Source organism: Hominibacterium faecale, assembly GCF_020734085.1.
Classification (GTDB): Bacteria; Bacillota; Clostridia; order Peptostreptococcales; family Anaerovoracaceae; genus Hominibacterium; species Hominibacterium faecale.
Genome location: NZ_JAJAGH010000007.1, coordinates 1 through 230,686, shown reverse-complemented (window position 1 = coordinate 230,686; position 230,686 = coordinate 1). Strand labels below are relative to the sequence as shown.

The window sequence follows — 230,686 nt, the reverse complement described above, 5'->3', positions numbered from 1 at the left end:
AAGGCAGGTGGCTATGTCTGTAAGATTGTCGGAATTGTAGACTAAATAAGTACCAGATTGGAATATAAATGTGTAGGGCAACCGGTTTCAGCTGTAACAAGCTGTTACTAAATACAAGCTCCTGCTCAGCCATGCCGTCCAGTTCATCCGGTTTCAGCTGTAACAAGCTGTTACTAAATAAGTACCAGATTGGAATATAAATTAATAATTCCTTTCTCCCTTTCGGGTATAAAAATAGAACTAAATAAGTACCAGATTGGAATATAAATGCGTCAGTTTAACGAGATAAACGGTTCCATCGGTCAGACTAAATCAGTACCAGATTGGAATATAAATATTTCAAGATATTTCGGAACGTGAGACTCTCAAAAGAACTAAATAAGTACCAAATTGGAATATAGAGCTTCTTTTTTCGACAATCAGCAGGGTTTCTTGATGCATTGAATAAGTGCTATATTGGAAAGTAAGGATAGAAATCTAAAATAGTATTATATAGCATGCGAAGCGTTGGACAAAAATATCCTGTAAGTTTAACAAATAAATACAATTTTTCAATATAATAAATTATCTATATAATATTTTGCTTTTACCTTTATGAAAAGAGTCTCATAAAAGGATAAATAGAATAAAAATCATGGTATCTGATTGGAAAGGCAACTTTATATACTAGACAAAAAACAAAGAGCAGAGAACAATAAACTCTGCTCGACCCAATATGGTGAGATTCATAAATACATAATCTGAAATTCATTTAGATTCCAATGTTGGCGCAATCTTGATTCTTGTTTATTATATATAAAATATATATAAAAAGTCAATTGGATTTTACATTATAGGTACTTTATCTGTAATTCTGGTTTATGTATTGACACATTGGAAAAAATGTATTATATTACTAATTGAAAAGAGAATGAAGAGTTCTTGGTTCGCTGCTCGAAAGGAGTGAACGCTTATAGCAGCCATTTTATTAAAGAAAGGTAAACAAACGTCGTTATTGGCCTAATTGGATTAATAATTGAAAGCATTACATGTGCTTTTACGATAGCTATGTTTAGACACATGTCTAAGTAATACATAGTTAAAAAGGAAAGAACACCACTCTGTTTTGGTAGACTAGTGGTGTTCACACTTCAGTTAATTCTTTTGGATGAACCAAGATAACTCTTAGTTCTCTTACTATACTTATTATACATCACAAATGCAGAAAAACAACTGCAATTTCCTTTATTTTTAGCCATAATAAAAATATTTGATCTAATATTTACGCAGCAAAGATGAAATCATTACCAAGGAGGTGAACTATTTGAAATTATCCATTGAATTTGTACTGGAGAAAAAGGAATTTGCCTTAGACTTCCGCCGCACGTTCCTGGCGCTCTTAAAGAAATGCCTGACCGAAGCGGATGATGGAAAGCATATGAAAGAATACTACGAGCCAGGGCAGGAAAAAGACTTTACCTTTGCCGTCTTTTTTTCAGAGCCGACCTTTCATAAGACCCATATCGAGCTGAAAGCGGCGCGCGGCAAACTACTTTTTTCCTGTGCGGAAAAATTCACAGGCTACCTATTTTTCTCCGCGTTTCTGGAGCAGATGAAAAAGCCGTTTCCTTTAGAAAATGGAAACAAGCTGACGATTACATCTGTGAGGAAAGTTCCCGAACCGGAGACTAAAGAAAAACAGGCTATGGTAAAAATGCTCAGCCCCCTTTGCGTACGGGAGCACACAAGAGAAGAAAACCGGGATCAGTATTATACCTATGAAGAAGAAACCTTCCTGGAAAAGGCAACCTATGTAATAAAAAACAAATTGATCCGTGCAGGTTTTTCCGACGAACTGAGCAGCACGTTTCAAATTACGCCGGTGAACTGCAAAAAGACGCTTGTGGAATTTTATAAGCGAAAGGTTCCATGCAGCCTGGGATACTTTCTTTTGGAAGGGGACAGGGCCATCTTGAACCATCTTTTAAGAGCCGGTATTGGGAGCAGATGCAGCGCCGGTTTCGGAATGCCGGAATTGAAGTAGAGGAGGAGAACAGTGAAAATCAAGCTGGAAAATCAGAAATATGATACGGCGCTTTTCCCTACAGAATGGCGGTATTCAGCAGCGATCGTAGGGCTGGTGCGGTACTTCAAGCAGCAGGGGATTGACTTTGAAATGGACTATACATATGATGGCTGGAAAGGAATTGCGTACAAGCAAGAGGATTTAACAGAAGAAAGGCTCATTGATTTTGCGGAAGCCTATTATGGACAAGCTTTTCCCCATCGAAAAGCAGAGAGTCTTTTAAACATGGAAGAATGGACGGAAGAACAGATCAAGCTCGTTAACGAGAATCTAAAGGGAAATACCATCTTGAAAAAGACAGTCAAAACCAAATTTGACAGTACAAACCAAGAGGAACTTCTCGATATCCTGCAAAAAAACAGGGCAGTAATTATTAGAGATTCCTTTAAGAACAAGAAAAATATGTATGCTAAATTTGCCAATACAAACTTGTTTCTTACAGAAGGAAACCCACATTGCAGATTGCAGGGGTACACCATAGACGAAGGAAGGAAAACCAAAAGCCTTTCTTTTAACTTTGAGGAAAATGCTTTTCAGGGCACAGACATGCAGGAATTTGACTGGATCCCATTTGCCTTTACCGATACTTACGAAAGTTTCTTTATTAACAACAACGGTTCGGTCAAAAGCTTGTGCCACACTGCGAACCAGTTGCAGGAGATTATGGAAAAATCCAAAGAAGAGAAAGAGGGAGCTCGTACCATACTCTTGAAATCGATGGCCAAAGCCCAAGACTTTATCGACTTTGACGTGGAAGTGATCAGTAAGAGCCAGGATCATGAATATTTTGAGTCGCTGTTCATCCGCAAGCAAGCGCTGGATGCGCTCAGGAAAATTTCGGATCTATCATTATTGCGCTTTAGAACAGATTTGGCGCCGGATTATTGGCTGGATGTGCAGAAAGAGGTGGTGGATTGCTGTATAAACCAAGTGTCACTGGACAGCCTGATTGAAATCTTGCTCAAAGTAAAGGAGAAGAAGGGAATCGGGTATCTGAATGTTGTGATCAGTCTATTGATCGAACTGAATTTAGAGTGGGGTGAAGAAATGGAAAAGGAAAACAAAAGAAAGAATATCTACATAGCTAAGGGTTGCGCTGAAAAAACAGTGAAAAAACTTCGCAGCGAAAAAAAAGAAAACAAACTGGATTCCTACAGAAAAAAACTGATTAGTGCCATTGTTTTCCATGATTACGACCGGGTCAATGAAATTATTCTGCAGCTGTCCGCATATGCGGAAATTTCATATCCGTTTGCCTATTCTCTGTTTGAAGACGGAGAGGGAAACAAGGAAGTGGCCTTTGCATTTGCCAATGGGCTTGATTCAAACAGCGAAGAGAAGAAACAGGAGGGAAAATAAGATGAAAAAAGCATTAACCATGACTGTCGTTGCCAATATGACCAGCAATTATTCCGAAGGACTGGGAAACATATCTTCCGTGCAGAAAGTTTTCAAAGAACAGCATGTTTTTGCCATGCGAAGCCGCGAAAGCCTGAAAAATGCAATTTGTGTGCAGGCAGGCTTGTACGATGACCTTGAAACATCTGTAGATGGAGCTGCGCAAAAGCTGGTTTCCGAAAAAGTCAACGCCGCTACTTGCAGGGCGTTAGAAGGCGGGTACATGTCAACAAAAGACCTTACCTATATAAGAAACAGTTCCTTCTATTTGACCGACGCCGTAGCTTGCGATTCCTTTATCAATGAGACCCGTTTCCACAACAACTTGTATCTGGCCTCCAACAATGCGAAAGCCAATGGCGTAAACCTGCAGGATAAAGATGGCGCGGGTAAAGCCGGTTTGATGCCGTACCAGTATGAGTACGACAAATCCATGAAACTATACAGCCTGACCGTTGATTTGGAAATGGTGGGAAAAGACGAAAATTTCAACGCTGAAGCCGATGCTTCGGAAAAGGCGGATCGCGTACTGGCCTTACTGGAAGCGGTTAGAAATTTGTCATTGGTGGTCAAAGGAAACCTGGACAATGCGGAACCCCTCTTTATCGTCGGTGGAATGTCCAATCGGAAAACCCATTATTTTGAAAATGTTGTGCGAGTAAAAAATGGCGCCCTTTCCATCACAGAAGATTTAAAAGATAAACTGTCAGAAGATTTTCAGTGTGCGCTCCTCAGAGGGGACAATTTTGTCAACGAAGATCAGATCGTAAAAGAGCTCAACCCTGTTTCCATGAAACAATTCTTTGACACGTTGTCAGGCCAAGTCAAATCCTACTATGGGATATAAGGAGAGCGCTTATGGAAGCAGTAAGATTAAAGCTGAGACAAGCTACCGCCAATTACAGGCGTGAGGAAACGGTGGACAACAAGATGACTTACCCGCTCCCTCCCTTCTCCACGGTTATTGGCGCTCTCCATAAAGCCTGCGGATACAGGGAATATCACCCTATGGACCTCAGCATTCAGGGCAATTACGGTGCGCTGAAAAAGAAAGTTTATACAGATCATTGTTTCTTAAACAGAACGGAAAATGATCGCGGTATTTTAGTGAAGATGATAAATCCGGATCTGCTTTCAACGGCTTATGTGGAAGTCGCCAAGGCTAAAAAGTCACAAGGAAATGATTTTTACCAAGGGGTTACGATTGAAGTAAAAAATGAGGCATATTTGCAGGAATATCGTAACTTGAAGGATTTGAAAAAGCAGATTTCGGATTTTCGGAAAGAACGCATTGCCGAAAGTTTTCAGCCCAAATTGAAAAAGCTGAAAGCTGCTTTGAAGGAACGCAAGAAAACCTACAAAGATGATGCGTTACGACTAGCTCAAATAAAAAATAGGGAGAAAGAACTTACAGCACTGGACAAACGAGTGAAACATAGGCTGCAAGAATATGAGGAGCAGAACTATACAATCCCCTACTCTCATTTTCGTACCCTGACGAAGGGCCCCAAATATTATGAGATTTTGACTGAAGTGGAGCTGGTAATCCATGTGCGAGCGGAGAGCCAGGTTTTGCAGGATATCCTGGAGCATATCTATGACTTAAAAGCCATTGGGCGAAGTGAAGATGTGGTGGAAGTCCTGGAGGCGGAGTTGGTGGAATTGAAAGAAGTGAAACGTGCTGCTAAGAGCTTATACCATGGATACATATCAACAAAAGCAGTAGATGAACGTTTGATCTGGGAACAGAAACGGGATGTTGGAGGAGTAGCTCAAGGGACGAGGTACTTTCTAAACAAGGATTATAAAATTGTGGATGGAAAAAGGATTTTTAACAAGAAAGCGGTTGTCTACACCTCTAATTACTATGTAAAAGCGGGAACTTCACACAGTGATATTTTTCTGGATTGTTTCGGAAGTGAGCAAAAAGATGCCTATATTGTCAATTTTATTTAAAGGAAGGAAATAAAATGCTGCCAGACCACTTATTGGAAGATTCCTTAGCTAAATCGAAACCTGCGCAATCAATTCGAGAACACACAGATCTAGTAAAACATGCAGCCCAAAATCTAATTGATTTGGGCTGTATTCGCAGTGACCACGTTGCGGAACTTTTGCTGATTGCATGTGAGCACCATGATTATGGAAAAATTATTGGAGAGTTTCAAAGAAGAATAAAAAAGGGATACCCTTTCAATGAGGCGAGAGAAGTAGCGCACAATATTCTGTCCTATTTTTTTCTTGGAGAAGATGAATTCAACAATATGGAAGATTATTATATCGTGGCCGCAGCGGTTTTATATCATCATTGCCGTGATAGTATCTCACATAACATGAGCGAAAAGAGTGATTTAATCGATGCGCTCCTGGAGCCATATCAGGAATATATAAAAAAAGATTTATTTATTAAGGATGCAGAATGTTATGAAGTGCTGCGAGAGCGCCACCCTGACGCCATTTTAGTCAAAGGCCTTTTGCACAGATGCGACTACAGCGCCAGCGCGGGAATCGCCTGCGAATATCCCCATGATTTTCTCGAACAGGACATGGATGCCTTGCTGAAAAGATGGCAAAGTAACGACACAAAGGCAGACTGGAAGGATCTTCAAATATTTTGCCTGGAGCATAAAGATGAGAATTTGCTCATAACAGCGCCCACCGGAATGGGCAAAACAGAGGCCGCGCTTCTGTGGATCGGCAACAACAAAGGTTTCTTTGTGCTGCCGCTGCGCACAGCCATAAACGCCATGTATGACAGGATTCAAGAGGAGATCATACGAGGGAAAAAGGACGAATGTCTGGCTTTGCTGCACGCAGACACGATCAGTTATTACCTGAATCAGAAGGAAAGAATCGATGGTTCAGAGGACCCTTTGGAATATTATACCCGCAGCCGCCAGATGGCGCTGCCGCTTACCATATGCACGTTGGACCAGCTCTTTAATTTCGTGTATAAGTATCCCGGCTATGAGTACAAGCTGGCCACCTTGTCATACTCGAAAATCGTGATCGATGAAATCCAGGTATACAATCCAGAGCTGTTGGCTTACCTGGTTTTTGGTGTACGATGGATCAAACAGATGGGCGGAAAAGTAGCGGTGCTCACTGCAACCATGCCGCCCTTTGCCAAACAGAAGCTTGCGGAGGCATTAGAGGGCGACTTTGTGGAAGCCGATTTTTCCCATCAAGGGAAAGACCGCCATAATATAAAGGTGCTCGATAAGGCTTTGAATACAGAAGATATAACGGATTTGTTTGAGAAGATGAAAGCTGGCCATTGCCGGGGAAACAGTATTTTAGTGGTATGCAATTCCATAGAAATCGCGCAGCAGATGTATGAGCAATTGTCCAAGAAACTTGATGAACAGGATGCGGAGGTCAATCTCCTACATAGTAATTTTACGCTCGCAGATAGAAAGCAAAAAGAAAGCAATATTTTACAAGACGGTAAAACTGGAGAAGGTGGGGATAAAATAAAGGTTTGGGTAGCCACGTCCATTGTCGAGGCCAGCCTGGATATTGATTTTGATTATCTTTTTACAGAGTTAATGGATCTGTTTTCTCTTTTCCAGAGATTGGGGCGCTGTAACCGCAAAGCAGAAAAGCCGATAGACCAATATAATTGTTACGTTTATCTGGAAAAGCAGGGAGCTGTGATGAAGTACGTGGACGAAACCATTTTTCAGTGTTCCAGAGACGCGCTTTTAGCAGTAGATGGCATTCTCACAGAACAGGAAAAGACTGCCATGATTGAGCAGGCTCTTTCCGTAAAAAAGCTGGAGAACAGCGACTATAAGAAAGAATATGAGCGAATTTATGACTACATCGAGGACTTGTATGTTGGAGAAAAGGATGAAAGAGAGGCAAGGCTGCGGAATATTCAGTCTGTGACCGTCATTCCCGGCCCAGTGTATAAAGCAAACGAACCCTTCTTTACGGAAAAACAAAAAACATTGAAAGAGGGGCGTTTGTCGATTGAAGAGAGAGCTCACATTCGCGATGCCATTTATCAGCATACCGTTTCCATACAGCGGTATCGTTATGAACAATCGGAAACGTTCGGTGAAATCGCGCTCAGCAGAAAAGAAAAGTTGCCGATTCTCGATTGTGAATATACAAAGGAGCAGGGCTTGGGCATAAAAAAGCGTGAAAAAAAGGCAGCTCCAGACCCATTTATATAAGGAGATCTAAAAATGGATGATGATAGCAGAATTACTGGCGTCATGGTTTATTACTATTTCGTCTGTAAACGAAAACTGTGGTATTTCAAGAATGAGATTCAAATGGAGCAGGGCAATGAAGCGGTCAAAATTGGAAAGATCCTGGACGAATCTTCTTATGGCAGAGAGAACAAACACATGAATATCGACCAGACGATCAACATTGATTTTATCCGGGAAAGCAATATTTTACATGAAGTTAAGAAGAGTAAGAAGATAGAAGAAGCTTCTGTCTGGCAAGTAAAATACTATTTGTATTATTTGAGGATGAAGGGCCTGGAAGGTGTGACTGGAAAGATTGATTACCCTCTTTTGAAAAAATCCGTTGCCGTTGAGCTTGAGGATGAGGATATCCGGGAGATGGAAGAAGTCCTTGCAGATATAAGGAACGTTATTGGGCAGCCCTTGCCGGATGAGGCGAAGAGAAAAAACATTTGCAAATCGTGCGCATATTTTGATTTGTGTTTTATTTAAAAGCAGGTGTGATATGAACAGAAGCTATTATATTTATTCAAATGGCAAGCTCTCGAGGAAGGACAATACCTTACAGTTTGTCAACAGCGAAGGCGAGAAACGGGATCTACCGGTTGAGCAGATCGAGGACATCTATATTATGTCTGAAATGACCATCAACACGAAACTTTTAAACTTTGCCGCGCAAAATGGGATTGTTTTACACTTTTTTAACTACTATCAGTTTTATACAGGAAGCTTTTATCCAAGGGAACAGCTTTTGGCCGGACGGCTTTTGGTGAAGCAGGTGGAAGCTTATTCGGATTTTGAAATACGGCTTGATTTAGCAAAAAGGTTCATTCAGGCAGCCTCCGCGAATATCTATCGGAACCTGCGCTATTATAATGGGAGAGGAAAGGATCTGGAGCTCCCAATGAAACAGATCGACCATCTTCGCGGCCAAATTGATAGGCAGTTGGGGATAAAAGATTTGATGGGGATCGAAGGGAATATTCGCAAGATTTACTATAGCACTTGGGAAACGATCATTGATCCGGATATTGATTTTGAAAAGCGTGTCATGCATCCGCCTGATAATCGCATCAACAGTCTGATTTCATTTGTAAACTCTTTGATTTATACAAAGGTATTGACAGAAGTTTATCATACCCAACTAAATCCAACGATCAGTTATTTGCATGAACCAGGGACAAGGCGCTTTTCTCTCTGTTTGGATTTGGCGGAAATTTTCAAACCGCTGATTGGCGACCGATTGATTTTTTCTTTGCTCAATCGAAAACAGATCACGGACAATAGCTTTATGGCTGATTTGGACGGGCTCAAATTAAAGAAAGAGGCTTCTCAGTTGATTTTGTCGGAATTGGACGAGCGCATGAAGAAAACGATTAAGCACAAGGAGCTGGGAAGGTCGGTATCCTATCAATATTTGATCCGCCTGGAAGCCTACAAATTGATCAAGCATTTGCTGGGAGAAAAAGAGTATGTTGGATTTGAGATTTGGTGGTAATTCGGCAGGTTGTAAAGGGGGAATGATGAATGTACATTATCTTGGTATACGATATTGTTGTTGACGATGAAGGAAAGAAAATCCTACCCAAAGTGTTTAAATGCTGTAAGAAGTATTTATCCCACATTCAAAATTCCGTATTTGAAGGGGACATGACGAAATCGCAAATCATGGCTTTAAAATTGGAACTGCAAAAGCTACTGCGAAAAGAGAAAGATTCCCTGATCGTGTTCTCCAGCAGGGATCAAAAGTGGCTGAGTAAGGAATTTTGGGGAAAAGAGGATGATAAAACCTCTAAATTCTTATGAGGGATGATTCAACAGGGACAAAATCATCGAAATCTAAGAATGGTGAAAGTTTGTCGACCTGTGATCGTGTAAAAAAGCCCGGGGGTCGACAATGCTTCGATTATTCAAATCCAGACGCATAATGACTAGTTTATATGCAGCTAATCTTGAAACATTGAAAGTGAAAAGTTATGGGTCGACAAAAAGAGTAGGGAAAAGCATTGATATTAGCCGGTTTTAGAGCTATGGAATTAATAAGTACCAGATTGGAATATAAAGCCACCGGAGTGGCTGCTGCTGATCGGCTGCTCTCCAATTAATAAGTACCAGATTGGAATATAAAGATTGCTATTGACATTACAAAGCCTCATAGTGTCTACGAATTAATAAGTACCAGATTGGAATATAAAGAAAGAAGAAAAAGAGTTGTTTGCGCCATTCGGATATTAATTAATAAGTACCAGATTGGAATATAAAGAGATTGTACTTTTGCCAGTAAGGGATTAGAGCTTCAAATTAATAAGTACCAGATTGGAATATAAAGGCATCAGGAACATGCCTTCTTCCGTTTCCTCCCCGAAATTAATAAGTACCAGATTGGAATATAAAGGACCTTCGCTTGTAGGATACCGCAAAACTAAAAACCAATTAATAAGTACCAGATTGGAATATAAAGATGGACTAAGAAACCAATTTTTCAAGCCAAACTTGAATTAATAAGTACCAGATTGGAATATAAAGTGATAATTCCTTTCTCCGCCGTCCTGGCGGTATAAAAAATTAATAAGTACCAGATTGGAATATAAAGTGAAGAGAATCAGAACAATCGACCAGGCCTATGACGAATTAATAAGTACCAGATTGGAATATAAAGTTGAGCTGATGATTAGCACCAACATGACGCAACTTCAAATTAATAAGTACCAGATTGGAATATAAAGGATACAAAACCTGCTGAAAAACATCAACGATACCAAATTAATAAGTACCAGATTGGAATATAAAGCATGACCAGGATTCAGCGCCGGCGGGCGAGGCAGAAATTAATAAGTACCAGATTGGAATATAAAGTATGGACAGCTCCAGCGTGCGTCAGACGGTGCTTAAAATTAATAAGTACCAGATTGGAATATAAAGGATTGGGAGAACGCTGAGGGCTTTCAATGGTCCATGAATTAATAAGTACCAGATTGGAATATAAAGTAACCAGATACACAGCAAACTCAGCTGGGATATCAACAATTAATAAGTACCAGATTGGAATATAAAGAATTACGGAACTGACATCATCGACAACACCGACAAAATTAATAAGTACCAGATTGGAATATAAAGTTGAAATTCCAACGATAAATTTGCACGACAGTGCAAAATTAATAAGTACCAGATTGGAATATAAAGGATCGTCTATCACGCCAACCGGCATGGTGATGATTCAAATTAATAAGTACCAGATTGGAATATAAAGGATCGTCTATCACGCCAACCGGCATGGTGATGATTCAAATTAATAAGTACCAGATTGGAATATAAAGTTGAAATTCCAACGATAAATTTGCACGACAGTGCAAAATTAATAAGTACCAGATTGGAATATAAAGCTCACAAGATGCACCGGAGCCACGCCGACATAGACCGAATTAATAAGTACCAGATTGGAATATAAAGAATATGACCGCTGCAATTATAACAATTAGTGCAATAAATTAATAAGTACCAGATTGGAATATAAAGACTTGAAGAAGAAATGCAGCTTTCTGAGATTGAAAAAATTAATAAGTACCAGATTGGAATATAAAGACCGTTGCCACCCTGGGTCGTTGCGTCTTGTCTCAAATTAATAAGTACCAGATTGGAATTTAAACTTCAGATAGTTCATTCCCTCCAGATCACTAATATAATATAAAGTTTGGTCATTTTTGTGTACAAGCTAAGATGTTCCCTATTAATATATATCATATTGGAATGTAAATCAGATTATAATCTTCCTATTTTTGCAATTTTAACATGAAATAAATTCCAGCTTAGAATATAATTCGCACGATTAAAGGATGAGATCGTAGCCAGGCAATTTTGGCATAATTGAGATGCGTCCAAAGGAAACTCAGTATGGTCATTAATAACAGCGTGCGCATAAATGCGTAAAAGACGGCTAATATTATATTTTAAGCAGTTCTAATACCAATGACATGGGGAGATAAACAGCAGCGTCCACACGTAGGGCGGCTCGTTAGCCTGAGCCTACAACCTGATGCAGCTTGGCTAAAAGGTCAGCTTGGTCAATAATTTTCATTTTTATTGATACTACTTTAAACTAACGAGGGGGAATTTACTTAAAAACTGTCAATTGTTAATGATTTGCTGGTGAATTTTGATAGTTTCATGGATGGCACGATCCCGTTAGGCTGATAGCTCGAGATAAAATATAAAAAAACGACCTTTTCTCAAAAGATATTGATCGTGGATGTTCATTAAGAGGTTACTTGCTGTCGCCGTTTGTCGCCCGTTGCTTTCCGTCGCCGCACGCACCCACTGCCGATTGTTTTGCTGAGTTCGAATGCTTGGACTTAGCTCTCGGATGACAGAAATTTGTATCTTACCCCCTACAAACCCATCCCTATCGCTTAGTCCCAATCCTTAATGACATCCACAGGTGTCAGTTTTTTCAGCTGAGACATGAAGGATATGCAATCATCAGGCAGTACGCCAGAAGCCATCAACAAAAAATTCCCGTCGAGGTATAGTTTTCGGTTCTCTTTGTTGTGAAAACCCAGATTTTAAATAAAGGATATATTAAACGATGCCCGTTCTGCCATCGTCCACACCATTTGGTACAAAATAATAAAGAAGATGAGGTCGGAAGCGCTGGAAAGCACGGCGATTATGGAAATCATAATTTACATAAAATATCAGCAATGCTTTCTGCATCAGCCGTTTTGATTGCTGCGTTAAGCCTGCCAGCATCAACATCTTCCAATAACTGTGCTCCTTCCCGTTCACCTAATCTCTAAGCATTAATCTCTCTCTTTTGAACACCTCATATTTTCAAGGGGATGCTCTTTGCAGCTTGACCGCTTCTTCCCATTCCTGCTCTGTCAAGGAACGAATTACCATCTTGAACCCAACTTGAATGTACATCATTTTTCGCTCTAATTTCATAGAAAATTATTATTAAACTCTATATTCTACCTCCAAAAACAGCAAATTGATAACGATAAAAAGCAATTTAATTTTAAAAATACTGCTTTACATTACAACTGGTTGATAGATTTTAATAAGGTTAGATGGCTGCAAGGCATTGCAGGATAAGCTATTGTCTATTTTTTATTACGTAGGAAATATCGTTAGCGATTTTTCCGGAGTATCAACAAAGTCTACTTCTTTTAAGAATCGACGAAGCTGACTTTGTTCTTACAAAAAGAAACAGGAGGCGAAGAATGAAAGGATATGACGATGTGTACGCTGAATTAAAAGGGCGTACCGGTACGGCGCCTGAAATTGAACAGGAATTATGCAGGCGGATTGCTGAAATTGAGACCACCGGGTCGGTCGTTCCGGAACTGACCAAAATGGATTGGGTTATTACTTGGATCCTGATCGCAGTAGGAACCGTATTGCCCATTGCGTATTACGCCATCAAATTAGGAGTTTACATGTAGGAGGAAGGAAAATGGCAAATTTTAATGCAAATCAAGAATCCCAGTTTGGATTGCTGCCGATTTTAAAAGGGGAACGACAATATAATATTTTTGACAATTCCTGTGTAAATGTAGGATTGGCCATTGCGTCCTGGTGCTTCATGATCGGTGCATCGATGGCAACCTTTGCAGGATTCTGGACCTGTCTTTGGGGAACCCTGGCAGGAAACATGATTTCCGTGCTGGTAATGACCTGGATGCCATGTCTGTCAAGCTCAAAATACGGCATCGATGGATATTCAGGCTGTATCAGTTTCATGGGAGTCAAGGGGAAGAACTTTATTTTGGGGTGTGTTGCAATCTTCATCGTAGGATGGGTTATTGTATTGTCCACCATGTTCGGAAGATCCATCTCCAATATTACGGCTGCATTTGTTCACGCAGACAGCATGAGCTACACCTTTACCACGATTATGTCCATCATCTGCGTGTTCATTATGTTTCTCGTAGTTTGGAAAGGGCCGGTCGTTATTAAGAAGTTCAACAACATTGTGGCGCCGATGATGATCGTAGTAATTATCATGCTCTCTATCGTTTTGACGGTGAATATCGGATGGGAAAATATCGTAGCGGCAGAACCGACAGCCCCGTATCCGAGCAAATGGGTGAATTTTTTGGTAATCGTAGAGTTAAATTTCGGCGCAGGCTTGTCCTGGTGGCCTGAGATGGGCGGACTTTCCAGATTATGCAAAACTTCAAGAGCCGCATATTGGGCCAACCTGGTCGGTCTGGTACTGGCGGCGACCATCGCAACAGCAGTGGGAACAGCGGCATGTCTGACCCTTGGTACCGATGATCCGACAACCTGGATGCTCAAACTGTCAGGCGTTACACTGGGCGTTCTTGCACTGCTTTTTATCGCCATCGCAAACATTACCTCGGCTGCAACAGATACGTATGCCCTTTGCCTGGGACTGAAAGGAACGAAGCTGCTGCAGAAAGTATCCTGGGGAAAATTGTCGGCGTATTCAGTTTGATCGTGGCCATATGTCTGGCCTTGGGCGCTGATTGGATCTACGACCACTTCTATATCATGCTGGGCGTAACATGCGTTTTCTACGTGCCAATGACAGCCATCGCAGTGGTGGACTATTTCCTCTTGAGAAAACAAAAATTGGAAATGCGTTCGTTGTTCAATATGACGGAGACCTCCAAATATTACTTCTGGGGCGGAATCAATTGGGTAGCGCTGATTATCTTCATCGCAGCGGCACTATTCTATCTGGTATTCTTTAACCCGGCAACACTTGTCGTACATAAGCCATTTGTTTATTTCACCGCATCCGTCGGTACTTTTGTACCGACGGCAGTAATTTACTGGTTCTGCGCTAAGTCGTTCCTGGTGAAAAAAGGAGTCGGCGGATACCCAAGCCTATAGACATCACAATTAAAATAAGCGCCCTGAGACTTGAAGTCGTTTCAGGACGCTTGTTTTTTCGAAAAGCTTTAAAGGGGCAGAATCTCTACCCAGGCATCCAGATAATCATGTGGACGCTGATCAGAAGGCGAGATATCCGATGTGAGAAATTTGCTTAAAACCATGCCCGTTTTATAGCCGCGCCCGTGAAGCTCATCCAGATGTTCTTTCAGATTATTGGAAGCAGGCGCGCCGTAATCGGTTTCCAACAGAAATTCGATCCACGGTGTTGTGCTGTCGGTATTTCTCCATAAATACTCGTGATTTGGATTATGATTGTCATCGATAAAGATTCCATCAGCAAAATGCATATCCTTATCTGGAAAGAAAACGATCCCCATATAAGAATTCATTAGATAATCGTGGAGATTTTTCCCATTATCGTTCCATTGCCATTTGATGATGGCAGTGATATCCGGTATACTGAACTTGTATTTTTGAGATTGTTTCAGTTGAAAATATTTTTCCAACTGTTTATCTCGGTGCTGGATAAAATGAATATTTTTGTGGATCTCTTCCAATTGTTTCAAAAGAGCTTCTTTCGCCTGCTGGTAACAGCTCTTTTCCCTCAGCGCTCCGGCTTTTTTGATCGATTGCATATCGAGGATGGACAGCCCCATGGTTTTATAGGTCAGGAGATCTTCAATCTCAGTGATTGCATAGCGGGAATACTCCCGGTATCCATTCTCTTTATTGCGTATGGGGTGGAGCAGGCCTTTATCCTCCCAATACCGCAGTGTGGATTTTGGAATGTTAAAGATCCGGGATACCTGTTCAATGCTCAAATTTTCGGGAAATGTTTCGTTGAATTGATACATAAGGCAGCCTCCTTTATAATTTTAAGGTGTCCCTCTTATTATATATCTTAAACCCGACTTGAAGGCTAGTTAATTTCTTCCTGTTTTGCCCGTTTGTTTGTGGAAAATCGGTAGAAAAGGCATCTTTTCATTAAAAAAATTAATATGAAATAGCAAAGAAATTACAAAATTAAGGATTGACCTTGCAGCTGCTTGATGGTTTTTAATAGGATTATAGCAATCATTAACCAGGAAGGAGACGCGCGATGGCATTTACTTTAAAGAGCACTGCAGTGATCGACGGCAAAATTGCAGATCAATATGGCAGCTGCGGCGGCGATAACATTGATGGGATTCCCCAGCTATCCTTTCCTCTTGAGTGGAAAGGAGCACCCAAAGAAACGAAATCTTTCGTTCTCTTATTTCAGGATTTTGACAATTTTGCAGAGGACGGATTTTCTTTTCTCCACTGGGCTGCAGCCGATATACCGGCAAGTACGGTGTCTCTGCCGGAGGACGCAGGCCGTACGGAAGAATGGCTGGTCCAGGGAAAAAACGGATGGATTTTGGAACAGCCGCATGACAAACCCATTTGTAACCGATACGGAGGTCCGGCGCCTTTGGCCGGATGTCACGAGTATGAGATTAAGCTATATGCGCTAAGCGAAAGTTTGGGCATGAAACCAGGCTTTTATTATGGAGAGCTTCGGAAAAAGATGAGAGGCAAGGTTCTTGATACAGCAATTTTGTGCGGAACCTATGAGAAATAGCAAGGAGAAAAAGCAAGATGAAGACCACATTACGAAAACAAGTGCTGGAGAAAAGACCAGTCAATCAGGACCTTATATCCGAAGAAATGCCGGAGATCGGTCTGATAGCAGTGGATAGCCCCAACGACCCCAAACCGGATATTAAGGTAGAGCAGGGGATAATCACCCAGATCGACGGTACAAAAGCGGAAGATTTTGATTTTATTGATTTATATATTGCCAAATACGGTATCAACGCGGCCGTGGCAGAAGAAGCCATGGCAATCGATTCCCTCCAGTTTGCCAAGATGCTGGTGGACGTCAATGTACCGCGGGAGGAGATTCTGCGACTGGCAAACGGCATGACTCCGGCCAAACTGGTGGACGTACTGAAACGGCTCAATATCGTGGAGATTATGATGGCACAGATGAAAATGCGGGCCAGGAAGTCTCCTGCCAATCAAGCCCACGTGAACAATGTGCAGGACAATCCGGTTCTGATGGCCGCCGATGCAGCGGAAGCAGCACTAAGGGGATTTGCAGAAGAAGAAACCACTTGCCTGGTTGCAAGGCTGGCACCCTTTAATGCTATGGCGCTGCTGGTGGGAAGCCAGATCGGAAGACCGGGCGTCATTACTCAGTGTGCGCTGGAAGAAGCGACAGAATTAAAAATTGGCATGAAAGGCCTGACTTCTTATGCGGAGACTTTATCGGTTTATGGAACGGAAGCTGTTATGTGCGACGGGGACGATACCCCCTGGTCGAAGGCTTTCCTTTCGGCCGTTTATGCCTCCAGAGGAATGAAGATGCGTTTTTCCTCAGGAACTGGTTCGGAAGTTATGATGGGCGGAGCAGAGGGTAAGTCCATGCTCTATTTGGAAGCCCGCTGCGTATGGCTCACCAAAGCCTGCGGCTCTCAAGGGGTACAAAACGGTTCTATCGACGGGACTCCATTGTCCAGCGCCATGCCTGCCGGCATCCGGGCCATTGCCTGCGAATGTCTGATGGCGTCCATTTTAGGGCTGGAATGTGCCTCCGGAAACGATACCTATTTTTCCAATTCGGAGATGCGCAGCCTTTCCAAGATGATGATCCAGCTTTTGCCGGGAACTGACTTTATCAATTCCGGCTACAGTGCCGTTCCCAACGTGGATAACAGCTTTACCGGATCCATCTTGGATTGTGACAATTATTCCGATGTCTATATGGCCCAGCGGGATTTCATGGTGGACGGCGGCATTCATCCGGCGGCGGACCAGCAAGTCATTAACGTACGAAGGAAGGCGGCCAGCGCCATGCAGGCGCTTTTTGCGGCCTTTCATTTTCCGGAGATTACCGACGAGGAGGTGGAGGCTGCCGTCTACGCTTATACCTCTGCGGATATGCCGAAACGTAATATAGGGGCGGATATTCAAGCGGCCAATCGAATTATGGAAACGGACTTTAATGGGTTTGACATTGTGCGGGCTTTGTATCACAATGGTTTTCAAGATACGGCAGAGAGCATTTTATCTCTGCTGAAACAGCGGATTGCAGGAGACTATCTGCAGACATCGGCTATTTTCGATGAAACGTTCCACGTTATCAGCGCCATTAACAATGGCAATGATTATGCAGGGCCGGGCAGCGGCTATCAGATCAGTGAAGCGCGCTGGGCGAAAATGCAGGAACATATGGAAAAACTCCGGCCGGATACTTATTTGGAAAAGAACCCTCAGGCAGAAGGCCTTACGATCACCGAAAAGGGGACTGCCGCCCATGGAGCAGATGCTGATGAAGTGGTAATCGCCTTATCCCCATCCTTTGCAGAATCCCAGACCAAAACTATGACGGGAATCCCCCATCATGATATTCTAAAGGAAATGACAGCCGGTATCGAAGAAGAAGGTATGAAGTGGCGTTTTATCAAGGTACATGATTCTCCGGATCTGGCCAAGATCGCCAGCCAGGGTTCCCGCCTGTCCGGGAGCGGTATTGCCATAGGAATTCAGTCCAAGGGTACGACCGTGATTCATCAAAAGGATCTGGTGCCTTTGGATAACCTGGAACTGTTTTCACTGTCTCCGCTTTATACGAGGGAAACCTACCGCAGCATCGGCAAGAATGCGGCAAAATATGCAAAAGGAGAAAATCCAACGCCCCTTCCAGCCATGTGCGACATGAGCGCAAGACCATATATGATCAAAACCACCATTTTGCAGAATGCGGAGGCTGGCGTCGTTAAAAAGGATAAAGCGCCGACAGAGCTGGAAATCCGTATCGATTGAGGAGGAAAGACAGATGGAAAGTAGAAAAAAGAATCCCGCCTATCCACTGATGGAGCAATGCCCGGAATTGGTCAGGCCCATGAGCGGCAAGGCTATCCATGAAATTAATATGGAAAACGTGCTCAATGGGGAGCTGACGATGGAGGATGGCAGGATCAGCAAGGAGACGCTGCTGATGCAGGCGAAAATCGCAGAGGATGCCGGGTACCGGCAAGTAGGAAGAAATCTGACTAGAGCAGCTGAGCTGGTGGCCATTCCCGATACTCTGGTGCTGGAAGCTTACAATGCGCTTCGCCCTTATCGCGCGGAAAAACAGGAAATCCTGCAGTTTGCAAAGGAATTCGAAGAAGAATACGGTGCCGCCGATACTGCTGACTTTTTGCGGGAGGCGGCGCAGATCTTGGAGCAGAAGCACATGCTGAAAGGCAACCGGGACGAATAAACAAGGAGAGGGAACCTTATGAAACGATATGCTGCTGGAATTGATGTGGGCAATGCGACGACAGAGGCGGCGCTGGGCTGTGTGGATGAGAACGGATTACTACAGGCAGTGGTCAGCGGCATCTCGGGAACCACAGGCCTGAAAGGAACAAAAGAAAACAAAAGAGGCATCCTCCATGCGCTCAGCGATGCCTGCAGTAAACTGGGGATTTGTTTAAAAGACATTAACGCGTTATATCTAAATGAAGCAACTCCGGTCATCGGTGATTTTGCCATGGAAACCATCACCGAAACCATCATCACCGAATCGACCATGATCGGACACAACCCGGATACGCCGGGCGGATTAGGTCTGGGAGTGGGAATTTCCATTAGACTGGAGGAACTTCCGGGAGCTGACAGAACTAAGAATTATATCGTTCTTGTGGATGATGGCTTTTCCTTTGATGAGGCTGCGCTGCAGATGAATCAGGCGCTGGAGCAAGGCTGCAAAATCGTCGGTGCCATCGTACAAAAAGACGACGGCGTACTCATCGCAAACCGTGTGAAGAACATGATCCCGGTCATTGATGAAGTAAGGTTGATTGAAAACATACCGCTGGGCGCGCTATGCGCTGTAGAGGTGGCAGCAAAGGGTGCTTCTGTGGAGCGGCTTTCCAACCCTTACGGCATTGCCGGTATCTTTTCCTTGTCGCCGGAGGAAACGGAGCATGTCATCTTTGTGGCAAAGGCTCTCATCGGCAGCCGTTCCGCTGTGGTTTTGAAAACTCCCAAAGGCCAGGTCGAGGAACGGATCATTCCTGCAGGAGAAATTATCTTTTGCGGAGAACATTATGAAAAATCCGTGGCAGTGGATGCCGGTGCTGAGGCAGTCATGGAAGCACAGGAAAAGGTCGGTGTTCTTTTGGATGTGAAGGGAAGCGCCGGAACCAATGTGGGCGGAATGCTTTCATCCATTAAGGCCACCATGGCGCAGATTACAGGCCAGCAGCAGGACACCATCCGGATCCAGGACATTCTGGCGGTGGACACGATGGCCTCTCAAAGCGTTGCCGGTGCTATGGCCGGAGAATACACGATGGAACATTCGGTTGCCATCGCAGCAATGGTGAAGACGCACAAGCTGAACATGGAGCAGCTGGCCTCGGAGGTGACTGAAGCAGCAGGCATCCCCGCATCCATCGGCGGCGTGGAAGGGGATATGGCGGCCAGGGGGGCCCTGACTACCCCCGGCACAGATACGCCGATCTGCATTGTGGACATAGGAGCCGGCTCTACTGACGCCTGCTATTTTGATAAAGATGGCTATAAACGGACCGTTCATCTGGCAGGTGCCGGGGATATGGTTTCAGCCATGATCTGCTCCGAGCTGGGACTGGATTCCATAGAAGAGGCGGAAAACATCAAAAAATACAGATTGGCCAAGGCAGAAAGCCTTTTTTATATCCGATATGAAGACGGCAGCGTGGAATTTTTCCAAAAGCCCCTGGAAAGCCGCCTCTTTGCCAGGGTAGCAATTGTTCGGGATGGGGAGCTGATTCCGCTGGAAACAAGACATTCCATGGAACGGATCCGCCAGGTCCGCAGAGAGGTGAAGCAAAAAGTGTTAGTGGAAAACGCTTTGCGAGCTTTGAAAAAAGTGTCCCCTACAGGCAGGCTCTATGGTCTTTCCCATGTGGTGCTGCTGGGAGGATCTTCGCTGGACTTTGAATTGGCAAATATGCTGACGGAAGCCCTGTCCCATTATGGCATCACAGCGGGCAAAGGAGACGTCCGCGGCTGTGAGGGGCCGCGCAACGCCGTAGCCACAGGGCTGCTCCTTTCCGCATTGGAGGAAGAACATGGATAGAGATTACAGAATCGGCATTTTTTATACCGAAGAAACACTGCGATGGCTTTCAGAGGCAGTATCTGGTGGTATCGAAGAGGAAGGTTTGCTCTTTTCCCTGCAAGGCTTGTCCGATTGGGATGAAAATGCGGGTCCGGAGCAGTTTGTGAATCAGGTATACGAGGCATGTTGCCGCGCCCCGCTGGAGATTGCCATCGGCGTCTGCCGGGATGAAATTTTTCTGTGCCATAAAAAGCTGGAGAAGACGGAACGGCTGTTTTCCATAAAAACGGCGGACATGGACGCTGAAAAGGCAAAACGCTTTGGACAGAATGCGGCCAGACTGATCATTTGCAGGCCGCTTTTGGAGATAGGGATATAGAGGATATCGTTTACCCAACTTCGATTAGTGAAAGTAGTATAACACTGTGAGGGTTGAGCTTATAATTTAAGGTTACTGTAGTTTCCTGCGTATCAATGAGTTGAAAGTTGACAGTCGGCGCTGTGGCCTGATTAATACTGTCGAGAACTTCTTTAGGCTGATTTGCCGGAAATTTTAGAGCCGATCGGTGTTGAAACAGGCAATGTGCACTATCTAAGTAATGCTCGATCACAATGTACGACTTTTGTAGATCCGATAGCACCAGATGCATTGTCAGAATACCGAATGCTCACAGTCATTCCTTGCCTATTATTTTCAGATGATGTGAATGGTGCTTTGCAAAGCGCATATTAAGAAGAGGAAAATAATAATTATAATATTTCGCACTATGGAACTGGAAACCAGCATACCTGATATTTATATATGATGTTGGAATGTCCTACACAAATAATTACGGAAGCGGATGAAATCGAAAATGCTTATGATTGAAAATTTTTTTACATTGTGATAAAGGAAGAAACAAGAAAACAGGTTGCAAGAACAGAGAACTGTTAAAAGGCTGTTAAAGGGTACCTAGAAGAAATGGTTTATCAGAAACTGTCGACCTCTGATGGCGCAAAAAAATCAGGGACCGACAATGCTTGAATTATCCAAAAACAAGCTTGTAATCGGCGAAGGCATGCGGTAGAACTCGCCAAATCACAGCTTTGGGAGTTGTGGTGCAAGTGGCCTGCAATTTATGCGAAAAAGCGATAGCACCTATAAGATAAAAGAAAATCCCTGAAAAATCAATAAAACCATTGGTTTTTCAGGGGAGGTGGAATTCTTAAACATTAAACAGGAAATGCATCACATCCCCATCCTGCACAACATACTCTTTTCCTTCTGACCGGATCAACCCTTTTTCCTTGGCTGTCGCCAGATTGCCGCCGCACTCAATCAGCTTATCATAGGCAATGGTTTCTGCCCGGATAAAGCCCTTTTCAAAATCCGTATGGATCTTTCCGGCGGCGCCCGGCGCCTTTGTGCCGCGCTTGATGGTCCAGGCCCTTACCTCCGGCTCGCCGGCCGTGAGGAAAGAAATCAGATCCAGCAGGTGATAAGAGGATTTCACCAGCTTATCGAGGCCGGATTCGGCAATTCCCAGTTCTTCCAGGAACATGGTTTTTTCATCGTCATCCAGTTCGGAGATTTCAGCTTCAATCTTCGCACAGATCATGACCGTATCGGAGCCTTCTGTTTCCGCAAAACCGCGGACTGCTTTCACATATTCGTTTTCATCGCCTGAACCAGCTTCGTCCTCTGCGACATTGGCCGCATAGATGATCGGCTTGTAGGAGAGAAGATCGAGGCTTTTCACAAATTCAGCCTCATCCTCAGTCAACTCCATGGCACGAGCCGACTTGCCGCTGCTGAGAAACTCGTGGATTTTTTTCAGAAGATCCAGCTCTTTCTGCAGGGTTTTATCGCCCTTCAGGTTTTTGGTCGTTTTTTGGATCCGTCTTTCCAGAACCTCCATATCCGAAAGAATCAGCTCCAGATTTATGGTTTCAATATCAGAAAGGGGATCAATCTGCCCATCCACATGGACCACGTTAGGGTCCTCAAAGCAGCGGACTACATGGACGATGGCTTCCACTTCCCGAATGTGGCCCAGAAATTTGTTCCCCAGACCTTCCCCTTTGGAAGCGCCTTTTACCAGGCCCGCGATATCGTAAAATTCAATGGTGGTATAAACTGTTTTTTTAGAATGATACATTTCATGGAGCACCTTGAGCCGCTCGTCGGGAACAGTGACAACGCCAACGTTGGGCTCAATGGTACAAAAGGGATAATTGGCCGCTTCCGCACCGGCCTTGGTGATTGCGTTGAATAAGGTACTTTTGCCTACATTGGGAAGACCCACGATTCCTAGTTTCATTTATTTTTACATCTCCTTTATTTGTTTTCCAAATTGATCTGCGCCATGTTTACATCTTTTCGTATCTCAGAAATAGCTTGACGCAAGTGTAAATTATAGCACAAAGACCCCGTTTTTTCAATCTTATCCGGCAAATATCCTGCCTTCATGACACTGTGGTAATACTGCAATTGGCGGCAGACGTTCAGCAAATTCACCTTATAAAATACTGATTCGAATCATACCTAAAACCAATAGATGCAGAGGATAGAAGAGGTAGAAGAACCATTTTGAAAATTTCCGGCCTTTCTCCATTCGCTTGCCGTTGTAAAAATAGATAATCACAATTCCGGCAAGGGCTATTCCCACCATGCTGGTCAATGAATAAAAAATATTGATACGAATGGGAAACATGCCGATGCCATTTACAAATGTGAAAAGTCCAAATAAAAGTGTTGAAAGGATAAAAGCAGTCTTTGTTTTATCTTCTGAGCCATCGGCCCACAGGAACAACAGGGTAAATATGGGAGCCAGTAATAACCAATCGGAAATTAAGGAAAGCAGCATCAAACCGATAATAGCAAGAACTTTCAGCAATGTGTTCGATATTTTCTCGCAGCAAAGTAAAAGCACAAAACAGATCAGCAGCGTAAATATCATATTCAAACCGCAAAACTGCAAAAGCCCGTTTCCTGTAAAAGCCAGGCAATATGGGAATTCCGAAAATGCTGCAAATATTGCCAATCGTATTGCATATTTCTTTTTTGAGTGTGTGTAAGAAAAGCCTTCGACAAGAAAATAACACATGACAATGGCTGTGAAATATCCAATGTCGAGAAAAATTTCTGAGAGCACACTGCCAGGTTCCATAAAGATGTATGAGATATGGTTCAGGAGCATGGTAAACATGGCAATATACTTTATCACATCTCGATTTAATGGTTTCGTCTGCACGTTCAGTTCCTTTGTTTTTTCTTTTTCCAGTGATGATATAGAATGACGTAAATAGCTATAAATACGATAATAACAGACAGACTGAGAACCTGAGCCTGCTTGAAAGGCCCGATCATCAACGAGTCAGTACGCAGTGCTTCCACAAAAAAGCGCTCCGCCGAATAGAGGATTCCATAAAGCAGAAAAACCTGTCCTTCGAATTGCCGGCGGTTATCAATATAGATGAGGACAAAGAACAAAATCAAACACCAGATTGATTCATATAAAAAGGTAGGGTGATAGGTTTGCCCGTTTACCGTAACCGCCCAAGGAAGGTCGGTGGGGCCGCCGTGAGCTTCCGAGTTGGTATAATTCCCCCAGCGTCCAATGGCCTGTGCCAGAGCAACCGAAGGAATTGCCAGATCGAGAACGTTCAGCGGGCGGATTTTCCAAACAAAACATAGGATGGCCGCAGCGCCCAGCCCGAAAATCAAACCGCCGTGAATGGCCAACCCTCCCAGCCTAAAATTTATGATTTTCAAAAAATCTCCGCTATATTGTTCCCAATTGAAAAAAACGTAGTAAAGACGCGCGCCGATGACACCTGCCGGAACACAAATTAGAACAAAATCGAGAATTTTTTCGGATTCCAGACCGTGGCGCGGAGCACGCTTATAAGTGATGATGGTGGCGAGCACCATTCCTGCTGCGATTAGGATACCATACCACATGACGTCAATGCCAAAGAGGGTAAAGGCAACTGGATTGGGTACGGGCATATAAGTCACCTGAATTTAACCTTTCTTTTCATAAATTTTTAGCAGATTCAAAATAAATCTGCGGGAGATCGGCGGCTGGCGCCGCAAGCCGCATGGGGCTGCTGGAAATAAACAATGGACACAGTCTGTCTATGTGAAAGAAAAGATGCGAACCGAAGCACCACATCTTTTAATAATACGATACATTTAAGATGACTGCAAAGCATGCTTTATGCGTCAGGCATTTCTTTGGCCAGCAGCATCAACGCATTACCACCGATTATGTAAACGTCGTATAGCTTCTCCGTATCTGGATCGGAAAAGTCTTCCGATTTTGCATCCTTTTGGACCTTCTCGATAAAGGCGCCCAGCTCCATGACTTCCGGGCCTTTTTTCTTATCCTTAATATAAGTAACTCGCGCTTCAGAGTCAAGCGGCACAGTCGTTGACAGATTCTTGTCAGCAACATAGTAGCCGTCTTTATCATATGAACTTTCTACAATAACCATGCTTTCTACGGTTAATGCGTACTTACCGTCTTTTTCTTCCTTGATTCGGATCGCTCCCAGTTCTTTTTCGCCGCCGTCGCGCAGGATCTGATCGGCATATTCGCCGGATAAATATTCTACCGTAATCTCCGGCTCCTCTAATATATCACCATTCTTTTCCTGGCCGCACCCGGTCAGGAAAGCCAAAGCTACGACAGAAACCAGAAAAAGTATTCCTGCGAACTTCTTTCGTCTCATTTCTTCCTCCCAATATTAAATCCTGATAATCTAATCCGCAAGCTATGTCGCAGCGGATTTCAAAGAACGCTACCGTGCGGCAACGCCGTAAAAACCACTGCGTTCATTATAATCCGCAAGCTATGTCGCAGCGGATTTCAAAGAACGCTACCGTGCGGCAACGCCGTAAAAACTACTGCGTTCATTATACTATCTTGTCTACATTATAACAAGTAAATTCCAACGTGTTTGCGAGAAATTTGCTGTTAAAAGCAAAATAGTTCTGTTAAAATAGCCTTATGAAATATTTAAAGATATGTAATGGAACATTTATAGACCGTCCCAACCGCTTTATTGCCAGAGTGGAAATCCAAGGAAACGAGGAAAAAGCCCATGTGAAAAATACCGGCCGTTTGAAGGAGCTACTGGTTCCCGGTGCTTCTGTTATCCTGGAAGATTTTCAGGGCCGGATGGGGACGCGCAAAATGCGCTATTCTCTCATTGGCGTGGAAAAAAACGGAATACCTATCAATATAGACTCCCAGGCTCCAAACCTGGTGGTAAAGGAGGCCTTAACGGCGAGGACGCTAAAACTTCCTCAGATGGAAATGTTAACCTTGATCAAAGGGGAAAAAGTTTACGGCGATTCCAGGCTGGATTTTTATGTGGAGGATGAAAGCGGGAAGAAAGGCTTTCTTGAGGTCAAAGGAGTGACTTTGGAAGATGAGGGGATCGCCAGATTTCCAGATGCTCCGACTCTGCGTGGCATCAAGCATATGGAAGAGCTGATTCGAGCTAAAAGGGCGGGGTATGCTGCCTATATTCTGTTCGTCATTCAGATGAAGGGAATTACGTGCTTTATGCCTAATGTTCAGACGCATCCTCAATTCGGCGAAACTCTGAGAAAGGCAGAAAAAGAAGGCGTGCAGCTGATGGCACGTGACTGTATCGTATCTGGTGATGGGTTGCTGCTGGATGCTCCGGTGCCAATTCGATTGAAATAATTATTAACAGTCTGGCGGCGATGATCTCGAATGCCCGAACACATTCCACTGAGGGAATATCTGTATTGGCGTGGCCCCCGATTAACGGACGCGAACGTATGTAAATCTCACCAGATTTCCTTATGGACTGCTAACCATAGCAGCCATTATGCAGCAGGTGGCTCTTTCGCCGGCGATTCTTTGTATACTTCTGCTGGCGTCTTGTAGCCATTTGTTGTATGTGGCCTCCTTGTATTGTAGTATCCCCAGATGTACTCATATAAGTCCTGGGTGGCCTCCTGCCGCATTTTGTATAAGCCTTCGATCCATTCCACTTTCATTCTCCCCCAAAAGCTCTCAATCGGTGCATTGTCCCAACAATTCCCGGTCCGACTCATGCTTCCGACCAGCCCATATTCGTTCATTTTCTCGATATACTCGATGGATGCATAGGTGGAACCCCGGTCTGAATGAAGGATGCACCCCTCAGTTTCTCTTTCCCGGCCCGCAACTAAGCCGCCCACGCCCGCCGGCCCCCTGAATCTCCCTTCTCTCGACCCCTCCCGCCTGAAAGCCCGAAACTCCGGAATCCTGCAATTCCGCAGCCCGCCGCCCCTGCATATAACCCAACCGCACGCGCCGGAAACCCCAAATTTCACCGTTTACCGATCCTGCAGATACCCAAGAATCCCTGACAAAACTCCAACCCCTCCCAGACGCAAAACCCCTTGAGCGTCAACTCCGCGTGCCCCAAGAATCCCCGATTCTGGCCGGCATGCCTTTTATTTTTGTGCAAAAATCAAGGTGATTATTGAAATTTCAACGGAAATTCTAACAAGACCCCGGCGGTGCTCCCTAGGGGCATTCCCACATATGGCAAGTTTTAAAATTATCAAATACAAGATATTGTGGTTGACAGTAATTTGTCCATAAATTGAATATTAGCCGGGGCAAAAAGTGGGGCAAAAAAGATGCAAAATGGTGGAAAGTGGTTGCGAGGTGGTGGAATGTGGAGTAAAATGGTTTCATCCTAACATAGGAGGAGTATCCGATGCTGGTAGGCAAATATCAAAACTCCATAGACGCCAAAGGTAGAATGATTGTGCCTGCCAAGTTTCGTGACGAGTTGGGACAAAAGTGCATTGTCAGCAAGGCAATCGACAAATGTCTCGAAATCCATCCTATGAGTGAGTGGGAAAGGTTTATGGAAAAGCTAAGCAAGCTGCCTACTGCCGATCCAAAGGCCAGGCAGCTGGCTAGGCATTTCTATGCGAGTGCGGTTGAAGGTGAGATCGACAAACAGGGGAGGCTGACCCTTCCGCAGGAGCTGCGGGAATATGCCAATATCGGAAAAGATCTGGTCACAGTGGGATCTTACGAGAAAATAGAGGTATGGAGTAAAGAAGAATGGGACAGCAGCGAAAACACCAAGGAGATGGATCCAAGCCAGCTTGCGGAAAGTATGATGAATTATGATTTTTAAACATACTTCAGTTTTGTATGATGCGTGCATGGAACATTTGAATATTGACCCAAAGGGAATTTACGTGGACGGCACCTTAGGGGGAGGCGGACATGCCAGCGGTATATGCGGGGCACTTTCCGCTGAGGGGACCCTTATTGGAATCGACCGGGACAGCGACGCCCTGCGGGCAGCTGAGGAACGTCTGGCACCGTATAGCTGTAAAAAGCTTTTTGTACAAAGCAACTATGCGGACATCAAAGACGTGCTTGATCAATTGGGGATTAACGAAATAAATGGCGCACTCTTGGATTTGGGAGTATCTTCCTTCCAGCTGGATAACCAGGAACGGGGATTTTCCTATATGAAGGATGCGCCGCTGGACATGCGTATGAGCCAGGATGATTCCTTCAGCGCTTATCAAGTGATCAATACGTATAAAGAAAAAGAACTGACGGAAGTCATAAAGAAATATGGGGAAGAAAAATGGGCTTCCAGAATCAGCAGGTTCATAGCGGACAGCAGGCGGGAAAAGCCGATCGAAACAACAGGGGAGTTAGTGGAGATCATAAAGGCCGCGATTCCCGCTTCTGCAAGACGCAGCGGACCGCATCCCGCAAAACGAACGTTCCAGGCGATTCGCATTGAAGTCAATGACGAGCTGGGACAGCTTGCACGGGCTGTAAGCGAATTCTGCGATGTGCTGGCCGATCAGGGACGGCTGTGCATCATAACCTTCCATTCACTGGAGGATAGAATTGTAAAAGACATATTCAACAAGAGAGCGAATCCATGTACATGTCCTAAGGAATTCCCCGTATGCATATGCGGGAAAAAAGCAGACATCAAAAAGGTGACGGGAAAACCAATTGTTCCCACAGATGAGGAACTGGAAAAAAATCCAAGAGCGCGGAGCGCAAAATTACGGGTGATTGAAAAAAAGAGGTAAGAGATGATAGCAGCAGAAAAATGGTATGAATACCAGGAAAACTACCAAAAGTATGGTTTCGATATGAAACCCAAGCAGCCGAGAAAAAAGGTAAAAAAGAATAAGAACCGGGTTACCGCAAAGGATAAGGTACGTCTTATGGCTCTTACCGTTGTTGTCGGCGTTGTTTGCATTGGTCTGATTATTACCACAGCCTTTGCTGCCTCCATCAAATACAGTACCAACCGTATTATCGAAGAAAATAACGCTCTGGAAGCAGAAATTGAAAACCTGAACGTCAAAATTTACAGTTCCAACAACATTGAAGCGATCGAACAAAAAGCAATGAAAGAACTGGGTATGACTTATCCGTCATCCAACCAGATCGTATATCTGTCGAAAGGCGAAAAACCGGACAAGGGGTTCGCGGCGACCTTAAAGGAACAGGCATATAATTGATCCTTCAAAAATATACTATCATATCCGCCGATGGATGCAGCACAGTCTTTTATACTGAAAGCGTATAGTCCGGGGTGCAAAGTAAGCTGGGCGGCGGATATGCCGGAGCCGGGCCGATCATAGATCAGACAGCGGCATATGTTGGAAAATAATTGCATAAGAGAAAAGAATACCAGACAACTGAATCAAAGGCGTAAGGATGTCTGGCTTCTTTTATAGTATGAGGCATATTAATAGGGGAGGAATATGACAAAACCACTGAACAAGAGTAAAAAACGGATAATCATCGCATTTGCCATTATGTACGGGGTATGTATGCTCCTGTGTTTTCGGGTGGGATGGATCCAGGTGGTGAAGGGGGCCGAATATTCTAAAATGGCAATCGAGCAGCAGACCCGGGACGTACCCATCGCCGCCAAAAGAGGCGTCATTTACGATACAAACCGAAAAGAGCTGGCTGTCAGCGCCACTTGTTACTCTGTATGGGCAAGACCAGCCAATGTGAGAAGCGGTAAGACAAAAGCAGAAAAGGATTCCAACCAGCAAAAAACAGTAAGCACACTAAACCAGATTCTGGGAAAAGATGAGAAAGAAATCGAAAAACTGGTAACAAAGAAACAAGCGCTGGTAAAGGTCGATAAATATTTGGATAAAGAGACGGCAGACAAAATCAGAAAAGCGGAGCTGCCGGGCATTGAAATTGCAGAAGATGTCAAACGTTATTATCCGTTGGGAGCCTTTTTGTCCCACACCCTGGGCAGCGTTACCGATGACAATGCCGGATTGTCCGGCCTGGAGCTCCAGTATAATCAATACCTGTCGGGCATATCCGGAAGGTGGATCAAAAATACGGATATTACTGGAAACAGCCTTTCCTACGGGGAAGAAAAATACTATCAGGCTGAAGATGGGCTGGGCCTGGTGCTGACCATTGATGAGACGATCCAGCACTATGTGGAAAAATCGTTGAAGACCGTTCAAAAGAACACAAAAGCTGATCGAGTCATGTGTATCATGATGGCGCCCAAGACCGGCGATATTTTGGCTTTGGCCCAGGTGCCTGAGTTTGATCCCAACGATTCAAAAACACCGCTCGACAAGGAAGAAAAAGCAAAGCTGGACAAAATGCCGGACAGCAAAAAGATGGAGTACTGGAATTCTATGTGGAGAAATTCTTTGATCAGTGATGTTTATGAACCGGGCTCTACCTTTAAACTGCTGACCACATCGATGGCTTTGGAAGAAGGAAAAACGAAGATCAGTGAACATTTTACTTGTACCGGCTCCGTCAATGTAGCGGGGACAAAATTAAGCTGCTGGCGTTCTTATAATCCCCACGGTAATCAGACCTTGGAAGAGGCTGTCGGAAATTCCTGCAACCCGGTATTCGTAAAGCTGGCCCAGAGGATGGGTATCACAAAATTTTACAACTATTTGGAGACCTTTGGTATTTCCAATAAAACCGGAATCGACTTTCCGGGTGAAGGAAACTCCATTCTTCAAAATAAAGATACGGCCGGTCCTGTCGGCCTGGCTACAATGGGCTACGGACAGGGCGTGGCAGTTACACCGATTCAGCTGATCACGGCCATTTCCTCCATCGGAAATGAAGGGAAGCTGATGCAGCCAAGACTGGTAAAAGCGCTGGTTGACGAAGACGGAAATACCGTGAAGGAGTTTGACACCAAGGTGGTCAGGCAGACTGTTTCTCAAAAAACCGCTGAAGAAATGTGCGGGATCATGGAATATGTTGTTGCAAAAGGCGGAGCAGGTACAGCAAAAGTAGACGGCTATAAAGTAGGCGGCAAGACCGGTACTGCCAATAAGGCTAAAAACGGAGGATACAGCGAACAAACATTTTCTTCCTTTATCGGTATGGCGCCGATGAACGATCCTCAGGTTGCTGTTCTGGTAATCGTGGATAATCCGAAAGGCGTTAAATTTGGCAGCCAGACGGCAGCACCAGGAGCAAAGCTGATCCTGGAAGATACCCTTCGCTATCTGGACCTGCAGCCGAAACTAACAAAAGAAGAAAAGGAAGAGCTGAATAAGAGCCAGGTCACAGTTCCCGACCTGGTGGGCGAGGGCCTGGAAGAGGCCATCGGCATTCTCGGCGGGCTCTCTTTGAAATACGAAGCTTCCGGAGGAACCCAGGATGAAGATTTCATCATCAAGGACCAGTATCCGAAAGCAGGAGCAAAAATTGAGAAAGAGGGAACAGTATATTTATATAGGAAGTGATGAATAAAGTGATCGAGGTTTTCGGAATTACCGGAACCAATGGTAAAACTACTGCATCCTGCATGCTTAGGAAGATACTTGAAGAAGAAGGAAAAGTGTGTGCTCTCATCGGCACCATCGAACACCAGATTGGCAATAAACGCTATGTGCCGATCAATACGACACCGGGTAAGGAATTGCTGAAAGAATTATTCGGCGAGATATCCCGGCAGAAGATCAAAGACTGTGTGATGGAAGTTTCCTCCCATGGCATCGACCAGGGGCGGATCGCCGATATTCGCATTGCTTACGGCGGTTTTACCAACCTGAGTCAGGATCATTTGGACTATCATAAGACCATGGAGAACTACTATCAGGTAAAAAAACGCCTTTTTCTGCAATGTGAAAAGGGCGCCTGTATCAATCTGGATGACCGCTATGGCAAAAGACTTTTTAAAGAACTCCATGAGGAGGTTGACATCCCGGATATAAAGGGATATTCTCTTAAAGATGTAAATGCGGACTTTTACGGTCAGATTACAGAAGAAAAATTGACCGGCAGCATGTTTTCCTTTTACGAAAAGGGGCACTGCTTGGGGGACCTGAAGACCAAAGTGCCGGGAAGACATTTTGTTTATAACGCCATGCTGGCGGCGGCCATGGCTCGGCAAGCCGGGATTAGCTTTTCTGCCATCAAGCAGGGCCTTCGCCAACTGGAGAAAGTGCCGGGCAGAATGGAACTGATCGGCGATGAGGCTGATACCTTGGGTGTAGTCGATTATGCCCACACGCCTGATGGTTTGGAAAAATTGCTGTCCACCCTGGCCTTGTTCAAACGGGGCAGACTGATCTGCGTCTTTGGCTGCGGCGGCTTTCGAGACAAAGGAAAACGGCCGCTTATGGGCGAGATTGCCGGCAATTACAGCGACTATTGCGTCATAACCAACGATAATCCAAGAGGCGAGCCGCCGGAGAATATCTGTCAGTCCATTGAAGAAGGACTGTATCCGACAGGATGCGACTACTGCATTCTGCTGGATCGATATCAAGCGATAAAAAGGGCCGTTTCTCTTGCTACAAAATGGGATATAATAGTGGTAGCCGGAAAAGGCCATGAAACCTATCAACTCAGCGGCGACGAAAAACTGCCTTTTGACGACAGGAAAGTTTTAAAGGAACTTTTGGAGAATAAATATGAAAAAACTTACAATGAAACAGATTGAGGAAGGTACCGGCGGCAGACAAATACAGGGAACCAGCCAGGCTGTTGTAGGCGAAATCTGCACTGATTCAAGGAGGGCAAAAGCGGGTGACCTCTTTTTTGCCCTGATCGGGGATCGTCATGATGCCCACAAGTATCTTGGACAGGTGATCCAGGCAGGATGTACCGACCTATTGATCTGCGACCAAGCGGCTCTAGAAGAGACGGAAGGCGGCGATCAGGTCAATGCCATATTAGTGGAAGATACAACTAAAGCTCTGCAAAATTTAGCATCCTATTATTTGAACCTGTTAAATCTAAAAAAGATTGCTGTCACAGGGAGTACGGGCAAAACTTCCACCCGGGATATGATCTGGTATGTATGTCAAGAAAAGTACAAAGCTCAGAAAAATGTCGGCAATCTGAACAATCATTTGGGCGTGCCGCTGACCATTCTTTCCTTTGAAGAGGATACCCAGGTGGGGATTCTGGAAATGGGAATGGATAAACTGGGCGAAATCGACCTGCTGGCGCAGATCGCAAGGCCCGATATCGGAATCATTACTAATATCGGTTTGGCCCATATCGAAAATTTAGGCAGTCAGGAAGGGATCTTCCAGGCAAAAATGGAACTGACCAATTATTTTGGTGAAGAGAACACGCTCATTGTCCATCAGGACGATGAATTTCTTAACAAGGAGCGGATACAAGGATCTTACCGGCTGGTTACTACCGGATTTGACGGAAAAAGTGATTATATTATTTCACGTATTGACGATTTCGGTGCGGAAGGTATACAATTTACGCTGGAACATCAGGGCAGGACCCAGAGATTTTCTCTGCCCGTGCCTGGTCGGCACAATGCCTTTAACGGTGCGCTGGCTGTGGCGGCCGGAGCTGAGCTGGGGATCACCATGGAGGAAGCGGCCAGAGGCCTTGCCAAGGTGCAGCTGACGGATAAACGGCTGACGGTACGGGGAAAGAACGGCATCAAAGTTATCGATGATACCTACAACGCCAGCCCGGACTCCATGAAAGGCGCCGTCGATGTTCTAATGCATACGAGAGGACTGCGGAGTGTGGCAATTCTGGGCGACATGTACGAACTGGGTGAGACCAGCAGAGAGCAGCACAGCCTTGTGGGAAACTATGCGGCTGAAAAAGGCGTGCAGCTTTTGGTTACCGTGGGCAAGGACGCCCGCTATATTGCCGAGGGAGCGAAAAAAGCGGGGATGAAGCAAGTGCGCTATTTTCCGGATAAAAAAGCATTTCTGAAAGAGATTGATTCAATCGTTGATAAAGGCGATGTCATACTGGTAAAAGGTTCTCGGGGCATGGAAATGGAAGAAATCGTAAAAAATATTATGGAGTAGTAGGAGTAGTTATGAATTATGTTACCATTGGTATAATAGCAATCTTAGCATTTTTAGCATCGGTTATATTTACTTCCCTGGAAATTCCCATTCTGAGGCGAAAGCAGGCGGGTCAGAACATACGGGAAGAAGGACCCAAATCGCATTACGCGAAAGCGGGAACTCCAAGCATGGGCGGCATAGCCATGATTGGAGCAGCCATCATCGGCGCTGCGATCGGCCGTTATTATTCTCCGCAGATGGGAGCGGTAGTCATCGTTTTCGTGCTCTTCGGCGCGATCGGCTTTTTCGACGATTATCTGAAGGTGGTTAAAAAGAACAATCTGGGCCTTCGAGCATATCAGAAATTCGGCCTGCAAATTATTATTTCCGTGGCTTTTGCGGTCTATATGGCGATGTTTTCCGGAGACGGGACATCCGTATGGATTCCCTTTGTCAATATTAATGTGGATTTTGGAATCTGGTATATTCCGTTTATTGCTTTTGTGCTGCTGGCTATGACTAATGCGGTGAATCTGACCGACGGACTGGACGGGTTGGCTACGGGTGTAACGGCGCTGGTATCTCTTTTCTTCGCCATTGCGGCTGTGACATACGGAGCCAGTTCCGGCGCCGGCGTCTTCTGCTCCGCGCTGACAGGAGCTTGTTTGGGATTCCTTGTCTATAATAAGAATCCAGCGAAAGTGTTCATGGGGGATACTGGTTCTCTGGCTCTGGGCGGCGGACTGGCGGCAGCGGCCATTGTTATGCATTTTGAATTGCTGCTTCCCATCGCAGGATTCGTATATGTTATGGAAGCATTGTCAGTTATCATTCAGGTGGTCAGCTTCAAACTGACCGGCAAACGGGTATTCAAAATGGCCCCGCTTCATCATCACTTTGAGCTGAGCGGTCTGAAGGAAAAGCAGGTAGTCGGCATCTTTTGGGGAGCAGCGCTGATTTTCTGCATCATCGGACTGGGAATTTTATAGAGGTAGAGTTATGAGAACGAATTTAGATAATATCAGGAACAAAAACGTATTAGTAATCGGATTGGGAAGATCAGGAAAAGCAGCCGTACAGGCAGCGCTCAAGCTGGGGGCAAAGGTCTACGTACAAGATTCAAAGTGCGTGGAAGAGGTAGACCCTCAGCTTCTGGCTTTTCTGGAGGGAAGAGCTGTTACTTGCTGCTTTGGGCAGAATCCGGAAGATATGAGCATTTTTGATATGTTGATCCTAAGTCCGGGAGTTTCGCCTGAACTGGACTTTATCCGGGAAGCAAGGGACAAGGGCGCTGAAATTATCGGTGAACTGGAAATCGCCTATCGGATCGGTCACGGAAACTATATTGCCATCACCGGCACCAATGGAAAAACAACGACAACCACACTGGTGGGAGAAATCTTTGAAAAGGCTAAGAAAAAGACTTATGTGGTGGGAAATATCGGTGTCGCCGTTATTTCAAAGGCCTTAACCGCAGAAGAAAACTCCTGGTTAGTTACAGAAACCAGCAGCTTTCAGCTGGAAACAACCAGATATTTCAAACCGGTGGTTTCTGCGATCCTCAACCTGACGCCGGACCATATGGACCGCCATAAGACCATGGAGAATTACGGAAATGCAAAGGCGAAAATTTTCGAAAATCAGGATGAAAGTCAGCATTTGGTAATAAACTATGATGATAAAGCTTGTTTTGCGCTGGCAGAGCATTGCAAGGCCAAGGTGGTTCCTTTCAGCAGGATGGAGAAGTTGGATTTCGGCGCCTTTGTAGAGGATGGAAGAATTGTTATTCGGGATGAAGACGGCCAGGTTCATCCGTTTTGCAGAACAGATGAACTGATCATTCCAGGGAGTCATAATCTGGAAAATGCCCTTGCGGCGGCTGCCATCGCATATTTTGCAGGGATTGAACCGGATGTGATCACCCAGGGTTTAAAGGAATTCCAAGGTGTGGAGCATCGGATCGAATACTGCGGACAGGTTGACGGAGTGCGCTTTGTCAATGATTCCAAAGGAACCAATCCGGATGCTTCCATAAAAGCTGTAGAGGCCATAGACGGCGGAATTGTCCTTATTGCAGGCGGTTATGATAAAGGGTCGTCTTATGAGGAATTGATCAAGGCTTTCAACGGAAAGGTAAAACATATGGTCCTGCTGGGAAAGACAGCGGAAAAGATCAAAGAAACTGGAGAAAAACTCGGGTTCACAAGTTCGATCATTGTAAAGGACATGGAAGAGTGTGTGAAGGAAGGCTTCCGGCTGGCGGAGCCGGGCGATACGGTCCTTCTTTCTCCTGCGTGCGCCAGCTGGGATATGTACACCAGCTTTGAACAAAGGGGCGAACACTTTAAAAACTGTGTCGCAAGACTGGAAAAATAAAGGAGCCGGGTAGTTTGGAGAGGTCAATGAGTAGGAAAAGCAAAAATTTAAGATCAGGGGATTTTTTGTTGGTGATCCTGACGCTGGGACTGGTGGTCTTTGGGGTGATCATGGTTTTCAGCGCCAGCTATTATCAATCGATCAACGAGTCTAAGAACGGTACGCCCTATAACTATCTCATTAAAGATGTGATTTGGGCAGTGCTGGGATTCGGCCTGATGATTTTCACGGCTGTTTTTGATTATCGTCATTATAAAAAAATTGCGCTGCCGGCATTAGCGGTCAGTTTCATCCTTTTGGTACTGCTGCTGATTCCCGGAGTGGGACAGACGACCAATGGAGCAACCAGATGGCTGGGAGTAGGAAGCTTTACCATCATGCCCGGCGAGATTGCCAAGATTGCGCTGATCATCTTTGTGGCGTGGTTTCTCAGCGAAAAACCCCAGAGGATTAGGTCATTCACTAGGGGCATTCTGCCGTTGTTTCTTATCTGTGGTGTTTATGGAGGATTGATTTTAAAGCAGCCCAACATGTCCACAGCGATCACAGTGGTGGCGATTGTGGTCCTTATGATGTTTGTGGCTGGGTTGAGCTGGTTTTATTGTATTGGTCTGGTGGGAGCCGGTGCGCTGGGTGTTGCCGGAATCATCATCGCCAATCCCGACAGTCATTGGGCCCAGCGAATTACCAGTTTTATGGATCCCTTTGCCGACCCTCTGGGGGACGGCTTCCAGGTTGTTCAATCCCTGATGGCCTTGGGATCGGGCGGACTTTTCGGCGTCGGTCTGGGAAAAAGCATTCAAAAGAATCTCTACCTGCCGGAGCCGCAGAACGACTTTATCTTAGCCATTATCGGAGAAGAGCTGGGATTCATTGGAATTATTCTGCTGCTGATCGCTTATGCGGTGCTGATTTGGCGGGGAATCCATATCGCTGTCAATGCGCCCGATCAGTTTGCGACCCTGCTGGCAGCCGGCATTACCATCATGGTTGCCATTCAGGTAATTTTAAATATTGCAGTTGTTACTTCGTCCATGCCGCCTACCGGCATCACACTGCCTTTTGTCAGCTACGGAGGTAATGCGCTGATGCTGTTTATGGGAGCGATGGGAATTCTTTTAAATATTTCACGGCATACGGCAGAGGTAAAATAGGAGCAAAGATCAATGAAAGTAATTATGACAGGCGGCGGCACCGGCGGACATATTTATCCGGCCATCGCCATTGCAGACAAACTTAAAGAACGTTATCCGGGCAGCCAAATTCTCTTTGTCGGTACGGAGCACGGTTTGGAAAAGAAGATCGTACCGGAAAACGGTTATCCGATCGAATTCATTACCGTGGCGGGATTCAACCGGAAAAATCCGCTGAAAAACATCGAAGTTATGAAAAAGCTCAGCAAGGGCAGCAAGCAGGCCAAGCAGCTGATTAAAGCATTCGATCCGGATCTGGTCATTGGAACCGGCGGATATGTATGCGGACCTGTGGTGAGGGCAGCCCATAAAGCAGGGGTTAAAACCTATACCCACGAGCAGAATGCATTTCCGGGCGTAACCAATAAGCTTTTGGAAAAGTACGTTGAAAAAATGTTTTTGGGCTTTCCGGAAGCGCAGAAATATTTTAAACATAGGAAAAAGCATGTCATCTGCGGAAATCCGGTACGAAGCGTCTTCTTCAACGCTGATCGGCGCGCTTCCCGCAGAAAGCTGGGATTTTCTGAAGATGATTTCATTCTGCTGGTCTTCGGCGGCAGCCAGGGTGCAGGCAGAATCAATAAGGCCATGCTCAGTGTGATTGAAGTGCTCAATGGAATGGAGAACGTTCAGGTCTGCATGGCTACCGGGACCAGGTATTACGATGCCATCCTCAATGAATTGCGGGAGGAGCGGGGCGTTAAACTGGCGGATAACATTCATATTTTGGAATATATCAGCAATATGGACGAATATTTATCCGCATCCGATCTGGTGATCAGCAGGAGCGGAGCGTTGACCGTCGCGGAGGTGACGGTTTGCGGCAAAGCGGCGATCTTTATTCCGTCGCCCATCGTTACCGGCAACCACCAGTATTATAATGCCAAAGCGGTCGCTGACCACGGCGGAGCAGTCATTATCGAAGAAAAGGATATGGATAATGAAAAGCTGATCGCCCAGATTATGAAACTGAAAAACGATCCGCAGAAGATCGCGGAAATGTCCCGACGCAGCAAAGAGTGCGCGCCTATGGACGCGGTGGAGATTATTTGCAACAATCTGGATATCCAGTAACTTAAAAGATACCTCCAGCATACTATGAAGTATGTTTTGGAGGTGTTTTATAATTTGGAAAGCTATCATATACGGGGCGGGAATCCAATCAGCGGGGAATACAAGGTAAACGGAGCAAAAAATGCTGCTCTGCCGATCCTGGCCGCCTCCATTGTCACCAATGATGAAAATCTGTTTACCGGTTGTCCGCGCATCTCAGATGCGGCCATTATGGGAGAAATTCTTAGATCGCTGGGATGCAGGACTGAGGAGAACGGAGGCTGTGTTCTCGTTGATACGGCGGGGTTAATAGAATATGAAGTGCCTTCTGCCCTAATGGAAAAGATGCGGTCTTCCATCTTTTTAGTGGGGCCCCTTCTGACGCGCTGCGGCAAAGCGGTGATCAGCCAGCCGGGCGGATGCGCCATTGGAAAAAGGCCCATCGATATACATATTAAAGCCCTCTCCCAGCTGGGTGTATCCATGAAAGAGGATGGTCAGAAACTGGAGTTTACCGGCAATCAAATGACTGGAACCAATATTATACTGGACTTCCCTAGTGTGGGAGCAACGGAAAATGTTATTCTGGCCGCCTTAGGAGCAAAAGGGGAGACCGTGATCCACAACAGCGCCAGGGAACCGGAGATCATGGATTTACAGACGTATTTAAATGGCTGCGGCGCGCAGATTAAAGGCGCCGGTACATCCCAGATTACCATTAAGGGCGGTCTGCCTCTCCATGGTAGCCAGCATTCTATCATGGGCGACCGCATCGAAGCGGGAACCTTTCTCATGGCTGCCGCCGGAACCGGCGGAGAACTGCTGGTGAAAGGAATCGAAAGCGGAGCGTTAAGATCCCTTGTGAAGTATCTCAAACATGCCGGATGCAAGGTGAGGAGGGAGCCTCATGAAATTTGGCTCAAAGGGCCCGAGCGCCTTTGCGGCGTGGGAAAGGTGCAAACTGGCCCCTATCCCGACTTTGCCACCGATCTGCAGCCCCAATTCACGACAATCATGACTGCTGCCGAGGGGAAGAGCCGAATTATCGAAACTATTTTTGAAAATCGGTTTAAATATACGCAGCAATTGATAAAAATGGGCGCAGATATTGAAATTTTGCAGAGAGTCGCTATAATAGAGGGAGTAGAGTTCCTTGAAGGCTCGTGTGTGGCCGCAGAAGATCTTCGCGGCGGGGCGGCGCTGGTACTGGCCGGCCTGATGGCGCAGGGAGAGACCATCGTGCAGAATGTGCATTATATTGAGCGGGGCTACTGCGATCTTCATGGAGAACTGAAAAAACTAGGCGGGGATATCGGAAAGCATTATGAGAAAACATGAGACAAAACAATTCGACTGGGAGCAGGAATCAAGTAGCCCGGACGAAGAAAACAGGGAATACATAGAAGGGGCGCCGGAGCACGCCCCTTCTGAAGTATCAGCGAATAAAGTACCGAGAAAGAAACGGAAACGGAAAAAGAAGCGGTACGTGTTGAAGCTGCTGCTTTTGATTCTTATTTGTGTAGGCCTCTATTTTTTCCTGCGGTCAAGCATTTTTAATATCAAAACCATCAATGTGGCGGAAAGTACTCATTTTACTGCTGAACAGATACAGGAAATGGCCGGCCTTAAGACAGGAATGAACCTATTTTCCTTCAAGGGCGGAACATGCGCGGACAAGCTGGAAGAAAATCCGTTTATCCGAGAAGCGAAGATAAAGCGCAAGCTTCCGGACACAGTCACCATCGAGCTTGCTGAACGGCAGGAGCTTGCTATCCTGGCAAAAGATAAGGAGTATGTAGTGATCGACGGCGAGGGAGTTGTCTTGCAGATCGCAGAGCAGGCGCCCCAACTGACTCTTTTAAGCGGCATTACGATCGCAGATGCCGAGGAAAACAAGCCAGTGTCGGTTAAAGAGGAGACCAATTATCATAAAGCCATGCGCATTCTCAACGAAATGGTAAAAGCAGATTTGTATTTTAAACAGATTGACGTTTCTGAAGTGGTGGTTAAGGCTTATGTGACGGATCAGCTTTACTGTCTGGGAAAGACGAAAAACCTGCTGAAAAGCATGGAAGAAGGAAATCTTCAGGCCGTGATCTATGATCTGTATAAAAAAGGTGAGAAAAAAGCGGTTGTCAATGTTGGTGATGACGAGTATTTTTCCGTCGACATAAAGAGCAAATAGGAGACAATCATGGCAAAATATAAAGGGATTGCCGTTGCCGCGGTGCTGACATTTTTAATCGGATTCATTATTTCCATACAAATCAGCACTACAGAGGGAGATGATCAGGGAGCGCTGGTACCTCTGGCCAAGATTAAGGGATACGAGGCGCAGCTGAAAGAGGCTACGGAGGAAAAGGAAGCGGCGCTTTCCCGCCTTGGGGAGCTGGAAGATCGGATGGCAGAGATTGAGAAGAGCAAGGCCGGCGAGAACAGTTCGGTAAAATCCATGGTCGAAGAAAATGAAAAAAATAAAATGCTGGCGGGCTTGGTGGATGTTTACGGGCCCGGTCTTGTGGTGGAAATAAAAGATCCACCGGCAAAAGTAGAAGGGGCGGAGGATTTCAGTATCATCGCCTATAATTATGAGTATTTGCTCAATGTAGTCAACAAGTTAAAAGAGGCGGGAGCCGAGGCAATTTCCATCAATGGGGAACGTATTGTTCAGACTACGGAAATCAGTCTGGCGGGCGACAATATTAATATTAACGGCAAAGCAACGGCCCAGCCTTACACCATAAACGCCATCGGTCCGGGTGATACTATGGACGCAGCTATTACCATACGCGCCGGTGTGGTTGAAACCATGAAAAATCAAGGACTGATTGTTACCACCAAAAAGAAAGACCGTATTGAGATCCCCCGTTATACGGGTGTGATCAATTTCAAATACGCAAAGCCGGTTAAAGACGAATAAGGTGCGTGCAGATGAAGAAGATTTTAGGAGTGGCGGCGCTTTGCTTTTTGGTCGGAGCAGGCATTATGATTCAGGCAAAGATGACCGACGGCGAGCGGCTGTATGTTTCACAGAAAACAGTGGATGATTATAAAGCCCAGATCCAAGCTGAAAAAGAGGCGCTTTCCGAAGTGGAAGAATTGATATCCCAGGCCGAAAATAATCTGACCTTGTACAACAAAGAAGACGGAAAAAAGCTGCAAAAAGCGTTGAAAAGCGATTTGCTGAAGAATCGCATGTTTGCCGGTACAAAGACCGTTCACGGCGAGGGTGTTGTCATTACGGTGGACGACGGTACTGGTCCGGTAAAAAATGGAAGCGAAATTAACAGCCTCCTGGTGCACGATAATGATATCCTGCGGATTATTAATGAACTGAAAGCAGCGGGAGCAGAAGCCATATCCGTCAACGGACAGCGGATCATCGAAACCACTTCCGTGTCCTGTGCCGGATATACGGTTCGTATCAACGGCACCACTTATGCCAGGCCCTTTGTCATCTGTGCAATCGGAGACAGTACCAAATTGACAGATCGGCTTATCGGCGCTTACGGCTATGGAAAGGAACTCCAGGAATGGGGCGTTCAGTTCAAAATCCAATCCACTTCCGGCATTGAAATTGCTGGGTATGACAAAACTCCGTATTTTCTATATATGAAAGAACAGAAAGGGGACTGATGATTTGATTATCGCAATGACAATCGCGCTGATTCTGGGACTGATCTGCGGATTCGCGCTGAATATCACTTATCCCACAGAATATACATTTTACATTACGATGGCATTGCTGGCGGCGATGGACTCTTTAGTGGGAGCGATACGGGCCGATTTGGAGGAGAAGTACGATACCACCATCTTCGTTTCAGGGTTCATAACCAATGCGTTATTGGCAGGAGTACTGACTTTTGTAGGCGATAAACTGGGGATTCCCCTTTATTATGCGGCTATCTTTGTATTCGGCGGCAGGCTTTTTAACAATCTTGCTGCCATCCGAAGAATCATCATCCAGAGATATCGCGACAAAAAACAGCAGAAAATGTAGATTTTTTACGGTAAAAAAGTGGTATTTTAATTGGAAAAACAGGTGCATAGGCCGTTTCTTTATGCTATAATGTACGCAATGGCTTTTGCGGCAAGGCCGTAAAGAGGCGTACATGAAACCTGCTTTATTGCAGGTTGCGGGTTATAAATGACGGTAAGTTGTATAAAAAAGTATGGGAGGTAGTTTCTGATGTTACAATTTGAAATGAACGAGTCAACACCGGCAAAAATAAAAGTAGTTGGTGTGGGCGGCGGCGGATGTAACGCAGTGAATAGAATGATAGATGCAGGCATGCAGGGTGTGGCCTACATAGCGATAAATACGGACAAGCAGGCGCTTTCGCGCTGCAAAGCGGAAACCAAGCTGCAGATCGGCGAAAAATTAACAAAAGGATTGGGCGCGGGCGGCAACCCTGAGATCGGCCAGAAATCAGCGGAAGAAAACCTGGAAGACCTGTCCAAGTTCATAACCGGTGCGGATATGGTGTTCATCACAGCCGGTATGGGCGGCGGCACCGGAACCGGGGCGGCGCCCATCGTTGCCAAAGTTGCCAAGGATATGGGAATTCTCACCGTAGGCGTAGTGACTAAGCCCTTTACCTTTGAAGGAAAAAAACGCGGGGAGCATGCTGAGCTGGGAATCAAATTTTTGAAAAAATTTGTTGACTCTCTGGTGATCGTTCCCAATGACAAACTCCTGGAAACAGTGGAAGAAAATACTTCCCTTCTGGAAGCTTTTGATATGGCTGACGAAGTTCTCAAACAAGGCATACAGGGCATTTCCGAACTGATTATCGACGATGCGCTGATCAATTTGGACTTTGCAGATGTAACCACGGTTATGAAGGACAGAGGCATCGCACATATGGGCGTGGGAAAAGGATCCGGGGAAAACCGGGTTACCGACGCAGTCAAAGATGCTATTGAAAGTCCGCTGCTTGAAACCAGTATTGATGGAGCTAAAGCAGTGCTCATCAACGTTACCGGCGGATATGACCTGGGAATGCTGGAAGCCAACGAAGCGGCCAGCGAAATTGAAAAGGCGGCGGATGACAACGCCATCATCATATTCGGAGCGGCGATCAAAGAAGATATCAAAGACGAGATTTTTATCACGGTCATTGCCACTGGCTTTGAAAGCAGACCCAGCGCCGATCTTCTGGGAGGCGATCTGATGCCGGAGCATACCGGTGAAGAAAAGAAAGAGAGCGAGATCACAAGCTCAATTTTGGACGAAAAGAACGAAAAAGAAAGCGGCAGCCTAATCGATAACGACTTTAAAATCCCGCCCTTCTTATCATCCAAGTAGAACCAATTCTGTATAATAAGGAAGAGCCGGTGATGAACCGGCTTTTCTTCATAAAAAACGTGCGCATGACGAAATCAAAGATTCCTATGCACACATGTCGCTGACAAGCAGCGACGCTTCGCAAGGTACGTTCTTTGAAACTCCGTCAATATCGTCCAAGACGATATTTCCTACGTTATAAAAAATATATGAAGAAAATTACATCAAAGGAAAACCAAATATTCAAGCTGTGCAGCAAACTGACCATGCGGAAACACCGGGATCAGGAAGGGCTCTATCTGATCGAGGGAGAGAAGCTAGTCAGAGAAGCCATTGAAAGCGGACAACGGATAAAGGTGATCGCGGCAGCAGAAAGCAGCGGCCTGCGGCCTGACTTTTCCGAAGAAATCGTTTTTATGGAGGACAAGCTTTTTACAAAGCTGGCCCAGACGAAGACGACTCAGGGCATTCTGGCAGTTGTGGAAACGCGGGAACTGACGGAAGAAGAATTCCTGAAAAAGACAGCCCGCAAATCAGGCAATGTGGTTCTGCTGGACCGCCTGCAGGATCCGGGCAACATCGGTACCATCATCAGGACGGCGGACGCGGCCGGCTACAGCGGCGTTATGACCATCAAGGGAACGGCCGATCTTTATTCCTTAAAAATCGTTCGCGCAGCAGCAGGTTCCCTATTCCGCATGCCCGTGTTTTCCGCGGATTCGCCTTCGCAGGCCGTATCGGTTTTGGAGGCCGCGGGAAAAACCATATTTGCTACGGGATTTGATACGGATTTGTATTACTACGATGTGGATATGAAGCGGAACATCGGTTTGATCATCGGCAATGAGGGAAATGGCATTTCTCCGGAGCTGATGGCAATGGCCCACCGGATCATCAAGATACCAATGGACGGCGATATCGATTCCCTCAATGCTTCCGTGGCGGCGGGAATTCTGATGTATGAGTCCATGAGATAGATAAAAGACTAATTTTGGAGAGGTAAAAACATATGCAAACTCAATTAAACAAAATTTTGCAGGAGGCAAAAGAACAGTTAGAAAAGGCAAAGACATTGGCCGAAACGGACGAAGTCCGGGTTAAGGTACTGGGAAAAAAAGGCCAGCTGACTGAAATTCTAAAAGGCATGAAAAAGCTTTCGCCGGATGAGAAAAAAGAACTGGGGCAGGCCGCCAACAAAGTGAGAAACCAAGTAGAGACCCTGCTGGAAGAAAAGTTTGCGCAGGTAAAAGCCGCCGCAAAGGAAGCGCAGTTTAAACTGGAGAAAATCGACGTAACGGAGCCGGGCGAAGATATGAGCCTGGGCGTAAAACATCCGATCACCATTACCATCGAAGAAATTTCGGATATCTTTATGTCCATGGGTTACTCCATCGCAGAAGGCCCCCAGGTTGAGAGCGTGTTCAATGCCTTTGACGCCCTTAATTCTCCCAAGAACCATCCTTCAAGAGATGTAACGGACACTTTCTATATTGCAAAAGATACGGTCTTAAGGCCGCACACGTCTTCTGTACAGATTCGAACCCTTATGAGCCAGCAGCCGCCGATTAAAATCATCGCGCCGGGCAGATGCTTCCGCTGTGATACGCCGGATGCCACCCACTCGCCGATGTTTCATCAGGTAGAGGGGCTGATCGTGGACGAAGGAATCACCATGGCCGACTTAAAGGGTACCTTGGACAGCATGGCAAAGCAGCTCTTCGGATCTTCTACAAAGACCAAATTCAGACCGCATCACTTCCCCTTTACCGAACCGAGCGCGGAAATGGACGTTTCCTGTTTCAAATGCGGCGGCAAAGGCTGCCGAATCTGCAAAGGCAGCGGCTGGATTGAGATTCTCGGCTGTGGCATGGTACACCCTAACGTTCTGGCAGTAGGCGGAATCGATACGGAAAAATACACCGGATTCGCCTTTGGCATGGGTGTGGAAAGAATTGCAATGTTAAAGTATGGCGTTGATGATATCCGTCTTTTCTACGAAAACGATATGCGTTTCATCAACCAGTTCAAATAGGAGGTGCCGTAGATGTTAGTTCCAATCGAGTGGCTGAAAGATTATACTGATATTGATGTAGATACAAAGGAATTCTGCGACCGCATGATCATGTCGGGCTCCAATCTGGAGACCTGTGAATATTTCTGCGAAGAAATGGAAAATGTGGTGGTAGGCAGAATTGACAAAATAGAAAAACACCCGGATGCCGATAAGCTGGTGGTGTGCATGATTAACGTGGGTAAAGATGAACCAGTGCAGATCGTCACCGGTGCTCCCAATGTGTTCGAGGGAGCATATGTTCCGGTAGCGCTTCATAAGAGCAGGATTCCCGGACCGCTTCACGGAAAAGAAAAGGAAGAAGGCGGAACAAAGATTACCAAGGGTAAGCTGAGGGGCGTGGAATCCTTCGGCATGCTGTGCTCCGCAGGGGAACTGGGTTTTGACGACAAGGTAGTTCCGGTGGCCCACAGAGAGGGAATCTGGATTCTAGAGGAAGAATGTCCTCTGGGCCAGGATTTTGCTGAGGCGCTGGGACTGAAGCAGGCGGTGGTGGATTTTGAAATCACCCCCAACCGCCCGGACTGTCTGTCCATGGTGGGAATGGCCAGAGAAGCGGCAGCCACCTTCGGCGGCAGCCTCAAGTATCCGGACACAGCCTGTACCGATGAAACCGACAAGCAGGCAAAGGATTTCATTCAGGTGGAGATCAAGGATTCGGAATTGTGCAGACGTTATGCGGCCAGAATCGTGACCGACGTCAAGATTGAACAATCCCCTTGGTGGCTCCAAAAGAGACTGATGTACGCCGGAATGCGTCCCATCAACAATATTGTAGACATTACCAACTTTGTTATGCTGGAATTCGGACAGCCGATCCATGCCTTTGACATCCGTCAGATCGCTGATAACAGGATCATCGTCGAGCGGGCCCAGGAAGGCGAGACCTTTACAACCCTGGACAACACAGAGCGGACTCTCACAGAGGATATGCTGCTGATTAAAGACGGACAGCGGGGCGTAGCCATCGCCGGCGTCATGGGAGGACTCAATTCCGAAATCGAAAAGGATACGACAACTATTTTAATAGAATCGGCCAATTTCAACGGAGACAGCGTTCGGGCCACATCCAAAAAACTGGGCCTTAGAACAGAAGCTTCCTCCAGATTTGAAAAGGGAATCGATCCCAACCTGTGCCAGGCAGCCGCCGATCGGGTATGCAGATTGATCGAGATCCTGGGATGCGGAAAAGTGGCGTCCGGAACGGTGGACGTTTATCCAAACCAATTTAAGGCGCCTGTCATCGACGTGCGAGTGAGCCGGGTCAACCATGTGCTGGGAACCGATCTTTCGCGTCAGGATATGACTGGGATCTTCGAGAGCCTGGAGATGATCGTGGAAGGCGAAGGGGACATCATGAAAGTAACCCCGCCCACCATCCGTCAGGACTTACTGACAGAAGTGGACTTTGTCGAAGAAGTGGCAAGGATGTACGGCTACGATCAGCTGCCGGTCACCATTCCCAAGGGAAATTCCGAAGCAGGACAGTCAAGAGAACGGACCCTGGTGGATTTGGCCAGGGATACCCTGTGCGCTTTGGGTGCCAACGAGGTACAGACTTACTCCTTCGTCAGCCCGAAAGGGGTGGACGACGTCAGGATCGATGAAGATTCCTGGGAACGGGATTTTGTAAAGATTACCAACCCTCTGGGAGAAGAAAACTCCGTAATGCGGACCATTCTCACCCCCAATATGCTGGAGGTCCTGGCCAGAAATTATTCACGAAATATTGAAGCTGTCCGCGCCTTTGAAATCGGCAGTACCTTCATGACCAATATGATCGACCCGGAAAAGCTTCCCGACGAGCAGACCGGACTTTGCATCGGCATCTATGGAAACGATGCGGACTTCTTCACGCTCAAGGGAATGATCGTAGAAATGCTGAAAGTTCTGGGCGTGAAGGAAACCCTTTTTGAGGCGGAAAGTCAATACGGCGTATATCATCCGGGACGCTGCGCCAGAATATCGGTAGGCGATGAGGAACTGGGCATCATGGGAGAAGTGCACCCGGATGTATCGGAGAAATTTGGAATCGGCACCAGATCGTACGTTTGCGAGCTGTTTTTCGACTCGGTGATCCGCCACGCCAATATTGAAAAGGCTTACGAGCCTCTGCCCAAATACCCTGCAACATCAAGAGACATTGCGCTGCTTGTGGATGAGGACATCCAAGTAGGTGATATAGAAAGCATTATCAAGGAACAAGGCAAAGCAATTTTGGAAAAGGTACAGCTATTTGACGTTTATCGCGGCAAACAGGTGGCCGAAGGAAAGAAGAGCGTAGCTTTTGCTCTGACCTACAGAGATAAAAACAAGACCCTTACCGATGAAGACGTAGCAAAAGTTCATGATAAAGTCCTTGAAGCGCTGAAAGAAAAAGTCAATGCAGTATTAAGGGAAATTTAAAGGGGAGGTAAGCTGTGGAAAGCAACAAAGTAAGTGTAAAGATCTACGGACAGGAGTATGTGATATCCGGTGAAAAGCCCAGGGAGCAGATCGTAAAGGTAGCTGCTTACGTGGACAACCAGATGCACGAGATCGCCAGCGCGGCGCCGTCCTGCTCGGTTACCGACCTGGCAGTCTTATCGGCAGTCAACATTGCCGATGAAAGTTTTGTAAGCAAGGAAGAGGTTGAAGAACTGAAAAAGCTCAATGTCCAGCTGGAAAAGGATGCGCAGCATTACGTTCAGCTCTGGGATGAATCCAAAAAGAATTTCCTCCAATACAAGGAGGAGAATCAGGGCGTTGCCAGTCAGCGCGATGAGATGACCCAGAAGGCCGCGGCAAAAGAGCGGGAAATCCAGGAACTGAAAATGGCCGCGGAAAAGCTGCAGGATGAACTGCAGAAAGCCGCCCAGCAGACCCTGGAAGAAGCAAAAAAGAAAGCTCAGCAGGCGATCGATGAAGCCGAGGCCAAATGCAAGGAGCTTGAGAACAGTTTCTTTGACCTTCAGATGGAAAATCTCCAGCTAAAAAAAGAGCTGGAGACATACAGACGAAATATGGAATAAAGGAAACAAATGAAAACAAAATCGATCAATGTTTTGGAATACAACAAGATCATAGCAAAATTAGAAGAACAGGCCGGCTCTGAAATGGCGAAAAAAATCATTTCAGAGCTTACGCCTTCTCATGAAGTACCCGCAATACGGGACATGCTTGCAGAAACCACAGAAGCGGTGAAACTGATCGTCCATAAAGGACCATTGCCGCTCGGTGGTTTTTATGATATTGAGGATAGTCTGCATTTAGCAAGAAAAGGCGGCAGTCTAACCATGAAACAGCTTTTGCAGGTCCTGTACAACCTGGCTCTTGCAAGGAGGGTAACCACCTTTCTCAAGAGCGATCTTCCGCCTCTGCCCATCATTGAAAGCATCGCGGAAGTGATCGCGGTACACAAAAGGCTGGAAGATGAAATCGACCGCTGCATTTTGTCAGAGGACGAGATGGCGGACAATGCCAGTCCGGATCTGAAAAATATACGCAGATCCATCCTTCGCCAGAACGATGCTCTGAAAGCGAGGATCAACCAAATCCTCAATTCGTCGGATAATAAGACGCTGCTCCAGGATTCCATCGTTACGATGCGGGACGGCAGATACGTCATTCCCGTTAAAGCAGAACATCGGGCCAGATTCCCCGGGATCATCCATGATCAGAGCGCTACCGGCGCTACCGTGTTCATTGAGCCCCAGGTGATCGTCAATCTCAACAACGAACTGCGCCAACTGGAATTGCAGGAAAAAGCCGAAATCGACCGTATTCTGGCAGAGCTGTCCGGCGCTGTTTCGGAGCATTATCACGATCTTCTCAACAACCAGAAGCTGCTGATCCAGCTGGATGTGATTATGGCCAAAGGCAAGCTGTCCGCTCTGCAGCACGGCGAAGAGCCGTCCGTCAGTCAGGGCGGGGAACTGATCTTTAAAGAAGCCAGGCATCCGCTCATAGACTCTAAAAAAGTGGTGCCGATCAATGTTTCCATTGGAGACGGCTACAACACCCTGGTCATAACCGGACCCAATACAGGCGGAAAAACCGTAACTTTGAAGACAGTAGGCCTGTTGTCGATGATGGCTCAGACCGGGCTTCATATACCGGCGGCCAGCGGCAGCAAAATTCCTGTTTTTCAGGAAATTTTCGCGGACATCGGCGATGAGCAGAGCATCGAACAGAGCCTTTCCACATTTTCTTCCCATATGACCAATATCGTGGATATTGTAACAAATGCAGGAGAGGATTGTCTGGTACTAGTGGATGAACTGGGTGCGGGAACTGACCCGACGGAAGGCGCGGCTTTGGCGATTTCCATTTTGGAGAGCCTTTATGAGAAGGGGGCTAAGACCATCGCCACAACTCATTACACGGAGCTGAAGAAATATGCCATTTCCACCGATGGAGTGGAGAATGCATCCATGGAATTCAATGTGGAAACCCTGAGTCCCACTTACCGGCTGGCGATCGGAGTCCCCGGAAAATCCAACGCCTTTGAAATTTCTCAAAAGCTGGGTCTTCCCGAAGCGATCATTGAAAAATCCAGGAGACTCCTGGACGGAGGCGATATCCAGTTCGAAGAAGTCATTTCCGCACTGGAAGCCGATCGAAAAGCGGCAGAGGAAGAGCGGGACGAGGCGGTGATGCTCAATATCGCTATGAAGAAGCAAAAAGAAGAGCTGGATAAACAGACCCGCAGACTGGAAGAACAAAAAACGAAGATTCTTAACCAGGCCAAGGCTGAGGCCAGACGGATGATTGAGGAAGCTAAGGCAGTTTCCAAAGAGGTTCAGGAGGAACTGCGCGAGCTGACAAAAATCGAGAGCCTGGGTCAGAGGAATAAAAAATTCGACGAAAACCGCAAGCGGATCAAAGACGCGGCAGGGAAATACAGAGAAAAGGTTATTCGCGAAGTAAATGATAATCCGGTAGCGCCGGAAGATCTCAAGCTGGGAGACCGGGTTAAGGTCTTGAGCCTGGATCAAAAGGGCGAAATTGTATCTCTGCCCGATGATAAAGGAGAGCTGATGGTCCAGGTGGGAATCCTGAAAGCTAAGGTGAATCTGGATGATATCATGCTTATTGAAGGCGGAGCACTGGATATCAATCGGCCGAAAAAAGTCAAAAAGAATTATGGCAGCATGTATAAAGCCAAAGCCCAGAACGTTTCCATCTCCATCGATGTGCGGGGGAAAAATCTGGACGATGCCGCCATGGATGTGGACAAATATTTGGACGACGCCACCATGGCAGGTCTGAAAGAGGTTACCATCATCCACGGACGCGGCGAAGGCGTTCTCATGAAAGGGCTGCAGGATATGATGCGGGGCCATAGACATGTAAAACGATTTCGAAAAGGAAAATTTAATGAAGGCGGAGACGGCGTGACCGTTGTTTCCCTGAAATAGAGGTGGCGGTATGTATATGATCAGCGCCTGTTTATTGGGCGAAAACTGTAAATATAACGGCGGAAACAACCGCTGCCAGTGGGTGGTGGATTTTGCCAAATCCCACTCTTATGTGCCGGTCTGCCCGGAAACCCAGGCCGGCCTGCCCGCGCCCCGTCCCCCGGCCGAAATCTGCGGGAACAAAGTCCTGGACAGCGAAGGACAGGAGCTGACAGAGGCATTTGCCCAGGGAGCGGAGGCAAGCTGGGAACTGGCCAAGAAAGCGGCCTCTGATGCCGGAGAGAATATTGAAGGGGCGATTCTCAAGGCCAAAAGCCCTTCCTGCGGAAGGGATCGAATCTACGACGGAACATTTTCTGACAGGCTCACAGCCGGGGACGGATACCTGGTACGCCTGCTGAAGAACCATCACATCGATGTTATTACGGAAAAGGAGAACCTAGAAGATGATTAATTACAAAGAAAAAATCGCGCAGCTTTTGAGCACAGCTGTGGAAGGTCTTACAACTGAAGAATTGCAGAATATGGTGGAAGTACCCGCAGATGGAAAGATGGGCGACTATGCCTTTCCGTGTTTTCGTCTGGCAAAGATTCTGCGTAAGGCTCCGCCTATGATCGCCAAGGATATCGCGCAAAAGATCAGCGATGATCCGATTTTCGCCAAAGTGGAGCCGGTGAACGCTTACGTCAATATGTTCCTTTCCAGAGACGTTTATGTGAAGGATACCCTGGGGGATGTGATTGAACAAGGCGATCATTATGGACGCAGCGACGCGGGACAGGGAAAAACGGTCATTGTCGAATATTCTTCTCCCAACATCGCCAAGCCTTTTCACATCGGCCATATCAGAAGTACGGTAATCGGAAATTCGATCTATAAAATTTACGATTTCCTGGGTTATGATACGGTACGGATCAACCACTTGGGTGACTATGGAACTCAGTTCGGTAAGATGATCTGTGCTTACAGAAGATGGGGAAATAAAGAAGACGTTATTAACGAGCCCATTAAAACCTTGCTGTCCTACTATACCAAATTCCATGTAGAAGTGGAAAACGATCCCAGCCTGGACCAGGAAGCGAGAGATATCTTCACCAGACTGGAAAAGGGCGAGCCGGAAGAAGTGGAATTGTGGCAGTGGTTCCGGGATGAAAGTCTGAAAGAATTTACCCGGGTATACGATATGCTGGGCATTGAATTTGATTCCTATGCGGGCGAGAGCTTTTATTCCGATAAGATGCCCCGTTTTGTCCAGGAGCTGAAGGACGCTAATCTTCTGAAAGAGTCAGAAGGCGCTCAGATCGTCGATCTGGAAGCGTACGGAATGTCGCCCGCGCTCATTACCAAATCCGACGGTTCCACCTTGTATATCACCAGAGATATCGCGGCAGCGGTTTATAGAAAAGAGCATTATGATTTCTATAAGAACATCTATGTGGTTGCTTCCCAGCAGAACCTGCATTTCCAGCAGTGGATTAAAATCGTAGAGCTTTTGGGCTACGATTGGGCCCACGACTGCGTGCATGTTCCTTTCGGCCTTGTTAGTCTGGAGGACGGAACCATGTCCACCAGAGAGGGCAGAGTGGTATTCCTGGAGGATGTGCTCAACCGGGCCGTGGAACAGACCAGAGAAATCATCAAGGAAAAGAATGTCAATACGGACAGCATCGAAGAGACGGCCAAGATGGTCGGAATCGGCGCCGTTATGTTCCAGGAGCTTTCCAATAACCGGATCAAAGATTACGTGTTCTCCTGGGATAAAGTTCTCAACTTCGAAGGCGAGACCGGTCCTTATGTCCAGTACACCCACGCCAGAGCTGCCAGCGTGCTGAGAAAAGCCGGCGATGAGGTGGTAAAAAAAGCCCGGACAGCGGACATCGATACCAGCTATATCACCGGCGACAGCGCTTACGACCTGGCCAGATTGATCTATGCTTTCCCGGCCGCAGTCAAAGAAGCGGGAGACAAATACGAACCTTCTATCGTAACCAGACATATTGTAAATATAGCGCAGGCTTTCAACCGTTTCTATCATGATGAACACGTTCTGGTGGACAATGAGGACGAAAAGATTGCCAAGGTAGCGCTGGTCATCGCGGCCAAGAACACCATTAAAAACGGGCTGGGGCTCTTGGGCATCCAGGCTCCGGAAAAAATGTAAGGAGAGCAGAGTTTCATGAGATATGAAGGAAATATATTCAGACCGCCAAGTGAAGCGTACAGCCTGATCGTCCAGGTGACCATCGGCTGTTCCCATAATAAGTGTACTTTTTGCAGTATGTACAAGGATAAAACATTCCGTGTGAGAAATCCGGAGGAAGTGTTGGAAGATTTGGATATGGCCCGCCAGCGGTATCGGCGGGTAGAACGAATTTTTCTCGCCGACGGCGATGCTCTTGCGCTGAGCAATGCCAAGCTGCTGCGCATTCTGAACCACATCCAGAAGCTGTTTCCGGAATGTGAACGGGTAAACGTATACGGATCGCCCAAGGATGTACTTCATAAAACGCCGGAGGAACTGCGGGAGCTTTATGAAAATGGTGTTAAGATCATTTATATCGGCGCCGAGTCCGGCAGCGACCAGGTGCTGAAAGATATCTGCAAGGGAGCGACGCGGGCAGAGATCATTGAAGCAGTGAGGAAGATCGAGGATTCGGGCATTAAGGCGTCTGTGACCTTTATTTCCGGCATGGGCGGCAGAGACGGCTGGGAGGATCATGCGGTGCAGACCGGGACCATGATCAGCCAGATGGAACCTTCCTATGTGGGGCTTCTGACCCTCATGGTAGAACCGGGCGTTCCTTTGGAAAAAGATATCCGTTCCGGCAAGTTCCAAGTGCTGACCGCTGAAGAAGTGGTGGCGGAAACGCTGCTGATGCTGAAAAACATCGATGTTAAGAGACGGTGCGTGTTCAGGAGCAACCATGCATCCAACTATGTGTCCCTGCGGGGAGATCTGCCGCAGGATAAAGAAAAGATGATTGGCCTTTTGAGACGGGCGATGAAGGATCACAATATGCTCAAGGATGAGCGTTTCAGAATGTTGTAGTGAAGGGAATTGCATGAAGGTACTGTTGACCACACTGAATTCAAAATATGTGCATTCCAATCTGGCCTTAAAATATCTGTACCTGGCGGGAAAACACGTCTGCGATGGTCTGGACATAAAGGAATATACCATCAACAACAGCAGAGATTATGTGTTTACCGAGCTGGTGACGGCGGATTACGATGCAGTCTGTTTTTCCTGCTATATCTGGAATATTGAAAAAATATTGGAGCTGGCGGCGGATCTGAAGAAGGCCCGCCCTCAAATCCAAATCCTTTTGGGCGGCCCGGAGGTCAGCTACGATGGGGAGCAGGTTTTGCGGGATAACCCGTTGGTGGACTTTGTTCTCGCCGGTGAAGGAGAGAATAGCTTTCCCCAGTGGTGCCGGGCGCTGGCAGGGGATATTCCTTTTGAGCAGGCTGCCGGTCTGGTGTATCGGAGCCATGGTCGGATTTATGCCAATCCCGTGGCAGAGCCGGTGAACCTTCTGCAGATTCCGTTCCCGTATGAGACGTTTCCCTGCGAGACGGACCGGGTGATTTACTATGAATCGTCGCGGGGCTGCCCCTTTGGGTGCAGCTACTGCATATCCTCGCTGGACAAGCGTATCCGCAGCCTGCCTGTGGAGCGGGTCAAAGCCGACTTGCGCTGTTTTCTCGACCAGAATGTAAAGCAGGTCAAGTTTTTGGACAGAACCTTCAATTGGGATAAGGCCCGGACTTTGGAGATCTTTCAATTTCTCATGGATCAGGACAACGGTGTGACCAATTTTCATTTTGAAATTTGTGCCGATCTGCTGGATGATGAGCTTTTTCTAGTGTTGGGCCAGGCCAGAGAAGGATTGTTTCAATTTGAGATTGGGATCCAGTCCACCAATGGGGATACCCTTTCAGCAGTCAGAAGAACCAGCGATACGGCCGCAGTTCTGGCAAGCGTAGGCAGGCTGGTCTTGCTGGGAAACAGCCATATTCATGTGGATCTGATCGCGGGACTTCCCTATGAGGACTACCGGATTTTCCGAAAATCCTTCAATGATGTTTACGCACTGGGCGCAGACAACCTTCAGCTTGGATTTTTAAAGCTCTTAAAGGGAACCTCCATTCGGGCGGATGAGAAAAAATACGGCTATGTCTATATGAGTAAAGCGCCTTATCAGATCATTTCCAATCAATTTCTTACAGCGGAGGAAGTGTGCCGGCTGAAACAAATTGAGACGGTTTTGGATCTTTACTATAACCGGGGCGGCTTTGCACATACGTTATCTGAGGCTGTTTCAGCGACCGCCGAAACGCCCTTTGATTTTTATGAAGCTCTCGCGGGTTACTATTATGCAGAGGGGTTTCAACACCGATCGCACAAAAAGGAAGACCTCTACCGAATTCTTTTCCAGTTCTTCGGCTCGATGGGGCGGGGAGAGCAGTTTCTTCCGCTGCTGGAACGGGATTTAAAGCAAACCATGAACTTTGATGCAGTTAAAAAATTTTTTAGAAAGGGATGGACAATCCTGTAGGTGGAACATATGGCAGAACAAAAGAAAAAAACGCTGGCCCAGACCATGGGCATTACAAGGACCGTAGTCAGAGATCCTTCTGAATCGGATATACAGCTGAGGGAGGACCGGATCGGCCGTTATTTTAAAAAGTACCTGAGCAAGTTTGTGTTCGACGAATTTTCTCCCAAATTTATTGAGGAATCCAAGGCCGGCGATCTGCTGAAGGGTGTGCCGATCCCGCTGCGGAAAAAGGATTTGAAAGCTTTTGACGGCGGAGAGGGTCTGCCCATGCTGGTCATTGCGGAAAATATGGCCTGGGTCATGGGCTGCGATCCCCATTTCAAGCATACCAAGGATTATGTGGCAATCCTCAGCCGGATTTATAATTATAAGCTGTACGAGGGCATGATGAAGGAAGGCCGCGACGCCGCAGAGCGGGGTGCGATGGATGATGCCTGCATCCATTTCCGGGCCGCTTTGTGTATGAAGCCGGATTATCTCCATGCGATGTACAGTTATGCGCGGGCGTGCAGAGCCATGTACCAGGACAGCCGCAATGAAGAATATGTGGGACGTTTTAAAGCGGAAGCACTGGATTTCTTTGAGCTTACCACCGAGACCCATCCGCGTTTCGCACAGGCCTATTATTATTTGGGGTATGCTTACCTCAACATGGGCCTCTACATAAAAGCGGACTTGACTTGGGCGGAATTCCTCCGCTTCAGCAGAAACGGTCCCGATAAAAAGGAAATTCGCAAACGCAGGCAGCAGCTGCAGGGTCCTATTCAGATTGAAAGCGGCTATAACGATGTTTTGGCAGGCCGCTATGAAGAGGGCAGAGAAAAGTTGGAGCCGTTCTTAAACAGCCAATTCAATACCTGGTGGCCGCTTCATTATTATCTGGGCGTTGCCTATGAAATGACCGGGAAAAAGAGTCAGGCCATCGCCAGCTTTAAAAAGGTTTTGACCCTGAATGCCAGCCATATCGAAACCATGCAGGAGCTTGTGGATATTTACACCGAGTCGGGCGACCGTGAAAACCGGCGTAAATATGAAAAGAAGATTGAGCTGGTACAGAAAACGATTCAAGAAGATCAAAAAGCCTTTAAAGAGGAAATCGCCAAGGAAGATAAAGAGCTGCAGGAGCAGGAGCCTAAGGATCAAAAGCCGGAGTTCATTGAAGAAATAAAAGAGCTGCCGAGAGCAAAGGATTCCGGGAAGAAAAAGATTAAGCGATTGGACCGCAAGGAAAAGTAGAGAGGAGAAACGGGAAGTGAGCGATCAAGAGACAAAGGCAGCCGGCAAGGGAAAAGTTATTGTTTATATTGTCGTCCGGATACTGGTGATCGCGGTGATGATCGCGCAGATTTTCAACCATAATTGGGACAATGTGTTTACCTGTGCGCTGACGCTGATTCTGCTGCTGTTGCCGTCATTTCTTTCAAGCAAGCTGCATATTGTTCTGCCCAATACCCTTGAAATTATCATTATCTGCTTTATCTTTGCCGCAGAAATTCTGGGAGAAGTACATGAGTATTATGTAATTTTCGATTACTGGGATGATATGCTCCATACTATGAACGGTTTTCTGTCTGCAGCGATCGGCTTTGCCATGGTCGATATACTCAACAGACATGAGCGGGTATCTATGAACCTTTCCCCGGCATTTGTGGCCTTGGTGGCATTCTGCTTTTCCATGACCATCGGTGTATTGTGGGAGTTTTTCGAATATAATATGGATTTGTTCTTTGGCAAGGATATGCAAAAGGATACCTGGATCACAGCCTTTAATTCCGTGGCGCTCAATCCTGACGGCGCCAATGTACCTGTTCAAGTGGATGTGGAAAGCGTAACGGTCAATGGACAAACCTGGGACAAATATCTGGACATTGGTCTTTATGATACCATGAGTGACTTATTTGTAAATTTCGTGGGTGCAGTTACTTTCTCGATTTTTGGACTCATCTATATAAAGAATCGAGGCAAGGGATTTGCCGCCAGATTTATCCCCATTTTGAGGCTAGACAAAAAGAATCGCCCATCCAGTCAAAGTCCGCGTAAAATGCGCGGATAATTCTGCGGCTCGGAAGGCGATATATCCGCCGGTTTTATAATAAAGCAGGCTTTGTTGATATGCAGCAAATATGATGTTATTTCTGGCCCTGAGCCAGTATTTTGGATATAAAAAATTACATTCTCTTAACGTTTTATGAATACTAGCAAGCGAAGTGGATAACCTAGTAAGGTCGGCAGTTTTCGGCGATCGAGGAAATTATACAAAAAGGTAAATTCATTTAAAAAATGTGTTGACACAAACCTATTTACTGTTGTATAATAATATCTGTCGCTGGAACGAGCGGAAAGATGTTCCAAGGTAGCTCAATGGTGGAGCAACCGGCTGTTAACCGGTAGGCTGTGGGTTCGAGCCCCACCCTTGGAGCCAATTTTGGAAGTTCCGATAAAGAAGGGCGAGAACCCGAGAGGGTAGAAATCTTCAGTGAAGATTTCTTCGCGGAACAGTGCGTAAGCACGGTGAAGCGTATTCAGCTTGCGAAGCAAGCGTGAGCCCCACCCTTGGAGCCAATTTTGGAAGTTCCGAAAGACGGCGAGAACCCGGCAGGGTGGAAGCCAAATGAAAGGCTTGCCGAAGTGGTGGAATTGGCAGACACGCGGGACTTAAAATCCCGTGATCCTTACCGATCGTACCGGTTCGACCCCGGTCTTCGGCACCAATTAATTTCATATCTGATATCGCGGGGTGGAGCAGTTGGTAGCTCGTCGGGCTCATAACCCGGAGGCCGCAGGTTCGAATCCTGTCCCCGCAACCAAGCATTCAATAATCGCACTTGCAAGAGTGCGATTTTTTAATGCATATGAATGAGAGGATTCGAACCACTGAAAAAGCACCACGGATGTGAAATCCTGTGCTTTCTGTATGGCACCTGCTGCAATTTGCCGTGCAAATTGGGCTAGGATGCGCATAAAAGGCACTGAAGCTGAGTGACGGCTTGACAATTCAGGATATTCCTATGCATCGATAAACATATAATAAGAAAATGCCTTTCGTGACAAGATGACGCACTTAGCGGATATGCGTTGAAAACTAACTACTTTTAGTGTTTCGACTCTCAAATGTTACTCCGCTTTGATTTGCAAATATTCATTTCTTATTGTATAATACACATAAATACTGCAATCATTTGTATGTATTGTATTTTTTTTGAGAGGGGTAAGAATGAAAAATAGAACTAAGGTCCTTTGGACAGAGAAAGCTGAGTTTCCGATCGGGTGGGGAATAAAAAAACACTCGCATGACTATTACCACTTGTTTTATATTGTGGAAGGCAATGGTTCGTTTATCATTCATGAACAAGTTTTCGATGCTAAGCCTGATTTGTGCTATATCATACCTCCCGGAGTTCCCCATGAACTGGAGAAGGTAAAAGATAATACGCTGATATCGTATGAAATCAAGTTTTTGATTCATGATGAGGATATTGTGAAACATTTGAATTTAGAAACGCCGCAGTTTGTGGGAGATGAATTTTTTCGCAGTATCATACCCAGCATTGTGGCCAATGGAAGATCGAAAGACAGCTACTATATAAGAAATACTGACGCCTTCTTATGCTCGCTGCTCGTCCACATTGCGAATAAAAATGACGTGGAAGAGGCTCCCAATTCAGAGCTTATAGATACTGCAGGCTTTCACAAAATTACAATTAAAGCTATCGATTTTATCGAGCAGCAATATATGAAACGCATCTATCTGGACGATGTGGCGGACCATGTGGGATACAACCGGAATTATCTTTGCTCACTGTTTAAGAAGGACACAGATATCACCATAATTGACTACTTGAATTATGTTCGCATTCGAAAAGCTTGCGAGTATATTGTCTATAGCGATATAGACATGAACCGAATCTGTTACCGTGTAGGCTTTACAAACCCAAATCATTTCAACAGAACCTTTAAAAAATTTGTTGGACTTCCCCCTACCGTATTTAGTAAGCTGCACCCGTTCGATATAAACGACGACAATGATTCGGTTGATTCTACATTAAACAAACAACTTTTGACGGTTCCGGAAGCACTAAAAACGCTTAATCAAACGAATGAATGAGCATTAAAAAAGGGTGAATCCTCTGAAATGGGATTTCACCCTTTAAAGTCACTTAAAAATACTGTTCACTTTTACAAAAGCACCTGTGTTACAGCCGGAATATATGTTGTCAGAAGCAGTGCTATGCATAACACTCCGACAAATAAAAATGCGGTTTTAAACATACGATCCACCTTTACGCCTGAAATTGCGGAGGCAACGAATAAGGTTGTACCATACGGCGGTGTAACAAAGCCAATGCCAAGATTCATCGCCATAATAACGCCGAACTGTACAGGATCAACCCCCAGCTGAACCACTAACGGCAAAAATATAGGAGCTATAATGATGATTGCCGGTATAATGTCGATTACCATACCAACGAGCAATAATATGACATTAATCATAAGCAGGATGACGATTTTATTTGTAGTAATACCGGTAATAGCATCTACGATTACATCGGGAATGCGTTCAACTGTTATAAACTTGCACATTGCTCCCGAAAAGCCCATGATAAAACTCGTTACACCATTGAGAATTGCGGTTTTATACAGCGCATCCGCCAGTTTCTTCAGCGTAAGCTGCTTATAGACAAACGCGCCTATTATAATCGAATAAACAACAGCAACTACCGCTGATTCCGTAGGTGTGAACACGCCGGTATAGATTCCGCCCAATATGATAACCGGTGCGAGCAGCGCCCAAATACCATTTTTTAAAGAGATTGCTATATTTTTAATAGACGGCCTTGTATCGCTTCCTCCATAGTGATTTTTTTTCGAAACAATAAAACAGGTAATCATCAGCGCTAATGCCATCAACAATCCCGGAATGATTCCGGCAATAAGCAAATCCCCAATACTAGTGCTGGTTACAACCCCGTATATGACAAAGGGGATGCTGGGAGGAATGATGATTCCGATCGAACCTGCTGCTGCTAAAAGCGTACTGCTGAATACCCGATTATATTTCTTTTCTTCCATCGCAGGAATTAAAAGCGAACCTACGGCTGATGTCGTAGCGTTTCCTGATCCAGTAATGGCTCCAAAAAAAGTGCTGGTCAGTATTGCAACAATCCCTAAGCCGCCTGTTACAAATCCCACAATGGCATCTGCAATATCAACAAGACGTTTTGCGATGCCCCCCTCGCTCATGATGACTCCGGCAAATATAAAAAACGGCACTGCGAGTAATACAAATGAGTTTAATCCGGTAAAGGCGTTTTGCGGAACAATGGAAACCGATATATCTGAGAAGAAAACAAATGTGATAATTGAAGAAAAACCGATTGCGTATCCAATTGGCATTCCGATAAAGATCATTACCATCATCACGCCAAACATCACCATCATGCCAGTCATGCTGTTTCTCCTCCTTTCACCATATCATGGATATTCATATAAATGACGCCTATTAATCTGGCGCATACAAGCACAGAGCTAATAGGCAGACAAAGGTAAACGATCCACATGGGAATACCGGTCGCCGCAGCGACAACGGCCGAATTCATCTGTGTGGTGATCAGTTCCATCCCATAGACCAATATGATGAAGCTTGTAACCATCCACGCGATATTTCCGACAAGTTCCATAAATTTTTGTGCATGTATAAACCCTTTCTTTTTCAGAATATCCAAGACAATTGTAATCTGAATATGCTCATGATTCACCATTCCTGCACTAACACCAATCCATGAAATCCACACAAAAATAAACTTACCGATTTCTTCCGACCAAAACAACGAATTCCCAAATACATATCTCGTTACTACTTGCGCAAAAATGATAACAACCATCAATGCCATCATTATGATCAGAAACCATTTTTCAATGTTGTTATAGATATTTATGTATTTCCTTAATGTGTTCATGCAGCCCTCCTTCTAAAATATTAGAAAAGCCAGCGTCTCATCTATGCTTGACATGAATATTTGACACTGGCTTTGCGATATGCCGTTTAGAGTCCTAACAATTCATAAAGCTTTTTATCTACTTTATCGCTGTACGCATCATATACACTCTTACTGGCGTCCTTGAACGTCTTAACATCCGACTTGGAAAGCTCTGTTTTTTTAACGCCTGCTTGATCGAGCACGCCAAACGATTCTTTTTCCGCATCTTGAATCAGATTTCTTTCTTCTTGCTTGTATGCCTTCTGGCTGGCATCAAGGATGATCTGCTGCTGTTCCTCAGTCAACGAATGAAAGAAATCTTCATTGATTACACTAACAAGAACCATGGCCTTATGGTTGCTGATGGTATAATATTTGCCTAATTCCTGAAATTTATTGCTTACCATGGCAAGCGGAGATGTATCAACGCCGTCAATTGTACCTTGCTGAAGCGCAGTGTACACTTCGCTCATTCCCATCGGGGTGGCCGTTGATCCCCAGGCATTATAAATCGTCGTATTCATCTGACTATCCATGGTCCTGATTTTGAGGCCGGCCATATCAGATACCTTCGTTATAGGTTTTTTAACATTGAGAACAATATTAAAGGAGCCATCTGCGAAATCGAGGCATTTTATCTTTGATTTTTCAGAAAGGCCATCGCTGAGAAGTTTACCGTATTCACCATCAACCATACTATACATAGTTTCTCTATCTTCGAATACATACGGTAAGTCGATCGAATACCAGTTCGGGTCATATGCTGCCATATACGCCGCTGATATTGTTCCCATTTCAAGGTTACCCATGTTTATGGATTCAGCGATTTCCTTTTCGTCGCCCATAGCCGAATCGCTGTAATATTCAACCTGCATTGTCCCGCCTGAATTTTCCTCAACTTCTTTCTCGAAAATTTCCGTAGCTTTTGAGATTGGCACGTCCTTCGTTTCATCTGAAGCAAGTCTAATTGTGATCGTGTCTCCGGAAGCAGTTTTTTCTGAAGAATCCTCACCGCATCCGGTAAAGACAAAGATGCTGCTTACCAAACACAGCGCGGTTATCATAGCCATTAACACTTTCTTTTTCATAATTTTCTTCCTCCTAAGTATGATTACTTTTACTGAAGCAAATAAATGAGTTTGAGACGCAATGTCTTTCATCACGATCTCCGTATTTGTTCTATATTAGCATATTTTAATATAAGTGTAAAGCGCGATGCATGATTTCTATTGGTGATTTTAATAAAGTAATTACTTTTTTTCGGAAATATTGTGCTATTTTAAACAAATAATGAATAATGTTTATCATATTTTATTTATTTTCGAATAGCGCTCGCTGAGGCGTCACACTTAATAAATGTGCATATTTTCATTTTTTGACTTGAATTTCGTATTTTTGCGTGATATGATCTACCTGTAAATATTCTGTTGTAGTGAAAGGATGTGATGGTATGATGGCAAATTCAGAAAATAAAGAGCTTCGCAGATTGGCAGCAGATATACGGATCAAGGCTTTATATTGCATGGCTGGGGCCGGGGGCGGCCATGTAGGCGGTGCAATGTCAATTTGTGATGTCTTATCCGTATTGTATGGAAAAATAATGAAATATGATTCGGATAGACCTGATTGGGAAGATAGGGACAGGTTAGTGGTTTCGAAAGGACATAGCGGCCCAGCGGTGTATGCAGCCCTCGCATTGAGCGGTTTTTTTTCAATGACATGGCTCGACACGCTCAATCAGGGAGGAACAAATTTGCCAAGTCACTGCGACAGGATCCGGACGCCGGGTATTGACATGTCCACGGGTTCCCTTGGACAGGGAATTTCCGTAGCCTGCGGAATGGCAGCCGCATTGAGAAAGGAAGAAAGTTCATCAAGGGTCTATACCATATTAGGTGATGGAGAACTCCAAGAAGGACAAGTATGGGAAGCTTTTCAGTTCCTCGCGCATCAAAAACTGAATAATATGACCGTATATATAGATAACAACAAGAAACAGTTAGATGGTTTTCTTGATGAGGTATGCGAACCATTTGATCTTCAGAAAAAGGTTGAGGGGTTTGGACTGAAATGCAAAACAGTAAAAGGGTATGATGTTGATGAAGTTCTTCAAGCCACGCAAGAAAGCATGAAGGAAGGCGGACCAAGGGTGATTATCCTTGATACGGTGAAGGGAATCGGATGCAGCTTTGCGGAAGAAGCGCAAGCAAACCACCATATGAGTTTTACAAAGGAAGATGCAGAGCGGGCCGAGGCCGAAATCAATCGCAGATATGAAGCGGGAATCGTGAAAAAGGAGGCGGCTTATGAATAAGGTGCTTAGCTTGGCGGACTATTCTGCCATGAGTGATAGGGAAATGAGAGAGGCATATTCGGATACAATGCTTGAACTTGGGGCGGCCAACAAAAACATTATGGTACTGGATGTTGACTGCAGCAGATCGATGGCATCCGGAGCCTTTAAAAAGGCTTATCCTGAGCAATATATGAATATAGGGATACAGGAAGCAAATGCCGTAGGGGTTGCAGCCGGATTGTCAGCCGAAAAACAAATTCCGTTTTTAAATGCGTTCGGCGTTTTTGCCACAAGAAGAGTTTTTGACCAAGTCTTTTTATCATGCGGATATGCAAAATTAAATGTAAAAATCATAGGCTGGGATGCAGGAATCGGTGCAGAAGCAAATGGAGGGACTCATATGCCGTTTGAGGATATGGGGATCATGAGAAGTATTCCTGAAATGATTGTCGTTGAGCCTGCAGATCCGGCGGCGTTAAAACAAATACTGGTAAAATGCGCCGAGCTTTATGGAAATGTATATATAAGAAGCATGCGTAAACAGGTACCATGTGTTTACCATGATGACCTTACCCTGGAGATCGGAAAAGCAAATTTGCTGAAACAGGGAGAGGATTTGACAATTATTGCGTGCGGCTTGATGGTGTCGGAAGCGCTGAAAGCGGCTGATGTGCTAAAAAGTCGCGGAGTAAATGCACGCGTGGTAGATATGTTTACGATTAAACCCCTTGACGAAGAAGCTGTCATAAAATGCGCCAAGGAAACAGGAGCGATTGTGGTCGCAGAAAATCATAGAAGCGTTAACGGTCTGTACAGCGCAGTCTCTGATTGCGCATCAGCCAACTGTCCTTGCCCGATTGAAGCCGTTGGCGTCGATGATATATTTGGTGAGGTTGGAAAAAAAGATTATCTTATGGAGAGATTTGGGCTTACGTTCAGGGAAATATCAGATAAAGCATTAAATGTTCTGAAGAGAAAGGAAAAATAAATGTTTACCAAACAGGAAATGATCGATCGGGCAAAAGCAGTAATGCCGGGCGGGGTTAATTCGTCCATACGCAACATAGAACCGTTTATGATGTGGAAAGAAGGCGACGGCGCATATCTCTGGGATTGGGACGGAAAAAAATATGTCGATTACAATGGATGCTGGGGACCATATATTCTTGGATATAACAGTCCTGTTGTAAAGAATGCGGTGATAGAGTCAATTGACAGGCATGACCAGTATGGCGTCGGAGTTACAGAACTTGAAATAGAATTAGCCGAACGTATTTGCAAGCATGTCCCATGTGCTGACAAAGCGCTTGCATGCAGTTCGGGTTCAGAGGCTACCTATCATGCGATCCGAGCTGCAAGAGCCTTCACAGGACGTGAAAAGGTCATAAAGTTTCAAGGGTGTTTCCATGGGTGGCATGATTATGTTTTAAGAAACTGCTATACCCCGGCTGATATGCTTTATAAACGCAATCCAAATTCAGCGGGAATGTTTGATGCTGCGGTTGACGCTACGTTAGTATGCAGGCTGAATGATCTGGAAAATGTGGAACAAACGATGAACCGTAATAAAGGTGAGGTCGCGGCGCTGATCGTCGAGCCGATCGCCCATAATCTGGGGTGTGTAAAGCTATCGGATGAGTTTCTTAAGGGACTTAGGAGACTTTGCGATGAGCATGGCATTGTACTTATTTTCGATGAAGTCATTACAGGTTTCAGAGTTGGACTTGGCGGATATCAAGGTATATGCGGAGTGATTCCGGATTTAACAACAATGGGAAAAGCCCTTGGAAGCGGATACCCAATCGCTTTCATTATGGGACGGGATGAAATCATGAATACATTCAGTACCAATTCTGAGGGCAATGTAAGCTTTCAAGGAACGACAAACGGCCATCCGGCCTGTGTGGCGGCAGCGATTGCGACGATTGATTTTTTGGAAAAAGAGCCTGTATTTGATTCTATCTTTGAGTTGGGCGACTATTTTCGCAAGAATATGCAGTGGCTCTTTGATCAGTATGAGCAGGGAGTGTCTGTCATAGGCTATGGTTCCATTTCCGTGCCGATATGGGCAGAAGGGCCTTTTAACAACCATGAAGACATTTTGCGCGGCGATGCTGAAAAGTCAATCGCGTTCCGAAAAGCAATGATCGAAAGAGGGCATTATTGGGCCCCTGCAGAGCCAAAGAGACTTACAATTTCCTACGCCCATAAAAAGGAAGATATCGACAGCACGTTAGAAGCTATGGAATATGTGCTGAAAGAGGAGGGCAATACATGAAAAAAATCGGAATCTTAACCAGTGGCGGAGATGCCCCTGGCATGAATTCTGTAATCCATACGGTTGTACACTGCGCAATGACATACGGTATGGAGGTAATGGGAATTGAGCGCGGATACAGTGGACTAATTAATGATGAAATGAAGTTGATGAGTTACAAATCCGTTGAAGATATCATGCAGCGAGGCGGTACGGTTCTTAAGACTGCCAGATGTGAAGGGTTTCTTACGGCTGAAGGAAGGCAAGCCGCTTTGAAAAATTTGCGGCTTCATGGAATGGATTCCTTAATTATATGCGGCGGCGACGGATCCTTTCATGGCGCTTTGGAATTGAAAAAACTTGGTATAAACGTCATATGCATTCCCTGTACAATCGACAATGATATGGGATATACGGATTATGCGATCGGTTTTGATACGGCCGTGGGAACAGTTCTCGATGCAGTCAGCAAAATACAGGATACGGCAAGTTCACACGACAGAACAACGATTGTAGAAGTTATGGGGAGGAATTGTGGTCAAGCAATCGGAATACAGAAAGATACGGTGATAAGCATGGATTTACAGGATGCGGTGGAAATGCCGGCAATATGCAATTTGGAATTGATTGAATTAGCGGATTTTCTTTCAAAGTAAGGATAAGGGGGAATACCTATGGCGTTCATAACAACAAAGGAAAGACCTTTTCATTTTCCAAAAATACGTGAAATGCCTGTTAAGATGTTGTATAATGTAGCAATAGGCGGGTAGTTGAATGAAAAATGATGTTGTAATGTATGAAAAGGTCTACCAGATCTTAAAAAATAAAATTATGTCCGGTTTGCTCACCAAAGGTACAAAACTGCCCTCGCGAGCGAACCTCTGCCAGGAGTTTCAGACCTCGGAAAAAACGATACGCCGCGCATTGAAAATGTTGATTGAGGAAGGCCTTGTTGAAACAGAGCAGCGAAAGCGGCCTACGGTTTCTTATGCGTATACTGGAGGACTGCCTGCACCTGCAGATTCCCGTTTTCATAGAATGGCGCATGCCGCGTCGATCAATGATATTATAAAAACAGGTATTCTGCTCTGCTATCCGATCAATGAGAGGGGACTCCGCCTTTGTAGGGGAAAAGACTGGGATATCCCCAAAGCAATTGTAGAGAAAATGGATCCGCAAAAGCCGGCTGAATTCTGGAACCTTTCCAATCGGTTTTGGCGCTTTTTTATCTGTAGAACAGAAAACGATTTGATCGTACGCATTGTGGATCATCTAGGTTTTGGAGGGCTGGAACTGTTGCCGGGGACTTTTGAGTTGAGAAAAAACTATCGCACAGGCCTGGAAAATTTGATGCAAACAATGAAGGACGGAGATGAGCCGGAACGCGTTCACTTCGACGAGCTGTTTGTGCTGTATGGATTGCCTTCGGAAAATGGAGAGGAGCTTTCCGGGCGTCAGTTAGAAGTCAAATCTTCGCTGCAAATCGAAGCAAAAGAGTTGGAACATCAGATCAGCAAGGCCCAGGAACGATATTCCAGCGTGTATCTGGATATTATCGGACTGATTGCTATGGGGCGATATCGGTTGGGTGACCGTTTGCCGCCGTATCAGGAAATGAGCAAGTACTACTGCGTCAGCATCGACACAATTTCAAAAGCAATCTCGATTTTGCAGAGGTTGGGTGTTGTGACAGCGGTACGGGGCAGAGGAACATTTATAGCCATTAATCAGGATGATTTGAAAAAGATCCAAATCGATCCGGAATTGATCGCCTGTCATGTGCGGCGTTTTGTGGATAGTATGGAACTGCTTTCCATGACCATTGAGGGCGTGGCGGCCCATGTGGCGGCTCATGTTTTACAGGAAGATGCCCGCTGGCTCTCGAATGAATTGAATCGACTCTGGAAAGACGGATATATGTACCAGAGTTCTCCCAGTGTACTGCTGGATTTTTTGGTAGAGCATATTCAGTATGACACATTGCAGGCTGTTTACAGAGTGGTACAGTCCAATTATCGTATTGAAAGAAGTATTCCAAAGCTGATTGACCGAAAAAAGACCCCTGGAGACTATAAACTTTTTCAAATGAGTATGGAGGCAGCCAATTATTTGATGGAAAGTGATCCTGCTCATTATGCGAAAAAGATGAAAGAGGTCTTTGATTATACTCGGCATATGGCGGTGTCCGCATGCAAGCGGCAGGGCTACTGGGAGGCTGCCATGAAAGTGTACGATGGGACGATGCTTTGGAAGTAATAGAAGTTATTACTTGGGCCATGCAATAATCCATGGCTGTGGATCCAGATTCGCGGAAGTAGCGTGTCTTGCGGGCTGGAACCAATCGCAGAGGAATCGTTCGACTCCCATAATATAATATCCATCCTGATAATGGTCTGTCGTATCATAAGAATCGCCGAAAATGAGAACATCATCACTAAAATCATCAGTGCCCATTGTGTCATAGCCGATAATATTCATGTAGTGTCCGCCATAATCGAACCATTGGACGATGATAGGGCGCTGCTGTTTCAGATGGCCTGTTACCCAGTCAGTAAAATCAGCGGTAGCTTTATCCCAGTCAGCGTCATAGTCAAAGGTGTATTCTCCATTTACACTTCTCTCATAGTTCCATCCGATTTTCTTAAAGAACTTTTCAAGCCCGTCAATTCCAACGCCCTTTTCGGTCGTACCGGCCATTTTAGCGATGGTTCGTTCATCATAATCCGTATTCCCATGCCAATTCATCGTCATAAATACAGATGCAGCACCGCAGCTGTATTCAGTTGTTTCCTCATATGGTGCAAAATTCGAAAGGATCGTCAGAGTATCGGTTGACTTCATGTTATAGACATCCAGTATCTTAAAATATGGAGTATCAAAATGGTCACCCACCGATTCATAAGAAGCTCCTCCGCCTTCAAGCTCACCATATTCCGCAGGCGTTGGGAGCAGATGCTTTTCATAAGGCGTATCCGCCGCACCTGCCGATTTTTGAGAATCCGTGCTTTTGTCAGAACAGGCTAACATAAAGGATGCCATTACCAAGGCCAACACAACGAATAAAACTTTTTTCGATTTCATAAGTAACCTCCTTATCAATTTGTTTTGTTATATTGTATAATGAATATACACAACAAAAAAGAAAGATTTTGCTCAGAAAAATATTCCTGTTGCGCAAACATACAAAAATAAGTTTTTTGTATTTACAAGTAGGGGTGATCACATGCTCTTAGAAAGTATCAATTATCTGGAAGAATTGCCTGCTTCCATCGAATTTCAATCCGTATTGGAAGAACCATATCATTACCACAAAGAACTGGAGCTTGTTCTTGTACTTCGGGGAACGACAAGCTTGAAGGTCCGCCATAGTCAGTATAAATTAAGCGAGGGTGATTTAATTTTGATCGATATGCGGGATCTCCATCAATTCTACAACGCAACAGAAGATATTCTGACCGTTGTAATGCATTTGGACGCGGCCTGCTTTTCGCATCTATACCCGGATATTGAAATCATGGTCTTTACATGCGAAGAATGTTCAGAAGCTTTTCAAGACGCAGAATACGGCCTAAAAAACAAGGTGGAGCTATTAAAACATGTTCTTGGCTGCATTATGTTGGAAACGGCAAAGGAAAAAAAGAACCGCTCATATATAATGGAAATGCTGGAACGGTTGGTCCATACACTGGTGAAAGAATTCCAGGGCTTTTACATCGAAAACCACTGCTTTAAAGTATCCCAGGAAACTGCAAAAGAACTCGATATCAAGAGGGCCTACCAGATAATCAAATATATCGGGCAAAATTATGAAAACAAAATCAGTCTGCAGGAAGCAGCGGAGCATGTGTATCTGAGCCCTTATTATGTTTCACATCTATTGAAGGTGCAAGAAGATCAGGCAATGAGGATTTTGATGAGCAGGATCCCTTCCCTTAATTCCCGAAAAGCAGATTCCCTTGCCCAAAACATGAAAGTAAATCAACCGGACGTAAAAGAAATGGACCAAGGAAAGAACGCGCTTTTTCAGGAGGATCGGATGCAGAAGCTTTTCCCGGAAAACTTGCCTTCGTGGCAAAGAGAGGAATATGTGATCGAAGCACTGGAATATTATAAGAAATACCGATGGAAAAGATCAAGAAATGAGGCTGTACTGAGACGAATTGACTACTTCAGCAATAGACGCGTTACGGAAAATTTTTAACAAATTTCGATTTTACGCAAAGATGCGCATTTACGACGACTCATATTGAGAACATGAGCATTGATACTGCGTTGCCGTAAGGTATAGAATCGTGAAAGAAACTCGACTTGGCCCATTTCTTATTATAGACGGAACAGGAGGAAGAAATGAAAAGTACATACAAATTGATTGATGAAAAAACATGGGACCGCGCAATGCATTGCATGGTTTTTAGGAACAGCGTCGAACCTGCATTTTGTGTGACCTTTGAAGCAGACATTACAAATTTCAGGCGTAAAGTCAAGAAACAGGGGCTTTCTTTCACCATGGCTATGGTTTTCGCTGTATGTAAATGCGCAAATGAAATTGAAGCCTTTCGCTATCGTTTTGTAGGTGGAAAGGTCGCATTATTCGATCGGATTGACACGGCGTTCACATATTTGAACAAGGATACGGAGCTCTTCAAGGTCGTCAATGTGCCCATGACAAACGACTTGAAAACATACTGTGAATTGGCAATGAAAACAGCAACTGAACAAAAGGAATATTTTACAGGACCTTTGGCAAACGATGTGTTTCAATGTTCCCCCATGCCGTGGGTTACTTATACCCATATTTCACATACCAATTCGGGGCAAAAAGATAACGCAACACCCCTGTTTGATTGGGGGAAATATTACGAAAAAGAGGGGAAAACTCTAATACCGATCTCGGTGCAGGCCCATCACTCCTTTGTGGATGGCCTGCACATCGGACAGTTTGTAGATAAATTGCAGGAATTTTTTGATAGAGGGAGTAAAGAGTGACTATGAAAGTGGAACAGTTTGTAATGGCATATAAAGTGGAGCAGGATCGTCTGCGGGCCATGCTGCCGGAAGGGTTTGAATCCCTCAGACCAGTGTTGAGAATCAATGCGGAAATACGAAAAACTGACAAAGATGAAACTGTTTACGTGGAACTTAATACGCCTGTCGCAGCGTTTAACAAACGGGGCTGGCTGAATATTGCCAATTGGAAAAGCCCTGCCACAGATATTTCGTATGAGAGAAGTGGAGCCGCGGTTACTTTTCAGTGTCCGTTTCTGGAAATCACCTATACTGGAGTGAGTGTTGAAGGCGGCTGCCCGGCGGAAAAAGATAATGACGGCTGCTTTTTCATCGGAGAACAAACAGACTTTCGAACAACAGAGGTGATCGATCAAAATAAAGAATTCTGTGACTGTCAATTTGAATGGAAATTCGCTGATGGCGATGCTCACGGAATAAGCATTGGCGGCAAATCTGTGCCAGCCTGTCCAACGGAGCCCCAGCAAACTTACGAGAGGCAGGAACTTTCGGCGCAAGCGGCAGCATCAATAAACTGCGAACAAATTCTGGGGTCTTATGTTGTTCGGTTTGAAAGGTGATGGATACACTTCTCATTGTCAGAAAATATTGGATTTGCCAGGGTTCTATAAAAAATAGAGATACGTTGCGAGCTGTATCGCCAGAAAGAAAGCCGTGAAAACATCCAGTATCATAATTCTTGTAAATAGGCTGTAATGTTGATAGTTGCTGCTCTGTTTTTAAGTCTGCATGAAAAAAGTGTCAAAATGGAGGTCGTTCTTCGCCAATACCGATATTTTCGATTGAACTATATATTCGAGAAAGGAAACTAAAAAAGTTAGCTGATGAGGATGAATCTTATTTAAAAAATGCAGAGATGGAATGGCTATTCATATATTTATTCGCATTTGATCAATCGGAAGCTAGAAAGGTGTAAAATCAATGAAATATAAAATAAATGATCAAGATCTCAGCTCCTCCACATTTATTCCATTTGTAAACGGAATATGGCCGGGAGAGTATGACTCGGATAAAACGCAGGCCGCACTATCGAAAACATTGAATATCACTGCTTATGATGATGAAACACTTGTGGGCTGCCTGCGAATTCTTACAGACGGCTATTACTTCGGAACAATTACAGAGCTGCTGGTTCTTCCGGAGTACCAGAGACAGGGAATCGGCAGCAGACTTCTTCAGCTTGTCAGAGACAATACCCCAACCATGCTGTATTTTGGCGCCCAGCCGGGGCTGGAACATTTCTATGAAAAAAATGGATGTAAAAAGAGTTTGCAATCCTATATAATAGAACCAGAATGATAAAAATAGTTGTTTGACATTCGCCCCAATGAGTATTTGGCTCGGAACACCAAGGTGTTTCGGGCTTTTTCATTACACAAAATATCGCCTTTCATCGTGTCCTGCTATTTTGTATAAAAAATTCAGATAATTCAAATGATTTGTATTGACAAATGCAGTATAAGATGATAAATTTGAGTTGTCGACAATATAGATGATATGTCGACAATGAGAACAAAATATTAAATGATAATGACCAATTATTTGGACAGGGACGTGGAGGATGGAAGGAGATTGTTTCGGAATTGAAAATTTGGAGGTGAAAGTCATGAAATCGTAATACTGGTTAAACGTTGGAAAAATAAATTTGAGCACGATTATATTAGGAGGTTAGATATGAGCCGTTATTATGCAAGTATATTCAATGACGTGCTGGGTCCGGTGATGACGGGGCCGTCCAGCTCCGCTACTGCAGGACCGGGAAGAGTCGGGCGCATGGCCGGTATGCTGATGGAAGATGTGAAAGAAATTGAGATCCGCTTTGCAAGGGATGGCGGATTTGGAGAATCTTACAGAGGATCGATGACGGACATAGCCATTGTGGCCGGGATCTTGGGCATGGATCTGACCCATAAAGACTTTTTGAAAAGCTACGAAAAGGCGGAGGCCGCGGGGATTTCCGTTTCCATTGTCGTAGAAGATGTGGAAGTCATACACCCTGATTTAATTAAAATCAGCATGACCGGAAGGGACGGCGAGAAGGTAAAAATGGAAGGCGTTTCTCTTGGAGGCGCGATCATAGAGATCATTAGCATCAATGATATTGCAGTCAGCCTGAAAGGATCAACGACAGAGATCATCGTTATGGCGGATGAAAAACCCGAATGTATCGATACAATTACCGAAATTCTGCGAAACAGAGAGATACCGTTTGATGTAATCACAGAACCGGAGGATGCGCTGGCCGAAATCAGAGTATATGCCATTTTGGACGCAAAAGTCAAAAACGAGATTCAAGAGAAAATAAAAGATTACGGGGACCGAGTAAGAATTTTGGATCCAGTCATGCCAGTAGTAGATAAGCCGGATGTAAAGGTGAGCTATTCTACGGCAGCGGAGCTTCAAGCGTATTTGAAGACCCACGATATTCCCTTATGGGAAGCGGCTGTTTTGTATGAACAAGAACGCACGGGCTGGTCTCGTGAAGAGGTTTTAAATTTTGCAGAAATGCTGCTAGATCGGATGGGAGATTCCGTGGCCTACGGGATAAAAAGCGATTTCCAACTGAGCGGTTTTCTGACACCCAAGGCAGCGCAGCTTAAGAAGGCATATGAAGAAGGAAAATGGTTTGATACAGGAATTATCGCAGAAGCCTGCATCTATGCGGTAGCAGTAATGGAGTGCAATGCTGCATTGGGCATTTTGGTGGCCGGACCGACCGCGGGATCCTGCGGCGTTCTGCCTGGTATTTTGTTTTCCGCATATAACAAAGGAAACTATGATAAGCAGGACTTGGTGAAAGCGTTAATGTGCGCAGGGTTAATCGGTGTATTCATCGCAGAGCAGGCAACCTTTGCCGCAGAGGTCGCCGGATGTCAGGCGGAAAACGGGTCTGCCAGCGCTATGGCGGCGGCAGCAGGCGTGCATCTTCTGGGCGGAACCGCTGACCAGGCTTTGAACGCCGCAAGCCTTGCCTTTCAGCATCTATTGGGTCTTGTTTGTGATGCCCTGGGCGAATGCGCGGAAATCCCTTGTATCAGCAGGAATGCGGCTACCGTATCCAATGCCATCATAAGCGCGCAGCTGGCTGTCGGTGGATTCGACGGTGTGGTCCCGCTCGATGAAACCATTCAGGCAATGATGAATTGCGGAGAACTGATGGCAAGAGAATTGCGCGCTACAATGCTGGGCGGTTTGTGCATCACGCCGACGGGGCAGCGCATTGAAAAAGAAATGCAAAAGAAGTTTTATGTTGGAGATGAATGTGATGTGTGCAAGTCATGTAAATCTGAGAAAGGAAAAAAGGGAAATGAGTGATTATTTCAGACACTATGGTTACATAGAACCGGGCAAACAAATTCGTTATAGCTGCAACAAAGGCGGAATGGGAACCTGCGAGCCGGTGGGCATGATCGTGCTTGATGCATGGATGCCGTGTCCTCCCGGACATGTATCAAACGGATGGACCTTTGATTTTCCAGTACGATATGTGGAAGTGCCGGGAGCCAGCGTAGAACGGGTCGTGCATGAAGGTGATCAAGCAGTGGTGAATTTGCTCATTGAAGCGGCGAAAGGATTGGAAAAGGATGGATGCCGTCTGATTTTCGCTGATTGCGGATATTTTGGAAGATACCAAAAAGAAGTCGCTGCCGCAGTGGAGATACCAGTCTACATGTCGTCCGTGATTCAGGTGCCGTGGATTACGGTTTCTCTCAAATCGGACCAGAGCTTAGGTCTGATCTGCGCCTATGGTCCGGGATTGACTTACGATTTATTTGAAGCCTGCGGGGTGAGCAAACAGAATTTTGAACGTTGCGTTATTGTAGGCGCTTCGGCGGAATGCCCGGAATTCAATAAGTTAACCCAAGAAGAGGCAGGGGAATTCGATGGCGAAAAAGTAAGAGACGAATTGGTCCAACTGGCCGTCAAAACGAAAAAGGAACATCCTGAAATAGGCGCGTTCTTAATGGAATGTACGGATATTCCTCCGTATACGGCCGCAATTCAGGAGGCGGTCAACCTGCCAATTTTTGACGCGACGACTATGGTGAAATTCCTGTGCAACACAGTGACGCAGCGTCACTACGGCGGATTTATATAAAAACTGAAACAGTTATAGTTCAAATTCAAGGAGGTGTAGAATGACCAATAACGCGGGTGCGCCCCTCATTAACGATAACAGCAGGATTGTGGAGCGAGATGTAAAAGTATCGGCAATGGTATTCATCATTTTCAGCTTTTGCTGCGGAGGTTGTTTTGGGGTCGAGGAAATGATTTCCTCATCAGGACCCGGAATCGCGATTCTCGTTCTGATCCTAATGGTATTCTTTTGGGCGATTCCACAAATCTTTACGGCATCTGAACTGGGCTCCGCGATGCCTTACGCGGGCGGCTTTTACAAATGGATTCAAAATGCTTTAGGTGAATATTGGGCTTTCCAGTCCGGGTATTGCAGAACAATTTCCCAATATCTTGAAATGGCAGGGTATGTGGTGTTGGCCACAAATTATCTGGGCATGCTGGTGGACTTAACCAATATGTCGGCATATGCAGTAAAAGCAATCATTATTTTAATCATCACGGCGGTTAATCTGCGGGGTATCAATGAAGTCGGCTGGGTGAGCACGGCTCTGTCCATTATTGTAATGGCGGCATTTGCTTTTGTAGCGGTTATCGGATTCGTTCATATGGATCATAACCCGTTTGTCCCATTCTTTGACCGGGAGAACGGTTTGGGCTGGAGCATCTCAGGGTCACTGGCAATCGGTATTTGGATGTATTCCGGATATACGTCGATCTCTACCCTTGCGGGCGACTGTAAAGATAAAAGCGTTGTTTGGAAAGCCTTGCTGGTTGCATTGCCGCTTGCGGTTATAACCTATGTGGTGCCTACGATTGCCGGAGTAGCCTCTGTAGGACCTTGGCAGGAGTGGGGGATCAGCGTAAATTACAGTTCTGTCGCCCAGCTTGCGGGCGCTCAGTTTGGGCTCGCCTTTTGTATCGTTGCAATGGCCGGTAATATTTCCAGTTTTAATTCAGCAATGATTTCTTTATCAAGAGGATTTTATGCAATTGCAGAGGACAATCTGGCCCCGAAAGGCCTTACAAAAATCAGCCAAAAACGCGGTGTGCCGCATATTTCGATCCTCTCCATCGCAGTCGTGGCCCTGGCCACCTGTCAGTTGGATTTCGATGTGATCATTACGATTACCGTGACGCTGTCACTGGTGTATTATGTGTTAATCTTTATTTCCGGAATTTATATGCGTATAAAAGCGCCGGATTTGTACCGCCCGTTCCGAGTGCCACTGGGGAATGTCGGATATTCCCTCTTTATCCTGCCGGGAATCATCATTGCAGTGATCTCTCTGCTGATCAACGGCGCCGATTACTTCCTGGGCGGACAGTTTGGAATCCTCTTGATCCAATTCATATACCTTTGGTTTAAGATAAAGCGGGGAGGGCTCCATTCTACGGATCCCAAGAACAATCCGATCAACCCTAAGACGAAATTATGTTACGGGGACTTGGACAGAATGTTTAAATTGATTGGAGTTTTAGCGATTTTAGGCTTTATTTCCAGCCTCTTTCTTCCTTGGTACGAAGGCTCCTGGGGAGCCGAATACTACATGGAAACCTATGGGTTCGAAGGGGCATTTGAACTGATTATAACAGGAATCCGAGTAATGACAGGGGTATATGCTGTTTTAGCCGCGATTCTCTACGCACTCTCCCGGAAGTTCGATCCAAAGGAAAACTGGATTCCAGCCAATAAAATGTGGCAGGAAACATATATCAAATAGGACGTGCGAGGTATGCAGGCGTCTCTCGTCCCCTCCAGATAGGGGAGTGGAGGGGACGAGGGTGTCTCTGTATAAAGTTATGGTATATTCATGTTTACGTACAACTCTAAAATTTGCTTGTTTTCCTATTTCGCTGCAGCTTAGAAAGCTACAGCGTTTTTTTTCGTTCTTTTTCATATATTATTCCGTTGCACCGTATGGAAATATTGCGGGAGAAGAGGTAATGGAGATGGTTAACTGTTCTAACGTGTACGACATTTATCGAAAAATATAAAAAATTCCGACAGTTGCAGCATAAATATATTGACAATGGTCGAATAAAGTGATATGGTTATTTTGTCGATAATATAGATAACAAGTCGATAATAAAAACAAATAACTTAAAGTCGACAATGACGACGACAAACTCTGGAAGAAAGGGAGATGCTTATGAAACTTTCGGAAAAAGACAGAAAGATGCTCAACGGAGAATTTGGTGAAGTTAAAAAACTTGCAATGGAAAAAACCATTGAATATGCAAAGGTACTCGGCGCGGATGAGCTTGTGGACGTGGACAAAAGCACGAGCTGCTATGACGATATGTCTGATTTTTTAAAGTGCGGCGATGATCTTGATTCACGATATTCTCTCGCGTACTTAGGCAAGGAACTGAAGCTGGATTCGCTGGTGGCCGAACACTGCTTTTGCCAAGATGATGCCTGCAGCATTGACGGAGAATCCTGGGAAGCCTTAAACCAGACCAAAGAATTCTACGATTATGTCAAAGGCTACCTGGATCGCGCGCAGGAGCTGGGCGTTATCCGCGTGGGGTGCTGCACGCCGTATCTTACAGGCTGGATTCCTCTGATGGGAGAAGTTTTTGTTACAACCGAATCCAGCAATATATTGATGTGCAACTCGATTTTTGGGGCCAGAGGAAATTGCGGGGGACAAGCTACAACGTTCTTAGCTACTTTAACCGGGCGCACGCCGAAGTGGGGCTACCATCTGGATGAAAACCGGTATGGAACTCACATTGTGCATATCAAGTGCGAGACTGAGTCAAGGCAGGACTGGGATTTGCTGGGATACGTGCTGGGAACTCAATTGTCCAGCGGAGATGTTCCCATTATCGCAGATGGATTTAAAAAGCCAGACATTACGCTCCTGAAAAAGTTTTTTACTCCCCTTGCCACAACCAGCAACGCGGAGCTGTGCTTTTTCGTAGGCCTCTCGCCGGAAGCCAGAACCCTGGAGGATGCGTTAAAAGGACATGAGTCCACAGGCGAAATTACCATTACACAAGAAATGATAGATGATGCAAAAAGCCAATTGTGCCATTCACAGCCGGGTGAAGTGGACTATATCGAAATCGGCTGTCCCCACTGCGGGATCGAAGAGCTGCAGGAGTTTGCAGCTTACATGAGAGGGAAAAAGGTTAAGGACGGAGTAAAGTTTATCATCAACACCGCCTTTCCAATGCTAAAAACCGCAGAAGTAAACGGATATGCGCAAATACTGCGCCAGGCTGGCGTTTTCATTTCCACCTGCGGGTGCCTCAATGTACATTCGTGCGCAGCCGAAGGCGCAAAAGCCATCGCCTTATCATCGGCCAAATTGACTCACTATCAGAAGACGGAGCAAAGCATACCCGTCTATTACGGCTCGGATCAGGAATTGATGGATGCGGCGGTTACCGGTTACTGGGGAGGTAAGTAGATGAACAAAGATAAGATTTTACGGGGACGCCCATCGGGCGGCAAGCTTGCGGAAGGATACGCGCTGGTTTGCAAAAACAGCATCATGGGCTGGAATGGAATCGATGTTGAGACAGGTGTTATTACAGAAAAAGGCCACTCATATCAAGGCCAATCCATTGAAAACAAAATCCTTGTTCTTCCAGGCAGCAGAGGCTCAATCGGCTGGTCGGATTTCTTTTATGGCTGCCATCTGAACGGTCATGGCCCGGAGGGCTATGTGCTGACCAAGATGGATTCAAAATGCGGGACTGCTGTTGTAATGGCAGGAGTTCCCTGTGTAAGCGATTTCCCGGAAAAACAGGATCCGTGCCAATGCATTCGGACAGGGGATTATGTAAGGGTTAATGGCGAAAAGGGTATGGTGGAGATTTTGGAAAGGAGCATCAAAGGTTAGGCTATGAGAAAAGAAGACTTTAGAAATTGGTTATGTGAAAACCCTGAGATTGTAATTCTCGACGAGAATATCATCACCAAAGACGGCTTGAGCTGGGAGTGTCTGAAGGAATTCGGCGAACTGACCGTCTTCCATAATACGCCGCCGGAACTGGTTGCAAAACGGTGCAAAGATGCCGACATCATATTAACGTCAAAATGCGTGATTTCCAGATCAGTCATGGAGGTCTGCCCAAAGCTCAAATACATCGGCGTGCTGGCCACAGGCTACAACATGGTGGACCTGGAATATGCAAAAGAAAAGGCGATTACCGTAACCAATGTGCCTGCATATTCCACGGCATCGGTGGCACAGTTTACCATATCCATGATATTGATGCTGGCCGTACATGCGGAGCAGCACGCACAAGCGGTAAAGGAGGGGATGTGGCTCAATAGCAAAGAATTTTGTTTCACCATGACACCGCAAATGGAACTTGAAAACAAAGTGCTGGGCATTCTCGGATTTGGGAGAATCGGCAGAAGTGTGGCAAAAATCGCCTCAGCCATGGGTATGAAGGTGATGATTGCAACGAGCCATCCTGATGCAGCCATTACCCAGGAAAATAACAATATAGAATTTCATTCTCAGGATCATGTACTTCGAGCTGCTGACATTTTATCCCTTCACTGCCCGCTGACAAAGGAAAATGAGGGATTCATCAACCAGGCTGCCATCAGCAAGATGAAAAACGGCGTGATGATCGTCAATGCGGCCAGAGGCCGGCTGATCAATGAAACGGATTTGGCAGAAAACCTCAAAAATGGAAAAATCACAGCTGCGGCACTGGATGTATTATCGGTCGAGCCGGCACAGGAGGACAATGCTTTGTTAGCAGCGCCCAATTGTTTTATCACTCCCCATATGGCGTGGGCGACAAGAGAAGCGAGGGAGAGGCTCATAAAATGGACCTATGACAATTTGGCGGCCTTTTTACAAGGCGAAGCGTTAAATCGGATTGCTTAGAAATTATTGAAATGTGGAGGTGAGCGTTATGAAAAAAGTAACCGTGTTAGGGTCAGGAAGCGGGAGCCATGCCATGGCGGCAGATTTGGCGGCCATGGGCAATGAAGTGCATATGCTGGTTTTGCCGGAGTGGGAAATGGAGCTGAAAAATGTAAAGGAACGCGGATATATTACTGCGGAAGGTGTTCTCAACAAGAAGGTTTCGGTGGCGTCCGTAACAACAAATCCGAAAGAAGCGATAAAGGGCAGCGCATGTATTTTCTGTCCGCTGCCAGCCTTCGCCCAAGCCGCATATTTTGAATTGATCGCAGATGCTTTAGAGGACGGGCAGCTAGTTCTTCTCACTCCAGGATTGCTGGGGACCTTGGTTTTTCGCAAGGTACTGGAACGGAAGAAAATAGACAAGCATATTTTAATTGCGGAAACCAGCGAACTCCCGTACAGCTGCAGAGCCAAAGAGGGACATGTTGATATCATGTCTAAATCAAAGGTTTTGTGTGCGGCTTTTCCCGCAGCCAATACTGACCAAGTGCTTGATAAAGTATCGGAATTCTATTCCTTTGACCGGGCAAAAAATGTGCTGCAATGCGTAACCCACAGTACCAACCCTTGCTATCATGCTCCCGGATGCGTGCTCAACGCAGGCAGAATTGAGCGGTCAAAGGGAAATTTCTATCTATATGAAGAAGGAATTACGCCGTGCGTTGCCAGAGTCATGGAATGCCTGGAGGAAGAACGTATCCGAATTGCAGAGAAAGTGGGCGGCTGCCTGTTCACCGTCCCTGAGGAAATGGCCGGAGGCAGGGAACCCAGAAGTATCTTTGAAGAATTAAACGGGTGTATGTCAATGGAATACATAAAGGGACCCGAAAGTCTGGACGACCGATACTTAACGGAAGATATTCCCTATACAATGATGTGCTGGTTAACGATTGGACAGATTGCCGGGATAAAAACTCCTGTTACCAAGGCGATTATTACTTTAGGATCGCCAATTATGCAAATGGATATTGCAGCAAAAGGAAGAACTGCTCAGGAAATGGGTATCGACGAAATGACTTTGGATCAATTAATAAAATACGTTACAAATTGAGGAGGTGAAAGAACATGGATGAAAACAACACAAAGTATTACGGATACATTGAGCCAGGTGAAGACATGCATTACTTTATCAACAAGGATGGATTCAGGGCAGGCTTTAACGTGGGCATCATCGTCCTTCCGGCATGGTTTCCATGTCAGCCGGGCCATGTGACCAACGCCACTACGTTTCACTTCCCGGTGAAATACGAAGAGGCCAAACAGTCCAGCATTCAGTCCGTTGTGAAGGAGGGTAGCGGAGATATTGTAGATGGAATCATTGATGCCGCAAAAAAACTGGAACGAGACGGATGCCGCGTTATTATCGGCGACTGCGGGTACTTCGGCCATTATCAAAAAAAGGTTGCGGCTTCCGTAGAGGTACCGGTGTATATGTCCGGAATTATTCAGGTCCCGATTATCAGCATAGGACTGAAGCCGGAACAAAAAATTGGAATTCTTTGCGCGGACGGACCCAATCTTACCTTTGAACTATTCCAAGAGTGCGGCGTTTCAAAAGAAGATTATGAAAGGTGCATCATTTATGGGGCGCAGGACCAGCCTGAATTTTCCAAGGTAGCGATTGAACCGGGAAACCTGGATACCCGTATTATCAGGAAGGAGCTGGTCGGTTTAGCAGAAAAAATGGTAAAAGAACATCCGGAGATTGGAGCCATCCTGCTGGAATGTACGGATATGCCCCCATATGCGGCCTCAATTCAAGCGGCGACCAGCAGGCCGGTATTCGATACGGTAACGCTTATCAACTATTTGTATCATGTGGTTTCACAAAGGCATTATGGTGGTTTTATTTAAAACCAACCGATGCGTCCGGAAGGAGAAAAAAATGGAGACGGAAATTTCTTATGGCCTTTTAACGCTTTTACCGCCAGTTATTGTTATTGGAGTCGCCTTATATACAAAGCTTAATTTTGAATCCTTAATGTTAGGCGCATGGATTGCATTCATCATGTCCCAGGGTTTCTTTGGAAGTATTCCCGCCCTTTTAGACAGCTGCCAGACTGCGGTTTCTGAAAATGCTTGGATGTATATTGTTTTGGCATTAGTCGGCAGTTTAATTACACTTTTATCCGCCTCAAAGGGAACCTTTGGTTTTGCCAAGTTCCTGCAGAAATATGCAAAATCTGAAAAAAAGACGCTAATGTTCGGATGGGTACTGGGACTTTTGATTTTTATTGATGACTATTTAAATGTATTGACCGTATCCGCCTGTACAAAGGAAGTATCTGACCGGCAGCGCACGCCCAGAGAAATGCTCGCTTACGTGCTGGATTCCACGGGAGCACCCGTATGCATTCTGGTGCCTTTGTCAACCTGGGCTGTCTTTTATGGTAACGTATTTGCGCAGCAGGAGTCGCTGGCGGAATTAGGGGATGGCGCTTATTTGTACTTACATAGCATACCCTTCGCATTCTATGGATTTACGGCTGTCATACTGGTCCCGCTGGTTATTTTAGGAGTTGTACCAAAGATAGGGGCTATGAAAAAGGCTTATAAAAGGGTCGACGAAACAGGCATGGTTTATTCCGAGCTTAGCGCCAAGTTGAATAAGGATGAATTGTCCGTAGATGAGCCGCTGCCGGATGGTAAGATCATTGACTTCATGCTCCCGATGGCCGTTGTTGTAGGAGTGGCTATTTGGAAGGACGATTTGCTGACAGCCCTTGTGATCGGCATCTGTGTTGCCGGAATCCTTTATATACCGAGGAAAGTCATGAAACCTAAGGAATTCTGCGAAGTGTTTACCCAGGGGCTGACTACGATGCTGCCGATGATTGCAATTTGTATGGCCTCGCAGGTGGTGAAGATGTCTATGGACAGCATTAATCTGCCGACCTATGTGGTAAATGCGGTGCTCCCGTTTGTCAATCCGGATACGCTGGCTGCGATTACCTTTGTTGTTGTAGCTCTGCTGGCCTTTGTAACCGGGAGCAGCTGGGGTGTTCCGGTGGTATGCGTGCCGATTATCGTACCACTGGCCGTGGCAAGCGGCGCACCGATCTTCCTGGTGCTTGGAGCCATTGCCAGCGCTGCAGCCTTCGGAAGCCATGCCTGCTTTTATACAGATGTTACGATCATGTCTTCGCAGGTTACTAAAATCAATAATATGGAGCACGTATTGACACAATTGCCATACGCCATCATTGCAGGACTTGCAGCAGTTGTTCTGTATTTGGTATTCGGTTTCGTGTTATAAAGTAAACGCTAGTAAGAAGGAGAGGCGCAATGTTTCTCCTTCTAAAACAAACCAGATAGGATAAAAAAATGAACTGGAAAGATACATACAAGGCAAAACTGACCACGCCTTCTGAGGCGGTCAAACAGATTAAAAGCGGAGATACGGTGCTCCTGGCCCACGCCGCGGCGGAGCCAAAAGTGCTGGTGGAGGCGATGGTGGAAAATTACCGGGCTTACACCGATGTCACCGTATCCCACATGATATCCCTGGGCCAGGGGCGCTATGCAAAGCCGGAGATGAAGGAGCATTTTCGCTACGTGGGATGGTTTACCGACCCAGCCACAAGGGCCTCCATTCATCAGGGCCACGGCGACTTTACGCCGGTATATTTCAGCCAGATACCCGGCATGATCCGAAGGGGAGTATTTCCCGTCGATGTCTTCATGGTTATGGTATCCCCGCCCGATGAAAAGGGAGTCTGCTCCGTAGGGGTTTCCTGCGATTATACCATGGAGGCGATCCGATCAGCAAAAACGGTTATCGCACAGATTAATCAGGAGATGCCCAGAGTTGGGAGAGATGCTTATGTGCATATCGATGATTTTGACTGGATCGTAGAGGCGTCCCATCCCTTGCCGGAAGTTTTCTGGGGCCAAAGCGGCGAGAAGGACATGGCCATCGGCCGCTACTGCGCTTCTCTCATCGAGGACGGCGCTACCTTGCAGCTGGGCATGGGCGGAATCCCCAACGCGGTGCTGGCAGCGCTGAAAAAGAAAAAGCATCTGGGCATCCACTCTGAAATGATCTCCGACGGAGCCATAGACCTGATTGAAGCGGGCGTCATTGACGGCTCGGAAAAGTCCATTGACCGGGGCAAGGTTGTGGTGAATTTCCTGTACGGCTCAAAGAAGCTTTATGATTTTGTAGATCACAATCCTCTGATCGAGCTGAAGCCGGCGGATTACACCAACAATCCCCTGGTGATCATGAAAAACAGCAAGTTTGTCTGCATCAATTCGGCAATCGAAGTGGACCTCTGGGGCCAGGTGAACGCAGGCAGCATGGGCGGAAAAATTTACAGCGGGGTAGGCGGACAGGTGGACTTTATTCGGGGAGCGGCCATGTCGGAAGACGGCAGGGGCATCGCCATCATCGCCATGTATGCCGCCGCGGTGAAAAAGGATGGGAGAAAATTTTCAAAGATCGTGGGCAGCCTCAAAGCGGGTACTTTAGTGACCACCTCTCAGCACGACGTGGATTATGTGATAACGGAGTACGGCATCGCCGGCCTCAAAGGGAAAACCGTAAAAGAACGGGCCAGGCTGCTGATCGCCATCGCCGACCCCGATTTCAGGGAAGAACTGGCATCGGATTTCGAGGCCCGCTTCGGGGAGAACTATTAAGGAGACAAACAGATGGAATTTACTTATTCAAGAGAACAGCAAATGGTAAAAAAGATGATCAAAGAGTTTGCGGAAACAGAGATCGCTCCCATCGCAGAGGAGCTTGACGCAGAGGCGAAGTATCCATATGAAACCGTAGCCAAGCTAGGAAGCCTGGGTGTGATGGGAATGCCATTTCCCGCAGAATACGGAGGCGCGGGAACTGATTATCTGACCTATATTATGGCAGTAGAAGAGCTTTCCAAGGTAGACGCTTCCCACGGTGTCATTGTTCAGACCCACAATGCCCTTTGCTGCTGGCCGATTTTTACTTATGGAACAGAAGAACAGAAACGAAAATACCTGCCTGATCTGCTGTCAGGAAAAAAGCTGGGCGCTTTCGGTTTGACAGAACCCAATGCGGGAACGGACGCGGCCATGCAGCAGACTACAGCGGCGGACGGCGGAGACTGCTGGATCCTCAACGGCTCAAAGGTCTTTATTTCCGGCGGCGGGATCGCGGACGTTTATGTGATCATGGCTATGACGGATAAGAGCAAAGGCAACAAAGGGATCAGCTCCTTTATCGTAGAAAAAGGAACGCCGGGCTTTTCCAGGGGAAAGAAGGAAAACAAAATGGGCATTCGCGCGTCCATCGCGGCGGAGCTGGTATTTGAAGACTGCCGGATACCCAAAGAAAATCTGCTGGGAAAAGTAGGAAAAGGCTTTAAAACAGCCATGACATCCCTGGATGTGGGAAGGCTGGGGATCGCGGCCCAGGCGCTGGGAATCGCCCAGGGAGCTTTCGATCAGACCGTGGAATACATGAAACAGCGAAAGCAGTTCGGCAGGAGTTTGAACAAATTCCAGGCCTTGGCCTTTGAAATGGCTGACATGAAAACGAGAATCGACGGCGCCAGGCTGATTCTGTATAACGCTTGCAATATGCGGGACAGAGGGCTCCCCAGTACCATTGAAGCGGCGGAGGCCAAGCTGGCCTGTTCCGAAGCTGCATCCTATGTGGTGAATAAAGCGGTCCAGTTTCACGGCGGGTACGGATACATCAAGGATTATCCGGTGGAGCGGATGTACCGGGATCAAAAGATAACGGAAATTTACGAAGGCACATCGGAAGTGATGAAAATGGTCATCTCAGGCAGCATCTTCAGCTAGGAGGAAGGGGAATATGAAAATAATCGTATGCGTAAAGCAGGTGCCAAATACCAATGAAATTAAAATCAACCCGGAAACCGGGACGCTGATTCGCGATGGGGTGGAAGCCATCCTCAATCACGATGATGCCAATGCCCTGGAAGAGGCGCTGCGGATAAAAGACCGGGACCCGGAGGCAAAGGTGACGGTTCTGACCATGGGACCGCCCCAGGCAAAGGAAATGCTGCAGGAATGTATTGCCATGGGCGCCGATGAAGGGATTTTGCTGTCGGACAGGCTGCTGGGCGGCTCGGACACTTGGGCCACGTCCAACGCTTTGGCGGCGGCAATCAAAAAGATCGGCGGTTTTGACATCGTCTTTGCGGGAAGACAGGCCATTGACGGAGACACAGCGCAGGTGGGTCCCCAGATCGCAGAAAAGCTGGGAATCCCGCAAATTACCTACGTTAAGGAGTTTCATTTGGATAAAAACCGGATTACCGCAAAAAGAGCGCTGGAAGACGGGTACCAGCTTCTCAAAACAAAGACGCCATGCGTCCTGACCTGCATCAAAGAATTGAACACACCCAGATATATGACGGTTCCGGGCATTTTGAGGGGAGCGAAAGCCGACATCAAAGTTTGGACCGCAGAGGATATCGGCGTAAACGAGGGGCTGGTAGGGCTGAAAGCATCTCCCACCAATGTATATAAATCCTTCACGCCCAAGCCCAAGGGAAAAGGGGTGACAGTTCAAGGAGATACGGCAAAGGAGCTGGCAGCAAACCTGATCGCAGGGCTGAAGGAAAAACATAGAATCTAGGAGGATTGAACATGACAGACTTTGCACAATACAAAGACGTATGGGTATTTGCCGAACAGCGGGCCGGAAAACTGATGAATGTGTCCCTGGAGCTTTTGGGCGAAGGCTGCCGGCTGTCGCGGGAAATCAGTGAAGAAACCAGGGTTTGCGCAGTCTTGATCGGGGATCGGACAGGGCATCTTGCAGACGAATTATATGCATATGGTGCAGACGTTATCTATCAAATCGACCATGCGCTTTTGAAGGAATATACCACGGACGCTTACGCCAAAGTGATGACCGATGCCATCAATACCTATAAGCCGGAGATCGTTCTCTTTGGGGCTACCTTCATCGGAAGGGACCTGGCGCCGAGAATCGCCGCCAGACTGGACACCGGGCTTACGGCGGACTGTACCAGACTGGACATCCGCACAGCGAACTATATCGACTATCTCAAAAGGGATACGACAGCGAGCACGGACGGGCTTGATCCGAAAGGAGACGACAAAGGTTTGAAGCAGACCAGGCCAGCCTTTGGCGGAAATCTGATGGCGACCATTGTTACGCCCAATACCAGACCACAGATGGCCACCGTAAGGCTCGGTGTGATGGACCGAAAGGAAAAGAACGAAGGCGCCGGAGGCCAGCTCATCAAGGTTCCCGTCAACTTGTCGGCGGACGACATTCACGTGGAGGTTGTGGAAACAGTCAAGGCAGCGAAAGCATTTGTTTCTCTAACCGATGCGGAAATTATCTGCTCCGGCGGAAGAGGCCTGGGCGGCCCGGAAGGGTTTGAGTTGATCGAAAAGCTGGCGGATAAAGTGGGCGGCGTGGTGGGCGCATCCCGCGCGGCGGTCGATTCGGGCTGGATCGACCAGAGCCATCAGGTGGGACAAACGGGAACCACGGTAAAGCCGAAGATTTATTTTGCCTGCGGAATTTCCGGCGCCATCCAGCACCAGGCCGGCATGAAGGATTCGGATATCATTATAGCCATCAACAAAGACCCGGGAGCGCCGATGATGGAGCTGGCCGATTATGCCCTTTGCGGGGATTTGAAAAAGGTGATCCCGGAACTGATCGCTCAGTGGAATACGGAAGCATGAGGTGATAGTATGGCAGAGAAAAAAACATCAAAAGAGCTGCTAAATGAGATGGTTGCCCGGCATTATGCCGATGCGGCAAAAGCAAAAGAAGAAGGAAAGCTGGTAGCGTGGGCTACGTCCATTTGCCCCCAGGAGCTTCTGGAAGCTATGGATATTTATGTTGTTTATCCGGAAAACCATGCGGCCGCCGTTGCGGCGCGAAAACAGTCCATGGAATTTCTGGAGCAATCCGAAGGGTGCGGGTATTCCATCGACATCTGTTCTTATGCCCGAGTGAACCTGGGGTACAAGGATATTATGGAATCGGAAGCCTGCAACATTCCGGCGCCGGATCTGGTATTCTGCTGCAATAATATTTGCACCACCGTTGCCAAATGGTATGAAAACCTGGCGACCGAGCTGGACATTCCCTTTATCCTCTTTGATACGCCGTTCAATCACCTCTATGAAGCGCCGGATCATACGGTTGCTTACATGAGAGGCCAGATCGAATATGCCATCGAACAGCTGGAGGAGGTGACTGGCAGGGACTTTGACTACGACAAGCTGTCGGAGGTCATGAAAATTTCCAACGAAACCGCCTACTGGTGGAGAAAGGCCTGCTTTACGGCCCGCGCCAAGCCGTCGCCGCTCAACGGATTCGATATGTTCAACTATATGGCCCTGGTGGTCTGTATCCGGGGCAAGAAGGAAGGGCGGGATCTATTCAAGTTGTGGTGCGAGGAGCTTGAGGCCTGGGCGAAAAGCGGACTGGGCCCCTGGAAAGAAGGGGAGGAGAAGTACAGAGTGATCTGGGACGGCATTGCCTGCTGGGTACACTTGAGCCCAACCTACAAAATCCTGAAAAAATACGGAGTCAACGTGGTAACATCCCTCTATCCCGATGCATGGACCATTCGTTATGAAACAAACGATATCGAGGGTATGGCCCGGGCGTACAGCTACTATCACGCCAACCGCTGCGTGGACTATGTTTCCGATACTATGATCGGACTTGCGAAAGAGTTCGATATAGACGGAGTCGTGTTTCATTCCAACAGGAGCTGTAAGCTCATGGACTTTACCGTATACGAGCAGCAGCGAAGATTGGAGGAAAAGGCGGGAATTCCATCCGTTGTCTTTGACGGAGATATGTGCGATCCGCGAATCCTTTCCCAGGCCCAATATGAGACGAGAATACAGGCGCTGGTGGAAATGATGGAAAAGCGCAAGGCGGCAAAGGAGGAACAGCAATGTTAAAGGAGACAATCACCAAATTGGAAGAGCGGGCGCTGCATCCCGGAAAAGCGCTGGCTTCCATCAAGGAAGAATGCGGAAAAGATGCGGTGGGGTGCTTTCCCATTTATACACCGGAAGAAATCGTTTATGCGGGAGGGTTTGTGCCCGTGGGACTTTGGGGCGGCAAGACGGAAATCAAACGGGCCGATCAGTTTTTGCAAGGTTTCTGCTGTTCCATTATGAGAGCCAACATCGAACTGGGCATGCGGGGCGTTTACGATCAGCTGAAAGCGATCCTCATACCGGGTCTGTGCGATACGCTGAAATGTGTCATTGAAAACTGGAAGACCGCGGTGCCCCAGGTGCCGATGATCGGGCTGATTTATCCTCAGGCCAGGTGGACCAGGGCGGCAGAAGCCTATCTGGAGACGGAATTAAAGCGCGTTCGTTCTGAGCTGGAGCAGGTGACCCATACGCTGATCACCGATAAAAAGGTGGAAGAGGCCTTTGCCGTGTATGAAGAATACCGGGCCGTTATGCGTGAATTCGCAGAGGTTGCCGGAGACTATCCCATTACCATCGACGCCAAAAGAAGACATCTGCTCATTAAGGCCGGATACTTTATGGACAAAAAGCTGTATACCGCGGAAATGAAGAAAGTGATCGAGGGCCTTAGGGCCATGGAAAAAGAGCGGTTTGGCGGCGTCAAGGTCATAACTACAGGGCTTATCGTGGAGCCTGCGGAAATTCTAGATTTATTCCGTGAATGCGATATTGCCATCGCCGCAGATGATCTGGCCCAGGAATCGAGACAGTTTCGGACGCCGGCCAGAAAGGAAGGCAGCGTCTGGGAAAAGATGGCGGGGAGAATCATCGATCAGAGGGGCTGCGCCTTTCTGGCGGAGCAGAAAAAATCCAGAGGGCAGATGCTCATCGATCTGGTCAAAGAAAAGGAGGCCCGGGCCGTGGTCGTATGTATGATGAAATTCTGCGATCCGGAAGAGTTCGATTATCCGGTTTACAAGGCGCAGCTTGAGCAGGCGGGAATTCCGGTCCTGTATCTTGAGCTCGACCAGCAGATCGAATCCTTTGAGCAGATCCGGACTAGGATCCAGAGCTTTGCCGAGATGCTTCTGTGAAGGAGGTAAAGATGTACTTAGGAATTGATATTGGCTCGTCCTCGTCAAAAGCCGCAATTTTAGACGCCGAGGGCGGATTGATCGCTCATGCGGCTGTCAATGAGGGGACGGGGACAAAAGGCGTCGATCAAGCGTTGGAGCTGGCATTTGAGCAAGCAGGAATAGGAGTTGATGCCGTCAGCTTTACGGTGGTCACAGGATACGGGCGAATCACTTATGAACATGCGGACAAACAGATCACAGAAATTACCTGCCATGCCAAAGGGGTGTCTTATTTATGTGAAACTGCCGGGTGCATCATTGACATTGGCGGCCAGGACGCAAAAGTAATCAGGATCGGGGCTGGCGGAATTGTGGAGAATTTTGTGATGAATGAAAAATGCGCGGCAGGCACAGGGCGGTTTTTAGAAGTCATGGCCAGAGTGCTGGGCTGTAACTTGGGCGATTTGTCCCAGTTGGCCGATCAATCGACCAAGGATGTGCCCATCAGCAGCGTATGCACCGTCTTTGCGGAAAGTGAAGTGATTTCCCGGCTGGCGTCAGGCGAGAAACGCTCGGACGTCGCCAAGGGCGCCCACAGGGCGATTGCCAAACGAGTGGCCGGTATGTGCGGGCGTGTTGGCCTGAAAGGGAATGTGGTTATGACAGGCGGGGTGGCGCTGAATTCCAATATGGTAGAGACGATGGGAGAAGAACTGGGCCGGGAAATAAAAGCGGCCCCGCACCCCCAGGAAGTGGGGGCCATCGGAGCGGCGGTATTTGCGAAAGAGTTGTATGAAAAGACGTTATAATCAATCTGGAATCGGAAGCTCCCGCGCCGCGCCGTTTTGCTCCGTCTTGTTTCGCCCTGCTGCCGGGCGAAATATCGAAACAGCGCAGCATGTTCATGGACTCTGACACTCCGATGGCGATTTCCCTTGGTATCCGGACTGTTTCCATGGGAGACTGTCAGTATCCAGAGAAAATAGCCGCTTTGCCGATACTTGAGCTAGCGGTCATTAAAAAGACGATCAGGATTGAATGATTTCGGGATCAATCCTGATCGTTTTTTCATTGTTTGACGCTGTGAAGGCATGTCAGTGGCTGTAAACACTACATTCCATATGGAGTGAGTTTCTTCATGTAATCGATGATATCTCTTCGATAGTTGGCTTTGCAGTCCCACTTTGCGTCTTTTGTAATTACCATGCTGTACATTTGGTCGTTGTCAAATGGCTTCCACTCGCCAATCAGATCGTTGCTTGGGTTGCCGGTTTTTGCAAAGCTGTAAAGCATCTTACGGGCCTGGGCGACTATATCATCTGACATTTCTTTGGGGTCGCCGGTCATCTCAGGATAACCTTCTTTGGTTCCGAATTCAAAGCAGAGATCCATACAATGGAGAGCTCTTCCCCAAGGAGATACTTCAGCAGCATCGCCGTTGTAATCCAAAACGCTATTCATATCCGGAGCATATTCCCAGTTGTACAGATACGTGTTTTTATTGTGCTTGGCCTGTACCTCGGCAATCAGATGAGTAGGATAATTAAAGTACACATCGTTAAACAAATCTTGTGCCTGCTTCACTTTGTCATCTCCCATAGCAAGATATCCGTCATAGAATCCTTTTTGATCGAGAGCATAGAATCTTCCATAGGTATCTGCACGTGCATCATCGATATCTTCCATACATTTTTTGATTGTGTCAGGATCTTTAATAGGCTTGGATATACTATTATCCCAATCAATGGAATTCCAATCTTCCTCTCCGTTGGTGCCGCCTATGAGTAAATCGATATCCTTGGCAGCGCCATTCTGTAGGTCTTCCCACCATGTTTCAGAAATAATCTTACCGTCCGCACATTTGAGCCCTGGATGGGCTTCGCCCAATTCGTCTGTAATTTTTGTCATTTTATCTGAAATCTGCTTATCTGTTAGTGCAGTGAGTTCTTCAATCGATTTAACGCCTAGTATTTTAAAAACTTTTTCCGAATTGCTTTTGACCTTTTCTTTTGATAAGGCCTCGCGTGACTGGCTGCCGCTGTTTATGACTGCTCTGTTGAAATATTTATGGGTGTCGGTGTCAGCCATTAGCATTTCTACCGCACCGCCGCCTGCGGACTGTCCCATGATTGTCACATTTTCTGTATCTCCGCCCCATGCTTCAATATTTTGGTTGATCCATTTCAAAGCCTGAGTTTGATCCAGTTTGCTCAGATTGATTGCGCTTGCATAATCATCCGTGTACCCTTCAAGTCCTGAAAGGTCAAGGCTTCCCAATATTGAAAGCCGATAGTTAATTGTAATAAATACGCAATCCTCATTCTCGGCAAGGTTTCTGACAAAATATTCCCCATCGTAGGTTGGATCCGATGTTCCTCCCCAGATACAGCTGCCGCCATGAATAAACATTATGACAGGTTTATCCTTCGTTGCAACATCTTTTGTCCATACGTTGAGAAACAGGCAGTCCTGAGAACATGGGTCCTGAGAAGCAACTTCTACTTCGTCATAAGGCTGGATACAGTTTTTTCCGAATTCCGTCGCCTCAATTTGGTCGTCTTCCGTTGTTGTTACATCTGCTGCCGGTTTAAAAGGCGCAAATTCCCCGTAGCGAATTCCCTTGAATTCAGCAACGCCGTTGTTTTCCTGGCCGATGTATGTTCCTGTGGGTGCTGTTACCTTCACGTCTTTTGTTTTTTCGGCGGAGTCTTTGTCAGTACTGCCGCATCCCGCAAAGGATATACATACTGCGAGCAGCAGTGCCATAATGCTGGCTAATAATGCTTTTCTTTTCATTTTAACCTCTCTTTCTATTATAAGTGTCCAGTTAAGATTTAGATTGTCAGGGTTATTCCTGCTTTGTTTTACAAATATCTAACTGTTCAGAATATTATAACAAAACTGAGGCGCTTGTGTATATGTTATTATGGTTTACCCTTTAATTAATGTGCCTAGCGATCCTTTCGTTTGATGTTATACATTAGCTCAAAACGGCAGCTGGAACCTCTCGCACCGGGCTGCTTTCATGGGAGGGCTGTTAGTATCCAGAAAAAAGGGCCTCTTTGCCGATCCTTTTGTCGGCGGCCATTAAAAGAAACGATCAGGATTAAATGGTTCCGGGATCAATCCTGATCGTTTTATCATTGCTTGACTATGTGAAGGCATGTCAATGGCTGAAAACTGTCTGTAATGGAAGGTTTTTTCGAAGCTTTTGATCGTGGCGCTTTCTAGGCCCGCAGGACGACAGAGCATTTTGTATAAAACGGGGAACCCATCAGAGTACATCGCCGATGGTCTGTTTGATCTTTGCAGCGCATTGCAGCAAATCTTTTTCTATGGCTTTTTCCTGCTCATGCATTTTTTCAGAAATGCCGGAAACGCTGATGACTGCCACCAAATCTCCCCGGTTGTTTTCAATAGGGGTCGCAATACATACTAGGCCGACGTCCAGCTCTTCATTATCCAAAGCGATTTTCCTTTCGCGCACTTCATTTAACATTTTTCGAAATGTGAATGGATCGGTAATCGAGTTGACCGTATATCTGGGCATAGGTTTGCTGAGCAGCTGATCGAGAACAGATTCTTCCTGATAAGCCAACACCACCTTGCTGATGGCGGCCGCAAACAATTCCGCCCGTTTGCCCACTCTGGACAGGATTCGAAAAGATTCGGTTTCGCCCACCTTATCGATGTAGACCGCATCGTAGCCGTCCGGTACGACCAAATGAACAGCCGTTTGATATTTGTCCGCCAACTGGTTGATATAGGGGCTGGCAATGGCGCGTATTTCCATGCTCTGGGCATAGAGCTGGCCTAAAATATAATTGGAAACGCCTAGGGAGTATTTACCGGTCGATTCATCATAATCCAGGTATTTGTGTTTCAGTAAAGTTTCTGCGATACCATAACAAGTGGTCCTTTTCAAACCGGTTTTTTTTGCCAGATCGGAGAGTGTGATTTTGGGTTCTGACAAAGTGAATTGCTCGAGAATTCTTAACGCCCGTTCGACGGATTGAATCGGTTTTGCTGTTGCACTGCCCATATTTCTTCGTTGTTGGTGTCAAAAAACACCAAGCGCTCCTTTCGTTAATCGATCTAATTCATATTATACATGATTCTAAATGGGTTTTGAATTAAATAATGGATTGTCTTTTATTCCGGTTAAAGAATCATCCATATAAAATGTATTATACATCATATTGTCCAAGATTTGGAAGAAAGTTATAGTGAATAACGAAAAACGGCCTGCAAGATAACAAACACCAAGAAGCGCACCTGCCGCCGACCGCTGCAGGTGTGCTTCTCTTTAAGGATGGGATTCCATAAATGATGACTGATCAATCCTCAGCCGATGAACTCACGTATAGAACCTTCATTTACATGCTCTGTCATAGTCTTTACAATACGGCCGTTTTCCACCAGCGCTACGGCAGGAAAGCGGTTGATCCCCAACCTGCGGGCAATTCCGTCCGACTTATAAATGTCAACTTTGGCGAGGGACAATCGTGGAGAAATTTCTTCCTCCAACTGTTCAATATATGTAAGAAGTTCACGGGCATCCGGATCAACGGCGCTGAACAAATAGACCAAGGCTGGTTTCTCCGCACGCAGAATCTGGCTTTCAAACATCTCAGACTCTGCGATATATTTTTCTGCACCGTAACCGGCTACAGCTCCATCGCCTACAGCAGTTGCAACCTGTTTCAAAAACTTATCGCGGACATCGCCTACAGCCCAGACGCCGGGAATGTTCGTTTCCATCCGTTCATTGGTTTTTAGATATTTGGATGGACTCATATCGAGGATATCCTGGAACAGTTCAGTGTTCGGCAGATATCCGATGAAGAGAAAACAGGTGTCCGCAGCAATCGGTTCCAGTTGACCAGTTTTGAGATTCTTCAGAACCACCCCTTCCAAATGATCATCTCCCTCGAAGCTGTCAGGAACCGTATTCCATAGAAATTCCATTTTCGGATTATCCATAGCCTGGCCTTTTGCGATCTCATTGCAGTCCATAATTCCCACGTCATGCATGACCGAGACCAGAACTTTATCAGCGAATTTGGTCAGGAACATGCCTTCTTCAATGGCGGCATCGCCGCTGCCGATAACGACAACGGTTTTTCCAGTATTTGCTGCCGCATCACAGGTGGCACAGAAAGAAATTCCTTTGTCATAAAGGTATTTTTCTTCGTTTTTCGCTCCTGTGAGCCTGGGTTTTCCGCCACTGGCAATAATGACCGCGCTGCACTCATATCGATTGCGAAACGTTTCTACCACCTTTGTATCTCCCTCTAAAGAAACGGATTTTACATCTGTTAATTTGAACTTTACTCCAAATTTTTTCGCCTGCTGATGAAATAAATTCATCAAATCCAGGCCGCTTTGGCCCTGAGGAAAACCAGGGTAATTTTCGATTTCATTGGTGTAGGTGGCAAGGCCCCCGACCAACGATTTTTCAATTAATAATGTCTTGAGACGCGCACGGCCGCAGTAAATTCCCGCAGTTAATCCTGCCGCGCCTCCCCCTATGATGACAACATCATAGCGCTCTGTTTTCTTTTCCAAGAATGCTCCTCCTTAACTCATGAACCATTTTTACAGTTACATAAAATATTTTGCCAACAGTTTGCTGCCGATAAAGGCGCCGACCAGCAGGAATAATGCAAACACCCATCCTGATACGGAAAGGGATGAAATACCTGTAAACAAGGCACCGATATTGCACCCGGTAGCGATTCTCGCGCCATATCCCATCAGTAAGCCTCCCAGAATCGCTGCAACGACCTGACGCATGGATTTGATTTTTTTAATTTTAAATTGTGATGCAAACAAGGTTGCAACAAGAGCGCCTACAATTACGCCCACATTTCGCAGACTGCCTACATCAGCGAAAAAACTGGTGGTGACTTCTTTATGCATGTTATCCGAAGCGAAATACGCCCAGTCGCTTGCGTGAATTCCGATAAGCTCTGCTAGCTTGGCTCCCCAGATACTGAAGGTAGTTGTTACGCCCCAGCCGGAGTTTAACACTGCCAGATGGGCAATCTGAAGAATCGAAAGCAGTACAGCGCCGCCAACGTAAGTCATAGGCTCCTTCAATAGACGTTTGTAAACGGGATTAGCCCCTAACTTATTCCAAAACTCTTTCAATTATGTTCACCGCCTTTTCTCAGGGTAATCATTTGGTCTTCTCAATTACAACTTCCCATTCACCATCATCCACTTCGTCGATATCCACATTGTGTCCCTGTGTTCTCGCCCATTCCGGGACATTTTTCATTGCGCAGCTGTGGTCGATTGCCACAAAAAGAACATCGCCAACTTCCAGCTCATTCATTTTTTTCTCCACCTTCATGAGTGGTACCGGACAAGCTTCTCCTAAACAATCCAATTCATATTCAGCCATTTTTTAAATCCTCCTGTTCATGTTTTAACAAATTATCCTTATAATATTTACTCAATGGAACCTAGTTTTTTCTTTTGCCAACTAAGGGCGGCGAGATAAAGCAGCAGAATAATCACTCCTTGGACAACCAGTGCTCCAGCCCATCCGAATACATCGGGCAAAAAAATCTTTGGTGCGTTTGTTTCCAGATTGCTCCAGAAAGCGCCCATATCGTGGCCTCCCCACAGAGAGCCGACGATAAAAAATACCAGCGCAAGCATCTGCATTGTAAATCCTTCACCGATACGCATCAGTGTTCCGCTGGCGCATCCTCCGGCGATTACCATCCCAATTCCGAACATGGTCGCTCCCAGTATTAGGGGGATGCTGATCGGATGCACAGCACCGGCTCCGGGAATGTCACTGCCGCTCAGATAAGCACTGTATTTGATGGCAGTGAAACCTAAAGTGGTCAGTGCAAATGCGATCAGTACAGCTCTTGTCAGGGAAGTACTGCCGGTAATCCACGGGTCCCGCATAGAAGCGGTAAAACAGAATCTGGATCGCTGAAGGACATATCCGAATGCGATTCCGAAGATCCAGCCGATTGCGGCAGTGGTACTGCCGCGATTTACCAGCCATGCGATTAAGATGATTCCGATGGTAACCAGAATCGCATAGGGAATCTGGCTTTTTTTTGGTTTGCGGGGTGTCCGTTTTCTGGGACTGCGCTCTATGGACGATGGTTTACTCTGGCCTTCACCCATTTTCGTTTCTCCTTTCTATCACTGTTAATTCTTTGACGATGACTATGGGATCATTATAGCATGGGCGTAATTAATCGGGTAATCGTAATACGTGAAGCTATATTAGAAAATCTTATGACAATTCAGATTGTTGTGATATAATAGTGGGCATAGTTATGGGATAATCCTGGTGTAAGATAGGATTGGAGGTAGGGATGAATATCGATACACTGTTTATGTTTATTGAAATTATTAACAATGGAAGTATTACAAAGGCAGCCGAACGTCTTCACGTATCGCAGTCCGCACTGAGCCAGCAAATCAAGTCAATGGAAAATTCCTTTGGCTGCCGGCTGCTTGACAGGAGTAATCAGGGCGTGAGTATGACTCCTGCCGGTGAACTAGTATATCAGCGTGCCCAGGAAATTTTGGGCGTTTATCAGACACTGGTCAACCAACTGGAACTTTTGCAGAAAAAGGATCGTTGTTTCCATATCCTTTCCATGGATGTGATTTATACTTATGCACTGCCTTGTGCGCTGTTTCAAATACAGAAAAAATTTCAAGAAGTCCGCTTGGAGACGAAAGTAATGTCCAGCGCACAGATCGAACAAAAAATCAATGCCGGTCAGGGTGATATTGGATTTATCGTCGGGCCTCCTGCAAATAAAGAATTATATAGCCGTTTTATGTTCTCTGATCCAGTGCATTTGGTCATGACTCCGAGAACGCACAAACGAAAGAAAATGGACTTGGATGAATTGCAACAACTACCGATGATGATGATCAGCGGCAGTCACAGAACCCAACAGAAGCTGGATGGGTATCTCGCTCAAAAAGGAGTTTCCAGGCAGCAAATGAATGTGACCTGCCAATTTGAATCCTTTGAGTCGGCAAAACAGTCGGTAGTCAATGGGATGGGGGCAGCTTTTCTCCCATATTCGTCCATAAAGAAAGAATTGTATAACAAACAGTTGGAAATTATCGAAATAGAAGAGTTTGAATTTAAGTTTCGTTACTATTTAATCAAAAATCCAAAATCTCAACAGGAAGATGTACAAATAAAAGATTTATTTGCCTATCTGGAACGAATGCTTGACTCGATGATTTGCTGACTCGGGAGCGCTGCGGATGGTGATTTCCCAGATACCGTTCATCACCTCCTCGCATGAACAGACCAGTTCTTTGGCCCTGCAGAATTCTTGAACGGATTTGCAGGTACAACTATGATCCGTTACGAGCATAACCTCTTCACCCTGCCCGATGACCGACAGTTCGTTTTGCAGCCGCATGACAGGAATGGGGCAGATTTGGCCTAAACAATCGAGTTTCTTCATATAAACGCCTCCTTTAACAAAGATTCTATATATCATAGAACAAAAATAAGCAAAAGTAAATGCCAAGTAAAACGTATTCGCGAGCTGGTAAATAAAAATAGGCTGATAAGAATTTCCAGATCCAACGGTGTACAGTGGGATCAGCCAGCGGATGTTTTTCCGCACTACGTTACCGGCAACAGTACCTTGCAAAGAGTCGCCCCCTTACGGGCGACATGTGGAAATAGGAATCTTTGATTCCGTCATTTCCACGTTTTTTATAAAAGATTAGAAAATGTTGGTAAGACAACGGAAATTTGTCGTTTGCTGTAGTATAATAGGGATAAAGAAAGCACATCATGTCTCATAATGAAGAAAAAAATCGAAGAAGTAAGAAAAAACTTGCGAAAAGATACGAGCTATAATACAATGTAACTGAATCTAGTAAATTTTGGATTATAAAAGTAAATATTGATGGTTCCGAACGTGAAAACCTAAAGGCTTTGGCCTATGGTTGAGCGTCGATGGGTAATACTGGAAACGGTGCTGCCTCCCGTGTTTTGGAAAGGAATGATGTATCAGAGGTAAATCACTCTTTCCCGTTTTTTAGGAAAGAGTTTTATTTTTTATATGCATTCCTTATTTTTGTGGCAACAAGTTTATCGATTTAAAATGTTAAAGTGAAGTGCGTGATACTTCTTTTGCATTTCGAGATGTGAGGCGTTCTATCAACTTATTCGTATATTGAACGAGGAGGATGAAAAATGAATCTTGCAAAAGGCAAAAAGAGGATCACTGTCAGTGTAGTAACGGCCCTGATGATGGTCATGGTCATGGTGCCGGGAATGGCGTTCGCAAACACAGCAGGGAATACGGCTCTATCCCAGACATCACAGAACCAGGGCATGTTCGTAAACTATATAGATGCTTCCGTTAATTCTAAGGATAGCAGAATTGGACAATATGGTACAACGAATATAAAACAGTATTTTTTCAATGGGGCAGATATAGAAAAAGAGAACGGCGGTATGGCAGATGATAGCCATCCGTATGTGAATTCTTATGGCTATAACTATTCGATTATGACCGACACGTCCGTTAGCGCATACTGGGACAACTATATTCAGGGAACTTTAAATCCGACCCAACCCATTAAGTTTGGATTTTTCCTGGGCGGTTCACAGACTGCCAAGTGCAATGACCAAATTATGGCTAGTAATATTATTCCCAAGATGAGCATTCAGAAGACGGACGGCACGGTTGTCCTGACAGGTACTCAGATTTACAAGGGCTGGAAACATCAGAGGCTGGCCAATGGCGGGGGAACTGGTTCCGGACCGCTCAGAGGGTTCGATGTATTTTTGGAGATTCCTGCTAACGCATTAGCTGCTAATACACAGTATGTACTGGTCCTTGAGTCAGGCATGGGCGTACAGACATTGCTGGATAAAAAGATTGTTTTCCATTTTTCCACAGATGCTTTTGCACAGAGCATTTCCCTGGGAAGTAAAGTAACCTTAAAAGAAGGCCAGACTAAAACATTAAAGGCCGCCATTAAGCCTGAAAATGTAAAAGAAAAAGCAGTAACATGGACTTCGGCAGACAAAGCAGTTGCCGTAGTTGATTCCAATGGTGAAGTCAAAGCGATGAAAGCAGGCAAAACGACAATTACGGCAGTAACAAAGGATGGAACAAATCTGAAGGCTTCCTGTCCAGTGGAAGTAACTCCCGTAATTGCGAAAGTATCATTAAAAGCAGTTTCGTCCAGCTACAATCGTGTAAAGCTGACCTGGTCAAAAGCCGCAAAGGCCGATGGTTATACCGTCTATCGATATAACGCAAAATCGAAGAAATACAAGCCTGTAAAACATACAACTGCCCGCAGCTATGTCGGAAAAAATCTGAAAACAGGAAAGACGTACGCATATAAAGTGAGGGCTTATCGGCTTGTCAATGGACAAAAAGTTTATGGCAGCTACTCTGCAAAGAAATCAATAAGGCCGGTGCCTTCCAAACCGGCCTTGAAAGTAAAGGCAGGGAAAAGAAAAGCTGCGGCAAAGTGGAGTAAAGTTTCAGGTGCGGATAAATATGTATTGTATAGAAGCACAAGCAAAAATGGCAAATATATAAAAGCAAGCATCACAGTAAAGAACAAATATACGGATAAGGGCCTCAAAAAAGGAAAGCGGTATTACTACAAAGTCCGCGCGTATAAAGTGGTGGACGGTAAGAAGGTATACGGAAAGACGTCACAATTGAGGACAGTAAAGGTAAAATAAATGTTTTGGTGTAAACCGGCCCATCGATTTAGCCTACTAAACAAATGATAATTCCTTTGCATCCAGCGATGCAGAGTAATTATATATAGCTTATTATTACATTTAAAAAGGAGGACGAAAAAATGAATCTTGCAAAAAGCAATAAGAGGATCATTGTCAGCGTCGTAATGGCGTTGATGATGGTGATGGCAATGATGCCAGGGATGGCGTTTGCCCAATCCGTTGTAGCTGGGTATGATGTAGCGATTCAAGATCCTGGGACCATATTAACCGGAACGAATCCGCAGGCAGCTGCAGATATCACGCAGCCAGCGGGGACAACTGTGCATATTGACTGGACAAGCAGCAATAAAAGTGTTGCGACAATCGGTATTCACAAAGGCAATATTACGCCTGTTGCAGAAGGAACCACAACACTAACCGCAACGCTGAGAGAAGGTGAGGCCCCAGGAGGAACAGGAACAGGACCTAGCGGCGATTGTACGGGTACAATCCTGGCAACCGACAGCATTACGGTGACCGTAGAGGAGTCAACCACATATGGATACCAGGGAACTGGCGGAAATACCATGTTGATGACGGCGCCATCGAATATTACTGGCGGAACCCTAACCACTGCAGGATATACAAATAAGATTAACGATCAAATGACGGTTGATAATGGAAGTTGCCAATTTACATTTACAATGAGTGCGGGAATGAACAATTTCCAAGAATCAAAATTTAAAGAAAACAGCCTTCCATACATCCAGGTAGTCAATCCAAGAGGAGCTGTTGTTGCAGGAACTTCTGTGACTTTTGAAAGTTATGATGCGGCAGCTAAGAAGATTACCATTTCAGCAAAAGGGCTGACTGCGGGGAAATCATATGTACTTAAGTTTGGAGAACAGGTATGTGGGAATAACACAGATAGGAATTTGGGCGTACCTGTAAAGTTTCAGTTTACGACAAAATAAGCTGATATTTGGAAGGAGATGAGGAATTGCGCTGAATTTGATCAGCACAATTCCTCCCTTATTTAATATGAAAATGAGAAAAATACTAGGGTTAGTAATAGTTGTTTTTGTAACGTGTGCTTACATGCCGGTATTCTCTTTTGCAGGGGGGACGTTAAATGATGAAAGCGGCATATATATAACAATAGAGGGAATAAAAGCGGAATCCCCAGAGCAGTACTTTGAAATCAATGCATTATCAGGATCAAAAGAAATAGCTGCGTATGATGCTGACGGAAACGATATTTCCAGGGAGGTGGAGTGGACATGTGATACAGACAATGTATCTGTGGAGTCCGACGGTCTGAAAAAACGTTTGAAAACGACACTTGCACCTGTAGGAAAAACAGCAGTTGTTACAGCAACCGATTTGAATGGAAAGAAAGCCGCTGTAGATGTTAAATTGGTTCCATTGAATTTGGACGATTCATTATTGACGGTAACAATGGTCAATGACTATGGTGATCGTTGGCTTGAAACAGAGTATGACTATAGCTCTTCGTTCCCAACAATGCTTAGGATTATGGTACGCACGCCGGGTTATGACAAAATAGATGGTACAATTGCAGGATACATTCGCGAACATGCTGTGGTGCAATCTACAAATGAAGAGGTTCTCCCGGCACAGAATGTTCTGTCATTTGATGGAGATGATCCTAACCAGGCATATTGGGATTTATGTGCAATCGGAGAAGGAAAAACACAAATTACTCTCTCAATAGAGGATGAGTATATGAGCTGGTCGTACTCGATTGATGCGGAAACTTTAAATGGTATGAAGTTATCAACGCAGAATCTTTATATGGAGCCGGGAGAAGAAGCACTGTTAAAAGCAGAAATCCAGCCTGGATCAGAACCGCAGGATGTTACCTTTGAATCTGATAATGGAGATGTGGCTGCGGTTACTGAAAGTGGAAAGATTGTTGCTAAGAAGAACGGTAAGGCGACAATCACAGTAAAGCAAACAGATGGATCGAAGTTTGAAGGCAAATGTTTGGTACTTGTTGTTAAATCAGGATTGTATTTAATTGATGAGGGCTTTGATGCTTCTTGGGATCCATCAAAGATGCATTATATTGATACGTCCAAAGGCTTGGAGCTGACGGAGCCAACACCAGTCTTATTACGATATTGTACGAAGGATGATATTCAGGGGCATAATACAGACATATGGCAGAGCCATGATACAGGCATCGTTACTGCAACCAGTATGCTGACAAATGACAATGTAAAGGGCAGGATCACACCAAGAGGTAATGGACAGACGGAGATAAAGGCAATATCAGGAAAAGGGGCTGGAGGCGGTTCTGGGACCATGATATTTACAGAAAAGGCTAAATGCAAGGTGACCGTAAATGTTCCATCGCTGCAGCCAGTAGAAACCGGCGTTCGCAAAGATTACAGCCCGCAAGGCATGGCAGGTACCACCTTGGAGATGGAAGGCTTCAATATGTCTACCAATCCGTCCAACGGATTTGAGTATGAAAACTACATAAACAGCTTACTTGATAAGAAAAGTGCGGACTTTAAATTCACAGTAAGAAGCAGCAAGGGAGACGGCGGCGTAAAACCAGAGGATTATGTAGAAAAATGGATGCTGAATCATATCGCGTTATATACAAAAGATAGGAGCAAAAAGATTGCTTCATTTAAAGATGGAGGGCTGATCTTAAAGTCCACAGAAACCAATGCGAAAAAAAACCCAACAAGCGTAAGCTTTTCAATTGATCAGAAGCGGCTTAACTATGATACCGAGTATGTGCTTAACTTTGGACAAGGGTTCAAATTATTTAATTATATTGAAAAAGACGTTAGTTTTTACTTCAAAACCAAAAAGTTTACCAAAGCAACAGCCATATCCCTCAACAAACCTTCTGCAAACATCCCAGTCAACGGCACATTGGAATTAAAGGCATCCTTTATGCCAAAAGACGCGGATGACACAGAATTAACATGGAGCTCAACGGATCATTCGGTGGCAAAGGTCGATAACAGCGGAAACGTTACGGGAGTCAAAGCGGGTACAGCTATCATTACTGCAGTTAACAAGAACGGGCTGTCCTCCTCCTGCAAGGTCACTGTGGATCCTGTTCAAGTCGCCCCGGCAAAGATCAAAGCTGCCGCAGCCGCTTATAACTCTGCCAAGATTAGCTGGGAAAAGGTAAACGGTGCGGCCGGATATGCAGTCTACGGAGCGGCATCCAAAAACGGCAAGTATGGAAAATTAACGGAGACCAAAGCTTTCAGCTATCTCGATAAGGGTTTGAAGACTGGCAAAACGAAATATTATAAAGTCAGAACTTATACGGAAGTCAATGGCGTTAAATATTACAGTGCTGATTCCAATACTTCTGCGGCAAAGCCAGCCTTAAAGCCTATCAAAAAGGTTAAGGCGCAGGCCTCCTATAACAAAGCAACGGTATCTTACCAACAAATTCCCGGCGCCAGCGGATATGTGATTTATAAAGCTTCTAAGAAAAATGGAGCGTATAAAAAGTTAGCCGTTGTAAAAGGAGGAAAAAACAAATCCTTTACTGACAAAAAAGTCAAGACCGGAAAAACCTACTATTATAAAGTAAAAGCTTACCGTAATGTGGATGGCAGAAAAGTCTACAGCAAGATATCCAAACCTGCGGGTGCAAAAGCAGCCCTTGCCGTATCAAAGATGACCTTGAAAGCAAAGAAGAACGGCATTGTAGTTAAATGGACAAAAGTAAAAGGCGCGCATAAATATCAGATTTATAGAAGTACAAAGAAGAATGGCGGCTATATTCTGGTGAGACAAACGGCAAAGAGAAGCTTTACCGACCAGCAAGTCAGCGGTGGAAAAGCCTACTTTTATAAGCTGCGTGCGTACCGCGTGGTAGATGGCAAAAAAGTTTACAGTAAGTATACGAAAATACAAAGGGTTAAAGCAAAATAAAAGACATCGCAAGTATGCTGTAAAGCAGTATACTTGCGGTAGTTACGGAAGAATATGATGAGCCAATATACGACGGAAAAATTAAATAAAAGAATGATCGCATGGATCACAGCAGCGCTGCTGCTGCTTACTTTGATCCCATTGCCAGAGGTTCATGCAGAAAGCGAATATGGTTTTCAGGGTCTGCAGGGGACACTGCAGACAGGACAGGGCATTAAAGATTACAACAACATGAAGCTGGTAGAACCATCGGATATAACGGTGCTTCACACTACGGACAATTCCGGCGGCTATTTCTTAAATCAAATTAACGAAACCCTTGACGGCACCGCGGGCCGAATTGAATTCGCGCTTTGCATGACAGCGGGAATGAACCAGATTGGAGAAGCGGGAAACTGGAACTTTACGAAGTACAATTTAAACCCGGATCCGAGCCAGTATTCAGGGATGAGCCCGGATAAAAAGACTCAGGTCAACATTTATTCTCTGGAACCGGGCGACTCCTATACGGGGAAGGACTGGGCGAAAAACAAGGAGCCGATCATCAATTATAAAAAAGGAAATCTCTTTGTTGACGATAACAAGACCTATGGCAATGCTTCCAATGGAGACGGTTCCGGCAGGATAACCCTCTATACGGAAAAGACGCTGGAATCAGGCGACTACATTTTGGAATTTGGCGCAGAAACTTGCGGCAATAATGTAGAAAAAGTTTTGGGCGTCCCCGTAGCGTTTCAATTCAAAGTCAAGGGAAAATACACTTTGGATAAAGCGATCACCGTCGCAGAAGAACTGTATGAATCTGCGGTAATAGGAATGCAGGCGGGGGAATACCGCGATGGAACACTGAAAGAGAAATTGAAAGCTCAATTAGATGAGGCAAAGGAACTTCGCAATGATGAAAATGCTACATCGGCTCAGAAAGAGGAAATGGCCCAAAAGCTCAGTGACGCTATCGATGCGCTGCAGGCGGTGAGGGTAGTAGAGGCCACGGTAAATGACATCATAGGCGTTCCTTCCAAGCTGTCAGTAGGAAATTACGGAACAGCAAAGACTTCCGTTACCGCGAATCCCGGCAGCGAGGGTGATTACAGAAAATATGTCTGGTCAGCCAGTGATAATATCGATATCGATGAAAGAACCGGCGAGTGGACTGCTCTGTGGGCAAATAAGGCCGGTGAAAAAAGCCATATTACAGCTACTTCAAAATGGCATCAGGATCATCCAGAATCCATTCCGGACGGAGCAAAGGCAGCGTCCAGGGCAATTGAATTTGAAGTGACTTCTGCCGGGGATGCTTTTTCAGTCGGGATTCCAAAGGGCAATTCAGATGATACAAAAGGTGTGCTGCAGACCGTCATAGAAAAGAGCGGTAAGCCGGAAAGCGAACTGAACAGCATTAAAAAGATCAAGCTATTTACCGTACGGGGAGCATCTTTATCAGACAAGGACTTCACCTATATGAGGGAGAAGCTATCTGCCTTAGAAGAGCTGGACATCTCCAAGTGTACGGTTGATGCGCTTCCACCCATGGTTTGTGAGGGTATGAATCATTTGACCACCGTAAAGCTGCCTGATCGTCTTTCAAAAATCAATACTAAGGCATTTGACGGCTGTAAGGCGCTTTCCAATGTTCAAATTTCTGCTGGAGTGACTTTTATCGGTGATAATGCTTTTGCCAGATGTCCTTCATTAAATGGAAAGATGATTACGATCAATGCAGTAACACCTCCGGAATGCAGTGAGTATCCAGGCTGTTTTGAGGGAACCAGCATTTTGGGCATAAAGGTTCCGTATGGATGCGGTGAAGCATATCGAAACCACGAATATTGGAAGCAATTTAAAATTGAGGAAGATGAGATTGAAGATACTCTGTCCTTACGAGTAAGTAAAACAGGCACTCTGCAAGAGACCGCAGAGGCCGCACTGAACTTGGAAAATAAATCTGAAAGTCAGATTGACACACTGAGGATCGAAATTTCTGGCAATGCAGTTTTAGATTACAGTGACGACATTCCATATTTGAAGGATAATTTCCTTAATGCAACGACAATTGATTTGTCAAATGCGGTGTTAGAAGATAATCGGTTCAAAAGCAGCACCTTCAAAGATCGGGTAAACTTGAAAAAAGTCCGGCTGAATGAAGACACTACAATTATTGCAGGAAACGCATTCTCAGGCTGCAGAAATCTCAGAGACATCATCTTGCCTTCCGCTTTGGAGAAGCTGGGAAACGGCGCCTTTGGCGAATGCGCAAGTCTGGGCAGCCGGATTATCATCAATGCAAAGACGCCGCCACAATACGATGGCGCGGTTTTTCCGGACTCGATCACAACGATCCTTGTTCCGCCGGGAAGCGTAAACGCATATAAGTCGGCATTAGGCTGGAGACAGTATAAAAACAACATCATCTCCCAAATCGCTATCTCCCTCAACGCGCAAACCCTCTCCATGGAGGTCGCGGCAACAAAAAAACTTACGGCCAATGTGACGGTCTACAATAACAACAGCAAAGACGTGATGTGGTCCTCGTCAAACCCCCAGGTGGCATCGGTGGATCAAAACGGAAACGTAAAAGGAATAAAGCCGGGTTCGGCGGTCATCACTGCCAAGACGTTGGAAGGCCTGGTCGAAGCCAAATGTACGGTCACAGTAAACGCACCTGCGGCGCCTGCGGTAAAAGCTGTATCCGCAGGCTACAATAAAATCAAAGTCACCTGGACGGGAATCAGCGGCGCAGCCGGATATGAAATCTTTTGCTACACAAAGAAAAACGGTTCCTATACGAAAAAGTACACCCAATCCGCATCGGCAAGAAGCTTTACCGATACGGGAAAAACAACCGGAACCACCTATTATTACCGGGTTCGCGCCTATAAGACAAATGGAAACGAACGATATTCCGGCAGCTATTCCTCCTATGCCGGCGCAAAGCCAGTGCTATCCAAGCCGACCCGCGTAAAAGCGAAAAAAGGCGGATCGAAAAAGATTAAGGTTTCCTGGAAGAAAGTATCGGGAGCGAGCGGCTATCGGATTTACCGCTCCACAAAGAAAAACAAAGGCTATAAATCCATCAAGTCGGTGAGCAGCAAGACATCAAAATACACCAACAGCAAATTGAAGAAAGGCAAACGCTACTATTATAAAGTTCGGGCCTATCGGAAAATAAAGGGCAAGAAGATTTACAGCGCCTACTCGGCCGCAGCTTCGTATAAAGCAAGATAATCGTGGTATATGAAAGGAACAAGGCAATGAAGATATACATCTGTGTAGACGACACCGACGATTTGACCAAAAGCACCAGCACAGGAAGAATTTCCGATCTGATCGCAAAACGCATTCAGGCCATGGGCGGCGCCCTGGAAAAAGGCATCACCCGCCATCAGCTGCTGCTCCATGAGGACATCGACTACACATCCCACAACAGTTCCATGTGCATGGTAATGAACATAGAAGGGGTGACCGTTTCCCAGATGAAGCAGGCTGCCGAGGAAGTGCTGAAGACCAACATGGCGGAAAGCTCCGATCCAGGGCTCTGCTTTTGCAGGCTGGACCAGCTCAGGGAGCCGGACCGGCTGATCGCTTACGGCAAGCGGGCGCAGAAAGAGATCATTAAAAAGGAAGAGGCCTACGCCCTGGCAAAAGAAATCGGCGGCACGGTTCTGGAAGAATACGGCGGCACGGGGATTGGTGTCATCGGAGCCCTTGCGGGCGTTGGCCTGCGGCTTTCCGGCTGCGACGGGACCTTCCGGGGCGGAAAGGGCAGCGAGCATGCAGGGAAAAGCTACACGGCGGCTAAGTGGAAAACCATGATGGGCATTGAACAAGTTCTGGACTTTTATGGAAAAGAATTGAATGACGAACAAGAAGTATCCGTGGATAAACAGCTGAAACTGGCCATGGTGGATCATAAGAAAACACTGATCGCGGCCCAAAGAGGCGCAAGGTACATAGCCTGCACCAAGCAGGATCTTTATCAAGGCGATCAGAAAATCACCACCTGGACCACCCCATGCGATCAATTTGAAGCGGACAATGACGTGGAAGAGTGCTATGAAGAGACCGAACATGCGTGTTACAACTGTCTGTTTAGAAGATGGACGGCAGACGGATTTATTTGTGTGAAATAAAATGGAGAAACGAGTTTGACAGCAAATCACAAGAAAAAACAATGGCTGATCGTAATAGCTCTGGCCGCCCTGCCCCTGATTTTTTTCATCGGCACCATCTGCATCGGCAGGTACAGCGTCAGTATAGAGGATGTGTTCAAAAGTTTTGCCACGGCCATCACCGGAACCGATCTGGGCGTTGAGCAAAAGACCTATACCGTGGTTATGGAAATCCGTTTTCAGAGAGCCATTCAAGGGCTGCTGGTAGGCGGATGTCTTGCTGTGAGCGGAGCCTGCTTTCAAAGCCTTTTCCGCAACCCGCTGGTATCCAGCGGCATGCTGGGCGTTTCCAACGGGGCCGGATTCGGGGCCGCGCTGTCGATTCTGCTGTTCAACAATATGGTGATGACGTCTCTCTTTTCTTTTGGCTTTGGCATTCTGGCGGTGATCCTGGCCTATCTGGTGGGAAAGGTCAGCGGCGGGACGCCGACTATCACGCTGGTTTTGGGCGGCACCATCATTCAATCCATCTTTTCCGCACTCCTGTCGCTGCTCAAATACATGGCGGATCCTTATAGCGAGCTTCCGGCCATTACCTTTTGGCTCATGGGCAGCCTGGCCTCCACCAAATCGGCGGAGCTGGTCTTTTCCGCCGTACCGATGCTGGTCGGACTGGCGGGGATGATCCTGTTTCGCTGGCGGCTTAACGTACTTTCCATGGGAGACCGGGAGGCAAAGACCCTGGGCCTGAATGTGGGACTTAACAAAGGCATTGTCATCGGCTTTGCTACTCTGGCCACCGCAGGAGCGGTCTGCATCAGCGGCGTCATCGGATGGGTCGGGCTGGTGGTGCCCCATATGTGCAGAATGGTCATTGGCAGCGACAACAAATGGCTGATCCCCGCCAGCATCTCCATCGGCGCCTGCTTTATGGTTTTCGTAGATACCATCTGCAGGACCATCAGCGGAGCGGAGATCCCGCTGGGCATTGTAACTGCCATCGTGGGCGGACCGTTCTTCATTTATTTGCTGAAAAAGACGAAAGGGAAGAATTGGTGATGTCTATGCCTCTGATTGAAGTGAGAAATGCCGCTTTCAGCTATGACGGCAAACGGACCATATTTGAACACGTGAATTTTCAGGTGGAAGAAGGAGAAATTTTCTGCATCATCGGCCCCAACGGATGCGGCAAATCGACGCTCATCGACTGCGTCCTGGGCCTGAATAAATTAAAAAAAGGACAGATCCTCGTGGGCGGAAATCCGCTGGAAAAGCTAAAGCCCAAAGAATTCGCAGAGCATGTGGCCTACGTTCCGCAGGGACACAAAACCACCTTCGCCTACACGGTGCTCGACGTGGTGACCATGGGCAGGACCTATGCCGCCAGGACGTTCGCACCTCCAGGAGAAGCTGAAAAAACCATCGCCAGAGATGCACTAAAGCAAGTAGGACTCAGCGGGTTTGAGGATCGGGAGTATACCAAGCTTTCGGGCGGAGAGCTGCAGCTGGTCATTATCGCCAGGGCCATAGCCCAGCAATCGCATCTTCTGGTCATGGACGAGCCTACGGCCCATCTGGACTTTACCCATGAGCTGAACGTGATGGAGATCATCGCCCGGCTGGTGCGGGATAAAAAGATTTCCATCATCATGGCGACCCATTTTCTCAACCAGGCCTATTATCTGGAGAACGCGGGGGTCAACACGAGAGTCGCCCTCATCAACGACGGCAACTTCGCCCAAGTGGGAACGCCGTCCCAGGTTTTGAACACGGAAAACCTGGAAGCGACCTTTAACATTATTACAGAAATCGTCAGCAACGGAACCGGTGAACGAAAGTATATTCTTCCGCTGCGAAACAAGAGGTAAGCATGAAAAAGAAGATAGTCAGCATATTGGCCGTTCTGGTGATGCTTTTTTCCGTCACAGCCTGCGGCAGCAGTAGCGGGCCCGCAAAGGGAGCGGCAAAAATCATCACAGACTGCGCCGGGCGCACGGTTGAGATACCTGAGGAACCCCAGAGAGTGGCATGCCTCTATGCGTCAACGGCCCACATGATGGCCATGCTGGATGAAGGCGATAAAATCGTCGGCGCGCCAGGTGGTGTAAAATCCGATGTGCTGATGCAGATGAAATATCCGCAGATTAAAGAGACGGCCACCCCTTATCAGGAAGGCTCGATCAATGTGGAGGAACTGCTGCGGGTCGAAGCGGACATGGCTCTGGTGCGTTATTCCACCGCTTCCAACAAAGGTGAAGTGGAAAAGCTGGAAAAGGTGGGAATCCCTTATGTTGTGGTGGATTATACCACCATCGAAGAGCTGCAGAACGCCATCGATGTAATGGGAAAGGTGTTCAACAAAGAAGAGCAGGCGCAGAAGTATATTCAGTTCCAAAAGGACACCATCGAAATGGTAAATGGGAAGCTGAAAGATGTGGCGGAAGAGAACTGGCCGTCAGTCTATCATTCCGTCAACGAAGCGATTCGAACCGATGGGGAGGGGGATATCTGCGGCGAGATCATGAACCTGGCTGCAGTTAAGAACATTTCCATTGAAAAGCGCGTACAGGCCGGCGGAGACAAGACCTATACCACCCTGGAAGAAATCTACAAATGGGATCCCTTTGCGTTCATCGCCAACGAATCCTCGGTAACCGACTATATTCTTTCCGATTCCAAGTGGGAAGGGCTTACGGCAGTGAAAAATAAGAAGGTCTATACCCTTCCGGTGGGAGCCACCCGCTGGTGCCATCCGGGATCTATGGAAGCCCATATGGGCGTTTTGGCAGTGGCGAAGCTGTTTTATCCGGATAAGTTTGCGGATATGGACCTGGAAGCGTATACATCCGACTATTATCAGGAATATTTTGATCTGAAACTGGATCATAAAGCAGTAAAAAAGATACTTTCCGGCGAAGGGATGCGAATGTCCAATTCGCCGGCCCAGTAGGAGGCAGAAATGGAAAATCAGTCAAACGAAACGAAGAAGCCGCAGGATCAGCCGGCTGCGCCAGCGCCTAAGGATTCGGTGACCGCGGAGATGCAAAAAGTCGTGGCTGCAATGATCCTTGAGCTGAAAAAAGTCATTGTGGGCAAAGACCAGGTTATTAAAAAAGTCCTGATGGTCATTTTGGCCGGCGGCCATATTCTGCTGGAGGATGTGCCGGGCGTAGGAAAGACGACCCTGGCGCTGGGCCTTTCCAAGGTCATGAACCTGGATTATAAGCGGATGCAGTTCACGCCCGATACCATGGCCAGCGATATCACGGGTTTCAGCATCTACAACAAGGAGACCGGCGGGCTGGACTATAAACCGGGCGCGGCGCTCTGCAACCTGTTCCTGGCGGATGAAATCAACCGTACCTCCGCAAAGACCCAGGCAGCTCTGCTGGAGGTCATGGAAGAGGGCGGCGTCACCGTAGATGGGGTAACCCATAAGGCTCCGGAACCTTTCGTCTGTATTGCTACCCAAAACCCCTTGGGAAGCGCCGGGACCCAGAAATTGCCGGATTCCCAGATGGACCGTTTTATGGCAAGACTGTCCATGGGGTATCCGGATATTGAAAGCCAGGTCAACATTGTAAAACAGCGGCAGACTTCCGATCCCATAGAAACGGTTCGGCCTTTAGTCAGTGCACCCCATATCAAAGCGATGAAACGGGCAGTGCAGCTGGTGAAGATGTCCGATGAGATCATCGAATACGCCGCGGCTCTTTGTGAGAAAACCAGAACTGCACAGGCGGTGGAACAGGGCGTCAGCCCAAGAGCCGTTCTGGCCCTGGTCCAGATGGCCAAGGCAGGTGCTCTGCTGGCGGGCAGAAGCTATGCGATCCCGCAGGATGTAAAGGATGTATTCATCGATGTATGCGCCCACCGTTTGATCCTGACCGCCAGGGCAAAGATACGCAAAGAAACGGAAGAAAAGGTTCTGCAGGATATTCTGGACCAAGTGAAACCGCCTGCGGTGCTGGAAGGAAAGGTAAAATAATGCTGCGAAACCGAGTGTTTTATGCGCTGCTTTTGACTATGATGACAGCGATTTACATTTTTACAAATACCTATTACACACTGACCCTTTTGGGACTGTGCATCCTGCTGCCTCTTCTTTCCCTGGGCTTGATGCTTTTTTCCAGGCGGGGGCTTTCGATTACGCTGGATGTGCCCCAATCGGTAGAAAAGAAAGATGCGGTGTTCACCTATCATTTTGTCAACCACAGCCTTTTTCCTGTGGCCAGAGCAACCTTTACCATTGAGCTGGAAAATCAGATGACGGGTTCAAAGATGATGAGAAAAGTCAACGCCACCGTGGGCGGAAAAAAGACGGTAGACGCCCATCTTTCCATGAAAGGCAGCAAGGTTGGAACGGTGATCATTTCCACGAAAAAAATCTGCGTTTATGATGCCTTCGGCCTCTTTACTTTGAAAAAAGCCAGCCTGACCGACCAGGCGACCGTGGTTTATCCGGATCTGCGGGAAGCGGCCGTGTACATGGAAAAGCCCATTGAAACCATGGGCGACGGCAGCCGGTATTCTCCTGACCGTCCGGGACAGGATGTGAGCGAAATTTTTGCGTTGCGGGACTATGTGCCGGGCGATGAAGTTCGCAAGATCCATTGGAAACTTTCCTCCAAGATCGATAAGACGATGGTTCGGGATTTCAGCCTGCCCCTCAACTATTCCCTTTTTCTGCTCCTGGAGCTGACGCTGGGCAAGGAAGAGGTGGTAGACGCAGTGGTGGAACTGTACTTATCCCTTTCCAAGGCGCTTTTGGAAAGCGGCATCAATCACAACCTGGCCTGGTACGACGCAGGCGAGGGCGCTTTTCATGTGCGGGAACTGGATGCTTTTGAGGATTTGGATATGGCCTCGGCCCAGCTGCTTTCCTCGTATGCTTCTGACAAAAAAGCGGTGGCGCTGGATTACTATGGGGCCAGCGGCTACCGCAGCCGAAACAGTACGCTGGTTTATGTGGTTTCCGATCTGGATCTGGATAAAGTGGCGGAGATGGAAGTCTCTCAGACGATGAAAACGATTTACGTATATGACGATGAACAGAAAAGGGATGAGGCCGAGCAGGCCGTACAATTGGTACCCATATCCGTCCGTGAAGCGGCGGAAGGGATCCCGGAGATTATGGTATAGTCTATGAACTGGATGAAGGAAAAAACACAGACCTCAATGGAGCTGAACCAGATAACCGAACAAGACAAAAGCCACCCGCGCAGACGGGTGGTCTTTGAGCTGCTCTTGGCGGCGGGGCTGTCCGTCGGGTGCTGGTATACCTATTTTTCCATGTTTCCCAGCCCAGTTGACCCCATGATCAACATGCTGCTGATCGCAGGGCTGCCCATCGGGCTTTATCTGCTCTGCCGCAATCCGTTTCTGGGACGGTTTCTGGTTTTCTATGTCTTTCTTTTGACTGCCATTTACTTTGTCCTGGCATACCAGGCGGTGTGGAACGGCTTTCTGGTCATGGGCAACATCATCATCCAGGTCTTAAACGATCAGCTCAATGCCGGCCTCATTCCATTTGAATTGACCGGGGACACGGCGGACTGGGGCAAGGATGTTCTTCTGGCGGTCATCCCGGTCATCCTGCTGGCTTCCATGGGGATCGCCCATAGCATTTACCACAAAGAGCCTTTGCTGGGCTTTGTGCTGACCGCGCTGCCGGTTATGGTCGGATTGTGCCTAAAGGTAGGTCCTTCCATATGGCTGCTGATCCTGCTGATGCTGGGCTGGACCGGACTTTTGGTTCTCTCGGCGGTGGCAAGGCCGGTGAGCAGAAAAAAACGAAAGCCCATTTACATACAAAATGAGAAAAATTCGTCCCTGCCCTATATTTTTCTAGGCGTTACGACGGCTTTGCTGCTGTGCTATGTGCTGGTCTTTTCCGGAGACGATTATCGTCCGCCCCAAAGCGTCGATGAAGCCAAGGCGTCGGTCGTTGCCGCACAGGAGCATCTTCGCTATGATAAGCTGCAGGGAGAAGAAATCGATCAGCTGTCAAGGGGCGATTTGAACAGCGCCCATCCGCTGGCTTATACGGAGAATACGGTATTGACCCTGAATATGCAGCTGCCCCGGGCTATGTATCTGAGGGGATTTGCAGGAGGAGATTTCGCAGGAGGCAAGTGGGCCCCGGCCCCGGAAGGCGCCTATTCCGGCGAATATACCGGCATGATCGAATGGCTGGAGCAAAAGGATTTTTATCCCTGGATGCAGCAGGACCGGCTGTATCGGATGTCGAAGGATTATGATTTTGTTTCCGTAAAGGCAGAGAATGTAAACGGCAGCAGCAAATACCTGTATCTGCCTTATGAAGCGGCCATCAGCGGCGATACCATGCCCGATCAGGTCCGCTATATCAAAGATTACGGAGCCTTTGCAAAGGGGCTGAGGGGGCAGAGAGACTACTCCTTCAAGACCTTTTTGCCCAAGTTCGAGGACTACAATGAAAAAGCCCTGACCGGCTGGCTGTCGGAGCTGAAAGGCAGCCCGGACTGGAACGATTATGCGGAGCCGGAAAGCGTGTATCGGAGATATGTGTATGATACGTACTTGTACGTTTCCGATGAGGATGCCGGAGCCCTGAAGAGCAGCGGGATCGATCAATGTATTGGAAAAACCATTGAATACACGCTCCATCATATCCGCAGCAAGTTTGATGAGTCCTTTACCTATGATGTCGAACAGGATAAAGCGCCGGAAGGCAAGGATCAGCTGGCCTATTTCATGGAGCACAGCAAAGCGGGAAACGATATGTATTTTGCCACAGCGGCCGCCCTCATGTTCCGACAGGCCGGGATTCCGGCCAGGTACGCGGAAGGCTATTATCTGTCGTCGGATTACATGAAGCTCTATACACAGATGGACGATGTTACCATGGATATACCCGATTCTTTGGCTCACAGCTGGGTTGAAATCTATATCGATGAGATCGGGTGGTTCCCGGTGGAGGTCATCCCCGGTTTTTATGACATGGAGAAGCAACAGACCAAAGAAATGCAGGAAGATGAGAAGATTGAAGAAGAAAAACAAAAGAGCTATGAGGATGAGGCGCCTCAGAATGATCAGCCGGAGCAGGACAAGCAGGAGCAAGACAAATCGATCAGTCCCTGGTGGTTTGCCGGCCTGGCGCTCCTGCTGCTGATAGCCCTTTACGAAGTGCTGGGCAGAATGCGCATCCGGCGGTTATTGGCGTCCTTCGGCACTGTGGGGACCAAGGAAAACGTATATGCGATGTACAAGTATGTAACCAAGGTGATGGCCTTTGACCATCACCCGATTCCGGCCAATCCTTACGATAAGCTGGAGGAAGTAGGCTCAGCTTACGATGCTGTCACCGAAATCCGGTTTGCCCAGTTCCTCAGATTGATAAATGATGTTCGATTTGGAGAAAGAAATCTTTCCCAAGAGGAGCATAAAAAAATAGCAGCCTACGCAAAAGCAGCAGGCCGCCACATTTATTCCACTCAGAAGAGAGGGAAAAAGTTCCTGATGAAATTTATTCTTTTCTATGTCTGAGCTTGAGATAGATGACCGTGAAGAGGATGACTACAAGGATCAGGATTACAGCGGCGATCTTGGCAATGAATCCGGTATCCGGCCCCTGCTTTTTAGAAACATCGTCCAGCCCCGATTTATCTACGGGTACAAAGTCCGCCGATTCGCCGTAGGCGGTTTCGTAGGTGATGATGTTTTCGCCCAGCTTTTTGAGAATTTCGTTTTCCTCGCTGGTGCGGTCTGAGCCGGTGGTGAAGGTGATGGCGTAAGCGTTGTCGATGGTGGTGCCGTTCTTGGCCGCCAGGGTGTTATCCACCGAGATGCGGTACTGGGTGTTCTTTTTCAGGTCTTTGGCGGGCCGGATAAAAACCTCCCGCCGATAATCCTTCTGGACTTGGTTGTCTGGAAAGATCAGGTTAATGGCAACGGCATTTCCGTCTGCGTCGGTGAGATGAAAACACTTTTTGTTGTCCGCAAGGACGGTTACGTTACAAACATTTTTATTGAAATTGAGCTGAATGGTTTCATTAATGGCAACGCCTGCGGCGCCGTCAGCGATCGAAGCGCTTTTCAGCGTCAGAGGAATGTCCCGGTTTTCCCCGTTTCCTCCCCCGGTTCCATCGCCGCCCTCAGCAAAAGCAAATGAGGCGGATAGGGACAGGGCGAGGCAGAGGGCAAGGACAATCAAATAAGGCCGTTTGCGTTTGAACATAGTGATACTCCTTTGTCGATTATTGCTAAAAACTATCATATCATAGGTGGAGGATAAAATGCGAAAGTTTTCCAGGTTTACCGGGATAATTTTAATAGTGATGATGGCTATGGGGCTGGCGGCCACAGTTGCCAGCGCGGAGACGTGGGAATTCGGGACCAGCGGAAAGGGCAAGAATCCATTTACACCCCGCGGGTATCTGGTTGATACGGAAAAAGGTCAGCACTGGCTCAGCAGCCCGTTTAACAATAGCGGTCCGGTGGTGAAATACACCGGTGTGGAGAATGGCGTGGATTATCTGGAGGCGAAAAAGAGCGATGGATCCAATTACACCTTCTACGCGATGACCGATCGCAACCCCTGGCCGGAAAGCAGCAGCCGAATCGGCTATGGAAAAAAGTTCTTATTTGCATATAAAAATGGTTACCGCATTGCAAATTTTAACGACTATGTGCAAACTCCCGCAACTAGAGGCGATAAGGTGGACCCGTCGGGCGAAGGTACTTGCTGGGTGTTTAAAATTGAAGGCTTTGAACTGGAGCCGGGATGCCGATATGAGTTCGGCTTTCTGAGAGGCATGCAGGCCAACAATGGAATTACGCTGATCCTTGCGGAGGATGAAAAAGGCAACAACATCGGCTATATCCAGGAGACGAACAAAGGGCTTACCTCTGCGGAAAAGTCTAAATATATGAAAGAAAAAGATCAGGAATACAAATTTATTTCCAGCTGGCACAAAAAGGCTGACGGCGAAGGTTACACGGTCAACAAGGTTCCCATGCGCTTTACCGTGCAGACTTATGCGGATCTGACTCTCTGGAAAGATGAGGCGGATAAGGTACAGAACTTCCTCAATTCTGTTACCAATAAAGATTTGAAAGAAGGCAAGTATAAGCGGTCAAATATCAAGGAATTGAAAGAGGTCCTCAGCCAGTACAATAAAAAAGCGCACAATACGGTCAGACTTGAACTGCAGCCGTCTGCAAAAAGCATGATGAAATCCATGATCAATGACATAGAGAGACTTCTGAAAAACGCCCAGTCCGACAAGCCGGAACCTGCGGATATTACCAAGCTGAAGGAAAAACTGAAGGAAGCTAGGGAACTCTACGCAAAAGCCCATGCCAATGTGGGCCTGGATCAAGGCCAGTACGGCCGCATTGAAGTGGAAAACCTGGATGAAGAAATCAAGCGGGCTGAGGAAATGGACCAATATACGCCCCAGAATGAAATTAACGATGAGGTGAAAGCTCTGGAAGATGCGATGATTGAGGTTAAAGCCTCAAAGGTGCAAAAAGAACAAAAGGTCTTTTACGATAAAGTCACCGGCATCTATGTGATCACGCCTGTGGATTCTCTGCCGGAAAATGCAAAGCTGTTTGTCAGACGAATGGGCCAGGAGACGGTCGATTATAAGTCCATGGAAAAAAACTTGTCGGATAAGGAGACAGAAGCGATCTTCTACCGGATTCACTTTTACCAGGACGACCGTAAAATTCAGCCTTCGGAAACGGTGGAAGTCCAGATGCCCATCGACGACAATATCAGCCAGAAATCCAGTACCGTGTATTCGGTGGGAAAGAAGGGCAGCCTCAATAAGATCAATTCGGTGAAATCCAACGGAATGCAGTTCTTTAAGAGAAAAACCCTGTCCGCGCTGGTGCTGGCCGGAAGCACTGCCACAGAAGCGGAAAAGTCAGAAGCCAGAGGCCAGAGAATGCAGGCGATGATGGCGCAGAAAAAAGATAAAGACGCGCAGAACAAGCTGAATCAGCTGGAAAAAGCGAAAAAGAAAAAAGAAGAATATAAAGACCCGCTCAATAAAATGCTGAAACGAAACATGAATACGGCCACCTTCAGCAATGATGTGGAGAAAGAGACCAGTCCGGTCTACTTGATTTTAGCGGCAGTCCTCTTGGCGCTGATCGCCATAAGCAGGGGAATCCGCGCGCTGATTTTGCAGAGACGAGAAAAATGGGGAAAATAGTTGCAAATTGTTTTCGATATATCGAAAACTAATGTTGAAAATGTGAAAAGATTTCGATATACTAGAAACGAAAATAAGCGTAAACGCGGAGGTGTATCGAATGATTTGCAGAGATTTTTATATACAAAAGATTCGTCCATTTATTGATAAGGATGTGGTTAAAGTCATGAGCGGAATACGCAGGAGCGGAAAATCGGTCATGTTGGAGCTGATTCAAAGGGAGCTTTTAGAGCAGGGACGAAGTGAGGACAGCATAATCATGCTGAACTTTGAAAGCAGGCTGCTGCCTTTTGCAAAAAATGTTCAAAGCGCTTTTGACTATTTGAAGCCGCTGTTATCAGAAAAAAAGTATTTATTTTTTGACGAAATTCAGGATTTACCCGGGTGGGAAGAGTTGGTCAACTCGCTGATGATCGACTTTGATGTGGATATCTATATTACAGGGTCCAACGCAAAACTTTTGTCCGGTGAACTGGCAACCTACCTGGGCGGGCGCTATGTAGAGATTAAAATATACCCTTTTTCTTTTGCGGAAATATTGGATATTATGAGAGAAACCCAAGAAGAGGTCAATGAGGCAGAGGCTTTCCTGCACTATCTGTCTTATGGCGGGATGCCCTTTATTTATCAAAATAAGATGGAAGAGCAGGCCGCGTTGATGTATCTGGAAGATTTATTCGACTCAATTATTTTAAAAGATGTTGCCCAGAGAAATAAGATACGCGACATTGGGGCATTTAAAAATCTTTTACTGTATTTTATCGCGGGAATAGGGAATACGTATTCTGCCGCATCCATTAAAAAATATTTGAAAAACGAAAATCGAAGTGTCTCGACGGAAACCCTGTACAATTACATCGAGTACTGCAAAGATGCATGTATTCTGCAAATGGTATCCAGGGAGGATCTCATTGGCAAAAAAATCTTGCAGTTTCAGGAGAAAATTTACCTGACCGATCACGGATTGCGCCAGGCCGTCTACGGCCATAACCAAAGGGATATTAACCAGATCCTTGAGAATATCGTTTTTATGGAACTTCTGCGTCGGGATTATAATGTTACCATAGGGAAGGCCAACACGCGGGAAGTAGACTTTGTAGCAAAAAAAAGAGAGAAGAGAATTTATGTTCAGGTTGCATATATGCTGGCTGATGAAAAGACAGTCGAGCGTGAATTTGGGGTGCTGGAAGAGATTCCTGACAATTATCCCAAATTTGTGATTACGATGGATGAGATTGAACGAAGCAGAAACGGAATTCTTCACAGAAATATACGGGAGTTTTTGAAAGGGCAGGAGTTTTAGAAGAGTCCGGAAGGGAATAAAAGCTGCAAATGAGAGAAAGGTGGTCTAATGAAATACGATGTAGTGATCGTCGGGGCCGGTATTTTAGGCTGCCTCACGGCAAGGGAACTGATGAAATATCAGCTGGATGTTCTGGTGGTGGATAAAGAATCGGATATCGGTGAGGGTGCGACAAAAGCAAACTCCGGAGTGCTTTACGCCGGTTTTCATCCGCGGGGCGGGAGCCTGAAAGGGATTTCCTGCGCCCGCGGCAATCGTATGCACCGGCAGCTTTGCAGGGACCTGGATGTCCCGATGGACTATGTGGGCTCTCTTTTTGTTGCCTTTCACCAGGAGGGTATCGATCACATTCAAGAGAAGATAGGAAAGGGACGAAAGAACGGGGTGCCGGACATGAAGATGATTTCCGGGGATGAGGCCAGGAATATGGAGCCGAGGCTGTCTTCTGAAATCATCGCTGCTATGCATGCGCCAACGACGGGAATCGTTTCGCCATTTAAGCTGGTGCTTCATACGGCCCTCAACAGCGCGGCCAATGGCGCCCGCTTCCAATTCGATACGGAAGTGGAGCATATCGAGGCTGCCGGAGAGGGATACGCACTGCATACAAACCGCGGGATCATTCACGCCGATTATATCGTCAATACATCAGGGGAAGGGGCCGCGGAGCTGGAGCGGTTTGTGCGCAGCAGGGATTTGGTCATAAAGCCCAAGCGGGGTGAATACCTGGTCTTTGACTGCCCTTCGCCCGTTAAGCATGTGATTTATCAGGCCCAGGAGCACGATGAAAAGGGAACCCTTCTGGCGCCCACAGTGGACGGCAATATGCTGGCCGGCCCCACGTCCTACAAAGCGAAAAGCTACAAATGCACAGAGACCACCCAAAAAGGAATCGATCATATCTCCTATGTTGCGAAAAAACTTTTGCCTGGTCTGGACTTGGGCAGCGTCATCGCGTCCTTTGCAGGAATTCGGGCAAATATTGAAAATGTACCCAAAGAAGAGAAGGATTTTGTCGTGCGCCTCAGCGGGCGGCGTTTTGTCAGCGCTCTGGGCATTAAAAATCCGGGCATGACCGCATCGCCTTATCTGGTGGAAAAAATTCTCGCGCATCTTTTTGAGGCCGGTTTAAGACAGGAACGCAATCAAGCGTTCGATCCCATCTACCGGGCAAAGCCTTTGTTTTTGAAAGCGGACCCAAAGCTTCAGGCCAAGCTACTGAAGGAAAATCCCGCTTATGGAAACGCCGTGTGCAGGTGTGAAGGCATTACGGAGGGGGATATCCTTTCCGTGCTCGATTCGCCCCTTCCGCCCCACAATCTCAATGGACTGAAAAAACGGCTGCGGACCGGGATGGGACGATGCCAGGGCGGTTTCTGCACGCCGGAAATCATTGATATCCTCAGCAGAGAATGGGGAAAACCGCCGGAGCAAATTTTTAAAAGCGGGCCGGGAAGCCCGATGGTGAAGGGGAGGCTGCGCCCATGAGAGTGATCGTAATCGGAGGCGGACCGGCGGGAATGGGAGCTGCGGTTTCGGCAAAAGAACAGGGAGTTGAAGAGGTTGTGCTGCTGGAAAGGCGGTCTTATCTGGGCGGCGTTCTGCCCCAGTGTATTCATAACGGATTCGGCACCCAGCTCTATGAAAAGGACTATACCGGCGGTGAATACGCCTTCCTTTGGGAGAAAAAAACAAAGGATGCCGGTATTGAAGTTCTGACAAACACAACCGTTCTTTCCATTGAAAAGGGATGGAAGGTCAAATGCGTCAGCGCCGCCGGCGGAGCACGGGCTCTCCCGGCGGATGCGGTTATTATCGCCACCGGCTGCCGGGAGCGGACCCTTCCCCAGATGCGGATTCCCGGAAGCAGGCCGTCCGGCATTTTTACCGCAGGAGCCGCACAGCTGATGATGAATTTGAAAAATTATCTGCCGGGAAGGAGCACAGTGATTCTCGGATCCGGTGACATCGGCCTGATTATGGCTCGGCGTATGACCCTGGAGGGCATCAAGGTAAAGTTGATTTTGGGACAGGAAGCGACCGGACTTGCAAGAAATATCGTCCAGTGTGTGGAGGATTTTGATATTCCAATGCGCTACGGCTGGACGGTCGTTTCCACCCACGGTTATGAGCGGCTGAAAGGGGTTTCCATCGCACCCTTTACAGAAGCCGGGAAGCCGGATTTGAAGCGAAAAGAGTATATCCCCTGCGATACGCTGCTGGTGGCAGCGGGGCTGATTCCTGAACTGGAAGTCTGCGGTCAGTTGGTTCCGGGAGAGGAAGCGGGTTTGTTTGTCTGCGGCAATGCCCATGTCGTGCATGATCTTGTGGACCATGTGACCCAGGAAGCGATGGCCGTCGGCAGGCAGGCGGCCCGCTATCTGGGAAGAGGCGATTCTTCCATCCGCGAGCTCGATTGTGTGAACAAAGAGCTGACAGGCAGAAAAGGCAATATGATCTGTACCGTTTGCCCCAAAGGCTGTGTCATGCAGGTGGAACAGTCGCCCTTTTCTGTGACCGGCAATCAATGCGGCAAAGGCGAGGTCTTTGCAAAGCAGGAAATAGAAAGCCCTAAGCGTGTACTGACGACGGTGGTGAAAACCGATTGTGCAGATATGCCCCTGTTATCGGTGAGAACTGACCGCCCTGTCGATAAGGATGATCTGTTTGTGATCATAAAGGCGGTGAAGCGCATATGGGTAAAAGGACCGATAGCGCCAGGTCAGGTGATTGCGGAGAATATCGCCGGGACCGGGGCGAATTTGATTGCGACTTGGGTTTTGGGAAAAATGTAAAATAAGATTTCATTTTTTACGCAAGTTTCAACAGCCAGGCCCTCTCAAATCCGCAATCAGGCTGCGCGGGCCGCAAGCTGTCAGGATCAAGCCCAGCAAACCCACAGCTTTGCGAAAAAAACACAACCTTTCAATATAATTTTCCCGACGTGACTGACTTGAGTCAATACGCCACAAAGGCGGAATTTTTACGGCCATCTTCCCGTTTCAACACCTCACAAAATTTGTGCAAAAACGGGGATGATCGTATTCATCATTCATTTGACATGCAGCAGCCCTGTTTTTTTGATAAACAAAGGCTTAAAAAGACTGGCTTTCCGTTGTAATTGAAGGCTGTTTCCCGTATACTAACCATAAGAAGGACGGTGATGATATGAAAAAGCCAATTCCGGTAGGCTATGAAGACTTCAAGAGAGTCATAGATAGACACGCGTACTATGTTGATAAAACGGACATGCTCAAAACGCTGATGGATTCCGCCGTAAGCGTGAGTTTGCTTACAAGACCGCGGCGATTCGGCAAGACGCTGAATCTAAGCATGATCCGGCGTTTTTTTGAGAAAGAGATGGACGACCAGGGTCAGCAGGTGGATAATGGGTATTTGTTTGACGGCCTCGCCATCACCTCCTGCGGGCAAGAATACCTGACCCACCAGCAGCAGTACCCGGTCATCAACTTATCTTTAAAGTCAGCCAAACAGCCCAATTTTGAGATGGCTTATGGCATGTTGAAAAGAGAACTTCAAGAAGAATTCGGCCGGCACCGCTATGCGCTGCGAGGCGACGCACTGACAGAACAGGAGAAAGTGCAGTATGAGGATATTCTGGCGTTGAAAGACGATCCCCTGCTTTATGCCGGCGCATTGAGATTCCTGTCTGACTGTCTTGCAAAGTACCATGGGAAAAACGCCATTATTCTCATAGACGAGTACGATGTGCCGCTGGAAAATGCCTGGTTCTCCGGGTTTTACGAAGAAATGATCGGATACATCCGATCTCTGTTCGAGTCGGCGCTGAAAACGAACCCTTATCTGGAGTTTGCGGTCATCACAGGATGCCTGCACATCAGCCGCGAGAGCATCTTCACAGGGCTGAACAATCTGAAAATCTATTCCATTTTGAGTCCCGGGTATTCAGACAGTTTTGGTTTCACGGAAAGGGAAGTAAAAGAGATACTTGCTTATTACGACCTTGCGGACAAGTATGAGGAAGTGCGCCAGTGGTACGACGGGTACCAGTTCAGCAGCCAGGAAATCTATAACCCATGGAGCATTATTAATTATGCGGATACAGCACTGCTGGACCGCGACGCTTTCCCCAAACCTTACTGGTCCAACACGTCCTCCAACAGCATCATCCGGGAGCTGGTGGAAGAGGCGGACTTTGAGACAAGGAGCGAAATCGAAAGTCTGATCGCGGGGAATACGATCGAAAAACCGGTGCATGAAGACATCACCTATGGGGAAATCCATGAATCCAGGGATAATCTGTGGAACTTCCTGTACTTTACCGGGTATTTAAAAGCAGTGGGAGAGCGGAAGCAGGAAGAAACGAGCTATCTGGAACTGACGATTCCCAATGCGGAAATCCGATCGATTTACCGCAGTACCATTCTCACTTGGTTTGATAAAAAAATGCAGACGGCCGATTTGTCCTCTTTGCTTACAGCCATCGAAACGGGAGACTGCGAAACCTTTGGCCGCATCGTTTCCGAACAACTCTTGGACACCATTAGCTTTTTCGACTACGCCGAAACCTATTACCACGGATTTCTGTCGGGTCTGTTAAAAGTTTTGAAAAAATACCAGATTCTCTCCAACAGGGAGAGCGGGATCGGGAGACCGGACATCCTGATGAAGACGCCCGGGATTCGAGGCGGGGCCGCTGTGATCCTGGAATTGAAGGTAGCGGGAGCATTCCAGGGGATGGAGGACGCCTGCATGGATGCGCTCTCGCAGATCGAAGAGCGGGATTACGAAGCGGCTTTGCGGGCCGACGGCTATCGCGATATTAAAAAGTATGGGGTTTGCTTCTATCGCAAGGAGTGCCTGGTCATGGACGGGACCGATAAAAGGTTATAAAATATATCTGCCGTATTAGCAAAAGGAGTGAAAAACAATGAAACCAGAGGCATCGTTTTTCTTAAATTATCTGCCTATGGAAGTCACATTGATATCCATGGACAGAGCCGAACTGCCCCTGTTTTTAGGCTCTACCCTGCGCGGTGTGATTGGACAAACCCTGCGCCAGGATCGGGAGGCCTACAATTATCTTTATAACAATCGGGCCCTCAGCGGCAACCTGCAGGATACAGTAAACCCATATATGATCCGTCCGCCGATGGCAGAAACAAGCGTTTATCTGAAAGGCGAGAAATTGACGTTTCATGTTATCCTTTTTGGTGACGCAGTTAGATACACGCCTCAGCTGATTTTCGCGATAGAGGGGATCGGCAGGCGTGGACTGGGTGCTGGCAGATATCCCTTTCAATTGGATAAAATCACCCATAGTTTGGATCAAAGGGTGATTTGGCAAGCCGGCATTTTTCATGAAGTCGCTGTCCGCAGCGCAGCACTGCCTTGTCGCAGCCTTTCGTCACTGGAACAAGTGCGGCTTAAGACACTTACGCCGCTGCGTATCCGTCGGAACGGCAAGCTGCTGGAGCAGGTTGATTTTCCAACGATAGTCCGTAATATTACACGAAGGATTGAACGGCTCTGTGAGCGTTATGGAGGCTGGATTGATGGGAAAGAGGTCCAGCGCATGCAGGCCCTTGCCGCAGATGTATCGCTGGTAAAAGAACAATTGAAGCTGGTGAATCTGAATCGATATTCAAACCGTACCGGTGAGAAGATGGATTTCAGCGGCCTGATGGGCGAGCTATGGTTTGAAGGACCTCTGACACCTTTTGTCCCCTGGCTGTATGCCGCCCAGACTCTGAATATCGGCCGCAACACGACCTTTGGCATGGGACGGGTTAAGGTGGAATTTCTTTGATTTTAACGCTATAGAACCGGAAGCACATAGAAGGGAGCAGAATTATGTGTGAAACAGAAAAGGATGTTGTTGGCAATATTATCAGCAATTATAGACAAAATGAGATGGCGATTGTAGAACAATTAGCTTTTAAGGTAGATAACCACGGAACTACAATCGGTGGATTTCGAGAAGATATTTGGCGGAAGATGTTTCAGCAGATCATCCCTAAAAAATTTGTCATTGAGCAGTCGGTATTTATTATCGATTCCAACGGAAAGGTATCGAGGGAGGTTGATCTGGCAATTTTCGATGAAACTTATACGCCTTACATATTTCGTTACGGCCGGATAAAATTCATCCCCATCGAGGCGGTGGCTGTTGTGGTGGAATGTAAAAGCACTTCAATGGATGATGATACTTTAAGTAAGTGGGCAGCAAGCATTACAAATCTCACGACTTCATTAGAATCTTATACTAGAGTAGCAGGCAGAATTATTGTTGGAAAAGAAGAAAAAAATTCAACGCAGACTCAGACACGGCCGCTGCGTATTTTATGTTGTCTTAATACTGATAATGTGAATGTACTTTTAGAAAACGGGGAGATGTTGTTTGATGTGATCATCAAGACTTCCCTCCAGAAGAGTGGATTATTGAAGATTGAGTTGGATAAAAACAAAAAGAACCTGCAAGACTGGTACCTTGCTTTAAACCATGCGGATTGGCAGAAGACAGACAGAGAGATTAACGAAGGCACTGGCCTTGAAGATATAAAACTCGAAGATTACGCTGTGGAAGGTGTATCTCTTCTGTCATTCAACTTGCAGTTAAACCAACTGCTGATGCTGATCAACAACCCAATTCCATTCCCACACATGGCGTACGCTAAAATGTTTAATCGGCATAGCAAAGGAGGTAAAACCCATGAATAACGAGACGCAGATCGTGGCCCTTTCAATTGACAAGGTGCAGACATTTTTGACCGAAACCATCCATGCGCATGTACAAGAAAAGCAGACCGAAGAGGCCACTTTAAAACAGATCATGAATGCTTCGCGGGAAGTTTCCCAAGGCTTTCAAAACACGGTCAAAGAAGCTTTTTCGGTGCAGGAGAACGAGGTGTTGCTTTCCTGTTCCGGTGTGTATATCTTCAGAAACCCTCTGCCGGAAAAAGAAATTCACGCTATTTTCAACAAATTATTTTTCGAATATTATCAAGAATCCCAGGGACAGAAATGGCTGCGGTGCGTTTCGTTTCCACAAGGAAAATACGATGAGATACAGGCGATCCAGGAGGCCAAGAAACGTCTGAAACAATCCAACTGCCTGAATGCGCGCATAGAGGAAAACAAAGATAAGCTTTTCAAATTTTGCAAGATCGATGCGAAGGATGCCCAGCCCCCAAAAGACGATGAAAACTATCCCATGTTTGCAGAGGATATTAACGCTTTGTTTTCAGGGGAAGAGGGGGATAACAAAAATCGTTTTCGAATCGCAGTCATAAAGGCTGATCTGGATGGCATGGGAAATATGTTTAAAGAGATTAAGAGTTATGAAAGCTACAGCCGGATCAGTAAAATCTTGAGTGACAAGGTTTCTTTGAAGGGCCTGCATGAGATGGCAGAAAAATGCCGGCCGGAGGGCCGTACCGGGTGGCTGTTTCCATTTTACATAGCTGGCGATGATATTTTCTTTGCTGTCTCAATGGCAAATTTGACCAAGGGCACCCGTTTATGCCGGGAAATCCTTGTCGGCATTAAACAAAGCCTGGAGAAAGAAGAGTCCTCGAAACCGCTGTCCATCAGCATTGGCGTAGAGATTACCTTTAACCGGGAACCGATTCGTTACTATATGGAGATGGTGGAGCGGCAGTTAAAACATGCTAAAGAAGAAAACACGCCCAAGTTGCTAAAACAGTTCGTGAAGGCCAAGATTTCCATTGGCGGACTGGCTTTTCTGGATATCGACTACAACGCCATGAAAACATATAAGCAAACTTTGGTATGCATGAATAAGAGGAACAAGAAAGGTAGAAAAAACAATAGATGCAATAAGTGTGAAAACTGCAGAAAGCGGGGCGAAATTGACGAACAGCTTCAGGCTGTGCCGATATGGGACTATTTCTTAAATGATGTGTACCGCATAAACGCCATAAGGTCAAATGATACATATGACAAAATGCTGGGAACCTCCGGTTTTTTCTATACGTTACTGGACAGGCTCGCCGATGATACTGTGCAGCAAGACAATAGGAAGTATATCAACAGCGTGCTGTATCACCTTTTGCCTAAATATCTCAACTCTTCCGATAAAAAGCTGCGGGAATTGGAAGTGGTTTTAAATGGCCGGATTCTGAGCCAGCTTATGAGGAAAAATTGGGGCAAGGGTATGAACATTGTATTAAATGAGAAAAGCAAGCATCGACTGGAAACTTACCTGCGGCTAATGCTTCTGTTTTCCGACAACCGTTTTCAATTGATTCCGGACGTTAAATCGAAGCTGGACTATAGTAATGTAGAGTTGGAGAATTCCCGAAAATATTTGCTGTCAAAGTCAGCTGATTATTTGTACAGAACGGTGCTGGAACGTAGGAATAAACCGCTGAGGGATATCTTTATAAAAAAAGAAAACTATCAGACTGCGGATAAAAAAACAATCCCGTGCTTTCAAAGACTTAAGCTTGAAAAAAGCATGTTTGTGAGAATGCGTGATACCGACAAAGTCCCGGTAGAAAAAGCGGCGAACATGATTGAATTAAAAAATGGCTACAGTGCAGATGAAATCAAGAAAGCAAATAGGGATAGAGAACAGGACGGCAAATCCCCGTGTCTTTTGTATTTTAACAAAGGAAAATTTCTAGAGCTGGCCCATAGTGAAGGCGAATGGAATTCGGATTTCATAGATTCGCTCATGCTGTTTTACGAATACAAAGAGATGTCCATCAGATTTAACGAAAAGAAAAAGAGCGGAGGAGGTAACGCAAAATGAGAAATTTTATTACTATAAAGATACAAACGATGTCCAATCTCTATATCGGCGGCATGCCGGCGCCTTTTGAAATTGGAGGAATTGATCAGCGGACTGCCATCGACCAAGAGGGCTTTCCATGTATTCCCGCTTCTTCATTAAAAGGAACGCTGCGCACTATGGTGCGGGAAGACGAAAGTCCGATGGCCGAAAAAATTGGCGCACTGTTCAAGGCTTATCTGGAAAAAGAACGAGAGAAAAATCTGCCGCAAGTCATGGCCCTGGTTAAGGAAGAAGAGGCCCGCAAAAGGATAAATGAGCGATACGAAGAGGCGATTGAGGAGGCGTCCGCAGAATGTATTTTTGGAATCAAAGGCTTTAACAATACACCAAAACTGCTCTTTAGCGATTTACTTTTGTGTGAAAAATTCCGCAATAAAAAAACCTGTTTTTCCATTGACATGAAAAATACCATCGATACGAAGGGGGAGACTCCGGAGTCAAAACCCAGAACCTATCAAACCGCCAAAAGCAATCTGGAATTTGAAGGTGAAATCGATTTTTATAAAATGAATTTACTGGGCGAAGAGGCAGCGGCGCTTTGCAGGGAGTATGTGCTTTACAACCTGAAAAAATTTGACGAAGGCTTTTACCGGCTAGGGAACTCAAAGAGCAGAGGTTATGGAAAGGTGCAGCTTCTGACAGGCCAAGAGGGAGAATAAGAGCTATGAAAAATTATGAAATTAAGCTTGAAGTGACGGGCGCCATGACGCAGGTGCCGGATTCCCAAAAGCTATTCGGCGCGCTCGTTTATCTGTTTGCGGAAACCTATGGGGATGAGAAGGCTACGGCACTGACAAAATCCATTTTGAACAAGAAAACCCATTTAGCGCTGTCCAATGTTATGCCGGAAGGGTATTTGCCGGTGCCGCAGGATTATTTGATCGACAAGCTATCAGAAAACAGCAATGAAGAACTTGATTTGAAAAAAGTACGGTCAGCAATCAAATTGAGAAGCTATATTAAGTCTTGCAAATTGCAATCTGTTTTGGATAACCCTGAAAAATGCGAAAACATATACCCTTATGTAAAGCAGCAGAATTTGCAGCAGCTGCGGGCATCTATCGACAGTCTCCGCTATGATCTCCCTGAATTAGATACCCGCCTTTATTCGGTGCCTACCGTGGATTTATGTGAAGTAAGTCAGGATAACGACGACAAAGGGCAGAATCGGGCTGTGAAAACTTTTTGCTTTTATCTGCAAGCAGACGATCGTGCGTTTTGCTTCGATTTTGTGAACATGCTTCAATCAGCAGCAGAGGAAAATCCGGAACTTATCCTGGGAAAACGAGCTTCGCAGGGGCTGAACCGCTTTCGTATAAAAGGGGTCACAGAGCGAAAGCTTCCGACCTTAGACAGCGATAACTATCTCAACACCGGAATGCTGCTGCCGGATCATATTGATTTTCAAGCCTCTTCAATGCGGCTGTTCACATCCGAGCGGCGGCCCTTTGAAATGATGGGCGGGTGGAGCGAGGATTCGCCGAAGTATTACATCAGCTATCTTGCGCAGGGGAGCATTATCGCGGCGCCTGAAGGTGCAGAAAAGGCGGGAAAATCAATCCAGTCTCCCTTTAACAGCAGGAGCATTGTTTTTGGAAATGCGTTTTTGTATCCAATTATTTTGAGAGAGAGGCAGGTATAACTATGGAAACGATTTCTTATCAATTAAAGACACTCTCCAGCCTGATTGTATCGCCGAGGGCCTCGCTGGCCTTTTATAAGGATTTAGACCAGTTTTCCTTAAAGGATGTTGAAGGTCATTCGGATTGCGTAAAGACAGAAAAACTAAAAGGGATCTATCCGTTTTACCAGTACGGGCTCTATGAGTCTTATAGTCCGGATACTGCGGACTATTATTTGCCCGGCTCATCCATAAAAGGTGCGCTGTGTCAGGAGACTGCCAATCCAGTGAAGCTTATGGTGGATGATGTACCGATTCCAAGGGAGTACATTATTTTGCGCAATATTCAGAAAGCCCAATATTTAGAGGAACCACAGAAAGCTTTTTTTGACGTGTTTTTCGATCACGTCGCCGTTGAAATGGTAAAGGCCGACTCGCCCTTGGAAGGAAGTTTTAATTATCATAATATCGAAGCTGCCAGGGAACTTTTAAAATCGGCCAACAACGCTGCTAAAGCGAAAATAGGCCAAATGCGGGAATACCTTAGTTGCCTGATAAAAAAAGAATATCCTGCTCAATTAAAAGAACGCCTTACGAAAGCGGCCGATAAACTCGCCGAGCAGTTAAACGATGATCAGGTGTTGCTGCTCGGCGGATATAAAGGTTTGCTCCATTCAATGGAGTTGAAAGAGTCACCGGGGGAAATGGCCGGAGCTGTTTACCTCGATAAAGAAACAAACCTGCCCCATGGCCTTATAAAAATGGAATTAAAGGAGCGTCCTTAACCGATCGACCGTGCCAGAGCTCTTTCAGCAGCGTATCGCAGCTGCGCATGTCAATCGCAGGCACAACCACATCCACACCGATGGTTTCTAAAGTGCCGTTTTTCGGCTCAGTTGCAGGCAGCCGTCTTCAATTTTTTCCAATCTTCGGCCGGCAAGGAACGTAACCCCGCCGCTCTTTAGCCGGCTGATTGCATCGTTCGCATTGGTAGGATAAGCGCCGGGCGCGATCTGGTCAGCCATTTCGATGATGGCAAGTGACCACCCAATCCGAATCGGATCCGGGAATTTCTGGAGCCGCTGCCTCAGCCCCGGTTGCCACGATTACGGCAAAAGGCTGATATTCATCGATGATTTCTTTGTTGGCAGACATCTGATAGCGAATGGCTGCTTTTCGGAGATCGAAACCCGAAGTTAAGCTAACAGAAGCATTTGCGATAGAAGCCCAAGTAGGATATAATAAAATTACAGAATATTCAAACGCAACATCAAGGAGGACTTTCAATGGGGATTTTGGAGAGAAAAACGGCCTGGGAAAAAGAATGGGCTAATCTGGAGAGGCAGGAAGCACGTTTTTTGAAAAAACATGCGCAAAAGAAAGAATCCTTTCTCAATCAGAAGCTGGAGGGAAAGGTGCCAGAAAAATTGCAGGACACTTTGGATGGGGCCTTTGTCAAAGCCTTTGAGGTGGTTTTCCAAAAGGGGACCGGCGTCATAGAAAAGACATACCGGAAAGAAAAAAGAGAAAAAAACTACCAAGTCAGAGAATACGCGGCTGACATTCAAGAGGACCGCCGGACTTTGCGGACCTTTTCGAAAAAGGCCCAGGGAACCGGGAACGTAAATTTGCTAATGTCGGGAATTTCCGGTGTGGGGCTGGGCGTTTTAGGGATCGGTATTCCGGATATTGTTCTCTTTACCGGAATGATGATGAAAAGCGTCTATGAAATCGCCCTCAGCTATGGATACGATTATGAGCAGGAGGAAGAGCGTTATTTTATTCTTTTGCTGCTGCAGGGATCGGTATCCTACGGACAGCAGGCGGAAGCGGTCAATCGGGAAGCAAACGCCTTTATTCAGGAAGAGCGGCAGCCAGCGGGTTACGATCAAAAAGAGCAGATCCAAGAGACAGCGGCGCTGTTTTCAAGGGAACTGCTGTATTTGAAGTTTCTCCAGGGAATTCCCATTGTCGGAGCTGTGGGCGGCATTTACGATGCGGTTTATATGAGGCATGTTACAGAATATGCCAATTTAAAATATAAACGAAGATTCTTAAAAGGAAGAGAGGAAAGGAGTGTGTAGCAATGAAGGAGAAAAAGAAAATGCCTGCAGGCAAGCGGGGCGCGATTGTCTACTGGGTGGGTGTATTGGTGTTATTGGCCGCAGTTTCGATTATCTATTTTTTTACAGGGAGAGCGCCGGTCTGATAAAAAACGCTCCTGGATGGGAATATACCCATGTGTTCCAACTTGGATGCACTCCCATCATTTCAGGTGGATGCCATACTTTTTAATTTTGTTGTGAAGCGAGGTCCGCGCAATGCCGAGAATCTGAGATGCTTTTGTCTTGTTGTTGTCTGATATTCGCAGCGCATGTTCAATGGCATTTTTTTCAGTAGAATGCAAAAGTGCCTCCAAACCGTTGCTGAGAGTTGTCTGATAGGAACTGCGGAGCTGCTCTTCCCGCGCGTAGTACTGGATATCCGCAAAGTGATCCAGCGTCAGCATGTCCTGATTGCACATATTAATAGCCCGCTCTAAACAGTTAAAAAGCTCCCTGACGTTTCCCGGCCAGCTGTACTGGCGCAGCAGAGACAAGGCATCCGGCGTGATTCCCCGAATGTTCCGGTTCAAGATATGGTTCATGCGTGCTATCCGATGATGGACAAGAACTGGGATATCGTCTTTATGCTCCCTCAGCGGGGGTATTTTTATGTTTACCACATTGAGGCGATAGTACAAATCTTCACGAAATTCATTGGAGACGATCATTTTCTTTAAATCTTTGTTGGTCGCAGCGATGATGCGAACGTTGATCGGAATTTTGTGTCCGCCAATTCGGCTTACTTCCTGCTCCTGTAAAACCCTGAGCAGCTTTGGCTGCATATGCCACGGAATCTGATCCACTTCATCTAAAAATAAAGTGCCGTTATTGGCCTGCTCAAAGATCCCCGGTTTTCCACCCTTGATCGCACCGGTAAAGGTACCTTCTTCATAACCAAAGAACTCGGCTTCAAAGAGATTTTCAGGAATTGCCGCACAATTTATCTCAATGAATGGAAATAATTGCCTTCCGCTGATATTATGAAGCGCATGTGAGGCGATTTCTTTTCCCGTGCCGGTCTCTCCGGTGATCAGTACGGTGGAAGTGGATTCCATCAGCTGATAAATATCATCTCTGAGTTTGTTCATTTCGGGACTGTTGCCCAGGATATCCGCAACTGTGTATTTCCCAATCCTTTGTCTCCGTTGATGAGAAAACTCTTCAATTGTTTCCGGCAGCTTAATGGTCCCGTTTTTTTCCAATTCTTTAATGCGATTCAGAAAAAGGGCCAGTTCCCAGCTTGTTTTGAATACGTCAAGATCAACGGCTCCAACAATACGCCCATTAGATTTTACAGGCAGAATGCGGGTCACATTAAGCGTTCCGGAACCATAGTAAATCTGAATCTCATCTTTTGAACCTTCCTCTAAGGCCTGTATGATCTTCGTGGTGGGATGCACGTCTCGGATTTTTTTACCAACTATTTTTTCAGGAAGTTTTTTTGAATTGAGTTTTTCAATACCACTTCTGATGTCATCGGAAAAGTACTTGATGATTCCATTCTCATCTACAATTACAAGTCCGCCGATCGCATCCAAAACCGCTCTGCATTCATCCAAAGTCAAATCAAAGTTGGGATGATAAGTTTTGCCCATAACAGCCTCCTGCACAAACTTTATTTCAATTATTATAGCACAGATATTTGATGAAACCTACAGAATATTCAGGCAAAGTGTCAAAATTTTGGACAGTGACGAAAATCATGACTACTGGGTGAAAACGTTGGAATTACTTTTATTAGAATTTTTTTGTAAAAAATTGTACAAATTTATGACACCCATGACCAATAAAAATCTTTTGAGGTGCACCAAAGAGCTGCAAGACATTACTGTTGAAATTTCAACAGTTTTTTAAGAAGTCATTCTTATGGTTATGAAAAAAAATAAGTTGGCACGCCTTTTGCTGTTAGTAGGTAGTGAAATGGAATTCCAAATAAGAAAAAAAGCCAAGGCGCAGGCGAACACGGAGAAACAGTATGACGCTGTATTTGTTTCTGCCATATAAGACAACACAGTTGATAGAAAAATGAGAGGAGCATAAAAAATGAGCAGATGTTTAAATGTGGGAATGGTGCAGAGCGGAGGGCCTGCTGCGGATTTTGAAACTTGTCTTGCCAGAATTAAAAAAGATGTTGAAAAATTAATGGGCGGCATGAATGTTCCGGAGCTGATCGCAGGAGTAGAGATGGCGGTGGGATGCTGCTGGAAAGGGAGTCCGGACAAACTGGAAGGCGATACGATTCCAGGCAGAGTGACACAGGAGCTTTCAGCCATCGCAAAAGAAAACGGTATCTATTTCATGCCGGGAAGCATGGTAGAAAGAGTGGAGAAGGACGGCAAAACGATTCGTTACAACTCCATTCCGATCTTTGATCCCCAGGGCGAGCTGATTGACGTGTACCGGAAAATATGCCCTTACTATCCGGCGGAAAGCGCAATTACGCCAGGGGACAGGTATGTGACATTTGATATAAAGGAAAAGAACATTAAAATAGGAGTGCTGAATTGCCATGACTGGTGTTTCCCTGAAATATCCCGAAATTTAGCTTTACTGGGAGCAGAAGTACTCATTAAGCCCGCCATTGATCCGGAGGGGTTATATGAGATTTGTAAAACAGTGGCGCCTACAAGAGCTTTTGAAAATCAGGCCTATTTTATATCTCTAAACCATGCAGGCGAGTGGGCCGGCGGGTATGCTTACGGACATTCCATGGTTGCCGCGCCTGATGGGAGAATTCTCTATGAAGCAGGTCAAACGCCTGTGTCTTTAACTATGACCCTTGATCTGGATCAAGTGGAAAACATCCGGCGGTACGGTACGGGCTATACGGATCAGCTTTTAAGGCAGCTGCCGCATTTTAATCCGCCAATGCCTTATGCGGAATGTATAAAAGACGCTCCGATTTATAAAAAACTGCCGGAGCCGGACTTAACAGTCGAATGCAGAAAGAAGATGTTTAAAGAGGAAGGCCTGCTTTGGTAAGATGAAAGGAGTGAAAATCATGGGAAATAAAATTGAGAAGTTACCCTTCAAACTGAGATTTGGATATGGCCTGGGACAGATGTCCGACTCGATCCCATATAATTTGTACGGAACGTATTTTCTGTTTTTTCTTACCAATGTGGTGGGCATCCCTGCTGCAATTGGCGGAACAATATCCATGATCGCCCTTTTTTGGGATGCTGTGACGGATCCCGTTGTTGGATACCTGTCAGATAACAGCAGATCCAAATATGGACGGCGCAGGCCGTACATGCTTGTCTCGCTGTTTCCTTTGTTCCTCATAACGATTCTGATGTTCGTGGCCGTGGATTTTGGTTCTACCGGAAACGTCGTGTATTATATCTTTTTAGCGCTTGTGTTCCGCACATTCTATACAGGTTATGTGATTCCATATTTTTCTTTGGGAGCTGAAATAACGCAGGATTATGATGAAAGAGTTACCATACAGTGCATATCGGCATACTTCGTTTATATCGCCGTATGGGTGATCACGGCAGGGCCTATGGTGATCATTGATTTTGCCACCGCACGAGGTGTGAGCTATAGCCACGCATGGACGATCGCTGCCGCGGTTTTCTCCTTGGTGACACTGTTCTGCGGATTGATATCATGGCGAATTCTGAGAGGGACAGAAATGGTCGACAAGCGAGATGACCTGTGCCGGAATGAATCCGGAAAAGGGCTGATGACGGTTATGAAAACCTATGCCACATTACTGAAAGATAAGATTTGTATATATGTCATATTGCTGAGATTGACCTACATATTCGCCGGCGGCATAGCGAGCGCGGCCTTTGTGTATTTGATGTCGGTGAATTTAGGGCTGAGTGAGGCGAAACAAGCGCTATACTGGACTTTATACTCCGCCATCTATATTGTGGATATCGCCATATGCAATTTTATTTCGAACAAAACGGAAAAGAAGTTCATTATGGGAGCTACGGTTATTTTGGGAATTTTAGTCAGCATAATTTTTTATGTTCATGGCATCAATTCGTTCAATGAGCTGATCGTGTTTACGTTCCTGCATTCCTTTAGCGCAGCGGCATTCTGGTCCGTAGGGGCTACGATGCTTTATGATTACAATGAGGTGGTCGAATTTAAAACTGGAAAAAGACAAGAAGGAGCCGTTTCGGGCGTGATCCTGTTCGCGCAGAAAATAGGCTCTGCCGTATCCGTATGGGTCAGTGGTATGGTGCTTTCTGCGGTTGGATACGATGGAACAGCTGAGATTCATTCAGAGGCAGTTAAACAGGGGATTCTGTTTTTGAACACCCTTGCACCGGCCCTTGTCTCCATATTATCTGTGATATGTATCCTCATTTATCCGATCAATCGAAAGAATTTCTCTCTTCTCAGAAAAGCGCTGGCATTGAAAAACGAAGGAAAAGAATATACTACGGAAGGATTTGAAAAGTTATTGTAACACAGGAAATTAGACGATTGATTCGGTTTGACTCTACCCAGAACGAGAAATGAGTGCTATAATATTTGAAGCGTAAATCATAATTTGTGTACTGGCCTGCTGATAGCCATCCAAATAGGAGCAGGTCAGTACATTCGGGAAAGAGTGGGTCAAAATGGATACAACAATACTACTATCAGCAGTGGGGGTCTTTGCCGCTTTGGCGGGCATGGCGATCCTCATTTTTAAGCGCGTCTCTCCGATTATCATCGGCCCTCTGGCAGCGATTCTCGTCTGCCTGACCAGCGGAGCGCCCGTTTTTCAAAGCGTTACCAAAACGTATATGACCGGAGTTACGGGATTTTTTACTTCTTATTTCTTTATTTTTCTCTTAGGAAATATCTTTGGCAATATCTATCAAAATTCCGGTGCAGCCGCCAAGATCGGCTCCATGATATCAAAAAAAGTAGGCAGCAAACACTGCATGCTGGCTTGCATGATTCCGGCGGCAATTTTGAGCTACGGCGGTATCAACAGCTTCGTCATCATTTTTTCCGTATATCCCATCGCCCTCAAGCTGTTTGAGGATGCCGATCTGCCCACCTATCTGCTGCCGGGGATCGTCTGCGGAGGCATGTGGACCTTTGCCATGACCGGTCCTTTTACGCCCCAAATTCCCAATATCGTTTCCATGCAGTATCTGGGGACGCCATCCTATGCCGGGCTGCTTCCCGGGCTTTGCAGCGCAGCGGTAATGGCGGTGGCTATCGTGCTCTATATGAACCGGGCGTGCAGGAAAGCCAGGCTTCGGGGCGAACATTTTCAGTGGCCTGAGGACGTAAAACGGATTGAAGATGTGAAAAACGCTCCCGGCGGGATCGTTTCCATTCTCCCCATTGCCTTTGTACTACTCGTTTTTAATATAACAAAACTGGATATTATATTGTGCCTGCTCATGGGAATTATTCTGGCGCTGATTCTGTTCTGGAAGCACCTGCCCAAGCCGGAAATGTTGGAAATGTTCAATTCCGCCGCCATCACCTCGGTAACGGTCATCATCAACACCGCTATTATTGTAGGTTTTGGCTCTGTTGTCAAGGAAACGCCGTTTTACGATTTTGCGACCCATATCCTTATGAATTCGGACGCCAATCCTTATATGGTGGCGGCAGTGGGCTCCAATATCTTTGCCGGTATTCTGGGATCCGCATCCGGCGGCATCTCCCTCATGTACGAAACCCTGGGAGATACTTTTCTCCAATACGGCCAGCAGGGATATAATCTGGAGTTTATCCATCGTCTCTGCGCAGACGGCTGCGGCGGGCTGGATTCCCTGCCCTGGAACGGTTCCATCGTTTCCGTATTCGCCATCTGCCATACGACTCACAAGCTGTCGTATAAATATAATTTTGTAACCTGTCTGGTGGTACCCATCGCCTCAACCTTTTTGGTGGCGCTGCCCATCAGTATGATTTTTGGATGACCGGCTGTAAAGGAGGTTTGGCATGACGGACGTTTTATATGAAAAAAGAGGACATACAGCAATTATCACCTTTCATAAACCTGCGGATTTAAACGCGCTCAGTGAGGATTTTCTCCGCCAGATCAATGAGGCCGTAGACCTTGCGGAAGCGGATAAAGAAGTCTATACGCTGATCCTGACCGGCACCGGCAAGGCCTTTATCGCCGGAGCCGATATCAAGGAAATGTATGAGAAAGATAAGGATTCGATCATGGTCTGGTCCTCTCTGGGCAGCGGCCTGAATCTGCGGCTGGAGAACCTGGATATTCCGGTTATTGCAGCCATCAACGGCTATGCGCTGGGCGGAGGACTGGAGCTGGCGATGGCCTGCGACATTCGCATAGCTTCAAAGAACGCCAAAATGGGACTTCCGGAAACCACCCTGGGAGTGATCTGCGGCGCCGGCGGTACGCAGCGGCTGCCGAGAATCGTCGGTGAAGGTCTGGCCAAAGAGATGATCTTCACCGGAAAAAGGATCGATGCCGAGGAAGCCTTGCGCATCGGGCTGGTCAATCAGGTGACAGAGCCGGAGGACTTGATGGAAACAGCGTTCAATCTGGCAAAAAGGATTGAGAAAAACGGCCAGATCGCCGTTCGAACTGCAAAAGCAGCCATCAATTTCGCAGCAGCTTCCGATATGGAAGAAGGCTGCCTCTTTGAACGGGAAATCTTCAGCAAGCTGTTTGAGACTGAGGATCAGAAGATCGGAATGGGTGGATTTTTGCGCAAAGAAACGGATATATGCTTTAAGAATAAATAAATCTGGGGAAAGGTTGAATTATGACGGTACAATTTATAAATGCTAAGAGGGCCGCTGAGCTGATTGAGGACCATACCACCGTTGCCATCGACGGGTTCATTGGATTTTGTCTGGCGGATGATATACTCGGTGAAATTGAAGAGAGGTTTAAGAAAGAAGGTCATCCACGAGAGCTTTCAGTGGTCAACGTGGCAGGACTGGGAGGCGACGGCAAGGACCGGGGCATCAACCATTTTGCCCACAAAGGGCTGATGCGCAGGTTCTTGTGCAGCAATCTCAGCCTGGCGCCCAAGCTTTACCCTCTGATTATGGATAATGCCTTTCCAACTTTTATGATACCCCAGGGGGTTCTTTCCCATATGATGCGCGCCATCGCTTCCCGCAAGCCAGGCGTTATCAGCCAGGTGGGAATGAAAACCTTCGTCGATCCGCGCATTGACGGCGGCCGGATCAATGAGGCTGCCAGGGAAAGCGGCGATACCATCGTGGAGTTGATCCGTCTGCACGAGGAAGATTATCTGTTCTACCCGGCCTTCCCTTTGGATGTTGCCATCATTAAAGGAAGTACGGCCGATACAAAAGGAAACATCTCCATGGAAAAGGAAGCCCTTCATCTGGAGCAGATGGAGATGGCGGCTGCGGCCAGAAACTCCGGCGGCATTGTGATGGTACAGGTGGACCAAGTCGTGGAATATGGAGAAATCCATCCCCAAAAGGTTGTCGTTCCTTCCACGCTGGTGGATTATGTAATAACAGGAAAACCAGAGAACACCGGGCAGCATTTCATCGGCGACTGCCGGCCGATCCCATCCTGGTGCGGAGACGAAAAGATCCCCCTGGATCACATCGAGCCGCTGCCTTTTGATATTCACAAGGTGATATGCAGGAGGAGCATTCTCCAGCTCCATGCCGGCGACTTTATCAATTTGGGGATCGGGATTTCCATGGGCGTTTCCGAGGTGCTCAATGAGGAAGGGCTCATCGAGGCCATTTCTTCCAGCATAGAATCCGGCGTGACCGGCGGCGTACCCGCGCCCGGCATCGCCACTGGAGCAGCCTACAATCCGGAAGCGATTCTAAAACAGCCGGATATCTTTGACTTTTACGATGGAGGAGGCATCGATTTTGCCGCACTGGGAGCAGCGGAGATCGATCGCCACGGAAACGTGAACGTATCCAAGTTTGCCGGAAAAGTGACCGGGCCCGGCGGATTTATCAATATTACGCAAGGCGCGAAAACCGTTTGTTTCCTGGGTACGTTTACTGCAGGAAAGAGCGATATCCGCATTGAAGACGGGCGCCTTCGGATCATTCAAGACGGCCCTTATATCAAATTTAAAAAGGATGTGGAACATATCACTTTTTCAGGCCATTATTCCCGGGAAAAGGGGACGCAGACTGTTTTATATATCACCGAGCGAGCTGTTTTCCAGCTGACCGAAGGCGGACTTACATTGATTGAAATTGCTCCCGGCATTGATTTGGAAGAGGATATTCTGGGTAAAATGGAATTCCGCCCCCTCATATCGCCGGACCTGAAGGTGATGGAGGAAAGGCTCTTTCGGCCCCAGCTTTTGGGCTTGAAGCTCTGATGCGCTGTCCGGCGTTGTGCCGCAAGGAGATCAAGCTTTGATTGAATTGAATTTTCCTCTTGCACGAAAGGGTCAAATCGTTCATACTAGAGGGGAACGCTCAATATGTGTAAATGTGTATAAAAGGAAGGATTGAAAAGATGGACAACATGAAAAGCAAGAAAACCGGAAATCGGAAATTGTTATTGATTGTGATCGCCCTGGCGGTCGTGCTGGTAATCGTAGGCATTGTAGCTGCTGTGACCGGCGTGTTTTCAGGCGGCGGAAAATCCGGCTCGGCAAAGACTGCTGACAGCAGTTTGCTGCAAGCGCCGGAGTACAAAGCGAGTGCTGAATACGAAGCCTATCTCGACGGCCTCTCTGATGAGGAATTGGATAAAGTAATCGATACCAGCGATGAAGCCATATACGAGGCTCCGGCCAAGGTGAAAGAGCTATGCGAAACATACGGGTTAAAATACGCGGCCAAGGCTACTGACTTGACCAGTTATGAGCAAGTTGAAAAAGAGCTGGAAGCAAGAAAACTCAGTGGTTTTTTGGGAGACGAGCTTTCCAAGCAGCTGCAGACTACGATGAAGGAATATGATGGAGGCTATGTCTTCGACGACGGAGAACTGTATCTTGAGATTGAGCAGGAGGATGAAGAACGGGGAAACGTACTTCTCCTGCTGAACATAACACCGAAGGGGGTCTTTCCTTATCAGTCGTCATCCTTCCAGGCACAAGAAAAGGATGCGGCTCCCCAGACAGTTGAAGATATGATGAAAAACTTCACTTATCAGCCCAAGAGCGGCGGCGACTTCATCTGCAGGACCCAAGGCCCTGACGGAACCGCATTTGGAAAAGCAGGGGATTATTACATAACCATGGCCATGACCCGCGAACCGTCCGATGCCAAGTCTGAGGAATACGAAAAGGCTGTGGAAAAGCTCGATGAGAAGGTTAAAAAAGCAGTCGGCATCGATAGTCTGGACGAGCTGGAGGAAAAGGTTTATTCCGGCATACAGACTGCTTGGGAAAAAGAACCGGATGCCATGCAGGAAGCCCTGGACAACGACGACAAACAGCAATATCAGGCACTGCAGGATAAATACACGACGGCATCTAAAGAAGAACTTGCTCTCTATGAAGAGTGCAAAAAAGAGTTGGAGCCGCAGGAAGTGTACGTTACGGAACAGGATCTGCAGGACACGCTCAATAAACTTGATTTCTCCAAATTTGTGTAAGATTTTGTAGATAATTTGGGGACGATTGCAAGCACATACGCCTTGCCTTTGTGTTAAGATTTTCAACAGGGAAATCGTTTACATAAGACAAGGGGGGAGTTTGTGGACAAGTTAAGCGCTGTAATGATCGGGGCAATCTGCGCACTGCTGTGCATCAGCGGGGCAGTCGTGTATGGCACCTGGTTTTCACAAGAGGATGAAGCGGCCTATGTCAGCAGCATAGAGCAAGTGGAAGAAGAGATGGCCCTGGCCAGCATTGCGATGAACGATGATGCGCAGGTAATCAACGGCGGCGGAGCGGATATGTGGGTTCGGGCCAAGGTGGAATCGCCGGATACGGAGAATGCTAACCGCAATGTGAACATTGTCGGGAAGGATTATCAGCTGATTTCGGATACGATTACCGCTGATCCATCGGAAGCCGAACGGAAAAGCGGCGTCTGGACGCTGGAAGAAGACGGCTATTACTACTATAGCATCCCGGTAAGCCCGGGCGAACAGTCAAAATCCCTGTTCACTTCCGTGACAGGACCGGTTGGTGCGAATCACGAAGGCGCAGCCAGTGTGAAAGTTCAGGCAGAAGCCGTACAAGTCAACTGGATCAGCAAAAAGGCAAAAAGCGGCAAAGAAGCATTTAGTCTTTTTCGTGCCTATCAGCCGCTCCAGGAATACAAAGGAAAATTTGTTTAGGAAAAAGAGGCTGCTCCCATGGGGGCAGCCTTTTTATGCGGCGCCGGCTGTGGAAGCGGGGCCTCCCCAGGGCACCATGGAACATCATCAAAACTCTTTTTCGTTGACAAATGACAGATATCTTGTTAAAATACTTATACCCGGTAAAGGTATATAGAGAGGCAGGTAATAATTATGAATGAAACCGTAAAACATAAACATAGAGAGTCAAACGAGTATACGGATTTGATTAACCGTCTCAGCCGCATCGAAGGTCAGGTACGGGGAGTGAAAAAAATGGTTGAAGAAGAACGCTACTGTGTGGATATCCTCACACAGGTCAGCGCCATACAATCCGCCCTCAACTCCTTTAACAAAGTGCTGCTAACAAGCCACATCAAAAGCTGCGTTACGGAAGATATCAAACAGGGCAATGAAGCGGCAGTGGATGAACTGTGCGCCACCCTGCAAAAACTAATGAAATAAAAGAAAGAGTTTGCGATTATGAGAGAAGAAAAATTTGACATCACAGGCATGACCTGCTCCGCCTGTTCGGCCAGGGTGGAAAAAGCCACGGCCAAGCTGGACGGCATGGGCAGTGTCAGTGTAAACTTGCTGACCAACAGCATGAAGGTCAGCTACGATGAAGAAAAGCTTTCCATGGACGACATTGTTGAAGCTGTGGAAAAGGCCGGCTACGGGGCCAGCGCCGCTCAGCTTTCCGATGAAACGAAACAAGCTGAAAACAAAGGCAGCCGTAAAAACGTCGCTCTGGAAGAAGTGGAGCAAATGAAAAAAAGGCTCATTGTATCAATTGCCTTTTTAGTTCCGCTGATGTATTTATCCATGGGACACATGATGCAGATGGATTTTGGGATGCCGGTGCCCTCCTTTATTGAGGATACGTTTTATGGCAACGAGAACGCAGTAAGCATGGTTTTTGCCCAATTTTTGCTATTGCTGCCCATTTTATACGCCAATCGAAAGTATTATATCGTTGGCTTCAAAAGCCTTTTTCACGGCGGACCCAACATGGACACGTTGATTGCCATCGGATCGGCCGCAGCTGCAATCTACGGCTGCTTTGCGCTCTTCCGGATCGGCTTTGGACTGGGCCACGGAGACATGCACCTGGTACACCAGTATAGCATGGATATCTACTTTGAATCAGCAGGAACCATTCTGGCTCTGATCACTCTGGGTAAGTACCTGGAAACCAAATCCAAGGGCAAGACCAGCGAGGCCATCGAAAAGCTGATGGACCTTTCCCCCCAGACCGCCATTGTAGAACGAGGAGGAAAGGAGGCCGTCATCCCAGTGGAACAAGTCATGACCGGAGATATTCTGGTAATCAAGCCGGGAGCGGCCATACCGGTAGACGGTATTATTACAGAAGGAAATTCCAGCGTGGACGAATCGGTAATCACTGGCGAAAGTATCCCCGTGGAAAAGACAGTGGGTGATAAAGCTGTTTCCGCGACCATCAATAAGAGCGGTTTTTTCAAAATGCGGGCGTCCAAAGTGGGCGAGGATACCACCATCAATCAGATCATTCGCTTGGTGGATGAAGCCAGCTCCAGCAAAGCGCCCATTGCCAAATTGGCAGATAAAATTGCCGGAATCTTTGTTCCTGTGGTTATCGGGATCGCAGTCGTGGCTGCGGTTGTATGGCTGATCACAGGTGCGACCTTTGAATTTGCCCTTTCCACCGCAATTGCGGTACTGGTGATCTCCTGTCCATGCGCCCTGGGGCTTGCCACTCCTGTGGCGATTATGGTGGGCACGGGAAAGGGTGCTGAAAACGGAATTCTGATCAAATCAGGAGAGGCGCTGGAAATCGCCCACCGGGTTGATACCGTGGTCATGGACAAAACAGGGACCATCACCGAAGGAAATCCGAAGGTGACCGATATACTCGCATTTTCCGGGTCTGAAACCCAGCTGCTGCAATTAGCCGCTTCCCTGGAAAAATCCAGCGAACATCCGTTGGCGGAGGCGATTATACGAAGAGCTGAAGAAAAGGAGCTTTCCCTGCTGCAGACCGAGGAATTTGAAGCCATTCACGGAAAAGGGATTAAAGCCGTGATCGATGGAAAAACTTATTTCGCGGGAAATGAAAAGCTGATTAAGAGTCAGGCTGGCGGCTATGGTGACCAGGTTGAGAAGACAGCGGCCCAGTTATCGGATCAGGGAAAAACGCCATTGATCTTTGCTGACGATAAAACAGTTATCGGTATCATCGCGGTTTCTGATATGGAGAAGGCCACCAGCCGCAAAGCTATCCAGTTGTTCAAAGATATGAAAATCAAAGTGGTGATGCTAACCGGAGATAACGAGCGGGTTGCAGGCGCGATTCAAAAAAGACTGGATATTCCAAAGGTGATTGCCGGAGTGCTGCCTGACGATAAGGAAAAACATATCAAGTCTCTGCAGGATCAGGGCCATACAGTGGCAATGATCGGCGACGGCATCAACGATGCTCCGGCGCTGGCCCGGGCTGATGTGGGAATCGCCATCGGCGCAGGTACGGAAGTAGCCATTGAAAGCGCCGATGCGGTCTTGATTAAAAACGACCTTTTGGATGCAGTGACCGCGATCAGACTGAGCAAATCGGTCATTCGCAATATTAAGCAGAATTTATTCTGGGCCTTTTTTTACAATTGCATTGGCATACCGCTGGCAGCGGGCGTATTCTATACTGCGCTGGGCTGGAAGCTCAGCCCCATGTTCGGAGCAGCGGCCATGAGTTTGTCCAGCATTTGCGTAGTCAGCAACGCCCTGCGGCTGAAATTTTTCAAACCGGAACATGGAGACGCTAAGCTGGTAAACCCGCCGGAGGAGGAAAGCTTTCCGGCACCAAATATAGAGATGAAAGATGAAAAGGAGATGGAAAGAATGTCAAAACATGAAGCAGAACTTAAAATCGAAGGGATGATGTGCGAACACTGTAAAGCCCACGTGACCAAAGCCCTGGAGGCATTGGACGGAGCGGAAGTAAGTGTGGATCTGGAAGGCGGAACAGCTACCGTTAAATCCCAAGAAGAAATCGAAGATGGGACTTTCGAAGCAGCCATTCAAGATGCTGGATATGAATTGAAGGGAATTGAACGACGGTGAAAACGTTGTGGAGGAATATCGCCGGTGAAGGTTTCTGCCCTGCTGGCATGAAGGTTGAGAAAAAATCCATATAAGGCGAATTCAGGCCCCTGCCTTCTTGTGATCAAAACAAGTTGCAGGGGCCCTTTATATTCCTGTTTATGCTAAAGCTTTTTAGAAAGTTGTATAATCGTTTAATACTCCATGGTGGAATCTTTTGTGCAAATAAATTGGAAAACCTTTTGTTTTCATGCAAAAAGCGCTATACTAAAAGATAATGAGCAGAAAGGAAGTTGACTATGAAAATTATTGACGCCCACCTGCATTTTTGCCCGGAGGAAGACGGATTTTCACAATTAGCCCGGGCAGCGGGACATGATAATAACGAAGCACATTTACAGCAAATCTATGAGAAGCTGGGAATTGTCTGCGGCATTGTCATGGGAAACCGGACCGTGGATCCCAAAGACCATCAATACCCTGCCTTTATGCGTTACTGTATTGGAATTGACCGTTCATGTTTAGAGAATGAGCAGATATCGGATACCATCGAACAGATTGAAGAAAATCTAAAAAAAACTCAGTGCGTCGGAATAAAGCTTTATCCGGGGTATTATCCCATGTATATCAGTGATACGGCCTATGAACCGATCTATGAGCTGGCAGCAGCCTACCAAAAGCCGATAGCTGTCCATACAGGGGAAACTTCGACTCCAAATGCCTATTTAAAATACAGTCATCCGATGACATTGGACGAGGTAGCTGCGAACCACCCGCAAATTCAGTTCATTATGTGTCATTATGGGAATCCTTGGCTGATGGATGCGGCGGCAGTTGTCAGCAAAAATGAAAACGTGGCAGCCGATATTTCCGGATTGCTCGAGGGACGGGTCAATCTCGACCTGTTTTTTGAAGAAAAGCAGGGTTACACCCAAGCGCTGAAAACCTGGATGGGATATCTGAGAGAATACGACGATATTATGTTTGGAACCGATTGGCCTCTTGCCAATTTGGCTGAATACATTGAATTCGTCTCCAGGCTGGTGCCGGAAAAGTATCAGGAAAAAGTGTTCTTTGAGAATGCGAATCGAATCTACCAATTGAATCTAGAGTAAAAGAGGTGATAAGGATGACAACGTTAACGGACCTTCCAAATATCGGAAAGAAGCTGCAGGAACAGCTGATCAGCGTAGGGATCGATACGCCGGAAAAGCTCAGGCAGATTGGCAGTGAGGAAGCCTGGCTGAAAATTTATGAAATTGATCCGTCCGCTTGCATTAATCGGCTCTATGGCCTGGAAGGCGCGATCAGGAATGTAAAAAAGACAGAATTGGAAAAAAGCAGAAAAGAGGAACTGAAGGCTTTCTGTCGGGAAGTAAAAGGCTAGGAGACAGATATTTTATGGGGACTGTTGGTCTATATCATACTTGAGCGAAAAGGAGCCATGCAAAAGATGAAAGAAAATAAGTACGACGACGAAATCTTTTTTAAGAAATATCAGGCCATGAATCGTTCGCAGCAGGGGCTTATAGGCGCGGGTGAATGGCCGGCTATGCGGAGGGTGCTTCCCAATTTTAAGGGCAAAAGCATCCTTGACTTGGGGTGCGGTTATGGATGGCACTGTCTGTATGCGGCTCAACATGGGGCGAAATCCGTGATCGGTACCGATATTTCAGAAAAGATGCTGACTGCTGCTGCGGAAAAGAACAGCCATAATAAGATTGAATACCGGCTTTGTGCCATGGAGGATTTGGATTTTGCAGAAGATACCTTTGATGTGATCATTAGTTCCCTGGCGTTCCATTATATTGAAGACTTCAGTGCCTTGATAAAGCGTATCGGCGCATGGCTAAAGCCGCAAGGAAAATTGACTTTTTCCGTGGAACATCCTGTGTTCACAGCTTATGGCAATCAGGATTGGTATTATGGTACCGATGGGAATATTGAGCATTTTCCTGTTGACCGGTATTTTTATGAAGGAAAACGGGAGGCAGTTTTTTTAGGTGAGCAGGTGACAAAATATCACAGGACCCTGACCACATACTTGAACACTCTGCTGGAGAACGGGTTTGAACTGAAACATGTGATTGAACCTCAGCCGCCGGAAAGAATGCTGGACATACCGGGGATGGCCGATGAAATGCGGCGCCCGATGATGCTGATCGTTTCCGCTCAGAAAGGCGGGTATGCAAAATGCGGAGGTAGCTGCTATGCATGATGATGTCTGCAGACAAGCCTGCCTGTTGATTCAAAAAATAATGAGCAGCTATATTTCAGGAGAACCAGAAAAGATAAGGGACGTAATGGAATACATTTCGCCGGATATTCTGGTGATAGGAACGGGCAAGCATGAATTCTACCAAAACCTCAATGCATTGAGAGCGGGGCTGAAAAAAGACCAGCAAGAAGCGGAAGGCATTAACTTTATAATTGAAAATGAATGGTACGAGGCAAAACTGATTACAGACGATGTATGTTTGGTATATGGTGAATTTAAAGCTTGTGAAACAAATATAGAGGGAAAACGGATGATTATCCATATGGATACCAGGATAACCGCATCCCTGCATTGCGAACCGGACGGAAGAATGGTGGTAGACAGTCTGCATCATTCTGTTCCTTACCTTTATCAAAGGGAAGGAGAGTATTATCCCAAGACCTTTGCTGATCAAGCGGAAGAAGCTATGAAACGAAGTGCGGTTTTGGAAAGGGACATTCAGCTGGACCCGATGACCGGTATTCTGAATCGCAAGTTTATGGAAAAATATGTTAATCGGATGCTGGAGCACAAAACAGCCGGTACTCTCTTTCTCATTGATCTGGATGATTTTAAGAAGGTAAACGATATACAGGGGCATCAGGCTGGTGATAAAGTGCTGAAACAGATTGCAAAGGTATTACAGGAACTGCAGACCGGTTCGGCTGCTGCGGGCAGGATGGGAGGAGATGAGTTCATGCTCTTCTGTCCTGATTTGAATAAAAGTGATGCAGAAAAGACAGCCGATCAGTTAATTCGGCAGACCGGACTGGCTCTTGAGGAGATGGAGCTGCAGCCGCCGCAGAGCTGTTCGGTGGGATTAGTATCCGTAGATGATGCAGATATGACATTTGAAGAGGCATATGGCAGGGCCGATGAGGCGCTTTATAAGGCCAAAGCTCAAGGAAAGGGGAGATACTGCTGGTATGATTTCCGTTAAGCGTATCAATGTTCTAGAATAAGCGATTGACGCAAGAATGGGCGATGAAATATAATAGACCTGAACGGAATGATACTTGTATGCAGACTGGACCAAGTCCGGCAATACAAATCGTTTAATCAGATTGGAGGTTAAAAATGGTTGTAACGACTACGAATCAGGTTGAAGGCAAACAGGTTGTTGAATACAAGGATATTGTATTCGGAGAAGTAATCACGGGTATTAATTTTTTTAAAGATATCGGCGCAGGGCTGAGAAATATGTTCGGCGGCAGGAGCCAGGGCTACGAGGATGAGCTATGCAACGCACGCAACGAGGCTCTGGAAGAAATGAAGCGCCGTGCGGCCCAGCTGGGTGCTAATGCGGTAATTGGCGTGGATATCGATTATGAAGTCCTTGGGGCGGACAACGGAATGCTGATGGTGACAGCTTCCGGGACAGCAGTGACAGTAGAATAACGAGAATGCCCTATGAGAATCTTCGGACCTGGAACCGTCAATGGCGGATCGGGTCCGAATTTAACTTTATTTTCCTTTTTGTGGCCAATGGTTATCTTACAACTTACATACTCTTTGCTGCTGTGTATGCTTATTGCTCTGACAGGTACAGTCTACGGAGCGTAGGTTGTAAAAGAAGGCCAGTTCGGATATGCTGTTTTTAACAAACAGTAAAGGAGTAAATTACAATGAATTATATTACAGGTAGTACAATCCGAATTCTGAGAGAAAAGAAGCGCTATACACAAAAGCAGCTGGCAGAGCGTCTGTCTGTCAGCGACAAGACCATTTCCAAGTGGGAAACGGGTAAAGGGCTTCCCGATGTCAGTATGGTGGAACCATTGGCAAAAGAACTGCAGGTTTCGGTGGCGGAGCTTTTATCCGGAGAACAGATTATCAATCGCAATGCGGCTGCAAATCTGCTGCGCGCCCGTTTTTATGTCTGTCCCTTGTGCGGAAACGTGATTCATGCGCTGGGAGAAGGTGTTTACAGCTGCTGCGGCATAACGCTTCCGCCTTTGGAAGCAGAGGAAATAGACGAGGTTCATAACATTCAAGCCGAACAAATAGACGGTGAATTATACCTCTCGATCGATCATCCCATGACAAAGGATCATTACATCTCCTTTCTGGCTTCGATTAATTCTGCCGGATATCTGCAAATGATAAAGCTTTATCCTGAGCAGGCTGCAGAAGGTCGCTTTCAAATGAGAGGAAAAAGTGTAGTATACGGATACTGCAATAAACACGGCTTGTTTAAAACAAAGATTTGATCTTAGCTTGTATATACTAGACGATAGCCGCTTCAATCGCAGAATTGAACTTTTTTAAGAGCGGCTGTCCGCATATTGGGGTGTTCCCAGCCCGTACCCGCCTGCCACATCCAGGATATGGCCAGTTATATAAGAAGATGCATCGCAAGCGAAAAATGCCGCCGCATCTGCGATATCCTCCGGGTTTGCCATACGGCCGAGGGGAACATGAGATAGAAACGATTTTAAAAAATCTTCGGGCATGTTTTTCATGGCCGCCTCAGTTGCGGTCAGCCCGGGGAGTACTGCATTGCATCGAATATTATTGCGGGCATATTGCAGTGCAATTTGCTGTGTGATGTTATTAATCGCAGCTTTCGAAACTCCGTAGCCGATTCTGGTTATATCGGCAATGAGGCCGCCGATGGAGGAAATATTGACGATATTGCCGCCGCCGCTTTTGATCATATGGGGAATGGTGAGCTTGCAAAGACGATAAACGCTTCCCAGATTGAGATGCAGCAGATCAAAAAAAGCTTCTTCGCTGCCGTTTACTAGGTCCAAATCCACAGCTGGACGGCCCACTCCAAAATTGTTGATCAGGATGTCAATGCGTTCTGATTTTTTTATGATTTCTTCGATCATCGTTTCATAACTATCCGTTTGCGTGCCGTCGAAAAAGACTGGAGTCATTTGATATTCAGGGTGCTGGACGCAAATCTCTTCCGCGGCATCCGGCCTTCTTACACCCATATAGACATGAGCGCCGCCCCGTGCCAGCTTGAGTGCGCAGGCCAGCCCGATTCCCTTTGTGGAAGATGTTACTAATGCAATTTTATTTTCAAAACATTTCATGTATTTTCACCATCCTGGTCGTTGATAGTTTTTAGTATGAGATAAAAAACAGTTCTTTATGCCTGCGGCAGAATAAATTTTCTTCCATAAAGAATACTAAAGATAAATAAATCATGAAGGAGGTTTTTTATGTCACTAATTAATAAACAATTGGATGAATTCAAAGTTAATGCGTATCACAACGGTGAATTTACTCAGGTTACCAGACAGAGCCTTGAGGGCCATTGGTCGGTATTTGTATTCTATCCTGCAGATTTCACTTTTGTTTGTCCGACAGAACTAGGGGATTTGGCCGATCATTATCAGGATTTTAAAAACATTGGCTGTGAGGTTTATTCTGTTTCTACAGACACCCATTTTGTACACAAAGCATGGGCGGATACCTCTGATACCATCAAAAAAATTCAGTATCCGATGCTGGCTGATCCGACGGCAATACTGGCACGAATGTTTGAAGTGCTGATTGAAGAGGAAGGGCTGGCTCTTCGGGGAACCTTTATCGTCAATCCCCAGGGAGAAATAAAAGCTTATGAAGTCAATGACAACAGCATTGGCAGAGATGCTGAGGAATTGCTGCGCAAAGTGCAGGCTGCTCAATTTGTAGCTGAACACGGCGATCAGGTCTGTCCTGCTAAATGGAAGCCTGGTGAGCAGACCCTGTCTCCAAGCCTGGATTTAGTAGGCAAGCTTTAAGGTGCAATGAGATAGAAGGATGCTGCAAAATGACTGGTTTCCAGCTGTTTTGCAGCATTTATTGCTTTTAAAATGGGAAAAGGAGTGAAACTATGCGTAATAAAAACAGTTATGACTTAATTATTCTTGGCGGCGGCTGCGCCGGTTTGACCGCTGGTATTTATGCAGGCAGGGCTAAGCTGAGAACCCTGATTATAGAAAACCGGCAGGCGGGCGGCCAGGCGGCTACCACAGATGAGATCGCTAATTACCCGGGTTTGAAGACAACAACCGGACCGAAATTGATGGCAACTATGCTTGAGCAGGCCAAATCCTTTGGAACGGAATTTCTTCAAAGCCAGGTGCGCAAGATTAATTTGAAGGACGAACAGAAAGAGGTGGAAACAGACGCAGGAACTTTTGTGAGCTGGGCCGTAATCCTGGCAACAGGCGCCAATCCAAGAAAACTGGGATTTGAGGGAGAAGAAGCGTTTAAAGGCAGAGGCGTAGGCTATTGCGCGACCTGCGACGGCATGTTCTTTGAAGGCAAGGATATTTTTGTAGTCGGAGGAGGGTATAGTGCTGCCGAGGAAGCCCTTTATTTGACCAGATTCGGCAAAAAAGTTACAGTCCTCGTGCGAAAAGATCAATTTCGCTGTGCGAAATCCATTGCTGATAAAGTGCTATCTCACCCAAAGATCGAGGTGCGCTTTCATACGGAATTGCTTAAAGTATACGGGCAAGAGCTGCTGGAAGGAGCAGTCTTAAAAAACAATAAGACCGGTGAAGTAACAGAGTATAAGGCTTCGGAAGAGGACGGAACATTCGGCGTCTTTGTTTTTATTGGTTATGAACCTGATGCGCAGCTGTTTAAAAACCAAATTCAGCTGGACCAGGAAGGGTATATTCTTACAGATGAAACCATGCAGACCAGCGAAGACGGCGTTTTTGCCGCGGGAGATGTGCGCCCCAAACTTTTGCGGCAGCTGGTTACGGCAACTGCGGACGGCGCGGTAGCAGCGACTCAGGCCGAAAAATATATCCTAAAAATAAAAGAGAAATACGGAATTGAGGAAGAATATACCCATACGGCTATAGGTAAGCAGGAAACAAAAGAGCGTCCGGCCGCTGCTGATCAGACGGAAAATCAAGGTGGTCTGGAACCGGAAGTTCGTGCACAAGTATTGACTGTTTTTGAAAAGCTGAATCGAGACATAACGATTGTAACCATATTCGATGAAACAAATGAAAAATCAAAAGAACTTACCGATTTCTTAAAAAATATCGCAAACCTCAGCTCTCATATCAATCTGCAAGTCTACCAAAGGGGAGAAAATCTACAGGTTGAAAAAGCAATTGGGTTTGAACGAGTACCGACAGCAGCTTTTCTCGACAGCGAGGGTGCCTATACAGGAATCAAATTCAGCGGAATTCCCGGCGGACATGAATTTAATTCCTTTATCCTGGCGATCTATAACTTGGCGGGGCCCGGCCAGGAAATCAGCGGAGAGCTGATCGAGCGGGCACAGAGGATTCAAAAGGAGGTGCATCTTCAGATATGCGTCTCTCTCTCGTGTCATTTCTGTCCGGAGGTAGTGGCTGCTGCCCAGCATTTAGCTGCGATCTGTAGCAAAATTGAAGCTGAGATGATCGATATTGGACTATTTCCGGAAATGAAAAAAGAGTGGAATTTGATGAGCGTTCCGGCGTTGATCGTGAATGGACAAAAACCAACATTCGGCCCAAAAACAAAAGAAGAAATTCTGGCGTTAATTGAAAAAGGTGAGTGAGGGTATGGGATCAATAATAAAGAAACACATGCATTATGCCTGGTTGGTGCTGGTTGGTGTTATCCTTATACGAGGGTTTGCGGGCGGCGGACTCAACATGACCTCCAGCCTATTTCTAGCTCCTGCTGCTGCCGAAATCGGTACCGGAATCGGCAGATTATCCGTTTATTTGAGTATTACATCTGTAGTTATGGTAATTTGGCTTCCTGCGGCGGGAAAATTGATTAACAAGTATGATGTGCGTAAAATGGCCGCTGCCGGAGCTGCCCTGCAAGCTCTTTCCTTTGCCGGATTCGGTCTTATGAAAACCGTGTATGGGTGGTATGTGCTGGCAATTCCTTACGCAATGGGAGCCGCCTTGATCGTTAATTTACTCGGCCCAATTTTGATTAATCGATGGTTTGCAAAAAAAGCGGGTACTATGCTGGGATTACAGATGGCTTTCGTTGGCTTGTTTGGTGCAGTTCTTCAGCCGTTTACCTCCGGACTGATTCAGGTAAGCGGCTGGCGGGATGCCTACTTTATGGTCGGCGGCGGATCCTTTCTGATCCTCTTTTTTGTGTCTTTGCTGCTGCTGCGCAATCGGCCCGAAGACCAAGGAACGCAGCCTTACGGGGAAACAAAAAATCAAGAAAGTCTGCCCCAAAAGAAAGCTGAAGAGCTGGCGATTACTGAAAACACGGCGCTTCGCTCCGCATCTTTTTACCTGCTGCTCTTTTTTATGATTGCGATAACTGGCGCAGGCGTTTTTACACAACATATCCCCATCTATGGATCGGTCCTAGGCTATTCGGTAAAAGCGACTGGTACTGCTTTAGCGTTTGCATCAGTAGGCAGCGCCATCGGTTCGATTGCCATTGGAATGATCAGCGACCGAATTGGAAGCCTAAAAACTTGCTATGGGCTGATTGGCATCGGGATTGCGGCTGTGGGAGCTTTTTTTATCAGTTCGGCGGGGTTTTTCGTCTTTGGCACCGCGACTTTTCTTCATGGGCTGGTCAGCTCCGGGATTATGGTATTGGCGCCAATTTTGACGATTCAATTTTATGGACAAAAGGATTATGAAAAAATCTATGCCAAAGTCTCCATGGGGGCGCCCCTTGCATCCATCATCCTCATCCCAGCCTATGGTTTTATTTATGATCTGACCAAAAGCTATGTCTTTGTGCTCTTTGGGATATTGGCGCTGCTTATTGCGGCTGCTTTCTGCATTGGTTTGGGCTGGAGAAAACGCTGCACAATAGAAGGCTGTCCGGGCTGGAGGAAATGATAAAGAAACCCCGTCCAGCCACTTGCCGGGGCTTGAAAAGAAATGGGGCGCGAAATGGCGCTGCACTTGTTGCCTTCTTCAAGGATTTAACATATAATAGAACGAACGAAAGAAAATAGTGCGGCGCAGAGATCATAACCGAAGCTGGTAAGAGCTGCATTTCTGTGAGCAATGGAGAATCTCATATGAAAAAGTGGAAAAGAATAAGTTCTATATTTTTAATCGCAATGATTTTATGCACACTAACAGCCTCTAACATATATGCAGATGAAAAGGGAGAAAAGGATCCCCAGCAGGTCCTGACCGTTGCCTTTCCAGAGACGAAAGGCCTCCAAGAAGTAAACGAGGATGGTACTTATGGAGGCCTTGTTTATGATTGGCTTATGGAAATCGCCAAATACACCGGCTGGAAATATGAATTTGTGACTGGCGACGTGGAAACAATGCTGTCTGGGATGATGGAGGGTAAATACGACTTAATGGGAGGCATGTTCTATCAGAAGGAATATGAGTCGTTTTTTGAGTATCCTAAATATGCGGTCGGATCAAGCTATTGCCTTCTGATCAGCAGAGAAAATGACCCTGAGGTTAAAAGTTTTGATATCTCGACATTGAATGGTAAAACAATCGGTGTTTTTCAGAATGCAAAAAGTAAAATCGAACGCTTAAAGGTATTTCTTGAATCTAATCAATTGAATTGCAAAATCAAAAAATACAAAGATGTAAAAGCGTATGAAAGCTGCCTTGATAATGGAGAGGCGGATTTGATGCTGAGCAGCGATGCAAATTTAGAAAATTTAGATGCGGCATATGATGTTTGCGCAAAGTTTACTGCGGAATCATATTATATCGTAACGAAAGCCGGTTCTTCAGCAATATGTTCAGAACTGAGCCAGGCCATTGAGAAGATTTATGAAGCGGATCCCAATATGGCGCTGGAGTTATATGATAAATATGTATCGAATACATACACCAATTCAATTCATTTTTCAGAATCGGATCGCAATTATATAAAAGAGAGTGGGACTGTTCGAGTAGCCATAATCAAAGAGGGATACCCGCTTACATATCGTCAGAATAAAACGCTGAAAGGTATTGTGCCGGATGTTTTAAACTTGATTCAGAAACAAACAGGGCTGAAATTTGAATACGTTTATGCCAACTCCTATTCAGATGCTTTGGGAAAGATCAAGGACGGAAAAGCGGATATCATGGGCAGCTATCTGAATGATGCTTATCAGGCAGATATACAGCAAGTGGTCCTTACAAAAAAATACGCCCAGTTGAATACCGTTATAATCAGAAACAGACAATCAGAGCTGTCTGATAAAAATTTAACCATAGCCGTACCAGAAGATATGGCAGTACCCAATGGTGAACAGAACCACAAAGTGGCGTTTTATCCCACATTTGCTGACTGCCTTAAAGCTATAGACGCAGGAGACGCGGATTATATGGAGATCCCCTCCGCTCTCCTGGAATCTCTGTTTACCAGCAATTATTACGCCAATGTAACGCCGAGTGCGGCGGGAAATGAGCAGATGCAGATTTCCATGGCCTTAAGCAGCGATTTCGATGTGAATCTATATTCGATTCTCAATAAAGCCATCAATAGTTTGAGTAAAAAAGAAATTGAAGGAATTATACAGCAGAATTTAATATCCTCACAGATCAGTAAACCGAACTTAAAAGCAATGCTCTATTCACATATAGGTGCAGTTATTGTCTTTCTGATTGCCTTTATCATTTTGCTGGTCTTGGTATTCTTTACCATAGGACGCCTCAGTTTGAAGAGCAAAGCGATGGCATTGAAACTGGAAAAGGCAGAGGAAATGGCAAAAGCAAAATCAGATTTCCTTTCGCGCATGTCTCATGAGATTCGAACCCCAATGAACGCGATCATCGGGCTGACCTCTCTTACTAAAAAAATGGACGGTACACCTGAAGATGTGGGCAGCAATTTGAATAAGATTGACACGTCGGCCAAATTTCTCCTTTCTCTGGTAAACGATATTCTTGACATGTCCAAACTGCAAAGCGATAAAATGGTTATACAAAGCGAGCCGTTTTCTTTAAACAAGCTTATCCGGCAGATCGAGGACATCTTTACCTTGCAGGCAGAAGAAAAATCTCTGGAACTTTCATTTAGCAAAGCTTGGAGCAAAGACGGCTTTATTGGAGATGAAACCAGGCTGGCTCAGGTTTTAGTAAATCTTTTATCCAATGCCTGCAAGTTTACCCCTGAAGGCGGTACCATTCAGTGTTCAGTTGAGGAAAAAAGCCGAAACCAAACCCATGCCAGCCTGGAGTTTCGGGTAAAGGACACTGGAATTGGGATTCACGAAGACGATCTGGAACGGATTTTTGGTTCCTTTGAACAGCTCAATCAGAACGAGTATCGGGTACAGGGAACTGGTTTGGGACTGGCAATTAGCAGTAATCTGGTGCGTTTAATGGGAGGAGCCTTAGAGGTCAGCAGCCGGCCTGGAACAGGTTCAGATTTTTTCTTTACCTTGGATTTGCCCCTTGCGGACGATATTCAGACCGGGTGCAAAAACACGAATCATATGAAATCGGGAAAACGGCTGTCCGAAATGCATTTTCTTTTAGCAGAGGATAATGATCTTAATGCTGAGATTGCGATTTCCCTGCTGGAACTGGAAGGCGCTCAGGTGGATTGGGCTTCCGATGGACAAAAGGCAGTTGAGATGTTTAAGGATTCTCAGCAAGGTTATTACCAGGCGATTCTGATGGATGTGCAAATGCCGATTATGAACGGTCTGGATGCCTCATTTGAAATTCGAAGACTTAACCGGAAGGATGCAAAGAAGGTTGCGATTATCGCCATGACGGCTAACAGCTTTCGAGAGGATAGAGAAAAGGCACTTGCTGCCGGAATGGACCGATTTATCGCCAAGCCTTTCGAGGCGGATCAACTGATTGAAACCTTACTTGCGTGTACAACAGAAGGCACAGAATGATAGGAGCAGAAACATGTTAGATCGTTTCAAGGATACAGAAAAAGTACAGGAAGTGCTGATGCAGGCCCAGACCGGACTGTGGGTCATCGAACTGGAATACGCAAAGGCGCCTCGTTTGTATGCGGATCCTGTAATGGAGGAGCTTCTGGGGCTGGAAAATCCTTTAACGCCGGAAGAATGCTACCAGTTTTGGTATGAACGAATCGAACCTCCTTACCGTCCCATAATTCAAGCGGCAGTAGAAAAAATTTCCCAGAGTGAGCATGCAGAGGTCCAGTACCCCTGGTTTCATCCCAAGTGGGGCAGGATTTTTATTCGCTGCGGCGGAGCAAAGGACGAAAATTTTCAAAAGGGAACCTGTCTGCGGGGATATCATCAGAATATTACCAACACAGTCATGCTCAAACATGAGTACGATACGGTTTTAACTGCTGCGCAAATGGCAATTTCACAAATTTATACACTGGTGATCAGCATTGATTTTCCAAAAACAGAATATAAATGTATTCATTACTCAGGAAGTGTTCTCAAATTAGATAGCCAAGGTGCCTTCCGGAATTTCTATCAGCAGATGATACAGAAAATGCCGGCAGAGGATAAAGCGATTTTCGACAGGCTGCTGGATATTTCCACATATGAAGATAAGGCATATATGGACGGCACCTTCCGGCTCTGCGACGATATGGGCCAGCTGCATTATTATACTTATTATTCCGCCCGGATTCAACAGGAGCTGGAGGGACGCCTGCTGATTACTGTGCGTAATGTGGACGATAAACAAGAAGCGAAAAGACGGGAAGAAGTTCTCACCAATCTCTGCCAGTGCTACTATTCCATCTATCTGTTCGATCTGGAAAAGAATACTGAAGAGCCCATCTGGCAGGAAGAAATGATCGCCCGGCAGCAGGAGTTTCCCAAAGGCAGTCTTGATACATACTATAGTAAATTCGTAGACCATTATGTGGTGGAGGAAGATCAAGAGAAAATGCGCAGGGCCGGTACGCCGCAGTTCCTTCGGCAGACGTTATCACACGAACAGCCGGTATACGATGTGGATTTCCGCCGCCTCTATCCAGATCGGGTCGAGTGGGTGCGTGCTCGGTTCAGTGTGGCGGAACTGAAAGATGGGCAGGTTACTAAGGTTGTGTTCGCCAATATGAATATTAATGAACAAAAAATCAAAGAACTGGAGGAAGAACAGAAACAAAAGCTTTATTTTGAATACCAGAATATCATACGGGGATTAACCTCTTTTTATCATTCGGTCTTTTATATTGACTTGGTCGAGCAGACCTTCCAGTCATACAACTGGCTTAAAGATTTGAGCGCCCGAATGGGACAGAGAAACGATTATCACGAATTGATACGGACCTGCGCCCAATCCTTTATTCGCAAAGAAGACCAGGCGGCGTTTATGAAAAATCTTTCTGCTGAGGAGATCAGTCGTCGAATCCGCAGCGGCGAGACCATTTATTCTGTGGAGTTTCAAAGAGATTACGGAGGATTTTATGGATGGATGCGGATTCATATTATCCTAGCCGAAAGCAGAAACGGTGTCCCGGAAAAAATCATTATGGCATCCCACAGCGTGGAAGAGGAAAAGGAGCAGGAAGAGCAGAACCGAAAAGCTTTGCGCGCTGCCTATGAAACAGCCCAGAATGCAAATGAGGCCAAAAGCAATTTTTTAGCGCAGATGTCCCACGATATTCGTACGCCTATGAACGCGATTATGGGTATGGCCAGTATTGCATCTACTCAGATACACGATCCGGAAAAAGTTCGGGAATGTTTGACTAAGATCGCTGTTTCCAGTAAATATCTACTCGGCTTGATCAATGAAATTCTCGACATGTCCAGGATTGAAAAAGGAAAGCTGGATCTATCAGAGGAGCCGTTTTCCCTTACGGAATGGATGGAAACATTAGCCGCTATCACCCGGTCTGAGGCACAATCGAAAAATCAGAACATCGAATTTCAGAAAGAGCAGGTGGTTCATGACCGGCTGCTGGGTGACGCCGGGCGCCTCCGCCAGGTATTGATTAACCTAATCGATAATGCAGTCAAATATACCAAACCCGGCGGCAACATCAAGGTAACGGTAAAAGAAACGGCCGCTCCTGCTCAGGGGGGCGGACGCTTTATCTTTTCGGTGGAAGATACGGGGATTGGAATGGATAAAGACTTCTTGGAACACGTTTTTCTGCCCTTTTCCCGGGCTGATGACCCACAGGTCCGTCGCATGCAGGGCACGGGTCTTGGAATGTCTATTGCCCAGGGAATCGTTTCTGCTATGCAGGGAGATATACGAGTGGAAAGTGAAAAAGGTAAGGGAAGCTGTTTTACAGTCATTGTAAATCTGAAGCTGAATGACAGCGGGCAGACCCCTGCGGACAAGAAACAAGATGTTCTGGATATGGGAAATGACGTTATAAGTGCTTCCCGCATGGAACAGAGAGCGGGTATGCGCATTTTGCTGGCTGAGGATAATGCGCTTAATATGGAAATTGCACAGACGATTCTGCACGATGCCGGATTTATCGTGGAAGGCGTGGAAAATGGTTTGAAAGCCCTGGAAACCTTCTCCTCATCTGCTCCTTCTACGTATCAGGCGATTCTGATGGACCTTCAGATGCCGGTGATGAATGGGTACACGGCAGCCAGGGAGATTCGCAGGTGCGGACATCCCCAGGCCGGGAGCATTCCTATCATTGCTCTGACTGCTAATGCTTTTGCTGAAGATATCGCCAAATCTCTTGCGGCAGGAATGACCGACCACGTTTCCAAGCCCATTGATTACGAGACTCTAATTGCAATCTTGGATCGGGGAATACATTTGGGCTAAGAGTACATGCTTTACAGAACAAGAAGAATAAAGAAGGGGAACGATAATGGGTGATACTTTAGAGAAAAACCCTCAAAAACGAATCTGCATCGGCATACTTGCCCATGTAGATGCAGGAAAAACAACGTTATCAGAAGCAATACTTTATAGCAGCGGAAACCTGAGGAAACTGGGGAGAGTGGATCATGGGGACGCTTATTTAGATACGGACCAGCTGGAGAAAAAAAGGGGGATCACAATCTTTTCCAAGCAGGCGCGGTTTGTGCTGGGCGACAAGCAGATTACTTTGATGGATACGCCGGGACATGTGGACTTTTCTGCTGAAATGGAGCGAACGCTGCAAGTGCTTGACTATGCGATCCTGGTTATCAATGGGGCTGACGGCGTCCAAAACCATACGCTGACTTTGTGGAAACTGCTGGAACACTATGGGATTCCGGTGTTTCTCTTTATTAATAAAATGGATCAGCCGGGAACTGACCCAGGAAGACTGATGGATGAAGTGAAGAAGCGGCTTAACGATGGATGTATCGATTTTGCCGCAGCTGACGAGACCCTGTTTTTTGAAGAACTGGCCATGTGCTGTGAGCCGCTAATGGAGACGTATCTGCAGGCCGGCTCCATGTCTCGCAGTCATATCGCAGAAGCGGTTCAAAACAGGCAAGTGTTCCCGTGCTATTTTGGATCGGCGCTGAAGATGGAAGGAGTAGAGGCGTTCCTGGACGGACTGGAAATCTATTGCCGCCCCCAAACCTATGCGGATGAATTCGCAGCCAGGGTATATAAGATTTCTAGAGACTCAGCCGGACGCCGGCTGACCCATATGAAAATCCTAGGAGGAACGCTGCGGGTGAAAGATATACTGAAGGGCCGGAATGGATGGGAGGATAAGATAGATCAAATTCGTCTTTATTCCGGAAGTCAGTTTAAACTGGAAAAACAGGCGGACGCCGGTACGATCTGTGCAGTCACGGGCCTGGAAAACACATGTGCCGGTGAAGGCCTGGGGACGGAAGATTCTGCTCTTGCTCCTGTTTTGGAGCCGGTGTTGACATATCGGATCCTGCTTCCGGAAAACTGTGATACCCATACGATGCTGGCAAACCTGCGTCAGTTGGAGGAAGAAGACCCTTTGCTGCGAGTTGTCTGGGACGAGTGGTCGGGTGAAATCCACGCACAGTTGATGGGGAAAGTGGCGATGGAGGTTCTGCAAAAACAAATATTGGACCGCTTTGGAATCGAAGTGGAATTCGGTCCAGGCAGTATCGTATATAAGGAAACAATCGTAGAGCCGGTGGAAGGTGTAGGCCATTTCGAACCCCTTCGCCATTATGCGGAGGTGCACCTGTTGTTGGAGCCGGGCAAGCGGGGCAGCGGCCTTGTTTTTGCCGCAGATTGCAGTGAAGAACAATTGGACCGCAGCTGGCAGCGTCTGATTCTTGCACATTTGGAAGAAAAGCCGCATTTAGGCGTTCTTACAGGTTCGGAAATCACAGATATGAAGATTACACTGATTGCCGGCAAAGGCCATCTAAAACATACGGAAGGCGGCGATTTCAGGCAGGCGGCTTATCGCGCGGTGCGACAGGGTTTAAAAAAGGCAAAAAGTATTCTTTTGGAACCATGGTATGAGTTTTGTCTAGAGGTTCCCCAGGAGATGGTTGGAAGGGCGATGGCCGATATTCAGAGAATGGAGGGAAGTTTTTCTCCGCCGGAAACACAGGGAGATACGGCAGTAATTATCGGAACCGCACCAGCAGCATCCATGGCCCAATACCAAAACGATGTGCTCACATATACCAAAGGCAGAGGGAGGCTGGCGTGCGCCTTTAAAGGTTATGGGACGTGCCGCAATGAGCGGGAAGTCATAGAAGTCAGAGGTTACGATTCGGAACGGGATGCGCAGAATCCAACCGGATCGGTCTTTTGTGCCCACGGAGCAGGATTTACAGTCAGCTGGGATCAGGTTGAAACGTATATGCATGTCGACAGCGGATGGCGTCCGGAAATCAGGAAGGCTTCGAGGGTCCGTGCGCCCCTCCCCCAGAGAGGACAAAGAGTCGCCAGCGATCAGGAGCTGGAGGAAATCTTTACTCGTACTTACGGAGAATCAAAGCGGGAAAGAGCGCGTTTTCAAAGCCCCCTTGATCCGGCGGAAAAATCCTTGACAGCGGTTAAAAAGCGTCGTGGGGAGACGGAAACAGACGAACAGAGACAGCGGTTTCTGCTAGTTGACGGATATAATATCATTTTTGCCTGGGAAGAGTTGAAAGAGCTGGCCCAAGTGAATCTGGACAGCGCCAGGGACAGGCTGATCGAAATTTTATGTAATTATCAGGGGTATCAAGGCGGCACCCTGATTGTGGTCTTTGATGCCTATAAGGTAGAAGGGGGAAAGGGTTCTGTTGAAAAACACGGTGGTATTTATGTGATTTACACAAAAGAAGCCGAATCCGCTGACCAATATATCGAGCGGACCGTAAATCAGATTGGCAGAACCTACGATGTGACAGTCGCTACTTCGGACAATATGGTACAGATGATCATATGGGGAGAGGGAGCGATGCGGATTTCGGCCAGAGGATTGAAAGAAGAAATTGAAGCAGTTAACCAACGAATTCGCAGTGAATATATGGGTCAAAACGGATCTTGAGTTTTTAGTCGAAACCGAGTATTATGGATGTAACAGGATTTTACAAGAAAGGTGGAAAAAGGATGGAAACACTGGACGAATTATATATTATAATATTTTCAGAAGGGCTTCCTTTTCTCATTCCTGTTTTTTGGATTGACAATATCAAAGGTAATCACGGACAGAGAGAGGACCTTCCCATGATCGATCTGGCCCGGCTGGTTCGGGTACAGGAAGAAACAAGCAAAAGCGCATATATCCTATCCCTTTCCCATGAAGGCAAAGCCTTTGATCTGGCCGTACAAAAAATAGGCGGCTTATATACGGTTACAGAACGGATGCGGATCAGATTGCCTGACTGTGTGCGAAACAGCGGCAACCGATATTTGTCGGATGCAGTCCCCCTGGAGCAAGGTGACGGGGGTGGACAAGAATTGGCCTATCTACTCAATCCACAAATCCTGTATCAAATGGCCGCAAACGAATGGGCGGCGTCAGAGGAATAAAGCATATGAAATTTATCACGGCAGTGGGTAAAAACAAGACCCTGTATATTGAAAAAGAAAAAGTTGCGGCGATCCTTTCAGAGCCGCAGATACAAAGGGTGCCGGCCGCAGATGAAAAAATTGGAGGAATTTCCCTTTACAACGGACAGCTAGTGGTCTATCATCAACTGGGAGTCTGCAGAACTGAAAGAATGTGCGGTATTATTGTAAAAACAGGCGGTGAAAGCTTGACTGGCATCATAGCCGATTATCCTTCACAGGAGAGTATGGAGCCTGACGATCTTTCGCTTGTAATGCCGGGAGTATGGGAGATAAATAGTGATTAGGCTGAAAGAAAATGAATTTACTGATATTGTTGAATACATGCGCATGCATTATGGTATCAATCTCGAAAAAAAGAAGATTTTGATCGAATGTAGAATGTCCAAAACTTTGGAAAAACAAGGCCTATCCTCCTTCGGCAGCTATATGGAGCTGCTGAAAAAAGATAGGACTGAAAAGATAGCGGCTGAACTGATTAACCGTCTGACTACCAATTATACTTATTTTTTCAGAGAGGTTAGTCATTTTCAAATCCTCACCAGTGAAATCTTTCCAAAACTGTTTCAACAAAAACGGTACGGACCTCTGAATATCTGGTGTGCGGGATGTTCCACCGGAGAAGAATGTTACACACTGGCCATGACCTTGCAGGAATACATGCTCCAATCTGGAACGTGTTCTCTTGTCCGCATACTGGGTACGGACATATCGGAAGACGTGATAAGCCGGGCACAAAGGGGCGTCTATCCCATTCGTGAGATTGATAGCATTCCTCAAAGTCTGCGGCCCCGATATTGTCATGTGGAGGCGGATCATAAAAACTTTCAAATCGATGAAAAATTGAAAGAGTATATCCGCTTCAAAAGACAAAACCTGATGGAACCTTCAGCAGCAGAAAAATATGATTTGATTCTATGCCGGAATGTGATGATTTATTTTGATCGAACATCGAGAAAAAAACTGGTCCGGAAACTGGAAAACAGCTTGAATGCGGGCGGTTACCTGCTGATTGGACATGCGGAGCTGCTTGCCAGAGATGAGACCTGTCTGGAATCGATGCATCCGGCGGTATACTTGAAAAAAGAGCGGGAAGATAAGGAGAATTTATGAAAAAAATTATGATCGTGGATGATGCAATGTTTATGAGAAAAGTCATACGAAAAAATCTGGAAGACTGCGGCTATACCGAGATCATTGAAGCTGAGGATGGTGATCGGGCACTGGAGTTTTTTGAAGCTGAAAGTCCCGACTTGACCCTCTTAGATATTACCATGCCGGGAAAATCAGGACTGCAGGTACTGGAAGAAATCATCCGTATGAATCCTGAGGCAAAGGTAGTTATGTGTTCTGCAGTGGGGCAGGAGATGATGATTCGGCAGGCCATTGAAACAGGTGCGGCAGATTTCATTGTAAAGCCATTTAAAAGTGAAGAATTGATAAGAGTCATAACTAACTATATGCAGTAAGAGTCCCGCAGGAAAAGGAACGATCATATGAGAGAGTATTTTAAAAATTTAAAGATTGGAAGAAAGCTGATCCTTACTTTTGCGATCATTGTTCTTTTGTATATTACTACGGTAGCCATCGCGCTCATTAATATCAAAAGTATGTCTGACCGAGTCGACACGTTGTACAAAGAACCCTTCGCCAATGTCCAGTCTTCCCTGCTGGCTATCTCCGATATGCAGGCGGTGGGCAGAATTCTGGCTGTGCTGACGGCAACGGATAATCAGGTTGATGAGGCGGCCTATTTGGAGAATGCCGAACAGTTGGCGCAATCAGTAAACACTAAGATTGAAGAATTGACATCTGGATATGTGAGCGGGGAAGATAAGGCCAAGGAATTGAAAGAACAATTTTCAGAATATGTAGTAAGCAGAGACCAGGTACTTGCCTTACTGAATGCGGGAAAAGAAAATGAAGCGCTTCAGGCATATATAAAGGAGTTTTCGCCGCAGGCAGAGAAGATTAGGAATACTCTGGCGGAAGTCGTACAGCTTTCCATCAAAGATGCTGAGGACAGTATGGACAAAGGACAAAGCTCGGATAAAAGGATTGTAATTTTGATTCTTTTGATCTCTCTGATTATTCTAGTATTTACAGTAATAATTGGAGTTACCATTACAAGGAGCATCGTTCAGCCGGTGAATGAAGTGAAAAGGGCGGCCAACGAGATTGCCGGCGGACGCTTGAACATTAATCTCGCCTATACGTCCAATGACGAAATGGGTCAGCTGGCCGATGATATTCGAGAGACTTCGGCAGCATTGAATCTATATGTTTCTGAGATTAAAAAGAATTTGACAGCTCTTGGAAACGGAAAATTAAATTACCAGACGGACATAGAATTTAAAGGAGATTTTATCGCTCTCGGTCAAGTTCTCAGAGAGATTAATGGACTCTTAAAAAATTCGATACAGCAGATCGGAGCCAGCGCCGAACAAGTATCAGGCGGGGCCGAACAGGTATCGGGCGGAGCTCAGGCACTAGCCCAAGGAGCGTCCGAACAGGCAAGTTCCATTGAGGAACTGGCCAGCAGCATTAACGAAATTGCCGACAGTGTGCAGGCCAACGCCGACAGCGCAGTGAAATCCAGCCGGGTAGCGGATGCAGTGGGAAGCAGTATCAGTGAAAGCAATGAGCAAATGAATCTGCTGACGGATTCTATGAGACAGATGGAGCTCAATTCCAGTGAAATCAATCAGATCGTTGAGGAAATCGACGAAATTGCCTTCCAAACGAATATACTCGCTTTAAATGCTTCTGTGGAAGCAGCCAGGGCGGGCGATGCAGGCAGAGGTTTTTCTGTGGTTGCGGATGAAGTCCGCAGATTAGCGGCCAAGTCATCGGAGGCTTCCAAATTGACCGCAGAAATGATCAAAAAGAATACAGAAGCCGTGAACAGCAGTATTGGTGCTGTGGATATGGCAGCCCAAAAGATGCAGGAATCTGTACAAAGAGCAAAAGAAGTCAATCAGATGGTCGATTCGATTTCCCAGGTATCTGTTCAGCAGGCCGATGCGGTTATGCAGATTCGGCAGAGCGTGGAACGAATTTCAGAGATTGTTCAAGGTAATTCCGCTACAGCAGAGGAAAGTGCGGCGGCCAGTGAGGAACTGTCTGCTCAAGCCCAAATCTTAAAAGAACTGGTAGAAAAATTCGAAGTTTAAAAGGCCGATTAAGGAGAAAGAATGAACAATTATACACCGCTGGATCAAATTTCAATCGATATCCTTTCGGAACTTGGAAATGTAGGGACAGGAAATGCCGTCACCTCGTTATCGCAGATGACAGGACATTCGCTGGAGATTGAATTACCGAAAGTAGAAATTGTAAAATATCAGGATATCTATCGTATCTTAGGAGAAGCCGAAGAGCTTCAAACTGGTATTATGGTACAAGTAGCGGGCAAATTAAAGGGCACGTTCCTATTTCTGCTCAGCGAAACCTTCACTCAGAGCATCTTGCGAGCTGTCCTGGGCGGGGAAAATCGCAAGCTGACAGATTTGGATGAAATGGACCGTTCTTTGATCTGTGAATTGGGGAACATAATGTGCGGATCATACATACGTGCGCTTTCCCAACTACTGGATATGGATATGGATGTGACGGTTCCGGAAATGTGCATTGACATGGGCGGCGCCATCCTGAGCGTGCCCTTATCCCGATTTCTAAAGGTCAGCGAACAGATCCTGCTGATCGAAAATAAATTCCGCATGGGCAATCAATCCTTTATGGGCCGTATTTTGTTTCTGCCTGAGCAAGAATCCCTTGAAGCAATGCTTTCCAGCGTCAGGGAGTGATGAACATGGAACGGATTATCGTAGGGCTGGCGGAAGGTAAGATTGCAGAGAAAAATCAGTGGCTGGTATCTTATGCGCTGGGTTCTTGTATAGGTGTATGCCTGTATGACAGACTTAACCAGATAGCAGGCATGGCACATATCATATTACCCGGCAAACTGGAATCGCGCAACCGGCAAAACCCGTACAAGTTCGCAGATGAAGGCGTATTCGAGCTGATACGGGAAATGAAAAAACATGGCGCCGCAGAAACCCAGCTGATTGCCAAGATCGCAGGCGGAGCAAAGATGTTTTCTGCAGTAGGCTGGGAGTGGGAGATTGGCGCACGGAATATTCAAGCTGTTAAAAAGGCCCTTGCCAACGCGGGGATTCGAATAGCAGGTGAAGATACAGGCGAGAATTATGGAAGAACAATATCTTTTTGTGCACAGGACGGCAGGCTGGAAGTCAAGACAGTCAAACATCCGCTGAAGATATTGTGAAATAAAGGCGGAGGAAAGTATATGGATAACGAAACAAATCAGATCGTCTTGGTGGTAGACGACAGTATTCTAATTTGCAAACAGGTCCAGGCGGCGCTGAAGGAAAAGCCGGTTTTTGTCTGTGAAGCCCATGACGGCCAGCAAGCCGTGGAATTAATTCAGCAATACCAGCCTGATTTAATCCTGCTGGATGTGGTCTTGCCGGATGCGGACGGCTATGAGCTGATTGAAAAACTAAAAGAAGCAGACCAAAACGATGCGATGATCATATTCCTCACATCGAAGGATAAGGACGACGATGTGGTCAGAGGATTTTCTCTTGGGGCCTGCGATTACATAAAGAAACCCTTTGTCCAGGCTGAGCTCCGTTCGAGAGTCTGTGCACATCTGAAAATGAAAATACAAAAGGATGAACTGAACCGGCAGAATAAAGAGTTGAAGTCAAACATGGAAAAGCTCAATTACATGGCTTTCCGTGACGGCCTCACTGGCCTTTATAATCGAAGATATGTGGTTGGCGATTTGATGGAGGATATACATCGAAAGGAAAGCGGAGAACGAAAAAACGTGCTGATCCTGGCAGACATCGACGACTTTAAGGTCATAAACGATACCTACGGCCATGATGCCGGTGATATGGCGCTTGTCTGCATTGCCAATATACTGGAAGCAAATTGCCGTGGACACAAAGTTGTTCGCTGGGGCGGAGAGGAATTTTTAATCGTTCTCTTCAATGTAACAACACAAGAGGCTTATCAAGTCAGCGAAGCAATACGCAGGGAAGTCGAGAATTTCAGAATTTTCCACGATGACGGTGAATTTTCCTGTACCATAACCCTGGGGCTGCATGCATACAAGGAAAAGGAAGGAATCGAGGAGAGTATCAACTGTGCTGATAAAGCCCTTTATCAGGGAAAGCGGTCAGGGAAGAATCGCAGTATCTGGTACGGATGCGAAGAATAAATGGAGTGGAAGATGGGTTATTTTGATTCGGATGCGGAAGAAATGCTGGAAGTTTATCTGCTGGAAACCCGGCAGCTTACTGGACAGCTGAGCTCGGTGCTCCTTGACGCGGAAAAAAACAATGCCTTTACTCAGGAAGATATTCATAGTATCTTTCGGGTCATGCATACGATAAAAAGCTCCTCCGCGATGATGGGGCTTGCAGAAATGTCTTCCATGGCACATAAGCTGGAAGACCTTTTTGCGTATTATAGGGATCAAAAGGGGATACTGCAGCAGCCAGAGCCGGAGTTATTCGACCTGCTTCTGGCCGCTCTTGATCATGTGGAAGAAGAGTTAGAAAAAATGGCGCGGGAGGATTACAGGCCAGAAAGTACCAAGGACATCGAAATGCAGGCAGACGCGTATCTAAAAAAGCTGGCTGGCGGTCAAGAGGATGACGAAGCGTGTTCAGAGGAACAGAGCGAAGAACGAATCCCCGGGGGATTGAGAGAAAAAAGCGGTCATGTCGCCAGGGTCGTTTTTGAAGAAAACTGCCGTATGGAAAATGTGAGGGCGTATATGTTGGTACGCCAGATCAGCGGACTTTGTTCCTGCGTGGAAACCTACCCGACCGATTTGGATAAAGGTGCCGATGTCGAAGAATATATTAATAAACATGGTGTTTTTATCCGTTTTGAAACTGAACATGAAAAGGAAGTGGTTGAGACTCTTTCAAAGGGATTATTTGTAAAAAAATGCGAGGTGCTTTCTGAAAAGCAGAAGGCCCCCGCGGCGGAGGACAAAAAAGAGGAGATAAAATACACAGCTCCGCAGCAGAGCAGAGATAACGAGTTTCTCAGTGTGCGTTCCGATCGGCTGGATAAACTGCAGAACTTGGCAGGAGAAATGATCATCCAAATACAGAGCCTGGACAACAGTCTCAATAATCTGGGACTGCATGATCTGAGCCAAGGAGCTGCTTACCAACTCAATCGGCTGATTTATGAAGTGGAACGAACCGTTATGGAAACGCGGATGGTTCCTGTGGAAAAGGTCGTCCCCAAACTGAGGCGTATCTTGAGGGACATTAGCAAGCAACAGCAGAAAGAAATTGATCTGGTGGTGGAATGTGCGAACATTGAAGCGGATAAAAGTGTGGTAGAACTCGTTTCAGAAGCTCTCATCCATTTGATCCGCAATGCGGTGGATCATGGCATCGAAGCACCGGAAGAGCGCCTTGCAGCTGCCAAAAACAGAAAAGGAACAATCCGTTTTACAGCCGAGGGCCTGTCCGGAGAACTGTTGGTAACGATCAGCGATGACGGCAGGGGAATCGACGAGGAAGCGGTACTGGAAAAGGCTGAGGAACAAGGAAGATTGAACAGACCTAAGGAAACTTACCAATTCGATGAGATATGTGAGCTGCTCTTGCAGCCCGGGTTTACCACCAATGAGGAAGTGACCGCGTACTCCGGACGAGGTGTGGGACTGGATGTAGTAAAGAAATCCATAGAGGAGACCGGCGGCAATCTGCGTATTCATAGCCAGCCAGGAAAGGGCAGTGAATTTCTGATCACGGTTCCTTTGACGCTGGCTACGATCGAATGTGTCCGCTTTCAGGTGGCGGAATATCGTTTTTCCCTTCCGGCCCGATATGTTTTTCGCTTTATGGATTATCGTTCAAAGAAAGCCTATATCCAGAACACAAACGGGCGCCTTCATATTCTTTATGAAGGACAAATGGTGCCGCTGATCGATCTGCGGTCTTTTTACCGCATTGGCGGTCAGGTTCCCAATTCATCGATTATTGTTTATGTGAAAAATATGGAAAAGGAAGGGTGTATTTTAATCGATTCCATGTTCCAGCAGAAAAGAGTCGTTGTCAGACCGCTGCCTCCATTTTTGGGAATGAATTATCGCAGAAGGACAGGAATTACCGGATGCAGTACCATGGGTGACGGTGTTATATGTTCATCGCTGGATATCGGTCTTTTGATCACCCAATACGAGAAGGAGGGAGTCTATGGGACCGAGTAATCAAAACGCGATGCTTCTGCTGGCAGGCAGGGAAAAGAACTATGCGGTAGAATTTTTTTCTGTGGAAGAAATTTGTTTCAACATCAAGCTGTCCAAGATCCCCGCTCTGCCGAATTATTTCCTGGGGCTGGGCAATTATAAAGGAAGCACTCTGCCGATCATCAGGTTGGAAAAGGAGTACGGACAACCCGGGGCGAAGAACATGCAGCCCGTAGTTCTAATCTTGAAATATCAACAGCATCAGTTCGGTCTTTGGGTAGAAGTACAACCGGATATGATTCCTGCCGGCGCTGCCGCAGCTATACAGGAAAGCGATTTTTCGATAGAAGAAAATGGGATATGGAAAGAAAAGGAATTGTATCAGTATGACGGAAAACTGGTATCGCTGATTGATGTCCAGCGATCGGCGGAACAGCTCTTACTGCTATGAGTTCATCCCTAAGACGCCGTATTCCAAAGCAAAGCGCAGGGAGGATCGAGTACATGGAAGCAAGCAAACAGAATAGGCAGGAGTATGTTACAGAAATACTGAGCAGATTGGATGAAAGATACGGCAGTGAGAAAGAAACCTTTGACTTTCCGCAGCCCTGGCAGCAACTGGTTGGGATTATTCTCAGCGCCCAAACGACAGATCGGCAGGTAAATCAGGTGCTGCCCCAGTTATTCGGAACATATGGAACTCCTGCTGAACTGGGAAAAGCAGATGTTGGAGAAGTGATGGAGATCATCCGTCCTGTGGGGCTGCATAAAACAAAAGGGAGGAATATTATTGCTTGCTGCCGCCGGCTGGAGGAGGAATTCGGAGGAGCAGTTCCTCAATCCATTCAGGAACTGCTCAGGCTGCCTGGAGTAGGACGCAAGACGGCAACGCTTTGCTTAGCGGATGTTTACCATATTCCCGGTGTCACCGTGGATACCCATGTCTTTCGCATCGCAAGACGCCTGGGATGGGCGCGGGGAAAGACTCCGGCGGCCGTGGAGAAAGAGCTAGAAGCGGTTTTGCCCCGTACTCACTGGAACCGAATTAATTTTCAGCTGGTGGAACATGGACGGACAATCTGTTCCGCCAGGAAAGCGGATTGCAAGATATGCCCGTTGACTCCCTGGTGTGAAAAAATAGGAGTTGAGAAACAGCATGAGGAGAGGAATCCATGAACTATAAAATCATGTATCAATTTGACCCGGTTTTTGAAACGATAGGGCTTTTGCACAGCATTGCCGAGCCGATGGAAAAAGAAGCAGTGATTCAGCAGTTCAATGAGCTGGGATTTGACGCTGAACGTTGCTACAAAAAGTACTACAAAATCATGGAGCGGTATATCAGGCTTTTTAAAAAACATATGGCCCCTTGCGAAATAAGTCATCAAGAATTCTTTTTCTGTCATGGCGACGAATTTTGCCTGCTGCTTACTGTGCTGATCACAGAAAATCCCCAGTGGATGGATTCTCTTGATCCTGTAAGCGATGAAGAAATTCGCAGTATGACTGGTTTTTTGCTCCAGGAAAATGAAGCGCAGGCCATCTCCCTGAGGGATGGGAATTGGCCCCAGCTTGATACAGAAAAGGAAATAATTAAGTTTCTATCTGATTTGCAGGCAGAGGAAAGCTTGAAATGGCACTTGCTGGAGTTTATGCGGTGCCCGAAAGATTGGATGGAAAAATTAATTGAGCTGCTTGCAACAAACATTCCTGCATGTGAAAAAGCCTTGGTGGAGATGAATAAAGCCTTGGAACCATTTGTGCGGAGCTACGAAAATAATGCGGATAAACAGGTTTCACAAATAGCGAAAATTTGTGCTCCGGGGGCTTGCATCTATCCGACACTGATTGGAGGCATGTCCCAGCAAATCTATTATTCAAGGTGCTATCAAGGCTTGTTTATGTCATTTTTGACGCCCAAAGGCAGCAGCGGGGATGAGCGTAAAGAACTGGTCATCACGAGAATGAAGGCGCTTAGTGACAGGAGCAAGCTGGATATACTCTGCGAGCTGAAAAAATCCAGGCAATATAATTTGGAGCTTGCTGAGACCATGAAACTTTCGCCGTCTACCATATCCCACCATATGAACGTGCTCTTTGCCTGCGGCTTCGTAGGCATCGAGAAAAAAGACGGAAGAGTCTATTACTATCTCCAGGAGGAAGTGGTGGAAGAGTATCTGGATCATGTGCGCCAGATGCTCCTGTAAAACAATCGATGATGAGTGAAGGGACTTGCAAAGCTGCTGCCAGACCCTTTTAGTGCCGTATAAGTGTAAGAGATAAAGCGTATTTTCAGTGCTTTATCCTCTGCACTTATTTTTTTATTTCCCTGGCAGCCTGGAATCCAAATAATCGGAATGCTGCTCTCATTATATTCGATTGTTATAAAATACAGTTGATATATATAAAATAATATGATATTCTACTAATAACGAATAAGTTTGATGGATGTGGAATTTGGAGGGATTATGAACGCATGCTTGAAAAAGAACAAAGGATTTTTGGCGCTGGCCGTCTTGATGGGGGCTGTTAGTGCAATTGCCGCAGCATTTGTCTCGATCATTTTGCAGTGGATTTTGGATGTAGCCCTAAATGGCGATCTTGAAGGGTTTGAAAAAATGATTGCCGGTATAGCGATCTATATGGCTGCCTTGTGTCTGATGGGGTTTGTCGAGGCCCTATGCGGAAAAATTTTGCTTCGAAATGTGACCAAAGATTTGCGGGACCGGATTTTTCGAGGCGTAATGAGCAAAGGACCGGAGGAATATTATAAGTGTAATTCAGCAGATTATCTGTCTATGATTGTTAACGACGTAAAGCTGATTGAGGAAAATTTTCTAATACCGTTGCTGTTGTCGATTCAGATGATCGCCTTGTTCTTAGCAACTTTGGCAATCTTGTGCTATCTCAGTCCATTGATTACCGCAATTTTAATTGGTTTTCTATTGCTGATGTTTTTGGTTCCGGCTTTATTGGGAAAAGCTCTGCAAAAGCGTCAAAACTTTTATTCGGAAGAGTTGGCTCGTTTTACTGCCAAAGCAAAGGATTTTCTCAGCGGCTATGAGGTTATAAGAAGTTTTTCCATAGGCGGTCATATTTTAAGCAAATATCGCAAAGAAAATAGCAATACGGTGAATGCCAAGTTCCGTGCAGACCGTTTGGTAGCAGTCAACGAGAGCTTAGCCGATATGTTGTCAACGCTGAGTGTTGTGGTCGTTGTATTTGTGGCAGCCTATATGGTGCTCCGGGGAAACATAACAGCCGGGACCTTGCTAGCGCTGATCCAGTTGAGCGGAACCTTCAGCACACCGGTGCTGGTAATCATGCAAAGTTTTCCTAAGATGGCGGGTATGAAACCAATTCTGAATAAGGTTGAAGCATTGTGCACACAAGAGAATAAGAGCAGCGTTGCAAATGCAGCAGCATCCGTCCGTTTTCAAAAAGGTATTTCCTTTGAATGCGTAAAATTCGGATACGAGGATGACCACGCTATTCTCAAGGGAATCAACCTTGAAATAGAACCGAACAAAAAATATGCTATGCTGGGAGATAGCGGCTGTGGTAAAACAACAGTCATTCGGCTTCTGACCGGATATTCAGACCGGTATCAAGGCCACATCTGCTATGATGGAAAAGAAGTTCGGCAAATGAACCAGCGCGAGCTTAGTCAGCAAATCGCCGTGATCCATCAAAATGTATATCTCTTTGACACAGACATTTATCAGAATATCTGCCTGGAGGAAAAATTTTCTGAGGAAGACCTAAGTCTGGCCTTACAAAAGAGCGGCGTGGCCGGTTTTTTGAGTCAAATGGAGGAAGGAATACATACAAAGGTCGGTGAAAACGGCAGCCGGCTGTCAGGAGGACAGAGGCAGCGGATTGCAGTAGCAAGAGCCTTGATCCGGAAAACGCCGATTTTGGTTCTGGATGAGGGGACCTCGGCGGTGGATCAGAAAACAGCCTGCGCCATCGAACGGGAACTGCTCAAAGAGAAGGAACTGACCCTGATTACCATTACGCACCATATGCAGATCGAGTTGAAAAATCAGTACGACCGGATTTTTTATATGGATAAGGGAGTGATCTGCACACCGGATTGTGAATGATCGGAAAAGAAAGATTTTCAATTACCAGGCTTGACAATGGATGAAAAAAACAATAAACTAATATAGTTCACAAAGTGAACTATATTAGTTTATTGGAGGATTTATGGCAGAAAAAGACTGGATCGAAATGATGGAACAAATGCAGAGTATACGCCTCTTTGCCCGGCTGAATGTGAGAAGAAAACGGCAATCCGAGCATTTTTCCGCAGAGTCTCTGGATTTGCTCTCCAGAGTGGCGCTGGCAAGGGAACCTCTGACGCCTCTCATACTCTGCAAACAGACCGGATTAACCAAACCGATGATGAGTAAGCTGATCGAAGAGTTGAACGGAAAGGGTTTTCTAAATAAAGAACAGGATCCAAAAGATAAAAGAAGCTATTTTTTAATTTTGACGGAAGAAGGCAAAAAAGAGCTAAATAATACTTACCAGTATTATTTAGAGCCAGTCTATAAAATCTGGCGCCATCTTGGGGAAGCGCAGTTTGGGGAATTGATGAAGCTGATCAATCTGGCAAATCGTGCGTCACAGGAGTAAGAGGGGGCGATGGAAGAGATGAATTTTTACGATGTAATGCAGCTTTCTGCAGCAGATACCAAGCAGCTGCTGCGGGAGACGCCAGTAAAAAAAGAAAAACGGATGTACCAGCTGGCCTTTGTGGTAAAGAATGTCCTATGTATTTTATTTTGTATGACAGTGGTCGTATCCTTTACTGTTTTATTCGGAGAAGAAAACAGTATTCCGGGCGTGGTGGTGCTGATTGCGATCCTGGCAATGCGAAAGGCGGATTTCGATATGAACCCCAGACACGGCCTTTTTGTTATTCCAATCTTGTTTGCCATCCTTGCGGCAGGACCTCATCTGGCCGGACTTGCAGGGTCGGCGGCTGCCTTTGGTATTAATCTGGTCAGCCTTCTTTTAATTTTAGTATTGAGCTGCCATAATATTTACCTGTACAATCATGCTACATTCGTCTTGGGATATCTGCTATTGATGGGCTATGATGTTTCAGGCGAAGCGTACATTCGGCGCATTCTGGCACTGATGGCGGGAGCGGTTCTGGTCAGTGCTGTTTTTTATATCAATCATAGAAAAAAAGAATTTTCCTGGGGCATTGGAGGACTTCTTCGAGATTTCTTCTCAGGCGATGAACGGATGCGGTGGCAGATTAAAATGGCCCTGGGCCTCTCCACAGGCATGCTTCTGGCAAGTCTGCTGGGCATTCCCCGCATGATGTGGATGGGTTTTGCCTGCATGTCGCTTCTCCCTCCGGTGCAGTCCACTGTACCGGCTCGAATCAAGCAAAGATTGATCGGCGTTGTTGGAGGATGTGCCCTGTTCGCCTTGCTGTATCAAGTTCTTCCCGGTGATCCGGGGACCTATATCGGTATTTTGGGCGGTCTGGCTGTGGGTTTTTCCGGAACTTACGGCTGGCAGACTGTGTTCAACTGCCTTGGAGCCTTATCCATGGCCGTAGGCGTCTTTGGGATTGCCGGTGCCATTGCACTGCGCATGATCAACAACTTCTTAGGCATTCTTTATAGCTTTTGTTTTCATAAATTATATGAAGGCGGAAGCGGGCTTCTGCGTACAAATGAAAAGGCTGCCGCAGATCGAACGTAATCGGAGGAAAATGGTTGCCTTTTTCCTGACTCTCAGTTATGATTATACTGCGCCGTTTATGTGAGCGCTCAATTTATGGATTTAAACTGAAAAAGGAAAAGAATGAAAAACTATTTGTGTGTATTAACCATTGCTCTGATGCTGTCTCTGGTTTGTTTCGGCTGTGCGGAAAAGAAGGAAGGCAATTTTCGCCTGACCTCTGACCAGATGAAAAGTTTGGTGAGCCAACTCAATGAAATGGATCAGTATGAAGGATACGAAAATCAGTTTACAGAAGTAAAAACAATCAATTCTATAAAGCTATACGGTGCAGAAAAGGAAGATACCCAGATCAAACTGTATATGTGGGATGTATCCGGAAGCTATGTGAAATATAAGGATGCGGCCTATGAAGTGGCCGGCGGGTGCTATCCGCTCATTGTAACTGCGGAGGCGGAGGGAATGAAACTTCGGATTAATGATATACAGTTCCCGGAAGACAGCCTTGCTTATGCATCCTCAATTCGAAAGATGTTTCCGAATAAATATGCAGAAAAAATTCTCAATGAAAGTATCGAAACCGCTGATAAATTGTACCGTCAGCAGAATGAGCAGATAAAAAATTACTGGCACGTCCCCATCAGTAAAGAGCATTTTGCTCTGGACGGGGACAGCGGCGAGGTTTTGATCGTTCGTACCACTGAGGGCTACGACAAAAAGGGTGAGTACTATTACAAGAAGGAAATCGTTGATCGAGGTTTTTTAAAAAAGTTGTAGGAGGTGTATTATGATAAAATCTTTTGCTGCCGCGTTTTTTCGAATTTATGATCGAAAAATCACCAGCGGGGAAATAACCTTTTCCCAGACAGGTATGAAAAAAGAAGATTTTACGAAACTGTGCACAGATCAGTCTTATGTACTGCCTAGGACGGAAATTGAACGGCTGTGCAATGCTATGAAGCTGACAAGTGAAGAAGCACAAACTCTGCTCCAGTGGGCGGAGGACTGAATTAAAACTACCGGATCGGCGTTTAATAAATGCCGCAGCGGTAGTTTTTTCTTGGGCTCAAAAAAAGAAAAGTGGAAAAGTGCTTGACAAACTTAACTGTAAGAAATATAATTACAGTTACAAAAGAGGGAAACTAAAAGAGAAGGTGATAAAGGTGACGAGCGAATTTGCAATAGCCGTGCATACGCTGGTGTTTTTAAATCATAAAGGCGATTGTCAAAGCAGCGAAAAAATAGCGGAAAACGTTTGTACCAATCCGGCCAGAATCCGAAAGATTTTGGCAAAGCTTCGAAAAGCAGAGCTGGTGAGGACAAAAGAAGGAAACGGGGGAGGATATTATTTTCAGGGAGATGCTGCGGATGCCACCTTGGCAAAAATATGCCGGGCAGTGGAGGAAATACCAGTTTCAGTATCGAAAAAAACCGGCGATCCCGATATGAAGTGTCAAATTGCTTCCGGTATGGCTGCAATCATGGATGAGATTTACGAAGGACTGAACCAGCTATGTGTCAAGCGGCTGGAGGAAATCAGTGTTGCGGATATAGACCGAAAGGTATTTGGCGAATGAGAGGAAAGAATTATGAAAAAATATGATGCGATTATTATTGGTTTCGGCAAAGGCGGAAAAACGCTGGCCGGCGATCTGGCAGGTCAGGGAAAACGAGTTGCCCTGATTGAAAAATCCAGGAACATGTACGGAGGCACCTGTATTAATGTGGGCTGTATTCCCACCAAGTCGCTGGTTCACAGCGCGGAGCTGGCGGAGGCCTTTCACTTTGACTCCTTTGAGAAAAAGGCGGAGTTCTACCGGGCCTCGATGGAAGAGAAACAAAGGCTGGTAGAGATGCTGCGTCAGAAAAACTATGATAAGGTCAACGCCAGTGAAAATGCGGATATCTACGATGGATTGGGAAGTTTTGTTTCAGACCATGAAGTAAAGGTCAAGTCCCAGGAGGGAGAAGAGATTCTATACGGCGAACAAATTTTTATCAATACTGGATCCGAGGCGTTCGTTCCGCCGATTCCAGGTCTTGCTCAGGCAGAGCGGGCGTACACCAGCCAGACTCTGCTGGACTTGAAAGAACTGCCCAGACATCTGGTGATCCTGGGCGGCGGCTACATCGGACTGGAGTTTGCGTCTTTCTATGCATCCTTCGGCTCCAAGGTAACGGTCATTCAGATGGAAGACTTATTCATCGGCCGGGAGGACCGGGAAATCGCAGATGTGGTCAAAGCCGCTCTGGAAAAGAAGGGAATCACCTTCATCATGAGTGCGGCAACCAAAGAGATCACGGGAGATTCGGACATGGTAAAGGTGGAATATGAAGCCGGAGGCAGAGCAGCATTCGTCCAAGGCGACGCCCTTTTGGTGGCGACCGGCCGCAGGCCCAATACAAAGGACCTCCAACTGGATCAGGCAGGCGTAGAGACACTGAAAAACGGCGCAGTCAAGACTGATGAAAACAGGCGGAGCAGCAAGAGCCATATCTTTGCCATGGGCGACGTGGCAGGAGGTCTGCAGTTTACTTATGTTTCTTTAGATGATTACCGGGTTGTCAAGTCAGCTCTCAGCGGAGGCAGTTATACGGCGGAAAATCGAAATATTCCTTACAGCGTTTTCATCGATCCGCCCCTCTCCAGAGTTGGGCTGACAGCAGATGAAGCAAAGGAAAAGGGATACCAGAATGTTAAAAGCGTTTCCCTGCCTGCCCCGGCCATTCCAAAGGCACAGGTGCTGCAGCAGCCTACAGGCCTTCTGAAAGCAGTCATAGACGGCGATACGGAGCAGATCCTGGGGGCGACCCTGTTTTGCAGCGAATCCCATGAGATGATCAACCAGATCAAGCTGGCCATGGACCTGGGAGCATCCTACAAGGTTCTGGCAAACCAAATTTTCACCCATCCAACCATGAGCGAATCGCTCAACGATCTGTTCTCAGCAGTTAAATAATACAAAAAGACGTGATTTGCTTCGGCGGCCCCATGAAGCGAATCACGTCTTTTCTATGTCCCGATTATAGGCCGAAGGAACCGGTGATTGGATCCTCAAAAAGAAAGACATGCGGAGGATCAATGGTAAAAAAGATAAAACAAACGATCAGAAGTGCCGATCCAATTCCAGCCAGTAAGTCAGCCCGGTGGGATGAAAGACAACCCTTTTGCAGCAACAGGTAGCTGGACAGATATGAAGCCAGAACTCCGAGGATAAAGGTTCCGATGTCCAGGGGCAGATAATTCGTACCCAGCAGGGCCGTATAACCGTAAAAGGATGCGACAATGACGATCATTCCCAACAGGATGGATACCAGCCGAATTGCGACAAATCCACGCCGCCGGTTTCCATAGGCAAAATATTCGATGACCGCGAAAAGAAACATAGGCGTCGCCAGGAGCTTTAAATGCTCCCATGTGCTTTCATTAACCGCAGAAAAAGAAGCGATCAAAGGATTCTCCCCGGACCAATGGTAGAAAAAATGGGTCAAAGTTCCAAGGATAATGGTAAAAAGAATTCCGGCGATATGCCAGCGCTTTGTGTTCATGGAAAATACCTCCCGTAATAGTCTATGCAGACGGCAGAAAAATGTTACTCGATCCGTAAACTTTGCGAAACCATTGACATATCATTCATTTTTACATACTATAAAGCAATGCGAAGGTATTCGTAATAGCAAGGGAGGTAATGTATGTGAAGCAGGAGCATGAAGATGATCTGCAGAGCAGGCATAAAAAGACCGCCATGCAGGTATCGATTGTCAGCATAGCGGTGAATTTGTTGCTGTCCGCGTTTAAACTGGCCGCTGGCCTCATCGCCCGCTCAGGAGCAATGATCTCGGATGCTGTTCACTCAGCATCCGATGTGTTCAGTACCTTGATCGTGATGGCCGGGATATCCATTTCCGGAAAAAAATCCGACCGGGAGCACCCATACGGCCACGAACGGATGGAATGTGTGGCGTCGATTCTGCTGGCGATTTTTTTGCTGGCAACAGGAATTGGAATCGGATTTGCGGCTATAGAAAAACTGTTAAATGGAAGCAGTCAGACCATTGCCATACCGGGAAAACTGGCCTTGATCGCGGCGATCATTTCCATTGTAGTTAAGGAAGGAATGTATTGGTATACGAGAAAAGCAGCTAAAAAGATTCATTCGGGAGCATTGATGGCAGATGCATGGCATCACAGGTCGGATGCCCTTTCTTCTGTAGGAGCTTTTATTGGGATTTTGGGAGCACGTATGGGACTGCCGATCATGGATCCTTTAGCCAGTGTAATCATCTGCATTTTTATCGCCAAGGCTTCCATCGATATATTTCGCGATGCTATGGATAAAATGGTGGATAAAGCCTGTGATTCGGAGACTGTGGACCGCATGATTTTTCTAGCCTTGAGCAACCCCAAGGTAAAACAAGTAGATGAGATGCGGACCAGAATGTTCGGCGCCCGCTCTTATGTGGACATGGAGATTGCCGTCGATGAAGACCTATCTTTAAAGGAAGCCCACCGCATCGCAGAAGAAGTCCATCTGGCAGTGGAGCAGGCGTTCCCACAGGTAAAGCACTGCATGGTCCATGTCAATCCCCAGGCTTCAAATCGCTAATGCATCCACTCGGACATCTTCTGACGTTTTTTCAAGCGCAAATAATAGCATATTCCCGCCAAATCGGCCAGAAACCAGCCAATAGGGATTGCCCACCAGATGCCCAAAAGTCCCGCTGCGGTGGGTGCCAGGGCGTATGCCAGGATTACCCGTGTGCCCAGAGAAATGACGGTAAGAATGACCGATATCCCTGCCCGGCCGATACCGCGGTAAAAGCCGTACAGCAGAAAGAGAATGCCGATGCCGCAATAAAACGCGCCTTCAATCCTGAGATATTGAACACCGATGGCGATGATTTCCGTCTCGGAGGAGCGGATGAAAATTTCCATCAGCGGCTGGGCGAATAGGCAAACCAGCGCTGAAATAACTAAACAAAAAAGAAACACGCACAAGACCGCGGACCGGATCCCCTGCCGGATACGGTCTTTTTTTTCTGCTCCGAAATTCTGCGCGATATAGGTGGAAAAAGCATTGCCGAAATCCTGAACCGGCATATAGGCGAATGCGTCGATCTTTACAGCCGCGGCGAATGCGGCCATGACAGCCACTCCGAAGCTGTTGACCAAGCCCTGGATCAGAAGGATCCCAAAGTTCATGATGGACTGCTGCATGCTGGTCAGAAGGGAGAGACGAATAATGCTCCAGCAGATGGATTTGGGCGGGCGCATATGTTTCTTCTGAATCCGCAGGATGGGAAGGCGAAGAAAACAGTAAAGGGCGATCCCGGCTGCCGCTGCCAGCTGTGCGATAACCGTAGCCCAGGCAGCGCCTGCGATCCCCATTTTAAAGCAGAGGATGAAGAGCAGGTCCAGACCAATGTTCATCAGTGAGGAAACGCCGAGAAAAATAAGCGGTATCACCGAATTGCCGATGGAACGAAGCACAGCGGCAAAATAGTTAAAAATAAAGGTGAAGAGAATTCCAATAAAGACAATTCGCAGGTAAACTTTGGTTTCATCGTATATTTCATCAGGAATCTGCAGCACGGACATAATGGGATTAAGAAAAAGAAAGACTGCGCAAGTGATGCCGATGGTTAAAAGTCCGATGAAAAAAAAGGAGAAGGAGAGTGAGGAACGGAAAGCATTTTCTTTTTTTGCGCCGTAGCACATGGAAAAGGTCACGCCGCTTCCCATGCACAGACCCAGTATGATCGACGTGAGAAAGACCATGAGCGCAAAGGAAGAACCCACTGCAGCCAGCGCGTCCGGGCCCAGAATCCGCCCGACGATGAGCGTGTCCACGATGTTGTACAGCTGCTGGAGCAGATTGCCCAGAATAAGGGGCAGGGCAAATATAAGGATTGATTTTGTCACTTTGCCTTCCGTTAGATTGATTTGCATATCAAGCTCCTTTCATTTTGTTCTGCTATATGAATGTTAACATCTTTTCAGCGGCAGGTCAAAGCGAATAGCCCTTTTGAACAAAATATACGATTTTTCGATTTTCTTTTATTTCTATGAGGCAAAAATGAATACAAAAGGTACGACTTGGCTCTGATATTTGGATCGTTTTGTACATTGGATTGCTGAAAACAGAATGCTAAAATCTATGATAACTAATCCGTTAGATGTGTCTGAACGACTTCGTTTAGCAAGTTAAGATTTGAAAAGGAGGCTTTCATGGAAAAGAAAGATAGGTTGGATGTATTGCTCGATCATGCAAAAACAGCTTTGAAAGAATTTGAAGCGGCCGCACAGGAAGACGTTGATAAATATGTAAAAGCCATGTGCCTGGCATTCAAGGAGCATGCCAGGGAATTGGCGGAGCTTACCATTGAAGAGACCGGACTTGGGGACTTGGAGGCGAAAATAGAAAAGAACACAGGCGCACCCGACGGAATCTGGTACGATCTGAAAGATAAAAAATCGGTAGGCATTATCGGTGAAGATCCGGAGCTGAGGCTCAAATATGTCGCATCGCCGAAAGGAATCTTAGCTTCGGTAGCGCCTACGACCAATCCCAATGTGACAATTATGTTCAACGGAGCTTATGCGATTAAAGGACGGAATGTACTCATAGTCGCGCCCCATCCACGTGCCATAAAAACATCCCTGAGAACCTGCGAGATCTTAAACGAGGCATTGAAAGAAGCAGGCGCGCCCGACCATCTTCTGCAGTGCATTGAATCGCCGTCTATTGAAATGACACAGGAGCTTATGAAGAACAGCAATGCCATTATTGCCACGGGCGGTTCCGCCATGGTTCAGTCCGCCTATTCCAGCGGGCACCCTGCCTTTGGCGTAGGACCGGGAAATGTACAGACCATCTTCGACCGGAACTATAGCGATTATGAGAAGGCTGTCAGCCAAACCGTATTGGGCCGCAGGTACGATAACGGATTGATTTGCGCATGTAATCAATCCTTTATCATTCCTGAAGAGATGGAGGAATCTCTGATTCAAATCATGGAAAAGGAAAACGTTTACTATGTTAGCGACCAAGAGACGATCAACGCCTTCAGAGAACTGATCTTCCCCGATGGAAAGCATATCAATCCCAAAGTCGTGGGGCAGAGCCTTCAAAAAATCGGGAACATGATCGGTTTGGAAATACCGGAACATATGCGGATCGCAGTCCTTAAAATTAATAAAAAGGATGCAGGGCAGAAGGATCCGCTGTGCGGGGAAAAGATGTGTCCGGTAGCGATTTCGATCACTTATGACAGTTTTGAAGAAGCGGTGGATATAGCAAAAACAAACCTGAATTACCAGGGTGCGGGACATTCGTCGGTCGTTCATACGGATGATGCCGCTCATGCGGAATACTGCGGGACAACGCTTCCCGTATCGCGTCTGCTGGTGAACCAGCCTGGCATCTTTGCGGCCAATCCCGCGCTGGCCAATGGTTTTCGGCCGACCAGCACATTGGGCTGCGGCTCCTGGGGTAACAACTCCATTTCGGAAAATCTCACATTCGAGCACTTGATCAATATTTCAAGAATCGGGTGGACCAAAGACGAGGAGGCTATCCCCACGCCAAAACAGATTTGGGAGGAATAAAGGAAAAGATATGGAAAGGTGCTGAGATGATTTATAGAAATTTCAACGATATATTGTCAACCGTGAAGAAAAGCGAAACGGTAAAAAAACTTGGACTAGTCTGCGCAGAGGATCCCAATGCACTGAAAGCAGTACTTGAGGTATGGAAAGAAGGCTTGATCATACCGGTTCTTTTCGGAAATGAAGAGCAGATCCAAAATCTCCTTAAAGAACGGCAGGAGGACATCTCTATGGATGAAATTGAGGTCATATCCGCGGAAGGCCCTGGCGATGCGGCAGGTAAAGCTGTAGCCGCGGTTAAGAACGGTTCGGTGGATTTTTTGATGAAGGGACGTTTGGAAACGCCGGAGCTTTTGAAAGCAGTCGTCAATAAAGAAAAGGGTCTGGCAGCAGGGGGCGTGATGAGCCACGTGGCAGTAAATGAAATCCCCTCCTATCACAAACTGCTTCTAACGACAGACGGCGGCATGCTCCCATATCCCAGCCTGGAGCAGAAGAAGGGGATCATAGAAAATGCAGTCTGCATGATGAACAGACTTGGTTATGATGAGCCCAAGGTTTGCATTTTGGCGTCAACCGAACACGTAAATCCAAAAATGCTTGAAACGACCGATGCAAATGCCTTAAAAGAGATGAACCGCGGGCATGAAATAACGGGCTGCATAATAGAAGGACCTATTTCATTGGATCTGGCGCTGGTTAAGAAGCGGGCGGAAGAGAAGAGGTACGAAAGTCCGTGTGCCGGAGATGCGGATATCTTGGTGCTGCCCAACGTTCACGCCGGAAATATTCTGGGAAAAAGCCTGGTTGAAATGGCGGGAGCGAAGATGGCCGGCCTGGTTTTGGGAGCATCCTGCCCCATCGTACTGACTTCAAGAGCCTCTTCTTTTGAGGAAAAGTTTAATTCTCTGATGTTAGCATGTCTGATTAGCTGAAAGGATAACGAATATGATAACTGAAAAAATTCTCGTCATTAATCCGGGCTCTACTTCTACAAAAGTGGCTGTTTTTGAAGGAGAAACGGCCAAATGGGTCGAGAGCATCAATCATTCCCCAGACGAGTTGAAAAAATTCAAAAAAGTGTACGATCAATTGGATATGAGATTTGGATTGATCAAGCAGCTGCTTGAAAATCATCATGAGGACATTGCCGCATTCAGCGCCATCGCTTCAAGAGGCGGCAATATGCCTGCCATAAAGGCAGGACCCTATAAGATTACCGACTACATGGTCGAATGCCTCCAGTACAGACCCCTGGACGAACACGCTGCCAATGTAGGCGCCGGGATCGCTTTAAAACTGGCAAATGAAGCAGGAATCAATGCCTATATTTATGATGCCCTCACTGTGGATGAAATGCTGGAAGTCAATAAAATTACCGGACTTGCGGGGATCCGGCGGCCTGCGAGAGGACATAACCTAAATACACGAGCCGCTGCCCTCAAGCTGTGCGAGGAAAAAAATATCGAGTATAAAGATACCAACATTATCGTGGCCCATCTGGGCGGCGGAATAACCATCAATCTGCACAGCGGCGGAAAAATCATCGATATCATCATGGATGAGGAAGGTCCCTTCTCTCCGGAAAGAGCCGGAGGCATGCCTGTTTATTCCATCGTGAAAATGGCGTTCAGCGGGAAATATACAGAAGATGAGCTTATGAGGCAATTGCAGAGGAAAGGCGGTCTTCTGTCCCATTTTGGAGTGCTGGATATACGGGCGGTGGAAAAAATGATCGATGAGGGGGATGAATATGCCAAGACGGTTTTCGATGCAATGGCGCTTTCTACGGCAAAGAATATTGCCAAAATATCCCCATGCGTACAAGGCAAAATTCACCATATCGTCCTGACCGGAGGTTTAGCCCACTCCAAACGATTTACCGGACAGATCATTAAATCCGTAGAATTTTTAGCCCCTGTCACAATCATTGCAGGTGAAAACGAAGTTCAGTCCCTTGCCAATGGTGTTCTTCGCGTGCTGAGAGGAGAAGAGGAAGCCAAGATCCTCGTAGAAGGAGAGAAGTAGATGAACAATCGATGGGTATATCTATTTACAGGAATGGCTTTGCTCCTCTTCTTGGGGCTCATTTATGCATGGTCAATCTTTAAGGCGCCGTTTTCTGAGATATATCCGCAATGGAGTATTCCCCAACTGACGTTGACCTTCACCATATCGATGATTTTTTTCTGTTTGGGAGGATTCTGGGGAGGCTTGCTATATAAGAAAATCAAGGCCATGATCATTATTTGGATATCGGCGCTGCTGCTTTTTATCGGATTTTTCGGCGTTTCACTGATCAACGGGCAGGACAGCCATTCCAGTTTGTATTTGCTCTATCTTTGTTACGGCGTGTTTTGCGGAACCGGGGTCGGTATCGGCTACAACTGTGTAATCAGTACGGTGAATCAGTGGTTTCCCGATCGAACCGGGTTTTCCTCCGGCCTTCTGATGATGGGCTTTGGCTGTGGAGGTCTGGTATTTGGCGGCGTCGTCAAAATTCTCATCCATATGGCAGGGCTGTTCTCAGCATTCAGGACGCTGGCGGTAATGGGAGCAGTTATACTGGTCATAGGTTCCTTTTTTATGAAACCGCCTGAATCTGTCTCCGCAAATAAAATCGAGAAAAAAGCTGAGTTGAAAAGCTGCACCACAAAGGAGATGCTTACAGATGCAAGGTTTTGGATTTTCATATTATGGGCGGTCCTCATCAACTCCACAGGCTTGCTTGTGATTGGAAATGCCGCGAATATCGCCCTTGCATTTGGAGCGCCCGCGCTTCTGGGGCTGCTGGTATCGGTATGCAACGGATTGGGCAGAGTCATACTGGGCACGATGTACGATAAGTTTAGACAGAAAAGAACCATTTTGGCTGACTGCATGTTTATTTTTATCGCAGGACTCAGTCTGACGGCAGGCAGCGTTACCGGCCGGACACCGCTTATTCTTTTCGGTCTGCTGGTGACAGGCATCGGCTACGGAGGCGGCCCCGCATTGACATCTGCCTTTATTCACAGTGAATTCGGGCCAAAATATTTTCCTGTAAACTTCAGTATCGGAACATTCTCACTTATTCCGGCGGCAATTATAGGACCTATGATTTCCAGCGTCCTCATCGAAAAGTCCGGAGGAAATTATAACAGTACCTTCATGATGATACTAATTCTGGCATTGCTGGCAGGTATCTGCTGGCATTTGCTGAATAGAAAATCCAGATGAAAGGAGAGAAATGAATTTAAATATCGATATCATTGCAGATTCGCTTAGGAAAAACTACGAATTGATTCAGATTGAAGTTAAACATAAGGAGCTGACGTTTGAGCAGGTTGTGATCTATACGGATGAAGTCAGTTTTCTGCCGGCCAGAGTCTATGTCGCTGAAGGCGGCCAACTTCCCCAGAAGCCTTTTTTTGAAGATTTTTGCGCCATTGTCAGTATTGGAAAAAGCAGCCATTCTTTTATTGACTCTGACTGTGATTACATTGAATTGGAGGCCGGCTTATCGCTGGCTCAGGTGGTAAACAGCATTCAAGATATCTTTAACAAATATAACCGCTGGTTTCTGGACATGAAAGAGGCAGTCATAAATGAACAAGGAATACAGAAGCTGATCGATTTGACTCTGCCCATCCTGGGCAACCCGATTTACCTCCATGACAAAGCATATCATTTTATCGGATTTGCCGAGCCTCCCAATATGCCCACCAAAAAAGATCCCTACCAAATCAACAAATGCAATGGAAGATTTCCAAGAGATTTGCTTGACCAGCTGAAGGACACCCCTTTCTTTGAAAATACATTTAAGACTACAAAGCCCACTTTCTATATCGATAAAGGTGATGTCAACTACATATATGACAACATTTGGTATCACGGCGAATACTGGGGGAGACTTTTTGTCGACGAGTCGGTCAAACCCTTCGACAAAGGGGACTATGCGATCATAGAAATCCTCAGAAAAATGATAGAAAAAATTTTGACAAAGAGAAATCTATTCCCGGAAATGAAATATAGATTACTGGAAAAAAACCTGATTGAAATGCTGGAGGGATACAACGTTGATAGGAATTGCCTCGAAGAGGAATTGAAGCAATATGAATGGGACATCTGCGACACTTATTTTTGTATCAAACTGCAAATGGAAAAAATCGATTTGATGCTGAATACGATGGTCAATACCTGTGAGGTTATTGAACTTGAATTAGGTGATTGTATCGCATTCCCATATCAGGAGGAAATAATCGGTTTAGTTCATATCGACGGCGCGTCCGATACTCTGAGACGGATAAAAAGGGTGCTGAAAAAACTGGAATATGCTGTGGGAATCAGTATGCCGCTGACCGATTTTCGCGAATTGCCTTATTACTGCAAACAGGCTGAAATTGCTCTTAAATATGGAACAAAAGAAAACAAGGCCGAACAGATTCATCGATTCGAGGACTACTGTTTTTCGTACATGCTGGACTGCTGTACGAAGGAGCTGAAACCCAATATGCTTTACCCTCCCATGTTGAACAAGCTGATCGAACATGACCAAAAAAAATCAACAAGCTATGTAGAAACCTTAAGAGCTTTTCTGGAAAACGATTTGAAAGCGGCTCAGACTATGAGAGCGCTGTATGTACAGAGAAGCACCTTTTTATATCGAATGGAACGGATTGAAGCATTGCTGGGGACAGATTTTAAAGACAATAAGACGAAGATCCATCTGCTGATGGCTTTTCAGCTGATGGACCGAGAGGAGTAACGGAGGGGCAAAGGACCTCTCCGTATTTCATTTATCCATGAAAACAGCTTCCAATATTGGAGCCTTTGTACAAATTGATGGTAAATTCAAAAAATTCTTTAAACGCCCCTTTTTATTTCGGACAAAATAGACTGTTTTTCTGCAAGAAAATAGAACAATTGGACTCTGGTTGGTGTGAAAAGCCGGGTGCTATAATTCTCGTAATACATCGTTATTCTAAGGTTCATAGAAAGGAGAAAACAATATGAAAAGAATAATCGATTTTCATACGCACCTGGGAGATTGCTTTGATCGCAATAAGGACATCGTTTTCAAAAAGCCCGTGATTTTGGAGCCTTATACGGATCCTCTGTCGGAATTCGCAAAGTCGGGATTCCGAGAACCCATTGACACCAGCAGCCTGCAGGCAAAGGATCAGCTGGCGGACGCTATGCAAAACCGCGTACTTGAGAAAGGCAGCCTGGAAAAGGCTTCCGAGGAAATGGACAAAAACAACATTACCTATTTTGTTTCTCTAAACAATTATCCCAACACCAGTTTTGATGAAACACGAGCCGCTTCAAAAATGGAATACAGGATCATCCCCTTTACAAGCGCGGATTTCGGCACGGAACCATGGGATATCCGCGATGTGATGGAACGGGATATTGCCAATGGCGCCAAAGGGCTGTACATTCACCCTCAGCTTCAGGGAATCAAGGTTGTCAACGGTAGAGCCAGAGCCGCCATTGAGGCATTTGACAAAGCAGGGCTTCCGGTTGTTCTGCACTTCGGTGAGGATGATTGTTATTACCGTCAGGGCAGCGAATCCGCAAAAAAAGCGCCCGGTGAGTATGGCGCGCTCTCCTGGACCGCGGAGATCATATCCAAATATCCCAATTGCCGCTTTGTGCTGACCCATTCGGCCCTGACCACTGACGAGGATTTAGATGTTCTGATGGACTGCGCTAAGAAGAATGGATGGGAAAACGTTTATGTGGTCACCAGTTATAAATGCGCTGAGACCATTAAAAAACTGGCCAGCTGCTTTGGCGCTGACCATGTTTTGTTTGGATCGGATTTCCCATTCTGCGACGTGTCCTATGCCCTCAAAGAATGTGAAAAGGCATTCGCAGAAGATGATGAAGCCCTGGAAAAGGTTTTGTATCAAAATGCAGTAGCCTTAACCCGCTTATATGAATAAGCCAATGTTTAATTAAGGAGGCACGTTTATGAACACATTAAACAAGGAAAAAAAGATTCTCGGCTGGGGCAGGTATGAGCTTACAGTGGTCATCTCGCTGTTCCTGATCTGGGGATTCGTATTTCTTGACAGGCTGGTGATGTCCTTTCTGGCGCCGCTGGTCATGGAAGATTTGGGGATTACTGATCCTCAATACGGCCTGATTAACACATTTTCAACAGGTTGTTACGCGATAGCCTCAATCGTGTTGTCTCCGATTTTGGAATCAACCGGAAAACGAAAAAAATGGATGATCCTGCTTTGCTTGGGTACGGGTATTTTCGCCTGTCTCAGCGCCGCTACGCAAGAGGTCTGGCAGCTCCTTGTTACAAGAGCGGCCGTAGGGTTCTTTGAAGGACCGATTGCTCCGCTGATGTTCGCAATGCTGATCAAAGAATCATCCCCCACCAAAGTGGCCCTCAACACGGGCATCGTCGCCAGCGGCGTGAACGTCATCGCGGTTTCCATGGGACCGGCAGTGGTTACCCGGGTTGCCGCGGCCAGCAATTGGCGGATGAGCTTTCTGGTGGCAGGGATCGCTTCCCTCATTGTTGCGCTGGCCTTGATCAAAGTTCTCCGCGAAGTCCCCTTTTCTCAAGATGCGGCCGGAGGAGAAAAGAAAGAATCAATGTGGAGCATCATTGGCAAGTTGATGAAGAACCGCAACGTCATTCTCAGCTTCATTTTGGGGATCCTGTGCATGTGCGGTTATTGGACGCTTATGCTCTACGCAACCCTGTTCTTTTCAACGGTTGGCGGACGAGACATCACCTCCGCAGGCGCCATTGTCAGCTTTATGGGCGTTCTGGCTGTCGTTTGGACGATTTTCGTGCCCAAAGTTTCTGACTTCATGGGCCGCAAGCCCGCCCTGGTTATGTGGTTTGCGCTTTGTGCGGTCATGCCCTTTGTGATGTTCGGGGCGCCTTCATCAATGGGGGCGGTTATCGTTTATGCCCTTGTCGGAGGAATCCCGGGAGCCGTCATACCCTTCTTCCAAGCGATTATACCGGGCGAATCGCTTCCCAACTATATGCTGGGAACAGCCAGCGGCCTTATCATCGGCGTTTCCGAGATCGTCGGCGGAGCCGCGTGGCCGGCCATTGCAGGGATCATTGCTGGAAAGAGCGGCTACCCAACCGTCATTTTAATCGCGGGTATTGCGTTTACCGCCGGAGCGGTGCTTTCTCTGCTTCTGAAAGAAACAAAAGGAAAAAATAAATTGGATCAAAATAGCGAGGAGGAAAAATAATGAGAAGAATTATTGATACTCATATGCACATGGGAGATATTTACCATGAAAATTTAAACGTTGTGTTCAAAAAGCCCTTCCAATATGATTATCGGCCTTACCCGGATGTGTTCGAGGATCTGGGGGAAATCGGATACAGCAAGCCGCTGGTCGTGCCCGATGAGAAGCGGCATAATCAGTTGATCGATGCGGCGCAGAATCACGACTGGGAACGGGGAGGCCTGCAGGCTGCCATCAGTGCTATGGAATACAGCGGCATCACTTATGCTGTCAATCTGCCCATTCTGCCGGGACACGGTTTTGAAGACGCGCTGGCAATCACGAAGTTATACCCCAATATTCTCTGCTTCACCTGTCCGGATTTTGAACTTCCGGTTGAAGAAATGGTGAAGAAATTGAAAAAGGATATTGTACGCGGAGCAAAGGGACTCAAGCTCCATCCCATCATAAACAATATTTCCCCTCGGGATGAGCGTTTGCACGTGGCGATGGAGGTGTTCGGCGATCTGGGACTGCCGATTACATCCCACTGCGGCATCAACGATTATTACAAGAAGGATTCACCTCATTTTAAGAAAACCAACAAAGAATACGGCGCCCTTTATTATGTATTGGAATGGATTGAAAAATATCCCGACTTCATTTTTATTCCTGCTCATTGCGGCGGTTTCAGCGGCGGAGAAATGGACGAGTTATCCAATGCCGTTAAGACCCATGGTTGGAAAAATGTTTATGTGGAAACCTCCATGCGCGGTCGTGAGGATATCGAAAAGATGATCGATCTCTTTGGAGAGGACAAAGTAATGTTCGGAACCGATAATCCTTCCACCCCGTACTATTATTCACTGGAATGCGTCTTAGAGGCGACGAAGCACGATCCTGAGCTGCAGGAGAAAGTCCTGTATCGAAACGCAGCAAAATTGCTGTACCTCTAGAAGGATTTAAACATTTAAGATAGAAGCATGGCCGCCGGCTCAGCCGGCGGTGTTCTGCAAGGAGGTATGTTAATGAACACATTAAATACAAATTCCAACAACGAAAAGAAGATTTTTGGTTGGGGACGGTATGAGCTTTCATTGCTGATTTTGTTTGCATTTGTTTGGGGCTTCATATTTCTTGACAGGCTGGTGATGTCCTTTCTGGCGCCGCTGGTTATGGAGGATCTGGGCATTACGGACCCGCAGTTCGGCCTTATTAACACCTTTACGACAGGTTGTTACGCCATAGCTGCAATCGTATTGTCACCGATTTTGGAGTCAACCGGTAAACGTAAAAAATGGCTTGTCCTGCTTTGTCTGGGCGCGGGAGTATTCGCCTGCCTCAGCGCAGCTACACAAAACGTCTGGCAGCTTCTTGCTACAAGAGCGGCGGTAGGCTTCTTTGAAGGTCCGGTTGCTCCGCTGATGTTCGCAATGCTGATTAAAGAGTCATCTCCCGCCAAAGTAGCGCTCAATACCGGCCTTGTCGCCAGCGGGACAAATTTTATTTCCCTTTCACTGGGGCCGGTAATGGTTACGCAGATCGCCGCGGTCAGCAATTGGCGTATGGGTTTTCTGGTGGCAGGCGTCGCATCCATTCTTGTTTTCCTTGTCCTGACTAAGGTCCTCCGCGAAGTCCCATTTTCTCAGGAAGCAGCTGAAAAAGAAAAGAAAGAATCGATGTGGAGCATGATTGGAAAATTGATGAAGAACCGCAACGTTGTGCTTAGCTTCATTCTTGGTGTTTTGTGCATGTGCGGTTACTGGACGCTAATGCTTTATGCGACGTTGTTTTTCTCAACGGTTGGCGGACGGGACATTACCTCCGCGGGCGCCATTGTCAGCTTAATGGGTGTTCTGGCTATCTTTTCGCCGATTATTGTGCCAAAAGTCTCTGACTTTATCGGCCGTAAGCCCGCTGTTGTTCTGTGGTTTGCGCTTTGCGCAGTCATGCCCTTTGTGATGTTCGGAGCACCTTCATCTACAGCTGCGATCGTTATTTATGCGCTCACCGGAGGAATTCCGGGCGCTGCCTTCCTGTTCTTTCAGACGATTATCCCGGGAGAATCGCTTCCCAACTATATGCTGGGAACAGCCAGCGGCCTCATCGTCGGCGTCGCGGAAATCGTCGGCGGATCCGCATGGCCGGCTATTGCCGGAATTATTGCCGGAAACAATGGCTACCCAGCCGTCATTTTTGTAGCGGGTGTTGCCTTTGCCGCAGCAGCGGTACTTGGCCTATTTCTAAAAGAAACAAAAGGAAAGAACAAATCGGAATCCTGATCATACCGTGATTAAAAGGATTTGCTTTATACTTAAAGACAAACCCGGCAAAGTTTTTGCCGGGTTTGTCAGTGGTGTGGAAATATAGTATACTATTGTACGGCGTTGCTGCAAGGTATCGGGTTTTCATGGAATGTGAGTGCAAGGGAAAAAAGCGGAAAAAATGCACGAATTTTACACTGTTTTCAACGATTGAGCCCTCTCAAATTCGGCTTGTGGAGCAAATCTCCGTTTTCTGCCAAGATCAGGCCTGGCAGACCCACAACTTTGCGTAAAAAGCGCGAACTTTTATGAAAATTTTCCGGAATCCGATTCCAGCAATACAGCCCCTGAAAATTTAAAAGTTTACTCTAACAAATGAAAAGTAGGAGCAAAGCGATGATTCTCAGTGTCAGCAGAAGAACCGATATTCCCGCCTGTCATTGGCAGTGGTTTTTAAATCGGCTGGATGCCGGTTTTCTTTGCGTGCGCAATCCTTTCAATCCACGGCAGATCAGCAGGATCGACCTGGATCCGCGGCTGGTGGATTGCATGGTCTTTTGGACCAAAAATCCTATGAATCTGGCGGCATCGGCAGACAGGCTGAAGGAGTATGTCTGGTATGCCCAGATCACCATCACTGGCTATGGAAACGATCTGGAACCGGGGGTGCCGGACAAAAAGAAGGTGGTGATTCCAGCCTTTCAGGAGCTAGCGTCCCGCTTTTCTGCCCAGCACGTGATCTGGAGGTATGACCCGATTTTGATCAATGATAAATATTCGGCGGCTTACCATCTCCACGCCTTTAGTCAGATCGCCCGCAGTTTGAAGGGATTTACAAATCGGGTGATGATCAGTTTTCTCGATCTTTACCGCAAAAATGAGAAAGCCATGAGAGAATTGGGGATTGAGCCGGTTTGCCGGGCAGAGGCTGTGGAATTGGCATCCGGGCTCAAAGAGATTGCCGCAGCCAATGGGATGGAGATCTTCTCCTGCGCCGAAAAGCTGGATTTAACCCCTGGGGGAGTTTCCGCCGGCGCGTGTGTGGACAAAAGGCTCATTGAGGAACTGTGCGGCTGCCAGCTGGAAGGGAATAAGGATAAAAATCAGCGCTCTCAATGCGGCTGCCTGGAAAGCGTTGACGCAGGCATATATGATACTTGCAGCATGGGGTGCAGGTATTGTTATGCTGGGCAGAGAAAAAAAGCCGACGATTCCTGCGATGTCCATTCTCCGCTGCTGCAGGGACAGATCGGGGCAGGAGAGACCGTTTCACTGCGAAAACAAGCTTCCCTGAAAAAAGAACAGATGACGATCTTTTGATTTTCTAAGGACACCCGCATCATTCTCCAACGCTTGACAGAGAATGAAGGGAGTGTAATAATAAATGTTATTGTGAATAAGGGAGTAGAAACATGTACCAAGGATTGTACCGGGAATTACCCGACATTCAGGCATACCTGGACCGGATCGGAATGCCGGCGCCTCAGCAGCTTTCTGTAGATTATCTGGATCAGCTGGTGCTGGCCCATCAGTATCAGGTGCCTTTCGAAAACATCGATACCAGCGATAAAAACTTAACCATTTCTTTGGAGACAGAGGCGATCTTTGATAAGATCGTCACCAGGAAGCGGGGCGGCTGCTGTTTTGAACTCAACGCGCTGTTTCTCAAATTGCTCTGCGCTTTGGGCTTTGACGCCTGGGCTTGCCGGTGCAGGGTACTGCGGGGAAAGGACTTTTTTCCGCCGTCCTCTCATCGGGCTGCGTTGGTGCGGATGGAAGGGAGCATCTATTTTTGCGATGTGGGCTATGGCGGACCTCAGCCGGCCTGCGGCATTAAAGTGGAAGACGGCAGTACCAGAACCTGCGCCGGACAGACCTTCATAATCCGCAGGAACGATGAATATTGGTGGACCTTGATTTACTTGTCAAAAGAGGGACCGGAGGAAACCATGCAGTTTACCATGATGCCCGAGGAAGAAGTGGATTTTGTTCCTTTGAGTCATTTTTGCTTTACCCATCCCGATTCCTTTTTTTCTACGGGCGAGAGGGTGATCAGCAGACGCATTCCCGGCGGAAGCGTATCCATTGAAGGTGATCGTTTTACCCGCATTGAAAGCGGCGTCCGCCAAGAAACAATGATTACGGATGAAAACCAGTATTTGACCCTGTTATCCCAGGAATTCGACATTACGCTGTAGCAGATGGGCCGGCTTTGCTATGCGATCCAAGACGAGAAAGGATATATAAGATGGATTGGAATAAGCTATTGTGTCCGGACCGGATCCGCAGCTATCGAAGCGCGGCGGGATCGGGCGATCTTAGAACAGAGTTTGAAAAAGATTATCACCGCATTATCAACAGCGCTTCCTTCAGACGGCTGCAGGACAAAACACAAGTCTTTCCGCTGGATAAAAGCGACTTTATTCGTACCAGACTGACCCATTCTCTGGAGGTATCCTCCTTTGGCAAATCCCTGGGGCAGAATATTTCGGAAAAGATTCTGAGGACCATAGGTGATGAGACTTTTCAGCCCTCCTTTAAGGCCGATGTCTGCGATATTCTCCAGTGCGCCGGGCTGCTTCACGACATTGGCAATCCCCCCTTCGGCCATTTTGGTGAAACGGCTATCCGCCAGTGGTTCCGGGACAACCTGCCCAGGCTGCAGTTTCAGGGAATGCCTGTGAGCAAGCTTCTTTCTCCCCAGATGCGGGAGGATTTCTATAACTTCGAAGGAAATACCCAGGCGCTGCGGCTGGTGACCAAGCTGCATTTTTTGGTGGATGAGCACGGCATGAATCTGACCAAGGCTCTTTTAGGGGCGATTATCAAATATCCGGTATCTTCCCTGAAAATAAATAAGCATAGCGGCGATATTAAGGATAAAAAAATGAGCTATTATTATGCGGAACGCCAGATCTTCGAAGATTTGCAGCAAAGCCTGGGCACGGAAGGCAAGCGCCATCCGCTGACCTTTGTCCTTGAAGCGGCGGACGATATCGCTTATAAGACAGCGGATATCGAAGATGCCTGTAAAAAAGGGTGCATCAGCTATGAGCGGCTGGTTTGGGAACTGGAGCAGCGGGGGCCGTCTGATGATGACGAGTATCAGAAACTGGTGGATGCGCTCAAAAGGCGCTATCAAAGAGCTGTGGAACGAGGCATCTCTTCGCCGGAGCTCAATGGAGTCCAGAACTGGATCGTCCACCTGCAGGGACGTTTGATCGCCTGCGCGACTTACGGATTTACCAGCAATTATCGAAGGATCATGGAAGGCAGCTACCAAAAGGATTTGTTTGCGGGAACTTACGGCGAACAGATCATGAAAATTCTCGGCGATATTGCTTTTGATTATGCGTTCAACACGGAGCCGATTCTCAAACTGGAAATCGCTGCCCAGACCATCTTTAACTTTTTGTTGGACAAGTTTGTGGATGCGGCCATCTCGTACGATACGCAGGAACCGCAAAGCGATGTGCAGAAAAAGCTGATCGCGCTGATTTCCGATAATTATAAAGGAATTTATCATATTTATGCCAAGGGCAAGGAGCCGATAGAGAAGCTGTATCTGCGGCTGCTGCTGGTGACGGATTTTATCTGCGGCATGACGGACAGCTATGCAAAGACGCTTTACCAGGAATTGAATGGAATCATTTAAGAAAGGCAGGAATCGTAATTATGTTGATACTTAAGCTGATCGCAGGCCCCTTGATTGGAGCGCTGATCGGTTATTGCACAAATTTTATCGCAGTAAAAATGCTTTTTAAACCTCACCGCCCGATCATGATCGGAAAGCGCAGGCTGCCCTTTACGCCGGGGCTGATCCCCAAACGCAAGGATGAACTGGCCGGGGCCATCGGTTCTGCCATCGGGGAGGTGCTGCTGACGAAAAAGGATTTGGCGGAAGCGCTGCCCGCGGAGCATATAAAGGAGTCCATCACAGGCGGGCTGTGGGAAGCATATCTGGGCGTAAAAGAAAGTCAGGTCTCTATCGGGGAAGCCGCCCGCGGATATCTTTCGGAAGAACGCCTTGAAGAGATCCGATTCAAGCTTGAAGATGTGATCACAGAGCGGGTAATGAGCGGTATCGAGGAGCTGGACATCAGCAATATTGTGGTAACAGAAGGAAGCCGGGCCATCCGGGAGAAGGTTCAGGGCACCATGCTTGCGATGATGGTCAACGATCAGGTGATCCAATCGGTAGCAGCTCCAATCGGCGAGGAAATTGAGAACTATATCAGCGAAAACGGAGAAGATAAGATTCGCCCTGTCGTTCAAAAAGAATTGAACAGGGTTGGTGAGGAGACCATCGGCAGTCTAACGCAGCAGCTGTCACTGGAGCAGCCCCATATGAAGAAGATCGTTGACGGACTTTATTCTGCCTGCGTGGAGGATGCCATGGAAGAAATGGTGGAAAAGATCGATGTGGCGGCCATCGTGGAGGAGAAGGTGCGCGATATGGATGTGGCCAAACTGGAGGCGCTTATTCTATCGGTTATGAAAAAGGAACTCAACGCCATCGTCAACCTGGGCGCCTTGATCGGCCTGGTTATCGGCCTGCTCAACCTGTTGATCAATATGTTGGGTTAAGAAACGGATTTCCACCTTGAATTTGAATTTTTTTGGTGGTAGAATCTCTAATGGAAACAACTATTTTACTTACAGACGAAAGGTCTGGGAATGGAGCTATAAAAGATGGAAACAATCAAATGTATTAAAGAAAGAAGAAGTATCCGTAAGTTTCAGGACAAAAAGGTGCCTCGCGAAGTGATCGATGAAATTGTTGAGGCGGCGGCTTTTGCACCTTCCTGGAAAAATACCCAGGTCACCAGATATATGGTTACGGAAGATCAGGAGAAAATGAACAAGATCGCAGACAGCTGCGTGATGGGGTTTGAATACAACATCGATACGCTGAGAAACGCGCCTGCCCTGGTAATCCTTACTATGATCGAGGGCCGTTCCGGTCTGGAAAAGGACGGTACTGCAACAACGCCCAAAGGCGCCGATTGGGGCGTGTTCGATACCGGCGCTGCTGCTCAGACGTTCTGTTTAGCAGCCCATGACAAAGGAATCGGTTCGGTTATCATGGGCATCTTCGATGAATATAAAGTCAGCCAGGTAATTCCGGTTCCGGAAGGTCAGAAGGTAGCCGCGCTCATCGCCATTGGTTATGCCGATGAGGACCCGAAAGCGCCAAGGCGCAAAAGTGTGGAAGAGCTGGTTACTTATGTGGACTAAGCGCTTCTGACTTAGGGGCCCAGAGATCACGGGCCTGACTGGAAAGGCTTTCCAGGTATAAAGCGTAAATTTCTTTTGAAGTTTACGCTTTTTTTTCGCCTGCCAGCAGCTTTTTGTAGATCCCTTCCGTGTCCATCTGGGGATGCTCTTCCATATATTGATAGATCCGTTTCACTTGCGCTCCATCCGCCAGCACCAGATCCGGCGCTTCTTCTCCCCTCATGCGGAACGTGTATCGGTACAGCCCTTTTCCAAAGAGGTCAAAGGGCATGATCATGATGACATATACATCATTCAGCTTGTTGTAGTCGATCACCCCCGGCTCCAGAAGTTTGCTGTCGATCATCCCTTGATATAGACGGCTTCGCCGCGGCAGGTTGCGGGTGTTTTGCTTTTGCACTTCCGTTTTGTACACCGTATCCTCTTCATCCATGGCCCACACATCCATCCGAATGTGCCGGCTCCAGGCCGCCCTGCGGTTTTCCTTTTCCGTCTGCGGCAAATGCTTTAAAACGACCTCTTTTCCAAGGATGATCTCCAGGATGCAGGCTGCGATTTCCGGATCCTCCATGGCCTCCGCGAACAAAAACCGATCCAGCAAGTTTAAATCCTTCAAATTCTTTTTTAATGTCATTGCTATTCCCCTTTATTATACCCATTCTATATGCATTGTGCAAATTACATATTTTTACAGGAAATGCATTGCCATATATTTCCTAATTGGTCAATGAAAACAGGAGAATTTGCCTTGGTCAAAAACATTGATACAATCGCCGGTTTGCTGTGGTATACTGACATAGTACAGGGGGACCATTGCCCCTTAATTTTTTAAGTCTTGACTTTTGACACTTACAGATGTAAGATATAAAAAATTACAAGTGTAAGTTATAAGATGGAGGCACTAGATGAACCTGATAAAAAAGCATAAAATCGTTTTTCTGATTCTAGCAGTAATTTTAGCGATGGCAGCAGTCCTGCTGGCATATAAACTGGCAGTTCTGAAAAGTCCGGAGAAGATCATAAAACAATATATGGCTTGCATTGAAGAGCAGGACTACGAAGGCATGTACGAAATGCTGGACCAGGAGAGCCAGGACAAAGTCACAAAAAAAGCCTTCATTACCCGAAATCAAAATATATATGAAGGCATCGGGGCAAAGAACATCGAAATCACCACCATTGAAGGGCAGGAAAAAAAGGACGCGGTCCAATATAAGACCGTGATGGATTCTTCTGCGGGAAAGATTCGTTTCCCCAATGAAGCGGTTGTACATAAAGAACAGGGAAGATACCGCATCACATGGAACGACGGCCTGATTTTTCCCCAGCTTGGCAGCGAAGATAAAGTAAGGGTTCAGGCAGAGAAAGCCGACCGAGGGACTATTTACGACCGAAGCGGAAATGTACTGGCCGGCAAAGGGACCGTAGCCGCAGTGGGTTTGATCCCTGGGAAAATGAGCAAAGACAAAACGGCTGACCTGGAAAAAATGGCAGGCCTTTTGGACATGGCGCCGGCGGATATTGAAAAGAAGCTCAATGCAAAATGGGTTAAGCCTGATCTGCTGGTACCGATCAAAAAACTGAAAAAAATCAACGAAGCATCGTCCAGCACGGTGGATTTGGAAAATGCGCGCATACAAGAAGAACTGCTCAAGATTCCCGGCGTGACCATCGGCGATGAGGAGAGCCGGGTTTACCCGCTGGGTGAAAAGACCGCCCATCTGATCGGCTATGTTCAGGGAATCAGCGCCGAAGAGCTGGAAAGCCGCAAGGACCAGGGCTACGACCAATACAGCGTAATCGGCAAGAGCGGCCTTGAAAGACTGTATGAAAAGCGGCTTCACGGCCAGGACGGAGAACGGATCGCCATCTATAACAAGAATGGCAGTGAAAAAGCAGTGGTGGGCCAGCGGCCCAAGAAAGACGGCGAGGATATAAAGCTGACCATCGACTCCAGGCTTCAGGCCCAGCTTTACGATACTTATCAAGCGGATAAAAGCTGCTCCGTGGTGCTCAATCCCAAGAGCGGCGAGGTGATGGCCCTGGTCAGCACCCCGTCATACGACAGCAACGATTTTGTAGTGGGCATGTCGGAAAAACGCTGGAAGCAGCTCAATGTAGATCCAAATACGCCCATGTACAATCGATATAAACAGATTTGGAGTCCGGGATCGGCGCTGAAGCCTGTCGTGGGAGCCATCGGCGTGGGGACGGGCAAATTGGACCCCAATGGAGATTTGGGACACAGCGGCAAGAGCTGGCAGAAAGACAGCTCCTGGGGCGGATATAAGGTGACGACCCTTCATGAATACAGCGGGCCTGCCAACCTGGAAAACGCACTCATCTATTCGGATAACATATATTTTGCCAAAGCAGCTTTGAAGATTGGAGCCGATACGTTGACCAAACAGCTAGCGCAGGCAGGGTTCGGACAGGAGATTCCCTTTGCGCTGGACATGACACCTTCCCAGTACAGCAACGATCAGAAACCCATTGAGGATGAGATTCAGCTGGCGGACAGCGGCTACGGTCAAGGACAGGTGCTGGTCAACCCCCTCCATCTGGCATCCATGTACTCAGCCTTCTCCAACCAGGGCAGCATGATAAAGCCCCATCTGGAGCAGAAGGAGGAGACCGCTTACTGGATTGAAAACGCCTTTGACAGCAAGGCAGCAGATCTGATTCAGCAGGACCTGGAAAAGGTGATCAGCGATCCAAACGGCACCGGGCACGGCGCTCAGCTTTCAAAGATAAAACTGGCGGGTAAGACCGGGACCGCAGAGATCAAAGCGTCAAAAGAGGATACCTCTGGAACGGAGCTGGGGTGGTTCTGCGTCTTTTCGCCGGATAAAACCAAAGACAATTCCCTTCTGATGGTAACCATGGTGGAGGATGTGAAGGACAGAGGCGGAAGCGGCTACGTGGTACAAAAGAGCAAAGATATTCTGGAGAAATTCTTCTAATAATCGTCAGGAGGTGCGGCTATGGGAGGTCTCAGCTGGATCAGCGATGAATGGATCAAGTTCTTTGAAGTCAGTTATGATGGAATCATTATCGCTGACGGAGAGGGACGCATCGTATATATCAATCCGGCCAGCGAACGTTTGGAAGAGGTGGATAAAGACTATATTGTAGGCAGGCTGGCCCGAGACTTGGAGGAAGAAGGAATTTATGAAGTCTCTGTAACAGTAAAAACTCTCAGAGAGAGAAAACCAGTCAGCCTCATGCAGTATAAAGGCGGCAAACAGCTGGTAATTACGGGCATACCCATCTTCGAGGATGAAGAAATCAAATGGGTTTACATCAATGAGCGAGATGTTACGGAGCTGAACAAGATTAAACGTGACAGCGAGGAAGTGAAAGCCATCGCTGAAAAATACAAGCGGCAGCTGGAAGAACTGCAGGTTCGGGAAGAGGCAAAATCAGAAATGATTGCAGGAAGCAAGGCTATGGAAAAGACGGCTGCACTGCTGGAACGAATCGCACCTACAGATATTCTGGTTCTGATCGAAGGGGAATCGGGTACGGGAAAAGACGTCCATGCGAGATGGATTCACAGACATAGCCTGAGAAAGGAAAAGCCCTTTGTAAAGATCGACTGCGGCGCCTTGTCGGAAACCTTGCTGGAGTCCGAGCTTTTCGGATATACGAAGGGTGCATTTACTGGCGCCAGTACAACTGGCAAAAAAGGTCTTGTGGAGGCGGCCGACGGCGGTACGCTGTTTCTGGATGAGATTGGAGAAGTGCCTCTGGGACTGCAAGTCAAGCTGCTGCGGCTGATTCAAGACAAAGTATTCGTCCCGGTGGGCAGTGTGGAAGAAAAAACGGTGGATATTCGTATTATCGCCGCTACCAATCGCAATTTGAAAGAGATGATCGAAGAAGGGACCTTTCGCGAGGATTTGTATTATCGGCTGAATGTGGTGCCGGTCAAACTGCCGCCCTTGCGGGAACGGAAAGAAGATCTCTTTTACCTGATCGAATACTTTCTTCAAAAATATAATAAAAAATACGGATTTCACAAGAAAATACAAAACAAGGCTATCAGCAGACTCTGTGATTACAACTGGCCGGGCAATATCCGGGAGCTGTCCAACGTGATGGAGCGTTTGCTGGTAGTTGTACCGAAAGCTGCCATCGATGCCGGCGATGTGGAAACGGTCATCGGCTGCCGGGGCGAAGAAGTAATACGGACAGATGATGATGAAGAAAAGTGCTATGATGAGGCTTTCGGGGAGTTTGAACATTATTACCTGAAACGTATGATCCAAGTCTGTAAAACCAATGGAGAGCTGGCGCAAAAAACCGGACTTTCTGCCAGTACCCTCAAAAGAAAACTGAGAAAATATGGGCTCAGGGCGAAAGATAGGACCAAAAATGAGCCATAGGGCCAAAAATGGACCAAAAACAAAGAAAGGCTGACGCCCTGTAGTTTACAGAAAAAACTGAAAATGCCGCAAAAAAGAGGACCAATTCTGGCCCTCTTTTTTTGAGCGTTACCTCCAGGCAAGATAAAAACGTTGAAATTTCAGGGATTGTTTCGTTGGCACGGGAATTGCGCTTATCAAGAGTAACGCAACATCGATTTGAAAGGAGATAAGAGCATGATCGAGAAAAACAAACAATTTGTAATGGATTGGATCAAAGAGAGAAAGGATACCTTTTCAGAATGGCATTCGGAGATTTGGAATTATGGTGAGACTGCCTTTCGCGAATACCGGTCGGCTAAATGGTATGCGGAGCTTTTACGAAAAGAAGGATTTGAGGTGGAAGAGGGAAGCGGAGGCATGCCCACCGCATTCTGCGCAGCCTGGGATAACGGCGAAGGACCGGTCATCGGCGGCTATGCCGAATACGACGGAATACCGGGAAACTGCCAGGCCGCGGATACCGTAAAACGGCCGCGAGATGGGCTGAGTCCTTATGCCGGCGGTCACACAGATCCCCATTCCGTACTGGGGATGAGCAGTCTGGGCGGATTTCTGGCAGCCAAAGCAGCCATGGAAGCCTTTCATATTCCAGGCAAGCTGAAATTCTTCGGCGAACCGGCGGAAAAGCTGCGGGCATCCAAGCCGATTCACGCGGCGGCAGGATATTACGACGATCTGGATGCGGCCATCAGCTTCCATCCGTTCTATATGCTGCCTTTATGCAATACCACCAGATGGAACACCCATTGCGGCGTGGGATATGGAGTGATGTACACCTTCCGCTGCGATGAACCGGAAACTTGGATCTCTTCGCCGGATGATTCACCCATACCGGCGTCCCATTCGGCCACCAGATGTCCCGGCGCCACCGATGCGGTTCTGCAGATGTATACCATGTCCAAAATGTTCAAAGAGCACATGATATCCAACAATGTGGGCTGGTCTATGAACGAAACCATCACTACGCTGGGCCAGGCTACTGCAGATAATATTCCGGCACAGATCGGACAAATTCACTTCTTCATCCGCGTGCCGGACGTGGATATGGCTGAGACCGTGGTTCGCATCCTGGATCAGAACGCCCAGGCGGCGGCTCTGGCCACCCACTGCACGTGGGAAAAAGATTGGATCGCCAAATCCAGGCCAGGTCTGCCCAATCATGTTATGGCCGATCTGACTTACAAGAATTTGGAACTGGTCGGACCGCCGGCCTATAGCGAGGCTGCGAGGGAAAAGGCGAGGGAAATCCAAAAAAATCTGGGCTATGAACCTATGGAAGATCCCTTTATCGACGAAATACAGAATTTGATTACGCCTCAAGAATGCGAAGAAAAATTGAGAAAAGTTCTGCCTGAATGGCAGGAGAATTTCACTTCGGACGATTATACGGAATTCTGCTGGCACGCGCCGACCGTAAGGCTCTACATCGGCCGTCCGGCTCTAAAGCCGCCCCAGCCGGGAAGAGCTTATCCTGCATGGGTTATGAATGCCATGGGAGGAATTCCGGAATGCATCGATCCTACCTTTATGACTGCGTCCCAGACTATCGGCATGACTGTAGTCGATCTTCTGACAAAGCCGGAAAAACTGGAAGCTGCTCAGGAAGAGTTCCGGCAGCGGACAGGCGGAGGCGTGGGAGGCAGCAAATGGATTCCGTGTTTATGTGATTATAAGCCGCCGATTGATTTCAGATGGCCGGAGTATGTAACAACGCCGAGAGGAGAAAATCAGTGGTGGATTCCTGCAGAAGGAGATAAATAAAATGAAGGAGAAAAATATTAACATTGAAGTTGTCGTAATCAGTGTGATCATCGTGGCCGCCATCGCGGCCTCGCTGATCTTTAACCCCCAGGGAAGCCTGAAGGCGATCGATTCTCTATTTGGCTTTGTTTCCAAAGCTTTCGGTACGCCGCTGCTTTGGTTTTCTCTGGCTGCCACAATACTTTGTGCTTATCTGGCTTTCAGTAAAACGGGCCGCATCAAGCTGGGGGACGATAATCCGGATTTTTCACTGTTCAGTTATATCGGTATGATGATTTGCGCCGGACTGGCTTCGGCCAGCATTTATTTTTCGTTTATCGAATGGATTTACTTTTACTCCGCGCCTGCCCTGGGACTAGACCCCATGTCCACAGAAGCGGCTGAATGGGCGCCGGCCTACAGCTTCACCTATTGGGGCCTGATCAGCTGGCCGCCGTTTGTTCTGGCCGCACTGCCGGTAGCCATATCCTTTTATAAGAGAAAAAATTCCGGACTTAGATTCAGCGTGGTTTGTGAGGATTTGTTCGGTCTGAAAGAAAAATCGTTGATCGGCAAAATCATCGATATCCTCTTTGTCATTACCACTCTTGGCGGCATGAGTGTGACCCTGGGACTGGGCGTTCCGCTGATCGCATCCTTTATATCGTTCATTTTCGGCGTTTCTGATTCCTTTGCCCTGCAAGTGATCATCGTGATTGTAATCGCTGTCATTTTCTCCCTCAGCTCCTATATTGGACTGGAAAAGGGAATGAAAAAAATCAGCGACTTTAATATCTACATTGCCATCGCCTTTGTGGTATTCCTTTTGATCGCCGGGCCGACGATTTTTATTCTCAAATATACGACCAACGGCGCAGCGCTTGCGGTACAGAATTATCTTCACATTCTATTTTGGACCGACCCTGTCAATAACGGCGGATTCTCAGAAGCCTGGATCATTTTCTATATCTGCTTTGCGGTTGCATACGCACCGCTGATGGCCTTGTTCATCACCAGAATATCTAAGGGCAGGACGATCCGGGAAGCCATTTTAAGCACAGTGCTGGGAGGCAGTATTGGCTGCATGGTTCTCTTCGGCATCAACGGCGGCTTCGGGATGAATATGCAGCTGAACGGAAAAGCGGATTTGGTATCCCTTTTGAACGACCAGGGTGTGGGAAGCACGGTTATAACCATACTCTCCCAGCTGCCTATACCAGAAGTGATCAGCGCCAGCGTCTTTACTCTGATGCTGATCCTGTTTCTTGCCACGTCCCTGGATTCGGCCTCCTTTTCACTGGCTGCCGTGGTCACTACCAACCTGAAAGAAGGAGACAGCCCAAAACCGGCCTTCCGTCTGTTCTGGTGCGTGTTACTGGCATTGATCCCATTGGCGCTGATGTTTGCAGGCGCGCCGCTGTCAGCCATACAGACGGTATGCCTGGCTACCGCCATCCCCTTTGCTTTCGTGATCATTCTCTTTGCCGTCAAATCTTTAAAATGGTTTAAAGAGGAAGCTCGTCTGTTGGACCGAAAAGAGGACTAAAACCGGCCGTTTATTTTCCCAGCAGCCCCTTATCCTGCAGGATCTGCCTGGTGATTTCCATGGCATGACTACCGGAAGCGCCGTCTTTCGCCTGAACGTTAGCTGCAAAGAAGTACGCGGTTTGTCCGCTGTCCAGCCAGCCGACGAACCAGCCGTTGACCAGGCGGCCATTCACGCTTCCGGTGCCGGTCTTACCAAAGACATTATCAGAGATGTGAAGGGCATTTTTGACGGCGGAAATATTCTGAGGATCAAAGTTCCATTTGTTTTCGTATAACGCTTGCAGCAGCTGGACTTGTTCCAGGGGCGAGACGGCGAGGGAGGCTTCCAGCCAGCTATCTTCAATGCCAGATGACAGATCTTCATTGCCATAGGAGATGGAGCTGATAAATTTCTGCAAGTTTTCCTTTCCGGCCATCCGGTCCAGCCGCTGGAAATACCAGTTGACGGAACTTTTCATGGCGCTGTCCAAAGTCTGATCCCGATTCCATTCTTCAAAGGGGTAGTCCGTTCCGTCCCATTTCAATTCCGACCGATCTCTGGTGATAGCACCCGATTCCAGAGCCAGAAGGCCGCTGTAGATCTTGTAAGTGGAGTCGGGAGATACCCGGGTGCGGGCAGCCTTTTCGTTATAAATCGTATACCGGTTGTCAGATTGATCGAAGAGGACAAAAGAGCCTTCCATGTTCTGAAAATATGGGGATAAATCTTCGTGGGAAATGGGCAGCTTTTGGTCCGGATGGTAAGTCGAATCCGCCAATGCCCATACCGACGGAACACAAAAGACCGTAAGACACAAAAATAGGCCAAGTAAAATACGGCTGATCCGCTTACCGGCTGCTGATTCCTGACGGTGATCTGCAATCTGCAGGATTCGGCGGCGAATACTGCCGCTGTCTGCCAATGCCAGGGCAGCAGGATGGCTTTTGTGGGCACAATTTAAGATGGCCCGCCCGTAGAGGACCGCCTCATGTTGTTCCAGCAGTTCCAAGACCAGGTCATCACAGGCCATTTCCCGGTCCAAGGCGATTCGCTGAAAGGACAGATGTACCATGGGGTTAAACCAAAAGACAGCCTTAAAACAAGTCACCAGCAGGTTGGTAAGGGGGTCCCGGTAACGGTGGTGGGCCAGTTCATGGAGCAGCACATATTTCAGTTCGCGGCAGCCATAATCATTGGGAAGCATGACATGAGGCCGTAAAATACCCAGTGCGGACGGAGTCCGGCATAACGGCGAACTGGAAAGCGTTACAGTACGCCTGATCCCCGCCTGTTTTTTGCACTCATAAAAAAGGGCCAGCTGGGAAGCATCCTGAACAGCAGCGGCAGAGTGTAAAAACCTTCGACTGAGCCAGAGTTGGTAAACGATCTTACTGAACATAAAAAGCGCGCCCGCTGCCCAAACAAGAAGCAGCAGCAGGATCAACATCTGCGGCACCCCTTGATGGATATCGACGGCCAAATCCCGGACCGTTTCCATCCCGGAGGATGGTGCCACTGAAGGATCGATGCTGATCGAACCTGCAGCTGATGCAAGGCCGGTTCTTTGCGGCAGCAAATCCCCTGCGCTGAAGGGGAGAAACGGCGCCGTGCAGACGGCCGGCAGGACCAGCCAAAGTCGATATTGTCCCCGGGGTGAGAGCTGCTTGGAAAACAGGCGCTTTACCAGCAGAAGGGAGGCCAGCAGCAAGGCCAGGATTAAGGAATAGATCAATCCATAGAAGAACCATTCAGTCATTGGTTTTTCCCTTTCCATCGAGGATCGCTTTCAGCTCTTCAATTTCTGCTGGCGACAGCTGATCCTCTTTTACAAAATTGAGCACCATGGAATTGAGATCGCCTCCGTAAAACCGATCCAGAAATTTGCGGCTGGCGCCGGCGCGGTATTCATCTTCCATGACCAGCGGTATGTAAATAAAAACACGGCCTTGTTTTTCATTGGACAAGGCTCCTTTTTTCACCAGACGCAGCAGCATGGTCTGGATTGTTTTCGGGCTCCAGCTGCTAACGGCCGCCAGCTTTTCTACCACCTGGCTGGTGCTGATGGGAGCGTGGGCCCATACCACTTTCATGACTTCGTATTCCGCTTCGGAAATCTGAGGCAGTTTTTTCATTGGCATCTCCTTTGACTTACAAATGTAATATAAAGATTATAGAAAAGAAAAAGGGGCCTGTCAAGGGACTCTGTGGTATAATGCCAGTATGAATAGAAAGAAAACGGACAGGGATTTGTATTACCTGGTCACAAGAGGGACGGGAATTGTGGTGTGCGCCGCGTCCCTGGCATTATTCCTATATCTTCTTCGAATCCTGACGGTTCACGGGCCGGATCTGACACTGGCAGGCTTTTTTTTGGTGCCTATGATCACCTTTGTGATCGGCCTGCTGCTCATAAAACTTTCCAATGTGGAAACAATAGAACCCAGTAAGAAGGAGGCCAAGCCAATGGTGCGAAAGATCGGCATCCTGTCTGATACTCACGGACTGCTCAGACAGGAAGTACTTAGAATCCTTGCTAATTGCGATGCGGTGATTCACGCCGGAGATATTGGACGGGAGGAAATTCTGCGGGAACTGGGGGCCTGCGCGCCTCTTTATGCTGTGCGGGGAAACAATGATCGAGAAGACTGGGCAAAGGAACTGGATGAACGCATCTGTGTCGAGCTGGGAGGAATTCGATTTTTCGTTGTCCACGAAAAACGATTCGTTCCCAAAGATCTCCATGATACGGATGTGGTTGTCTTTGGACACTCTCATCAATATTTCTGTGAAACAAAGGACGACGTCTTGTGGCTCAATCCCGGCAGCTGCGGCAGACGGCGCTTTTCCCTGCCAGTGACGATGGCAGTGCTGGAAATTGGGGATAATGGGTTTGAAGTGGTTAAGTATACCATTTCGTAGGTGCTGCGGGTTTGCGGCTGCGGCGGCTGTCGGCAGGAAAGTATCAGCAAAAGCATTTTCAGCAGTGGCTTCTGATAGTTTGACGGCCTTTTGACTTGATGCGGGAGTGTCTGCGGCAAAGAAATATCGGAAGCAGACGTTAAAAACGTTCTCTTACAGATACTTTTTTGGTGGAAATGTAAGGTTTAGGAATCTTTGTAGTTGATTTTGATACTTTTGCTGCCGTCCGACTCGGCCCAGGCGTTTATGAGAGTAAAAAGCATCAAAATCCGATGGTTTTAGATGAAAGTTTGATATTACACCGAAAGCGGACTCCGGCAAATGCGGGTTCGAACCGGGCCGCAGGTTTGGGATAGCGCTCAATGAGCCGCTGATTTGGGGACTGGAGCGATAATTTTCGGCCGGATTGGAGACCATGGCAAGACTGGGGCCCGCTTACTGATTGAACAGAAAGGAAGGCAGCGATGAAAATCGACCGGCTGATCGGAATTCTATCGATCCTGCTGCAGCAGGATCGGGTGACAGCACCGTATCTGGCGGATAAATTCGAGGTGTCCCGCAGGACCATCAATCGGGATATTGAGGCGCTCTGCAAAGCGGGGATTCCGGTGACGACTTCCCAGGGAAAAAACGGCGGCATCTCCATCATGGAAGGATATAAGGTGGATCGGACGCTGCTCACATCTAAAGAAATGCAGTCCATTCTTACTGGCCTGCGCAGCCTGGACAGCATTTCAGGAACCAACCGTTATCAACAGCTGATGGATAAGCTTTCGGCCGGAAACAACGTCTGCTCGGCGGACGGAAATATTGTCATCGATCTATCCTCCTACTACAAATCCTCCCTTGCGCCCAAAATCGAGCTGATTCAAAAGGCGATTGAGGAACACAGGCTAATCACCTTCACCTACTATTCGGCAAAGGGAGAGAGCCGACGGGAAATTGAACCTTATCTGCTGGTATTCCAATGGACTTCCTGGTATGTATGGGGCTACTGCCTCAAACGCCAGGACTTCCGGCTTTTCAAGCTAAATCGCATGCTCAGTCCAAAGGGATCGGAAAAGCAGTTTGAACCCAGGGAGAGGCCGCCTTATCAGGTAGCGCCAGAAGAAGCGTATCCGCCCAAAATCGATGTAGAGGTCCTCTTTGACCCTTCCGCCAAATGGAGGCTGATAGAAGAGTTTGGGCCGGAGAGCTTTATACGGACAGACGACGGCAACCTGCTATTCCGATTTGGATTTGCGGATCGGGAGAATCTATTCAGCTGGCTTCTCAGCTTCAGCGGCCAGGCACAGCTGCGAAAACCGGATTACCTGCGGGAGGAACTGGGCCTGCTCCTTGAGAAAATGGCCTGCCAATATCGGAATGATGACATATAGATGTCATGTTTATCATGATAAGATGGGGTAAACAGGATAAAGGAGAAATAGAAAAATGGCTTCGAATTTGGATTATGTCGAATATGTCTGCGAACAGCTGGCAGGAGCAGGAACCATCACATATAAGAAGATGTTCGGTGAATACGGACTCTATTGCGATGGTAAGTTTTTTGCCTCTGTGGAGGATGATCAGCTTTATGTAAAAATGACCAAAGCAGGGGAAGCGCTGATGCCCGACCCAGTGATCGCTGAGCCCCATGAGGGCGCCCGGGCTTATCTGATCGAAGATCTGGATGATCGGGAATTTCTGACCGAATTGACGTTAAAAACCTGCGGGGAACTGCCGGACAAGCCGAAAAAACTGGATTACAAAAAAGAATACAAAGATTTATATATGCCGAAAACAAAGCCTGCCGTTATACAGGTGCCAGAGATGATCTTTATCATGGTGGACGGCAAGGGGGATCCCAATACCAGCGCGGAGTACAAGAACGCGATCGAAATCCTTTACGGGCTCTCTTATTCCATCAAGATGAGCAAAATGGGCGGCAATGCGCCGGAGGGCTACTTTGAATATGTGGTGCCGCCGCTGGAAGGCTTGTGGTGGCTGGACAAGGGATACTTTGACGGAAAAGCGATTGGAAACAAGGATGAATTTCAATGGACCTCCATGATCCGGCAGCCGGAGTTTGTTACGGAGGACGTCTTTGAAGAGGCAAAAGCGGCGCTGGCGAAAAAGAAGCCGCAGCTGGATTTGTCAGCGGCCCGCTATACCATCTGGGAGGAAGGTCTGTGCGCCCAGGTGATGCACAAGGGTTCCTATGATGATGAGCCGGCAACCATCGAGAAACTGGAACAGTTCATCGAAGACTCCGGCTATGCATCCGATATTTCCCATGAACGCTGGCATCATGAAATTTATCTTTCCGACCCTAGAAAGGCGGCGGCAAAGAATCTGAAAACTGTGATCCGTCATCCAATCAGGAGGAATGTATAATGGAATTTAAAACACTGACACTGGACAATTTGGAACAAGAGCACATTTGTTGTGCGATTTCTGACAAAAAAGGGGAGAACTGTGTTTCCTCCAAGAAGGCCTGGCTGAAGGACCGTATTGAGGAAGGGCTGGTTTTCAATAAACTGGATGTGAGGGGAAAGGTTTTTATCGAATACCTGCCGCTGGAATATGCCTGGGTACCAATCACCGGCGATGGATATATGTACATCGATTGCCTGTGGGTGTCGGGGAAATATAAAGGGCAGGGCTATGGCGACCAGCTTTTGGAACAGTGCATAGAGGACAGCCGAAAAAAAGGAATGAAAGGATTGTGCGCCCTTTCATCCAAGAAGAAAATGCCCTTTTTATCCGACCCCAAGTATTTGAAATACAAGGGATTTCAAGTGGCGGACAAGGCTGAGCCGTATTTTGAACTGCTTTACCTGCCCTTTGAAGAGGGCGGTGAGGCTCCCAGATTTCGGGATTGCGCCAAGGACGGGAGAATTGAGGAAAAGGGCTGGGTGCTTTATTATACCAATCAATGCCCTCATACGGAAAAATACGCGCCGCTGATTGCCCAGCAGGCAGATGCTGCGGGAGTTCCTTTCAAGCTGATTAAAATCCAGGATCGGCAGCAGGCACAGAATGCGCCCGCTCCTTTTACGACCTACAGCATGTTCCACGATGGAGTTTTTGTTACGAATGAAATTTTGTCGGAAAAGAAATTTGAAAAGCTTTTAACCGATTTTTAATAAAAAACGGTGAAATTATGGATATTATATGGTATAATGCATTTAGTAAAAGGGTATGAGGAGGAGCCATATGAGAATCCAGGAAATGATTGAGAAAAAGAAGGAGCGGGGATATACGTACGCGCAGATTGCAGAATTATCGGGTGTTCCCCTTGGTACGGTACAGAAAATCTTCGGCGGGGAAACGAAAAACCCCAGATATGATACGCTCCAGGCTTTAGAACGTGTCTTTAAGGAACAGATGGTGGTGATGGAATCCTCTGTTGCGTATCAGGTGAATCGAAAGCCGGGCGAGTATACGGTCGATGATTACCGGGCGCTGCCGGAGGATCAGCGGGTGGAACTGATCGACGGATATTTTTATGACATGGCTGCGCCGACGACCTTTCACCAGCTGATGGCGGGAGAACTGTATCGGCAGATTTCCAACTTTATCCTTGATGAAGACGGAGACTGCATACCGTTCATTTCACCGGTGGATGTGCAGCTGGATAATGATGGAAAGACCATGATCCAGCCGGATGTGGTAATTGTGTGCGACCGTGACAAGATCGTAAGGCGAAACATTATGGGCGCGCCGGACTTTGTACTGGAGGTTGTTTCCCCGGGGACCAAGCGGCGGGATTATATCACCAAGCTTTCTAAATATGAAAGCGCGGGCGTGCGGGAATACTGGATCGTAGACCCGTACCAGGGAAGGATCATGGTTTACTTTTTCCAGGATGAGAATTTGCCGATTATTTATCCCATTGATGCCGATATTCCTGTGAAGCTTTATGATGGAAAACTGGTACTGCATTTTCAGAGAATCGCAACGTGGGCAAGGGAGGAAGTGTAATCGTCTTCTGCTTATCCCATCGCAAGTATGGTGAATATACCGTTGGTATTGGCGGCTTCGGGCAGCGTGGCACGGCTGCGATTAAAAATCATATTGACAAGTGCAAACCCTATTTGCTATGATAAGGACGAAATTAAAACTAGGATTGGATTTCTTCTAGAAGAGTGATCTCTACCGGCGGTACAGCCCGCGAGCGCAAGCCAATTCGGTTAAATCCCGAAGCCGACAGTAAAGTCTGGATGAGAGAAGAAAGCAGAAAAGATGCTTTCTTTTAGTACTCAAATATCGAAGAATTATAAGAGAAGGCATCGAAGAGATGTCTTTTTTTGTTGTGTAAGGAGGATTTTATGACACAAGAATCATTACAAAGAAAAGTAGGAATCCCGGGAATCGCAGCCATCATGCTTATCAGCAGCCTGACGGTAATGGTCGGAAACGCCATTACACCGGCTCTGCCGGAATTGGGCAGCGTCTACGGCCTGGGAAATTATGCGTCCTGGCTGGTTACAGCACCTGCTCTGGGAGTAGTGGCCACGGCCATTGTTTTTGGTAAGCTGATCGATAAAATAGGACCTTATTGGGTGGCGTTGATGGGGCTTTTATTTTACGGCCTCTTTGGTGTAGGCGGCGCTTTTATGCCCACCGCTCTTGCCATTTTCATCGACCGCTTTCTTCTGGGCGCGGCTACGGCAGCGATCATGAACGCCAGCGTAGCGCTGATCGCCGCCTTTTTCCAGGGGGAAAAACAGCTGAAGATGATTGCCATGCAAGGTATGTCCATGGAGTTCGGCGGCGTGATCTTTCTCAGCATCAGCGGCGTTCTGGCGGACGTTTCCTGGCGCAGCCCGTTTTTCATTTATGGCTTGGGTTTTCTGGCCCTGCTCATGCTGCTGCTCTTTATTCCCAAAGGCGGCCAGGCGGCAGCAGACAGCGATGCCCAGGAAGAAGCAGGCGCTTGGGAAAAGCAGGGCGTTCCTCTGGGACTGGTGCTTTTGATTGCTTTTCTCGGCATGCTGATGTTTTTTACGGCCATGGTCTCGCTGCCTATCCATTTGCAGACAAACCTGGGTTACAGTCCCTCCTTTACAGGCTATTATCTGGCCGCTTTGGACCTGGTAGCCGTACTGGCAGCCGGATTCATGCCTAAAATTGTCAGCCGCTTTCAGCCCAAAGGATGCCTGTTTGCAGCGTTCTGCTTTTACGGAATCGCCTTCCTTTTGTATTTCCTTTCGGGGACAGCTGTCGTGCTTTGGATCGCCGTCTTTTTTGCCGGAATGGGATTCGGTTTTTCCACACCGTTGTTCAATAGTCTGGTAGTGAACAAAAGCACGCCGGAAAAGAAAGGTACCAACATCAGCTTCTGCACCATGGCCATGTTTTTGGGACAGTTCCTGTCTGCGCTGCTGGTGTCGGCAGTTGCCGGCAGCAAATTGTTCCTGGTGGCAGGACTGCTGGCTCTAGTTATTGCTGCGTGTATTCTGCCGGTGGCGGGAAAATATGCCCGAAAGCCGGGATCATCCAAATCTGAGGAAAGGGCCTGCTGAATTCACTGGATGGCATGCTTCTTGCGTAATATATTTTGTAAACAAACAATGAAAGGCAGGTGCATCCATTATGAATCAGCAGATATTCGTTCTTCTCTTTTCCAGTCTACTGTCCTGCGTAGTGATCGTTTTGACGGTGAAAGCGTTTGTGAAAGGAATGCGGAGCTTAAACCAGGAGCAGGAACGGGAATACTGGAATTTGTTCTGCAAAGTAAAAACGGTCAATCTCATAGGAGTGACCGTCATGTGCGGAGCGTTTATCGCTGCCGCGGCAGCATCTGAGAGGTCGGTGCCAATCACGCTTCTCATGCTGCTTTTGGTAATTATTATGATGTTGATTCCCAAAATCATCATTCAATCCATCTGGCGCTGCCCCCACTGTGGAAACGGGCTGGAACTGGGCAGCAACCGGGGAATCAATGTGAAACTGGTCGCTCAGTGTCCATCCTGCAAAAAGGTTTTGTGCAAGGCACAGTATGAGCGGGAACGGTGAGAAAACTCTGCGGGCTGCCGGCAATCCTTGTTCAAGGGCGCCGGACAGCCCGCATGATGACTACAGCTGTCTATTTGCTTTTCTCTTTCAGCAGTCTGGTTCTGGTTACCATCTGGTCGCGCCACTTGAGGTACTCTTCGTGGCTCTTTCCTTCCATAATCGGAGTAAAGCCGGAGACGCACTTGTCGATGAACGCTTGATCGTAATCGCAGACTTTCTCCTGCTCTTCGGTAAAGAAATGGATCATATAGTCTTTATACTTTTCCAGACCTTCCCGCAAATTGGCCGAATTCAATTCTTCCACCCCATAAGGACCGGTGAACGCCCACCGCAGGCCCAAGCCGTCCGTCAGAGCACGTTCAACAGCTTCCACATTGCAGATATCTTCTTTTACCAGATATAAAGCTTCCTGAATCAGGGACAGCTGGATGCGGTTGAGCACATAACCGTAAACTTCTTTACATTGAATCGGCTTTTGGCCGATGGACTCCATGAAAGCAAAGACCTGATCTTTGATCTCCTGAGAAGCCGCATCGCCGGAGATTTCCATAAAAGGAATCAGGTGAGGCGGATTGGTGGGATGGGCGACGATGCACCGCTCTTTGTGGTTTTTCACATTGGCGGCGATGTCGGATATTTTCAGGCCCGAACAGCTGGAACCGATGGCCACATCGGCAGGGGCCAGCTCGGTCAGTTTGACAAAGATATCCTGCTTTAAGGGAAGGTCCTCCCACATGCATTCCTGAATATAGTCTGCGGAAGCGACTGCCTCTTCCAGCGAATCGGTGGTGTGGATCCGATTGAGGGATTCTTCAATCTCCCGTTCTTCGATCATACCTTCATCTGCAAGGAATTTCAGCGCTTGGCCCATTCGTTCTTTTACGCTGTCCAGAGTAGGGGATTTGCGGTTGTACATATAAGTTTCCAAGCCATTTCTGGCAAATACCACACCCCAGCTGTAGCCGATAAATCCGCAGCCGATGACAGCCACCTTTTTAAATGTTTTTTTCTTCATACTTCACCTCATTTTGTTCCTTTTAACCATCCGGGACGGCTGTATGCCGGATCCGGATATTCATAAAATCCTCTGCCTGTCTTTTCGCCGAGCCTTCCCTGCTCGATCATCTCACGGAGAGCGCGGGGCGGCAGATCGTCGGGATCTTTACTTTCGTCATAATATGTTAGCTCGATCTGTTCCACGATGTCAAGTCCCACCTTATCCATGAGGCCGAAAGGTCCGTGGGGCGTGCCCCATTCCAGCATCCAGGCCCTGTCAAAATCTTCAGGTGTGATATATCCTTCAGACCAAAGCTTCAGGCTCTCTTTTTTGATGGCCCTCCAGACCCGGTTGAGGGAAAAGCCTTTGATCTCCTTCTTGGTAATGATGGGAACATTCTCCTGGGCGGTGAGAAAAGCAATGGCCGCTTCCCTGGTTTCTTCGGAAGTATTGTCATTCCACATAACTTCCACCAGATCATCCGTGGTAGGCGTCATAAAATTGATATTAAAGGTCTTGTCCTTGCGGGCGACAAAGGAGCCGATATCAGACGCTTTGAGAGAGGAGCTGTTGGTGGTCAGGAGCGTTGCGGCAGGTGCGGCCTGGTCCAGTTCCTTCCATACCTTCTGCTTTAAGGACAAAACTTCTGGGACGTTTTCTATGATAATGTCGCAGTCCCTGAGCGCTTCCTCGAGATTGGAAGTTGTGCGCATACTGCTGAAAGCTGTGGCAGCCATGTCCGGCGACAGCCGTTCTTCATCCACCCAGTCTCCAAACCAGCCCTTGATCTTTGCCATTGCATTTGAGAGCTGTTCTTCCGATAAATCATAAAGACAAACCTTTCTTCCAAAGGCGGCGCTGCGAAATGCAAGCATGGAGCCTTGGGTTCCGGAACCGACGATGGTGACATTTTGCGGTAATTTCGACATATTCAATCCTCCTTAGTAAAATTTGATTAATAGCGTTTTATAACCAATTAATTAAAGATGCAAAAACAATGCCAGAAAGACCGGAGTCGGACTAAAGAAAGAAGGCGGGCAAACAAAAGCAATTTCAGGCTGGTCAAGGAAAGCCTTCCACGTAAAAGGAGAGCGGAATCGCAGGGTTTAATCATTTTTCGCTATTTAGTTAAAAGTGATTAGAAGCACCAGCCCTTGAAAAAAAGCGGGCCGGGGTGACAGCTGGGCGAATTAGTCAGATTTGATTAGAAATGGAGGGCGCCAGGCAGGAAAAGCAGGTGCTTTTTCAAAGGAAGTCAGATTCTTTCTGCAGGAATTCTGCCTGTTCTCTTTGTTGAATTTTCAGGAAAGAAGGTGTGCGGCCCGGCAGCCCTTTATGCCATAAAACGGTAAATGGCATAAATATTGCTTTTTATCCTGGTGTCAATTATTTAATTTACGAGAGGAGGATAAAATGAAAAAAGTTTTAATTGCAATGTTATGTCTCATATTATGTCTTGGGCTGATGACAGGCTGCGGCGGAGGAGGTGGCGATGATTCTGCTGCGGACGGCGATCAGATCACGATCCGTATCGCATCGGATGAAACCAGCGATACCCCTTGCTCAGAAGCGACTGAAATTTTCAAAAAAGAAGTTGAGGAAAAATCCGGCGGCAAAATGACCGTAGAATATTTCTGCGACTCCGCCATGGGCGATGAGAGAGAAATCGCCGAATCCGTCAACATGGGCAATCTGGAAATGGGCATCATCTCCGGATGTTACCTGGCGACCTATGATGAAAACTGGTACCTGGTTGATATGCCATATGTATTCAAAGACAGAGACACCATGTACAAGCACCTGGACGGCGAAGTAGGACAGATTCTCAAGGATGGTCTGAAAGAAAAATCCAAGATCGAATGCCTCGATTTCGCTGACGGTTCCTTTAAGGTTCTGCTAAACAGCAAAAAAGAGATCAAAACCGTCAACGATATGTCCAATCTCAAATTCAGAAGCCAGGAAAGCCAGATGAACATGTCCATCTATAAGGCATGGAAGTCCACGGCTGTTCCCATGGGATTCAGCGAAATCTATACGGCTCTCCAGCAGGGAACGGTCGATGGCGTAGATACATCGCCCCTGTATCAGAGAAGCGGAAAGTTCTTCGAGGTGGGCAAATACTACACCATGACCAACCATCAGGCCCTCTTGATGAACAGCATCATCAATACCGACTTCATGGCTTCGCTGCCTGAAGATATGCAGCAGGTGATACGGGATGCCAGCAAAGAAGCTTATGGCGTTCAGGAAAGAGCCATCGTTAAGGAAGCTGAAGAATACGCATGCAAAGTTATGGATGACGCTGGATGCAAACGGCACGATTTGACTGAGGCTGAATTAAAGACCTTCAAAGACGCCAGCAAGGCCGTATACGACGAATACAGCAAAGTCGTCGATCCGAAACTATATGAATTGATGGGACTCTAATTCAAGGAGCGGGTGTTCCGGGTAAAACCCTTACCCGGAACGCATTTAAAAAGAAACAGTTGCTTATGCGGAAGCGAGGAGAACAATGAAAACGATACGCAAAATAGTAAGCGGCTATGACTTTATTGAAAAATGGGTTTTGATTGTTTTGACACTCATTATGGTAATCGTTATCGCCGCACAAGTATTTACTCGTTATGTACTGGGGGATGCGCTGTACTGGTCCGAGGAACTGGGCAAATTCATCTTTGTTTGGATTTCCTGGCTGGGAGTGAGCGCGGGAATGAAAGAAAAAGAGCATATTCAGGTCAGGCTGGTACACGACGCCCTCACAAAAAAGGGACTGGTAAAAGCACAAGAAACGCTGGAACTGCTCTTAAACCTATGCTGGTTTATCACAAGTGTGATCGTAACCTATTATGGCATAGGCATCGTGGGCATGCAGATGGACACAGCCGTCTACGGCGCTTCCACAGGAATCCCCATGTGGATCCCGTATCTGTGCGTACCAGTCAGCGGATTTATCATCTGTCTGAGACTGATCGGGGAGATGTACAAAAATGTATGCGATCTGTTTGTAAAGAGAAAGGAGGGAGTAAATGGGTAGTATTGTAATGCTGTTCGGAGGAATGATCCTTTTGATTTTCATCGGCGTTCCGGTGGGATATGCCATCGGTCTGTCTACCATCTGCACTTATGCAGCTTACTCAAATGTCTCAATTTCTCTGATATCACAGAACTGTTTTACCGGACTTAATTCATTTGTTTTATTGGCAATCCCGTTTTTTATTCTGGCTGGAGTCATCATGGGAGAAGGCGGAATCGCAAAACGACTGGTGGATTTGGCGGATGCCGTCATCGGCTTTGTCACCGGCGGACTGGGAATGGTAGCTATTTTGACCAGCACCTTCTTCGGCGCCATCACAGGTTCAGGAAACGCCACCACATCAGCAGTGGGAGCATTATTGATCCCTTCCATGGAGGAAAAGAAATACGGGAGAGTTTTCAGCAGTACGCTGGTAGCATCTGCGGGAGCGATCGGCATTATCATTCCGCCCAGCATCCCCTTTGTTATTTATGGAGTGTCCACGGGCACCAGCATCGGCGACCTGTTTATCGCGGGTATTATCCCGGGACTGCTGATGGCCCTTGTCCTCATGGTAGCATGTTATATTATTTCCAAAAAGAACGGTTACGGCGGCAGTGACACCAGACCGAACGCAAAGCATATTCTCATTGCTGCCAGGAATGGGATCTGGGCTCTGCTGGCGCCGGTGATTATTTTGGGCGGTATCTATGCAGGTATCTTCACCCCGACCGAATCGGCAGTAGTCGCGGTTGTCTATTCTATTCTGGTGGGATTTTTTATCTACCGGGAGCTGACGATCAAAAAACTGCTGGATGCGATTTACAAGACGGCGATTATCAATGGAATCACCAGTTTTATCATCGCCTTCTCAGCGTCTATGTGTAAGTTCATCAGTATTGAACGTATTCCGGATATGATCTGCGATGCCATTACCAGCATAACCGACAGTAAAATCATCATCCTGCTTTTGCTCAATATTGTACTCTTGCTGATCGGGATGCTCATTGATATTATTCCGGCTATCATTATTTTAGCCCCGATCTTTTTGCCGCTGGTGGAATCCTACGGTATGAGTCCAATCCAGTTCGGTGTCATGCTTGTTCTCAATCTGGGGATCGGTTTTGTAACGCCGCCTTATGGCTCAACTCTGTTCGTTGCTTCGGCCATATCCAAGATACCAGTAGATCGAATGTTTAAAACAGCCTTCGTCTTTACCGGAGTTTTGAGCATTGTACTGCTGATCGTTACTTATATACCGGCGGCATCCTTGCTGCTGGTCCAGTAAAGATAACGGCTGCGCTGTACGAAAAAGAATCATAAAAGGAAGCGCTGCCCATACGCTTCCTTTTTTCTTTAGTGTTTCTTTACACGGTACTAATTGTTTCTGACTTTATAGCTAAAAATGATTAGGAGGTGAAAGCCTTTGGAAAAAAGGCACCATGAGTATCGTTCAGATAAATTAGTCAGCGGTGATTATTTGCTGCCATATGCAGTATGGCGGAGAAAAAAGAATAAATCGAAATATTTTGAAATTTTGCGAGAGACAGATGTTTCATTTCCAATGGAAGATAGCTGTTTCAGGAGCATGGCCTGACAGCAGCCCTTTCCACTGGCACAATTATTGCTCCTATTAAGGGATGAAAACCATTTCTGAGAGGAGGGAAACATGAAAAGCGTATTAATTTCAATAGCTGGTGTTTTTGAACAGCAGGAAAAAGTCCGGGAGGTGAAATGATGGATAAAACGTTCAAAATTTGGGAAGTCGGCGACTGTTATATTATGATCGACTTTGGGCTTGTGAAAAGCGTCGAAGTTAATATAAAAGCCACCCTGTTGAAGGATATGATGGAGAAGGAAGGCGTTGATGGAATCGTTGAATCCATTCCATCCAATTCTTCTCTTGTCATTAAGTATGATCCCAAAATCATTGAATTATCCAAAATCGTTCAATTGATGCACGATTTTCTGGATAGGATCGAATCCAAAGATAATTTGGAGATCCATTCAAGGATTATCGAGGTGCCAATTCTCTTTGATGATCCGTGGACCAAGGAATGCGTAGAAGATTATTGCAGGAAAATCAAACCCATTGAGAACAACATCGAGCTCATCTGCCGGGAAAACAAACTGGATGGACTGGAAGAACTCAAGTACAAATATTTGTTCCCCCAGCACTGGGTCACCTACGTCGGATTCACACCCGGCCTGGCCTCCAGTCTGTGCCTCGATCCCAGATGCGATTTAAGCGCGCCCAAGTACAATCCGCCGCGGCTGGAAACACCCACAGGTGCGGTCGGCATAGGCGGCTCCAACACATCCATCTATCCGTTGGTAAGTGCGGGCGGCTTTCAGCTGTTTGGCATAACGCCGATACCGCTGCTGGATTTAGATCAGCGGCTGGATGGATTTAAAGATTCTCCGGTTTTGTTTAAAGTGGGCGACCGAATCAAGTATGTTGAAATCGATATGGACGACTATAACCGGATCAAGCAGCAAGCAGCTGACGGGACCTATCATTATAACATTATCCCATATGATAAATTCTGCCTGGGCGGATATCGGGAGTTCTTAGCTGAAGCGGGAACAAAGTAGAGGAGGTGATTTGATGTTGAAGATATTAGAAACCGGATTGAGAGTTACGGTGCAGGATTATCCGGGCAGACAAGGGTTCGCCCATCTGGGAATACCAATTTCCGGCGCAATGGATGGTCTGGCGCTGCGGGTCGCCAATGCGCTGGTGGGAAACGACGAGACGGAAGGCGGTTTGGAATTTATCTATAAAGGAGCGAAAATTCAGTTCAGCCAGGATACCATATTCAGTGTATGCGGAGCATCGGCGAATGTAACCCTCGACGGAAACCCCATCGACTTATGGAGCGCCCTTTATGCGCAGGCAGGTCAAATCCTGGATTTTTCCTTTGCCTCATCCGGCGTATATTCCTACCTAGCAGTGAAGGGGGGCATTGATGTTCCTAAGGTTATGGGCAGCAAATCCACGTATGCCACATCCTTGCAGTTCGGCGGCTATAAAGGTCGTTTTCTCAAAGCAGGCGATGAAGTCCCAGTAGGCGCAAAGGTATCCAGGAGCGAGTATGAACCCAGGAAATTGAAGACGGAGTACATTCCGGACTACCGGGAGCCTGCGGAATGTGAGCTGATGCTCGGTTCTCACTGGGATTGGCTGACAAAGGAAGACATCGATCTGGTTTATTCCAGTGAATTTACGGTGAGCCGCGATTCCAGCAGGCTTGGATACCGGCTGGAAGGTCCTGAATTCCAGTTTTCAGAGATCGCCCATGGAAAACCTGCCGCAACCGGCGCTTTTCCTTCCAACATATATGACACCGGATACTACCACGGAGGTGTAAATCTGGCAGGTCAAACCCTCGTGATCTTTACCGCCGATTATCCGACGGCCGGCGGCTATATCCAGCCCTTTTTCATACCGGACTGCTGTCTGTGGAAGGTGGCGCAGACCAATTTGGGCGGGAAGATCAAATTCAAGCGAATCACCATCGATGAGATAAAAGCTGTTCGAGAAGACTTTGAGAACTATATAAACCCGGAAAGATTTGAATGAATCTGCTTATCTGAGAGGAGAAGGTTATGAAACAGATTGATATTAATTGCGATATGGGAGAAAGTTTTGGAAAATATACGATCGGATGCGACGAAGATATGATGGCGGAAGTGATCTCAGCAAACGTGGCATGCGGGTTCCATGCGGGAGATGCCAATGTGATGTGCAAAACGGTCAAATTAGCGAAAGAAAAAGGCGTTGCCGTAGGAGCCCATCCCGGATATCCGGATTTGGCCGGATTTGGAAGGCGTTATATGACTTTGACCCCGGAAGAATTATACAATTACACCGTTTTCCAAGTGGGATCCCTGGTGCAGTTTCTCAAAATCAACGATATGGAGCTGAATCACATTAAGCCCCATGGCACCCTTTATAATACGCTGATCGATCATGATGATCTGGCGGAAGCCTTTGCCAAAGCCTGCCGGGATATAAAGCCCGGATGCAGCGTGTATTTTATCGGCTCGATGCAGGGGAACTGCCTGGAGAAATACTGCGATCAGTATGGTTTGAATTATGTCAGCGAATTTAATTGCGATACGGACTACACACCGGAAGGAAAGATCTTGATCCGCAAGTCCTATGGACATATTACACCGGAAGATAGCGTAAAGAGGGCCATAAAGTTCTTGGAAACAGGACAGGTGGCGGCATCTGACGGATCGACTCTGACCTTCAAAGCAGATTCCATCTGTGTTCACGGCGATTCCGACACTTGTGTGACCACGATAAAGCTTCTCAAAAAAGGACTGATGGAAGCAGGATATGAGCTGAAAGGATAGATTGTTTTTGTGAAAGGAGAGAACCATGGCAAATATTACAAGCCCGATGCCGGGAAAGATTTTGGAAATCAACGTTGAAGTAGGCCAGCAGGTTACGAAGGGACAGGAGCTTTTAACCATGGAATCGATGAAAATGGAACTGCCCATCGTAGCGGAAGAAGGTGGAACAGTAACATCCATTCATGCAAAGGTTAATACAGCTGTAGCGGGAAACGCGCTGTTAGTAGTAATAGAGTAATGAAATCGTTAAACCTGGTTTTTAAGATAGGAGGCTATCTATGAGCGAAGCAAAAGTAACCGTAGATAATTTTGAAGAATATTCGCAGGAAGCGGTTCCCATGGCAGCCAGAAGGTCTATGGTCAAGCCCCTGGTTGTGTGGATTGGATACGCGTTCTTTCCATCGGGAATCGCGGCGGCCATTACCATCGGAGGAAGCTTTTCCTTTCTGCAGGCAGCGCTTATCGTGTTCATCGGCTGTATCGTATTGGTATTTATTTCAGGGACCATGGGGGCCATCGGCGCGAAAACCGGTTTATCCTTTGGCCTGATAGCCCGTTATGTATGGGGCAGCAAAGGCGGCAGAATTGCCGCGCTCATACCTCCGATCGGTCTGATCGGATGGGGCGGCACGCATATTTCATACGCGGCGGAGTTCTTAACCACCGCCTTTCATATCAACTATTATCTGCTGTGTTTCTTAATGGCAGCGGTATTCTGTGCAATCGCCCTTGTCGGCTTCAAATACATGACATGGGTTGCTAATTTAGCTGTTCCTGTGAGCATTATTTTGCTGGGCATCGGCGCATATAAGGGCTTGCAGGAGATCGGGGGATGGGATGCGCTTCTCAACGCCGATCCTGTAGGCACGCCAATAACCGTCATTTCCGGCATCACTTTGATGGTAGGCACGTTTGCCTGCGGAACCGGGGGCGGCTCCACCGATATTCAAAGATGGTGCAAGAGTCCTTTCCAGGCGGTCATGGTCGCAGTTGTTACCTTCGGCGTTGCATACGTATATTTGATGCTGACCGGTACGATTATTTCCCTGGGAGCAGGAACCACAGACGTGGTACAGGCTTTCGCCGGTTTGGGCATGCTGTTTTCTGCGACGTTCGTCGTATTGTTCCTGACATGGACGACTTGCGATACTGATTACTATACTTCGTCCCTGGCTATTTCTGCGGCTACGGGATGGAAAAGAGCGTACGGAGTCGTAATCATGCCCACCATTTCCTGTGTGCTGGCAATGACCCACTTCTCACAGTATTTGAGCATTTTTCTAATCGTTATGGTAGCCTTGATTGTTCCGCTGATGGGCGTTGTTACAGCCAATTTCTTAGTGGTAAACAAACGAAAATATCCAGATATCAGCGTACTGAAGGAAGGCCTTGTTCCTGAGTGGCAGCCAGGCAGTTTTATTGGTCTGATCCTGGGCGCTGTGACGGTAATTCTTACCGAACAGGTCTGGAATATAGGCTGTCCGGCTATCCAGGGGATCGTTGTGGCCTTTGCAGCGACAATCCTGTTCGATAAACTAATCTATCGCCCATTGCCGGAAAGAGAAGCAAGGCTGTAGGTGATTTTCATGTGGAACCGAGGCATGTTACAATAAACAAACATAAGGGGAAGCACTATGAGCGTTCAAGTTTCATATGCTTCCTCTTTTTGGAACCAGTTGGCCTGATTTAAGATGAAGGATGAGCTTTAATGAGAATGATAAGGAAGGTGCGGCGATGAATCCTATTAATTGTATCTGCAGGCAGTGCAAGAGCAGAAGCGAATGTCATAAGGACAAAATGGATGTTGTATTTCGAATTATGGACAACGAAAACGACGTCACCCTGACGGATGGGAAGGGGATCGTGCTGCGAGTCAGCGATTCCTATGAAAACCATTACGATGTGGCGAAAGAGGACGTCATTGGAAGGTCGGTATACGAGCTGGAAGAACAGGAGATCTTTAAACCCTCTGTAACGGTTGAAGTGCTAAAGGAAAAGAAAAAAGTCACCCTGATGCAGCGGAATAAAAAAGGGGAAAAGGTTTTGACCACAGGTGTGCCAATCCTGGACGAAGATGGGGAGGTGGAGTATGTCATCAGCTTTAATTCCATTGACATTGCCAATGTGACAACCTTACATGACAATTACAGCAAACTCACCCAGCTAATGAAAGAATACAGCGCCGAAATCCAACATTTGAAAATGAAAGAACTGGAGGAAAACTCCCTGATCGCCAAAAGCAAAGAAATGTCGGATATTAAAGACTTAATCCTGCAAATTGCGGAGGTGGATGCCAATGTGCTGATTACCGGGGAGACCGGTGTGGGAAAAAGCATGGTTGCCAAAATGCTCCATCAGACCAGCAGCCGGGCAGACGGCCCCTTTATTGAAATTAACTGCGGGACCATACCTCAGACGCTGCTTGAATCCGAGCTGTTCGGATATGAAAAAGGAGCCTTTACCGGAGCCAGCCAGAAGGGAAAACTGGGAAAAATCGAGCTGGCCAACGGCGGCACCTTGTTCCTCGATGAAATTGGAGAATTGCCTCTGGATATGCAGATTAAAATCCTGCAGGTTATCCAGCAGAAGGTAATCAGCAGAATCGGAAGCCTGGAAAAAACTGCAGTAGACTTCAGGCTGGTAGCCGCAACAAATAAAGACCTGGAAAAAGCCATCCGGCAGGGGGAATTCCGTGAGGATTTGTATTATAGACTGAGCGTGATCGATATTTATATTCCGCCCCTGCGGGAGCGCAGAGATGACATCGTGCCCCTGATTCTCAATTTCATGGAAAAATTCAATGCACGGTACCGAAAGGTGCTGTCCGTATCTTCGGATGCGCTGAGTCTTTTGGAAAGCTACGACTGGCCGGGGAATATCCGGCAGGTGGAAAATTTCATCGAGCGGATCGTCATTACCTTTAAAGGAAAGATGGTGGACGGCAAAGATCTGCCTAAGGCATTTCAGCCGGGTCAGAGGAAACCGGTCGATCTTGACGGCAGTTCCCTGTCCCGCATGCTGGATGAATATGAAAAAGAAATCTTTACCGACGCACTGGAAAAATACAGGACAAGCGTCGCTGTGGGCAAGGCGCTGGGTATCAGTCAGACCACCGCGGCCCGCAAGCTTAGAAAATATATTCCCGGCTATACCTATCTCAGATTGGAGGATAGCCAAAAGTAACTAGCCTAGTCGAATCTGATTAGGCCTTGAAATCAAAGGAAGCGGGCGCCTTTTTCAGTTCGTAGTCAGTCTTGACTTGATGAGGTGGAGCATGAGCGTGCCCCCGTCTTTGATCACGGCTTTCACGATAAAAAAGGGAACCCCTTAATTCTGTTGAAATTCTGGGGTTTTCGCTTTTTTTTACCCTATGAGAGCCAAGAATTTGATTCTTGGCATAAAGCTTGCGATACATTATAAACGTGAAAACGAAATCACAGGAGGTAAACAGTGAAATACATAAAAATTGAGAAGCAGGAAGCCATCGAAATCATAAAAGTAAACAAGCCTGAGGTGCTCAACGCATTGGACGGAGAGGTGCTTTTGGAGCTGGAAGAAGCCATCGGGCAAGTGGCAGAAGATGAAAGGGTGAAGGCGCTGATCATCACCGGCGAGGGCCGGTCTTTTGTTGCCGGAGCCGATATCGCGGCCCAAAGCGTACTGGACGCCCAGGGCGGCAGAGCCTGGGGACGGAAAGGAAGCGCCATCTTCCGCAAAATTGAACTTTTGGAAATCCCCACCATTGCGGCGGTCAACGGATTTGCCCTGGGAGGCGGATGCGAGCTGGCCCTGAGCTGCGATCTGATTTTGGCCAGTGAAAAGGCCAAGTTCGGACAGCCGGAAGTGGGACTGGGCATCACGCCGGGATTTTCCGGGACTCAGAGGCTGCCCCGGCGGGTAGGGATCGGCAAGGCCAAGGAGCTGATCTTTACCGGAGACGTGATCAAAGCAGCAGAGGCGGAACGGATCGGCCTGGCCAACAAAGTGGTGCCGCCTGAGGAGCTGATGGAGGAAGCGATCAAGCTGGCGGAGAAAATCATCAGCAACGGCCCCATCGCGGTGAAATATTCCAAGGCGGCCATTGACCGGGGCATGGATGCGGATCTGGACACGGGAATCCGGACGGAGAACGAACTCTTCGCCATGTGCTTTGCCACCCAGGATCAAAAGGAAGGCATGCAGGCTTTTCTGGAAAAACGGGACGCAAAGTTCGTGAATAAATAACAAGGGCATGGAATTATGAAAAAAGTGAACATCATGACTGCGGAAAAGGCAGTCGAACAAATCGAAGACGGCATGACCATCGCCACCGGGGGCTTTGTAAGCTGCGCCTGCCCGGAAGCCTTGTCCAAGGCATTGGAAGAGCGGTACTTGAAAACCGGGCATCCAAAGGATCTGACGCTGTTTTTTGCTGCAGGACAGGGTCACCGGGACGGGACCGGGGGAGACCATTTCGGCTATGAAGGCCTTGTGAAACGGGTGATCGGCGGACACTGGGACCGGGCGCCCAGGCTGGGAAAGCTGGCCCTGGAAAACAAGATCCAAGCCTACAACCTGCCCCAGGGCGTCATCACCCATATGTACCGGGACATTGCGGCCCACAATCTGGGAACCATCACCCATGTGGGGCTGCATACCTTTGTCGATCCCAGGAAAGGCGGAGGCAAGCTGAACGCTGTCACGAAAGACGATCTGGTAAAGCTGGTGGAAATCGAGGGCCAGGAACGGCTGCTCTACAAACTGTTCCCCATCGACGCGGTTTTTCTGCGGGCCAGTTATGCAGATGAATACGGAAACTGTACGGTGCATCGGGAAATCGGACCTCTGGATGTGACCGCCATGGCGCAGGCGTGTAAAAACAGCGGCGGCAAAGTGATCGTTCAGGCGGAACGGATCGTGGAGGCAGGTTCGCTGGATCCCAAGCTGGTCAAAATTCCGGGCATTTATGTGGACACCATCGTGGTGGGAACCGAAGAGGAAAACATGCAGTGCCTGGGAATGCCCTACGACGGCTCGCTGACCGGTGAATTCCGGATTCCCTTTGAAGATATTCCGCCGGCAGAACTTTCCCAAAGAAAGATTATCGCCAGACGGGCGGCCATGGAACTTCCGCCGGATGCCATTGTCAATCTGGGAACAGGCGTGCCGGAAGTGATCGCAAACGTTGCGGCCGAGGAAGGCATAGCCGGCTATATGACTCTGACCGTAGAAGCTGGTTCCATTGCCGGCGTGCCCATGGGAGGGACCCAGTTCGGTGCAGCGGCAAATTCCATGTGTATACTGGAGCACAATGTGCAGTTTGATTTTTACCAGGGAGGCGGCCTTGATATCGCGTTTCTGGGCCTGGCGGAAACCGCGGCCAACGGGGATCTGAACGTTTCCAAGTTCGGAGATCGTCTGGCGGGAGCAGGCGGGTTCATCGATATTACCCAGAATGCAAAAAAGGTATGCTACTGCGGCTCCTTTACTGCAAAAGGACTGGAAATTGAATGCCATAACGGAGGCTTGAAGATCAAAAAAGAAGGGGCGCGGAAAAAATTTGTGAAAGAAGTGGAGCATGTGACCTTTTCTGGCGATTACGCCAATCAGGTCCATCAGCCGGTGCTGTACATCACAGAGCGGGCCGTTTTCGAGCTGAGGCCGGAGGGACTGACTTTGATCGAAATCGCTCCGGGGATCAACCTCCAAAAGGATATTTTCGACCAGATGGAATTTGTTCCGCTGATCGCAAAGGACCTCAAGCTGATGGAGGAGCGCATTTTTAAAGAAGAGCCCATGGGGCTTCATAAATAGAACAAACGAGGAGGAAGACAAATGGAATTCAGTTATTCAAGAGAACAAGAGATGGTAAAAAAGATGCTGAAGGAGTTCGCAGAGA

The 230,686-nt window shown here is 46.9% G+C and carries 200 protein-coding genes, 3 tRNA genes, 2 CRISPR repeat arrays and 2 riboswitches (1 of these 207 cut by a window edge); of the genes, 175 read left to right on the top strand and 28 right to left on the bottom strand.

Going from position 1 to position 230,686, the window contains the following annotated elements; all coding sequences use genetic code 11:
- Positions 1–70: a CRISPR direct-repeat array (repeat unit 30 nt) (it extends 754 nt beyond the left edge of the window).
- A 1,233-nt stretch (positions 71–1,303) separates the two neighbouring features.
- The 11 genes from cas6 (LG211_RS10715) to LG211_RS10665 all read left to right on the top strand — a co-directional run bounded on the left by cas6 (LG211_RS10715) (position 1,304) and on the right by LG211_RS10665 (position 14,526).
- Positions 1,304–2,023, top strand: a complete 720-nt coding sequence (gene cas6 / locus LG211_RS10715) for a CRISPR-associated endoribonuclease Cas6 (RefSeq protein ID WP_269477490.1) — start codon at positions 1,304–1,306, stop codon at positions 2,021–2,023.
- 12 nt (positions 2,024–2,035) lie between these two features.
- Positions 2,036–3,424, top strand: coding sequence for a type I CRISPR-associated protein Cas8a1/Csx8 (gene cas8a1 / locus LG211_RS10710; protein ID WP_269477489.1), 1,389 nt, complete (start codon positions 2,036–2,038; stop codon positions 3,422–3,424).
- A 1-nt stretch (position 3,425) separates the two neighbouring features.
- A complete protein-coding gene (gene cas7i, locus LG211_RS10705) occupies positions 3,426–4,310 on the top strand; it encodes a type I-B CRISPR-associated protein Cas7/Cst2/DevR (RefSeq protein ID WP_269477488.1) in 885 nt (294 codons plus the stop codon).
- An 11-nt stretch (positions 4,311–4,321) separates the two neighbouring features.
- Positions 4,322–5,419 (top strand): CRISPR-associated protein Cas5, encoded by a 1,098-nt coding sequence (cas5, locus tag LG211_RS10700; RefSeq protein WP_269477487.1) that lies wholly within the window; start codon positions 4,322–4,324, stop codon positions 5,417–5,419.
- A 14-nt stretch (positions 5,420–5,433) separates the two neighbouring features.
- Positions 5,434–7,644, top strand: a complete 2,211-nt coding sequence (cas3, locus tag LG211_RS10695; protein ID WP_269477486.1) for a CRISPR-associated helicase Cas3' — start codon at positions 5,434–5,436, stop codon at positions 7,642–7,644.
- A 12-nt stretch (positions 7,645–7,656) separates the two neighbouring features.
- Complete coding sequence (locus LG211_RS10690; protein WP_269477485.1) at positions 7,657–8,157, top strand: CRISPR-associated protein Cas4; 501 nt, start codon at positions 7,657–7,659, stop codon at positions 8,155–8,157.
- A 13-nt stretch (positions 8,158–8,170) separates the two neighbouring features.
- Complete coding sequence (cas1b, locus tag LG211_RS10685; protein WP_269477484.1) at positions 8,171–9,163, top strand: type I-B CRISPR-associated endonuclease Cas1b; 993 nt, start codon at positions 8,171–8,173, stop codon at positions 9,161–9,163.
- A gap of 29 nt (positions 9,164–9,192) precedes the next feature.
- Positions 9,193–9,471 (top strand): CRISPR-associated endonuclease Cas2, encoded by a 279-nt coding sequence (cas2, locus tag LG211_RS10680; RefSeq protein ID WP_269477483.1) that lies wholly within the window; start codon positions 9,193–9,195, stop codon positions 9,469–9,471.
- 228 nt (positions 9,472–9,699) lie between these two features.
- A CRISPR array of direct repeats spans positions 9,700–11,315; the repeat unit is 30 nt; unit sequence AATTAATAAGTACCAGATTGGAATATAAAG.
- Positions 11,316–12,887: 1,572 nt separating this feature from the next.
- On the top strand, positions 12,888–13,109 hold the full coding sequence (locus tag LG211_RS10675; protein WP_148396285.1) for a hypothetical protein: 222 nt from the start codon (positions 12,888–12,890) through the stop codon (positions 13,107–13,109).
- An 11-nt stretch (positions 13,110–13,120) separates the two neighbouring features.
- Positions 13,121–14,125 (top strand): purine-cytosine permease family protein, encoded by a 1,005-nt coding sequence (locus LG211_RS10670; RefSeq protein ID WP_269477482.1) that lies wholly within the window; start codon positions 13,121–13,123, stop codon positions 14,123–14,125.
- A 2-nt stretch (positions 14,126–14,127) separates the two neighbouring features.
- On the top strand, positions 14,128–14,526 hold the full coding sequence (locus LG211_RS10665; RefSeq protein ID WP_269477559.1) for a cytosine permease: 399 nt from the start codon (positions 14,128–14,130) through the stop codon (positions 14,524–14,526).
- Positions 14,527–14,594: 68 nt separating this feature from the next.
- On the opposite strand, the gene LG211_RS10660 is transcribed toward LG211_RS10665, so the two are convergent.
- Positions 14,595–15,383, bottom strand: coding sequence for a MerR family transcriptional regulator (locus LG211_RS10660; protein WP_253019973.1), 789 nt, complete (start codon positions 15,381–15,383; stop codon positions 14,595–14,597).
- A gap of 245 nt (positions 15,384–15,628) precedes the next feature.
- Here LG211_RS10660 and LG211_RS10655 point away from each other — a divergent pair, with 245 nt between their 5' ends.
- From LG211_RS10655 to LG211_RS10630, 5 genes are read left to right on the top strand one after another with little or no spacing between them, the layout of a single operon-like run.
- A complete protein-coding gene (locus LG211_RS10655; protein WP_269477481.1) occupies positions 15,629–16,132 on the top strand; it encodes a YbhB/YbcL family Raf kinase inhibitor-like protein in 504 nt (167 codons plus the stop codon).
- 17 nt (positions 16,133–16,149) lie between these two features.
- A complete protein-coding gene (locus LG211_RS10650; protein WP_465250797.1) occupies positions 16,150–18,378 on the top strand; it encodes a propanediol/glycerol family dehydratase large subunit in 2,229 nt (742 codons plus the stop codon).
- A gap of 13 nt (positions 18,379–18,391) precedes the next feature.
- Positions 18,392–18,820 (top strand): diol dehydratase small subunit, encoded by a 429-nt coding sequence (locus LG211_RS10640; protein WP_269477480.1) that lies wholly within the window; start codon positions 18,392–18,394, stop codon positions 18,818–18,820.
- Between the two features lie 18 nt (positions 18,821–18,838).
- Positions 18,839–20,668 (top strand): diol dehydratase reactivase subunit alpha, encoded by a 1,830-nt coding sequence (locus LG211_RS10635; RefSeq protein ID WP_269477479.1) that lies wholly within the window; start codon positions 18,839–18,841, stop codon positions 20,666–20,668.
- Positions 20,661–21,029 (top strand): glycerol dehydratase reactivase beta/small subunit family protein, encoded by a 369-nt coding sequence (locus tag LG211_RS10630; RefSeq protein WP_253019970.1) that lies wholly within the window; start codon positions 20,661–20,663, stop codon positions 21,027–21,029. The genes LG211_RS10635 and LG211_RS10630 overlap by 8 nt, the downstream gene beginning before the upstream one ends.
- Before the next feature lie 826 nt (positions 21,030–21,855).
- Here LG211_RS10630 and ychF read toward each other — a convergent pair.
- The 4 genes from ychF to LG211_RS10610 all read right to left on the bottom strand — a co-directional run bounded on the left by ychF (position 21,856) and on the right by LG211_RS10610 (position 25,366).
- Positions 21,856–22,950, bottom strand: coding sequence for a redox-regulated ATPase YchF (gene ychF / locus LG211_RS10625; RefSeq protein WP_148396306.1), 1,095 nt, complete (start codon positions 22,948–22,950; stop codon positions 21,856–21,858).
- 198 nt (positions 22,951–23,148) lie between these two features.
- Positions 23,149–23,829: a TraX family protein gene (locus tag LG211_RS20140; RefSeq protein ID WP_269477558.1), complete on the bottom strand. Its 681-nt coding sequence runs from the start codon at positions 23,827–23,829 to the stop codon at positions 23,149–23,151.
- Between the two features lie 56 nt (positions 23,830–23,885).
- Positions 23,886–24,641 carry a prolipoprotein diacylglyceryl transferase gene (gene lgt / locus LG211_RS10615; protein WP_148396307.1) on the bottom strand — a complete coding sequence of 252 codons (756 nt, stop codon included), beginning with the start codon at positions 24,639–24,641 and terminating at the stop codon, positions 23,886–23,888.
- 209 nt (positions 24,642–24,850) lie between these two features.
- Positions 24,851–25,366 carry a hypothetical protein gene (locus LG211_RS10610; protein ID WP_148396308.1) on the bottom strand — a complete coding sequence of 172 codons (516 nt, stop codon included), beginning with the start codon at positions 25,364–25,366 and terminating at the stop codon, positions 24,851–24,853.
- Positions 25,367–25,644: 278 nt separating this feature from the next.
- On the opposite strand from LG211_RS10610, the gene sfsA reads away from it, so the two are divergent.
- Positions 25,645–26,349, top strand: coding sequence for a DNA/RNA nuclease SfsA (gene sfsA / locus LG211_RS10605; RefSeq protein WP_269477478.1), 705 nt, complete (start codon positions 25,645–25,647; stop codon positions 26,347–26,349).
- A gap of 146 nt (positions 26,350–26,495) precedes the next feature.
- Here sfsA and LG211_RS10600 read toward each other — a convergent pair whose 3' ends face one another.
- Positions 26,496–26,852, bottom strand: coding sequence for an integrase core domain-containing protein (locus LG211_RS10600; protein ID WP_417448600.1), 357 nt, complete (start codon positions 26,850–26,852; stop codon positions 26,496–26,498).
- Positions 26,853–27,379: 527 nt separating this feature from the next.
- Here LG211_RS10600 and mraZ point away from each other — a divergent pair.
- The 31 genes from mraZ (at position 27,380) to LG211_RS10445 (ending at position 60,000) form a co-directional block, all read left to right on the top strand.
- Positions 27,380–27,811, top strand: coding sequence for a division/cell wall cluster transcriptional repressor MraZ (mraZ, locus tag LG211_RS10595; RefSeq protein ID WP_148396311.1), 432 nt, complete (start codon positions 27,380–27,382; stop codon positions 27,809–27,811).
- The gene (gene rsmH / locus LG211_RS10590; protein WP_148396312.1) at positions 27,801–28,739 is read left to right on the top strand and encodes a 16S rRNA (cytosine(1402)-N(4))-methyltransferase RsmH; all 939 of its coding nucleotides are present in this window, start codon (positions 27,801–27,803) and stop codon (positions 28,737–28,739) included. Before mraZ ends, rsmH begins: the two co-directional genes overlap by 11 nt.
- Before the next feature lie 3 nt (positions 28,740–28,742).
- Positions 28,743–29,177 carry a cell division protein FtsL gene (locus tag LG211_RS10585; RefSeq protein ID WP_148396313.1) on the top strand — a complete coding sequence of 145 codons (435 nt, stop codon included), beginning with the start codon at positions 28,743–28,745 and terminating at the stop codon, positions 29,175–29,177.
- Between the two features lie 246 nt (positions 29,178–29,423).
- Entirely contained in the window at positions 29,424–31,418 is a 1,995-nt protein-coding gene (locus LG211_RS10580) for a penicillin-binding transpeptidase domain-containing protein (protein WP_253019968.1), read from the top strand.
- The gene (locus LG211_RS10575) at positions 31,418–32,620 is read left to right on the top strand and encodes a UDP-N-acetylmuramoyl-L-alanyl-D-glutamate--2,6-diaminopimelate ligase (RefSeq protein WP_269477477.1); all 1,203 of its coding nucleotides are present in this window, start codon (positions 31,418–31,420) and stop codon (positions 32,618–32,620) included. Before LG211_RS10580 ends, LG211_RS10575 begins: the two co-directional genes overlap by 1 nt.
- A complete protein-coding gene (locus tag LG211_RS10570) occupies positions 32,592–33,971 on the top strand; it encodes a UDP-N-acetylmuramoyl-tripeptide--D-alanyl-D-alanine ligase (protein WP_148396315.1) in 1,380 nt (459 codons plus the stop codon). Before LG211_RS10575 ends, LG211_RS10570 begins: the two co-directional genes overlap by 29 nt.
- A gap of 11 nt (positions 33,972–33,982) precedes the next feature.
- Complete coding sequence (mraY, locus tag LG211_RS10565; RefSeq protein ID WP_148396316.1) at positions 33,983–34,942, top strand: phospho-N-acetylmuramoyl-pentapeptide-transferase; 960 nt, start codon at positions 33,983–33,985, stop codon at positions 34,940–34,942.
- Between the two features lie 10 nt (positions 34,943–34,952).
- Complete coding sequence (murD, locus tag LG211_RS10560) at positions 34,953–36,329, top strand: UDP-N-acetylmuramoyl-L-alanine--D-glutamate ligase (protein WP_253019965.1); 1,377 nt, start codon at positions 34,953–34,955, stop codon at positions 36,327–36,329.
- A gap of 26 nt (positions 36,330–36,355) precedes the next feature.
- Complete coding sequence (ftsW, locus tag LG211_RS10555; RefSeq protein ID WP_148396318.1) at positions 36,356–37,483, top strand: putative lipid II flippase FtsW; 1,128 nt, start codon at positions 36,356–36,358, stop codon at positions 37,481–37,483.
- A 12-nt stretch (positions 37,484–37,495) separates the two neighbouring features.
- Positions 37,496–38,596, top strand: coding sequence for an undecaprenyldiphospho-muramoylpentapeptide beta-N-acetylglucosaminyltransferase (murG, locus tag LG211_RS10550; protein ID WP_148396319.1), 1,101 nt, complete (start codon positions 37,496–37,498; stop codon positions 38,594–38,596).
- Positions 38,597–38,650: 54 nt separating this feature from the next.
- A complete protein-coding gene (murA, locus tag LG211_RS10545) occupies positions 38,651–39,913 on the top strand; it encodes a UDP-N-acetylglucosamine 1-carboxyvinyltransferase (RefSeq protein WP_253019964.1) in 1,263 nt (420 codons plus the stop codon).
- Complete coding sequence (locus LG211_RS10540) at positions 39,900–40,760, top strand: cell division protein FtsQ/DivIB (RefSeq protein WP_269477476.1); 861 nt, start codon at positions 39,900–39,902, stop codon at positions 40,758–40,760. Before murA ends, LG211_RS10540 begins: the two co-directional genes overlap by 14 nt.
- A 9-nt stretch (positions 40,761–40,769) precedes the next feature.
- A complete protein-coding gene (locus tag LG211_RS10535; protein WP_269477475.1) occupies positions 40,770–41,495 on the top strand; it encodes a DUF881 domain-containing protein in 726 nt (241 codons plus the stop codon).
- An 11-nt stretch (positions 41,496–41,506) separates the two neighbouring features.
- Positions 41,507–42,211, top strand: coding sequence for a DUF881 domain-containing protein (locus LG211_RS10530; RefSeq protein WP_148396323.1), 705 nt, complete (start codon positions 41,507–41,509; stop codon positions 42,209–42,211).
- Positions 42,212–42,215: 4 nt separating this feature from the next.
- Positions 42,216–42,575 carry a small basic family protein gene (locus LG211_RS10525; protein WP_148396324.1) on the top strand — a complete coding sequence of 120 codons (360 nt, stop codon included), beginning with the start codon at positions 42,216–42,218 and terminating at the stop codon, positions 42,573–42,575.
- A gap of 189 nt (positions 42,576–42,764) precedes the next feature.
- Positions 42,765–43,883, top strand: coding sequence for a cell division protein FtsZ (gene ftsZ, locus LG211_RS10520; protein WP_148396325.1), 1,119 nt, complete (start codon positions 42,765–42,767; stop codon positions 43,881–43,883).
- A gap of 188 nt (positions 43,884–44,071) precedes the next feature.
- On the top strand, positions 44,072–44,839 hold the full coding sequence (locus LG211_RS10515; RefSeq protein WP_148396326.1) for a TrmH family RNA methyltransferase: 768 nt from the start codon (positions 44,072–44,074) through the stop codon (positions 44,837–44,839).
- A 32-nt stretch (positions 44,840–44,871) separates the two neighbouring features.
- Entirely contained in the window at positions 44,872–45,894 is a 1,023-nt protein-coding gene (gene pheS / locus LG211_RS10510) for a phenylalanine--tRNA ligase subunit alpha (protein WP_148396327.1), read from the top strand.
- 12 nt (positions 45,895–45,906) lie between these two features.
- Positions 45,907–48,339, top strand: a complete 2,433-nt coding sequence (gene pheT / locus LG211_RS10505) for a phenylalanine--tRNA ligase subunit beta (RefSeq protein WP_269477474.1) — start codon at positions 45,907–45,909, stop codon at positions 48,337–48,339.
- A gap of 14 nt (positions 48,340–48,353) precedes the next feature.
- Positions 48,354–48,944 carry a cell division protein ZapA gene (locus LG211_RS10500; RefSeq protein WP_148396329.1) on the top strand — a complete coding sequence of 197 codons (591 nt, stop codon included), beginning with the start codon at positions 48,354–48,356 and terminating at the stop codon, positions 48,942–48,944.
- 9 nt (positions 48,945–48,953) lie between these two features.
- Entirely contained in the window at positions 48,954–51,332 is a 2,379-nt protein-coding gene (locus LG211_RS10495; protein ID WP_269477473.1) for an endonuclease MutS2, read from the top strand.
- Between the two features lie 10 nt (positions 51,333–51,342).
- The gene (locus LG211_RS10490) at positions 51,343–51,786 is read left to right on the top strand and encodes a 2-thiouracil desulfurase family protein (protein ID WP_269477472.1); all 444 of its coding nucleotides are present in this window, start codon (positions 51,343–51,345) and stop codon (positions 51,784–51,786) included.
- Positions 51,779–53,494: an arginine--tRNA ligase gene (gene argS, locus LG211_RS10485; RefSeq protein WP_148396332.1), complete on the top strand. Its 1,716-nt coding sequence runs from the start codon at positions 51,779–51,781 to the stop codon at positions 53,492–53,494. Before LG211_RS10490 ends, argS begins: the two co-directional genes overlap by 8 nt.
- A gap of 15 nt (positions 53,495–53,509) precedes the next feature.
- Positions 53,510–54,382 (top strand): radical SAM protein, encoded by an 873-nt coding sequence (locus LG211_RS10480; RefSeq protein WP_148396333.1) that lies wholly within the window; start codon positions 53,510–53,512, stop codon positions 54,380–54,382.
- 13 nt (positions 54,383–54,395) lie between these two features.
- Complete coding sequence (locus LG211_RS10475) at positions 54,396–55,892, top strand: B12-binding domain-containing radical SAM protein (protein ID WP_269477471.1); 1,497 nt, start codon at positions 54,396–54,398, stop codon at positions 55,890–55,892.
- A gap of 9 nt (positions 55,893–55,901) precedes the next feature.
- Positions 55,902–57,131, top strand: a complete 1,230-nt coding sequence (locus LG211_RS10470; protein ID WP_269477470.1) for a tetratricopeptide repeat protein — start codon at positions 55,902–55,904, stop codon at positions 57,129–57,131.
- Positions 57,132–57,147: 16 nt separating this feature from the next.
- The gene (locus LG211_RS10465) at positions 57,148–57,948 is read left to right on the top strand and encodes a DUF2238 domain-containing protein (RefSeq protein WP_269477469.1); all 801 of its coding nucleotides are present in this window, start codon (positions 57,148–57,150) and stop codon (positions 57,946–57,948) included.
- 294 nt (positions 57,949–58,242) lie between these two features.
- A tRNA-Asn gene (locus LG211_RS10460) sits at positions 58,243–58,317 on the top strand.
- A gap of 200 nt (positions 58,318–58,517) precedes the next feature.
- Positions 58,518–58,606 (top strand) — tRNA-Leu (locus LG211_RS10455).
- A gap of 20 nt (positions 58,607–58,626) precedes the next feature.
- A tRNA-Met gene (locus tag LG211_RS10450) sits at positions 58,627–58,702 on the top strand.
- Between the two features lie 407 nt (positions 58,703–59,109).
- A complete protein-coding gene (locus tag LG211_RS10445; protein ID WP_269477468.1) occupies positions 59,110–60,000 on the top strand; it encodes a helix-turn-helix domain-containing protein in 891 nt (296 codons plus the stop codon).
- 71 nt (positions 60,001–60,071) lie between these two features.
- Here LG211_RS10445 and LG211_RS10440 read toward each other — a convergent pair whose 3' ends face one another.
- The 3 genes from LG211_RS10440 to LG211_RS10430 form a co-directional block, all read right to left on the bottom strand.
- The gene (locus LG211_RS10440) at positions 60,072–61,343 is read right to left on the bottom strand and encodes a TRAP transporter large permease (protein WP_269477467.1); all 1,272 of its coding nucleotides are present in this window, start codon (positions 61,341–61,343) and stop codon (positions 60,072–60,074) included.
- Complete coding sequence (locus tag LG211_RS10435) at positions 61,340–61,852, bottom strand: TRAP transporter small permease (RefSeq protein ID WP_148396338.1); 513 nt, start codon at positions 61,850–61,852, stop codon at positions 61,340–61,342. The genes LG211_RS10440 and LG211_RS10435 overlap by 4 nt, the downstream gene beginning before the upstream one ends.
- Positions 61,853–61,938: 86 nt before the next feature.
- Positions 61,939–63,033: a TRAP transporter substrate-binding protein gene (locus tag LG211_RS10430; RefSeq protein WP_148396339.1), complete on the bottom strand. Its 1,095-nt coding sequence runs from the start codon at positions 63,031–63,033 to the stop codon at positions 61,939–61,941.
- Positions 63,034–63,323: 290 nt separating this feature from the next.
- Here LG211_RS10430 and LG211_RS10425 point away from each other — a divergent pair, with 290 nt between their 5' ends.
- The 5 genes from LG211_RS10425 (at position 63,324) to LG211_RS10405 (ending at position 68,682) form a co-directional block, all read left to right on the top strand.
- Positions 63,324–64,187 (top strand): transketolase, encoded by an 864-nt coding sequence (locus LG211_RS10425; RefSeq protein ID WP_253019957.1) that lies wholly within the window; start codon positions 63,324–63,326, stop codon positions 64,185–64,187.
- Positions 64,180–65,157: a transketolase family protein gene (locus LG211_RS10420; RefSeq protein ID WP_269477466.1), complete on the top strand. Its 978-nt coding sequence runs from the start codon at positions 64,180–64,182 to the stop codon at positions 65,155–65,157. Before LG211_RS10425 ends, LG211_RS10420 begins: the two co-directional genes overlap by 8 nt.
- Positions 65,158–66,447: an aspartate aminotransferase family protein gene (locus LG211_RS10415; RefSeq protein ID WP_148396342.1), complete on the top strand. Its 1,290-nt coding sequence runs from the start codon at positions 65,158–65,160 to the stop codon at positions 66,445–66,447.
- Positions 66,444–67,082 carry a 6-phosphofructokinase gene (locus LG211_RS10410; RefSeq protein ID WP_465250796.1) on the top strand — a complete coding sequence of 213 codons (639 nt, stop codon included), beginning with the start codon at positions 66,444–66,446 and terminating at the stop codon, positions 67,080–67,082. The genes LG211_RS10415 and LG211_RS10410 overlap by 4 nt, the downstream gene beginning before the upstream one ends.
- Positions 67,083–67,200: 118 nt before the next feature.
- Entirely contained in the window at positions 67,201–68,682 is a 1,482-nt protein-coding gene (locus tag LG211_RS10405; protein ID WP_269477465.1) for a GntR family transcriptional regulator, read from the top strand.
- Between the two features lie 9 nt (positions 68,683–68,691).
- Here the strand turns inward: LG211_RS10405 and LG211_RS10400 are convergent, their stop codons facing one another.
- On the bottom strand, positions 68,692–69,507 hold the full coding sequence (locus LG211_RS10400) for a C39 family peptidase (protein WP_269477464.1): 816 nt from the start codon (positions 69,505–69,507) through the stop codon (positions 68,692–68,694).
- Between the two features lie 142 nt (positions 69,508–69,649).
- Here LG211_RS10400 and LG211_RS10395 point away from each other — a divergent pair, with 142 nt between their 5' ends.
- The 20 genes from LG211_RS10395 (at position 69,650) to LG211_RS10300 (ending at position 91,263) form a co-directional block, all read left to right on the top strand.
- Entirely contained in the window at positions 69,650–70,627 is a 978-nt protein-coding gene (locus LG211_RS10395; protein ID WP_269477463.1) for a cupin domain-containing protein, read from the top strand.
- A 146-nt stretch (positions 70,628–70,773) separates the two neighbouring features.
- On the top strand, positions 70,774–71,412 hold the full coding sequence (locus tag LG211_RS10390; RefSeq protein ID WP_269477462.1) for a CatA-like O-acetyltransferase: 639 nt from the start codon (positions 70,774–70,776) through the stop codon (positions 71,410–71,412).
- Entirely contained in the window at positions 71,409–72,011 is a 603-nt protein-coding gene (locus LG211_RS10385) for a hypothetical protein (protein WP_148396348.1), read from the top strand. The genes LG211_RS10390 and LG211_RS10385 overlap by 4 nt, the downstream gene beginning before the upstream one ends.
- Before the next feature lie 361 nt (positions 72,012–72,372).
- Positions 72,373–72,750, top strand: coding sequence for a GNAT family N-acetyltransferase (locus LG211_RS10380; protein WP_253019950.1), 378 nt, complete (start codon positions 72,373–72,375; stop codon positions 72,748–72,750).
- A 375-nt stretch (positions 72,751–73,125) separates the two neighbouring features.
- The gene (locus LG211_RS10375) at positions 73,126–74,766 is read left to right on the top strand and encodes an L-serine ammonia-lyase, iron-sulfur-dependent, subunit alpha (RefSeq protein ID WP_148396349.1); all 1,641 of its coding nucleotides are present in this window, start codon (positions 73,126–73,128) and stop codon (positions 74,764–74,766) included.
- Positions 74,759–75,550: an aspartate/glutamate racemase family protein gene (locus LG211_RS10370; protein ID WP_269477461.1), complete on the top strand. Its 792-nt coding sequence runs from the start codon at positions 74,759–74,761 to the stop codon at positions 75,548–75,550. Before LG211_RS10375 ends, LG211_RS10370 begins: the two co-directional genes overlap by 8 nt.
- Before the next feature lie 40 nt (positions 75,551–75,590).
- Positions 75,591–77,252 carry an APC family permease gene (locus LG211_RS10365; protein WP_148396351.1) on the top strand — a complete coding sequence of 554 codons (1,662 nt, stop codon included), beginning with the start codon at positions 75,591–75,593 and terminating at the stop codon, positions 77,250–77,252.
- A gap of 429 nt (positions 77,253–77,681) precedes the next feature.
- Positions 77,682–78,950, top strand: a complete 1,269-nt coding sequence (locus tag LG211_RS10360) for an aconitase X (RefSeq protein WP_269477460.1) — start codon at positions 77,682–77,684, stop codon at positions 78,948–78,950.
- Positions 78,951–79,385, top strand: a complete 435-nt coding sequence (locus LG211_RS10355) for an aconitase X swivel domain-containing protein (protein ID WP_269477459.1) — start codon at positions 78,951–78,953, stop codon at positions 79,383–79,385.
- Positions 79,386–79,388: 3 nt separating this feature from the next.
- Positions 79,389–80,390 (top strand): D-2-hydroxyacid dehydrogenase, encoded by a 1,002-nt coding sequence (locus tag LG211_RS10350; RefSeq protein WP_148396354.1) that lies wholly within the window; start codon positions 79,389–79,391, stop codon positions 80,388–80,390.
- Positions 80,391–80,418: 28 nt separating this feature from the next.
- Positions 80,419–81,483, top strand: a complete 1,065-nt coding sequence (locus tag LG211_RS10345) for an NAD/NADP-dependent octopine/nopaline dehydrogenase family protein (protein ID WP_148396355.1) — start codon at positions 80,419–80,421, stop codon at positions 81,481–81,483.
- A 14-nt stretch (positions 81,484–81,497) separates the two neighbouring features.
- Complete coding sequence (locus tag LG211_RS10340; RefSeq protein ID WP_148396356.1) at positions 81,498–82,286, top strand: aspartate/glutamate racemase family protein; 789 nt, start codon at positions 81,498–81,500, stop codon at positions 82,284–82,286.
- 31 nt (positions 82,287–82,317) lie between these two features.
- Positions 82,318–83,688: a Na+/H+ antiporter NhaC family protein gene (locus LG211_RS10335; RefSeq protein WP_269477458.1), complete on the top strand. Its 1,371-nt coding sequence runs from the start codon at positions 82,318–82,320 to the stop codon at positions 83,686–83,688.
- A gap of 68 nt (positions 83,689–83,756) precedes the next feature.
- Positions 83,757–85,073 (top strand): acetyl-CoA hydrolase/transferase family protein, encoded by a 1,317-nt coding sequence (locus LG211_RS10330; protein ID WP_269477457.1) that lies wholly within the window; start codon positions 83,757–83,759, stop codon positions 85,071–85,073.
- Between the two features lie 12 nt (positions 85,074–85,085).
- Positions 85,086–86,225: an acyl-CoA dehydrogenase gene (locus LG211_RS10325; RefSeq protein WP_269477456.1), complete on the top strand. Its 1,140-nt coding sequence runs from the start codon at positions 85,086–85,088 to the stop codon at positions 86,223–86,225.
- A 13-nt stretch (positions 86,226–86,238) separates the two neighbouring features.
- Complete coding sequence (locus tag LG211_RS10320; RefSeq protein ID WP_269477455.1) at positions 86,239–87,027, top strand: electron transfer flavoprotein subunit beta/FixA family protein; 789 nt, start codon at positions 86,239–86,241, stop codon at positions 87,025–87,027.
- An 11-nt stretch (positions 87,028–87,038) separates the two neighbouring features.
- Positions 87,039–88,115 (top strand): electron transfer flavoprotein subunit alpha/FixB family protein, encoded by a 1,077-nt coding sequence (locus tag LG211_RS10315; RefSeq protein ID WP_417448599.1) that lies wholly within the window; start codon positions 87,039–87,041, stop codon positions 88,113–88,115.
- Between the two features lie 9 nt (positions 88,116–88,124).
- Positions 88,125–89,354 carry a 2-hydroxyacyl-CoA dehydratase subunit D gene (locus LG211_RS10310; protein WP_269477453.1) on the top strand — a complete coding sequence of 410 codons (1,230 nt, stop codon included), beginning with the start codon at positions 88,125–88,127 and terminating at the stop codon, positions 89,352–89,354.
- Positions 89,348–90,472 (top strand): 2-hydroxyacyl-CoA dehydratase subunit D, encoded by a 1,125-nt coding sequence (locus LG211_RS10305; RefSeq protein ID WP_148396363.1) that lies wholly within the window; start codon positions 89,348–89,350, stop codon positions 90,470–90,472. Before LG211_RS10310 ends, LG211_RS10305 begins: the two co-directional genes overlap by 7 nt.
- A gap of 11 nt (positions 90,473–90,483) precedes the next feature.
- Complete coding sequence (locus LG211_RS10300; RefSeq protein ID WP_148396364.1) at positions 90,484–91,263, top strand: acyl-CoA dehydratase activase; 780 nt, start codon at positions 90,484–90,486, stop codon at positions 91,261–91,263.
- Between the two features lie 301 nt (positions 91,264–91,564).
- On the opposite strand, the gene LG211_RS10295 is transcribed toward LG211_RS10300, so the two are convergent.
- The 6 genes from LG211_RS10295 to LG211_RS10270 all read right to left on the bottom strand — a co-directional run bounded on the left by LG211_RS10295 (position 91,565) and on the right by LG211_RS10270 (position 97,609).
- On the bottom strand, positions 91,565–93,250 hold the full coding sequence (locus tag LG211_RS10295) for a carboxylesterase family protein (protein WP_269477452.1): 1,686 nt from the start codon (positions 93,248–93,250) through the stop codon (positions 91,565–91,567).
- A gap of 478 nt (positions 93,251–93,728) precedes the next feature.
- On the bottom strand, positions 93,729–94,496 hold the full coding sequence (locus LG211_RS10290; protein ID WP_269477451.1) for an IclR family transcriptional regulator: 768 nt from the start codon (positions 94,494–94,496) through the stop codon (positions 93,729–93,731).
- A 302-nt stretch (positions 94,497–94,798) separates the two neighbouring features.
- The gene (locus tag LG211_RS10285) at positions 94,799–96,022 is read right to left on the bottom strand and encodes an FAD-dependent oxidoreductase (RefSeq protein ID WP_269477450.1); all 1,224 of its coding nucleotides are present in this window, start codon (positions 96,020–96,022) and stop codon (positions 94,799–94,801) included.
- Positions 96,023–96,058: 36 nt separating this feature from the next.
- On the bottom strand, positions 96,059–96,607 hold the full coding sequence (locus LG211_RS10280; protein WP_148396368.1) for a YeeE/YedE thiosulfate transporter family protein: 549 nt from the start codon (positions 96,605–96,607) through the stop codon (positions 96,059–96,061).
- A 28-nt stretch (positions 96,608–96,635) separates the two neighbouring features.
- A complete protein-coding gene (locus LG211_RS10275; RefSeq protein ID WP_148396369.1) occupies positions 96,636–96,863 on the bottom strand; it encodes a sulfurtransferase TusA family protein in 228 nt (75 codons plus the stop codon).
- A gap of 47 nt (positions 96,864–96,910) precedes the next feature.
- Positions 96,911–97,609 carry a YeeE/YedE thiosulfate transporter family protein gene (locus LG211_RS10270; RefSeq protein ID WP_148396370.1) on the bottom strand — a complete coding sequence of 233 codons (699 nt, stop codon included), beginning with the start codon at positions 97,607–97,609 and terminating at the stop codon, positions 96,911–96,913.
- 215 nt (positions 97,610–97,824) lie between these two features.
- On the opposite strand from LG211_RS10270, the gene LG211_RS10265 reads away from it, so the two are divergent.
- Positions 97,825–98,703 (top strand): LysR family transcriptional regulator, encoded by an 879-nt coding sequence (locus tag LG211_RS10265; RefSeq protein ID WP_269477449.1) that lies wholly within the window; start codon positions 97,825–97,827, stop codon positions 98,701–98,703.
- Here LG211_RS10265 and LG211_RS10260 read toward each other — a convergent pair.
- Complete coding sequence (locus LG211_RS10260) at positions 98,659–98,925, bottom strand: sulfurtransferase TusA family protein (protein WP_148396372.1); 267 nt, start codon at positions 98,923–98,925, stop codon at positions 98,659–98,661. The genes LG211_RS10265 and LG211_RS10260 overlap by 45 nt on opposite strands.
- 445 nt (positions 98,926–99,370) lie before the next feature.
- A riboswitch (molybdenum cofactor riboswitch) is annotated at positions 99,371–99,491 on the top strand.
- Between the two features lie 177 nt (positions 99,492–99,668).
- Between LG211_RS10260 and LG211_RS10255 the strand changes: the two genes are divergently transcribed.
- The 11 genes from LG211_RS10255 to LG211_RS10205 all read left to right on the top strand — a co-directional run bounded on the left by LG211_RS10255 (position 99,669) and on the right by LG211_RS10205 (position 116,737).
- Positions 99,669–101,183, top strand: a complete 1,515-nt coding sequence (locus tag LG211_RS10255) for a fibronectin type III domain-containing protein (protein WP_269477448.1) — start codon at positions 99,669–99,671, stop codon at positions 101,181–101,183.
- 122 nt (positions 101,184–101,305) lie between these two features.
- Positions 101,306–102,139 carry an Ig-like domain-containing protein gene (locus tag LG211_RS10250; protein ID WP_148396373.1) on the top strand — a complete coding sequence of 278 codons (834 nt, stop codon included), beginning with the start codon at positions 101,306–101,308 and terminating at the stop codon, positions 102,137–102,139.
- 37 nt (positions 102,140–102,176) lie between these two features.
- Positions 102,177–105,101, top strand: a complete 2,925-nt coding sequence (locus LG211_RS10245; RefSeq protein WP_269477447.1) for an Ig-like domain-containing protein — start codon at positions 102,177–102,179, stop codon at positions 105,099–105,101.
- A 54-nt stretch (positions 105,102–105,155) separates the two neighbouring features.
- Positions 105,156–108,326, top strand: a complete 3,171-nt coding sequence (locus tag LG211_RS10240) for a leucine-rich repeat protein (protein ID WP_269477446.1) — start codon at positions 105,156–105,158, stop codon at positions 108,324–108,326.
- A gap of 26 nt (positions 108,327–108,352) precedes the next feature.
- Positions 108,353–109,231, top strand: coding sequence for a hypothetical protein (locus LG211_RS10235; RefSeq protein ID WP_253019924.1), 879 nt, complete (start codon positions 108,353–108,355; stop codon positions 109,229–109,231).
- A gap of 15 nt (positions 109,232–109,246) precedes the next feature.
- Positions 109,247–110,269, top strand: coding sequence for a FecCD family ABC transporter permease (locus LG211_RS10230; RefSeq protein ID WP_253019923.1), 1,023 nt, complete (start codon positions 109,247–109,249; stop codon positions 110,267–110,269).
- The gene (locus tag LG211_RS10225; RefSeq protein WP_253019922.1) at positions 110,269–111,078 is read left to right on the top strand and encodes an ABC transporter ATP-binding protein; all 810 of its coding nucleotides are present in this window, start codon (positions 110,269–110,271) and stop codon (positions 111,076–111,078) included. The genes LG211_RS10230 and LG211_RS10225 overlap by 1 nt, the downstream gene beginning before the upstream one ends.
- A 2-nt stretch (positions 111,079–111,080) precedes the next feature.
- Positions 111,081–112,160 (top strand): ABC transporter substrate-binding protein, encoded by a 1,080-nt coding sequence (locus LG211_RS10220; RefSeq protein WP_148396381.1) that lies wholly within the window; start codon positions 111,081–111,083, stop codon positions 112,158–112,160.
- Between the two features lie 9 nt (positions 112,161–112,169).
- Positions 112,170–113,198 (top strand): AAA family ATPase, encoded by a 1,029-nt coding sequence (locus tag LG211_RS10215; protein ID WP_269477445.1) that lies wholly within the window; start codon positions 112,170–112,172, stop codon positions 113,196–113,198.
- A complete protein-coding gene (locus LG211_RS10210; protein ID WP_253019919.1) occupies positions 113,198–114,352 on the top strand; it encodes a DUF58 domain-containing protein in 1,155 nt (384 codons plus the stop codon). The genes LG211_RS10215 and LG211_RS10210 overlap by 1 nt, the downstream gene beginning before the upstream one ends.
- 3 nt (positions 114,353–114,355) lie before the next feature.
- Positions 114,356–116,737, top strand: coding sequence for a transglutaminase-like domain-containing protein (locus tag LG211_RS10205; RefSeq protein ID WP_269477444.1), 2,382 nt, complete (start codon positions 114,356–114,358; stop codon positions 116,735–116,737).
- Here the strand turns inward: LG211_RS10205 and LG211_RS10200 are convergent.
- On the bottom strand, positions 116,718–117,428 hold the full coding sequence (locus LG211_RS10200) for an Ig-like domain-containing domain (RefSeq protein WP_269477443.1): 711 nt from the start codon (positions 117,426–117,428) through the stop codon (positions 116,718–116,720). The genes LG211_RS10205 and LG211_RS10200 overlap by 20 nt on opposite strands.
- Before the next feature lie 58 nt (positions 117,429–117,486).
- On the opposite strand from LG211_RS10200, the gene LG211_RS10195 reads away from it, so the two are divergent.
- From LG211_RS10195 to LG211_RS10145, 11 genes are all read left to right on the top strand, one after another.
- The gene (locus tag LG211_RS10195; RefSeq protein ID WP_269477442.1) at positions 117,487–119,415 is read left to right on the top strand and encodes a hypothetical protein; all 1,929 of its coding nucleotides are present in this window, start codon (positions 117,487–117,489) and stop codon (positions 119,413–119,415) included.
- Positions 119,416–119,515: 100 nt separating this feature from the next.
- On the top strand, positions 119,516–120,718 hold the full coding sequence (locus LG211_RS10190) for an ATP-binding protein (protein WP_148396390.1): 1,203 nt from the start codon (positions 119,516–119,518) through the stop codon (positions 120,716–120,718).
- A gap of 48 nt (positions 120,719–120,766) precedes the next feature.
- Complete coding sequence (locus tag LG211_RS10185) at positions 120,767–122,206, top strand: NAD(P)/FAD-dependent oxidoreductase (RefSeq protein WP_269477441.1); 1,440 nt, start codon at positions 120,767–120,769, stop codon at positions 122,204–122,206.
- Positions 122,203–123,513 carry a DUF1667 domain-containing protein gene (locus tag LG211_RS10180; RefSeq protein ID WP_269477440.1) on the top strand — a complete coding sequence of 437 codons (1,311 nt, stop codon included), beginning with the start codon at positions 122,203–122,205 and terminating at the stop codon, positions 123,511–123,513. Before LG211_RS10185 ends, LG211_RS10180 begins: the two co-directional genes overlap by 4 nt.
- Positions 123,514–123,886: 373 nt before the next feature.
- Positions 123,887–125,593, top strand: a complete 1,707-nt coding sequence (locus tag LG211_RS10175; RefSeq protein WP_269477439.1) for an AAA family ATPase — start codon at positions 123,887–123,889, stop codon at positions 125,591–125,593.
- Between the two features lie 37 nt (positions 125,594–125,630).
- The gene (gene cas6, locus LG211_RS10170) at positions 125,631–126,509 is read left to right on the top strand and encodes a CRISPR system precrRNA processing endoribonuclease RAMP protein Cas6 (protein ID WP_269477438.1); all 879 of its coding nucleotides are present in this window, start codon (positions 125,631–125,633) and stop codon (positions 126,507–126,509) included.
- Between the two features lie 44 nt (positions 126,510–126,553).
- Positions 126,554–127,420, top strand: a complete 867-nt coding sequence (locus LG211_RS10165) for a DUF6602 domain-containing protein (protein ID WP_269477437.1) — start codon at positions 126,554–126,556, stop codon at positions 127,418–127,420.
- Entirely contained in the window at positions 127,413–129,476 is a 2,064-nt protein-coding gene (locus tag LG211_RS10160) for a Cas10/Cmr2 second palm domain-containing protein (protein ID WP_269477436.1), read from the top strand. Before LG211_RS10165 ends, LG211_RS10160 begins: the two co-directional genes overlap by 8 nt.
- Positions 129,473–130,177 (top strand): RAMP superfamily CRISPR-associated protein, encoded by a 705-nt coding sequence (locus LG211_RS10155; protein ID WP_148396400.1) that lies wholly within the window; start codon positions 129,473–129,475, stop codon positions 130,175–130,177. The genes LG211_RS10160 and LG211_RS10155 overlap by 4 nt, the downstream gene beginning before the upstream one ends.
- 5 nt (positions 130,178–130,182) lie before the next feature.
- On the top strand, positions 130,183–131,160 hold the full coding sequence (locus tag LG211_RS10150; protein WP_269477435.1) for a hypothetical protein: 978 nt from the start codon (positions 130,183–130,185) through the stop codon (positions 131,158–131,160).
- Between the two features lie 266 nt (positions 131,161–131,426).
- A complete protein-coding gene (locus LG211_RS10145) occupies positions 131,427–131,924 on the top strand; it encodes a hypothetical protein (protein WP_148396404.1) in 498 nt (165 codons plus the stop codon).
- Between the two features lie 232 nt (positions 131,925–132,156).
- Here LG211_RS10145 and LG211_RS10140 read toward each other — a convergent pair whose 3' ends face one another.
- Positions 132,157–132,294, bottom strand: coding sequence for a hypothetical protein (locus tag LG211_RS10140; protein ID WP_269477434.1), 138 nt, complete (start codon positions 132,292–132,294; stop codon positions 132,157–132,159).
- A gap of 131 nt (positions 132,295–132,425) precedes the next feature.
- On the opposite strand from LG211_RS10140, the gene LG211_RS10135 reads away from it, so the two are divergent.
- A complete protein-coding gene (locus LG211_RS10135) occupies positions 132,426–133,223 on the top strand; it encodes an EcsC family protein (protein ID WP_269477433.1) in 798 nt (265 codons plus the stop codon).
- A gap of 2 nt (positions 133,224–133,225) precedes the next feature.
- Positions 133,226–133,348: a hypothetical protein gene (locus tag LG211_RS10130; RefSeq protein WP_269477432.1), complete on the top strand. Its 123-nt coding sequence runs from the start codon at positions 133,226–133,228 to the stop codon at positions 133,346–133,348.
- 57 nt (positions 133,349–133,405) lie between these two features.
- On the opposite strand, the gene LG211_RS10125 is transcribed toward LG211_RS10130, so the two are convergent.
- Positions 133,406–134,839 (bottom strand): sigma-54 interaction domain-containing protein, encoded by a 1,434-nt coding sequence (locus LG211_RS10125; protein ID WP_269477431.1) that lies wholly within the window; start codon positions 134,837–134,839, stop codon positions 133,406–133,408.
- 448 nt (positions 134,840–135,287) lie between these two features.
- On the opposite strand from LG211_RS10125, the gene LG211_RS10120 reads away from it, so the two are divergent.
- The 15 genes from LG211_RS10120 to LG211_RS10050 all read left to right on the top strand — a co-directional run bounded on the left by LG211_RS10120 (position 135,288) and on the right by LG211_RS10050 (position 150,984).
- On the top strand, positions 135,288–136,226 hold the full coding sequence (locus LG211_RS10120; RefSeq protein WP_269477430.1) for a carbon-nitrogen hydrolase family protein: 939 nt from the start codon (positions 135,288–135,290) through the stop codon (positions 136,224–136,226).
- Between the two features lie 19 nt (positions 136,227–136,245).
- The gene (locus tag LG211_RS10115) at positions 136,246–137,673 is read left to right on the top strand and encodes an MFS transporter (RefSeq protein WP_253019903.1); all 1,428 of its coding nucleotides are present in this window, start codon (positions 136,246–136,248) and stop codon (positions 137,671–137,673) included.
- 154 nt (positions 137,674–137,827) lie between these two features.
- The gene (locus LG211_RS10110; protein WP_253019902.1) at positions 137,828–139,135 is read left to right on the top strand and encodes a GntP family permease; all 1,308 of its coding nucleotides are present in this window, start codon (positions 137,828–137,830) and stop codon (positions 139,133–139,135) included.
- A gap of 22 nt (positions 139,136–139,157) precedes the next feature.
- Positions 139,158–139,934: an enoyl-CoA hydratase/isomerase family protein gene (locus tag LG211_RS10105; protein WP_269477429.1), complete on the top strand. Its 777-nt coding sequence runs from the start codon at positions 139,158–139,160 to the stop codon at positions 139,932–139,934.
- 20 nt (positions 139,935–139,954) lie between these two features.
- The gene (locus tag LG211_RS10100) at positions 139,955–141,526 is read left to right on the top strand and encodes an acyl CoA:acetate/3-ketoacid CoA transferase (protein ID WP_148396417.1); all 1,572 of its coding nucleotides are present in this window, start codon (positions 139,955–139,957) and stop codon (positions 141,524–141,526) included.
- A 140-nt stretch (positions 141,527–141,666) separates the two neighbouring features.
- On the top strand, positions 141,667–142,752 hold the full coding sequence (locus LG211_RS10095; RefSeq protein ID WP_269477428.1) for a hypothetical protein: 1,086 nt from the start codon (positions 141,667–141,669) through the stop codon (positions 142,750–142,752).
- 102 nt (positions 142,753–142,854) lie between these two features.
- Positions 142,855–143,442: a hypothetical protein gene (locus tag LG211_RS10090; RefSeq protein WP_148396421.1), complete on the top strand. Its 588-nt coding sequence runs from the start codon at positions 142,855–142,857 to the stop codon at positions 143,440–143,442.
- 174 nt (positions 143,443–143,616) lie between these two features.
- Positions 143,617–143,907, top strand: a complete 291-nt coding sequence (locus LG211_RS10085) for a metal-sensing transcriptional repressor (protein ID WP_148396423.1) — start codon at positions 143,617–143,619, stop codon at positions 143,905–143,907.
- A gap of 18 nt (positions 143,908–143,925) precedes the next feature.
- Entirely contained in the window at positions 143,926–146,538 is a 2,613-nt protein-coding gene (locus tag LG211_RS10080; protein WP_269477427.1) for a heavy metal translocating P-type ATPase, read from the top strand.
- Positions 146,539–146,816: 278 nt separating this feature from the next.
- The gene (locus LG211_RS10075; RefSeq protein ID WP_148396427.1) at positions 146,817–147,632 is read left to right on the top strand and encodes an amidohydrolase family protein; all 816 of its coding nucleotides are present in this window, start codon (positions 146,817–146,819) and stop codon (positions 147,630–147,632) included.
- Between the two features lie 14 nt (positions 147,633–147,646).
- Complete coding sequence (locus LG211_RS10070) at positions 147,647–147,904, top strand: TfoX/Sxy family protein (protein WP_148396428.1); 258 nt, start codon at positions 147,647–147,649, stop codon at positions 147,902–147,904.
- 66 nt (positions 147,905–147,970) lie between these two features.
- The gene (locus LG211_RS10065; protein WP_253019898.1) at positions 147,971–148,735 is read left to right on the top strand and encodes a class I SAM-dependent methyltransferase; all 765 of its coding nucleotides are present in this window, start codon (positions 147,971–147,973) and stop codon (positions 148,733–148,735) included.
- On the top strand, positions 148,728–149,714 hold the full coding sequence (locus LG211_RS10060) for a diguanylate cyclase domain-containing protein (RefSeq protein ID WP_148396432.1): 987 nt from the start codon (positions 148,728–148,730) through the stop codon (positions 149,712–149,714). The genes LG211_RS10065 and LG211_RS10060 overlap by 8 nt, the downstream gene beginning before the upstream one ends.
- A 137-nt stretch (positions 149,715–149,851) precedes the next feature.
- Entirely contained in the window at positions 149,852–150,172 is a 321-nt protein-coding gene (locus LG211_RS10055) for a putative heavy metal-binding protein (RefSeq protein WP_269477426.1), read from the top strand.
- Positions 150,173–150,399: 227 nt separating this feature from the next.
- Complete coding sequence (locus LG211_RS10050; RefSeq protein ID WP_148396435.1) at positions 150,400–150,984, top strand: helix-turn-helix domain-containing protein; 585 nt, start codon at positions 150,400–150,402, stop codon at positions 150,982–150,984.
- Positions 150,985–151,038: 54 nt separating this feature from the next.
- On the opposite strand, the gene hdhA is transcribed toward LG211_RS10050, so the two are convergent.
- Positions 151,039–151,818 carry a 7alpha-hydroxysteroid dehydrogenase gene (gene hdhA, locus LG211_RS10045; protein WP_148396437.1) on the bottom strand — a complete coding sequence of 260 codons (780 nt, stop codon included), beginning with the start codon at positions 151,816–151,818 and terminating at the stop codon, positions 151,039–151,041.
- Between the two features lie 129 nt (positions 151,819–151,947).
- Here hdhA and ahpC point away from each other — a divergent pair, with 129 nt between their 5' ends.
- The 25 genes from ahpC (at position 151,948) to LG211_RS09920 (ending at position 180,465) form a co-directional block, all read left to right on the top strand.
- Positions 151,948–152,511, top strand: a complete 564-nt coding sequence (gene ahpC, locus LG211_RS10040; RefSeq protein ID WP_148396439.1) for an alkyl hydroperoxide reductase subunit C — start codon at positions 151,948–151,950, stop codon at positions 152,509–152,511.
- Positions 152,512–152,603: 92 nt separating this feature from the next.
- Entirely contained in the window at positions 152,604–154,280 is a 1,677-nt protein-coding gene (gene trxB / locus LG211_RS10035; RefSeq protein ID WP_253019895.1) for a thioredoxin-disulfide reductase, read from the top strand.
- 4 nt (positions 154,281–154,284) lie between these two features.
- Entirely contained in the window at positions 154,285–155,550 is a 1,266-nt protein-coding gene (locus LG211_RS10030; RefSeq protein ID WP_269477425.1) for an MFS transporter, read from the top strand.
- 185 nt (positions 155,551–155,735) lie between these two features.
- Entirely contained in the window at positions 155,736–158,531 is a 2,796-nt protein-coding gene (locus LG211_RS10025; protein ID WP_269477424.1) for an ATP-binding protein, read from the top strand.
- Between the two features lie 13 nt (positions 158,532–158,544).
- Positions 158,545–161,373 carry an ATP-binding response regulator gene (locus LG211_RS10020; RefSeq protein WP_269477423.1) on the top strand — a complete coding sequence of 943 codons (2,829 nt, stop codon included), beginning with the start codon at positions 158,545–158,547 and terminating at the stop codon, positions 161,371–161,373.
- Positions 161,374–161,419: 46 nt separating this feature from the next.
- The gene (locus LG211_RS10015) at positions 161,420–164,026 is read left to right on the top strand and encodes an NYN domain-containing protein (protein ID WP_269477422.1); all 2,607 of its coding nucleotides are present in this window, start codon (positions 161,420–161,422) and stop codon (positions 164,024–164,026) included.
- Positions 164,027–164,088: 62 nt separating this feature from the next.
- The gene (locus LG211_RS10010) at positions 164,089–164,511 is read left to right on the top strand and encodes a hypothetical protein (protein WP_269477421.1); all 423 of its coding nucleotides are present in this window, start codon (positions 164,089–164,091) and stop codon (positions 164,509–164,511) included.
- A 5-nt stretch (positions 164,512–164,516) separates the two neighbouring features.
- Positions 164,517–164,837 carry a hypothetical protein gene (locus tag LG211_RS10005; protein ID WP_253019889.1) on the top strand — a complete coding sequence of 107 codons (321 nt, stop codon included), beginning with the start codon at positions 164,517–164,519 and terminating at the stop codon, positions 164,835–164,837.
- Positions 164,830–165,663, top strand: coding sequence for a CheR family methyltransferase (locus LG211_RS10000; protein WP_253019888.1), 834 nt, complete (start codon positions 164,830–164,832; stop codon positions 165,661–165,663). Before LG211_RS10005 ends, LG211_RS10000 begins: the two co-directional genes overlap by 8 nt.
- Complete coding sequence (locus LG211_RS09995; protein ID WP_148396453.1) at positions 165,660–166,019, top strand: response regulator; 360 nt, start codon at positions 165,660–165,662, stop codon at positions 166,017–166,019. Before LG211_RS10000 ends, LG211_RS09995 begins: the two co-directional genes overlap by 4 nt.
- Positions 166,020–166,046: 27 nt before the next feature.
- The gene (locus LG211_RS09990; protein ID WP_269477420.1) at positions 166,047–167,723 is read left to right on the top strand and encodes a methyl-accepting chemotaxis protein; all 1,677 of its coding nucleotides are present in this window, start codon (positions 166,047–166,049) and stop codon (positions 167,721–167,723) included.
- 21 nt (positions 167,724–167,744) lie between these two features.
- Entirely contained in the window at positions 167,745–168,356 is a 612-nt protein-coding gene (locus tag LG211_RS09985) for a chemotaxis protein CheC (protein WP_148396457.1), read from the top strand.
- 5 nt (positions 168,357–168,361) lie between these two features.
- Positions 168,362–168,838, top strand: a complete 477-nt coding sequence (locus LG211_RS09980; protein ID WP_148396459.1) for a chemotaxis protein CheD — start codon at positions 168,362–168,364, stop codon at positions 168,836–168,838.
- A gap of 21 nt (positions 168,839–168,859) precedes the next feature.
- Complete coding sequence (locus tag LG211_RS09975; protein ID WP_148396461.1) at positions 168,860–169,801, top strand: diguanylate cyclase; 942 nt, start codon at positions 168,860–168,862, stop codon at positions 169,799–169,801.
- 12 nt (positions 169,802–169,813) lie between these two features.
- Positions 169,814–171,820, top strand: coding sequence for a chemotaxis protein CheA (locus LG211_RS09970; RefSeq protein ID WP_269477419.1), 2,007 nt, complete (start codon positions 169,814–169,816; stop codon positions 171,818–171,820).
- Positions 171,807–172,250, top strand: a complete 444-nt coding sequence (locus LG211_RS09965) for a chemotaxis protein CheW (RefSeq protein WP_269477418.1) — start codon at positions 171,807–171,809, stop codon at positions 172,248–172,250. The genes LG211_RS09970 and LG211_RS09965 overlap by 14 nt, the downstream gene beginning before the upstream one ends.
- A 53-nt stretch (positions 172,251–172,303) precedes the next feature.
- Positions 172,304–172,975 carry an endonuclease III domain-containing protein gene (locus LG211_RS09960; protein ID WP_269477417.1) on the top strand — a complete coding sequence of 224 codons (672 nt, stop codon included), beginning with the start codon at positions 172,304–172,306 and terminating at the stop codon, positions 172,973–172,975.
- Positions 172,972–174,006, top strand: coding sequence for an ArsR/SmtB family transcription factor (locus tag LG211_RS09955; RefSeq protein ID WP_269477416.1), 1,035 nt, complete (start codon positions 172,972–172,974; stop codon positions 174,004–174,006). The genes LG211_RS09960 and LG211_RS09955 overlap by 4 nt, the downstream gene beginning before the upstream one ends.
- A gap of 261 nt (positions 174,007–174,267) precedes the next feature.
- Positions 174,268–175,905: an ABC transporter ATP-binding protein gene (locus LG211_RS09950; protein ID WP_269477415.1), complete on the top strand. Its 1,638-nt coding sequence runs from the start codon at positions 174,268–174,270 to the stop codon at positions 175,903–175,905.
- Positions 175,906–176,008: 103 nt separating this feature from the next.
- On the top strand, positions 176,009–176,440 hold the full coding sequence (locus LG211_RS09945; RefSeq protein WP_148396472.1) for a MarR family winged helix-turn-helix transcriptional regulator: 432 nt from the start codon (positions 176,009–176,011) through the stop codon (positions 176,438–176,440).
- A 9-nt stretch (positions 176,441–176,449) separates the two neighbouring features.
- Positions 176,450–177,526, top strand: a complete 1,077-nt coding sequence (locus LG211_RS09940; protein ID WP_269477414.1) for an FUSC family protein — start codon at positions 176,450–176,452, stop codon at positions 177,524–177,526.
- Between the two features lie 102 nt (positions 177,527–177,628).
- The gene (locus LG211_RS09935; RefSeq protein ID WP_148396476.1) at positions 177,629–178,282 is read left to right on the top strand and encodes a hypothetical protein; all 654 of its coding nucleotides are present in this window, start codon (positions 177,629–177,631) and stop codon (positions 178,280–178,282) included.
- Positions 178,283–178,292: 10 nt separating this feature from the next.
- The gene (locus LG211_RS09930) at positions 178,293–178,514 is read left to right on the top strand and encodes a hypothetical protein (RefSeq protein ID WP_269477413.1); all 222 of its coding nucleotides are present in this window, start codon (positions 178,293–178,295) and stop codon (positions 178,512–178,514) included.
- Between the two features lie 154 nt (positions 178,515–178,668).
- Positions 178,669–179,082 (top strand): RrF2 family transcriptional regulator, encoded by a 414-nt coding sequence (locus LG211_RS09925; protein ID WP_148396480.1) that lies wholly within the window; start codon positions 178,669–178,671, stop codon positions 179,080–179,082.
- Between the two features lie 12 nt (positions 179,083–179,094).
- Positions 179,095–180,465, top strand: coding sequence for an FAD-dependent oxidoreductase (locus tag LG211_RS09920; RefSeq protein ID WP_253019882.1), 1,371 nt, complete (start codon positions 179,095–179,097; stop codon positions 180,463–180,465).
- A gap of 64 nt (positions 180,466–180,529) precedes the next feature.
- Here LG211_RS09920 and LG211_RS09915 read toward each other — a convergent pair whose 3' ends face one another.
- Positions 180,530–181,054 (bottom strand): DUF6512 family protein, encoded by a 525-nt coding sequence (locus tag LG211_RS09915; RefSeq protein ID WP_148396484.1) that lies wholly within the window; start codon positions 181,052–181,054, stop codon positions 180,530–180,532.
- Positions 181,055–181,200: 146 nt separating this feature from the next.
- Here LG211_RS09915 and LG211_RS09910 point away from each other — a divergent pair, with 146 nt between their 5' ends.
- Positions 181,201–182,112 carry a cation diffusion facilitator family transporter gene (locus tag LG211_RS09910; protein WP_465250795.1) on the top strand — a complete coding sequence of 304 codons (912 nt, stop codon included), beginning with the start codon at positions 181,201–181,203 and terminating at the stop codon, positions 182,110–182,112.
- On the opposite strand, the gene LG211_RS09905 is transcribed toward LG211_RS09910, so the two are convergent.
- Complete coding sequence (locus LG211_RS09905) at positions 182,109–183,455, bottom strand: MATE family efflux transporter (RefSeq protein WP_148396488.1); 1,347 nt, start codon at positions 183,453–183,455, stop codon at positions 182,109–182,111. The two genes, LG211_RS09910 and LG211_RS09905, sit on opposite strands and share 4 nt — an antisense overlap.
- Before the next feature lie 279 nt (positions 183,456–183,734).
- Here LG211_RS09905 and LG211_RS09900 point away from each other — a divergent pair, with 279 nt between their 5' ends.
- From LG211_RS09900 to LG211_RS09835, 14 genes are all read left to right on the top strand, one after another.
- On the top strand, positions 183,735–185,114 hold the full coding sequence (locus LG211_RS09900; RefSeq protein ID WP_148396490.1) for an aldehyde dehydrogenase family protein: 1,380 nt from the start codon (positions 183,735–183,737) through the stop codon (positions 185,112–185,114).
- A 26-nt stretch (positions 185,115–185,140) separates the two neighbouring features.
- Complete coding sequence (locus LG211_RS09895; protein ID WP_269477412.1) at positions 185,141–186,049, top strand: phosphate acyltransferase; 909 nt, start codon at positions 185,141–185,143, stop codon at positions 186,047–186,049.
- 13 nt (positions 186,050–186,062) lie between these two features.
- Positions 186,063–187,142, top strand: coding sequence for a butyrate kinase (gene buk / locus LG211_RS09890; protein WP_269477411.1), 1,080 nt, complete (start codon positions 186,063–186,065; stop codon positions 187,140–187,142).
- Positions 187,143–188,333 (top strand): MFS transporter, encoded by a 1,191-nt coding sequence (locus tag LG211_RS09885; RefSeq protein ID WP_269477410.1) that lies wholly within the window; start codon positions 187,143–187,145, stop codon positions 188,331–188,333.
- A 10-nt stretch (positions 188,334–188,343) separates the two neighbouring features.
- Positions 188,344–189,861, top strand: coding sequence for a PucR family transcriptional regulator (locus tag LG211_RS09880; protein ID WP_269477409.1), 1,518 nt, complete (start codon positions 188,344–188,346; stop codon positions 189,859–189,861).
- Between the two features lie 244 nt (positions 189,862–190,105).
- Positions 190,106–191,044, top strand: a complete 939-nt coding sequence (locus LG211_RS09875; RefSeq protein ID WP_269477408.1) for an amidohydrolase family protein — start codon at positions 190,106–190,108, stop codon at positions 191,042–191,044.
- Between the two features lie 28 nt (positions 191,045–191,072).
- Positions 191,073–192,332 carry an MFS transporter gene (locus LG211_RS09870; RefSeq protein ID WP_269477407.1) on the top strand — a complete coding sequence of 420 codons (1,260 nt, stop codon included), beginning with the start codon at positions 191,073–191,075 and terminating at the stop codon, positions 192,330–192,332.
- Positions 192,332–193,267, top strand: coding sequence for an amidohydrolase family protein (locus LG211_RS09865; RefSeq protein ID WP_269477406.1), 936 nt, complete (start codon positions 192,332–192,334; stop codon positions 193,265–193,267). Before LG211_RS09870 ends, LG211_RS09865 begins: the two co-directional genes overlap by 1 nt.
- A 72-nt stretch (positions 193,268–193,339) precedes the next feature.
- On the top strand, positions 193,340–194,593 hold the full coding sequence (locus LG211_RS09860) for an MFS transporter (protein ID WP_269477405.1): 1,254 nt from the start codon (positions 193,340–193,342) through the stop codon (positions 194,591–194,593).
- 378 nt (positions 194,594–194,971) lie between these two features.
- Positions 194,972–195,895, top strand: coding sequence for a DUF1848 domain-containing protein (locus LG211_RS09855; RefSeq protein ID WP_269477404.1), 924 nt, complete (start codon positions 194,972–194,974; stop codon positions 195,893–195,895).
- A gap of 92 nt (positions 195,896–195,987) precedes the next feature.
- Entirely contained in the window at positions 195,988–196,773 is a 786-nt protein-coding gene (locus LG211_RS09850; protein ID WP_269477403.1) for an arylamine N-acetyltransferase family protein, read from the top strand.
- A gap of 50 nt (positions 196,774–196,823) precedes the next feature.
- Entirely contained in the window at positions 196,824–198,230 is a 1,407-nt protein-coding gene (locus LG211_RS09845) for a deoxyguanosinetriphosphate triphosphohydrolase (protein ID WP_269477402.1), read from the top strand.
- A 20-nt stretch (positions 198,231–198,250) separates the two neighbouring features.
- Positions 198,251–199,162 (top strand): DUF445 domain-containing protein, encoded by a 912-nt coding sequence (locus LG211_RS09840; RefSeq protein ID WP_148396514.1) that lies wholly within the window; start codon positions 198,251–198,253, stop codon positions 199,160–199,162.
- A 105-nt stretch (positions 199,163–199,267) separates the two neighbouring features.
- Entirely contained in the window at positions 199,268–199,813 is a 546-nt protein-coding gene (locus LG211_RS09835) for a nitroreductase family protein (protein WP_148396515.1), read from the top strand.
- Positions 199,814–199,895: 82 nt separating this feature from the next.
- Here the strand turns inward: LG211_RS09835 and LG211_RS09830 are convergent, their stop codons facing one another.
- Positions 199,896–200,447 carry a PD-(D/E)XK nuclease family transposase gene (locus tag LG211_RS09830; RefSeq protein ID WP_253019876.1) on the bottom strand — a complete coding sequence of 184 codons (552 nt, stop codon included), beginning with the start codon at positions 200,445–200,447 and terminating at the stop codon, positions 199,896–199,898.
- A gap of 271 nt (positions 200,448–200,718) precedes the next feature.
- Here LG211_RS09830 and LG211_RS09825 point away from each other — a divergent pair, with 271 nt between their 5' ends.
- The 4 genes from LG211_RS09825 to LG211_RS09810 all read left to right on the top strand — a co-directional run bounded on the left by LG211_RS09825 (position 200,719) and on the right by LG211_RS09810 (position 207,529).
- Positions 200,719–202,776, top strand: a complete 2,058-nt coding sequence (locus tag LG211_RS09825) for a penicillin-binding transpeptidase domain-containing protein (RefSeq protein ID WP_269477401.1) — start codon at positions 200,719–200,721, stop codon at positions 202,774–202,776.
- A 21-nt stretch (positions 202,777–202,797) separates the two neighbouring features.
- Entirely contained in the window at positions 202,798–204,201 is a 1,404-nt protein-coding gene (locus LG211_RS09820; protein ID WP_148396521.1) for a sigma-54 interaction domain-containing protein, read from the top strand.
- Between the two features lie 216 nt (positions 204,202–204,417).
- Entirely contained in the window at positions 204,418–206,004 is a 1,587-nt protein-coding gene (locus tag LG211_RS09815; protein WP_253019874.1) for a zinc-binding metallopeptidase family protein, read from the top strand.
- Position 206,005: 1 nt separating this feature from the next.
- Complete coding sequence (locus LG211_RS09810) at positions 206,006–207,529, top strand: BCCT family transporter (RefSeq protein ID WP_269477400.1); 1,524 nt, start codon at positions 206,006–206,008, stop codon at positions 207,527–207,529.
- Positions 207,530–207,539: 10 nt separating this feature from the next.
- Here the strand turns inward: LG211_RS09810 and LG211_RS09805 are convergent, their stop codons facing one another.
- Positions 207,540–209,267, bottom strand: coding sequence for a BlaR1 family beta-lactam sensor/signal transducer (locus tag LG211_RS09805; RefSeq protein ID WP_269477399.1), 1,728 nt, complete (start codon positions 209,265–209,267; stop codon positions 207,540–207,542).
- Complete coding sequence (locus LG211_RS09800; RefSeq protein WP_253019871.1) at positions 209,260–209,643, bottom strand: BlaI/MecI/CopY family transcriptional regulator; 384 nt, start codon at positions 209,641–209,643, stop codon at positions 209,260–209,262. Before LG211_RS09800 ends, LG211_RS09805 begins: the two co-directional genes overlap by 8 nt.
- An 88-nt stretch (positions 209,644–209,731) precedes the next feature.
- Between LG211_RS09800 and LG211_RS09795 the strand changes: the two genes are divergently transcribed.
- From LG211_RS09795 to LG211_RS09760, 7 genes are all read left to right on the top strand, one after another.
- On the top strand, positions 209,732–210,430 hold the full coding sequence (locus LG211_RS09795) for a metallophosphoesterase family protein (protein WP_253019870.1): 699 nt from the start codon (positions 209,732–209,734) through the stop codon (positions 210,428–210,430).
- 464 nt (positions 210,431–210,894) lie between these two features.
- Positions 210,895–211,809 (top strand): helix-turn-helix transcriptional regulator, encoded by a 915-nt coding sequence (locus LG211_RS09790; protein ID WP_253019869.1) that lies wholly within the window; start codon positions 210,895–210,897, stop codon positions 211,807–211,809.
- 55 nt (positions 211,810–211,864) lie between these two features.
- Entirely contained in the window at positions 211,865–212,806 is a 942-nt protein-coding gene (locus LG211_RS20235; RefSeq protein ID WP_336246055.1) for a GyrI-like domain-containing protein, read from the top strand.
- A complete protein-coding gene (locus tag LG211_RS09775) occupies positions 212,806–213,558 on the top strand; it encodes a GNAT family N-acetyltransferase (protein ID WP_148396535.1) in 753 nt (250 codons plus the stop codon). Before LG211_RS20235 ends, LG211_RS09775 begins: the two co-directional genes overlap by 1 nt.
- A 70-nt stretch (positions 213,559–213,628) precedes the next feature.
- Positions 213,629–214,396: a Uma2 family endonuclease gene (locus LG211_RS09770; protein ID WP_269477398.1), complete on the top strand. Its 768-nt coding sequence runs from the start codon at positions 213,629–213,631 to the stop codon at positions 214,394–214,396.
- A 147-nt stretch (positions 214,397–214,543) separates the two neighbouring features.
- Positions 214,544–214,651: riboswitch (FMN riboswitch) on the top strand.
- A gap of 92 nt (positions 214,652–214,743) precedes the next feature.
- Positions 214,744–215,940, top strand: coding sequence for an MFS transporter (locus LG211_RS09765; RefSeq protein ID WP_269477397.1), 1,197 nt, complete (start codon positions 214,744–214,746; stop codon positions 215,938–215,940).
- 70 nt (positions 215,941–216,010) lie between these two features.
- Positions 216,011–216,433 carry an Rcat domain-containing protein gene (locus LG211_RS09760; RefSeq protein WP_269477396.1) on the top strand — a complete coding sequence of 141 codons (423 nt, stop codon included), beginning with the start codon at positions 216,011–216,013 and terminating at the stop codon, positions 216,431–216,433.
- A gap of 70 nt (positions 216,434–216,503) precedes the next feature.
- Here the strand turns inward: LG211_RS09760 and LG211_RS09755 are convergent, their stop codons facing one another.
- Together LG211_RS09755 and LG211_RS09750 are read right to left on the bottom strand one after the other, a co-directional pair.
- Positions 216,504–217,448 (bottom strand): 3-hydroxyacyl-CoA dehydrogenase NAD-binding domain-containing protein, encoded by a 945-nt coding sequence (locus tag LG211_RS09755; RefSeq protein ID WP_148396542.1) that lies wholly within the window; start codon positions 217,446–217,448, stop codon positions 216,504–216,506.
- An 8-nt stretch (positions 217,449–217,456) separates the two neighbouring features.
- Positions 217,457–218,359, bottom strand: a complete 903-nt coding sequence (locus tag LG211_RS09750; RefSeq protein WP_148396544.1) for a 3-hydroxyacyl-CoA dehydrogenase family protein — start codon at positions 218,357–218,359, stop codon at positions 217,457–217,459.
- A gap of 484 nt (positions 218,360–218,843) precedes the next feature.
- On the opposite strand from LG211_RS09750, the gene LG211_RS09745 reads away from it, so the two are divergent.
- The 11 genes from LG211_RS09745 (at position 218,844) to LG211_RS09695 (ending at position 230,601) form a co-directional block, all read left to right on the top strand.
- Complete coding sequence (locus LG211_RS09745; protein WP_148396546.1) at positions 218,844–219,857, top strand: TRAP transporter substrate-binding protein; 1,014 nt, start codon at positions 218,844–218,846, stop codon at positions 219,855–219,857.
- Positions 219,858–219,942: 85 nt separating this feature from the next.
- Positions 219,943–220,464 carry a TRAP transporter small permease gene (locus LG211_RS09740; protein WP_148396547.1) on the top strand — a complete coding sequence of 174 codons (522 nt, stop codon included), beginning with the start codon at positions 219,943–219,945 and terminating at the stop codon, positions 220,462–220,464.
- Positions 220,457–221,731, top strand: a complete 1,275-nt coding sequence (locus LG211_RS09735) for a TRAP transporter large permease (protein WP_148396548.1) — start codon at positions 220,457–220,459, stop codon at positions 221,729–221,731. Before LG211_RS09740 ends, LG211_RS09735 begins: the two co-directional genes overlap by 8 nt.
- A gap of 446 nt (positions 221,732–222,177) precedes the next feature.
- Positions 222,178–223,038, top strand: coding sequence for a 5-oxoprolinase subunit B family protein (locus LG211_RS09730; RefSeq protein ID WP_269477395.1), 861 nt, complete (start codon positions 222,178–222,180; stop codon positions 223,036–223,038).
- 13 nt (positions 223,039–223,051) lie between these two features.
- Positions 223,052–224,026 carry a 5-oxoprolinase subunit C family protein gene (locus tag LG211_RS09725; RefSeq protein ID WP_148396550.1) on the top strand — a complete coding sequence of 325 codons (975 nt, stop codon included), beginning with the start codon at positions 223,052–223,054 and terminating at the stop codon, positions 224,024–224,026.
- A gap of 26 nt (positions 224,027–224,052) precedes the next feature.
- Complete coding sequence (locus LG211_RS09720; RefSeq protein ID WP_148396551.1) at positions 224,053–224,808, top strand: 5-oxoprolinase subunit PxpA; 756 nt, start codon at positions 224,053–224,055, stop codon at positions 224,806–224,808.
- Positions 224,809–224,833: 25 nt separating this feature from the next.
- Entirely contained in the window at positions 224,834–225,046 is a 213-nt protein-coding gene (locus LG211_RS09715) for an acyl-CoA carboxylase biotin carboxyl carrier protein subunit (protein WP_148396552.1), read from the top strand.
- A 40-nt stretch (positions 225,047–225,086) separates the two neighbouring features.
- On the top strand, positions 225,087–226,385 hold the full coding sequence (locus LG211_RS09710; RefSeq protein ID WP_253019864.1) for a purine-cytosine permease family protein: 1,299 nt from the start codon (positions 225,087–225,089) through the stop codon (positions 226,383–226,385).
- A gap of 157 nt (positions 226,386–226,542) precedes the next feature.
- Positions 226,543–227,991, top strand: a complete 1,449-nt coding sequence (locus tag LG211_RS09705; protein WP_253019863.1) for a sigma-54 interaction domain-containing protein — start codon at positions 226,543–226,545, stop codon at positions 227,989–227,991.
- Between the two features lie 267 nt (positions 227,992–228,258).
- Positions 228,259–229,032, top strand: coding sequence for an enoyl-CoA hydratase-related protein (locus LG211_RS09700; protein WP_148396555.1), 774 nt, complete (start codon positions 228,259–228,261; stop codon positions 229,030–229,032).
- Between the two features lie 15 nt (positions 229,033–229,047).
- Positions 229,048–230,601: an acyl CoA:acetate/3-ketoacid CoA transferase gene (locus LG211_RS09695; RefSeq protein ID WP_269477394.1), complete on the top strand. Its 1,554-nt coding sequence runs from the start codon at positions 229,048–229,050 to the stop codon at positions 230,599–230,601.
- Positions 230,602–230,686 lie beyond the last annotated feature (85 nt).

Coding starts and splice junctions, on each gene's coding strand:
- LG211_RS10445 (WP_269477468.1), top strand. CDS start 59,110: ATGAAAAATAGAACTAAGGTCCTTTGGACAGAGAAAGCTGAGTTTCCG.
- LG211_RS10020 (WP_269477423.1), top strand. CDS start 158,545: ATGTTAGATCGTTTCAAGGATACAGAAAAAGTACAGGAAGTGCTGATG.
- LG211_RS10320 (WP_269477455.1), top strand. CDS start 86,239: ATGAAAATAATCGTATGCGTAAAGCAGGTGCCAAATACCAATGAAATT.
- LG211_RS10365 (WP_148396351.1), top strand. CDS start 75,591: ATGACCAATAACGCGGGTGCGCCCCTCATTAACGATAACAGCAGGATT.
- LG211_RS10160 (WP_269477436.1), top strand. CDS start 127,413: ATGAATAACGAGACGCAGATCGTGGCCCTTTCAATTGACAAGGTGCAG.
- LG211_RS10660 (WP_253019973.1), bottom strand. CDS start 15,383: ATGTATCAATTCAACGAAACATTTCCCGAAAATTTGAGCATTGAACAG.
- mraY (WP_148396316.1), top strand. CDS start 33,983: ATGAATTATGTTACCATTGGTATAATAGCAATCTTAGCATTTTTAGCA.
- LG211_RS09740 (WP_148396547.1), top strand. CDS start 219,943: ATGAAAACGATACGCAAAATAGTAAGCGGCTATGACTTTATTGAAAAA.
- LG211_RS09895 (WP_269477412.1), top strand. CDS start 185,141: ATGATTTATAGAAATTTCAACGATATATTGTCAACCGTGAAGAAAAGC.
- LG211_RS10075 (WP_148396427.1), top strand. CDS start 146,817: ATGAAAATTATTGACGCCCACCTGCATTTTTGCCCGGAGGAAGACGGA.
- LG211_RS10675 (WP_148396285.1), top strand. CDS start 12,888: ATGAAAGGATATGACGATGTGTACGCTGAATTAAAAGGGCGTACCGGT.
- LG211_RS10110 (WP_253019902.1), top strand. CDS start 137,828: ATGGATACAACAATACTACTATCAGCAGTGGGGGTCTTTGCCGCTTTG.
- LG211_RS09875 (WP_269477408.1), top strand. CDS start 190,106: ATGAAAAGAATAATCGATTTTCATACGCACCTGGGAGATTGCTTTGAT.
- cas7i (WP_269477488.1), top strand. CDS start 3,426: ATGAAAAAAGCATTAACCATGACTGTCGTTGCCAATATGACCAGCAAT.
- LG211_RS10165 (WP_269477437.1), top strand. CDS start 126,554: ATGTGTGAAACAGAAAAGGATGTTGTTGGCAATATTATCAGCAATTAT.
- LG211_RS10060 (WP_148396432.1), top strand. CDS start 148,728: ATGCATGATGATGTCTGCAGACAAGCCTGCCTGTTGATTCAAAAAATA.
- LG211_RS09850 (WP_269477403.1), top strand. CDS start 195,988: ATGTACCAAGGATTGTACCGGGAATTACCCGACATTCAGGCATACCTG.
- LG211_RS10190 (WP_148396390.1), top strand. CDS start 119,516: ATGATTTGCAGAGATTTTTATATACAAAAGATTCGTCCATTTATTGAT.
- LG211_RS09955 (WP_269477416.1), top strand. CDS start 172,972: ATGAACTATAAAATCATGTATCAATTTGACCCGGTTTTTGAAACGATA.
- LG211_RS10655 (WP_269477481.1), top strand. CDS start 15,629: ATGGCATTTACTTTAAAGAGCACTGCAGTGATCGACGGCAAAATTGCA.
- LG211_RS10670 (WP_269477482.1), top strand. CDS start 13,121: ATGGCAAATTTTAATGCAAATCAAGAATCCCAGTTTGGATTGCTGCCG.
- LG211_RS10120 (WP_269477430.1), top strand. CDS start 135,288: ATGAGCAGATGTTTAAATGTGGGAATGGTGCAGAGCGGAGGGCCTGCT.
- LG211_RS09975 (WP_148396461.1), top strand. CDS start 168,860: ATGGATAACGAAACAAATCAGATCGTCTTGGTGGTAGACGACAGTATT.
- LG211_RS09855 (WP_269477404.1), top strand. CDS start 194,972: ATGATTCTCAGTGTCAGCAGAAGAACCGATATTCCCGCCTGTCATTGG.
- LG211_RS09930 (WP_269477413.1), top strand. CDS start 178,293: ATGATAAAATCTTTTGCTGCCGCGTTTTTTCGAATTTATGATCGAAAA.
- LG211_RS10330 (WP_269477457.1), top strand. CDS start 83,757: ATGAACTGGAAAGATACATACAAGGCAAAACTGACCACGCCTTCTGAG.
- LG211_RS10475 (WP_269477471.1), top strand. CDS start 54,396: ATGAAGGTACTGTTGACCACACTGAATTCAAAATATGTGCATTCCAAT.
- LG211_RS10095 (WP_269477428.1), top strand. CDS start 141,667: ATGGACAACATGAAAAGCAAGAAAACCGGAAATCGGAAATTGTTATTG.
- LG211_RS10430 (WP_148396339.1), bottom strand. CDS start 63,033: ATGAAAGACATTGCGTCTCAAACTCATTTATTTGCTTCAGTAAAAGTA.
- LG211_RS10275 (WP_148396369.1), bottom strand. CDS start 96,863: ATGGCTGAATATGAATTGGATTGTTTAGGAGAAGCTTGTCCGGTACCA.
- LG211_RS09715 (WP_148396552.1), top strand. CDS start 224,834: ATGGCAAATATTACAAGCCCGATGCCGGGAAAGATTTTGGAAATCAAC.
- LG211_RS10200 (WP_269477443.1), bottom strand. CDS start 117,428: ATGTTCAAACGCAAACGGCCTTATTTGATTGTCCTTGCCCTCTGCCTC.
- cas5 (WP_269477487.1), top strand. CDS start 4,322: ATGGAAGCAGTAAGATTAAAGCTGAGACAAGCTACCGCCAATTACAGG.
- LG211_RS10325 (WP_269477456.1), top strand. CDS start 85,086: ATGGAATTTACTTATTCAAGAGAACAGCAAATGGTAAAAAAGATGATC.
- LG211_RS10425 (WP_253019957.1), top strand. CDS start 63,324: ATGATGGCAAATTCAGAAAATAAAGAGCTTCGCAGATTGGCAGCAGAT.
- LG211_RS10315 (WP_417448599.1), top strand. CDS start 87,039: ATGACAGACTTTGCACAATACAAAGACGTATGGGTATTTGCCGAACAG.
- LG211_RS10580 (WP_253019968.1), top strand. CDS start 29,424: ATGACAAAACCACTGAACAAGAGTAAAAAACGGATAATCATCGCATTT.
- LG211_RS09815 (WP_253019874.1), top strand. CDS start 204,418: ATGATCGAGAAAAACAAACAATTTGTAATGGATTGGATCAAAGAGAGA.
- LG211_RS10610 (WP_148396308.1), bottom strand. CDS start 25,366: ATGAGACGAAAGAAGTTCGCAGGAATACTTTTTCTGGTTTCTGTCGTA.
- LG211_RS10140 (WP_269477434.1), bottom strand. CDS start 132,294: ATGTCTGCCAACAAAGAAATCATCGATGAATATCAGCCTTTTGCCGTA.
- sfsA (WP_269477478.1), top strand. CDS start 25,645: ATGAAATATTTAAAGATATGTAATGGAACATTTATAGACCGTCCCAAC.
- LG211_RS10490 (WP_269477472.1), top strand. CDS start 51,343: ATGTATATGATCAGCGCCTGTTTATTGGGCGAAAACTGTAAATATAAC.
- LG211_RS09765 (WP_269477397.1), top strand. CDS start 214,744: ATGACACAAGAATCATTACAAAGAAAAGTAGGAATCCCGGGAATCGCA.
- LG211_RS10650 (WP_465250797.1), top strand. CDS start 16,150: ATGAAGACCACATTACGAAAACAAGTGCTGGAGAAAAGACCAGTCAAT.
- ftsZ (WP_148396325.1), top strand. CDS start 42,765: ATGTTACAATTTGAAATGAACGAGTCAACACCGGCAAAAATAAAAGTA.
- LG211_RS10640 (WP_269477480.1), top strand. CDS start 18,392: ATGGAAAGTAGAAAAAAGAATCCCGCCTATCCACTGATGGAGCAATGC.
- LG211_RS09775 (WP_148396535.1), top strand. CDS start 212,806: ATGGAATTTAAAACACTGACACTGGACAATTTGGAACAAGAGCACATT.
- cas2 (WP_269477483.1), top strand. CDS start 9,193: ATGTACATTATCTTGGTATACGATATTGTTGTTGACGATGAAGGAAAG.
- LG211_RS10085 (WP_148396423.1), top strand. CDS start 143,617: ATGAATGAAACCGTAAAACATAAACATAGAGAGTCAAACGAGTATACG.
- LG211_RS10125 (WP_269477431.1), bottom strand. CDS start 134,839: ATGGGCAAAACTTATCATCCCAACTTTGATTTGACTTTGGATGAATGC.
- ftsW (WP_148396318.1), top strand. CDS start 36,356: ATGAGTAGGAAAAGCAAAAATTTAAGATCAGGGGATTTTTTGTTGGTG.
- LG211_RS10585 (WP_148396313.1), top strand. CDS start 28,743: ATGATAGCAGCAGAAAAATGGTATGAATACCAGGAAAACTACCAAAAG.
- pheT (WP_269477474.1), top strand. CDS start 45,907: ATGTTAGTTCCAATCGAGTGGCTGAAAGATTATACTGATATTGATGTA.
- LG211_RS09790 (WP_253019869.1), top strand. CDS start 210,895: ATGAAAATCGACCGGCTGATCGGAATTCTATCGATCCTGCTGCAGCAG.
- LG211_RS10100 (WP_148396417.1), top strand. CDS start 139,955: ATGACGGTACAATTTATAAATGCTAAGAGGGCCGCTGAGCTGATTGAG.
- LG211_RS10515 (WP_148396326.1), top strand. CDS start 44,072: ATGAAGAAAATTACATCAAAGGAAAACCAAATATTCAAGCTGTGCAGC.
- LG211_RS09845 (WP_269477402.1), top strand. CDS start 196,824: ATGGATTGGAATAAGCTATTGTGTCCGGACCGGATCCGCAGCTATCGA.
- LG211_RS10355 (WP_269477459.1), top strand. CDS start 78,951: ATGAACAAAGATAAGATTTTACGGGGACGCCCATCGGGCGGCAAGCTT.
- LG211_RS09900 (WP_148396490.1), top strand. CDS start 183,735: ATGGAAAAGAAAGATAGGTTGGATGTATTGCTCGATCATGCAAAAACA.
- LG211_RS09770 (WP_269477398.1), top strand. CDS start 213,629: ATGAGAATCCAGGAAATGATTGAGAAAAAGAAGGAGCGGGGATATACG.
- LG211_RS10300 (WP_148396364.1), top strand. CDS start 90,484: ATGTACTTAGGAATTGATATTGGCTCGTCCTCGTCAAAAGCCGCAATT.
- LG211_RS10340 (WP_148396356.1), top strand. CDS start 81,498: ATGGATGAAAACAACACAAAGTATTACGGATACATTGAGCCAGGTGAA.
- LG211_RS10415 (WP_148396342.1), top strand. CDS start 65,158: ATGTTTACCAAACAGGAAATGATCGATCGGGCAAAAGCAGTAATGCCG.
- LG211_RS10005 (WP_253019889.1), top strand. CDS start 164,517: ATGAAATTTATCACGGCAGTGGGTAAAAACAAGACCCTGTATATTGAA.
- LG211_RS10220 (WP_148396381.1), top strand. CDS start 111,081: ATGAAAAAGAAGATAGTCAGCATATTGGCCGTTCTGGTGATGCTTTTT.
- LG211_RS10420 (WP_269477466.1), top strand. CDS start 64,180: ATGAATAAGGTGCTTAGCTTGGCGGACTATTCTGCCATGAGTGATAGG.
- LG211_RS10255 (WP_269477448.1), top strand. CDS start 99,669: ATGAATCTTGCAAAAGGCAAAAAGAGGATCACTGTCAGTGTAGTAACG.
- LG211_RS10010 (WP_269477421.1), top strand. CDS start 164,089: ATGGAAACACTGGACGAATTATATATTATAATATTTTCAGAAGGGCTT.
- LG211_RS10205 (WP_269477444.1), top strand. CDS start 114,356: ATGAACTGGATGAAGGAAAAAACACAGACCTCAATGGAGCTGAACCAG.
- LG211_RS09880 (WP_269477409.1), top strand. CDS start 188,344: ATGAATTTAAATATCGATATCATTGCAGATTCGCTTAGGAAAAACTAC.
- LG211_RS10015 (WP_269477422.1), top strand. CDS start 161,420: ATGGGTGATACTTTAGAGAAAAACCCTCAAAAACGAATCTGCATCGGC.
- cas1b (WP_269477484.1), top strand. CDS start 8,171: ATGAACAGAAGCTATTATATTTATTCAAATGGCAAGCTCTCGAGGAAG.
- LG211_RS09885 (WP_269477410.1), top strand. CDS start 187,143: ATGAACAATCGATGGGTATATCTATTTACAGGAATGGCTTTGCTCCTC.
- LG211_RS10030 (WP_269477425.1), top strand. CDS start 154,285: ATGGGATCAATAATAAAGAAACACATGCATTATGCCTGGTTGGTGCTG.
- LG211_RS10290 (WP_269477451.1), bottom strand. CDS start 94,496: ATGGGCAGTGCAACAGCAAAACCGATTCAATCCGTCGAACGGGCGTTA.
- LG211_RS09760 (WP_269477396.1), top strand. CDS start 216,011: ATGAATCAGCAGATATTCGTTCTTCTCTTTTCCAGTCTACTGTCCTGC.
- LG211_RS10215 (WP_269477445.1), top strand. CDS start 112,170: ATGGAAAATCAGTCAAACGAAACGAAGAAGCCGCAGGATCAGCCGGCT.
- LG211_RS10575 (WP_269477477.1), top strand. CDS start 31,418: ATGAATAAAGTGATCGAGGTTTTCGGAATTACCGGAACCAATGGTAAA.
- LG211_RS10105 (WP_269477429.1), top strand. CDS start 139,158: ATGACGGACGTTTTATATGAAAAAAGAGGACATACAGCAATTATCACC.
- LG211_RS10055 (WP_269477426.1), top strand. CDS start 149,852: ATGGTTGTAACGACTACGAATCAGGTTGAAGGCAAACAGGTTGTTGAA.
- LG211_RS10260 (WP_148396372.1), bottom strand. CDS start 98,925: ATGAAGAAACTCGATTGTTTAGGCCAAATCTGCCCCATTCCTGTCATG.
- LG211_RS09795 (WP_253019870.1), top strand. CDS start 209,732: ATGAATAGAAAGAAAACGGACAGGGATTTGTATTACCTGGTCACAAGA.
- LG211_RS10155 (WP_148396400.1), top strand. CDS start 129,473: ATGAGAAATTTTATTACTATAAAGATACAAACGATGTCCAATCTCTAT.
- LG211_RS10225 (WP_253019922.1), top strand. CDS start 110,269: ATGTCTATGCCTCTGATTGAAGTGAGAAATGCCGCTTTCAGCTATGAC.
- LG211_RS09835 (WP_148396515.1), top strand. CDS start 199,268: ATGGAAACAATCAAATGTATTAAAGAAAGAAGAAGTATCCGTAAGTTT.
- lgt (WP_148396307.1), bottom strand. CDS start 24,641: ATGCCCGTACCCAATCCAGTTGCCTTTACCCTCTTTGGCATTGACGTC.
- pheS (WP_148396327.1), top strand. CDS start 44,872: ATGCAAACTCAATTAAACAAAATTTTGCAGGAGGCAAAAGAACAGTTA.
- LG211_RS09920 (WP_253019882.1), top strand. CDS start 179,095: ATGAAAAAATATGATGCGATTATTATTGGTTTCGGCAAAGGCGGAAAA.
- LG211_RS09990 (WP_269477420.1), top strand. CDS start 166,047: ATGAGAGAGTATTTTAAAAATTTAAAGATTGGAAGAAAGCTGATCCTT.
- LG211_RS10130 (WP_269477432.1), top strand. CDS start 133,226: ATGAAGGAGAAAAAGAAAATGCCTGCAGGCAAGCGGGGCGCGATTGTC.
- LG211_RS10265 (WP_269477449.1), top strand. CDS start 97,825: ATGTTTATTGAAATTATTAACAATGGAAGTATTACAAAGGCAGCCGAA.
- LG211_RS09745 (WP_148396546.1), top strand. CDS start 218,844: ATGAAAAAAGTTTTAATTGCAATGTTATGTCTCATATTATGTCTTGGG.
- LG211_RS09735 (WP_148396548.1), top strand. CDS start 220,457: ATGGGTAGTATTGTAATGCTGTTCGGAGGAATGATCCTTTTGATTTTC.
- cas6 (WP_269477438.1), top strand. CDS start 125,631: ATGAAACCAGAGGCATCGTTTTTCTTAAATTATCTGCCTATGGAAGTC.
- murG (WP_148396319.1), top strand. CDS start 37,496: ATGAAAGTAATTATGACAGGCGGCGGCACCGGCGGACATATTTATCCG.
- LG211_RS10185 (WP_269477441.1), top strand. CDS start 120,767: ATGAAATACGATGTAGTGATCGTCGGGGCCGGTATTTTAGGCTGCCTC.
- LG211_RS10335 (WP_269477458.1), top strand. CDS start 82,318: ATGGAGACGGAAATTTCTTATGGCCTTTTAACGCTTTTACCGCCAGTT.
- LG211_RS10375 (WP_148396349.1), top strand. CDS start 73,126: ATGAGCCGTTATTATGCAAGTATATTCAATGACGTGCTGGGTCCGGTG.
- LG211_RS09940 (WP_269477414.1), top strand. CDS start 176,450: ATGGAAGAGATGAATTTTTACGATGTAATGCAGCTTTCTGCAGCAGAT.
- LG211_RS09950 (WP_269477415.1), top strand. CDS start 174,268: ATGAACGCATGCTTGAAAAAGAACAAAGGATTTTTGGCGCTGGCCGTC.
- LG211_RS10195 (WP_269477442.1), top strand. CDS start 117,487: ATGCGAAAGTTTTCCAGGTTTACCGGGATAATTTTAATAGTGATGATG.
- LG211_RS09960 (WP_269477417.1), top strand. CDS start 172,304: ATGGAAGCAAGCAAACAGAATAGGCAGGAGTATGTTACAGAAATACTG.
- LG211_RS09865 (WP_269477406.1), top strand. CDS start 192,332: ATGAGAAGAATTATTGATACTCATATGCACATGGGAGATATTTACCAT.
- LG211_RS10390 (WP_269477462.1), top strand. CDS start 70,774: ATGAAAAGTACATACAAATTGATTGATGAAAAAACATGGGACCGCGCA.
- LG211_RS10370 (WP_269477461.1), top strand. CDS start 74,759: ATGAGTGATTATTTCAGACACTATGGTTACATAGAACCGGGCAAACAA.
- LG211_RS09720 (WP_148396551.1), top strand. CDS start 224,053: ATGAAACAGATTGATATTAATTGCGATATGGGAGAAAGTTTTGGAAAA.
- LG211_RS09805 (WP_269477399.1), bottom strand. CDS start 209,267: ATGACTGAATGGTTCTTCTATGGATTGATCTATTCCTTAATCCTGGCC.
- LG211_RS10630 (WP_253019970.1), top strand. CDS start 20,661: ATGGATAGAGATTACAGAATCGGCATTTTTTATACCGAAGAAACACTG.
- LG211_RS20140 (WP_269477558.1), bottom strand. CDS start 23,829: ATGCTCCTGAACCATATCTCATACATCTTTATGGAACCTGGCAGTGTG.
- LG211_RS10635 (WP_269477479.1), top strand. CDS start 18,839: ATGAAACGATATGCTGCTGGAATTGATGTGGGCAATGCGACGACAGAG.
- LG211_RS09725 (WP_148396550.1), top strand. CDS start 223,052: ATGTTGAAGATATTAGAAACCGGATTGAGAGTTACGGTGCAGGATTAT.
- ahpC (WP_148396439.1), top strand. CDS start 151,948: ATGTCACTAATTAATAAACAATTGGATGAATTCAAAGTTAATGCGTAT.
- argS (WP_148396332.1), top strand. CDS start 51,779: ATGATTAATTACAAAGAAAAAATCGCGCAGCTTTTGAGCACAGCTGTG.
- buk (WP_269477411.1), top strand. CDS start 186,063: ATGATAACTGAAAAAATTCTCGTCATTAATCCGGGCTCTACTTCTACA.
- LG211_RS10540 (WP_269477476.1), top strand. CDS start 39,900: ATGAGAAAACATGAGACAAAACAATTCGACTGGGAGCAGGAATCAAGT.
- LG211_RS10150 (WP_269477435.1), top strand. CDS start 130,183: ATGAAAAATTATGAAATTAAGCTTGAAGTGACGGGCGCCATGACGCAG.
- LG211_RS10050 (WP_148396435.1), top strand. CDS start 150,400: ATGAATTATATTACAGGTAGTACAATCCGAATTCTGAGAGAAAAGAAG.
- LG211_RS10395 (WP_269477463.1), top strand. CDS start 69,650: ATGCTCTTAGAAAGTATCAATTATCTGGAAGAATTGCCTGCTTCCATC.
- LG211_RS09825 (WP_269477401.1), top strand. CDS start 200,719: ATGAACCTGATAAAAAAGCATAAAATCGTTTTTCTGATTCTAGCAGTA.
- LG211_RS10495 (WP_269477473.1), top strand. CDS start 48,954: ATGAAAACAAAATCGATCAATGTTTTGGAATACAACAAGATCATAGCA.
- LG211_RS09840 (WP_148396514.1), top strand. CDS start 198,251: ATGTTGATACTTAAGCTGATCGCAGGCCCCTTGATTGGAGCGCTGATC.
- LG211_RS09705 (WP_253019863.1), top strand. CDS start 226,543: ATGAATCCTATTAATTGTATCTGCAGGCAGTGCAAGAGCAGAAGCGAA.
- LG211_RS09935 (WP_148396476.1), top strand. CDS start 177,629: ATGAAAAACTATTTGTGTGTATTAACCATTGCTCTGATGCTGTCTCTG.
- LG211_RS09995 (WP_148396453.1), top strand. CDS start 165,660: ATGAAAAAAATTATGATCGTGGATGATGCAATGTTTATGAGAAAAGTC.
- cas3 (WP_269477486.1), top strand. CDS start 5,434: ATGCTGCCAGACCACTTATTGGAAGATTCCTTAGCTAAATCGAAACCT.
- LG211_RS10435 (WP_148396338.1), bottom strand. CDS start 61,852: ATGAACACATTAAGGAAATACATAAATATCTATAACAACATTGAAAAA.
- LG211_RS10250 (WP_148396373.1), top strand. CDS start 101,306: ATGAATCTTGCAAAAAGCAATAAGAGGATCATTGTCAGCGTCGTAATG.
- LG211_RS09710 (WP_253019864.1), top strand. CDS start 225,087: ATGAGCGAAGCAAAAGTAACCGTAGATAATTTTGAAGAATATTCGCAG.
- LG211_RS09970 (WP_269477419.1), top strand. CDS start 169,814: ATGGGTTATTTTGATTCGGATGCGGAAGAAATGCTGGAAGTTTATCTG.
- LG211_RS10530 (WP_148396323.1), top strand. CDS start 41,507: ATGAAGAAGATTTTAGGAGTGGCGGCGCTTTGCTTTTTGGTCGGAGCA.
- LG211_RS10690 (WP_269477485.1), top strand. CDS start 7,657: ATGGATGATGATAGCAGAATTACTGGCGTCATGGTTTATTACTATTTC.
- LG211_RS10350 (WP_148396354.1), top strand. CDS start 79,389: ATGAGAAAAGAAGACTTTAGAAATTGGTTATGTGAAAACCCTGAGATT.
- LG211_RS10345 (WP_148396355.1), top strand. CDS start 80,419: ATGAAAAAAGTAACCGTGTTAGGGTCAGGAAGCGGGAGCCATGCCATG.
- LG211_RS09810 (WP_269477400.1), top strand. CDS start 206,006: ATGAAGGAGAAAAATATTAACATTGAAGTTGTCGTAATCAGTGTGATC.
- LG211_RS10570 (WP_148396315.1), top strand. CDS start 32,592: ATGAAAAAACTTACAATGAAACAGATTGAGGAAGGTACCGGCGGCAGA.
- LG211_RS09755 (WP_148396542.1), bottom strand. CDS start 217,448: ATGAAGAAAAAAACATTTAAAAAGGTGGCTGTCATCGGCTGCGGATTT.
- ychF (WP_148396306.1), bottom strand. CDS start 22,950: ATGAAACTAGGAATCGTGGGTCTTCCCAATGTAGGCAAAAGTACCTTA.
- LG211_RS10310 (WP_269477453.1), top strand. CDS start 88,125: ATGGCAGAGAAAAAAACATCAAAAGAGCTGCTAAATGAGATGGTTGCC.
- LG211_RS10410 (WP_465250796.1), top strand. CDS start 66,444: ATGAAAAAAATCGGAATCTTAACCAGTGGCGGAGATGCCCCTGGCATG.
- LG211_RS10535 (WP_269477475.1), top strand. CDS start 40,770: ATGGCAAAATATAAAGGGATTGCCGTTGCCGCGGTGCTGACATTTTTA.
- rsmH (WP_148396312.1), top strand. CDS start 27,801: ATGATTTTTAAACATACTTCAGTTTTGTATGATGCGTGCATGGAACAT.
- LG211_RS10405 (WP_269477465.1), top strand. CDS start 67,201: ATGAAAAATGATGTTGTAATGTATGAAAAGGTCTACCAGATCTTAAAA.
- LG211_RS10135 (WP_269477433.1), top strand. CDS start 132,426: ATGGGGATTTTGGAGAGAAAAACGGCCTGGGAAAAAGAATGGGCTAAT.
- LG211_RS10240 (WP_269477446.1), top strand. CDS start 105,156: ATGATGAGCCAATATACGACGGAAAAATTAAATAAAAGAATGATCGCA.
- LG211_RS10065 (WP_253019898.1), top strand. CDS start 147,971: ATGAAAGAAAATAAGTACGACGACGAAATCTTTTTTAAGAAATATCAG.
- LG211_RS10235 (WP_253019924.1), top strand. CDS start 108,353: ATGAAGATATACATCTGTGTAGACGACACCGACGATTTGACCAAAAGC.
- LG211_RS10080 (WP_269477427.1), top strand. CDS start 143,926: ATGAGAGAAGAAAAATTTGACATCACAGGCATGACCTGCTCCGCCTGT.
- LG211_RS10305 (WP_148396363.1), top strand. CDS start 89,348: ATGTTAAAGGAGACAATCACCAAATTGGAAGAGCGGGCGCTGCATCCC.
- murD (WP_253019965.1), top strand. CDS start 34,953: ATGAGAACGAATTTAGATAATATCAGGAACAAAAACGTATTAGTAATC.
- LG211_RS10115 (WP_253019903.1), top strand. CDS start 136,246: ATGGGAAATAAAATTGAGAAGTTACCCTTCAAACTGAGATTTGGATAT.
- LG211_RS09980 (WP_148396459.1), top strand. CDS start 168,362: ATGGAACGGATTATCGTAGGGCTGGCGGAAGGTAAGATTGCAGAGAAA.
- LG211_RS09870 (WP_269477407.1), top strand. CDS start 191,073: ATGAACACATTAAACAAGGAAAAAAAGATTCTCGGCTGGGGCAGGTAT.
- LG211_RS10175 (WP_269477439.1), top strand. CDS start 123,887: ATGAAAAAGCCAATTCCGGTAGGCTATGAAGACTTCAAGAGAGTCATA.
- LG211_RS10360 (WP_269477460.1), top strand. CDS start 77,682: ATGAAACTTTCGGAAAAAGACAGAAAGATGCTCAACGGAGAATTTGGT.
- LG211_RS09945 (WP_148396472.1), top strand. CDS start 176,009: ATGGCAGAAAAAGACTGGATCGAAATGATGGAACAAATGCAGAGTATA.
- LG211_RS09750 (WP_148396544.1), bottom strand. CDS start 218,359: ATGTCGAAATTACCGCAAAATGTCACCATCGTCGGTTCCGGAACCCAA.
- trxB (WP_253019895.1), top strand. CDS start 152,604: ATGCGTAATAAAAACAGTTATGACTTAATTATTCTTGGCGGCGGCTGC.
- LG211_RS10295 (WP_269477452.1), bottom strand. CDS start 93,250: ATGAAAAGAAAAGCATTATTAGCCAGCATTATGGCACTGCTGCTCGCA.
- LG211_RS10270 (WP_148396370.1), bottom strand. CDS start 97,609: ATGGGTGAAGGCCAGAGTAAACCATCGTCCATAGAGCGCAGTCCCAGA.
- hdhA (WP_148396437.1), bottom strand. CDS start 151,818: ATGAAATGTTTTGAAAATAAAATTGCATTAGTAACATCTTCCACAAAG.
- LG211_RS10180 (WP_269477440.1), top strand. CDS start 122,203: ATGAGAGTGATCGTAATCGGAGGCGGACCGGCGGGAATGGGAGCTGCG.
- LG211_RS09730 (WP_269477395.1), top strand. CDS start 222,178: ATGATGGATAAAACGTTCAAAATTTGGGAAGTCGGCGACTGTTATATT.
- LG211_RS09965 (WP_269477418.1), top strand. CDS start 171,807: ATGGGACCGAGTAATCAAAACGCGATGCTTCTGCTGGCAGGCAGGGAA.
- LG211_RS09905 (WP_148396488.1), bottom strand. CDS start 183,455: ATGCAAATCAATCTAACGGAAGGCAAAGTGACAAAATCAATCCTTATA.
- LG211_RS09820 (WP_148396521.1), top strand. CDS start 202,798: ATGGGAGGTCTCAGCTGGATCAGCGATGAATGGATCAAGTTCTTTGAA.
- LG211_RS09985 (WP_148396457.1), top strand. CDS start 167,745: ATGAACAATTATACACCGCTGGATCAAATTTCAATCGATATCCTTTCG.
- LG211_RS09800 (WP_253019871.1), bottom strand. CDS start 209,643: ATGAAAAAACTGCCTCAGATTTCCGAAGCGGAATACGAAGTCATGAAA.
- LG211_RS09830 (WP_253019876.1), bottom strand. CDS start 200,447: ATGACATTAAAAAAGAATTTGAAGGATTTAAACTTGCTGGATCGGTTT.
- LG211_RS10480 (WP_148396333.1), top strand. CDS start 53,510: ATGAGATATGAAGGAAATATATTCAGACCGCCAAGTGAAGCGTACAGC.
- LG211_RS10440 (WP_269477467.1), bottom strand. CDS start 61,343: ATGACTGGCATGATGGTGATGTTTGGCGTGATGATGGTAATGATCTTT.
- LG211_RS09860 (WP_269477405.1), top strand. CDS start 193,340: ATGAACACATTAAATACAAATTCCAACAACGAAAAGAAGATTTTTGGT.
- LG211_RS20235 (WP_336246055.1), top strand. CDS start 211,865: ATGGCTTCGAATTTGGATTATGTCGAATATGTCTGCGAACAGCTGGCA.
- LG211_RS10025 (WP_269477424.1), top strand. CDS start 155,736: ATGAAAAAGTGGAAAAGAATAAGTTCTATATTTTTAATCGCAATGATT.
- mraZ (WP_148396311.1), top strand. CDS start 27,380: ATGCTGGTAGGCAAATATCAAAACTCCATAGACGCCAAAGGTAGAATG.
- LG211_RS10400 (WP_269477464.1), bottom strand. CDS start 69,507: ATGAAATCGAAAAAAGTTTTATTCGTTGTGTTGGCCTTGGTAATGGCA.
- LG211_RS10070 (WP_148396428.1), top strand. CDS start 147,647: ATGACAACGTTAACGGACCTTCCAAATATCGGAAAGAAGCTGCAGGAA.
- LG211_RS10380 (WP_253019950.1), top strand. CDS start 72,373: ATGAAATATAAAATAAATGATCAAGATCTCAGCTCCTCCACATTTATT.
- LG211_RS10470 (WP_269477470.1), top strand. CDS start 55,902: ATGGCAGAACAAAAGAAAAAAACGCTGGCCCAGACCATGGGCATTACA.
- LG211_RS09695 (WP_269477394.1), top strand. CDS start 229,048: ATGAAAAAAGTGAACATCATGACTGCGGAAAAGGCAGTCGAACAAATC.
- LG211_RS10210 (WP_253019919.1), top strand. CDS start 113,198: ATGCTGCGAAACCGAGTGTTTTATGCGCTGCTTTTGACTATGATGACA.
- LG211_RS09915 (WP_148396484.1), bottom strand. CDS start 181,054: ATGAACACAAAGCGCTGGCATATCGCCGGAATTCTTTTTACCATTATC.